At 62.1% G+C, this 230686-nt stretch carries 189 protein-coding genes, 2 tRNA genes and 1 pseudogene (2 of these 192 only partly in view); 103 read left to right on the top strand and 89 right to left on the bottom strand.

Features of this window, described 5'->3' with window-relative positions:
- Window positions 1–533, top strand: the end of a protein-coding gene (locus tag IPM12_13915) for a glycosyltransferase (GenBank protein MBK9148900.1). It extends 802 nt beyond the left edge of the window; 533 of the gene's 1335 nt are visible here — the last part of the coding sequence; the start codon falls outside the window, past its left edge; the stop codon is at window positions 531–533.
- Here IPM12_13915 and IPM12_13910 read toward each other — a convergent pair.
- The 6 genes from IPM12_13910 to paaA all read right to left on the bottom strand — a co-directional run bounded on the left by IPM12_13910 (window position 530) and on the right by paaA (window position 5273).
- Entirely contained in the window at window positions 530–1987 is a 1458-nt protein-coding gene (locus IPM12_13910) for an HD domain-containing protein (protein MBK9148899.1), read from the bottom strand. The genes IPM12_13915 and IPM12_13910 overlap by 4 nt on opposite strands.
- 44 nt (window positions 1988–2031) lie before the next feature.
- Entirely contained in the window at window positions 2032–2517 is a 486-nt protein-coding gene (paaJ, locus tag IPM12_13905) for a phenylacetate-CoA oxygenase subunit PaaJ (GenBank protein MBK9148898.1), read from the bottom strand.
- A 93-nt stretch (window positions 2518–2610) separates the two neighbouring features.
- On the bottom strand, window positions 2611–3033 hold the full coding sequence (locus IPM12_13900; protein MBK9148897.1) for a hypothetical protein: 423 nt from the start codon (window positions 3031–3033) through the stop codon (window positions 2611–2613).
- Window positions 3034–3157: 124 nt separating this feature from the next.
- Entirely contained in the window at window positions 3158–3910 is a 753-nt protein-coding gene (gene paaC, locus IPM12_13895; GenBank protein MBK9148896.1) for a phenylacetate-CoA oxygenase subunit PaaC, read from the bottom strand.
- A gap of 59 nt (window positions 3911–3969) precedes the next feature.
- Window positions 3970–4263, bottom strand: coding sequence for a 1,2-phenylacetyl-CoA epoxidase subunit B (gene paaB, locus IPM12_13890; GenBank protein ID MBK9148895.1), 294 nt, complete (start codon window positions 4261–4263; stop codon window positions 3970–3972).
- 68 nt (window positions 4264–4331) lie between these two features.
- Window positions 4332–5273: a 1,2-phenylacetyl-CoA epoxidase subunit A gene (paaA, locus tag IPM12_13885; protein ID MBK9148894.1), complete on the bottom strand. Its 942-nt coding sequence runs from the start codon at window positions 5271–5273 to the stop codon at window positions 4332–4334.
- A 143-nt stretch (window positions 5274–5416) separates the two neighbouring features.
- On the opposite strand from paaA, the gene paaK reads away from it, so the two are divergent.
- On the top strand, window positions 5417–6514 hold the full coding sequence (gene paaK, locus IPM12_13880; protein MBK9148893.1) for a phenylacetate-CoA oxygenase/reductase subunit PaaK: 1098 nt from the start codon (window positions 5417–5419) through the stop codon (window positions 6512–6514).
- A gap of 101 nt (window positions 6515–6615) precedes the next feature.
- Here paaK and IPM12_13875 read toward each other — a convergent pair whose 3' ends face one another.
- From IPM12_13875 to IPM12_13855, 5 genes are read right to left on the bottom strand one after another with little or no spacing between them, the layout of a single operon-like run.
- Entirely contained in the window at window positions 6616–7146 is a 531-nt protein-coding gene (locus IPM12_13875; protein ID MBK9148892.1) for a hypothetical protein, read from the bottom strand.
- 53 nt (window positions 7147–7199) lie between these two features.
- The gene (locus tag IPM12_13870; GenBank protein MBK9148891.1) at window positions 7200–8735 is read right to left on the bottom strand and encodes a response regulator; all 1536 of its coding nucleotides are present in this window, start codon (window positions 8733–8735) and stop codon (window positions 7200–7202) included.
- Between the two features lie 4 nt (window positions 8736–8739).
- Entirely contained in the window at window positions 8740–10863 is a 2124-nt protein-coding gene (locus IPM12_13865; GenBank protein ID MBK9148890.1) for a GHKL domain-containing protein, read from the bottom strand.
- A 55-nt stretch (window positions 10864–10918) separates the two neighbouring features.
- Window positions 10919–11650, bottom strand: coding sequence for a hypothetical protein (locus IPM12_13860; protein MBK9148889.1), 732 nt, complete (start codon window positions 11648–11650; stop codon window positions 10919–10921).
- 2 nt (window positions 11651–11652) lie between these two features.
- Complete coding sequence (locus IPM12_13855) at window positions 11653–13959, bottom strand: Rv1355c family protein (GenBank protein ID MBK9148888.1); 2307 nt, start codon at window positions 13957–13959, stop codon at window positions 11653–11655.
- 139 nt (window positions 13960–14098) lie between these two features.
- Between IPM12_13855 and IPM12_13850 the strand changes: the two genes are divergently transcribed.
- Window positions 14099–14587: a response regulator gene (locus IPM12_13850; protein MBK9148887.1), complete on the top strand. Its 489-nt coding sequence runs from the start codon at window positions 14099–14101 to the stop codon at window positions 14585–14587.
- Here the strand turns inward: IPM12_13850 and IPM12_13845 are convergent, their stop codons facing one another.
- Window positions 14588–15856, bottom strand: coding sequence for a chitinase (locus IPM12_13845; GenBank protein ID MBK9148886.1), 1269 nt, complete (start codon window positions 15854–15856; stop codon window positions 14588–14590). It abuts the gene before it with no gap.
- A gap of 127 nt (window positions 15857–15983) precedes the next feature.
- Between IPM12_13845 and pyrR the strand changes: the two genes are divergently transcribed.
- The 18 genes from pyrR (at window position 15984) to IPM12_13755 (ending at window position 37558) form a co-directional block, all read left to right on the top strand.
- On the top strand, window positions 15984–16571 hold the full coding sequence (pyrR, locus tag IPM12_13840; protein ID MBK9148885.1) for a bifunctional pyr operon transcriptional regulator/uracil phosphoribosyltransferase PyrR: 588 nt from the start codon (window positions 15984–15986) through the stop codon (window positions 16569–16571).
- Window positions 16568–17551 carry an aspartate carbamoyltransferase catalytic subunit gene (locus IPM12_13835; protein MBK9148884.1) on the top strand — a complete coding sequence of 328 codons (984 nt, stop codon included), beginning with the start codon at window positions 16568–16570 and terminating at the stop codon, window positions 17549–17551. The genes pyrR and IPM12_13835 overlap by 4 nt, the downstream gene beginning before the upstream one ends.
- Window positions 17552–17620: 69 nt before the next feature.
- A complete protein-coding gene (locus tag IPM12_13830) occupies window positions 17621–17992 on the top strand; it encodes an STAS domain-containing protein (GenBank protein MBK9148883.1) in 372 nt (123 codons plus the stop codon).
- Window positions 17993–18001: 9 nt separating this feature from the next.
- Window positions 18002–18763 (top strand): T9SS type A sorting domain-containing protein, encoded by a 762-nt coding sequence (locus tag IPM12_13825; GenBank protein MBK9148882.1) that lies wholly within the window; start codon window positions 18002–18004, stop codon window positions 18761–18763.
- Between the two features lie 56 nt (window positions 18764–18819).
- The gene (locus IPM12_13820; GenBank protein MBK9148881.1) at window positions 18820–19755 is read left to right on the top strand and encodes a ribonuclease Z; all 936 of its coding nucleotides are present in this window, start codon (window positions 18820–18822) and stop codon (window positions 19753–19755) included.
- A gap of 268 nt (window positions 19756–20023) precedes the next feature.
- Window positions 20024–20266, top strand: coding sequence for a hypothetical protein (locus IPM12_13815; GenBank protein ID MBK9148880.1), 243 nt, complete (start codon window positions 20024–20026; stop codon window positions 20264–20266).
- Between the two features lie 213 nt (window positions 20267–20479).
- A complete protein-coding gene (locus tag IPM12_13810) occupies window positions 20480–23668 on the top strand; it encodes a helicase (GenBank protein MBK9148879.1) in 3189 nt (1062 codons plus the stop codon).
- Window positions 23669–23682: 14 nt separating this feature from the next.
- A complete protein-coding gene (locus IPM12_13805) occupies window positions 23683–24429 on the top strand; it encodes a DUF4391 domain-containing protein (GenBank protein ID MBK9148878.1) in 747 nt (248 codons plus the stop codon).
- Window positions 24430–24431: 2 nt separating this feature from the next.
- Window positions 24432–25475, top strand: a complete 1044-nt coding sequence (locus IPM12_13800) for a hypothetical protein (protein ID MBK9148877.1) — start codon at window positions 24432–24434, stop codon at window positions 25473–25475.
- A gap of 11 nt (window positions 25476–25486) precedes the next feature.
- A complete protein-coding gene (locus tag IPM12_13795) occupies window positions 25487–26554 on the top strand; it encodes a hypothetical protein (protein ID MBK9148876.1) in 1068 nt (355 codons plus the stop codon).
- Window positions 26555–26588: 34 nt separating this feature from the next.
- Window positions 26589–28676 (top strand): site-specific DNA-methyltransferase, encoded by a 2088-nt coding sequence (locus IPM12_13790; GenBank protein ID MBK9148875.1) that lies wholly within the window; start codon window positions 26589–26591, stop codon window positions 28674–28676.
- Window positions 28677–28691: 15 nt separating this feature from the next.
- Window positions 28692–30302, top strand: coding sequence for a putative DNA binding domain-containing protein (locus tag IPM12_13785; GenBank protein MBK9148874.1), 1611 nt, complete (start codon window positions 28692–28694; stop codon window positions 30300–30302).
- Between the two features lie 49 nt (window positions 30303–30351).
- The gene (locus IPM12_13780) at window positions 30352–33339 is read left to right on the top strand and encodes a DEAD/DEAH box helicase family protein (protein MBK9148873.1); all 2988 of its coding nucleotides are present in this window, start codon (window positions 30352–30354) and stop codon (window positions 33337–33339) included.
- 9 nt (window positions 33340–33348) lie between these two features.
- A complete protein-coding gene (locus IPM12_13775; protein MBK9148872.1) occupies window positions 33349–33942 on the top strand; it encodes a hypothetical protein in 594 nt (197 codons plus the stop codon).
- A 359-nt stretch (window positions 33943–34301) separates the two neighbouring features.
- Complete coding sequence (locus IPM12_13770) at window positions 34302–35855, top strand: AAA family ATPase (protein ID MBK9148871.1); 1554 nt, start codon at window positions 34302–34304, stop codon at window positions 35853–35855.
- Window positions 35842–36792 carry a restriction endonuclease gene (locus tag IPM12_13765; protein ID MBK9148870.1) on the top strand — a complete coding sequence of 317 codons (951 nt, stop codon included), beginning with the start codon at window positions 35842–35844 and terminating at the stop codon, window positions 36790–36792. The genes IPM12_13770 and IPM12_13765 overlap by 14 nt, the downstream gene beginning before the upstream one ends.
- On the top strand, window positions 36783–37109 hold the full coding sequence (locus IPM12_13760; GenBank protein MBK9148869.1) for a hypothetical protein: 327 nt from the start codon (window positions 36783–36785) through the stop codon (window positions 37107–37109). The genes IPM12_13765 and IPM12_13760 overlap by 10 nt, the downstream gene beginning before the upstream one ends.
- A complete protein-coding gene (locus IPM12_13755; protein ID MBK9148868.1) occupies window positions 37106–37558 on the top strand; it encodes a hypothetical protein in 453 nt (150 codons plus the stop codon). The genes IPM12_13760 and IPM12_13755 overlap by 4 nt, the downstream gene beginning before the upstream one ends.
- A gap of 91 nt (window positions 37559–37649) precedes the next feature.
- On the opposite strand, the gene IPM12_13750 is transcribed toward IPM12_13755, so the two are convergent.
- Both IPM12_13750 and IPM12_13745 read right to left on the bottom strand, forming a co-directional pair.
- Window positions 37650–38114 carry a DUF3293 domain-containing protein gene (locus tag IPM12_13750; protein MBK9148867.1) on the bottom strand — a complete coding sequence of 155 codons (465 nt, stop codon included), beginning with the start codon at window positions 38112–38114 and terminating at the stop codon, window positions 37650–37652.
- Window positions 38115–38556: 442 nt separating this feature from the next.
- A complete protein-coding gene (locus IPM12_13745) occupies window positions 38557–40239 on the bottom strand; it encodes a DEAD/DEAH box helicase (protein MBK9148866.1) in 1683 nt (560 codons plus the stop codon).
- A 397-nt stretch (window positions 40240–40636) separates the two neighbouring features.
- Here IPM12_13745 and IPM12_13740 point away from each other — a divergent pair, with 397 nt between their 5' ends.
- The 12 genes from IPM12_13740 (at window position 40637) to IPM12_13685 (ending at window position 63840) form a co-directional block, all read left to right on the top strand.
- A complete protein-coding gene (locus tag IPM12_13740) occupies window positions 40637–44806 on the top strand; it encodes a PKD domain-containing protein (GenBank protein ID MBK9148865.1) in 4170 nt (1389 codons plus the stop codon).
- A gap of 2341 nt (window positions 44807–47147) precedes the next feature.
- Entirely contained in the window at window positions 47148–48914 is a 1767-nt protein-coding gene (locus IPM12_13735) for a PKD domain-containing protein (protein ID MBK9148864.1), read from the top strand.
- Window positions 48915–49005: 91 nt separating this feature from the next.
- Window positions 49006–49482 carry a phosphohydrolase gene (locus IPM12_13730; GenBank protein ID MBK9148863.1) on the top strand — a complete coding sequence of 159 codons (477 nt, stop codon included), beginning with the start codon at window positions 49006–49008 and terminating at the stop codon, window positions 49480–49482.
- A 98-nt stretch (window positions 49483–49580) separates the two neighbouring features.
- Window positions 49581–52553 (top strand): fibronectin type III domain-containing protein, encoded by a 2973-nt coding sequence (locus tag IPM12_13725; GenBank protein MBK9148862.1) that lies wholly within the window; start codon window positions 49581–49583, stop codon window positions 52551–52553.
- A gap of 168 nt (window positions 52554–52721) precedes the next feature.
- Entirely contained in the window at window positions 52722–54632 is a 1911-nt protein-coding gene (locus tag IPM12_13720) for a type IIA DNA topoisomerase subunit B (GenBank protein ID MBK9148861.1), read from the top strand.
- Window positions 54632–55357: a hypothetical protein gene (locus tag IPM12_13715; GenBank protein MBK9148860.1), complete on the top strand. Its 726-nt coding sequence runs from the start codon at window positions 54632–54634 to the stop codon at window positions 55355–55357. Before IPM12_13720 ends, IPM12_13715 begins: the two co-directional genes overlap by 1 nt.
- Entirely contained in the window at window positions 55354–55770 is a 417-nt protein-coding gene (locus IPM12_13710) for a hypothetical protein (GenBank protein ID MBK9148859.1), read from the top strand. Before IPM12_13715 ends, IPM12_13710 begins: the two co-directional genes overlap by 4 nt.
- Before the next feature lie 7 nt (window positions 55771–55777).
- Entirely contained in the window at window positions 55778–58504 is a 2727-nt protein-coding gene (locus IPM12_13705; protein MBK9148858.1) for a DNA gyrase/topoisomerase IV subunit A, read from the top strand.
- 296 nt (window positions 58505–58800) lie between these two features.
- Window positions 58801–60219, top strand: a complete 1419-nt coding sequence (locus IPM12_13700) for a T9SS type A sorting domain-containing protein (protein ID MBK9148857.1) — start codon at window positions 58801–58803, stop codon at window positions 60217–60219.
- Between the two features lie 519 nt (window positions 60220–60738).
- Window positions 60739–61986 (top strand): adenylate/guanylate cyclase domain-containing protein, encoded by a 1248-nt coding sequence (locus tag IPM12_13695; GenBank protein MBK9148856.1) that lies wholly within the window; start codon window positions 60739–60741, stop codon window positions 61984–61986.
- Between the two features lie 129 nt (window positions 61987–62115).
- Entirely contained in the window at window positions 62116–62922 is an 807-nt protein-coding gene (locus IPM12_13690; protein MBK9148855.1) for a hypothetical protein, read from the top strand.
- Between the two features lie 3 nt (window positions 62923–62925).
- Window positions 62926–63840 (top strand): class D beta-lactamase, encoded by a 915-nt coding sequence (locus IPM12_13685; protein MBK9148854.1) that lies wholly within the window; start codon window positions 62926–62928, stop codon window positions 63838–63840.
- Between the two features lie 54 nt (window positions 63841–63894).
- Here the strand turns inward: IPM12_13685 and nhaD are convergent, their stop codons facing one another.
- Entirely contained in the window at window positions 63895–65193 is a 1299-nt protein-coding gene (nhaD, locus tag IPM12_13680; protein MBK9148853.1) for a sodium:proton antiporter NhaD, read from the bottom strand.
- A gap of 210 nt (window positions 65194–65403) precedes the next feature.
- Here nhaD and IPM12_13675 point away from each other — a divergent pair, with 210 nt between their 5' ends.
- Complete coding sequence (locus IPM12_13675) at window positions 65404–66162, top strand: DUF475 domain-containing protein (GenBank protein ID MBK9148852.1); 759 nt, start codon at window positions 65404–65406, stop codon at window positions 66160–66162.
- 128 nt (window positions 66163–66290) lie between these two features.
- Here the strand turns inward: IPM12_13675 and IPM12_13670 are convergent, their stop codons facing one another.
- From IPM12_13670 to IPM12_13650, 5 genes are all read right to left on the bottom strand, one after another.
- A complete protein-coding gene (locus tag IPM12_13670) occupies window positions 66291–66776 on the bottom strand; it encodes a hypothetical protein (GenBank protein ID MBK9148851.1) in 486 nt (161 codons plus the stop codon).
- Window positions 66777–66894: 118 nt separating this feature from the next.
- The gene (locus tag IPM12_13665) at window positions 66895–67242 is read right to left on the bottom strand and encodes a hypothetical protein (GenBank protein ID MBK9148850.1); all 348 of its coding nucleotides are present in this window, start codon (window positions 67240–67242) and stop codon (window positions 66895–66897) included.
- Window positions 67243–67806: 564 nt separating this feature from the next.
- Window positions 67807–70380: an ATP-binding protein gene (locus tag IPM12_13660; protein ID MBK9148849.1), complete on the bottom strand. Its 2574-nt coding sequence runs from the start codon at window positions 70378–70380 to the stop codon at window positions 67807–67809.
- Between the two features lie 22 nt (window positions 70381–70402).
- On the bottom strand, window positions 70403–72979 hold the full coding sequence (locus IPM12_13655; GenBank protein ID MBK9148848.1) for a DNA translocase FtsK 4TM domain-containing protein: 2577 nt from the start codon (window positions 72977–72979) through the stop codon (window positions 70403–70405).
- Between the two features lie 255 nt (window positions 72980–73234).
- Entirely contained in the window at window positions 73235–73933 is a 699-nt protein-coding gene (locus IPM12_13650) for a hypothetical protein (protein ID MBK9148847.1), read from the bottom strand.
- Between the two features lie 128 nt (window positions 73934–74061).
- On the opposite strand from IPM12_13650, the gene IPM12_13645 reads away from it, so the two are divergent.
- The 4 genes from IPM12_13645 (at window position 74062) to IPM12_13630 (ending at window position 78176) form a co-directional block, all read left to right on the top strand.
- Window positions 74062–75000 carry an arginase gene (locus IPM12_13645; protein ID MBK9148846.1) on the top strand — a complete coding sequence of 313 codons (939 nt, stop codon included), beginning with the start codon at window positions 74062–74064 and terminating at the stop codon, window positions 74998–75000.
- The gene (locus IPM12_13640; GenBank protein ID MBK9148845.1) at window positions 74997–75965 is read left to right on the top strand and encodes an amidinotransferase; all 969 of its coding nucleotides are present in this window, start codon (window positions 74997–74999) and stop codon (window positions 75963–75965) included. Before IPM12_13645 ends, IPM12_13640 begins: the two co-directional genes overlap by 4 nt.
- A gap of 165 nt (window positions 75966–76130) precedes the next feature.
- Window positions 76131–77966, top strand: coding sequence for an arginine--tRNA ligase (locus IPM12_13635; protein MBK9148844.1), 1836 nt, complete (start codon window positions 76131–76133; stop codon window positions 77964–77966).
- Window positions 77967–77969: 3 nt separating this feature from the next.
- Window positions 77970–78176, top strand: a complete 207-nt coding sequence (locus tag IPM12_13630; GenBank protein ID MBK9148843.1) for a hypothetical protein — start codon at window positions 77970–77972, stop codon at window positions 78174–78176.
- Window positions 78177–78187: 11 nt separating this feature from the next.
- Here the strand turns inward: IPM12_13630 and IPM12_13625 are convergent, their stop codons facing one another.
- The 11 genes from IPM12_13625 to uvrB form a co-directional block, all read right to left on the bottom strand.
- Window positions 78188–79186: a type IX secretion system membrane protein PorP/SprF gene (locus IPM12_13625; GenBank protein MBK9148842.1), complete on the bottom strand. Its 999-nt coding sequence runs from the start codon at window positions 79184–79186 to the stop codon at window positions 78188–78190.
- A complete protein-coding gene (locus IPM12_13620) occupies window positions 79183–84687 on the bottom strand; it encodes a PKD domain-containing protein (GenBank protein ID MBK9148841.1) in 5505 nt (1834 codons plus the stop codon). The genes IPM12_13625 and IPM12_13620 overlap by 4 nt, the downstream gene beginning before the upstream one ends.
- Before the next feature lie 225 nt (window positions 84688–84912).
- Window positions 84913–84986: transfer RNA gene (locus IPM12_13615), tRNA-Arg, on the bottom strand.
- A gap of 49 nt (window positions 84987–85035) precedes the next feature.
- Entirely contained in the window at window positions 85036–85770 is a 735-nt protein-coding gene (locus IPM12_13610) for a YdcF family protein (GenBank protein ID MBK9148840.1), read from the bottom strand.
- A 46-nt stretch (window positions 85771–85816) separates the two neighbouring features.
- Window positions 85817–86575, bottom strand: a complete 759-nt coding sequence (locus IPM12_13605; GenBank protein MBK9148839.1) for a hypothetical protein — start codon at window positions 86573–86575, stop codon at window positions 85817–85819.
- A 23-nt stretch (window positions 86576–86598) separates the two neighbouring features.
- Window positions 86599–86988: a hypothetical protein gene (locus tag IPM12_13600; protein MBK9148838.1), complete on the bottom strand. Its 390-nt coding sequence runs from the start codon at window positions 86986–86988 to the stop codon at window positions 86599–86601.
- Window positions 86989–87029: 41 nt separating this feature from the next.
- Window positions 87030–89201: a hypothetical protein gene (locus IPM12_13595; protein ID MBK9148837.1), complete on the bottom strand. Its 2172-nt coding sequence runs from the start codon at window positions 89199–89201 to the stop codon at window positions 87030–87032.
- The gene (locus tag IPM12_13590) at window positions 89198–90028 is read right to left on the bottom strand and encodes a hypothetical protein (GenBank protein MBK9148836.1); all 831 of its coding nucleotides are present in this window, start codon (window positions 90026–90028) and stop codon (window positions 89198–89200) included. The genes IPM12_13595 and IPM12_13590 overlap by 4 nt, the downstream gene beginning before the upstream one ends.
- 55 nt (window positions 90029–90083) lie before the next feature.
- A complete protein-coding gene (locus IPM12_13585) occupies window positions 90084–92300 on the bottom strand; it encodes a trypsin-like peptidase domain-containing protein (protein ID MBK9148835.1) in 2217 nt (738 codons plus the stop codon).
- Window positions 92301–92395: 95 nt separating this feature from the next.
- Window positions 92396–93952, bottom strand: a complete 1557-nt coding sequence (locus tag IPM12_13580) for a trypsin-like peptidase domain-containing protein (protein ID MBK9148834.1) — start codon at window positions 93950–93952, stop codon at window positions 92396–92398.
- 168 nt (window positions 93953–94120) lie between these two features.
- Window positions 94121–96160: an excinuclease ABC subunit UvrB gene (uvrB, locus tag IPM12_13575; GenBank protein ID MBK9148833.1), complete on the bottom strand. Its 2040-nt coding sequence runs from the start codon at window positions 96158–96160 to the stop codon at window positions 94121–94123.
- 40 nt (window positions 96161–96200) lie between these two features.
- On the opposite strand from uvrB, the gene IPM12_13570 reads away from it, so the two are divergent.
- Window positions 96201–97295 carry a quinone-dependent dihydroorotate dehydrogenase gene (locus IPM12_13570; protein ID MBK9148832.1) on the top strand — a complete coding sequence of 365 codons (1095 nt, stop codon included), beginning with the start codon at window positions 96201–96203 and terminating at the stop codon, window positions 97293–97295.
- Window positions 97283–98140 (top strand): hydroxymethylglutaryl-CoA lyase, encoded by an 858-nt coding sequence (locus IPM12_13565; GenBank protein ID MBK9148831.1) that lies wholly within the window; start codon window positions 97283–97285, stop codon window positions 98138–98140. The genes IPM12_13570 and IPM12_13565 overlap by 13 nt, the downstream gene beginning before the upstream one ends.
- 95 nt (window positions 98141–98235) lie before the next feature.
- On the opposite strand, the gene IPM12_13560 is transcribed toward IPM12_13565, so the two are convergent.
- Both IPM12_13560 and IPM12_13555 read right to left on the bottom strand, forming a co-directional pair.
- Window positions 98236–99489 (bottom strand): metallophosphoesterase, encoded by a 1254-nt coding sequence (locus tag IPM12_13560; protein MBK9148830.1) that lies wholly within the window; start codon window positions 99487–99489, stop codon window positions 98236–98238.
- Window positions 99490–99529: 40 nt separating this feature from the next.
- Window positions 99530–101257, bottom strand: coding sequence for a hypothetical protein (locus IPM12_13555; GenBank protein ID MBK9148829.1), 1728 nt, complete (start codon window positions 101255–101257; stop codon window positions 99530–99532).
- Between IPM12_13555 and IPM12_13550 the strand changes: the two genes are divergently transcribed.
- The 13 genes from IPM12_13550 to IPM12_13490 all read left to right on the top strand — a co-directional run bounded on the left by IPM12_13550 (window position 101204) and on the right by IPM12_13490 (window position 112841).
- The gene (locus IPM12_13550) at window positions 101204–102652 is read left to right on the top strand and encodes a T9SS type A sorting domain-containing protein (protein MBK9148828.1); all 1449 of its coding nucleotides are present in this window, start codon (window positions 101204–101206) and stop codon (window positions 102650–102652) included. The genes IPM12_13555 and IPM12_13550 overlap by 54 nt on opposite strands.
- A gap of 11 nt (window positions 102653–102663) precedes the next feature.
- Entirely contained in the window at window positions 102664–103359 is a 696-nt protein-coding gene (locus IPM12_13545; protein MBK9148827.1) for a hypothetical protein, read from the top strand.
- Between the two features lie 24 nt (window positions 103360–103383).
- Window positions 103384–104481: a glycosyltransferase family 4 protein gene (locus tag IPM12_13540; GenBank protein ID MBK9148826.1), complete on the top strand. Its 1098-nt coding sequence runs from the start codon at window positions 103384–103386 to the stop codon at window positions 104479–104481.
- Window positions 104478–105623, top strand: a complete 1146-nt coding sequence (locus IPM12_13535; protein MBK9148825.1) for a glycosyltransferase family 4 protein — start codon at window positions 104478–104480, stop codon at window positions 105621–105623. The genes IPM12_13540 and IPM12_13535 overlap by 4 nt, the downstream gene beginning before the upstream one ends.
- Window positions 105620–106189 carry a colanic acid biosynthesis acetyltransferase WcaF gene (wcaF, locus tag IPM12_13530; GenBank protein MBK9148824.1) on the top strand — a complete coding sequence of 190 codons (570 nt, stop codon included), beginning with the start codon at window positions 105620–105622 and terminating at the stop codon, window positions 106187–106189. The genes IPM12_13535 and wcaF overlap by 4 nt, the downstream gene beginning before the upstream one ends.
- Before the next feature lie 2 nt (window positions 106190–106191).
- Window positions 106192–106965, top strand: coding sequence for a hypothetical protein (locus IPM12_13525; GenBank protein MBK9148823.1), 774 nt, complete (start codon window positions 106192–106194; stop codon window positions 106963–106965).
- Between the two features lie 71 nt (window positions 106966–107036).
- Window positions 107037–107798 carry a glycosyltransferase gene (locus tag IPM12_13520; protein ID MBK9148822.1) on the top strand — a complete coding sequence of 254 codons (762 nt, stop codon included), beginning with the start codon at window positions 107037–107039 and terminating at the stop codon, window positions 107796–107798.
- 131 nt (window positions 107799–107929) lie between these two features.
- The gene (gene hpt / locus IPM12_13515) at window positions 107930–108469 is read left to right on the top strand and encodes a hypoxanthine phosphoribosyltransferase (GenBank protein MBK9148821.1); all 540 of its coding nucleotides are present in this window, start codon (window positions 107930–107932) and stop codon (window positions 108467–108469) included.
- Between the two features lie 23 nt (window positions 108470–108492).
- Window positions 108493–109065, top strand: a complete 573-nt coding sequence (locus tag IPM12_13510) for an adenylate kinase (GenBank protein MBK9148820.1) — start codon at window positions 108493–108495, stop codon at window positions 109063–109065.
- Window positions 109066–109158: 93 nt separating this feature from the next.
- Window positions 109159–110181: a GTPase ObgE gene (gene obgE, locus IPM12_13505; GenBank protein ID MBK9148819.1), complete on the top strand. Its 1023-nt coding sequence runs from the start codon at window positions 109159–109161 to the stop codon at window positions 110179–110181.
- Window positions 110178–110765: a phosphatase PAP2 family protein gene (locus IPM12_13500; GenBank protein ID MBK9148818.1), complete on the top strand. Its 588-nt coding sequence runs from the start codon at window positions 110178–110180 to the stop codon at window positions 110763–110765. The genes obgE and IPM12_13500 overlap by 4 nt, the downstream gene beginning before the upstream one ends.
- On the top strand, window positions 110762–111130 hold the full coding sequence (locus tag IPM12_13495; GenBank protein ID MBK9148817.1) for a CrcB family protein: 369 nt from the start codon (window positions 110762–110764) through the stop codon (window positions 111128–111130). The genes IPM12_13500 and IPM12_13495 overlap by 4 nt, the downstream gene beginning before the upstream one ends.
- Window positions 111131–111218: 88 nt before the next feature.
- A complete protein-coding gene (locus tag IPM12_13490; GenBank protein MBK9148816.1) occupies window positions 111219–112841 on the top strand; it encodes an alkaline phosphatase family protein in 1623 nt (540 codons plus the stop codon).
- Here IPM12_13490 and IPM12_13485 read toward each other — a convergent pair.
- Window positions 112819–113793: a hypothetical protein gene (locus IPM12_13485; protein ID MBK9148815.1), complete on the bottom strand. Its 975-nt coding sequence runs from the start codon at window positions 113791–113793 to the stop codon at window positions 112819–112821. The genes IPM12_13490 and IPM12_13485 overlap by 23 nt on opposite strands.
- On the bottom strand, window positions 113790–114110 hold the full coding sequence (locus tag IPM12_13480; protein MBK9148814.1) for a tetratricopeptide repeat protein: 321 nt from the start codon (window positions 114108–114110) through the stop codon (window positions 113790–113792). The genes IPM12_13485 and IPM12_13480 overlap by 4 nt, the downstream gene beginning before the upstream one ends.
- 83 nt (window positions 114111–114193) lie before the next feature.
- On the opposite strand from IPM12_13480, the gene IPM12_13475 reads away from it, so the two are divergent.
- Genes IPM12_13475 through IPM12_13460 form a run of 4 tightly spaced genes read left to right on the top strand, consistent with a single transcriptional unit; the run spans window position 114194 to window position 122938 of the window.
- Window positions 114194–116377, top strand: a complete 2184-nt coding sequence (locus IPM12_13475; protein MBK9148813.1) for a S8 family peptidase — start codon at window positions 114194–114196, stop codon at window positions 116375–116377.
- 30 nt (window positions 116378–116407) lie between these two features.
- Window positions 116408–117631, top strand: coding sequence for an S-adenosylmethionine:tRNA ribosyltransferase-isomerase (locus IPM12_13470; GenBank protein ID MBK9148812.1), 1224 nt, complete (start codon window positions 116408–116410; stop codon window positions 117629–117631).
- A 44-nt stretch (window positions 117632–117675) separates the two neighbouring features.
- Window positions 117676–119823, top strand: coding sequence for a tetratricopeptide repeat protein (locus IPM12_13465; GenBank protein ID MBK9148811.1), 2148 nt, complete (start codon window positions 117676–117678; stop codon window positions 119821–119823).
- Between the two features lies 1 nt (window position 119824).
- Window positions 119825–122938 (top strand): hypothetical protein, encoded by a 3114-nt coding sequence (locus tag IPM12_13460; GenBank protein MBK9148810.1) that lies wholly within the window; start codon window positions 119825–119827, stop codon window positions 122936–122938.
- Here the strand turns inward: IPM12_13460 and IPM12_13455 are convergent.
- The 5 genes from IPM12_13455 to IPM12_13435 form a co-directional block, all read right to left on the bottom strand.
- A complete protein-coding gene (locus tag IPM12_13455) occupies window positions 122915–123493 on the bottom strand; it encodes a CoA pyrophosphatase (GenBank protein ID MBK9148809.1) in 579 nt (192 codons plus the stop codon). The genes IPM12_13460 and IPM12_13455 overlap by 24 nt on opposite strands.
- Before the next feature lie 47 nt (window positions 123494–123540).
- A complete protein-coding gene (locus IPM12_13450; protein ID MBK9148808.1) occupies window positions 123541–124026 on the bottom strand; it encodes a hypothetical protein in 486 nt (161 codons plus the stop codon).
- A gap of 60 nt (window positions 124027–124086) precedes the next feature.
- A complete protein-coding gene (locus IPM12_13445; protein ID MBK9148807.1) occupies window positions 124087–124620 on the bottom strand; it encodes an SET domain-containing protein-lysine N-methyltransferase in 534 nt (177 codons plus the stop codon).
- A 206-nt stretch (window positions 124621–124826) separates the two neighbouring features.
- Window positions 124827–125672 carry a hypothetical protein gene (locus IPM12_13440; protein MBK9148806.1) on the bottom strand — a complete coding sequence of 282 codons (846 nt, stop codon included), beginning with the start codon at window positions 125670–125672 and terminating at the stop codon, window positions 124827–124829.
- Window positions 125673–125774: 102 nt separating this feature from the next.
- Window positions 125775–127391 (bottom strand): PQQ-dependent sugar dehydrogenase, encoded by a 1617-nt coding sequence (locus IPM12_13435; GenBank protein MBK9148805.1) that lies wholly within the window; start codon window positions 127389–127391, stop codon window positions 125775–125777.
- Window positions 127392–127495: 104 nt separating this feature from the next.
- Here IPM12_13435 and IPM12_13430 point away from each other — a divergent pair, with 104 nt between their 5' ends.
- The 4 genes from IPM12_13430 to IPM12_13415 all read left to right on the top strand — a co-directional run bounded on the left by IPM12_13430 (window position 127496) and on the right by IPM12_13415 (window position 133460).
- Entirely contained in the window at window positions 127496–129106 is a 1611-nt protein-coding gene (locus tag IPM12_13430) for a peptide chain release factor 3 (GenBank protein ID MBK9148804.1), read from the top strand.
- Between the two features lie 181 nt (window positions 129107–129287).
- Window positions 129288–130790 (top strand): DUF5106 domain-containing protein, encoded by a 1503-nt coding sequence (locus tag IPM12_13425; protein MBK9148803.1) that lies wholly within the window; start codon window positions 129288–129290, stop codon window positions 130788–130790.
- 100 nt (window positions 130791–130890) lie between these two features.
- Window positions 130891–131472 (top strand): radical SAM protein, encoded by a 582-nt coding sequence (locus tag IPM12_13420; GenBank protein ID MBK9148802.1) that lies wholly within the window; start codon window positions 130891–130893, stop codon window positions 131470–131472.
- Window positions 131473–131546: 74 nt separating this feature from the next.
- Window positions 131547–133460, top strand: a complete 1914-nt coding sequence (locus IPM12_13415; protein MBK9148801.1) for an OmpA family protein — start codon at window positions 131547–131549, stop codon at window positions 133458–133460.
- Here IPM12_13415 and IPM12_13410 read toward each other — a convergent pair whose 3' ends face one another.
- From IPM12_13410 to IPM12_13385, 6 genes are all read right to left on the bottom strand, one after another.
- Window positions 133461–133994, bottom strand: coding sequence for a hypothetical protein (locus IPM12_13410; GenBank protein ID MBK9148800.1), 534 nt, complete (start codon window positions 133992–133994; stop codon window positions 133461–133463).
- 27 nt (window positions 133995–134021) lie between these two features.
- Window positions 134022–135062 (bottom strand): hypothetical protein, encoded by a 1041-nt coding sequence (locus tag IPM12_13405; GenBank protein ID MBK9148799.1) that lies wholly within the window; start codon window positions 135060–135062, stop codon window positions 134022–134024.
- Window positions 135063–135124: 62 nt separating this feature from the next.
- A complete protein-coding gene (locus IPM12_13400; protein MBK9148798.1) occupies window positions 135125–135790 on the bottom strand; it encodes a YggS family pyridoxal phosphate-dependent enzyme in 666 nt (221 codons plus the stop codon).
- 3 nt (window positions 135791–135793) lie between these two features.
- The gene (locus IPM12_13395) at window positions 135794–136459 is read right to left on the bottom strand and encodes a DUF4159 domain-containing protein (protein ID MBK9148797.1); all 666 of its coding nucleotides are present in this window, start codon (window positions 136457–136459) and stop codon (window positions 135794–135796) included.
- A gap of 10 nt (window positions 136460–136469) precedes the next feature.
- Window positions 136470–137171: a 16S rRNA (uracil(1498)-N(3))-methyltransferase gene (locus IPM12_13390; GenBank protein MBK9148796.1), complete on the bottom strand. Its 702-nt coding sequence runs from the start codon at window positions 137169–137171 to the stop codon at window positions 136470–136472.
- Entirely contained in the window at window positions 137171–138511 is a 1341-nt protein-coding gene (locus tag IPM12_13385) for a hypothetical protein (GenBank protein ID MBK9148795.1), read from the bottom strand. The genes IPM12_13390 and IPM12_13385 overlap by 1 nt, the downstream gene beginning before the upstream one ends.
- Before the next feature lie 81 nt (window positions 138512–138592).
- Here IPM12_13385 and glmM point away from each other — a divergent pair, with 81 nt between their 5' ends.
- Window positions 138593–139990 carry a phosphoglucosamine mutase gene (gene glmM / locus IPM12_13380; protein MBK9148794.1) on the top strand — a complete coding sequence of 466 codons (1398 nt, stop codon included), beginning with the start codon at window positions 138593–138595 and terminating at the stop codon, window positions 139988–139990.
- Window positions 139991–140092: 102 nt separating this feature from the next.
- Entirely contained in the window at window positions 140093–141244 is a 1152-nt protein-coding gene (locus IPM12_13375; GenBank protein ID MBK9148793.1) for a cysteine desulfurase, read from the top strand.
- Here the strand turns inward: IPM12_13375 and IPM12_13370 are convergent.
- The 5 genes from IPM12_13370 to IPM12_13350 form a co-directional block, all read right to left on the bottom strand.
- Window positions 141241–141663, bottom strand: a complete 423-nt coding sequence (locus IPM12_13370) for an acyl-CoA thioesterase (protein MBK9148792.1) — start codon at window positions 141661–141663, stop codon at window positions 141241–141243. The two genes, IPM12_13375 and IPM12_13370, sit on opposite strands and share 4 nt — an antisense overlap.
- Window positions 141660–143414 carry a DUF349 domain-containing protein gene (locus IPM12_13365; protein ID MBK9148791.1) on the bottom strand — a complete coding sequence of 585 codons (1755 nt, stop codon included), beginning with the start codon at window positions 143412–143414 and terminating at the stop codon, window positions 141660–141662. The genes IPM12_13370 and IPM12_13365 overlap by 4 nt, the downstream gene beginning before the upstream one ends.
- A gap of 79 nt (window positions 143415–143493) precedes the next feature.
- Complete coding sequence (locus IPM12_13360) at window positions 143494–144942, bottom strand: serine/threonine-protein phosphatase (protein ID MBK9148790.1); 1449 nt, start codon at window positions 144940–144942, stop codon at window positions 143494–143496.
- Window positions 144943–145022: 80 nt separating this feature from the next.
- Window positions 145023–145814, bottom strand: a complete 792-nt coding sequence (locus IPM12_13355; GenBank protein ID MBK9148789.1) for a CPBP family intramembrane metalloprotease — start codon at window positions 145812–145814, stop codon at window positions 145023–145025.
- Window positions 145786–147057, bottom strand: coding sequence for an imidazolonepropionase (locus IPM12_13350; protein ID MBK9148788.1), 1272 nt, complete (start codon window positions 147055–147057; stop codon window positions 145786–145788). The genes IPM12_13355 and IPM12_13350 overlap by 29 nt, the downstream gene beginning before the upstream one ends.
- Before the next feature lie 68 nt (window positions 147058–147125).
- On the opposite strand from IPM12_13350, the gene aroC reads away from it, so the two are divergent.
- The 10 genes from aroC (at window position 147126) to IPM12_13300 (ending at window position 157799) form a co-directional block, all read left to right on the top strand.
- The gene (gene aroC, locus IPM12_13345) at window positions 147126–148247 is read left to right on the top strand and encodes a chorismate synthase (protein MBK9148787.1); all 1122 of its coding nucleotides are present in this window, start codon (window positions 147126–147128) and stop codon (window positions 148245–148247) included.
- Window positions 148248–148272: 25 nt separating this feature from the next.
- Complete coding sequence (locus IPM12_13340; GenBank protein MBK9148786.1) at window positions 148273–149313, top strand: glycosyltransferase family 2 protein; 1041 nt, start codon at window positions 148273–148275, stop codon at window positions 149311–149313.
- 27 nt (window positions 149314–149340) lie between these two features.
- On the top strand, window positions 149341–149949 hold the full coding sequence (locus IPM12_13335) for a class I SAM-dependent methyltransferase (protein MBK9148785.1): 609 nt from the start codon (window positions 149341–149343) through the stop codon (window positions 149947–149949).
- A 70-nt stretch (window positions 149950–150019) separates the two neighbouring features.
- Window positions 150020–151024, top strand: coding sequence for a glycosyltransferase (locus IPM12_13330; protein ID MBK9148784.1), 1005 nt, complete (start codon window positions 150020–150022; stop codon window positions 151022–151024).
- Window positions 151021–152028 (top strand): glycosyltransferase family 2 protein, encoded by a 1008-nt coding sequence (locus IPM12_13325; GenBank protein MBK9148783.1) that lies wholly within the window; start codon window positions 151021–151023, stop codon window positions 152026–152028. Before IPM12_13330 ends, IPM12_13325 begins: the two co-directional genes overlap by 4 nt.
- A complete protein-coding gene (locus IPM12_13320; protein ID MBK9148782.1) occupies window positions 152025–153041 on the top strand; it encodes a glycosyltransferase family 2 protein in 1017 nt (338 codons plus the stop codon). The genes IPM12_13325 and IPM12_13320 overlap by 4 nt, the downstream gene beginning before the upstream one ends.
- A gap of 15 nt (window positions 153042–153056) precedes the next feature.
- The gene (locus tag IPM12_13315) at window positions 153057–153998 is read left to right on the top strand and encodes a glycosyltransferase family 2 protein (GenBank protein ID MBK9148781.1); all 942 of its coding nucleotides are present in this window, start codon (window positions 153057–153059) and stop codon (window positions 153996–153998) included.
- Complete coding sequence (locus tag IPM12_13310) at window positions 153995–154564, top strand: serine acetyltransferase (GenBank protein ID MBK9148780.1); 570 nt, start codon at window positions 153995–153997, stop codon at window positions 154562–154564. Before IPM12_13315 ends, IPM12_13310 begins: the two co-directional genes overlap by 4 nt.
- On the top strand, window positions 154561–155649 hold the full coding sequence (gene wecB, locus IPM12_13305) for a UDP-N-acetylglucosamine 2-epimerase (non-hydrolyzing) (protein MBK9148779.1): 1089 nt from the start codon (window positions 154561–154563) through the stop codon (window positions 155647–155649). The genes IPM12_13310 and wecB overlap by 4 nt, the downstream gene beginning before the upstream one ends.
- Window positions 155646–157799 carry a glycosyltransferase gene (locus IPM12_13300; GenBank protein ID MBK9148778.1) on the top strand — a complete coding sequence of 718 codons (2154 nt, stop codon included), beginning with the start codon at window positions 155646–155648 and terminating at the stop codon, window positions 157797–157799. Before wecB ends, IPM12_13300 begins: the two co-directional genes overlap by 4 nt.
- Here the strand turns inward: IPM12_13300 and IPM12_13295 are convergent.
- Window positions 157783–158718, bottom strand: coding sequence for a glycosyltransferase family 2 protein (locus tag IPM12_13295; protein MBK9148777.1), 936 nt, complete (start codon window positions 158716–158718; stop codon window positions 157783–157785). The genes IPM12_13300 and IPM12_13295 overlap by 17 nt on opposite strands.
- A gap of 59 nt (window positions 158719–158777) precedes the next feature.
- On the opposite strand from IPM12_13295, the gene IPM12_13290 reads away from it, so the two are divergent.
- Together IPM12_13290 and IPM12_13285 are read left to right on the top strand one after the other, a co-directional pair.
- On the top strand, window positions 158778–159725 hold the full coding sequence (locus tag IPM12_13290) for a GDP-mannose 4,6-dehydratase (GenBank protein MBK9148776.1): 948 nt from the start codon (window positions 158778–158780) through the stop codon (window positions 159723–159725).
- A gap of 7 nt (window positions 159726–159732) precedes the next feature.
- Window positions 159733–160854 (top strand): glycosyltransferase family 4 protein, encoded by a 1122-nt coding sequence (locus IPM12_13285; protein ID MBK9148775.1) that lies wholly within the window; start codon window positions 159733–159735, stop codon window positions 160852–160854.
- Here IPM12_13285 and IPM12_13280 read toward each other — a convergent pair.
- From IPM12_13280 to IPM12_13255, 6 genes are all read right to left on the bottom strand, one after another.
- Window positions 160842–161612, bottom strand: a complete 771-nt coding sequence (locus tag IPM12_13280) for a hypothetical protein (protein MBK9148774.1) — start codon at window positions 161610–161612, stop codon at window positions 160842–160844. The two genes, IPM12_13285 and IPM12_13280, sit on opposite strands and share 13 nt — an antisense overlap.
- Window positions 161609–162394, bottom strand: coding sequence for a hypothetical protein (locus IPM12_13275; protein MBK9148773.1), 786 nt, complete (start codon window positions 162392–162394; stop codon window positions 161609–161611). The genes IPM12_13280 and IPM12_13275 overlap by 4 nt, the downstream gene beginning before the upstream one ends.
- Window positions 162376–163164, bottom strand: coding sequence for a hypothetical protein (locus tag IPM12_13270; GenBank protein ID MBK9148772.1), 789 nt, complete (start codon window positions 163162–163164; stop codon window positions 162376–162378). Before IPM12_13270 ends, IPM12_13275 begins: the two co-directional genes overlap by 19 nt.
- On the bottom strand, window positions 163161–164045 hold the full coding sequence (locus IPM12_13265; protein ID MBK9148771.1) for a hypothetical protein: 885 nt from the start codon (window positions 164043–164045) through the stop codon (window positions 163161–163163). The genes IPM12_13270 and IPM12_13265 overlap by 4 nt, the downstream gene beginning before the upstream one ends.
- A gap of 62 nt (window positions 164046–164107) precedes the next feature.
- A complete protein-coding gene (locus tag IPM12_13260; GenBank protein MBK9148770.1) occupies window positions 164108–165049 on the bottom strand; it encodes a hypothetical protein in 942 nt (313 codons plus the stop codon).
- A 5-nt stretch (window positions 165050–165054) separates the two neighbouring features.
- Window positions 165055–166491, bottom strand: a complete 1437-nt coding sequence (locus tag IPM12_13255; GenBank protein MBK9148769.1) for an MBOAT family protein — start codon at window positions 166489–166491, stop codon at window positions 165055–165057.
- Window positions 166492–166642: 151 nt separating this feature from the next.
- Between IPM12_13255 and IPM12_13250 the strand changes: the two genes are divergently transcribed.
- From IPM12_13250 to IPM12_13225, 6 genes are all read left to right on the top strand, one after another.
- Complete coding sequence (locus IPM12_13250) at window positions 166643–167041, top strand: hypothetical protein (protein ID MBK9148768.1); 399 nt, start codon at window positions 166643–166645, stop codon at window positions 167039–167041.
- A gap of 3 nt (window positions 167042–167044) precedes the next feature.
- Window positions 167045–168694, top strand: coding sequence for a CotH kinase family protein (locus tag IPM12_13245; protein MBK9148767.1), 1650 nt, complete (start codon window positions 167045–167047; stop codon window positions 168692–168694).
- 13 nt (window positions 168695–168707) lie between these two features.
- On the top strand, window positions 168708–170051 hold the full coding sequence (locus IPM12_13240; GenBank protein ID MBK9148766.1) for an O-antigen ligase family protein: 1344 nt from the start codon (window positions 168708–168710) through the stop codon (window positions 170049–170051).
- 28 nt (window positions 170052–170079) lie between these two features.
- The gene (yaaA, locus tag IPM12_13235) at window positions 170080–170892 is read left to right on the top strand and encodes a peroxide stress protein YaaA (GenBank protein MBK9148765.1); all 813 of its coding nucleotides are present in this window, start codon (window positions 170080–170082) and stop codon (window positions 170890–170892) included.
- A gap of 66 nt (window positions 170893–170958) precedes the next feature.
- Window positions 170959–172578, top strand: coding sequence for a hypothetical protein (locus IPM12_13230; GenBank protein ID MBK9148764.1), 1620 nt, complete (start codon window positions 170959–170961; stop codon window positions 172576–172578).
- An 83-nt stretch (window positions 172579–172661) separates the two neighbouring features.
- Window positions 172662–173870, top strand: coding sequence for a DegT/DnrJ/EryC1/StrS family aminotransferase (locus IPM12_13225; protein MBK9148763.1), 1209 nt, complete (start codon window positions 172662–172664; stop codon window positions 173868–173870).
- A gap of 155 nt (window positions 173871–174025) precedes the next feature.
- Here IPM12_13225 and IPM12_13220 read toward each other — a convergent pair whose 3' ends face one another.
- The gene (locus IPM12_13220; GenBank protein ID MBK9148762.1) at window positions 174026–174601 is read right to left on the bottom strand and encodes a 2'-5' RNA ligase family protein; all 576 of its coding nucleotides are present in this window, start codon (window positions 174599–174601) and stop codon (window positions 174026–174028) included.
- 67 nt (window positions 174602–174668) lie between these two features.
- Between IPM12_13220 and IPM12_13215 the strand changes: the two genes are divergently transcribed.
- Window positions 174669–175544, top strand: coding sequence for an SDR family oxidoreductase (locus tag IPM12_13215; GenBank protein MBK9148761.1), 876 nt, complete (start codon window positions 174669–174671; stop codon window positions 175542–175544).
- On the opposite strand, the gene IPM12_13210 is transcribed toward IPM12_13215, so the two are convergent.
- On the bottom strand, window positions 175545–176375 hold the full coding sequence (locus IPM12_13210) for a hypothetical protein (protein ID MBK9148760.1): 831 nt from the start codon (window positions 176373–176375) through the stop codon (window positions 175545–175547).
- 174 nt (window positions 176376–176549) lie between these two features.
- Here IPM12_13210 and IPM12_13205 point away from each other — a divergent pair, with 174 nt between their 5' ends.
- On the top strand, window positions 176550–177275 hold the full coding sequence (locus IPM12_13205) for a hypothetical protein (GenBank protein ID MBK9148759.1): 726 nt from the start codon (window positions 176550–176552) through the stop codon (window positions 177273–177275).
- Window positions 177276–177286: 11 nt separating this feature from the next.
- Here IPM12_13205 and IPM12_13200 read toward each other — a convergent pair whose 3' ends face one another.
- Window positions 177287–177679, bottom strand: coding sequence for a DUF1987 domain-containing protein (locus tag IPM12_13200; protein ID MBK9148758.1), 393 nt, complete (start codon window positions 177677–177679; stop codon window positions 177287–177289).
- Between the two features lie 83 nt (window positions 177680–177762).
- Between IPM12_13200 and IPM12_13195 the strand changes: the two genes are divergently transcribed.
- The 3 genes from IPM12_13195 to IPM12_13185 are packed head-to-tail and all read left to right on the top strand — an operon-like array spanning window position 177763 to window position 179739.
- Window positions 177763–178563 carry a universal stress protein gene (locus tag IPM12_13195; GenBank protein ID MBK9148757.1) on the top strand — a complete coding sequence of 267 codons (801 nt, stop codon included), beginning with the start codon at window positions 177763–177765 and terminating at the stop codon, window positions 178561–178563.
- A gap of 35 nt (window positions 178564–178598) precedes the next feature.
- A complete protein-coding gene (locus tag IPM12_13190; protein ID MBK9148756.1) occupies window positions 178599–178979 on the top strand; it encodes a DUF1883 domain-containing protein in 381 nt (126 codons plus the stop codon).
- 52 nt (window positions 178980–179031) lie between these two features.
- Complete coding sequence (locus IPM12_13185; protein ID MBK9148755.1) at window positions 179032–179739, top strand: hypothetical protein; 708 nt, start codon at window positions 179032–179034, stop codon at window positions 179737–179739.
- Here IPM12_13185 and IPM12_13180 read toward each other — a convergent pair.
- Together IPM12_13180 and IPM12_13175 are read right to left on the bottom strand one after the other, a co-directional pair.
- A complete protein-coding gene (locus tag IPM12_13180) occupies window positions 179732–179932 on the bottom strand; it encodes a hypothetical protein (protein ID MBK9148754.1) in 201 nt (66 codons plus the stop codon). The genes IPM12_13185 and IPM12_13180 overlap by 8 nt on opposite strands.
- Window positions 179933–180014: 82 nt before the next feature.
- On the bottom strand, window positions 180015–180413 hold the full coding sequence (locus IPM12_13175; GenBank protein ID MBK9148753.1) for a hypothetical protein: 399 nt from the start codon (window positions 180411–180413) through the stop codon (window positions 180015–180017).
- Window positions 180414–180477: 64 nt separating this feature from the next.
- Here IPM12_13175 and IPM12_13170 point away from each other — a divergent pair.
- Together IPM12_13170 and IPM12_13165 are read left to right on the top strand one after the other, a co-directional pair.
- A tRNA-Ala gene (locus IPM12_13170) sits at window positions 180478–180551 on the top strand.
- A 22-nt stretch (window positions 180552–180573) separates the two neighbouring features.
- Window positions 180574–180810, top strand: a complete 237-nt coding sequence (locus IPM12_13165) for a rhodanese-like domain-containing protein (protein MBK9148752.1) — start codon at window positions 180574–180576, stop codon at window positions 180808–180810.
- A 93-nt stretch (window positions 180811–180903) separates the two neighbouring features.
- Here the strand turns inward: IPM12_13165 and IPM12_13160 are convergent, their stop codons facing one another.
- Window positions 180904–181512 (bottom strand): outer membrane beta-barrel protein, encoded by a 609-nt coding sequence (locus tag IPM12_13160; GenBank protein MBK9148751.1) that lies wholly within the window; start codon window positions 181510–181512, stop codon window positions 180904–180906.
- A 123-nt stretch (window positions 181513–181635) separates the two neighbouring features.
- On the opposite strand from IPM12_13160, the gene IPM12_13155 reads away from it, so the two are divergent.
- Window positions 181636–182838 carry a carboxylesterase family protein gene (locus tag IPM12_13155; GenBank protein ID MBK9148750.1) on the top strand — a complete coding sequence of 401 codons (1203 nt, stop codon included), beginning with the start codon at window positions 181636–181638 and terminating at the stop codon, window positions 182836–182838.
- On the opposite strand, the gene IPM12_13150 is transcribed toward IPM12_13155, so the two are convergent.
- A complete protein-coding gene (locus IPM12_13150; GenBank protein MBK9148749.1) occupies window positions 182835–183860 on the bottom strand; it encodes an endonuclease in 1026 nt (341 codons plus the stop codon). The genes IPM12_13155 and IPM12_13150 overlap by 4 nt on opposite strands.
- Before the next feature lie 79 nt (window positions 183861–183939).
- Here IPM12_13150 and IPM12_13145 point away from each other — a divergent pair.
- The 3 genes and pseudogenes from IPM12_13145 to IPM12_13135 all read left to right on the top strand — a co-directional run bounded on the left by IPM12_13145 (window position 183940) and on the right by IPM12_13135 (window position 187197).
- A pseudogene (locus IPM12_13145) lies at window positions 183940–184922 on the top strand (N(4)-(beta-N-acetylglucosaminyl)-L-asparaginase).
- A 65-nt stretch (window positions 184923–184987) separates the two neighbouring features.
- Window positions 184988–185320, top strand: coding sequence for a hypothetical protein (locus tag IPM12_13140; GenBank protein ID MBK9148748.1), 333 nt, complete (start codon window positions 184988–184990; stop codon window positions 185318–185320).
- A gap of 74 nt (window positions 185321–185394) precedes the next feature.
- Window positions 185395–187197 (top strand): SLC13 family permease, encoded by a 1803-nt coding sequence (locus tag IPM12_13135; protein MBK9148747.1) that lies wholly within the window; start codon window positions 185395–185397, stop codon window positions 187195–187197.
- On the opposite strand, the gene IPM12_13130 is transcribed toward IPM12_13135, so the two are convergent.
- From IPM12_13130 to IPM12_13085, 10 genes are all read right to left on the bottom strand, one after another.
- On the bottom strand, window positions 187185–188078 hold the full coding sequence (locus IPM12_13130) for a hypothetical protein (protein MBK9148746.1): 894 nt from the start codon (window positions 188076–188078) through the stop codon (window positions 187185–187187). The two genes, IPM12_13135 and IPM12_13130, sit on opposite strands and share 13 nt — an antisense overlap.
- Before the next feature lie 23 nt (window positions 188079–188101).
- A complete protein-coding gene (locus IPM12_13125; GenBank protein MBK9148745.1) occupies window positions 188102–188842 on the bottom strand; it encodes a DUF4846 domain-containing protein in 741 nt (246 codons plus the stop codon).
- An 83-nt stretch (window positions 188843–188925) separates the two neighbouring features.
- Window positions 188926–190371: a TonB-dependent receptor gene (locus IPM12_13120; protein ID MBK9148744.1), complete on the bottom strand. Its 1446-nt coding sequence runs from the start codon at window positions 190369–190371 to the stop codon at window positions 188926–188928.
- A 54-nt stretch (window positions 190372–190425) separates the two neighbouring features.
- A complete protein-coding gene (locus tag IPM12_13115; protein MBK9148743.1) occupies window positions 190426–190875 on the bottom strand; it encodes a (4Fe-4S)-binding protein in 450 nt (149 codons plus the stop codon).
- Entirely contained in the window at window positions 190872–191285 is a 414-nt protein-coding gene (locus tag IPM12_13110) for an OsmC family protein (GenBank protein MBK9148742.1), read from the bottom strand. Before IPM12_13110 ends, IPM12_13115 begins: the two co-directional genes overlap by 4 nt.
- 26 nt (window positions 191286–191311) lie before the next feature.
- On the bottom strand, window positions 191312–192739 hold the full coding sequence (locus tag IPM12_13105) for a spore maturation protein (GenBank protein ID MBK9148741.1): 1428 nt from the start codon (window positions 192737–192739) through the stop codon (window positions 191312–191314).
- A 78-nt stretch (window positions 192740–192817) separates the two neighbouring features.
- Window positions 192818–193615, bottom strand: a complete 798-nt coding sequence (locus tag IPM12_13100) for a class I SAM-dependent methyltransferase (GenBank protein MBK9148740.1) — start codon at window positions 193613–193615, stop codon at window positions 192818–192820.
- 16 nt (window positions 193616–193631) lie between these two features.
- A complete protein-coding gene (locus IPM12_13095) occupies window positions 193632–194300 on the bottom strand; it encodes a hypothetical protein (GenBank protein ID MBK9148739.1) in 669 nt (222 codons plus the stop codon).
- Between the two features lie 33 nt (window positions 194301–194333).
- Window positions 194334–195302: an SIMPL domain-containing protein gene (locus IPM12_13090; protein MBK9148738.1), complete on the bottom strand. Its 969-nt coding sequence runs from the start codon at window positions 195300–195302 to the stop codon at window positions 194334–194336.
- A 54-nt stretch (window positions 195303–195356) separates the two neighbouring features.
- Window positions 195357–195830: a methylated-DNA--[protein]-cysteine S-methyltransferase gene (locus IPM12_13085; protein MBK9148737.1), complete on the bottom strand. Its 474-nt coding sequence runs from the start codon at window positions 195828–195830 to the stop codon at window positions 195357–195359.
- A 64-nt stretch (window positions 195831–195894) separates the two neighbouring features.
- On the opposite strand from IPM12_13085, the gene IPM12_13080 reads away from it, so the two are divergent.
- Window positions 195895–196560: a DUF2461 domain-containing protein gene (locus IPM12_13080; GenBank protein MBK9148736.1), complete on the top strand. Its 666-nt coding sequence runs from the start codon at window positions 195895–195897 to the stop codon at window positions 196558–196560.
- Window positions 196561–196615: 55 nt separating this feature from the next.
- Here IPM12_13080 and IPM12_13075 read toward each other — a convergent pair whose 3' ends face one another.
- The 6 genes from IPM12_13075 to trmD form a co-directional block, all read right to left on the bottom strand.
- Complete coding sequence (locus IPM12_13075) at window positions 196616–197278, bottom strand: YceI family protein (GenBank protein ID MBK9148735.1); 663 nt, start codon at window positions 197276–197278, stop codon at window positions 196616–196618.
- Between the two features lie 98 nt (window positions 197279–197376).
- Window positions 197377–198534, bottom strand: coding sequence for an NAD(P)-binding domain-containing protein (locus IPM12_13070; GenBank protein MBK9148734.1), 1158 nt, complete (start codon window positions 198532–198534; stop codon window positions 197377–197379).
- 69 nt (window positions 198535–198603) lie between these two features.
- A complete protein-coding gene (locus tag IPM12_13065) occupies window positions 198604–199383 on the bottom strand; it encodes a 2-(1,2-epoxy-1,2-dihydrophenyl)acetyl-CoA isomerase (GenBank protein ID MBK9148733.1) in 780 nt (259 codons plus the stop codon).
- Between the two features lie 37 nt (window positions 199384–199420).
- Window positions 199421–200413 carry a glycosyltransferase family 9 protein gene (locus IPM12_13060; protein MBK9148732.1) on the bottom strand — a complete coding sequence of 331 codons (993 nt, stop codon included), beginning with the start codon at window positions 200411–200413 and terminating at the stop codon, window positions 199421–199423.
- A gap of 90 nt (window positions 200414–200503) precedes the next feature.
- Window positions 200504–200863 carry a 50S ribosomal protein L19 gene (gene rplS, locus IPM12_13055; protein MBK9148731.1) on the bottom strand — a complete coding sequence of 120 codons (360 nt, stop codon included), beginning with the start codon at window positions 200861–200863 and terminating at the stop codon, window positions 200504–200506.
- A 104-nt stretch (window positions 200864–200967) separates the two neighbouring features.
- Window positions 200968–201666, bottom strand: a complete 699-nt coding sequence (gene trmD / locus IPM12_13050) for a tRNA (guanosine(37)-N1)-methyltransferase TrmD (protein ID MBK9148730.1) — start codon at window positions 201664–201666, stop codon at window positions 200968–200970.
- A gap of 89 nt (window positions 201667–201755) precedes the next feature.
- Between trmD and IPM12_13045 the strand changes: the two genes are divergently transcribed.
- The gene (locus tag IPM12_13045; protein MBK9148729.1) at window positions 201756–202475 is read left to right on the top strand and encodes a hypothetical protein; all 720 of its coding nucleotides are present in this window, start codon (window positions 201756–201758) and stop codon (window positions 202473–202475) included.
- 52 nt (window positions 202476–202527) lie between these two features.
- On the opposite strand, the gene IPM12_13040 is transcribed toward IPM12_13045, so the two are convergent.
- Window positions 202528–204807, bottom strand: coding sequence for an MMPL family transporter (locus tag IPM12_13040; protein MBK9148728.1), 2280 nt, complete (start codon window positions 204805–204807; stop codon window positions 202528–202530).
- A 73-nt stretch (window positions 204808–204880) separates the two neighbouring features.
- Here IPM12_13040 and IPM12_13035 point away from each other — a divergent pair, with 73 nt between their 5' ends.
- Window positions 204881–207034, top strand: coding sequence for a WG repeat-containing protein (locus IPM12_13035; protein ID MBK9148727.1), 2154 nt, complete (start codon window positions 204881–204883; stop codon window positions 207032–207034).
- 2 nt (window positions 207035–207036) lie between these two features.
- On the opposite strand, the gene IPM12_13030 is transcribed toward IPM12_13035, so the two are convergent.
- Entirely contained in the window at window positions 207037–211818 is a 4782-nt protein-coding gene (locus IPM12_13030; protein ID MBK9148726.1) for a gliding motility-associated C-terminal domain-containing protein, read from the bottom strand.
- Between the two features lie 77 nt (window positions 211819–211895).
- Window positions 211896–212540, bottom strand: a complete 645-nt coding sequence (locus IPM12_13025) for a hypothetical protein (GenBank protein MBK9148725.1) — start codon at window positions 212538–212540, stop codon at window positions 211896–211898.
- A 30-nt stretch (window positions 212541–212570) separates the two neighbouring features.
- Between IPM12_13025 and IPM12_13020 the strand changes: the two genes are divergently transcribed.
- Window positions 212571–212894, top strand: coding sequence for a hypothetical protein (locus IPM12_13020; GenBank protein ID MBK9148724.1), 324 nt, complete (start codon window positions 212571–212573; stop codon window positions 212892–212894).
- A 7-nt stretch (window positions 212895–212901) separates the two neighbouring features.
- Here IPM12_13020 and IPM12_13015 read toward each other — a convergent pair whose 3' ends face one another.
- Window positions 212902–213345: a helix-turn-helix transcriptional regulator gene (locus IPM12_13015; protein ID MBK9148723.1), complete on the bottom strand. Its 444-nt coding sequence runs from the start codon at window positions 213343–213345 to the stop codon at window positions 212902–212904.
- Between the two features lie 322 nt (window positions 213346–213667).
- Between IPM12_13015 and IPM12_13010 the strand changes: the two genes are divergently transcribed.
- The 6 genes from IPM12_13010 to ettA all read left to right on the top strand — a co-directional run bounded on the left by IPM12_13010 (window position 213668) and on the right by ettA (window position 224246).
- Window positions 213668–217897: a right-handed parallel beta-helix repeat-containing protein gene (locus IPM12_13010; protein MBK9148722.1), complete on the top strand. Its 4230-nt coding sequence runs from the start codon at window positions 213668–213670 to the stop codon at window positions 217895–217897.
- A gap of 731 nt (window positions 217898–218628) precedes the next feature.
- The gene (locus IPM12_13005) at window positions 218629–219417 is read left to right on the top strand and encodes a hypothetical protein (GenBank protein ID MBK9148721.1); all 789 of its coding nucleotides are present in this window, start codon (window positions 218629–218631) and stop codon (window positions 219415–219417) included.
- A gap of 78 nt (window positions 219418–219495) precedes the next feature.
- On the top strand, window positions 219496–220383 hold the full coding sequence (gene folD, locus IPM12_13000; GenBank protein MBK9148720.1) for a bifunctional methylenetetrahydrofolate dehydrogenase/methenyltetrahydrofolate cyclohydrolase FolD: 888 nt from the start codon (window positions 219496–219498) through the stop codon (window positions 220381–220383).
- 49 nt (window positions 220384–220432) lie between these two features.
- Complete coding sequence (locus IPM12_12995; GenBank protein MBK9148719.1) at window positions 220433–220807, top strand: hypothetical protein; 375 nt, start codon at window positions 220433–220435, stop codon at window positions 220805–220807.
- A gap of 10 nt (window positions 220808–220817) precedes the next feature.
- Entirely contained in the window at window positions 220818–222428 is a 1611-nt protein-coding gene (locus IPM12_12990; protein ID MBK9148718.1) for a glycosyltransferase family 39 protein, read from the top strand.
- A 123-nt stretch (window positions 222429–222551) separates the two neighbouring features.
- Complete coding sequence (gene ettA, locus IPM12_12985; protein ID MBK9148717.1) at window positions 222552–224246, top strand: energy-dependent translational throttle protein EttA; 1695 nt, start codon at window positions 222552–222554, stop codon at window positions 224244–224246.
- Window positions 224247–224310: 64 nt separating this feature from the next.
- Here ettA and IPM12_12980 read toward each other — a convergent pair whose 3' ends face one another.
- From IPM12_12980 to IPM12_12965, 4 genes are read right to left on the bottom strand one after another with little or no spacing between them, the layout of a single operon-like run.
- Window positions 224311–226392 (bottom strand): DUF285 domain-containing protein, encoded by a 2082-nt coding sequence (locus IPM12_12980; protein ID MBK9148716.1) that lies wholly within the window; start codon window positions 226390–226392, stop codon window positions 224311–224313.
- A 24-nt stretch (window positions 226393–226416) separates the two neighbouring features.
- Entirely contained in the window at window positions 226417–227496 is a 1080-nt protein-coding gene (locus IPM12_12975) for a hypothetical protein (GenBank protein ID MBK9148715.1), read from the bottom strand.
- Window positions 227497–227532: 36 nt separating this feature from the next.
- On the bottom strand, window positions 227533–228651 hold the full coding sequence (locus tag IPM12_12970; protein MBK9148714.1) for a hypothetical protein: 1119 nt from the start codon (window positions 228649–228651) through the stop codon (window positions 227533–227535).
- 26 nt (window positions 228652–228677) lie between these two features.
- The gene (locus IPM12_12965; GenBank protein ID MBK9148713.1) at window positions 228678–229919 is read right to left on the bottom strand and encodes a hypothetical protein; all 1242 of its coding nucleotides are present in this window, start codon (window positions 229917–229919) and stop codon (window positions 228678–228680) included.
- A gap of 148 nt (window positions 229920–230067) precedes the next feature.
- On the opposite strand from IPM12_12965, the gene IPM12_12960 reads away from it, so the two are divergent.
- Window positions 230068–230686 carry the beginning of a hypothetical protein gene (locus IPM12_12960; GenBank protein ID MBK9148712.1) on the top strand. It continues 1025 nt past the right edge of the window, so 619 of the gene's 1644 nt are visible here — the first part of the coding sequence; it begins with the start codon at window positions 230068–230070; the stop codon falls past the right edge of the window.

Genomic DNA, 230686 nt, shown 5'->3' with positions numbered 1-230686 from the left:
TGGCCAAGCAGCGCGATGACGTGAGTTTGATGATCGTTGGGGAGCGCTTCTGGCACACGGTGGATCAAAGCAAGCTCAGCACGAAGCTGAAGAACGCCGTATTCGGCACACTGAAGAAGCTCTTCTTGAAGAAATCCGACGACGAGCGCAACTACGATCCCTTGGCGATGATCGAGAAGTTGGGGTTGAAGGACCGTACGCTGGTGGTGGACCGCTTCATCCCGAATGAGGAGGTGCCGCCCTATTTCCAAGTGGCGGATACCATCGTGCTCTTCTATGAGACCGCGACGCCCAGCGGCGTGGAGAGCCTCAGCTACAACTTCAAGCTGCCTGCCGTGGCCACGCGCGTGGGGCATTTCCCTGAGACCATCACCGACGGCTTCAATGGCTACCTCGCCGATCCGAAGGACGTCGCCGACATGGTGCGTGTGATGAAGGCCAGCATTGAGAGGCCAATTCCCCGAGAGAACGTGGTGGAGGCCACGAAGACGATGAGCTGGGCGAACTACGCGAAGGCAGTGCTGGCGGGCTAGAGATGAGGTGAGGCTTTGAGGTCCAATCCCAGCCTGCGGCCCGTCTCGACCATCAGTGCCCAGGCCTGCTCACGTTCATTTTGGATCTGTCCATCGAGGATCGCATCCTTGATCACCGTCTTGATGTCGCCGATGAGCTTGCAGGGCGGGATGTTGAATGCCCGCATGATGTCCTCGCCGGTGATGGGCGGCTGGAAATTGCGCACGCGGTCCTTCTCCTCCACGTCCTTGAGCTTCTGGATCACGAGCTCGTAGTTGCGCAGGTAGCGGTCCTTCTTCTTCTCGTTCTTGCTGGTGATGTCGGCGCGGCAGAGGATCATGAGCGCGTCGATGTCGTCACCAGCGTCGAAGAGCAGTCGGCGGATGGCGCTGTCGGTGACCTCTTCCTTGGTGAGGGCGATGGGCCGCAGGTGGAGCGCCACGAGCTTCTGCACGAACTTCATCTGCTCATCCAGGGGGAGCTTCAGGCGGCGGAAGATCTTGGGCACCATGCGTGCGCCTTTGTCCTCGTGCCCGTGGAAGGTCCAGCCATGACCGGGCTCGAAGCGCTTGGTGGCGGGCTTGGCGATGTCGTGCAGGATGGCGGCCCAGCGCAGCCAGAGGTCGTTGCTCTTCGCGCAGACGTTGTCGAGCACCTGCAGCGTATGGTAGAAGTTGTCCTTGTGGCCGATGCCGAATTTCTCCTCGGCGCCTGCGAGCTCCAGGAATTCGGGGAAGAACTCCGCCAGCAGGCCGCTCTCGCGAAGGAGGATGAAGCCTTGGCTCGGGCTGTCGCAGCCGATGATCTTGTTCAGCTCGCTGTGGATGCGCTCGGCGCTGATGATCTCCAATCGCTTCGCGTTCCGCTTGATCGCCTCGAAGGTGATGGGGTCGATGGTGAAGCCGAGCTGATTGGCGAAGCGCACGGCCCGCAGCATGCGCAACGGATCGTCACTGAAGGTAATGTCCGGATCGAGCGGTGTGCGCAGCAGTCCTTGGTCGAGATGAAGGATGCCGCCGAAGGGATCCACCAGCGCGCCGAGGCTCCCTTGGTTAAGTGAGATGGCCAGCGCGTTGATGGTGAAATCGCGGCGCTCCTGATCGTCCTGGATGCTGCCCGGCTCCACTTCGGGCTTGCGGCTATTGCGGCTGTAGCTCTCCTTGCGAGCGCCCACGAACTCCACCTGGTGGTCGCCGAACATGAACATCGCTGTCCCGAAATTCTTGAAGGCATGCACCTGCCCGGCATCGAGGCGCTGCGCCACGGCCTCGGCGAACGCCATCCCATCGCCCTCTACCACGAAGTCGATGTCCTTGCATGGACGGCCGATGAGTCTGTCCCGCACATAACCGCCAATCGCGAAAGCGGGAATGTCCTGATGCGCTGCTTCCGCCGCCACCGCTGCGAAGAGCGGTTCGACCGTGACGCCATCGAGACGTTCGGGATCAACGGTGTATTTGCGCCCGGTAGGCATCGGGCGGCGAAAGTAGCGGCCTCAGGCGGAGAGGGTCGGCCGGCTCACAAGCACTTGAACTGATCGAACGGCTCCAGACAATCCTGGCACTTCCACAGCGCCTTGCAAGCCGTGCTGCCGAAGAGCGAGAGCAACACCGTGTTCTTCGAGCCGCACTGCGGACAGGCCACTACGGGTTGTTCGCCTTTCAGCGCGCGGATGTCGGCGCTCTTTTCCGGCGGGGCGATGCCGTATTCCCTCAGCTTGCGCTTGCCTTCGTCGGTGATCCAGTCGGTAGTCCAAGCGGGGGCGAGGGTCATCTTCACTTCCACCTCGGGCACGCCGGCCTCCAGCAGTTCCTTCTTGATGTCGGCCGCCATCACGTCCATGGCCGGGCAGCCGGTGTAGGTAGGGGTGATGGTGATGATGGCTTTGCCGCTCTCCTCCACCTCCACGCCGCGCACCACGCCCAACTCCAGCACGTTGATCACCGGGATCTCCGGGTCCTTCACGTAGTCGAGGAGCTCGAGGATGCGGTGTTTGGTGATCATGGGAATGTATTCAACCGCGACGACGCAACGACGCAACGGAACCGCGACGAATCAAGACCCAACAGGTATTTATTGTGGAGGGAGACCTTGCCATCAGATCTTCCCTTTGAGGATCTCGGTTTGTTTCACTTTTATGATGGCGACCTCCTTCTTGATCGCCGCATCATTGAGCAGGTATGATCGCATCTTGACCCATTTGTATGGCACACCCGATGAGATGAACTCGATAGGCTTGCTGGCATCGAACTGCTTCGTGATGCTATTGAACACAAAGAGGAGCGGATCCGCCGTCTTGTCAATGCCGCTTGAGGGCTTGGTCCGCAACTCGTAGGACTGGTTACAGCATTCGAGATGCGACCGGTATAGTTTGACGAAGACCAAGGCCAAATACTTCTCGCAGGAAGATTGATCGCTCTTCCTCAGTTTCTCGAAGGCTAGCACCACCTCTGCTGGCACATCTTCAAGTTGAGCTGGGCTTTCCCTGTCTGGTGCGTAGTTCTCGGCGAAGGCCTTCACGACCATCAGGTCCGTGACTTGCCCGAAGCATGCACCATTACTCATGCCCAAGGCGAAAACGGATCCGATTAGCAGTCGCATTTGATTCTGCACGTTGCGTCGTCGCGTCGTTGCGGTTCAATTCCTACCACGCCACCCCCGGATACGCCCGCGTCACATGCTGCATCTCCGCCAGGATGAAACCCATGTATTCGCTGTGCAGGCCCTTGCGGCCGCCGGTCATCATGAAGGCATCGGCGGGGCGCTTCAGCGTGGCTTCGGCCAGCACCTGGTCCACCGTCTTGCTCCAGCTTTCCTTGATGGCGGCGATGTCCGGGGCGATGCCCGCCTTGGTCATCTCCTCCAACACCGAATCTCTTTCGAAGAGTTCGCCGATGTAGGTCCACAGGTCGTCGAGGGCGGCTTGGGCGCGTTGGTGGCTCTCCTCCGCCCCATCCCCGAAGCGGATGATCCACTCGCTGCTGGCGCGTAGGTGGTAGGTGGCCTCCTTCACGCTCTTGCCCGCGATGGCCGCGAGCTGCGCGTCGGTGCTCTTGGTGAGCGCTTGCATCAGCGGCAGGTGGTAGGCATCGAAGAGGAAGCTGCGCGCCATGGTGTGGGCGTAGTCGCCGTTGGGCTGCTCCACCAATTTCACGTTCGTGTAGTGGCGCTCCATGCGCAGGTAGGCGAGGTCGTCCTCGGTGCGTCCCTTGCCTTCCCCCTGCCCGGCGTAGGTCAAGAGGTTGCGGGCTTCGCCGAGGTGGTCCAGGGCACGGTTGGTAAGGGCGATGTCCTCCTCCAGGATGGGCCCGTGACCGCACCACTCGCTGAGGCGTTGGCTCAGGATGAGGAGGTCATCCGCGAGGCGGAGGGTGTAGGTGACGAGTGCTTGGCTCATTGTCGGGGCCGGAAATTTCCGGCCCGTACGATCGTAAGGCCGGAGATCGTTGCTGTGGATCAGATGTATTTCGCGCCCTCAGGCATCGTGTAGAAGGTCGGATGCCGGTACACTTTGTCATCCGCCGGGTCGTAGAAGCTCTCAGCATCCTCCGGCCGGCTGGCGTGGATGTGCTCGCTCTTCACCACCCAGATGCTGTTGCCTTCGTTGCGGCGCGTGTACACATCGCGGGCGTTCTCGATGGCCATGTCTGCATCAGCCGCGTGCAAGCTGCCTACGTGCTTATGATCGAGGCCGCGCTTGCTCTGGATGAAGATCTCCCAGAGGGGCCAGTTGTTCGGATTCTCGCTCATTGGTGTCCGGTGGTATCGGGTGGTAGGTCGACCCAGTGGGTCGACGCTACGGGTGCTTCGATCGTGAATTATGCAGCTTTTCGTTTGGCCTTCTTGGCGGCGTAGGCCACGGCGGCGTCTCGCACCCATGCACCCTCGTTGTGGGCCTTGTTGCGAGCCGCGAGGCGTTCCTTGTTGCAGGGTCCATTGCCGGCCACCACATTGTTGAATTCTGTCCAGTCGATGGCGCCCCAGTCGTAGTGCTGGGTCTCTTCGTTCCACTTCAGGTCCGGATCGGGGATCGTAAGGCCGATCACTTCAGCCTGCTGCACGGTGCGATCAATGAAGGTCTGGCGCAATTCGTCGTTGCTCTGGCGCTTGATCTTCCACTTCATGCTCTGCGCGCTGTGCGGGCTGTTCGCATCCGTGGGGCCGAACATCATGAGACTGGGCCACCACCAACGGTTGAGTGCATCCTGCGCCATTTCCTTCTGCTCGGGTGAGCCCTTCGCCAGCACGGCCATGATCTCATAGCCCTGGCGCTGGTGGAAGCTTTCCTCCTTGCAGATGCGCACCATGGCACGGGCGTAAGGGCCGTAGCTGGTTCTGCAGAGCATCACCTGGTTCATGATGGCCGCACCGTCCACGAGCCAGCCGATGGCGCCGATGTCGGCCCAGGTCAGGGTGGGGTAGTTGAAGATGCTGCTGTACTTGGCCTTGCCGCTCAGCAGGTCGTCGATGGTCTGCTCGCGGCTGGTGCCCATGGTCTCCACAGCGCTGTATAGGTATAGGCCGTGTCCGGCTTCGTCCTGCACCTTGGCCAACAGGATGGCCTTGCGCTTCAGGCTGGGTGCGCGAGTGATCCAATTGCCTTCGGGCAACATGCCCACTACTTCGCTGTGCGCATGCTGGCTGATCTGCCGGATGAGGTTCTTGCGGTAGGCGTCCGGCATCCAGTCCTTCGGTTCGATCTTCTGCTCGGCGTCGATCTTGGCTTGGAAGAGATCCTCGAGGTTCCTCACTTCGGTCATTGGGGCATGCGATTACGGTTTGCGAAAGTAGGGGCGGTCCTCCATGCGAGCCTGATTCCCGTCACTTCCGAACGATACGGGCGGTCAATCTGTTCATCGGGCTCCTGCCAGCGCAACCGCTTCTATTTTTGCCCGCCTTCAGCATGAGCAGCACCCGTATGGCCCACTTCCACTCCCTTTCCGTCGCCGAAGTGCATCAGGAGACCCCCGACTGCATCGTGGTGGGCTTCGATGTCCCGCCCTCGCTGCGGAGTGAATTCGCATTCCAGCACGGGCAGTACGTCACCTTGAAGCTCATGGTGAACGGGGAGGAGCTGCGCCGCTCCTACAGCATCTGCAGCAGCCCGCTTGATCACGAGCGCTTCCGCATCGCGGTGAAGAAGGTGCCGAATGGCCGTGCCAGCACCCAGCTCGTTGACAAGCTGAAGCCCGGCATGAGCATCGAGGTGATGTCGCCCATGGGCAGCTTCACCACCGCCTTGGATCCCGCCAAGGAGCGCCAGATAGTGGCCTTCGCGGCCGGCAGCGGGATCACGCCCATCCTCAGCATCCTTAAGACCGTGCTGCGCACCGAACCGAAGAGCCGCTTCACGCTCTTCTATGGCAATACCGATGTGGACCGGATCATCTTCCGCCAGCGCCTCGATGAGCTGAAGGCGCTGCACGGCGATCGGCTGGGCGTGCATCACATCCTCAGCAAGGGCATCGATGAGGACAGGCTCTTCAACGGGCGCATCACCATGGAGAAGGCGGTGGAACTGGTGAAGCGATTCGTGGCGGACAGCAACACCAATGAGTATTTCATCTGCGGGCCGGAGCAGATGATGGTGAATGTGAGCGAGGCGTTGGAGAAGCTCGGGGTGGATAGGAAGCGCATCCATATCGAGCTCTTCGGCACCCCGGTGAGCACCGAAGCCAAGAAGGAGACCACCCACGCCACCTCAACGGCCTTCACCGGGGTAGCCGACGTGAAGGTGATCATGGATGGCCGTGAGCATGAGCTGAAAGTGAAGGCCAATGGCGATGCTGTGCTCGATGCCGCACTTGATGCCGGGCTCGATGTGCCTTACGCCTGCAAGGGTGCGGTTTGCTGCACCTGCAAGGCCCGCGTGGTCGAGGGGCAGGTGGAGATGGAAATGAACTACGCGCTCACCGACGAGGAGGTGGAACAGGGCTACGTGCTCACCTGCCAGACCCATCCACGCTCGCAGCGCGTGGTGATCGATTACGACCAGCATTGATCGGCGCTTTTGGAAAGATCAAGGCGGGCTTACGGGCCCGCCTTGCTGTTCCTCGGCCTTGTTCGCTTGTTTCTGTTAGGCCGGAGGGAGGATGTGCGTTGCTAGAACGTGGCGCTGGAGACCCCCGCGAGCCTGGTCTGGATATGCGAGAGGTAATGCTCGCTGTGGTAGAAGCCGCCCATGGCCTCATCATAGCGGACGATTGCTGAGGGGAAATCCGTGTAGAAGGGGTCCGTACCATCTGCCAGCGGCGCTTGCAGGTTCACGAAGCACTCGTAATCGGGGTACCTCACCAGGTCCGGGGGGAGCTTGGTGTCGAAGTAGAGCATCTTCTCCTGCCGGCCTTGCTGGGTGATGCGGAGCGTATAGAACTGGTCGATGTCGAGTTCTAGCTCGAAGCGGCCGTTCCTGCCTTCCAGCTTGCCCAACTCCGCATTGTCCTTGTAAAGGATCATCTCGAAGCTGTCAGCCTTCTTGCCATCGACGGTCACATGCCCATGAACGGGGACGTACCAGCCTTCGGCTTGGTCGCGCCGGTCAACTAGCTTGCCTTTGGTCTTGCGTGGGGCTTGCGCTGATGCAGCGCCCGTGGCGCAGGCGGTGAGCAGGGCGATTGCGATGAGTCGGTTCATGGGTGTGCTGGAATGCTGCCGTGGATACGGAGGGGCGAAGGGGCGGGTTACGCTCACGCCACCTGGGCAAATGGCAGCGCGGACCTTTGGGCTTGGGTGCGGGGCAACCGGATGTGCACCGCGGTGCCTTGGCCCACGGCGCTTTCCGCCCAGACCTCGCCGCCATGCTTGCTCACCACCCGCTGAACGATGGCCAGGCCAACGCCGGTGCCCTCGAATTGGTCGGCATGGTGCAGGCGCTTGAATACGCCGAATGCCAGGTCCTTGTGCTTGGCGTCGAAGCCTACGCCATTGTCGCGCACCGTGAGGCGGTCGTGCTCCGGCTCAGCCGTGTGCGCGATCGAAATGGCGGGCCTCTCCTTGGTGCGCGTGAATTTCAGTGCATTCGAGAGCAGGTTGTGCAAGGCCACCTTCAGCATCGGAGCATCGGCGAACGCGGTGGCATCGGGGCTGATGGACACGACCACCTGATGCGCACGGTCGGCGGGCACCACGTCAGACAAGGCTTCGCCGACCAACCGACTGAGGTCCACCTCCTTGCGGTCCAGCGATCGGGCATTCGTCTGTGAGAAGCGCAGGAGGTCATCCACGAGTTGGATCATGCGCTTGGCGCCGCGCTCGATCCTGTCGGCATACGGCAGGCAATCGGCCAAGGCGGAGTCTTCTTGAGCGTTGCTGCGGAGAAGCTCGCTCATGGCGGCGATGTTCTTCAGTGGCGATCGCAGGTCGTGCGCCACGGAGTAGGAGAAGGAGCCCAGATCCTCGAGTGCCTCGAGCAGCTGGCTGGTGCGTGCCGCAACGCGCTTGTCGAGGTCGGCATTAAGCTTCTCCAGGCGCTGCTGCTCCTGCTTCCGGTCCGTGATATCCTTGATCACTGCTTGGAACACATTGGCATGGTCGCCCTGCGCGCCTAGGTAGGTGGCCGTCATCAGGCAATCGATCACCCTTCCCTGGGCGTTGCGGATGGTGAGGTCAACATTCACGAAATCGTTTCCTGAACGGTGACGCCTGAGGTTGCGCACCAGTCCTTTGGGGTCGTCGAGGTACTCGGTGAAGCGACGGCTGAGCAGGCCCTCACGCGGCATGCCGATGAGCGATGCGCACGCCGCATTGGCCTCGATGACCTGGCCGCGTTGATTCACGATCACGATCGGGTCGGCGGTCGCCTCGAATACCTGGCCATACCGTTGCAGCAGCTGTTCCTTATCGTGCCTCAATCGCTGGATCTCGTAGGCCTGGCAGATCCGCAGGCGTAGATCGTTCTCATCCCAAGGCTTCGTGGCGTAGGCGTATATGCCTCCTTCGTTCACGGCGCGCACCACGGCATCGAGGTCGCTGTAGCCCGTGAGCAGCATGCGCATGGCCTGCGGATGGCGCACTTTGGCGATGGCCAGGAATTCGCTGCCGCTCATGCCGGGCATGCGCTGGTCCGAGATGATCACATGCACTTCGTTCCGCGCGAGCAATTCGAGCGCTTCGGTGCCAGAGGCGGCCAACAGCACGTCCATCTCGCGCCGGAAGGTGGCACGGAAGCTCTTGAGGTTCTTCTCTTCGTCATCAACGAAGAGCACACGGATGCGGTCGCTCATTGGGCTAAGCGGCTTGTTCACGCGCCCTCGGCTGGCGAATCGGCAGGGTGATGGTGAAAGTGGTTCCGATGCCGGGCTGGCTTTCGACGGTAATGGAGCCGTTGTGCTCGTTGATGATGCCATAGACGATGGCCAGCCCGAGGCCCGTTCCCTCGCCCACCGGCTTGGTGGTGAAGAAGGGGTCGTACATCCTTGCCATCACCTCATCGCTCATGCCCACGCCGGTGTCGCTGATGCGGATCACAACGTGCTGGCCCGAGGCGGTTGTAGAGGCGGTCACCTCGCGCGGCCGGCCATCTGCCCGGGCCAGCGTGGCTTGAGCGGCGTTGTTCAGGATGTTCATGAGCACCTGGTTGATCTTCCCCGGGAAACACTCCGCTTTGGGGATCTCGCCGGCCTCAATCCGCAGGTCCACCTTGTCACGGTATTGCGGCATCAGCACGGCCATGGTGCTGCGCAAGCCCTCGTTGAGATCACTGGGCTTCAAGTCGTCTTCATCGAGGCGCGAGAAATTGCGCAGTCCGCGCACGATCTCAGCGGTGCGCCGGGCGCCCTCGTCCATGCTGTGGATGATCTCATCCAGTTCGGTGATGGTCTCGTCCAGTCCGATGCGATTGTCGTGCTCACGTCTCGCGGCTAGGGCTGTTGCGGCCTCACCTGATGCAGGGATTGACCGGTAAGCCTGAATGGCCTCCATCACTTCGCCCACATTGCGCCGCAAGGGCCCGATGTTGCTGCTGATGAAGTTGATCGGGTTGTTGATCTCATGCGCGATACCGGCCGTGAGCTGGCCTAGGCTCGACATCTTCTCGCTCTGCACCAGTTGGGCCTGCGTGCGCTTCAACGTATCGTTGCTCTCCTGCAGGGCAGCTGTGCGCTCATGCACCTTGCGCTCCAGCTCGATGTTCTGCTCACGGATCAGGCGCTCGTTCTCCTGCGCCATGCTGAGCGCTTCGGCCTGTGAGCGCTCCTTCTCTTTGCGCAGAACGTTGATCCTATCGGCCAGACCGAAGGAGAGCAGGATGCCCTCGATGGCGGAGCCGATGGGCATGGCATATTGGGTCAGGTCGTTGAACGGAAGCACGCCAGCATCCTTCAATACGAAGACGACAACACCGATGAGGAAGGCTGACCAGGCGATGAGGAAGTAACTGGCTTGGCGAGAGCCAGAGCGCTGTGCGACCAGTGCCGTGATGAAAAGGTAGATCGCTGACCAGCCGCCGAGAGCTTGAGCTATTTGATACCCGATTCGAGGGTCCGTGGTTGAATAGATGATCAGGTTGATCGCTATCAACAGGTAGAATATATGGCCGACCCGATGCAAGCGCGGGGTGGTTGTCTTGGTTCCAATGAATCGCTGAGCGAACAGCACTCCCAAAGCGATTGCTGCAAGAGCAAAGAAGATGGAAGAGCGGGCATCGAACCATGGGCTGCCTGACCACATGCCAAAGGGGTCCTGAACAAGGAAAGTGAGCTGGGCCGTGCTGATGGCAATGATGTAGAGCACGTAGAATAGATAGCTCTTGTCTCGGATGGATAAATAGACGAAGAGGTTGTAGAGCGCCATGGCGAGCATGATCCCGGCATATAGTCCCATGTAGCCGTTTCGCCGACTCGTTGCCTGCATCGCGTCAGCGGGCGAATTCAGCTGCAGTGGCAGATGAATGGGCTTGAAGCCGCCCACGCGAAGCAGATATTCAGTCCCCTCCAGGCCATTCAGCTCGAAGTCGTAGAACCGTGGTCCGGGAACCTGCTCAGCCGAAGGAACAAGCCGTCCTGTGTGCGCTATGAGACTCAGGCCGGCTTCCGTTCTGGAGAACAGGTCGAACTCATCGATCTCGGCGTATGGGACCGAAAGGATAGTCTTCTTGGGTGCGACACCTTTGTCCACCTTGAAACGAAGCCATTTGATATCCGAGGAAACCGGGAAATTGAGAATGCCTTCTGCTACAGGCACGAACTGGCCGTATTGAAGCGCGTGATTCGGGTCTTGCGTCTCCACAGTGTCATTCCAGAGAAGAAGGTCAACGATGCCTTCGAATTGTGCCTTCGAAGGCAGGGTCGAGTTTGCCGCGAGAAGCAACCCCAGCAAGCGAACAACCAGAATTCGATTCACCAGGTAGAGCATGGCACCGTTTATGGCGCCCGTTCTACGGAGTCCTATGATGGCAGGTTCTGGAGCACTACGCTGCGAAGCGGTGATGTCCGTGCATGCCCTTATCGGGCAGCTTGCCTTTCATGCCTAGAAGCATGTACGTCACTTCCATGCGCTGATCCTTGACCGCAACATCCAGGCGTTGGTCAGGATTGGATCTAAGGGCTTGGATTTGGCTTCGCTTCTGCTCTTCTGTGGATGCCAGATGTTTCGTGTCCGGCAGCACCATCGGGTATGATGCAATTGTGGCGATTGGAAACCGGAATTCACCTCGATTGCCCAATTGCTCCATTACGTTGAAGCCTAGCTCCTTGCATCGAGGGGCCATGTATTCCGCGGCGAAGCACACGAGCGTGCTCAGGCCAGCTTCAGGCGCCAAGGCTACTGCTGCCGATAGCAGCATTGTTGGTATGCCTCGTCCTGCGAAGCGATGTGCGTTCCACAGGCCGCACATCTCTCCGAGGTTTGGACCGAGTTCATCGAAAACCTGCACAGTGCGACCTTCATATGCATTCAGATGCACCTCCATCGGCAATATCGTCGACATCCGTTGCTGGATTCTGACGCCTGCCACCATTCCAAGGGTCTCATGGAATGCGCAGATCGCGATGCACGAAGGGTCACTATGCCAACTTTCATCTGGCTTCATCACCTGGTCCACCCCGATGTCCTTCAGCACCCGCGCATGCTCCTCTGCATAGATGCGGCACAGCTCCGGCTCATCCACGGCCCTGAACGCTCTGATCGTGATCTTCTCCATGGCTAGGCGGGTATGGGTTGTTGGTCGAATTGCAAGAATGCGCTCAAAGGCCGCCTCACGCTTCGTGCTGTGGGCTGCCCGGCGTAGGAGAGCCGCAGCAAGAAGATGGGCTCGCGGCCTTCGGTTCCGAATGCGCGCAGAGTCTCGCTCAATAGCTGCAGCAACGTTTGCCGGTGCGCATGGCTTATTCCAGCGCCACCGCCAAAGCGCACATGATGCGCGAGCAGGAGGGGAGCTGAGCAAGGGTGAGAAGCGAGGCCCATTGCAGTGGCACGCAGCCATACCCGCTGCACGGCGCGGCCGGCCTCGAGCAGATCGGCAGGGCTGCTGGCCGCAGCGCTCACCAGCACCAGCCCAGAGGCTGAGCGGAAGTTGTCGCGGGTCATCTTCATGAATCCGCGGGCGCCATCCCAGTCGGCGAGAAGGTCCATGGCCTTGCGGTCACGCGCCACGCGGAAGCCGACCTCTTCGGTGAGCTTCAGCTCCATTGAGGGCAGGTCAAGGCCATCGTGGTTCGAGGTCAGCTCGGCATCGCTCCAGCGCATCTCCTTCTCGAAGAGCTCGAAGTGACCAATGGGGTTGAGCACGCGTAAGCGCTCTGCCTCGCCGATCACTTCTGCCATGCGCAGGAGGGCGTCCCGATCGGTGATCAGGTGCGCATCGCATCCTGCCACGGCACTTGCCGCATCGCGCAGTTCGGCCGATGCTCCAGGGTCCATCGGCCGCGCGTCTCCCTTTCTTCGGTTGGTGCAGCGCAATGGGATGACGTCCGCCAGAGGATCAGGAGTTGTTGCGGCGTTTTCGGCCACGATGCTCGCCACCAAGGCATGTTCGCCAGCGATGGGATATGGTTGTACTTTGATGCTGAAGCCCAGTGACGCCGCGCGCAGCCGGATGTTCTCCAGCGCGGTGCCCATGTCGATGGATGGTATCAACCTTCCGGCATCAAGGGCTGAGTCTCCCAGGGAGCCATCGTGGAAAGCGAGCAATCGTCCATCGGACAGGAGAAAGCGCCAAGGCTGCAGATTGCCGGCTGACGGTGCCATGATCGCGGCCTCGACCAATGCCTGCGCCTCAACAGAGGTGATCTCGCGTGATGGCGCAGTGAACAGTTGCTTGCTCGCGATGGCATGCATCGTTGAGCTTGTGAGCGGCGCCGACGCTTCCATGACGGCAGCTCGCGCTTCTGGTGAAGACGGGTCGCTGATCAAATCCACGGGGTCGATGTACCACCGTCCGCTGCTGCTGAATTGGCCCAGCGCGATACGACGATGGATCTCCGCCACCAAAGCACCGCCAAGCATCACTGCACCGGCCAGCTGAGGCCAGGTGCCCACGGTGCTTTCGATCTCAAGCATGCTGGCCTTCATGCGCGTGCTCATCGTATCCAGGCCGATGATCGGCACCACGAAGGGCAGCTTCTCCTCATTCGTTCGGGCCTTCGCAGCGAGGTTCAGATCCAAATGCTCCACCAACCCATGCAGGATCGCACGGTCCGGCTCCAGGTCGAAGCGCTCCACATCGATCAAGCCGCGGTCGCTGGTCTCCATCACCACCGGGATCCTCAAGGCCTTGGCCTTCTGCCGGGCGATGATCTTCACGGCGACGCTGTCGCATTCCTCGATCAAGAGGTCGAGCTTTCCCCCTTCGGTCAGGAAACGGTCGATGTTCTCCTCGTTGACGCCTTCAGTGAAGGCGGTGACCTTCAAGTAGGGGTCGAGTTCGGCGATTTCGCGCGCCGCGTTCACCACCTTGTTCACTCCGAGGTGGTGCACTCCGCTTCGGATCCGGTTCAGGTTGCTCAGTTCCAAGGCGTCGAAATCGGCCAGGCGCAGTTCGCCGAAGCTGCGCTCCATGGCCAAGGCCAGGCTCACGCTCTGGCCCACGCTCAAGCCGATGACGCCCACACGCTTGGTGGCAAGGATCGCCTGCTCCTCGGCGGTGATCTTGTTCCGGTTGCGGTCTGTCCTCACCCGGGCGAATTCCGATTCGTCGAGCAGGTGCACCAAGCGGTTGGACCAAGGGTAGTAAACCCAGCAGCCATACAGTTCGGCAGGAATCCCGGCCAAATGGGCATCGACCGCCTCATCCAACTGGCCACCAGTCCATTTCACGGCAGGCTGGAGCGCCTTCACCAGCTCACGAAGCTGCGCTCGCAGCTCATCGTGAACCGTGATTCGGCGGTCGTGCTTCAGCAGGCCTTCCAGCGCCCGTTGGTCAGACGGTTGCGCTAGGCGGAAGAGGACTGGCCGGAATGCCTCCGGGTCCGCCGCTGAAGCACCCCGCAGCGCTTCGAGCCAAGTAGTCATGGGTGGTCAGGAGAGTGGTGCCCAAGTTGAGAGAGTGGGGGCGAAGCTAATCAACCACGAATTATGAACAATTTATCAACAAGCGTTATCGACGAACCATGAATACCGGTCTGCGTATGAGCCCACCGAATCCACCGCCATGAATGCCCTTGCCCAGACCCCCAGACAGGACGCACTCCCCGTCGTGCTCTATGTGGATGACGATGCTGGCAACCGCCAGGCCTTTCAGTCGGCATTCCGCCACCAGATGATCATCTTGTTGGCGGCCGACCATAACGAAGCGATGATGCATCTGAGCGCCAGCCGGGTGCACGTGCTCATCGCCGATCAGCGCATGCACGGGTTGAACGGAAGCGAGCTGCTGGCCATCGTGAAAAAACGTTTCCCGGAGGTGCGGCGCATGCTCATCACGGCCTATTCCGACCTGGAGGCTGTGATCGATGCCGTGAACAACGGGGGCGTCTCCAAGTATTTCTCGAAACCATGGGTGGCCAGCCAACTTGTTCGGGCGGTTGACGACGCATACAGCGCGTACAAAGCCGAAGAGGAAAAGGAGGCCTATACGCGGCGTTTGGAGGAATCGAACCGGCAACTGGAGTTCGCCCTTCGGCAGCGGCTGCTTTCCTGATCAGGGCGCCAGCACCCGCATCGGGGCGATTCCCGCTCCCGCAACCCTGACCCAATAGAAGCCCCCGCGCAGGTCCGCAGGCCATGATGCGTGACCGTCTGTAGCGGCCACGAACGCGCAGATCCTTCCTTCGGCATCATAGAGGCTCAGGTTGTGCACGCCGTATTGCCCTTGGATGCTCAGCACGCCATTCTCCACCATGAGGGTCACATCAGAGTGCACGGCCTCATCTGTCCCGGTACTCAGATCGAAGAGGTCCTCATACGACTCGGCGAACTCATAGGAAGCGGCACATCCGGGTGCTGCATCCCAATTGATGCTCCAGGTCATCAGTCCACGCAGATCGGGGTAGGTGCCTGCGAGCTGGTAGAGCCCGGGCTGCGGGCCAGTTCCGCGCAGATAGGCGACTGCGTCTGCCAGCACCGCCGGACTCACATAGCCGCCGCCCGCTGCGGAGGGGCATGCGGGCAGGCCGATGGCGACTTTAGCCGCTGGCAGTGGTTCGAAGAAGCCTCCGCTGGTGCCGAAGCCCTGGAGCAAAGCATCCACCTGGCTCACGATGAAGTCCGCGCTGCCTTGCGCGTAGATGCCGCCATCGATGCCGTACATGCTGCCGCTGTTGTACAGTTGGACATGCAGGATGTCGATCCGGTCGCGCAGGGCATCGATCAGCGGGAGGTATGCGCCCCAAATGCCTCCGAAGGCGCTCTGCCCACCCTGGACATAAGCTGTTTCAGGCGCCATGGTGAGCATCATGGGGGTGCTGTATGCCGCCTCGAATGCATCGGCGATGCTCGTGATCGCGTCGATCAATCGGATCATGGAAGCATCGATGGGCGTTGAGATGCTGCCCCCGGTGATCGCCACCGAGCTGCCTTCCAGATCGATGTCGATGCCGTCGAACCCGTAGGTGCCGATGATCTCGAGCACGGAGATCACGAACTCGTCGCGCTCCTGATCGCTGTCGAGATGCACCGAGGCGTTGGCCCCGCCGATGCTGATCAGCACTTTCTTCCCTTGAGCCCGCAAGGCTGCCACCTGACCGATGAAAACAGCCTGAGGCGTTCCTGATGGCGCGAATGACATCACGTGGCTGGTTCCGGGCTGAGGCTCCGCGAAGGCGATGTCAATCACCGTGTAGCGGTCGTCAATCGCAGCGAGTTCCAGGTACGGTGCATTGCCATCGTTCCAGTTGTGCCAATAGCCGACCAAGTCGTGCTGCTGGCCCCATGCGGTGCTCGTGGTGCATGCCGCCAGGAGGAGCACCATCCCGAAAGTCTTCATGGCGCGAATTAGCGGACGGATGATGCATGGTCCGGCGCGGATCTGCCATGATCATGGTATGGCTGAGCCGAATCCTGCACCCTTTGGATGCGCCCGCTATCTTCGGCCACGCATGCGGCCGGCAACCTTACTTGGGCCCAAGGCCTTCGGCCTCACCATAAAACGCCTCTGTCATCAACTGATCGAGGATCTGGGCGACAACGAATCCGTTGCGCTGATCGGCCTGCAGCCCAGGGGCGTGCAGCTGGCGAGGCGCTTGAGGGCGGAACTGCGAGACGGTCTTGGCCATGGGCGACTGGCCTATGGCGAGTTGGATATCACCTTCCATCGTGATGATTTCCGCCAGCGCGGCGCCATGGCATCAGCGAACAAGACCGACATCGGCTTTGCATTGGACGGCCGCCACGTGGTGCTGGTGGATGATGTGCTGTACACAGGGCGCTCGATCCGTGCCGGCTTGGATGCCCTGTTGGCCTTCGGCAGGCCGGCGAGCGTGAGCCTGCTGGTGCTGATCGATCGGCGCTTCAGCCGTGAACTGCCCATCCAGCCCGATTATGTGGGCCGCTGGGTCGATAGCATCGGAGACCAGCGCGTCACCGTGCAATGGAAAGAGACGGATGGGCAGGACCGGGTGCTCCTGCATACCTCCAGTTCCGATCCCAACGCCATCATGTCCACCGGAACCGTTGCAGAACCATGAGCCCAGCGCCGAATCCCTTGAGCGCCGCGGAGGACCAGACCCTGGGCGTTGAGCATCTCCTGGGGATCAAGGACCTCACTGCGGCGGACATCGAGCTGATCTTCCGAACGGCAGATGGTTTCAAGGAAGTGCTCGGGCGTCCGATCAAGAAGGTGCCCAGTTTGCGCGACATCACCATCGCCAACCTGTTCTTCGAGAGCAGCACCCGCACCAGGGTGAGCTTCGAGCTGGCGGAGAAGCGGCTCAGCGCCGACGTGGTCAATTTCAGCTCCAGCGGCAGCAGCGTGGGCAAAGGAGAGACCTTGATCGACACGGTGAATAACATCCTGGCGATGAAGGTTGACATGGTGGTGATGCGCCATCCCGACCCGGGCGCGGCGATATTCCTGGCCAGGCACACCGACGCTTGCGTGGTGAATGCAGGCGACGGAACGCATGAGCATCCCACCCAGGCCCTGCTCGATGCCTACAGCATCCGGGAGAAGCTGGGCAAGGTGAGCGGAGCGCGGGTGCTCATCGTCGGCGACATCCTGCACAGCCGGGTCGCATTGAGCAACATCCTGTGCTTGCAGAAGCTTGGCGCTGAGGTGATGCTCTGCGGACCGCGCACCCTCATGCCGCAGCGCATCGAGGAGATGGGCGTGCGCTTGGAGGATGACCTGGACAAGGCCTTGAAGTGGTGCGATGTGGCCAACATGCTCCGCATCCAGCTCGAGCGGCAGGGAGGCGATGGGATCGCCAATTTCCCCAGCCTGCGCGAATACGCCATGCTCTATGGCCTCGATCTCGCGCGCTACCAGCGGATCGGCAGGGACGTGGTGATCATGCACCCGGGGCCCATCAATCGGGGCGTTGAGGTCACCAGTGAGGTCGCCGACCATGCCAATAGCATCATCCTGGGTCAGGTGGAGAACGGCGTGGCCATCCGCATGGCCGTGCTCTACCTGCTGGCGGCACGTATCCCACGAGGCGCTGTTTGAAACTGGCTGATGGATCCTTTCCTTCGCAGCTTGTGACAGCAGCCTATCTTTGGCCAAGACCCTCTCACCATGAACTTCACCATCGAGGACAAAGGGCGCTACACGCTCGTGACCAGCAACGTTGACAAACTGGACACCACGTGCGCGCCGGAACTCAAGAGCGAGCTCGTGTACCTGAACAAGACAGGCGTTCGCAACGTGGTGATCGACCTCTCGGCCACACGCTACTGCGATTCCTCCGGCCTGAGCGCCTTGCTGGTGGCGAATCGGCTCTGCAAGAGCGTGAACGGGGGCCTGGTGGTATGCGGGTTGCAGGAACCCGTGCAGAAATTGGTGCAGATCTCACAGCTCGAGAGCGTGCTCTCGATCACGCCTACGGCTGGCGAGGCTGTTGACCTGCTCTACATGGAAGAGATCGAGAAGGACGTGAACAAAGATTAGAACACACGCATGAAGAACGCTTTACTCACCGCACTGTTCCTATTCGCAGCAGGCACCCTGCTGGCCCAGCCCTGCACGCCGAATCCGCTCTATGCGGATAGCGTGTACGGCGTATGGCCCGATACCACCGAGAATTTCGCGAACGGAATGATCGATGTGCCATACAGCCAGGACCTCAACCTGATCGTCCCGATCAATGCCCAGGACATCGACCCGACCTTCCCGGCGGTCAGCATCGACAGCATCGCGTTCGACGGGGTCACCGGCCTGCCTCCCGGGTTGAGCGTTGCCTGCGCATCGCAAACCCCGGCCACGTGCACCTACCTGCCCTCGGTGCTGGGCTGCGGCGTGATCCAGGGCATTCCGACGCAAGTCGGCGAATTCCCGCTCACCTTGCAAGTCACCGGCTTCTTCACGCTCTTCGGTTCCGCCGTGCCCTACCCGATCGAGTTCACGGGCTACCGCATCATCATCGAGGACAACAACATCGGGATCGGCGAGGTGCCGCTGGCCATGATCAGCGGTGCGCGCAACGCGCCCAATCCCTTCAGCGGGCGGACGTACATCGAATTCACGCTCGACCGTGCCGCAGAGGCGCGGATCCGGGTGTACACCTTGCTCGGCGAGGAGCTCTGGAGCTATCGCACCAGCGGAAAGGCTGGCCTCAACCGGGTGGCGTTCGAGGCGGGCAGCATGCAGGAAGGCGTGTACCTGTACAAGGTCGAAGGCGGAGCGGGCAGCTTCACGGGACGCATGATGGTGAGCCGTTGAGGGCCGTGGGATCCTGATCTCATCGAAGGCCCCGTTCGGGGCCTTCTTGTTTCCAAATGGCGCATCGTCAGTTCGACGTGATCACCCTGGGCACCGGTGCGGCATTGCCCGCGCGCGGGCGTTATCCCACCTCGCAGCTCCTCATCGTGCATGGCGGGCATTACCTGATCGATTGCGGTGAAGGGACCCAGGAGCGCTTGCGGGCGGCCGGTGCTCCCTTCAACCGCATCGGCCATGTCTTCATCAGCCACCTGCATGGGGACCACTACCTGGGGCTCATGGGCCTGATCAGCAGCATGCACCTCATGGGCCGCACCGGCGCGCTCCACATTCACGGGCCTGCTCCGCTGAAGGAGATCATCGATCTGCAATTGCGCGAGTCCCGCACCTTCCTGAGGTACCCGCTGCATTTCAACGCGCTTGCTCCGGAGAGCGGCCGCGTGGCCTGGCAGGACCAGCATGTCACCGTTACGCTCCTGGCCCTGCGCCACCGGATCCCTTGCACCGGATTCGTATTCACCGAGTCTCCGGCACCGCGGCCCCTGATCCGCTCCATGCTCCCGCTCATTCCACCGGTGTGGCGCAGCCGGATCAAGGCCGGTGAAGACCTGCTCCTGCCCGATGGCGGGCTTGTTCCGAACGGATCACTGACCAGTAAGCCTCCGCCTCCGCGACGGTACGCGTACTGCTCCGACACGGCGTATGCGCCCGAGCTGCTGCCGCACATCGAAGGGGTCGATCTGCTCTATCACGAAGCCACCTTCACGCGCATGCTCGCCAAGCGGGCCAGGGAAACCATGCACAGCACGGCGGCCGATGCGGCCAACCTGGCGCAAGAGGCGCATGCGCGCGCCTTGCTGCTCGGCCATTTCAGCTCACGGTACAAGAGCGCCGATGAGCTCCTGACCGAGGCCAGGCTCATCTTCCCGGAAGCGCGCGCGAGCCAGGATGGTGCGGTCTATTCCATTCCGGAGCGACCAGCCTCCGACTGATTCGATTCCGGATGTCGTGGCGCTAGGCTGTTGGCTGTCATTGGGTTTGGGCGATGGGGCCGATTGGCCAGGCTGGGCGGGGAAGTTGGCGCGAAGGCGCTTTGTGGTGGGCGGAAGGCTTGAGGCGAATTAGGCTGGGTTAAGGCTGCCGGCAATGGGCAGCGGGTTGAAGCCGGCTGGCTATTCTGAGCCCGTAACGGCCACCACCGCCTATTACAGCTGCCATGCCTGCATTGGCCATTGAACCCAACACCGTTCCCGCCCCCGCATGCCCATGCCCGTCTTCGCCTGCGGCACCAATTGGCCCATGCGCCAGGAGGGAGACATCGACCGCTTCCGCAAGCCGATCAAACAGCGCGTGGATGCCGTGATCACCGACCAGGTGCGCACCAAGGGCCTGCAAAGCGCCCTGCTCTGGATCGGCCGCCGCGTGCTGCTCAACGGCAAGGTGGCCGATGCCGTGATCGGCACCATGAAGACCTCCTTGCAGAAGAGCCGGTTGTTGCAATGAACGCGGGCCGCACCATGCACGCACCGGTGGAACCGGGTGAAGAGCGGAGGGGAGCACAGGGCGGCTATCTTGAGCCACTGATGAACCGCACCCAAGAGCAACAAGCCTGCGCCCGTTGCTTCGTCGTTCCTCCTCGCAATACCGGGCTTGCGGGCTTTCCGCTGCAATCCCTCACGCGAAATGCAGGAACCGCGCTACTGAAAACCTGAAACAATGCGCCTTATCCCCAACACAGGTTCCGATCGTGTCATCGACGCGCTGGAAAGCGCATTGACCAAAGGCGCGGAGCTCGATCTCGCGACCACTGGCTTCAGCCTATTCACCTTCGCGGACTTACGCGCCAAGCTCGAAGCGCTCAAAGCTGCGCGTGTCATCCTGCCGAAAGACAATGGCAATGGCCTGGAGTTGCTTGGCACCGAAGCTGACCGTGCAGAGCGCAATAAGCTTCATCAGCGTTGGCTCGCGCGTGAGTGCGCTACCTGGCTAAAGGCAAAGGCGACTATCCGCCAATCCAACAGGCCCATGGGCCAAAGTGTCCTGGTCGCCAGAAACAACGGCAACGGCACATTGTCCATCTCCGGAGATTGCGCATTCACCACCGATGGCTTCGGCATAACCCCGACCTCGAAGACCAGCCTGGTGCAATGCACTGAGGGTGCGGCCGAGTCGGACGTGCTGGAGAAGTGGTTCAACGACCTATGGACCGGGCTCGGTGACGGCGACAAAGCCAAGACCGAATTCCTAGGCCACTTGCAAGAGTTGGTGGACCACAAAGCCCCCTCGCTCATCTACTACACCATCCTCTACAACCTCTTCCGCGAATTGCGCGACGAGTTGGACGAGGAGCGCATTGTGAAGAGCGCCACGGGCATCCACAACACCATGGTGTGGAAGAAGCTGTTCAAATTCCAGCGCGATGGGGCCATTGGTGCCATTGACAAGTTGGAGCGCATCGGTGGTTGCATTATCGCCGACAGCGTGGGCTTGGGCAAGACCTTCGAGGCGCTGGCCGTCATCAAGTATTACGAGCTGCGCAACGACCGTGTGCTCGTGCTTTGCCCCAAACGCCTGCGCGACAACTGGACCTTGTACAAGGGCAACGATGTGCGCAACATCCTTGCTGCCGACCGCTTCAACTACGATGTGCTCAACCACACCGACCTTGGGCGGGAAGGCGGACAAAGCGGCGACATCGACCTTGCCTTTGTGAACTGGGGCAACTACGATCTTGTGGTCATCGACGAGAGCCACAACTTCCGGAACAAGGCCACGCACCGCGAGCACGAAACACGGTATGACCGCTTGATGCGTGATATCATTCGCAGCGGCGTGAAGACCAAGGTGCTCATGCTGAGCGCTACACCGGTGAACAACCGCTTGGCCGACCTTAAGAACCAGATCGCCTTTGTGACCGAAGGCAACGACAGCGCCCTCGAAGGCTACCAGATACCCAGCGTGGAGACCACCACGCGCAAGGCACAAACGCAATTCAACCGCTGGAGTGAACTGGCTGAAGCGGACCGCACGCCTTCCAAGCTGCTGGATATGCTGGGCTTCGATTACTTTAAGCTGCTGGACCTGATCACCATCGCGCGTTCGCGCAGGCACATCGAGAAGTACTATGGCACCTTGGAGACCGGTCGCTTTCCCGAGCGACTGAAGCCGATGAACCACTATGCCGATGTGGACATCAGCGGCGAGTTCCCTAGCATACACGAGGTGAACAAGGAGATACGCCGCTTGAACCTTGCGGCTTATGCACCGTTGCGCAACGTGCTGCCGAAGAAGCAAGCCGCTTATGATGCCAAGTACAGCATCTCCATTCGCGGTGGCGCCAGCATGTTCCGGCAAGTGGATCGGGAAGAGAGCTTGATCCACCTCATGCGCGTGAACCTGCTGAAGCGCATGGAGAGCTCGGTGAACTCTTTCGCGCTGACGCTCATGCGCCAGTTACACGACGTGGAAGCGTTGTTGAAGAAGCTGGACGACCACGACGAGAGCATCGAGGAGTTGGACATTGAAGACCTCGATGTCGACGACCCTACCTACGAAAGTTTGCTCGTCGGTCGCAAGGTGAAGGTGTTGGTACAGGATGTGGACCGCACAAAATGGCGGCAGGAGTTGATGGAGGACCGCAACCGGCTGGATACCCTGTTGAGCGCCGCCACTGCCGTGATCCCCGATCGCGACCACAAGCTCGACCAGCTCAAGAAGATCATCGTCGAGAAGCTCAACGCACCAATAAATAAGGGCAACAAGAAGATCATCGTCTTCACCGCCTTCGCCGATACCGCCAAGTACCTCTATGAGCAATTGGCCACATGGGCACAGAGCGAGCATGGCATCCATGCCGCGCTGGTTACCGGTGCCGGTGGCAACAAGACCAATTTGGGAACGCTGCGCACCGACCTCAGCAGCATCCTCACCGCCTTCAGTCCGCGCAGCAAGGAGCGGCCTGCACAACTTGCAGATGAAGGTGAACTGGACCTGCTCATCGCCACGGACTGCATCAGCGAAGGGCAGAACCTGCAGGACTGCGATTACCTGGTGAACTACGACATCCACTGGAACCCGGTGCGCATCATCCAGCGCTTCGGTCGCATCGACCGCATCGGCTCGCCCAACAAGCAGATCCAGCTCGTGAACTTCTGGCCCAACATGGAGCTGGACGAATACATCAACCTGCAACAGCGCGTGAGCGGCCGCATGACCTTGATGGACATCAGCGCCACCGGCGAGGAGAATATCATCCACAACCAGAGCGGCGACCCGATGAACGACCTGGAGTATCGCCGCAAGCAGCTCACACAATTGCGCGATGCCGTCATCGATTTGGAGAATCTGAACAACGGCATCTCCATCACCGACCTTACCCTGAACGATTTCCGCATCGACCTCGGCGGCTACCTGCGCGACCATCGCGAACAACTGGACCGCATGCCCTTGGGCAGCTTCGCCGTTACCACCACCAGCGAGGATGCCATCCCGCCGGGCGTCATCTTCTGCCTGCGCGCCGTGGGCGAAAAGGCCGAAGAAGCCTTTGACCCCGGCTACCCGCTGGCACCGCACTACTTGGTGCATGTGGGCGATGATGGCAGCATGGTGCTCGGCTACACGCAGGTGAAGCCGTTGCTGGACCGCTTGAAGCGCACCACCATGGGCCGCGACCTGCCCGATGCCATGGCCGCGAAGCGCATGGACAAGGCCACGAAGGATGGCGCCGACATGAGCCACTACCAGAAACTGCTGGCGGCCGGTGTGGAAAGTCTCGTGGGCAAGAGCACCGAACGCGCGGTGGCCAGCCTCTTCACGCCCGGCGGCACGCACGTGCTGCAAGGCGAGTTCCGCGGCATCAACGACCTGGAGGTGGTCGCATACCTGGTGTTGTTGCCCGAGGCATGAAGCTGCCAGCACTGATGGAAACCGTTGTGGATGCCCTGGCCCTGCCGCCGAAGGCCATGGTGCGCCAGCGCATCCCCAAGAAGGTGCTGCTGGAGCAGGGCCTGCCCACGGCTGCCGACAAGCGCGCCGTGCAGGACGGCCTCGAAGAACTCTGGTGGGTAGCCGCATTGAAACCCGCCACCTGTGGCCTGGCCGCCTACACCGACGCTGAACGCGACTACGCCGAAGTAGCCGTGCTCGCACTGCTGCTGCGCCCGGCTGCGAAAGCCACACGCTTGGTGGAACTGGTACACCGCGCCATACCCTATCCCGTAGTGCTGCTCGCACATGCCGGAAAGGATTGCACCCTGACGCTGGCCACTAAGCGCGCGCACCAAACTGAGAAGGCCCGTTGGGTTGTGGATGAAGTACGCAGTACACCAGCGCTCACCGAAAGCGATGCGCTGTTGCCTGCCATGGCCCTGCACGCACAAGGCGTAAAAGACCTGCGCACGCTCTACGAACGTTGGCTCGCCCAAGTGGAAGCCGCCCAAGCCGCCACCATCACCGGACGCTTTCGTGTGCCGAAGAACGCCGAGGAACACCTGCAATTGCGCGAAGCCTTGGAGAAGGTGAGCGCCTTGGAGCGCGAGCTGGTGCAGTTGCGCGCCAAGGCCAAGCGCGAGAAGCAGATGAACCGAGCGGTGAAGTTGAATCTGGCGATCAAGAGCGTGGAGCGAAAGCTCACGCGCATCATGAATGATGAACTACTGAGGAACTGAACATGCTGTACGAATTCCGAATAAGCGGACCGGGTCTCTCAGAACTGGTGCCCCTCAAGTCGCCGGCCGAACTGGGCATCGAAGAGAAGCACATCGAGGACTTCGTTGCTGGGCACTTGGATGAGGTCGTTCCACAGGACCATTTGATGTTGATCGCGCAGGAACGAAAAGGAGGTGAGGAGGCGGACATCTTCGCGCTGGACCAGAACGGGGTGCTCTTCATCTTCGAGTTGAAGCGCTGGAGATCGAACAAGGAGAACCTGCTCCAAGTGCTCAGGTACGGCCAGATCTTCGGTCGATACGAGTATGAAGAACTGGAGGATCTGGCCAAGAAGCGCAACCAGCTGAAGGGTTCCCTGCGAGAAGCCCACAAGATTTACTTTGAGTTGGAAGCCCCCCTCGATGAAAGTCAGTTCAACAAGGACCAGGTCTTCGTGGTGGTCACCAATGGCATGGACCAAGACACGTTGGAAGCAATTTCCTATTGGTCCAAGAAGGGTCTTAGGATCGACAGCCTCACCTACAAGCTGTACAAGATCGAGGACAGGCCCTTCATCTACTTCAACGTGTATAACCCGCTGAAAGAAGCGATCCCAGAGGTGGGCCGTGGCATCTACGTGGTGAACACTAACGCTTCGTTCCAGCCCGAAGCATGGCGCGACATGCTGGGTACACCGAAGGCATCAGCGTACTACGACCGCAAGATGGCGGTGGCCAAGATCGCCAAGGGTTCTACCGTGTACCTCTACCATACCGGTGTGGGAGTTATCGCAAAGGGAAAGACGACGGGGGCATATTCCTTCAGCGACGTCGGCAACGACAAGGATGAAGAGTGCTACGTGCCTTTGAGGCTGGAATGGTCGATTATGGATCAGAGCCAATGGAGTAAGTACGCGGTCCCCGCTTATTCGATCAATCGCTCATTAGGCACAGGTCACCGATTCAGGCAGTCAGTATGGACAGCTACGCCCGAAGTGGCGAAAGAGATTGACCGGCTGCATGCGATGATCGCGAGTCAAGATGAAGATGCTTTAAGCCAACGATAGCCTCACACCACATGGCGAAAAGGAATCAACCCGCTAGAACAATCCTCTACTACCCGTATGTGGAAGTGCCCACCGCTGGGCCATGGATTAGGAAGGCGCTACTGTACTGGGATCGAGTAGCAGCCATCGTTCCGCGGAGCTACGGCTACGATCGCAGACCAGACAGAATCTTCAACCCGCAACTTCACGAGCTGATGGTATCGGGAGCCTTTCACCCCATCGATCCAATGGGGATGATCGGTCGGTCCGACCAATTCCGCGATGAGATCTTCGCCGCCGTCGATCATTTTGAGGATCTCCGTGCTCGCGTAGTTGCGCAGTTGACCTATGTGCCGATATACAAGGACAAGTCGAGCTGGCAGATCATGGATCGCTTACATCACACCGGTCTTGTTCTCGAGGCCCGAGATGAGCGACTGGTCCTAATGGAATCGAATCTTGCCGCGCTCTATATGAGTGCTCTCGCCAAGCACATCGCAGCCAATGAGGAGGAGTTTACAATCCCTGGTACCGATGACGAGCGCTACTTACGGGGACTAGGAGGTAAAGGCAACCGAGGACAATTGGAACCAGTGTTTGCCACAACTTTCAAGTCGATGATCCCAGTGCCTCACGGCAACGTTCCGCTCGCAGATATCCTCGGCTTTCGCGAGCGCTACGCCGCTGAACTGATGTCCTTCCGCGCTGCGATGGATGAACACGATGATCGTGTGGCCCGCACAACGGATGCAGAAGAGGTGAAGCTGGTGGCGCAACAATTGAAGGAGCGCATCACGCGAGACGTGAAGGACCTCGGCAAAGCCATGAAGGCGAGCCGCATGGATATCCTTTGGGGCTCACTACAGTCCTTGATCAAACCGACCACACCAACACTTTTAGGTGCAGGTGCTGTTGCCGCAGGCTACGCAGCTACCATCTCAACGTTGAGTGTTGGTGCGGCAGCGTTGGGCGCTGGCGTTGGTGGCGTAATACAGATAGGGCAGCATATACACTCGAACTTGGTCCAGCGGAGACAAACCCGACAGAAGCATCCCTTCTCCTATCTCTTCCTAGCGCGAAACCGATTCGGGCGCTCGTGAGCTTTCCGGATCCACTCCCTTCCTTTGACCTTCCATGAAGAAGCTGACCCCCGACTCCCCCGAAGCCAAGAGCCTGGATCTGATCGGAGCGAACATCGCCAAGCTGAAAGCCCTCTTCCCCGAGCTGCTTACCGAGGGCAAGGACGGCGCCGCCGTGAACGTGGACGTGCTGATGCAACTGGTGGGCGATGCCACCGCGACCGATACCGACGAGAAGTACGGCCTTACTTGGAACGGCAAGCGCAAGGCACGGCTGGAAGCACTAAAACCCAGCACCGGCACCCTGCGCCCCGCCAAGGACGATAGCGTGGAGTGGGACAGCACCCAGAACCTTGTGATCGAAGGCGACAACCTGGAGGTGTTGAAGCTGCTGCAGAAGAGCTACGCCAACCAGGTGAAGCTGATCTACATAGACCCGCCGTACAACACAGGCAAGGACTTCGTGTACCCCGATGACTATCAGGACAACCTCCGGAACTACAAGGAGCGCCAAGGCACCTTGGGCGTCGAACAGAACGCTGAAACCAGTGGGCGCTACCACACGGATTGGCTGAACATGCTCTATCCACGCCTAATTATTGCCAAGACCATCTTGCATCCTGAAGGGCTCATGATCATTCACATGGATGAGCACGAGCAAGCGAATGCTGAGAAGCTATTGGCAGAGATCTTTGGTGAGGACTGTGTGTTGGGGGTAGCCGTTTGGGACAAGCGAAATCCTAAAGGTGATGCCACCGGATTGGCATACCAACACGAATCAGTATTGTTTGTGGCGAAGGACGCTGACAAGCTCGCAGTCGCTGGAGGTTTATCACGCCGTAAGAAGAATGCCGATGCCATTCTTTCGAAAGCAGCTAAGCTGTTTTCAAGAATCGGCAAGGAGGATTTGCCCGCAGATTTGAAGGAGGTAGCAAAAGACTACAAGCTGGCTCGCGAATGCACATCGGAATTTATTCGCCCGATTGGTTTGGCTGAGGTGAACGAAGAATTCGAGAGCTGGATTAAAGCACAGAACTTTTCTGGAGGCGAAGAGGCCTATTCCATGATAGATGAGAACGGAGAGGTGTACCAAAGCGTGTCGATGGCTTGGCCGAACAAGAAGCAGGCGCCGGAAGACTATTTCATTCCGCTGAAGCATCCGGTCACCAAGGAAGATTGCCCGGTCCCAGCAAGAGGCTGGCGCAACCCACCAGCAACAATGGAAAAGTTATTGGTGGCAGGTGAAATACTCTTCGGTTCAGACCATACAACTCAGCCAAGGCGCAAGTATCTGTTGAAGAAGAACATGAACGAAATTCTGCCATCAGTCCTCAGCTATGGTGGAAGTGATGATGCCCTTCTTAAAGAAATGGGAATCCCCTTTGAGCACCCTAAACCTGTCGGGTTCGCTCGAGAACTGATCACCACGATCAAAGGGAATGATGCAGTCGTGGTAGACTTCTTCGCCGGCTCCGGCACCACCGGCCATGCGGTAATGGCGCAGAACGCCACCGATGGCGGAACCCGCCGCTACTTTCTGGTTCAGTTGGACGAGCCCTTGAACTCAGAGAAGAAAGAACAGAAAGTCGCGGCGGAGTTCTGCGACAAGCTGGGCAAGCCGCGCACCATTGCCGAGCTTACCAAGGAGCGCCTGCGCCGGGCGGCCAAGAAGGTGAAGGCCGAGAATCCGCTCTTCCACGGCGATCTGGGCTTCCGCGTCTTCAAACTGGATACCAGCAACCTGAAGGCCTGGGACCCCAACACCAACACCGTGCGCGAAGACCTGCTCTCCGTGGCCGAGCACGTAAAGCCCGACCGCAGCAACGACGACCTGCTCTACGAACTGCTGCTGAAGAAGGGCCTGGACCTGGCCGTGCCCATGGAGCAGAAGACCATCGCGGGCCAGGTGGTGCATGCCATCGGTGGCGGCGTTATGCTGGCATGCCTTGCCGATGCCATCGACACCAAAGTCGCCGAGCCGCTGGCCTTGGGCATAGCCGAGTGGCACAAGCAACTGGCCCCTGCCAACGACAAGGAAACGGTGGTGGTGTTCAAGGACAGCGCCTTCGACAGCAACGTGGCCAAGAGCAACCTTACGGAGATCCTGAAGCAGCGCGGGCTGGAGAAGGTGAACAGTATTTGAGCGTAGCACGCGATCATGGCACTGCCTGTCAACATAGACGACCTGCTGCATGGCCGCTCCGTGGAATGGGAGCGCATGGAATTCAAACAGGGCTGGAATCCGGAGGCGGTGCTGCGCTCCATCTGCGCCTTCGCGAACGACTTCCACAACCTGGGTGGCGGCTACATCTTCATCGGCGTCGGGGAGCAGCATGGGCAACCGGTCATTCCGCCGGTCGGCATAGCACCCGCCAGCATCGATGCCATCCAGAAGGAGATCCTGAACTTCGGTTATCATGCGATTGTGCCGCAATACCACCCGATCGTGGTTCCGCATAGTGTTGGCGACAAGACCATCCTGGTGATCTGGGCACCTGGCGGACAGCAACGCCCCTACAAGGCCAAAGCGTCATTGGCCAGGGACGAACAAGGCTACCGCTACTACATCCGGCAGAACTCCAGCACGGTGGTGGCCCAAGGCGACTACGAGACCGAACTGCTCTCGCTTGCCGCGCAGATCCCCTTCGATGACCGGATGAACCAGCGGGCCACCGTGGAGGAATTGGATCGCGATCGCATGCTCACCTTCCTGAAGGAAGTAGGGAGCGAATTGTTGAACGAAGCTTCTGCACTCAGCACGTTGGAACTCGCCGAGCAGATGCGCATCGTGGATGGCGCATCGGAGGCGGTCTTCCCGCGTAACGTGGGCCTGCTGTTCTTCGGCAAGGATCCGCAGCACCACTTCCGCGAAGCGCGCATTGAAGTGGCGTGGTTCCCCGATGGGCCTGCGGGTGCTTCCTTCAAGGAGAAGGTCTTTGTTGGCCCATTGGACCGCATGTTGCGCGAAGCCCTGGACTTCATCCAGCGGAACTACCTGCACGATGTCGTAACGAAGCACGCCGACCGTGCGCAGGCCACGCGGGTGGTGAACTATCCCTACGCCGCCATCGAGGAAGCCCTTGTGAACGCGGTGTACCATCGCAGCTACGAGGTGCGCGAACCGATCGAGGTGCGCATCACGCCCGAGGAGCTTACCATCCTGAGCTATCCCGGACCGGACCGCTCCATCAATTTGGAGCAGTTGCGCGCGGGCCGCGCGGTGAGCCGCCGCTACCGCAACCGCCGCATCGGCGAGTTCCTCAAGGAACTGGACCTTACCGAAGGCCGCGCCACGGGCATCCCCAAGATCATCCGCGCCATGCGCGAGAACGGCAGCCCGGAACCGGTGTTCGAGACCGAGGACGAGCGTACCACCTTCCTGGTGCGTCTGCCGGTGCACGCCGAGAGCCGGGCTCAAGACCCCACCGCGCAAGTCACCGCGCAAGTTGAGGCGCTGAGAGCCAGCGTGTTCGGCGACCTCGCCGCCGCGCTGCGCGCGCCTACCGCGCAAGTCACCGCGCAAGCTGCCGCGCAAGTCGCTGCCATTATGCAAGCCGCAGCGGAGGGTGAGCAAAGCAGCGATGCGCTCATGGCGGCCGCCAGCCTTTCACACCGCGAGCATTTCCGCAAGAACTACCTCACCCCGCTCATGATGGACGGCTGGCTGGTGCGCACACTGCCCCAGCCCAACCACCCCCAGCAACGCTATAAGATCACCGAGAAAGGGAGGAATTGGTTGGACCGATTCAACGTACTGCCCAAAGCATGACCCTGCAAGCCACCCCGCCACCTCATTCGCTCATCGTCCGACCTTCTCGATGAAATTCCATTTCGAACCCGACCTCGATTACCAGCGCGACGCCATCGCCTCGGTGGTAGACCTGTTCAAAGGCCAGGAGAGCTGCCAGACGGAGTTCACCGTGCTGGTGCCGAGCAATCGCGATGAAAGCGCGCCGGAACTTGGGCTGAACGTAAGCCTGCCCGGCTACGGCAACCGCCTGAAGCTGCTGGAGGAAGAGATACTGGAGAACCTGCAAGCCGTGCAACTGCGTAACGGCCTACGTCCAGAAGAGGCTTTGTACGGCATGGACTTCACCGTGGAGATGGAGACCGGTACGGGCAAGACCTACGTGTACTTGCGCACCATTTTCAAACTGAACAAGGAATACGGCTTCACCAAGTTCGTGATCGTTGTGCCCTCGGTGGCCATCAAGGAGGGCGTGCATAAGTCGCTCCAGATGATGGAGGAGCACTTCAAGGCACAGTTCGCGGGCACCACAGCGGACTTCTTCGTGTACGACAGCAGCAAGTTGAACCAAGTGCGCAGCTTCGCTACCAGCAGTCGCATCCAGATCATGGTGATGACGGTGGGCGCCATCAATAAGAAGGACGTAAACGTCATCTACGACCAGCGGGAGCAGACCAACGACGAACGGCCCATCGACCTGATCCGCGCCACACGTCCCATCGTGATCGTGGACGAACCACAAAGCGTAGATGGCGGCTTGGGTGGTAGTGGCAAGAAGGCATTGGAGGAGATGGCCCCGCTATGCACGCTGCGGTACAGTGCGACGCACATCGACAAGCACCATATGGTGTACCGCTTGGATGCAGTGGATGCTTACGAACGTAAGCTCGTAAAGCAGATCGAAGTGGCCGCCATGGAAGTGGCCGATGCGCACAACGCGGCCTATGTGAAGCTGCTCAGCGCGAAGAAGGTGCGTTCCAATTACGTCGTGGAACTTGAGTTGGACCGTCAGCTTGTGACGGGCATCAAGCGCGACCGTTTCAAGAACATCACGGCTGATGAGGACCTGGAACAACTGACCGGCCGTGCCATGTATGCGGGATATCTCATCAGCAACATCGGCGTAGCCAAGGGCAAAGAGTTCGTGGAGTTCCAGAACCTGGAAAAGCCTCTGCGCATCGGCGAATCGGTTGGCGATGTGGACCGGGCCGCAGTTCACCGGCAGATGATCCGCCGCACCATCACCGAGCACCTGGACAAGGAGCAACGGTTGCGGCCCATGGGCATCAAAGTGCTCAGCCTCTTCTTCATCGATGAGGTGCCGTCGTATCGCGCCTATAACGAAGACGGTGTTGCGGTGAAAGGCAAGTTCGCGACCATCTTCGAGGAAGAGTATCGTGCGGCCGCCAAGCTGGCCAAGTACCGCACGCTCTTCGAAGGCGTTGACCTTGCGACGGCACCAGAGGACGTACACGATGGCTACTTCTCCATCGACAAGCGCATCCACACACCCTTCGAGGACCAGCAACTGAAGAAGAGCAGCAGCAAGGAGGACGTGGAGACGAGCACCTTCAACCTCATCATGCGCGACAAGGAGCGACTGTTGAGCTTCGATACACCGCTCAAGTTCATCTTCTCGCACAGTGCGCTGAAGGAAGGCTGGGACAACCCGAACGTGTTCCAGATCTGCGTGCTGCGCGAAATGGGTTCGGAGCTGCAACGCCGCCAGACCATCGGCCGCGGCCTACGCATCTGTGTGAACAGCAACACCGGCGAACGCGTGCGCGGCTTCGATGTGAACACGCTGACCGTAGTGGCTAACGAGAGCTACGAGCGCTTCGCGGAGGAACTGCAGCACGAGATCGAGAAGGAGACCGGCTTGCGCTTCGGTATTGTGGAGCCACACCAGTTCGCAGGACTCGGCAAGAAGACCGAAGACGGCAAACACGTCGTGCTCGGCGTGGAAAGCAGCGAACGCATCTGGGCCTACCTAAAGCAGCAGGCGTATATCGACAGCAAAGGCAAAGTGCAGGACAGCTTGCGCGAGGTGCTGAAGAACAACACGCTCACGCTGCCGGAAGATTACGAGGAGCAACTGCCAGCGGTGAAAGAAGTGCTGCGCAAACTGGCCGGCAAGCTGGACATAAAGAACGCGCAGGACAAGAAGATCATTCGCACACGTGAAGCACAACTCCACAGCGAAGAGTTCAAGGCGCTATGGAACCGTATCAAGCAGAAGACCACCTACCGTGTCCACTTTAATGAGGAGCGGTTGATCGAGCAGTGCATCAAAGCGGTGAACGATCTGGAGCCCATCCGCGCTCCTCGCATGACCACACGCAAAGCTGATGTAGTGTTAGGCCGTAGCGGTGTACAGGCAACTGAGAATACTGTGAGCGCGCCGCAGGTGTTGTATGAACTCCAGCCCATAAAGCCGGACATCCTCACAGAACTTCAAGACCGCACCCAGCTAACCCGCGCCAGTCTAGTGCGCATCCTTACCGAATGTGACCGGCTGGATGAGTTCTCCAAGAATCCCCAGCAATTCATCGACCTCGTCGCCGAAGGCATCAACCGCTGCAAGCGCATGGAGTTGGTCGACGGAATCAAGTACCGCAAGCTCGGCGATATGGAGTGTTACGCCCAAGAGCTTTTCGAGACCGAGGAGCTGACCGGCTACTTGAACATGGTGGCATGCGATCGCTCAGTCCACGAGTACGTAGTCTACGATTCATCCACTGAGCGGCTGTTCGCTCAGCAGTTGGACAAGAACGAAGCAGTAAAGGTTTTCGCGAAGCTGCCGAGCTGGTTCAAGGTGCCTACGCCATTGGGTCCTTACAATCCTGATTGGGCGGTGGTAGTCGAAGTGGATGGACAGGACCGGGTGTATTTCGTGGCGGAGACGAAGAGTTCGCTTTGGTCTGGGGATCTGCGGGACAAGGAGGGTGGCAAGATCAAATGCGGGGACGCGCATTTCGAGGAGCTTGCGTCGGGAACCGAGAACCCAGCGCGATTTGAGAAGGTGACGGATGTGGAGGATCTGATGACAAGATTATAAGCGCTTACCATGCCAACCTGCCCCAACTGCGGTGCCCCGTCCAAACAAGAAGGATGGGTCTGCCTTGATTGCTACAACAAGAAGAAGGCGGCTGCCGATGCCAAGGAAGGCGGCCTAAGTAGCCGGGAGCACAACTACAGGTATAACATGATTAAGGGCCGCATTGCCGAGACCTTGATCCAGGAGTTGTTCCTCAGCCTTGGCTTCAGCGTGTTCCGCTATGGGATGGAGAACACCATTCCGGGGATCATGGAATTGCTCAAAGGTGTGCGGTCGGATGTGGCCGACCAGATCAAGCGCATGCCGGACTTCGTCATCCAGCACCCTGTTCGCAAAGACGTGTACTTCATTGAGGTGAAGTTCAGGGCGAGCGAGTCGTTCACGTTGAAGGACCTGCCCAAGGACTATCCGTACGAGAACGCATACATCATCATCGTATCCAAGAAGCGCATCAAGTGCATCACGGTGGAGGAACTGAAAGCAGGCAGGGAGGTCACGCCAACAACGCAGAACTATCTGGGCAGTCGCCAGGAGTTCGAATTGGACAAGAAGGTGATCATTGAGTTCTGCGAGTTCGCCGTCAAGTTCTTCGAAAACGTGTAGCGCCCAGAAGGCAAAAACATGCCCAACACCGCCCTCGTCCCCAGCTGCCGGGATTGGGACCTGTTCCGAACGTAGTACGTACCTGCCAAGGCCGCCCGGCCGTTCCTCGTTTTCCCCACGTCTGGGTATTCGGACCTGAGCAGGGTCTACTTACTCCCGTCCAGTACATGACTCGGGGCTGGGACGATGGGAAGGGCCGGGTCTTCATTAGGGTTGACTACGCCTTCCCTGACCAGCCTTTGGAATGGGAACGTATTAAGTCACAAACGATTATGGCCGACTTTCCTGCCCACGGAGATGGGGCCGTGATCGCGATCCCAAAAGAACAGTACGAACACATTCATCAATTCGTCAGCAGCATGGAAGCGATCGATAAGCCATCACTGAATCGCATCTTCTACGGCCCGCCGGGTACCGGCAAGACCTACCACACCATTGGAGCGGCGCTGGAGGTATGCGACGAGACCTTTTACGAGGCCAACAAGCAGAAGCCGGAAGCGCTGCGCGAACGATTCAACCAATTGCTCGTGAAGGAATGGGACGACCCGGACTGGCAGATCGCCTTCTGCACCTTCCACCAGAGCTTCAGTTACGAGGACTTCGTGGAGGGCATCAAGCCGCAGACGCACGTGAGCAAGGATGGCGAAGAGGAGGTCAAGCAGGTCACCTATGAGGTGCAGGACGGCATCTTCAAGCTGATGTGCGCCTCGGCGCGCACCGGCGAGCGGGGTGGTGCCGGGAGCATCATTGAGGAGGGTGTTCTGGCCAAGGCCAACTTCTATAAGGTCTCCTTGGGCCAATACAACAGTCCGGCCGACGATGAGATCTACGCGCACTGCATGGCGAACAGCGTCATCGCGGTAGGCTACGGCGGTTCCGTGGACGTGAGCAAAGCCAAGGATGAAACCGGCATCAAGGACATTCTGAAAGGCGCTGGCTTCAAAGAGGAGGGAGAAGGCTTCCGATACACGGTAAGCGTCCTGCGTGCCCTGCAGCAGGACATGAAGGAGGGCGACATCGTGTTCGTCAGCGCTGGCAACAGCTTGATACGCGCGGTCGGCAGGATCAGCGACGACTACTTCATGGACGCGAATGCGCCGATACGCTTCAAACAGTTCCGCCGGGTGCAATGGCTCCTGCAGGATGTGGAGATCCCGGTGGAGGACATCTATCCGAAGGCCTTCGTAATGGGCACCCTGTACAGCCTTGACCGGAACCTGGTGAAGAAGGACTACTTCCGCAAGGGCAAGGATGAGCCGGTGAAGAAGGATGGCCGCTACGCGCTCATCATCGACGAGATCAACCGGGGCAATGTGGCCAGCATCTTCGGCGAGCTCATCACCCTCATAGAGGATGACAAACGAGAGGCCGGAAAAGAACCGGCGCGAGTGAAGCTGCCCTATTCCAAGGACGACTTCAGCGTTCCATCCAACCTTTATCTCATCGGCACCATGAACACCGCCGACCGCAGCGTTGAAGCACTGGACACGGCCTTGCGCCGACGCTTCAGCTTTGTGGAGATGCCATCGCAGCCGGAGTTGGTCAAGCCGGAAACCGTGGAAGGCATTGAGGTCCGCGCGGTGCTCACCACCATCAACGAACGAGTAGAGCAACTGATGGACAAGGACCACCACATCGGCCACAGCTACTTCATGGGCCTGAAGACCGGTAATGACTTGAAGCGTGTCTTCGCCACCAAGGTCATCCCCTTGCTGGAGGAATACTTCCATGGCGATGCGAAGAAGGTGGGCGCTGTGCTCGGTGAGGCGTTCGTGGAGGTGCGCAAAAAGACCATCCCGTTCGCCAAGGGTTTCGATATGGACGAGTACGAAGTGAAGGAACTCTTCACGGTGAAGGACCCGCGCAAATTCGCCGACCTCGAACCCTTCAAGGCCATCTATGCCAGCAAGTGAGCCGCTGAGCGTTTTCGAGCACGAGAAGCTGCGCGTGGGTGAGCGGGGCTTCCAGCGTGTGCATTACGACCGGCTCCTGAAGTGGAACGAGGCGAACGGCTTCAAGTACTTCGATGCAGGCCCGAACAGCATCACGTTCGCACAATACGTCGGCGTGATCCAGGTCGGCGATCTGGTCATTCAGGTCCTGCCAAAGGCCGACCGCGACGGTGATGCAGGCAAGTGGCAACGCGCCCTGCTGGAGATGCTGGGCCTAGTACACAACCTGCCCCTCACCAGCACCACGGAGAGCCACCTGCACAAGCGCAGTTCCTCCATCCTCGATTTCTTCTTCGACCTCTACGTGCATGATGTGCATGGGCTTGTCCGCGGCGGCCTGGTGAAGCAGTATCACCGGCGTACCGGCAACCAGTTAGCCCTGAAGGGACGCATACATTGGCCCGGACACCTGCGCGAGAACCTGATCCGCAAGGAACGTTTCCACGTGGAGCACCAGGTGTACGATAATGACCACATGCTGCACAGCCTATTGAAGCGTGCCCTGTGCATTGTGAAGGACACCGCCCTCGATCCGATGATCGTGGGGCGTGTGCAGGATGTGGAATGGGCCTTTGAGCAGGTGATGGATCGCCCCTTGACCGCCGCCTCCATCGCGCGCATCCGCCTCGGCCGCAAGACCCAGTCCTATGCGCGGGCTGTTCAACTGGCCACAATGATCGTACTGGACCACGCACCCGACATCAAGGGCGGCCAGACCCGCCTATTGGGCCTGATGTTCGACATGAACGTGCTCTACGAACGGGTGGTCCTGAAACTGCTCCAGCAGGCCGCGCGGGCTACCGACCTCACCATATCGGGCCAGGATAGCCGCTTGTTCTGGCAACGCCAGAAGATCGCCCGGATATCGTGGTGCGTCGCGGCGACCGCGTGGAACTGATCCTCGACACCAAATGGAAGCTGCCCAAGGACAACCGCCCTGCCGATGCGGACCTGAAGCAGATGTACGTGTACAATCTGCAGTTCGGTGCGAAGCGCAGCACCCTGCTCTATCCTTACGTAAAAGGTGTAGAGGACCTGTCGGGGGGGTATGCACCCTGGAGTTGGGGCGCGGAACGCCCTCATGCCTGCGGCCTCGGATACATTGACCTCATCGGGCCGACCGGTTCCCTGAACAAGGACTGCTGCGCACCGATCTTGTCGCGCTTGGCGCACCCTGATGCCGATCGGATCCCAGAAGATAGACGCACCCCATGAGTCTGAAGACCTACTTCGCCAACCCCGCACACTCAACCGTACAGGAACAACTGGTGGAGACCTGGTTCATCCGTGATTACATCCTGCACGCCACGCGCCAAAGTCAGACCCCGTTGGTGGCGCATTCGGACATAGACCTGTTCGGCTTCGACCTGATCCTTGGCCTGCGGGACCGGGACCAACTGTTGCGCGTGCAGCTGAAGGCCTTCAACGGCCGAACACGCATGTGGGACGTGCACAAGGTCTTGCTGCAACAGGGCGGGATTGTGGTGATCGCCAACCCTTCCTTCAACGGGGCGGAACCGACCATAACCTACCGCTGCCTGACCCCGGAAGGGCGGACCCGTGCGCTAGGCCGCACACCGCGCAAGGCCCATACCGGCAAGTGCATGGTGAAGTTCGGCGATGTGAAAGTGGTGGAGGACCTGTTGCATTTATTCGAGGTGTGACCCGAGAAGCGCACACTTGATGCTCGCGCGTCCGTCCATAGGACTGTGTACTTGACAGGCCATCAGTGTAGGTGTGCGCCGTAGAGGATACCTACCTCACGCGCTCGCGGAAGTGCCCTATGGTCTGCGCTGCATGGGGGGTGTTGCACTGCGCCACTGCCAACGTATCCCCTTGCACCACGAAGATCGCATCCTGCAGAAATTCTCGTCCCACCGCCAGCGCTTCCTCCAGCGGCAATTCCACCGCCCAGCCGGGTTCTGCGTGGCCGCTCTCGGGGTCGTACCCGGTTATACGGATGGGCGTGTGCCCGAGCGTCACCAAGTGCGCATGGAGCTTGCGGTCGGCTTCGACATTGCGCTCCTCGCTCCACGTCTCGCCGGTGGTGGCGTAGGCGGTGAGGATGACGAACTGGTCGGGCCAGTCTTCCTGCGGTGCTTCGGTGCGGAAGCGCACCTGGAAGTAGGCCGGGTGGAAGTTGGTTGCTGGTGGCTGTGGCATTGGAGGGTTCAAGTTGGTGTTAACGGCATCGGCGATGGGACAGGGTCGTGCGTTCATGCCTGGATCACTGGCAGAAAGTGCACCGAGATGATCGCCCGGCCGTTCCTCGTTTTCCCCACCTCTGGGTATTTCAATCCGCCGCCCCGCGCATTTGTTTCGGGCTATGCGCACGAAGCCGGCAACGGGTCGTTCGCGTTCTTGGCCGGGCGTGTTGCGCTTATCCACGCGCGCGCGCTGACGGCCTCGCCCTGCAGCATGTGCCATAGCAGCATGTTGGCCAGGACTGCCTCATGGCAGGCCGATGGCTGGTCCCACGAGGCAGTCCCTGCGAAGGGTGGAGGAATGAACGGTGCCCCGTGTGCGCATCAGCGCGCGACTTCGGCAAGCGCTTGTGCCAAGCAGGGTATCAACTTCAACGCAATCAGGCTTTCACCGGGCCTTCACCCGAAAAGCGAAAGAGCCACCCCCTCGGATGGCTCTCTCAATTGTGTGCGTTCGATCAGCCTCGTTTGAACCACTTCAGGATCCCGGAGCCTTTTTCCTCGGACTTCTTCGGAGCTTTCGTCGTGCTCTCTTCATCGAAGATCTCCTTGGTCAGCTTCGCGTAGTCGGGCTTCCCGGCGCTCTGGCGGTTCTCGTTCGGACGGTTGTCGGTGCGCGGCGCTTGCGGACGGCTGTCGCGATGGCCACCGGAACGTTGCGGCCCGCGATCGTTGCGGCGCTCGCCATTGCGCGCTTGTTGCGGACGGTCGTTGCGCTGCTCGTTCGAGCGCGGGTGCTGCGGACGTCCCGTCGATTGGCGGGAAGGGCGTGACTCGTTGGAACGCGCCTGTTGTGGGCGCTGCTCACGGGGCTGGCCTCCGTTCGTGGACGGGCTGCGCTGTCCTTCGCGACGATCGCCGCTGCGCTCGCCCGATGCGCGCTGCGGGCGCCCTTCGTTGCGGTCGCCGCCGGAGCGCGAACGTTGGTTGCCGCCGCGTCCGGGTCCGCGCGGCTGACGCGGCTCGCGCACTTCGGGCTCGGCCTTCTTCGGGCCGCCGGTCATCACGAAGGGGTGGTCGGTGAGCACCGGCACCTCGCGCTTGATCAGGCGCTGGATGTCGCGCAGGTATTCCTTCTCTTCATGGTCGCAGAAGGAGAGGGCCTTGCCGCTGGCGCCGGCGCGACCGGTGCGGCCGATGCGGTGCACGTAGGTCTCGGGGATGTTCGGGATGTCGAAGTTGATCACGTGCGTGAGGCCGTCGATGTCGATGCCGCGCGCAGCAATGTCCGTGGCCACCAGCGCACGAAGCTTGCCTTCCTTGAAGCTCTTCAGCGCGCTTTGCCGCGCGCTCTGGCTCTTGTTGCCGTGGATGGCCTCGGCACCGATGCCGGCCTGGTTGAGCACCTTGACCACCTTGTTGGCGCCGTGCTTGGTGCGGGTGAAGATCAGCGCTTCGCGGATGGCTTCGCCCTGCAATAGGTGCAGCAGCAATTTGTTCTTGTCGGTGCGGTCAACGAAGAGCAGGTGCTGATCGATGGTGTCGGCGGTGGTGCTCTGCGGCACCACTTCCACCTTCACCGGATTGGTGAGGATGCTGTTGGCCAGCTTGGCGATCTCCGGCGGCATGGTGGCGCTGAAGAAGAGCGTCTGCCGCTTCGCAGGCAGTTTGGCGATCACCTTCTTCACGTCGTGGATGAAGCCCATGTCGAGCATGCGGTCGGCTTCATCGAGCACGAAGACCTCGAGCCCATTCAAGTGGACATAGCCCTGTCCCATGAGGTCGAGCAGTCGGCCGGGCGTGGCCACTACGATATCCACTCCGCGGTGCAGGGCATCGGTCTGCGGCTTCTGGCCCACGCCACCGAAGATCACGGTGTGCTTCAGGTTCAGATGGCGGCCATAGGAGCTGAAGCTCTCACCGATCTGGATGGCCAATTCGCGGGTGGGGGTGAGGATCAGTACGCGGATGGCCTTCTTGGGTCCGACTGCCGGCTTCTGGTGGAGCTCCTGCAGGATCGGGATGGCGAAGGCCGCGGTTTTCCCCGTGCCCGTTTGCGCGCAGCCGAGCAGGTCGCGCCCTTGTGTGAGGTGCGGGATGGCCTGTTGCTGAATGGGGGTGGGGTGGGTGTAGCCTTCTTCGTGAAGGGCTTTCAAGATGGGCTCGATGAGCTCGAGGTCGTTGAACGTGGTACGTTCCATAGGTATGCGCCATAGCCTCGGCGCCAAGGTGTTGTGATGTGCGCGAAGCATTGCCTTCGCACGCACCGGTTAGGTGTTTGTTGTTGCCCCAGACATTCCGGTCCGGCTTGCCTGCCGAAGGCAGGCGTTCAATGCTCCGCTGGGAGATCGCGCCTGGACAGGTCATCCGTGACTCCCGTCACGGGGAAAAGCTGGGCGCTTGGGGCGTGCATCGGTCCTTCCGATGCGGGGGCGAAAGTAGGCCTTACCGACTGTTGTGGCGATGCATCCGTCGCCCGAAGGTGATTTCGTGGATAAGGGGGCACGGTCGTCTGTTGCCAATTCGCTCCGGTAGAAACCAATTGGTGGATGGTCCCGTTCCAGCGCCCGCCCTCAACTCACATGGGCACCGACTGACATGGAACGCATCCTCCACCCCGTTTCGCTCGAAGCCCGCTACCAACGCGAGCGGCACATCAACCACATGCTGAGGCTCGGCCTCTTGCTGGCCATTCTGTGCTTCACCGGCGCGGCCTTCGCGCAAGAGGTCGTTGACCGCTTCAACCGCGCCAACAGCAACACGGTGGGCGGCGGCTGGACGGAGACAGAAACAGCCGGGGCAGGCGCATCGATCAACGGCAACCAGTTGCGCTTGGCCCGCACCGGGACCGGCAACAACCGCCAGTTCGTTACGCAAACAACGCCGGGCTCGTACCTCACCACGCTCAATCAGAACAACTGCACCCTCACTTGGGCCTTCAGCTTCAGGCAAAGCGAGAGTGATGGAGAGCTCAGCGGCTTCGATGGCGGTGATGATGGCATGGCGGTAGTGCTGGCGGGCTCCAACGCCAATCTGACCCTGGGCCAGGGCTATGCCGTGGTGCTTGGCGAGAGCGGCAATACGGATCGCGTGCGCCTAGTGCGCTACAACAATGGTCTCGACGCGGACGCCAACCTCAACACCATCATCCAGGCCGGCAACTTCGACAACGACTATCTCGATGTGCGCGTGACCTACGTGCCCTCGACCGATACCTGGAGCCTCTTCTACCGCGACAACGGCAATACCCGCTTCGGCGATCCGCTCACGGCGGCGACCTCGGCCGGCTCGGCGGTCGATGCGACCTATACCGGCACCGGTTTGCCGATCATCGGCTGCTTGTGGAACCACGATGGTGACACCGGTGAGAACGCCGTCTTCGACAACATCCACGTACCGGGCGGCCTGCCCACTTTGCCCTCGATCACGCCGCCTAGCGCCAGCATCTGTGATGGCGCTAACGTTGACCTGACCGCCTCGGCTTCGAGCACCACCACCGCGCGCGTCACCTTCAGCAGCACCGGAGGACCGAGCGCCGTGAGCGTATCCGGCGCCAACGATGGATCCGTTTACCCTTGGAACGTGAGCGTGAGCGGCCTGCCCACCAGCGGCGTCACCGTCGAAAGCGTCACCCTGAACGGCGTTACGCACACCTACCCCGACGATCTGGATATCCTGCTCCAATCCGCCACGGGCACCAATGTCATCCTCATGAGCGACGTTGGCGGCGGAACCGATATCACCAGCGAAAATTTCGTATTCATGGACGGCGAGTCCGCGATGGCCGATAATGCCGTGAACAGGTCTGGCATCTACGCGCCTACCAATAGCGGAACACCGGATAGCTGGCCCACCACGCCCGGCCCCGGCTCCTTCACCCAATCCAGCCCGAGCCTCTCGCTCTTCACCGGAGATTTCAACGGCACATGGGGCTTGCTCATTCGTGATGATGCGAATGCCGACGGTGGTTCCGTTGCGAGTTGGAGCATCACCTTCACCTACACGAGCACGGTCACTTACACCTGGAGCCCGGCCGCCGGCCTGAGCGGAACCACGGGAGCCACCGTTACCGCCTCACCTGCAGGCACCAGCACCTACACCGTAACCGCTGCGCATTCGGGCAATGGTTGCACGCGCTCTGCCGACGTCACGGTGACCGTGGGCGGATGCACCTACTACAGCCGGGCCACCGGCGATGTGAGCGACGCCATTTGGAGCACTACGCCCTCCGGGTTGCCAGCGCCTGGCGCGGTCACGTTCACGGCGGCCAACAACATGGTTGTGCAGAACGGGCATAGCGTGACGAATGACGGGGCTACGCCTGTGGCGGACCTCACCGTGGAGACCGGCGGCACCATGGTCCTGGATGCTGGCAGCACACTTACCCTGAACGGTACGAGTGCGACCATCGATGGCACGCTCACCGCCAACGACAACAGCACATTCGCCATTGCAGGAAGCGGCGCGAAGACGCTCTCCTTGGCCAGCACCACGAGCTTCTGGGACCTCACTGCTGATGCCCCTGATGGCACAACCGTGACCGGCACCATTCACATGCGCGGCACCCTGTTGCTCGACGATGGCAACTTCGATTGCACCGGCAACCCGGTGGTGATGCGCAGCACTTCGGCCTACACCGGTCGATTGGGACCTGTTGGCGCCACCGCCAGTTACACCGGCAACATGCGCATGGAGCGTTTCATTCCCTCGGGTGCCACCAACTGGCGGCTCATTGGCAGCCCGATCCAGAACCGTCGCGTATCGCACCTGCAGGACGACTTCTTCACGGCCGGTTACCCCGGCTCGCAGTACCCCAACTTCTTCGACCCCGTGGGAAGCGGCATCTACTGGCCCAGCATCCGCTGGTACGACGAGACCAACACCGGCGCTTCGGTGAACAACGGCCTGCAGGGCGTGAGCAGCCAAACCCAGGACTTGCTTATCGGTCAGGGCTTCGCAGCCTGGTGCGGCACAGGCTTGACTACCACTACGGCTTTCACCATCGACCTGGAGAACAATGCGCCCGTGATCGCAGCTACGCCCATCACCTTACCGATGGCCTACACCAATACCGGCAATCCATCCGTGGACGGCTGGAACCTGGTGGCCAATCCGCTGCCCAGCCCCATCGCCTTCGATCAGATCGCGCGCGGCGCTGATGTGGAGGACTACGTGACCTACTTCGATCCGGCTACGGGCAACATGGCCACTTGGGACATCGGCCTGAACGCCGGCACCAACGGCGGTACCAACACCATCCAGAGCATGCAGGGCTTCTATCTGAAGGCCATTGGCTCCGGTGTGACCACCACCGTGAGCGAGAGCGCCAAGGTGGCCGGCAACAACGGCGGCTTCTTCGGAGGAAGCGAGCAGGCCCCCGATCTCTTGCGCCTGCACATCGCCAGCGGCTTGAACACCTTCAGCGATGAGACCGTGGTGGTATTCAACGCCGGCGAGCCCTCGTTCACCAGCAACGATGTGCCCAAGTTCAACTTCGGCCATCCGCAGGCGCCGCGCATCGGCACCACGGCTGATGCGGTGAACCTGGCCATCAACGCGTACGGAGCATTCAGCAGCGCGATCCAGATTCCCGTGCTCGTGCACATCCCTGTCACCGGCACCTACACGCTTACCGCAACGGGCATCGAACAGGTGGGCCTCACCTGCATCCGCTTGGAGGACCTTGTCGCTGGAACGTTCACCACGCTTGAAGAAGGCAGCACCTACAGCTTCAGCGCAGAGGCTGGCGCCAACGCCGAAGAGCCGCGCTTCCTGATCCACGCCAGTGCCCCGGTGCCGGTTGCTGCGACGGATGCCCTGTGCCATAGCCAGGCCAACGGTGGCGCCGAGATCGTTCTCGCGGAGGGCGCTGCCGACGTGACCATCTACAACGACATGGGCCAGGCGGTCGGCAGCAGCATTGCGGCGAATGGCACGGTGGCCTTCGATAACCTGCCTGCCGGCGATTACGAGATCACCGTTGAAGGCTATCTCGGCTGCACCAACCTGCTCAGCTCATTCAGCATCGCACAACCCGCTGCCATGGAAGCAGAGGCTGAAGTGGCGGATGCGAGCTGCCCGAACATCGAGGATGGCTTCATCAGCCTCAGCATCGTGGGCGGCACTGCACCATACGAAGTGAACTGGAACGATGGCGCCACCGGCATCGAGCGTCCGGCAACGGCTGGTGTGTTCATCGCTACCGGTACCGATGCGAACGGCTGCGTGGTGAATGCCGAAGTGACGGTGGGTTCGGGCAATGCGCCAGTAGCGCAGGCCAGCGCCGTGAGCCTGACCGTTGCCGTGGGCCAGCCGGTGACCTTCATCAACTCAACCAGCGATGCTGTTGAGCAGACCTGGGATTTCGGTGACGGCAATACCAGCGACGAAGAAGCACCCAGCCACACCTACGATGCGCCTGGCTCCTACACCGTGGTGCTCACCGCGAGCAACGGCTACTGCTCCAGCACCAGTACGGTGACCATCACCGTGGAATTGAGCACCAGCGTGACCGAGGTGAAGCCCGCCACCAACATGCGCAGCTGGCTCGCAGGCGACCACTTGGTGATCGAGCATGGCTTCAGCGAGGTGCTGCCCCTCACCTTGGAGCTGATCAACGAGGCCGGACAGGTCTGGAAGCAGCAACGCGTAGCCGGTCAGGTGGGCCGCATGACGGTGCCCGCCAACGACCTCGCCAGCGGCATCTGGTACGTGCGCGTGAGCACGGCCGAAGACAGCCGCACCGTGCCTGTCGTGATCGTGCGCTAGGCCCTGATAAACAGCCACTCAATGGGCGCGGCCCCTCCGGGAACGGAGGGGCCGCGCTGCGTTTGGGGCAATCGTGGCCAGGGCCCTTGGCAGAATGAATGAACACCCTCGAACCGATGTGACCATGGATCTACCTTGGCGGTCTCAAAAAACAAACCCCTACCGGCTGCCCAGCCGGTGCCGAAAACCCTTTGATATGCGGAAGTACGTTACGCTGATGAAGATGGCTGCAATGGCCTCTTTCATGTTTGTGGTCACCTCAGGTTCGATTGCACAGATCGTTGCCTGGGAGTGCAGCGGCTTGGCTGGCAATGAAGCCACGGTGAATGCCACCACGCTGAACCCCAACCTGAATACCTCGACGCTCTCCAGGGGAGCTGGGGTCAATGCGAGCGCTCTGGCGAACGCCTTCTCGTCAACAGCCTGGGATAACAGCTCGCTCGCTGCGGCGATCACCGCCAACGAATACATCCAGTTCGCCATCAGCGCTCAAGCGGGCTACCAGGTCTCGCTCTCCACGCTCGATGTGAACTTCCGCCGCTCCAGCACGGGCCCCAATGCGTTCCAATGGCAGTACAGCTTGGATGGCTTCAGCACAGCTGGGACGAACATGGGCTCTGCGATCAGCTACACGACGAACCCGACCAATGGCGATGCCCAGACGCAGATCGACCTCACGGGCATAAGCGCTTTGCAGAGCGTGGCATCCGGCACCACGATCACGATCCGGCTCTTCGGTTGGGGTGCTTCCGCAGGTACCGGCACCTTCGCCATCGGGCGCCTCACCGGGAATGACCTGGCCATTGGCGGGAGCGTTACCGCCTCGGGGTCCAACACCTCCGTCTTCTTCGCTGGCAGCAACCTCACGGTGAACGAGGATGATGGCACGGCCGATCTTACGGTGAGCATCGATGACTTCAGCACCACCAATGCGACCAGTGTGGATGTGGTGCTCAGCTCCGGCAACGCGGCGCGCGTGAACGGCTTCAGCAGCCAAACGGTGAACTGGGCCGCCAACGATGGCGCCGACAAGACCGTGACCCTGACCCTCACGGACGATATGCTCTGCAACGGGACCGATGTGCTCACCTTCGGATTCGCCAACCTGAGCGGCGGCGATGGCACCCCCTTCGTAGGCAGTCCCAGCAGCCGCACCGTTACCGTGAACGACGACGAGATCACCGTTGATCCCGTCGCTATTGCCGGAACGAACATCAGCACCAGCGGCTTCGATGCCAATTGGAACAACATCGGGGCAACCACCTACTTCCTCGATGTGAGCCGCTACAGCGACTTCCTGGACCCCACGCCGGTATCCGTAGCCGAATGGAACTTCCCCAGCAACCCCGATAACAACATCGCCGATGGCGGCATCGGTGCCAACAGCGGAGCGGCGCTCACCACCGTGGGCGGTACCGGAACGATCACTTACGTCCCCGTCGCCTCCAGTGCAACGAGCGCAGCGACCGGCAGCGGCTGGAACGCAGGCAGCGGCTCCAAGTATTGGATGATCGAGATCAGTACGGAGGGCCATCACAACCTCACGCTCTCCAGCGCGCAACGGTCATCGAACACGGGTCCGCGCGATTGGCAGGTCGAATACCGGATCGGCACGGGCGGCACCTGGACCTTGGTGCCAAGCTCCAGCGTGACCGTGCAGAACAATTGGACCAGCGGCGTGCTCACCGAAGTGGCCATGCCCAGCGCGTGTGACGATCAAGCGCAGCTCTTCCTGCGCTGGATCATGACCAGCAACACCGACACGCAAGGCAATACCTTGGCAGCGGGTGGCACCAGCGGCATCGACAACATCGTGATCGCGGGTCAGCCCGAGAGCTACATCGCGGGCTACGACGGCTTCAATGCGGGCAGCGCCACCTCAGAGAGCTTGGTCGGCCTGTTGGGCGCCACCACCTACCACTACCGCGTGCGTGCCACCGGCGGCTGCGCCTCGGCCGTGCATAGCAACACCATCTCGGTAACCACCGATGCCGTCGATACCTATTACAGCCGGGCCACGGGCAATGTGAACGACCCCATCTGGAGCGATACGCCCAGCGGCACTGCGGGCCCAGCCGTTTGGACCAACGCCAGCAACATGGTGGTACAGAGCGGCGACGACGTGACGATTGATTCCAACACCACCACCCGCTCGGTCACGGTGGAGAATGGCGCCACCTTGAACATCGATGCCAACCGCTGGATCAAATCCACCGCGGGCACCAGCACCATCAACGGCACGCTGAACGCTGCTGACAACAGTGAATTCCGGATCACCGAAGGCACGAGCGCCACGCTCGCCTTGGGCGGCACGGCCAGTTTCTGGGACTTCCGTGCGGGCATGACCACCGGCGTCACCGTTATGGGCGACATGGAGATCCGCGGCACCTTGCAGGTGGATGATGGCGACTTCGATTGCACCGGCGCCAATGTGGTGCTCACCAGCAGCGCCACGCAGACCGGGCGGCTGGGCCCGGTGGGCGGCACGGCCGGCTACACGGGCAACCTGAGGATCGAGCGCTACCGCCTGGCCGGTCCAACCAACTGGCTGCTGATGGGCAGCCCCATCCAAGGCCGCACGGTGAACCATTGGCAGGATGATTTCATCACCGCCGGTTATCCGGGATCTCAATTCCCCAACTTCGATGAACCGGTGGGCAGCAACATCCTGTGGCCGAGCATCCGCTGGTACGATGAGGCCAACACGGGCTCAACGGTGAACGATGGCCTTCAGGGCGTGAGCAGCTCGGCGCAGGCATTGAGCACGGGCCAGGGCTTCGCCGTGTGGGCAGGCACGGGCTTCTTCAACACGGCGGCCTTCACCATAGACCTGGGCGGCAGCGCGCCGGTGATCGCGCAGACCCCGGTGACGCTGCCGATGTCGTGGACCGACACGAGCGCGCCGACGGTGGATGGCTGGAACCTGGTGAGCAACCCCCTGCCCAGCCCCATTGCCTTCGACCAGATCGCGCGCGGTGCCGATGTGGCGGACTTCGTCACCTTTTACAATCCGGACGATGGCAACACCGCGGTGTACGACATCAGCCTCGGGTTCGGCACCAACAACGCCACCAACACCATCCAGAGCATGCAGGGCTTCTTCCTGAAGGCCACGGGCGGCGCGGTGACCACCACGGTGGATGAGGGCGACAAGGTGAACGACAACGCTGGCGGCATGTTCGGCCTCACCGGCGAGCCTGCCGCGCACCTGCGGCTGCGCATCGCCAGCAGCCTGAACACCTTCAAGGATGAGGCGATCATGGTCTTCGGCGAAGGGCAGCCCGGCGCCGACGCCGATGATGCGCAGAAGTACGTGATGGCGCACAACGACGCGCCGCAGATCGCCACGCTCACCGATGGCGTTCAGATGGCGATCAATGCATACGGCATTGCGGATGCGGGGGCGATCGTGCCCTTGTCGGTGAACGTCGGGGTCACCGGCGAGTACACCATCAGCGCCGTGGAGGTGGGCGGCCTGGAGCTGAGCTGCCTGGCCATCGAGGACCTGGAGACGGGCGCGATGGTGAGCCTGCTTAACGGCCCCGGATACGCGTTCACCATGGAGGCCGCGGCTGACCCGGCCGTGCAGCGCTTCATGCTGCACATCAACAACGGCCCCGACGCTGCGTTCACGGCCGACAACAGCGCGGTTAGCGTGGGCCAGTCCGTGCAGTTCACCGCCGCGCAGGCCGCCAGCAGCTACGCCTGGGACTTCGGCGATGGCAGCACCAGCACCGAGGCCAGCCCCGTGCACGCATGGGACGCCGCCGGCACCTACCTGGTGACCTTGGGCGTGAGCGATGGGCTCTGCAGCGACCAGGCCACCACCGAGATCACCGTTGAGCTGAGCACCGGCACCGGCCACGCCGTGAGCTCCGAGCACCGCGCTTGGGCCACTCCGCAGGGCATCATGGTCGAGCACGCCTTCACCGGCAAGGCAGCGGTAACGGTGGAGCTGCTGGATGCCACGGGCCGTGTAGCCTATGCGGGCCGCATGAATGCCAACCGCCATGTGCTGCCCAGCGCCCAACTGGCCAACGGAGCCTGGTTCGTACGCCTGGACAATGGCTCCGAGCGTGTGACCCTGCGGGTGCCGCTGGCCCGCTGAGCCGAACCTGAATGAGATGGAGCGAGGCCCTTAAAGGAGGGCCTCACTTCATTCTGGGGCAACGCAGCCGCCCGTACTTTGCGCCACTTCCATGGACCACCTGCTCGAGAGCGCCATCCGAATCGCCGCCAAGGTCCATAAGGGCCAGACCGACCGTTTCGGCAAGCCATACATCCTGCACGTGATGCGCGTGATGATGCGCGGACAGGAGTTCGATGAGCAGGTGCTGGGCGCTCTGCACGATGTGCTGGAGCGGTCGGAGCTCACCATGGCGGAGCTTGAGAAGAAGGGCTTCCCGCCCCGCGTGCTCAAGGCGCTGGACGCGATCACGCGCCGCGCCGACGAGACCTATGAGCAATACATCGACCGCGTGGTCGAGGATTCTCTGGCCATCCGCGTGAAGATCAACGACCTCGCCGACAAGATGGACCTGCTGCACGTGGAGCAGCTGGACCCGAGCGACCTGAAGCGCTACAACAAGCAGTTGGCCGCCTACCACCGCATGAAGAAGCTGGTGCAGATGGCCAAGGCGCGCATGAGCGTTCCGGTGGAGAGCAAGCGCGCGTAGTCCTGACGACTTTCCATCGTGCTTCGTCGAAGCATGGACTTGGCCATGTGGCATGGCATGTTGCGTCTCGGTACTTTTCCGTCCTAGGCCCTGAACCCATGAAGCGCATCCTCGCCTCCCTCGTTCTTTTCTTCCCGGTCTTCGTGCTCGCCCAAGAGCCCGCGCGATTGGTCCATGAGCGCATCTCCGACGCGCGCGCGGATGGTAAGGCCTTCACCAGCGTGCGGCTCTTCGTCCACGAACGCCTTGGCGCGGGGTCTGACGCGCTCTGGTCAGCAGCGGTTCGCCATGCCGATGTGCTGCGCTTCGATGCATCTGCTGCCAGCGGCTTGATGGATGCGCCTTTGGAACGCATATCCCTTGAGCTGCCCAGCAGCACAGGCATGGTGGTGCTCGACCTGATCCAAGCGGACCTCTTCGCCGATGGCTTCCAGGTCACCGCATCCGCCAATGGCGCTCGCGCCGATGTGGGAATCGGGATCCATTATCGCGGCGTTCTGCGCGACGAACCGAACTCGCTGGCTGCGATCAGCATCTTCCCCGATCACGTCATGGGCATCATCAGCGATACTCAGGGCAGCCGCGTCCTCGGACCCGTGGAGGGCGACCCCCAGCGACGCCATGTGCTCTATCGTGATGCTGACCTGTTCGGCGATCCCGGCTTCTCCTGCGGTGTGGACGACCTGGTGGAGGCGTACACGGAGGAAGAGCTGAGGCCGCAGGGCGGGCGCAAGAGCATCAAGTGCCTGAACATCTATTGGGAGGCCGATTACGACCTCTTCCAGAACAAGGGCAGCGTGGCCAATGTCACCAGCTACCTCACCGGCCTATTCAATCAGATGGCCATCCTATTCGACAACGATGGCGTGGACATGCAGCTCTCGGAGATCTTCGTGTGGACAGAGGCGAGTCCTTACACCGGGACCAACAGCGCCCAACAGCTCAATCTCTTCGGTACGCACCGCACCAGTTTCAATGGCAACCTGGCGCACCTGCTTGAGTTGAGCAACTACGGCGGACGGGCTTATCTCAATACCATCTGCAGCAGCACCAGCGTGCGCATGGCTTATAGCGGAATCAATTCAAGCTACAATAACGTGCCCACCTACAGTTGGAGCGTGATGGTGGTGGCGCACGAGACCGGGCACAACCTGGGGAGCAGCCACACGCATGCCTGCGTATGGAACGGCAACGGCACGGCCATCGATGGTTGCGGACCGACGGCGGGCTACACCGAGGGCTCATGCCCCAATGCGGGCCTTCCATCCGGCGGCGGCACCATCATGAGTTATTGCCACCTGATCGGTGGAACGGGCATCAATCTCTCGCTGGGCTTCGGCCCGCAGCCAGCGGCCTTGATCGTGAACCGGGTGAACAGCGCCAGCTGCCTCACCGCTTGTGGCAGCAGCTGCGATCCGCCGCTGCCGCTCACCGTCACCAACCTCACCGCTGTGAGCGCCACCTTGGGCTGGGCCAACTTCGGCCTGGGCAATTACACCCTTCGCTGGAAGCCCACGAGCAGCGGCACGTGGACCACCGTCACCGGCCTTACGGGCACCACCTACAACCTCACCGGACTCACGCAGGATACCGAGTATGAATTCCAAGTGCTCAGCGTGTGCGCGAGCAGCAGCTCGGCCTACAGTACCAGCCGCGTGTTCAACACCCCGATTCCGTGCGTGGATAATTACGAGCCGAACAACAGCACGGGTGCGGCCACGTTGGTCACGCTGCCCGCGTCGCGCAACGGCCTGATCAGCCCGACAGGTGACAACGACTATTTCCGATTCACCTTGAGTGCCACGGGAACCATCAACATGGGCTTGAGCAATCTCCCGGCTGATTTTGACCTGAACCTCCGGAATAGCGCAGGAGCCATCGTCGCATCCTCTTCAGCCGGTGGCACCAGCAACGAGTCCATCTCCTACGCGAATGCCGCGCCTGGTGATTATTACGCGCAGGTCTTCGGCTGGAACGGCGCCAACAATGCATCGGTGTGCTACCTGCTCACCGTGAGCTATCTGGCCCCGTCCTGCACCGCTCCGCAAGGGCTCAGCTCCAGCAGCATCACGTACAACAGCGCGCAGATCTCCTGGACCGCCGGGCTTACGGCGATCAGCTACGATCTGCGCTGGAAGCCATCTGCCAGCAGCACCTGGACCAACGTGAACGGGCTCTCCACCAACAGCTACGCGCTTACCGGCCTCGATCCGCTCACGAGCTACGATGTGCAGGTGCGCTCCGTGTGCGATGGCCCCGGCGGCACGCAGGGCAACACTTCGACCTACACGCAGACCCACAGCTTCACCACGCTCGAAGCGCCATGCGAAGTGGTGCCGCGTTCGGTGGTGGCCGCCAAGGTCTTCTTGGAAGGACCATACGAACAGGTCACAGGCTTGATGCTCGATAGCCTGCGCAAACTGAACCTCATCCCGCTCACCGAGCCGTACTCGGCCATGGGCTACACCGTGACCGGGCCCGCCACCTGCACACCGGGCAGGCTCCTGGTCGCGGGCAATGATGCCATTGTCGATTGGGTGCTGGTGGAGCTGCGCGAGAACAGTTCGCCGTACAGCGTGCTCGAAGCGCGCGTCGGATTGCTGGAGCGTGATGGCGATGTGGTGGCACCCGACGGCACTTCTCCCTTGGGCTTCTGTCCGCCGGCGGGCACCTATCGGGTGGCGGTCCGTCATCGGAACCACTTGGGCGCCATGACCGGCAGTGGTATCGCATTGAGCGGTGCGGCCACGGCGGTGGATCTCACCTTGAGCGGCACTTCGACATACGGCACCAATGCGCTCAAAGCGATCGGCAGCGTGATGGCGCTTTGGGCCGGCAACGTGTGGACGGATGCGGCCTTGCGCTACACCGGCCAGGACAACGACCGTGACCCGATCCTCGAAGCGATCGGGGGCAGCGTGCCCACGGCCACGATCGCCGGGTATCATCTGAGCGATGTGAACCTCGACGGCACCGTGAAGTACACCGGGCAGGACAACGACCGCGACCCGATCCTCACCAACATCGGCGGGAGCGTGCCCACCAGCACCTTGCAGGAGCAGTTGCCGTAGTGCCCAGCAGTCCTTCCTTGGAGCGCATCGGGCCGGACCGGAAGTGTTGAAAACCCTCATCGATCGTGGATAACCGGAGTTTTCCACAGCCGTGAGCCCCTACGGTGGCAGGATACCTTCGGCCCATCGCCGCGAACCCGCGCCAATGCTGGGATCCGGCGGGAGGGCATGAGCAACGCGAGCTACGGGGAAGAGCATATTCGATCACTCGATTGGAAAGAGCACATCCGCCTGCGGCCGGGCATGTACATCGGCAAGCTGGGTGATGGCAGCAGCTACGACGACGGCATCTACATCCTGCTGAAGGAGGTGCTCGACAATTGCATCGACGAGTACGTGATGGGCCACGGCAAGAAGGTGGACATCACCATCGAGGGCTCACGGGTCACCGTGCGCGATTACGGCCGTGGCGTTCCCTTGGGCAAGGTGGTGGACGTGGTGAGCAAGATCAACACCGGCGCCAAATACGACAGCAAGGCCTTCAAGAAGAGCGTGGGCTTGAACGGCGTGGGCACCAAGGCGGTGAATGCGCTGAGCAGCTATTTCAGGATTGAGAGCGTGCGCGACGGCGAGCTGATGAAGGCCGAGTTCGACCGCGGCGTGCTGCGCAAGAACAACAAGCCGGTGAAGACCGACGAGCCCAACGGCACGCGCGTGGTCTTCGAGCCCGATGAGCAGATGTTCCGCAGCTATCAGTTTCGCGACCCGCACATCGAGCGGTTGCTGCGCAACTACTGCTACCTGAACACTGGCCTGGCCATCTACTGCAACGGCACCAAGTACCAGAGCAAGGAAGGCCTCAAGGACCTGCTGGTGGAGCGCATGGACGGCGAGCCCCTCTACCCGATCATCCACCTGCGCGGCGACGACATCGAAGTGGCCATCACCCACGCCAATCACTATGGCGAGGACTACTACAGCTTCGTGAACGGCCAGCACACCACGCAGGGCGGCACGCACCAGGGCGCCTTCCGCGAGGCCGTGGCCAAAACGGTGAAGGACTTCTTCAAGAAGGACTGGGAAGCCGGTGATGTGCGCACCGGCATCGTGGCGGCCGTGGCCGTGAAGGTGATCGAGCCCGTGTTCGAGAGCCAGACCAAGACCAAGCTCGGCAGCCTGGAGATCGAGCCCGGCGGCCAGAGCATGCGCTCCTTCGTGGGCGACTTCATCGGCAAGGAGCTCGACAACTACCTGCACAAGCACCCCGAGGTGGCGCAGGTGCTGCTCGACCGGATCCAGCAGAACGAGCGCGAGCGCAAGGAGCTCAGCGGCATCCGCAAGCTGGCCCGCGAGCGCGCGAAGAAGGCCAGCCTGCACAACCGGAAATTGCGCGATTGCCGCATCCACCTCACCGATGCCAAGAAGGACGAAGCGCTGAAGCTGGCCACCACGCTCTTCATCACCGAGGGCGACAGCGCCAGCGGCAGCATCACCAAGAGCCGCAACGTGGAGACCCAGGCCGTCTTCAGCCTGAAGGGCAAGCCGCTCAACTGCTACGGCCTCACCAAGAAGGTGGTGTACGAGAACGAGGAGTTCAACCTGATCCAGGCCGCGCTCGACATCGAGGACGGCATGGACGGCCTGCGCTACAACCGTATCGTGATCGCCACTGATGCCGATGTGGACGGCATGCACATCCGCCTGCTGCTGATGACCTTCTTCCTGCAGTTCTTCCCCGAGGTGGTGAAGAACGATCACCTGTACATCCTGCAAACGCCGCTCTTCCGCGTGCGCAACAAGAAGGAGACGATCTACTGCTACAGCGATGAGGAGCGCCAGCGGGCCATCCTGAAGCTCGGCAAGGGCCACGAGATCACGCGCTTCAAGGGCCTCGGTGAGATCAGCCCCGACGAGTTCAAGCACTTCATCGGCGAGGACATACGGCTGGAGCCGGTGATGATCACCAAGGATGCCAGCGTACACGACCTCCTCGAGTTCTACATGGGCAAGAACACGCCCGCGCGCCAGGATTTCATCATCCGGAACCTCAAGGTGGAGAAGGACCTGCTGGAGGAACAGGCCATCGACCCGGTGAAGGTGATCGCCCGTAAACTGGAGGAGGTGGAGGAAGAGGCATGATGCGGCGCAGGATCATACCCGTTGCGCTGGCCCTGGTGGTTCTTTCCGCCACGCGAGCCCGTGCCCAGGGCACCGGAACCCTGCGCGTGCTCTGCGAGCCGCAGGCCACCTGCAGCTACGTGCTCGATGGCCAGCACCGCATGCAGGACCGCGAGCTCACGCTGCTCGAAGGCCCGCACCGCCTCGTGCTCTGGGCGCCCGAGCGCCGCATGCTCGATACCACCGTGAAGGTGATGCCCGGCGCGCTGAATGAACTGCGCGTGCAACTGCGCTATAGCGAGGAGTTCATCGCCTACAACAAGAAGAGCCAGCGCTTCAAGCGCGACGACCGCTGGCTGCGCTATGGCACGCCGGTGCTTGCCGTAGGAGCTGCCGCCTGGTTCGGCATCAGCACCTGGAAGGCCGTTGATGCGCAGCGAGCCATCAACGACCTGGAGACCGTTTACCACGAGAGCGCGAACCCGGCGCGCATCGCCGACCTGAAAGGGCAGGAGATCCCCGACGCCAACCAGAAGCTGAGGCAGGCGCGCACCTTGATGGCGGTGAGCGGCGGTGTACTGGCGGCATCGGGCGCGGCCTGGTGGTACGTGAAGAAGGTGCGCGCCAAGCGCACGCCGCCCGTGTTCGAGGACAAGGAGAAGGCGCGCTTCGATGGGCTGGTATGGGTGCCCGATGCCGACGGCCACGGGATGTGGATGGCTGGCTTGACCATTCCCCTGCGATGAAGCACGCCCTCCTCGCAATCAGCATCGCGCTGCTCGCCCTCGGCTGCGGCAAGGGCGAGCTCGACCCCGCCTCGCTCACGAGCAATCCCTTCGATGCCGATTACGATGGCCCCCCGGTCTTCGTGTACGACAGCACCTACACGCAGAACGTGACCATACCGGGCGGCATCATCATCAACCAGGTGATCGCCTTCCATGTGAAGGGCGAACTGCTGCCGGCCAATAACGGATACTCGGTGAGGGTGGTGGAAACCGCTACGGGCGATTCGACCTTGATCGATCCCATCCCCTCGGACAACAACCGCTTCCGGTACAGCCGCGCCAACCCCGTGGTGGGCACCCTGTGCGTGCGCCTCGGCTTGCACAACAACAACGCCACCAGTCGCCGCGAAGAGATCTGCGCAACCCTGTGAGAAAGACATGAGCAACGACATCGACAATCCCGAAGGCAATCCCGAAGGCCTGGGCCATGTGCCCGCTGGCGGCCAGGCCGGCGGCTTCAGCGTGAGCGGCATGTACAAGGACTGGTTCCTGGACTATGCCAGCTACGTGATCCTGGAGCGCGCCGTGCCCGCGCTCTACGATGGCCTCAAGCCCGTGCAGCGCCGCATCCTGCACGCCATGGATGACCTGGACGATGGCCGCTACAACAAGGTGGCCAACATCATCGGCCACGCCATGCAGTACCACCCGCACGGCGATGCCAGCATCGGTGATGCCCTGGTGCAGCTCGGGCAGAAGGACCTGCTGATCGATTGCCAGGGCAACTGGGGCAACACGCTCACCGGCGACAGCGCCGCTGCGCCGCGCTACATCGAGGCCCGTTTGAGCAAGTTCGCCAAGGAGGTCGTCTTCAACCCCAAGACCACCGAATGGCAGCTCAGCTACGACGGCCGCAACAAGGAACCGGTGTTCCTGCCCGTGAAATTCCCGCTGCTGCTGGCGCAGGGCGCCGAAGGCATCGCGGTGGGCCTCAGCTGCAAATTGCTGCCGCACAACTTCAACGAGCTCTGCGATGCCAGCGTGGCCGTGCTGCGCAAGCGCTCCTTCGAGCTGCTGCCCGATTTCCCCACTGGCGGCCTGGCTGATGTGAGCAACTACAGCGAGGGCGAGCGCGGCGGCCGCGTGCGCTGCCGGGCGCGCATCAGGAAGCTCGACAACAAGACCCTCGAGGTCACCGAGATCCCTTTCGGCACCACCACCACTTCGCTCATGGAGAGCATCGTGAAGGCCAACGAGAAGGGCAAGATCAAGGTGCGCCACATCGATGACAATACCGCCGAGCACGTCTCCATCATCATCCACCTCGCCGCCGGCGTGAGCCCCGATACCACCATCGATGCGCTCTACGCCTTCACCGATTGCGAGGTGAGCCTGGCGCCGAACGCCGTGGTGATCGAGAACGACAAGCCGCGCTTCGTGAGCGTGAAGGAGCTGCTGCGCATCAGCACGGAGAACACCCTGCGGCTCCTGGAGCTGGAGTTGAAGATCAAGAAGAGCGAACTAGAGGAGCAATGGCACTTCGCCTCGCTCGAGCGCATCTTCATCGAGAAGAAGGTCTATCGCAGGATCGAAGAGGCCGAGACCTGGGAGGAGGTCATCAGCTTCATCGACAAGGGCCTGAAGCCGCACATCCAGGAACTGAAGCGGCCGGTGACCCAAGAGGACATCGTCCGCCTAACGGAGATCAGGATCAAGCGCATCTCGAAGTTCGACAGCTTCAAGGCCGATGAGCACATCAAGCAGCTGGCCGAGCAGATCAAGGAGGTGAAGGGCAAGCTGGACCACCTGGTGGACCACGCGGTGGATTGGTTCAAGGACCTGAAGAAGAAGTACGGATCCGGTCGCGAGCGAAAGACCGAGCTGCGCGCCTTCGACACGATCGTGGCGGCCAAGGTGGCCGTGGCCAACAAGAAGCTCTACGTGGACCGCAAGGAGGGCTTCATGGGCTGGAGCCTGAAGGAGGCGGAGCTCGTGACCGAATGCTCCGAGATGGACGACATCATCGTGTTCCGCATCAACGGCAGCATGACGGTGACCAGGATGGCCGACAAGAAATTCGTGGGCAAGGGCATCGAGCACATCGCCGTGTTCAAGAAGAACGATGAGCGCACCATCTACCACATGGTGTATCAGGATGGCGTGAAAGGCCCTTACTACATGAAGCGCTTCGTGGTCACCGGCATCACGCGCGACAAGGAGTACGACCTCACCGGCGGCGCGCCCGGAAGCACCCTGGAGTACTTCACCTGCAACCCCGATGGCGCCAGCGAGGTGATCACCGTGGTGCTGAAGCCGAGGCCCAACCTGCGCAAGACCAAGTTCGATGTGGATTTCGCGGAGCTGGCGGTGAAGGGGCGCGGCAGCAAGGGCAACCTGCTCACCCGCTACACGGTGCAGAAGGTGACCCAGAAGGAGCGCGGCACCAGCACCCTCGGTGCCATCCCCGTGTGGTACGACGAGACCGTGCGCCGCCTGAACGACACCGGCCACGGGCGCTACCTCGGCCGCTTCAAGGGCGAGGACCGCATCCTGTGCATCAGCAAGAGCGGCACCTACCAGCTCTTCCCCTTCGTGCTCAGCACCCACTTCCCCGACGATGCCCTCACCGTGGTGAAGTGGAACCCCAAGGACGTGGTGAGCGCCGTTTACTGGGACGGCGAGAAGGAGCAGTTCAATGTGAAGCGCTTCCAGGTGGAGCCCTCGCGCGAGGCCGTCTCCTTCATCACCGAGCACGACCAGAGCAAGCTCGTGCTGCACAGCCTGGTGCCCGAGCCCGAGCTGCACATCGCCTACGACAAGCGCAGCACCACGCGCGCTGACGAGGACATCGACCTGGCCGGCTTCATCGGCGTGAAAGGGGTGAAGGCCATCGGCAACCGCCTCACTCCGCACAAGGTGAAGGAGCTCACGCTGAACTCGCCGGTCTTCATCCCCCTCACCCCGGAGCAGGAAGAGGTGCAGGGCATGCTCATCACCGAGGACGAGATCGGCAACCTCGATGCACCGGAAGAGGAAGGCCTGGAGGAAAGCCCCATGAAGCAGATGAAGCGCGCCAAGCGCACCTCAGCCGAGGAAATCAGCCCGGAGGATCCGCTCACCGGCTACAAGCCCGGCAAGCAGATCACGTTGGGGCTGGATGAGTAGGGGGCGCCTTTCGATCACGGGTGCAAGTGAACCTCGCCAGGGTCACCCGGAGAGGACCCGGCGCGCGAAGCCGATCACGCAAGGTCCCGGCCTTTCGGGCCTGAGGCGGAGAACCGGCGGAGGCGTCAGGGGAACGGACTAGAAATCATTTCAGGATGAGGTAGTTCAAGTCGAGAAGCGGGCAACTGCCGGTCCCCGTATAGACTTGTTCTAAGGCCCTTTTGAGGTGTACTTTCGGCATCGTAGCGTGCGGCAGTTGAATCAACGCTTACATGACCATGAGAATACATCTAAACGTGAAAGTCATCATCCTCATCTCCATGGTCCTATTCAATCTGAATTCCACGGCACAGAGGATATCAGGAGGATCCTCGCATTCCCTAGCTCTGTGCGGCAGCGGTTACGCCATGACCTGGGGGGCGAATCACGATGGCGAGTTAGGCAATGGAGAAACAATCACCACCGGGTGCTTTTGTGAAACGAGTCCTGTTGACGTGATAACGCTTGGGGGCATTACCGCAGTCTCCGGTGGTGAAGGTCACTCCCTGGCACTTACTAGCGATAGCATCGTCTGGGCGTGGGGAGGGAACAGTAGTGGCCAATTGGGCAATGGCACCACCTTGAACAGCAGCACACCAGTGCAGGTGAGCGGCCTCTCAGGCATAGTCGCGATTTCCGGTGGAGGAATGCATTCCGTTGCTCTGAAGCATGACGGTACCGTTTGGGCCTGGGGTAGGAATGAGCGAGGCGAACTTGGTAATGGAGCACTCGTAGCCAGCAGCACACCTGTCCAAGTACTCGGACTAACGAACATGGTTTCTATTGGAGCTGGGAGGTACCATACACTTGCCGTGAGAAATGATGGTACGGTCTGGGCATGGGGCTGGAACGCATGGGGGCAATTGGGGGATGGGTCTATCGCCGCTGGCGGATGCTTATGCGAAACATTGGCCGTCCAAGTAGGCGGACTCGCGGATATCGTGGCAGTTTCAGGTGGAGCAGAGCATTCACTGGGTCTAATGGGCAATGGCACGGTATGGGCGTGGGGTGAGAACGCGTGGGGGCAGTTGGGAGACGGCACAACAATCACCACAGGGTGCCACTGCAACCCGAATCCTGTGCAGGTCAGCGGGCTCACGAATATCACAGCCATCTCAGGCGCAGCCGCCCACTCCGTTGCGATGAGCACCGATGGAACTGTTTGGTCATGGGGAAGGAACATCGAAGGCGAATTGGGCAATGGAACCACATCTCTCAGCAGTAACCTTCCTGTTCAAGTAAGCGGACTGACAAATGTTGTCGCCATCGCCGGAAGCAATTACGCCACACATGCGGTCAAGGAGGATGGAACAGTCTGGGGTTGGGGACGGAATAACTTCGCGCAACTTGGGGATGGCACCACTTCCGACAGGCCTGCCCCCGTGCAGATGAACGGCCTTTGCTCGATATGGGTTGGCTTGGACGAGTCTGATGATCATACATCAGTAGCCGTATATCCTAATCCAACATCCGGTGAATTCGTTGTTGAGGGCCGAGATGGGCTGAGGTTCACAGGCTGCGATATCCGGAATGCACTAGGGCAATATGTGCATTCATCCTCCTTAATTGTCTCCAAGCTCGATATCGACCTGTCCGAGTTGCCCAGTGGTGTTTACATGCTTGTAATCAAGGTTGCGAACGGTCAAGCGCTGTCACGGAGGCTGATGAAGGAATAGTCTTCATCCCGCTTAAGACGACCTGACATGCACTCCCGGTCAAATGGTCTTGCCGATAACGGGTGTCGTGGCATCTAGTGAAGGATTATGGAGTGCCGACTCGAAACTGCTCGGTTTGTGGTGGAAGCTGTTCGAACACTGCAGCATCGGCGAAGATTGCCCAAGCGGCGTAAGTTGGGTCTTCTTCCTCTCAGGGCCTTCGCGGTGCAGGTCAAACTGCTGGAATTTTTCAATTCTGCCGGACCTTCGCCGAAGGTCACCACCACTCGTCCATCAGCCTGAGTAGGCCTCCCGCTTCTGGGGCCCTGCGTTCTGAAGGTTCGGAGGTTTGAGAATCCCAGCTTCTTCACCTAGGCGAGAAATTCAACATCTGCCGCCTGCTTGCACGATTGCTAGGCGGACCATGAGGAGAAAGTGATAGACTTGCTTATGGGGGGCGCACGCGTTTCGCCTACTGGGCATGGAGCCGGGAGATGAGGCGCCGTGGGAGCCGTGTGATCCGTTCGCTGTTTCGATGGCATGAGCCGCTTGATGACCGACATGACCGGGACCATCGCCAAGTACTTCATCGAGATACCGCCGGTCATCTCGTTCCGCAACTACCGCTTCTACCTGGTGGGCAACGTGGCGTACAACTTCGCCCTGTTCGTGCATTCGCTGTGGGCGGTGCTCTTTGGCGTGCTCGGCGTCACGCAGTTGATGTATTTCAACCTGGGGAGCGTCGCCATCTTCATCGCGTGCATCGTCCTCAATCGGCGCGGCATCCACATGTTCCCCACCATCATCGGTGTGGGGGAGGTGATCGCCCACCAGGTGTACGCCTGCCATCTGTTGGGCGTTGACTCCGGGTACCAGCTCTACATCCTCGTGGTCTCGCTGTTCCCCTTCATCATGCCGGCCTGGCGGCCATGGATCAAGGCCTTGCTCTTCCTTTTCAGCCTCGCCGGCTACCTGGCGATCGAGGCCGTGCTGAAAGGCGTTCCGCCCGTGGTGCGCCTCGATCCGTCACTGCTGTACGCGTTGAACATCTCGAACATCTGCTTCGGCTTCATCTGCCTGGCCATCTGGGGCATCTATTTCAACTTCGCGGTGTACCGGACCGAGGAGAAGCTCGATGCGGAATTGGACAAGTCGGAGCAGCTCCTGCTCAACATCCTGCCCGGCCCCATCGCGGCGGAGCTGAAGGAAACGGGTGCAGCCGAGGCAAGGGACTTCGAACGGGCCACTATCCTGTTCACCGACTTCAAGGATTTCACCCGCCATTCCGAAGTGCTCAGCGCGCGTGAGCTGGTGGACGAGATCAACGCCTGCTTCAAGGAGTTCGATCGGATCATCACGGACCATGGCGTCGAGAAGATCAAGACCATCGGCGATTCGTACATGGCCGTGGGCGGTGTGCCGCAACCGGGCATCGGCTCGCCCTCCAAGGTGGTCCATGCGGCGCTGGCCATGCAAGCGTTCATGGTGGAGCGTAAGAAGCGGCGCCTGTCCGAGAATCTGCATGCCTTCGAGATGCGCGTGGGTATCCACACCGGCCCGGTGGTGGCGGGCATCGTGGGCGTGAAGAAGTTCCAGTACGACATCTGGGGCGATACGGTGAACACCGCCAGCCGCATGGAAAGCAGCGGTGAGGTGGGGCAGGTGAACATCAGCGAGGCGACCTACCAGCTCGTGAAGAATGAGCCCGGCCTCACCTTCACGCCGCGCGGCAAAGTGCAGGCGAAGGGGAAGGGGGAGATGGAGATGTATTTCGCGGCATGCGCTTGATCGAGCTCATTGCGGCAACCTCTAGACGCGCTCACCGGTCACAACCCGGCAAGCAGATCACGCTGGGGCTGGATGAGTAGGGGAGCGCTCCCTCGCCCCGCCGTCCTACATTTCCGCCGCCCCACCGCCATGAAACCACTTGCCTTCATCGCCCTGTCCGGCATCGCCTTGCTCGTTGCCGCCTGCTCCGGCCCGCGCTTGGAGGAGAAGGGTTTCCAAGTGGGTCCGGTGGCAAGCGGTTCCGATACCGCAGCGGCCAGCGGCTTGGATCAGGACTCCCTGGCCTTCGAGACGCGGCCGAGCAACGTGCTGCTCACGGGCATGCCCGGCATCCGGCTCGTCACGCTCTACAAGGTGAACCGCCGCAAGGACGATGGCCGCAGCTTCATCGGCTCGAACAGCTTCCATTACCGCTACGATGAGGGCGACGACGACCTGCTGAACAACTGGAACGGCCACCTGATGCCCGGCTTCGAGGCGGCCTACGGCTACAACCTGGTGAACGTGGCGCACTACGACATCGCCAGCGGGGCGCAGCGGCGCTTCTTCGAGAAGCCGGTGCTGGTCAAGACGCTCTACTATCCGGCCTTCTCGCGCGATACGCTCAACGGCGCCCCCGTGGCCCGCGGCTTCTTCATGGTGAGCTGCTACGACGAGGACACCAACAAGGACGGCTTCATCAACACCAGGGACCTGCGGCGGTTCTATCATGTGGGAGCCGATGGCCAGCGCCTGGGCGCGCTGGTGCCCACCAACGCGTCGGTGATGAAATCGGAGTACGATCCCGCGAACGACCTCCTCTACGTGTTCGCGCGGGTGGATGAGAACGGGAACGGCAGGTCGGACGAGAACGAAGCGATCCAGGTGCATTGGATCGACCTGAAGGACCCCAAGCGCACGGGTACGGTGTACGGTGCGGGCACGGCGATGCCTTGATGCATGGAGCGGATGATCATGCCGAGGCAGATGCTTGATCCGGGCCCAAGCCGCAATCGCCGGCCTTCGGTCGCGGGCAGCAACGGGCGGCTGGCCATCCTGGTCCTTGGAGGAGCGGTGGTCGTCCAGCTCGGGCTGATCGGCTGCGGCGGTCCGTCGCTATCGGCGCCGGCGGCGACGCATGCGCAACGCGACGAGCTCAAGCACCTCTACACCGACCAGCAGCTCACCGGCTCCTTCATCGGCTACGATGCGCACCACGACCGCTGGCTCTACATCGACAGCGCGCGCTGCGACTCGGCCACCCTGCCCGCCAGCACCTTCAAGATCCTCGGCACGCTCATCGGCCTGGAGAGCGGCGTGCTGTCCGATGCCGATCAGGTGATCGCGTGGGATGGCCGCAACTACGGCCGCGAAGCCGCCAACCGCGACCTCACGCTCCGCGAGGCCTATGATGCCAGCGTGTACTGGTATTACCGCGAGACCGTGCGCCGCATCGGCCCGGCCGGTTTCAAGCAATGGCTCGATACCGTGGGCTACGGCAACGCCGACACCACGGGCGGCTTCGACCAATGCTGGGTGAGGGGAGGGCTGCGCATCACGCCGCGCCAGCAGATCGCCTTCCTGCGGAAGGTGCACGCCGAGGAGCTGCCCTTCAGCCCGCGCACCTATGCGCTCACCAAGGCCATCATGGTCCGGGAGGACACGCTGGGCCATGTGATGCGCGCCAAGACCGGCTGGGCCATGGGCGATGCCGGCAGCATCGGCTGGTACGTGGGCTGGGTGGATGCGCCCGACCGCGCGCCCTGCTTCTTCGCCAATCGGATCAGCACCGACGATACCGCGCACGCCACCTTCGCGGAGGCGCGCATCGGGATCGCGAAGGCGATCCTGAGGGAGGAAGGTGTGTGGCCGTGAGACAGGCAACGACTGAGACGCTAGCCACACGACTGCAAGACGGCGAGATAACGGTCAGCTATTCAGCAGCCAGAACGCGAGGATGCCGCCGAAGTAGCCGAGCGCGGCAGGGAAGGCCACCTTGCGCAGGTACCAGAGGAAATCGATGCCGAGGATCCCCATGGCCGCTACGCCGGAGGCGGATCCGATGATGAGGATGCTCCCGCCCGTGCCGGCGCACAGGGCGAGCAACGACCAGAATTCGCTGTCGGGCGCGAATTGGCTCAAGGGGTACATGCCCATGGCAGCGGCCACCAGCGGCACGTTGTCCACGATGGCGGACAGGAGGCCGATCGCGGTATTCACGGCGTAGATGCTGCCCAAGCGCTGGTCCAGCAGGTGCGCCGTATCGGTGAGGTGCCCTGCTACCTGCAGGCCGGCTACGGCGGTGAGGATCCCGAAGAAGAAGAGCACGCTGGGCACATCTATGCGGCGCAGCACGCTGGTCACCTTCAGGTGCCCGGAGTCGGATTCGATCTTGTTGCGGTGCAGCAATTCGGTCACGATCCACAGGATGCCCAGGCCCAGCAGGATGCCCATGTAGGGCGGGAGGTGCGTGAGCGTCTTGAAGACCGGCACGCCCAGCAGGGCGATCAGGCCCAAGGCCAGGATGAGCACCTGCTCGCCCCGGGGCACGGCCTTGTGGCTGCCTTGCTCCAGTTCCAGCTCGGGGCGCTGGATGCTGCCTTTGAAGGTGAGCGTGTACCACAGCATGGGCAGCAGCAGGCACACGAGGCTCGGCACGAAGAGCATCTTCATGATGCTGGCGGCGGTGACCTGGCCGCCGATCCACAGCATGATGGTGGTGACGTCGCCGATGGGGCTCCACGCGCCGCCGGCGTTGGCCGCGATCACCACGATGCCGGCCAGGATCCACAGGTCCTGCTTGTCCTTCACCAGTTTGCGCAGCAGGGCGCACATCACGATCGTGGTGGTCATGTTGTCCAGCGCAGCGCTGAGGAAGAAGGTGATGGTTCCCACCACCCAGATGAGCATCGATTTCCGCTGGCCGGTGATGCGGTCGGTGATCACCCGGAATCCCTCGTGCGCATCCACGAGCTCCACGATCGTCATGGCGCCCATGAGGAAGAAGAGGATGCTGGCGATCTCAGAGAGGTGCTCCAGCAGCTGGTGGTTGATCAGCTCGGCCCCTTGTGCCTCCGGGGCCAGGAGCGTGCTCTGGCCCAGCACGATGAGCACCCAGATGAGCACGCCGGTCACCAGGGCCGTGGCGGCCTTGTTGATGCTCAGTGGATGCTCCAGGGCGATGGCGAGGTAGCCGATCACGAAGACGATGGCGATTAGCGCGTACATGTTGTCGGGGGTGTTGGTGGTTTGGTGGTGCTTCTTCTTGTAGCCGGTTCGCGGCTCGGGTCAATTCAGTGGTTCCATTCCTTCAGTCGGCGCATGCACGGCCGTGGCGCGGCGAAGCGCGAGGGCACGAAACGGATCGTGTCGCCGGTTTCTTTCTTGCGGACCGTATCGATCGGATCGTCCCCGCTCTACGTTTGCGGGCCGTTCCGCATGATGCAGCATCTCGATGCCATCGCGGCCGACCCCGTAGGAAGCCTCCTCGCGGTCGGGAACCTGATCCTTATTGAGAGCCTGCTGTCGGTGGACAATGCAGCCGTGCTGGCCACGATGGTCATGGACCTGCCCACGCGCGAGCGCAACAAGGCGTTGAAGTACGGCATCATCGGCGCCTATGCCTTCCGCGGATTGTGCCTGCTCTTCGCCTCCCTCCTGGTGAAGATCTGGTGGCTCAAGCCCCTGGGGGGCATCTACCTGCTGATGATCTTCTGGAATTGGTTCAAGGGGAAGCGCACGCCGGCCAAGAGCGATGACTTCCTCGACAAGCGCAGCAACTGGTTCTATCGCCGCACCTCGGGCCTGTTCGGGGCGTTCTGGGCCACGGTGATCCTGGTGGAGCTCATGGACCTCGCCTTCTCCATCGACAATGTGTTCGCGGCCGTGGCCTTCACCGACAACATCGTCCTGATTTGGGTGGGCGTGTTCATCGGCATCCTGGCCATGCGCTTCGTGGCGCAAGGCTTCGTGCGCCTGATGAGCCGCTTCCCCTATCTGGAGAGCGCGGCCTTCATCGTGCTCGCGATCCTGGGCCTCAAGCTGGGCCTGTCCGTGCTGGATAAGCTCCTGCCCGGCCATTGGGTAACGGCGCTCCTGAGCAGCCACCGCATGGACCTCTTCGTATCGCTGCTCACCATCGCGATCTTCATCGGGCCGATCCTGATCGCGTGGATGATCACCCGATTGCGACGCTGAGGTCGCGCTGCGGCGCGCGGCCAGCGGGGCGCGCCGCGCGGTCTCAGCCGATTGCATTGCTTGTTCCATGCCAGTGGCTTGATCGAGGAGCGCAAGCGCCCTGCAGACCTTCCGCAGGGCGCTCGGCATCACGGCTTGCCTTTCAACCGGTCGTTGATCATGCGCGACCACTTGTCCGCGAATTGGAGCTCGCCATTCAGCGGCTGGGCCCCTTCGCGGTACAGTTCGAGCCGCAGTTCGGCGCCGCCCTTTTCCTTCAACTGGAACAGCAGCTCCAGGCGATCGGTCAGCGTGCCTCCGTTCGGGCCGTGCTCATTGCGGGTCGATTGCACGGTGCGGCAGGATCTCACCCGCGACAGGTCGATCCGCTGAGCAGCGGCCCCCTCATGGAGCGCATGGTAGCCGAACAGGATGTTCTGGCGCTCATCCAGCCCCAGGATCACGTGGTTGCAGGTCTCGTATTGCTGCACCTGGCAGCCGTGCTGCTTCGCGGCCAGGAGCAAGGGCTCCACCAAGCGCTTCGCTGTCCGCGCTCGGCTCCGGTAGTCCAGCGCGAAAGGCAAGGCGCAGGCCAGCATGAATGCAAGGCCGAAGGCGGCCGTTCCCCAGTCCATTTCCATCTTCTTGGTTCTTATTGATGTTCCGTGAAAGCCCCGTTGGGATGCGCGCCATGGCGCAGCCCGGAGAATGCGGGTCAACTTGCCGGTGAGGCAAGTGGCCGTCACGGACGCACTACCAGAAGCAGTGGAAGGGAAAGATGATCTCGGATTGCCGAAGCGCCAAGGCCACGCTTCTGGCTGCACGGGCATAGCCCGAGATGGATGCGCGTATGCAGCGCTCCTTGGCCCGGATCGCCGCCGCGAAACCCTTCGTCGGGCCCTTGACCGCCGGCACCGGAACCTCGTTCGAAGGGTTGATCAAGCCCTCGTTCGTTCCGGATTGGAGCACATAGAGGCCGGGACCGGATCCGTCCGGATGGCCGTGCTGCCCGACCTGGTGATCGTCGATGGCCTCCTGACCAACAGGATGCCGTGCCGCGATGACCGTCATCGCCGCCAGCAGCAGCAGGCTGAGCTTCACGCGGGCATTCCTCATCCGGCGAATGGGATTGCGAGCAAGCAGGAGCGAAGGGGCAGGGCCGCCCGCGAACTCGCTCTGGAACGGAAGCATCGGCAACTCCAAGTGGTGAGCGAGCCGTGTGAACGCGACATGCGGGCAGCGGGAAGGGGCGAAAGCTATGACAGGAGTCCGTTTCACAAAGGCGCTGCGGGAGTTTGGTGCACCCTGCGCAGGTTTAGCGGCGCAGACTCCGAGGACGCAGGGTCGCCGAAGACGGCAGACCGCTGCGGTGGTTTTCGTTAAGAGGCCGCGATCACGGACACCCTGCGTGGGCTTAAAACGATCGCTGGAGAGGCTGAGCGACAGGTCCGATGCTCCATGACTCTAATAGGCCCTCACGCCTGGAATTCTATCCGAGCCTAAGACCTGAGAGGACCATGAGTACCGATAAGTCTCTTAGGGCTTGTACCCTAGCTGCGGAGTTGGTTCACCCATGGCCCGGCTCAGCTCTCTTCAGTGATCTATCCTCGACAAGGAACGCATCCTTGATCGCGGACAAGACTAGAGCCTGCGGAGGTCTAAGGCTCATTTCACGCTATGCTGGAGCACCAGGTAGTCGAAGGGCCAACCGAGTTGGTTCCGTCCGACATTATGTCTTAAGCTCCAAGATGGGCTGAGGCCCTTCTTGAGAGAAAGCCTGTGAAGGCATCCGGCTATTCCATTGGGGTGGCTAGGTACGTTGTTCTCTATAGCAAGCTGTAGAAAGTGACCAACCCCACTCCCACGAACGACGTAGTGACGGACCGTGCCAGGTATATGAGGATTCATGTTCTCCAGTAGCTCCGAATTTCTCGATTTCGGAATTGCAACAACTCCGCCTCCAGCCACGTAGTTGACCAGCTCATAAAGAGTCGCAAATCCATCAGCGCCAGTGGGTCTTACCACTGGAACCATGGCAATCGGAGTAGGATCAATTCCTAAATCACTCAGGCCAAGGGTTGCAGCATATTTCTCCGCTGGGGTGAGTGACTCCTTCTTGAGCAACTCAATCTGTTCCTTTCCCCAATGTTCCAATACGTGAGCCGGGGCTGCAATTACTCCGCTCTCACGGCGCGCTGACCTAGCCACTTTATCCATAAAGCCAACAAAAAAACGATTGCCGCCAGAGCCTATTGGTGTCGCCAGTCCCCCTATGGTTTGGAGCCCGAGGAAATTCTTGTCGTCTGCATTAATAGACACTGCCGCGTAACCGTATAGTCTACCGTCGCATTCCAACTTGCGCATTCTAGGGAGGTGACGGTCAATTATCCGACTAACGCCAGACTCATGTGTAGCAAATGAAATCCCATGCAGCCATTGTTTTGTATTGAACCCCGGCTGCCCGATGGGGCGGTGAATTGTTCGCGTAGCCCCTCCTGCGACTGACAAGCTAACTTCCACGTCAAGGCCTCCACATAGGGCAGTCAAGTACTCTTGAAAGTCGACAGAAAAGTGCTTCTGATCTTGCCTGTTGGTCCTCACTACTATGCGAAAATCAGAAGGTGAAACATTTGGTTTGAGTTTGAGTTCTACCAAGGTGGAGACAGAGGGTAAAAGCGCGACGGAAGAACCCCGCACGAGCAAAGGTCTTGTAGACAGCTTCTCAGTGAAGGACAATTCTCTCGTGTCGTTCACCCCGCCGCTCCAAGGCTTCGATCTGACGGTAACAAAGTCGGCAACCATGAAAACGGAATAGAAACCGAGACCAAATCGGCCTACGGACCGGAATGAAGAAGATCTAAGCCCCGGGAATTCGTGGTGCAACAGTGATGTTGACCAGAAGCTGGTTCCAAAGTCAAGCAATGGCCCCGTAAGGACGCGCTCGGACATGCCGACACCATTGTCTTCAACGCCCACCCAAGCCGAGCCATTCTCATCGGACCTAACGCGCACTGTCAGCGATGAACGATGCAACGGGTCAAGAATCTCGCGAGCCCGAACTGCATCTCTAGCATTTTGCAGCAATTCACGCAGGGCAATACCCAGCTTATCCTGGCCTGCTCCGTAGAGCTGCTCTCCGCCGAGAGTCTTAACGAGGTGTTCAATGTTGCTCACATGTACTTCTGCGCTGCAGGGGGCCCAGCCTTCTGGCTGTACTACTTCGGAGAGGCGCTCTGGCGATTCAATGCCTCTAACTCTCACAACTTGAAACTTCGCTTGAGGAGAAACGGCAGTCAGCAACGCATTAGAAGCCCGCAACTCCCGATCAACTAGTCGTAGCGTGTCGTATGCCAGCCACCACGCCGCCGCATCATCCTTTGCAAATGATTGAGTCGAGGTATAAAGTACTGTGGACCCTGTTGGGTCTGATGCATCAATGGAAGGTCCGCCGATGCGATTCTGTGAACGCCAGTGGGTAGCTGAATTTCCTGATGCCTTGCTCAACGCGTAAAGGAAGTCTGGAGCCCTATCATTGCTGAAATGTGCAGCATCGGCGCAGCGCAATAGGCAGGCAAGTTTGATTGCATTCACCTGCCATTGAAGTGGAAGTGGTCCAACGGGATTGAACTGTGTTGGCAATCGTTCAACGTCCTCGATTTCCCAGTGATGACTCCCAGCGATTTTCCCGATGAGGCTGCCATAATGGTTGCGCAGACTAACATCATCAATGAGGAACATCTCGGCACCGTCACGCCGCCAAGGCGTGGTCAGGATAGTCTCGGCGCGCTTCGCGTGGAGGTGTCGTAGTGCCACGAAGTCACTTTCGGCTTCGATTGCATCTGCCGAAAATCCGCTATCCTGAAGACTAGTGGTTGTGTCCTTCCAAATGATTGTTTGACGAAGTCCGTCTCGCCCACCCTCATATGCTTCGAAGCATAGCGCAGCGTCGTGTATGAGAATGGAGCTGCCAAGAATGAACCCTTCTAAAGGATTCAGCGCGTATTCGTCACCTGCAATAATGGAGGCGGTTTCCCACAGTGCGTCAAGATGGGTAATGTCATGAACCGTAAGCCCGGGCAGATCTCCTTGGATTTGCCGAACAATCAGCTCTACCTTATCACGCAGGCCTAGGAGTTCTACGCGCAACTTGTCTTTGTATCCCGAATGCTGTTCAGCAGAAGTTGGTGCCAGCGTTCGCTGCCATAGTTTACTGGATTGCATTCGGTCTATATTACTCATCAGCGCGAAGAGTCTTAATTGTTCAGAACCCCCCAACGCCCGGCCCCGCCGCCACGCCACTGTTCAAGTGCGCAGCCAGCGCTGCTTCGTTGTTGATCAGCACCCTTCGCGCCTTGCTGCCCTCGAAACCGCCGAGGATTCCAGCGGCTTCCAGTTGGTCCACGATGCGGCCCGCGCGGTTGTAGCCGAGCTTGAGTTTGCGCTGGATGAGCGAGGTGCTGCCCTGCTGCGTTTGCACCACCAGGCGTGCGGCTTCCTCGAACATGGAGTCGCGCTCGCCGTCGTCCAGATCGCCGCCGCCTTCGCCTTCTTCCATGGGCGGCTCGGGCAGGAGCAGGGCATCGGGGTAGCCGCGCTGGTTGCCGATGAAGGCCGTGATCTCGTCCACTTCGGGCGTGTCCACGAAGGCGCACTGGATGCGGATGAGGTCGTTGCCGGTGCTGAGGAGCATATCACCGCGACCGATCAGCTGATCGGCACCGCCGGTATCGAGGATGGTACGGCTGTCGATCTTGCTCGTCACGCGGAAGGCGATACGCGCCGGGAAGTTGGCCTTGATGGTGCCGGTGATGATGTTGACGCTGGGGCGCTGCGTGGCGATGATGAGGTGGATGCCGATTGCGCGCGCCAGTTGTGCCAGGCGCGCGATGGGCGTTTCCACCTCACGGCCCGCGGTCATGATCAGGTCGGCGAACTCATCGACCACGAGCACGATGTAGGGGAGGTAGCGGTGGCCGTTCTCCGGATTGAGGCGGCGGCTGATGAACTTGGCGTTGTACTCCTTGATGTTGCGCACCTGCGCATCCTTCAGCAGTTCGTAGCGCACGTCCATCTCGATGCACAAACTGTTGAGCGTGGCCACCACCTTCTTGGTGTCGGTGATGATGGCTTCGCCGTCGCCGGGCAGCTTGGCGAGGAAGTGGCGCTCGATCTTGTTGAAGAGGGTGAGCTCCACCTTCTTGGGATCCACGAGCACGAACTTGATCTGGCTCGGGTGCTTCTTGTAGAGCAGGCTGACGAGGATGGCATTCAAGCCCACGGACTTGCCCTGACCCGTGGCACCGGCCATGAGCAAGTGCGGCATCTTGGCCAGGTCGGTCACGAAGGTCTCGTTGCTGATGGTCTTGCCGAGCACGATGGGCAGATCGGCGCTGCTGTTCTGGAACTTCTCGCTGGCCACCACGGCGCGCATGCCCACCACTTGCGGCTTGCTGTTGGGCACTTCGATGCCGATGGTGCCTTTGCCGGGGATCGGCGCGATGATGCGGATGCCCAGCGCGGCGAGGCTGAGGGCGATGTCATCCTCGAGGTTCTTGATCTTGCTGATCCGCACGCCGGCCTCCGGCACGATCTCGTACAGGGTAACCGTGGGGCCGATCGTCGCCTTGATCTTGGCGATGGCGATGTTGTAGTGCCCCAGCGTTTGCACGATGCGGTCCTTGTTCATCTCCAGCTCCTCCTTGGTCACGGTGATCTCGCCGCTGCCATGATCCACGAGCAGGTCGAGTGGGGGAGGCTCGTAGCTGCTGAGGTCGAGGGTGGGGTCGTACGGGCCGAACTCCTGCAGCTTCGCTTCGATTTCGTCCTCGGTGAGCACAGCCTCTTCGGTGTTGGCCGTCACGCTCATGCCGTTCAGGTCGCCGTTCAGGTCTTCCGCAGTGCTGAGCACCGGTGAGAGCACCGGCTCCACCACTTCCATCGGCGTAGTCTCCAATTCAAGTTCGTTCGCGTTACCGGTCATCGCAGGGCCGGAGGCCGAACCGATCTGTTCACCCTCCACCTCCATCTCAAGCTCTCCGGACACCGCGAGGCCCTCGGCCGATGCGTCCTTCTTGCCCTTCACCTCCAACTCATCAACCCCCAACCCCTCAACTTCTAACTGCTCAGCGGGCACCGGAGCTTCCTTCATCCGCACGCCAGGACGAGTCCAACCGTCGGTATCTGTGGCGGGCTCTTCTTCGATCGCTTCCGCCGCCTTCTTCGCGAAGATCCCGCCCAGCCATCCGAAGTTCAGGTTGAAGCTGTAAACCGCGAAGGCGCTTGCCGAGAACACGAGCAAGGCTCCCGTGCCGATTTCTCCGAGCAGGGTGGTTAGGTTCTTGGTGATCACTACGCCCAAGCCTCCGCCCAGGAAACTGTATTCGCCCCGGAAAAAGAAGCCGAGCAGCGCGGGCACCCAGAGCCACGCCATGGCGGTCCAGCCCAAGGTGCGCTTGGGCGGAAGCAACCAGGTGCCAAGCAGGATGCGGATCCCGGCGAGGAAGCTCCACAGCGGCAGGGCGAAGGCCGCCAGACCGAACCACACATGGATGAAGCGGTGCGCGCAGATGGCGCCGAGCTTGCCGAGCCAGTTCTCCGCGGAGATGTCGGTGCGCAGGATCTCCCACCAGCTGCGGCTCATGAGGTCTTGGTCCATGCGCCAGGTGAAGAGGAAGCTCACGAAGGCCGTGATCAGGAAGAGGCCGCCTAGCACGAGGCCCATGCCCAACACCTTGTGCGAGCGCTCGTCGGTGAAGAAGGAACGCAAGCGCGCCCATCGGCCCGGGGCGGCGGTCGTGTTCTTGCGCGCCCGCTTCTTCTTGGGCTCAACGGCCTCAATGGTCTCTTCCTCCGGAGCCTCCTCGCGGAGGCGGTTGCGCTTCTCGGTTGCCAAGGTGGTGTACGCGTAATGCCCGCGCACGTGCGCGAGGCAGCGTCGAAGGTCCGCTGATGCCTGAGGGGAACGGCCGGCCAGGCGGCGGTAGTATCAACAGGGCCATGTGGGTGACACCAGGAAGCAGAAAAAGGGGAACCTAAAGTTGGAGTGAGCACGCCCTCGCGTGATCCGTTTCAACTTTCAGCTTTGCTTTCAGCGCTACATGGAGAAGGTCCCCATTACCTCGCCGAGTTCATGGTGCAACGCTTCGGCTGAAACGGCCTCGTGGTCCGGCTTGGGCGCGAACTTCGATTCATCGACTTTGCCAGGGGTCACGCTCACGGCATCGAGCTTCATGCGGATGCCGTTCTGCACAACCTCGTAGCGCAGCAGCACCCCCGGCACTTCGGTGAAGGGATTGAACCAGTTCGGGTCGTTCATGGCGATACGGTCGGTGTACCACAATTCGATTTCCCGTTGATCCATCCGATTGAACACGGCTACGGCCTTGCGGCACGGGTAACCGGCGATGGTGTCGATCTGGCCGGTATAAAGGATCGTGGCCGTGCCGCTCTCGCCGTTGAAGAGCTCGAGATCGCGCGGCTTCAAATGGCTCACGATGCGCTTACCCATCATGCTCATGTGATAGTCCATCTGCTTCGCGTTGTTATCCGCCAGCATCAGCGTGCGGAACAGGCCCATGCCTGCGCTCACCTCCGCGGCTTGTTTGTCCTCGTTGAAGCTCAGGATTGTCTTTTCCGGGAGCATCCCGGCCATGAGGCCGTTGGGGTCGTAGCCGGGGAAGCTCAAGGCATACTCGATGGTGCCCTCGGTGACGCGCGATTGCAGCAGATTCGAGTTGCAGCCCCAAAGCAGCAGGACGCAGGCTGGAACAAAGAGCAGTTGGCGTTGAATCATGTTGGGGGCTTCGATGGTCGGCCTGATACGTGCGACGAACGGCGAATGTTCCAAGGCGGAGCGCTCCCCGGAAGGCCCGATTACCTTCGCCCGCGCCGCCTCCGCTATTCGGCATCGGCGTTCCACAGATGGATTTGCGATTGATTGAAGCCGCGTCGGAGATCGGCGCTGGCACCCGGGGCACCAGCATGGGCATGGCCGCCTTGCGCGTGGCCGCGTGGAAACTGGGCAGCGAACTGTTCGGCCACGCCGAGGAGAGCATCCTCCGCGATGAGAACGACGTGCTCTACGAGGACGACCGGAGCCCTAACGCCCACCACATCGATGGCTTGATCCGGTTCGAGAGTGACCTGGCTTACGAGGTGTACAAGTACCTGCGAAACAGTGTTTTCCCTATCGTGGTCGGAGGGGATCATTCCATCGCCATCGGCTCTGTCTCGGGCACCAAGATGGCCTTCCCCGACCAGCGCTTAGGGGTGGTTTGGATCGATGCCCACGCCGACCTCCACAGCCCGTGGACGACCCCCAGCGGAAACGTCCACGGGATGCCGCTTGCCCTGCTGATGCAGATCGAGAAGAAGGGCAAGAACCGTCCGCGCGTGTACACCATGGACACCTGGGACCGCCTTCGGAAGATCGGCGTGAGCGCGCCGAAGCTCCTGCCCAGCGACCTGGTCTTCATCGCCCTGCGCGACTACGAGCCCGAGGAGGAGGCCATCATCAAGGAGCACGGCATCAAGGTCATTACCGTCGATGATTTCCGGAAGCGCGGGGCCGATGCAGCGGTGAAAGAAACCTTGGACCACCTGGCCGCATGCCAGCGCCTGCACATCAGCTTCGATGTCGATAGCCTGGACCCCAGCATCTCGGTGGGCACGGGCACCCCGGTTCCCAACGGGTTGAACCTCGATGAAGCGCGCGCCTTGCTCAGCGGCTTCTGTGCCGACCCGAAGACCGCCACCCTCGATGTGGTGGAGATTAACCCGGCGCTCGATACCGGCAATGCCATGGCCGAGGCGACCTTGAGCATCCTGGAGCCGCTGTTCCCGATCCTGAGAGCGCGGTGAACCAATCCGCTTCCTCCGTCATCCTCATCCGTCCCACCGGCTTCGGGTACGACCCGGAGACCGCTGCCAGCAACGAGTTCCAGCAGCGCGTGCCGGTGGATGATGCGCGCAGATCCGCCGCTGAGGAATTCGACGGCTTGCTGGAAGCGCTGCGCCAATGCAGAATCGGCTTCACGGTGCTCGAGCCCATCGACCCTACGGCGCCCAATAGCGTGTTCCCGAACAATTGGTTCAGCACGCACGCCGATGGCACCTTGGTGCTCTACCCCATGCTCACGCCCAGCCGCCGCGCTGAGCGTGATCCCGACCTCGCGGAAGTCCTGAAAGCAGAAGGATTCGCCGTGCGCCAAACCCTCGACTTCAGCGCTTGGGAGCACCACGGCCTCATCCTCGAAGGCACCGGCAGCCTCGTGCTCGACCGCATCAAGCGCCGCGCCTTCGCCTGCCTTTCGCCGCGCACCAGTGAGCGTGCGCTCGATGCCTGGTGCGAGCAATTGGGGTACACGCCCATCGCCTTCACCGCGACCATGGACGGCCGGCTCAGCGGTGCGCCCATCTACCACACCAATGTGGTCATGAGCATCGGCACCCACTGGGCGCTGGTCTGCTTCGATGCCATGCCTTACCCGGCCGAGCGGCAGGAAGTAGAAGAGGAATTGGCCAGGAGCGGTCGCGAGGTCATCGCCTTCGACCTGCCCCAACTCCACCAGTTCGTGGGCAATGCGCTCGAGTTGGTCCCAGCCAGCCTTTCCGGCGAAGCCGGTCATCGCGAGCGCAGCGAAGCGATCTCACATAGCCCCATGATCCTCTTGAGCGAAACCGCCTTCCACGCGCTCAAGCCCTTCCAGCGCATCGCCTTGGAGCGCCACGCGCAGCTCATTCCCGTCGCGGTGCCCACCATCGAGGCCATCGGAGGCGGCAGCGTGCGTTGCATGCTTGCGGAGAATTTTCTCGGATCATCCTGAGCGTCATTCCGGAGTGCGGGTGCTGCGAAGCAGCAGGTTCCCGCGCATCCGGAATCTCACCAAAGCATAGAGTTCTTGCTTGGTGAGACGCCGGATGGCCGCGACGAGCGAGCGTTGCTCGCCCGGCCTCCGGCGTGACGATCGTTGCCATTCCTTTGCCGTCCGATGTTCCAAGACAGACTTCAAGCCCTGCTCGTTCCTGCGCTGCAAAGCGCCTTCTCGCAGCTATTCGGGAAAGAACTCGACGTTCGAAGCATCGGCTTCCAGGCTACGCGACCCGAGTTCGAGGGCGATGTCACCATCAATGTCTTCCCCTTCCTCAAGGTCAGCGGCAAGGGGCCGGAGCAGACCGCGCAGGCCATCGGCGAATTCCTGCAAGGGCAAGTGCCGGTGGTGGAGCGCTTCAACGCGGTGAAGGGCTTCCTCAATATCGTCATCGTGGACAGCTATTGGCTGGGCTTCCTGAAGGAGGCGGGCCAGCAGGACATCCTCGCCTTCGCGCCCACCGGCCAGAAGACGATGGTGGAGTATGCATCGCCCAACACCAACAAGCCGCTGCACCTCGGCCACCTGCGCAACATCTTCCTCGGCTACAGCGTGAGCCGGATCCTCCAAGCAGCTGGGCACGAGGTGATCAAGGTGCAGGTGATCAACGACCGTGGCATCCACATCTGCAAGAGCATGATCGCCTGGCAGAAGTTCGGTGGTGGGGAGACCCCGGCTTCCGCAGGCGTGAAGGGCGATAAGCTGGTGGGCAAGTACTACGTGGAGTTCGATAGGGAACTCAAGCGGCAAGTGGAAGAGCAAGTGGCGAGCGGCAAGCCGAAGGAGATCGCGGAGAAGGAAGCGCCGATCCTGCTCGAGGCCCAGGAGATGCTCCGCAAGTGGGAGGCGAACGACCCCGAAGTGCGCGCTCTATGGGAGAGGATGAACGGTTGGTGCTACGAAGGCTTCGACGCCACCTACCGGCGCGCCGGGGTTGATTTCGACAAGAACTACTACGAGAGCCAGACCTATCTCTTGGGCAAGGCGGATGTGCTCGACGGGCTGAAGAAGGGCGTGTTCTATGAGAAGGACGGCGCCGTGTGGGTGGATAACACCAAGGAGGGCCTCGATGAGAAGGTACTGCTGCGCCGCGATGGCACCAGCGTCTATATGACGCAGGACATCGGCACCGCCATCAAGCGCTTCGAGGAGCACCCCGGCCTGAGCAAGCTCATCTACACGGTCGGCAATGAGCAGGATTACCACTTCAAGGTGCTCTTCATCATCCTGAAGAAGCTCGGCTTCGCCTGGGCGAACGACCTGCACCACCTCAGCTACGGCATGGTGGACCTCCCTTCCGGAAGGATGAAAAGCCGCGAGGGCACCGTGGTGGACGCTGATGACCTCATCGACGAAGTGGTGAACGAGGCGCGCCGCACGGGTGAGGAGCTCAGCAAGCTCGAAGGCTTCAGCGAAGCGGAGAAGGCCGCGCTCTACGAGATGATCGGCCTGGCCGCGCTCAAATACTTCCTGCTCAAGGTTGACCCGAAGAAGCGCATGCTCTTCGACCCAGCCGCCAGCATTGACCTGCAAGGGCACACGGGGCCCTTCATCCAGTACACCTACGCGCGGATTGCTTCGCTCAGAAGCAAGATTATTTTGGGCATGGCCCTCACACCGAGTGATTGGCGCGGGGCGAAGTCCATCCCTGAGCTCGAGGGACTTGATATACCCGAGCCGCGCGCGATTGAACCTGTGGAGCGGCTTCTATTGAAGATTCTGCATGGGGCTCCTGCAGCGTTGAATGAAGCCGCCGTCAAGTTGGACCCAAGTCACTTGGCGAATTACGTCTATGAACTCACCAAGAACTTCAACTCGTTCTATCAATCTATGCCGGTTGCGAAAGAGCAGGACGCATCCAAGGCTCTTTTTCGATATCGCCTATGCCTGAGGACACAAGATGTGATTAAGAAAGCCATGTGGTGCCTCGGTATCGAGGTGCCGGAACGAATGTGACCCATGCTGGAGTGGCTGGCGGAGTTCCTTGTAGAGGTGCTCGTCCGTTGGGTGCTCGCGTATCCCGGGGCGTTGATTTGGTGGTTCTTCACCGGGCGCAAGGAGAGCATACAGGCCATCGTAATGAAGCAAGATTGGTGGCAGCTCAGCACGATTGCGGTACTCGCATTCGTGGTCGTCTTTGCCACACTTGACAGGATCTTCGCCTAGCGATACACCGTCTAGAACTTCGGGCAGGGCACGATCTTGTGCTTGCGCTTCTTGGCCTGCTTGGGCCATTCGTAGATCAAGGAGACCTCGTGCGCACCGGCGCTGCGCATGGTGAGCTTGCTGATGGTGATGTCGTAGCTGTACACGAAGCGCAATTGGTTCTCGGTCTCGTAGCCGACCATGAGCACGATCGCCTCGTTGTTGCCGTATCCCGGCTGATAGGCCTTCACGATGGGCAGCCCGCGGTACCAGAGGCCAGCGGTGAACTGCTTGTGGTCGGCATAGGCGCCGAGGTCGAGCTGGTCCCACTTGCCCTGCATCTTGTAGTGCGTGGCCAGCGTCATGCGCGTCTCGCTCTTGCTCAGGTTGCGCTGGCCGTCGAGCGGGAAGCGGTAGCCCGCATGCACGCTCACCCGACGCTCCAGGGGCGCTTGGCCATCCACCATCAGGCTCATGTTCGGCCGGTTCAGGTGATTCATGCTCACGCCTGCCCACAGCCCTTCGGTGTAGTACATCAGGCCTCCGGCGAGGTCGAGGTAGTTGGTGCGCGGCACGAGGTTCGGCTCGATGGTCACCGGTGCGTTGTCGCGGATCACCTGGTCGGCGAAGAGGTAGCCGCTGGGATCCACGCCGCGCATGGTATAGCCCAAGCGCACGCCCCCGCGCAATGCGCGCTTGTAGCTGAGCCGAGCTTCATAGCTGTAGCTGAGGCCGATGGTGGTGCTGGTGAGCCCGCTGGTGCCGGCCTTATCGCGCAGTACCATGGCGCCCATGCCGATGGGAGCCGTGCTGAAGCGATGGTCGTATGCGGCCATGTAGGTCTCGTAGCCCGGCTGCACGCCCGGCCACTGCAGCCGGTAATTGAGTGCGATGCGGTCCTGGTGCGTGTTGCCGGTGAGCGCAGGATTGAGGTATTGCGCCGCCGCGTACCACTGCGAGAACTGCGGATCCTGTCCGTGAGCGGCGAGCACCGGGAACAGCAAGAGAAGGAGCGCATACCGTGCCTTCATCGGAAGAGCGTGAGATCGGTGAGCATCTGCTTCTCCTTGCCGTCCACGAAGCGCACCCAGGTCTGCACCACATAGACATCCTGCGGACTGAGCTGACCGCGATAGGTGCCATCCCAGCCATAGCGCACGTCGTCGCTCTCGAAGATCAGTTCGCCCCAGCGGTTGAAGATCCGCATGCGGAAGTCGTCAACGAAGCGCGCGAAGGCATAGAACACGTCGTTGTTGAGTGCATTGGGGTCGTAGTAGCCGCCGTTGCCTGTTGGGGTGAACGCGGTGGGAATCACGACCTCGTGGATCGGTGCGATGCTGATCAGTGCCTCCGCCTCGTCCATGCAGCCATGGATGTCGGTCACCTGCATGATCACCTGGAAGGTGCCCACATCGCCGTACGCGTAGGTGGGGTTCATGGCGCTGCTGGTGCCGCCATCGCCGAAGGTCCAATCCCATGTGGCGATGCTGCCCTGGCTCTGGTCGGTGAAATCGATGCTGGCATTGTCCGCCGTGGTGTTATAAGTGCTGGCGCTGAAGCCTGCGCTGGGGGGCAGCCATGCGTTGATCGTGCCATTCGTGCCGCTGCTGCTCGTGCATCCGATGGGCGTGCTCACGGTGAGGCTCACCGCGTAGCTGCCTGCTTGGTACACGAGCACAGGCTGCTGCGCCACGCTGGTGCTGCCATTGCCCAGGTTCCAGAGGTAGCTGAGGCCGGGGCCGAGTTGCAGGTCTGGGAAGGTCACGGTGAGCGGTGCACAGCCCTCCGCGATGATCGGCGGCAGGGTGATGGCGGGCGGCGTTTCTACGCGCAACTCCACCACCTGTTGCAGCGTGTTGCCGCACTGGTCGGTCACGGTCACATTGAGGTCCTGATTCGTCGTGAACGGTACGGTGTAGGGGCCTGTGCCGTTCTGTCCCAGTTCGGGCCAAGTGATCATGTATGAGCCGGCGTAGTTCGCGAGCAGCGCGCCCACCATGGCGGGGATCCCACCGGGGCAGATCGTGGTGTCGCCATAGGTGGTGAAGCTGGCCGCATTCAGGTCGAGCACCTGGACCGGATAGAACTGCGCGGGCGCAGTGCAGCCGTTCTGATCGCTCACGCTCAGCTGCACGTTCTGCGATTGCGTGAAGCTCACCGTGATGGGGTTGCCTGTTCCGAGCGGGCCCCAGTTGAAGGTTAGGTTGCCTGTTCCGCCGCTTCCCTGCGCCACCAGCGTCACCGGTTCATTCACGCACGCCGTGTCGGGCACCACGGCCATGAAGCTCAAAGGCGGCGGTTCGTTGATCACGCCATCGGCTTGCACGGTGCAGCCGTTGGCATCGTTCACGATCAGGCTGAGCGGACCAGCAGAAAGAGCGGTTATCGCCGGTGTGGCTTGGCCACCGCTCCAGGCGTAGGTGTATTGCGGGGTTCCACCGCTCACCAGCGCATAGGCGGTGCCGTTGTTGCCGCCGTTGCAGCTCACATCGGTGAGGTTGAAGGCAGTGATCGCGAGGGGCGCAGGCTCCGTGACCACCGCGGTGAGCGAAGTGTCGCAGCCGAGCGCATCGGTGATGGTGATGGTGTAGGCGCCCGGAGCGAGGTCCGTTGCCGTTGGCGTTGATTGACCGGCCTGGTCGTTCCATTGGTAGCCATTACCGGCCACCAGGGGAGCGTATGCGATGCTGCCGTTCGCGTTGCCGTTGCAATCGATGTTCGTTGTGGTGAGCCCCGCGCCGATGAATGCGTTGCTGAGGCTGATGACGACCTGGTCGCTCGCTGGCGGACAGATCGGATTGCCGGTGGTGGTGAGCGTGAGCGTGAGTCCGCCATTGGCGATCTCCGCGCTGCTCGGCATGTACTGCGCGCTCAGGCTGGTATTCAACCAGGTGCCGGTGCCGCCGCTCCAGACGCCGCCGGTGGCGTTCACCACCGAGCCGTTGAGGCTGATCGGATAGCTGCCCATGCACGCCACCTGATTCGTGCCGGCGTTCACCTGATTGGGCTGAGCCAACGCGTTGATGGTCACCATGCCGATGGCCACTGCGCAATCGTTCACATCGGTGATGCCAACGATGTAGTTGCCCGCGCTGGCGCTGATGCTCTGCGTGGTGGCGCCGTTGCTCCACAGGTAGCTGTATGGAGGAGTGCCGCCGGCAGCGGTCACCGAGGCCGTTCCGTTGCCGAAGCCCGCGCAGGTCTCATCGGTGCTGGTGATGCTTGCAACGATTATCGGGTCCGGTGAGGTCACCGTGGCGGTGAGCGTGGTGCTGCAGCCAGGGCCATCGGATACCGTCACCGTGTAGGTGCCCGCTGCCAGGTTGCCCGCGGTGGACGTGGTTTGCGCAGCGGGGTCGTTCCACAGGTAGGTGTGGCCAGGGATTACCGGGGTCACGCTCGCGGAGCCGATGGTCTGTCCGCTGCAAGGCGCATTCACCGTGGTGGTGCTCAGGTTCGCGAAGCTGTTGGGGATGGTGATCACCATCTGGTCGGTTGCAGGCGGACAGTTGGGGTTGCCCACGGTGGTGAGCGTAAGCGTCGCGCTGTTGGCGGCAATCTCTCCAGCCGTTGGCGTGTAACTGACGCCGGGCCAGCTTCCACTGAGTGTCCCATTCCCGCTCCACAGGCCGCTGTCGGCGTTCAGCACGCTTCCGAAGAGCGCGATGGGGAAGTTGCCCACGCAGCCCAGCAAGTCCGGACCGGCAACCGCCACGTTAGGCTGCGCTGCGGCTGCGATGGTGATCGAGGCGCTTTCCGGTGCGCAGTTGTTCGCATCAGTTACGGTCACAGTGTAGTCGCCAGCGCCAACACTGATGCTCGACGTCGTTTCGCCATTGCTCCAGAGGTAACTGTAGGGTGCCGCGCCACCGGTTGCTTCAACGGTGGCCGTGCCATTGGCGGAACCGGCGCAGCTCTCGTCCGTGCCCGTGATGCTCACGATGCTCAATGGCGCGTTCGGACCGATGGTGGTGCTCAAGGTGATGCTGCATCCGAAGGCATCGGTGGCGGTCACGGTGTAGTCGCCGCCCATGAGGCCGGTTGCGGTAGCGCTGGTCTGCACTGGTGCCGTGCTCCAAGCATAGGTGTACCCGGGCAGGTCCGGGCTGAATCCGGCTGAGCCCGTGGCCGTGCCGAAGCAGACCGCATCCGTAGGTGTTACTTGCGCATTCGCGAAGCTGTTCGGGATATTGATGAAGACTTGATCCGTGGCAGGAGGGCAGTTGGCGTTTCCCGTGGTGGTGAGCGTGAGGGTCACTCCGTTGGCTGCGACATCATCAGCACTTGGTTCATAGCTCACCGCGGGCCAAGTCCCGGAGAAGTTGCCGGTGCCACCGCTCCAAGCGCCGCCTGTGGCGTTGGTCACGCTGCCATTCAAGACAATGGGGAAACTGCCGATGCAACCCACGAGGTCGGCGCCCGCATCGGCTTGATTCGGCAATGCGGCTGCATTGATGGTTGCGGTGGCAGTGACCGGACCGCAGCTGTTCGCATCAGTGACGCTCACGGTGTAGGTCCCCGCTGTGGCCGTGAGCAGCGCGCCGCTTGCCCCGTTGCTCCAGGTGTAGCTGTAGGGCGGCGTTCCGCCGCTGGCGCTGGCCGTCAGCGTGCCATCACCCGAACCGGCGCAACTCTCGTCGCCGATGGCGATGATGCTGATCTCGAGCGCGGGCGGTTGCATCACCGTGGCACTGAGGCTGATGATGCAGTTGTAGGAATCGGTGATGATGACCCCATAGGTGCCCTGCGCGAGGCCGGTGGCCGTTGCTGCGGTCTGCACCGGCGTGGTGCTCCATTGATAGGTGAACCCGGGCTGGCCGTTCACAACCGACGCGCTGCCATCGCTTCCGCCGTTGCAAGAAGCGGGGTCCGATGATAGGCTCACATTCGCGAAGCTGTTCTGGATCAGCAAGGTGGCGGTATCGCTGTCAGGCGGGCAGTTGTTGTTGCCGGTGGTGGTAAGGGTGAGCGTCACGGTGCCTGCGGCAATCTCTGCTGCGGTGGGCGTGTACGTGATCGAGGGCCAGGTGCCTCCGTAGGTCCCGGCACCTCCGCTCCAGATGCCTCCGGTGGCATTCACCACGGATCCGCCCAATGTCACAGGGAAACTACCAACGCAGCCTATCACGTCGGTTCCGGCAATGGCCTGGTTCGGCATCGATTGCGTGCCAATGATGCCCGTGATCGGCGGCGATACGCAATTGTTCACGTCGGTCATGGTCACCGTGTAGGTTCCTGGCGGGGCGGAGATGCTGGGGGCGGTTGCGCCCGTGCTCCAGGCATAAGTGAAAGGCGCCGTGCCAGCCGTGACGTTCGCGGTGGCGGTGCCATCGCCGGTGCCGAGGCAGAGTTCGCCTGTGGTGCTCATGGTGCCGTAAAGGCCGGGGATCACCGTGACCGAATAGATGTAGGTCTGGAAGGCCGGGATCGGGCAGGCCCCGTCGTCCACATTCACGATGAAGGGGAAGAAGCCGGAGGTGTTCGGCAGCGCCGTCCAGCAAACCTGTCCCATCAGCGGATTGCCCGCCGTGTAGGTGAAAGTGGCACCCGGCAGGTTCTGCCCGATGTTGCTGAAGGCCTCCAGCACATTGGTCAGGTTGGGGTCGTTGATGGCGAAGCTGAAGCAGAAGTTGCCGGATTCGCACACTTGGATGGCGCGCGGACCGAGCTGCACGGCATTGCCGGTGAGGCCCGTGATCACGCCTGTCGCTGGATCGGGCGGATCGTTGCCGCAAGGGAAAGCCACGAACTGCATGTCGCGCATCACGGAGCCGACGAGCACCCCGTTCACCCAGTGGTGCACGCGCACCACTACGACCCAGTTGCCCAGCATGTTCAGCGTGAAGTTCACTTCACCCGTGACGGGGTCGAGCGTGATGCCCGGGATGGGATCCTGGAACGTGTAAGGCGGCTGATAGGGGATGGGGGCCCCTCCAAGGCCCATCGCGTTGATCAGCTCGTAGCTGAGCGAATCGCCTTCGGGATCCCAGGCACCGAAACTGTAGGTGATCGGATATCCCATGCACACATACGGGATGGCCGTGTTCGAGAATTGCGGCGAATCATTGCAAGGGCTCACCAAGGTGTTCACGATCGCGTTGATGTGCGTGCGCTGCGTGCCGGGCGCCACCAGGTTCACGATCGCATCGTTCCGGTAGATGTTGGTGTAGGAGATCGTCCACGAGTCGCAGGGGGCGAGGGTGATCGTCCCCGTGTAGGTGTATTGCTGTATGCCCGGCAGCGTGCCGCCGTTGCACGTGCTGTTCGGCAATTCCGTGTTGCACAGCTGGCTGATCTCCGTGGGCCCGCTGTGGCTCACCGTCATGCTGGTGTTTCCGCAAGGACTGTTGAGCTGCAGCGTGACGTTCGGGTCAACGTTTATCCCGGCGCAATCGCGGTACACCATCAGCGTGATCTGGTACTGGTCGTTGCCAAGGCAGGTCCAGTAGATCTCGCCGCCTGAGAAATGCGTGGCGCGGGCAGCGAGCGCTGCGGCGCCAAGGAGCAAGGTGAGGGCGTATCGTTGGAGCATCGAGGGCGGCAGCGGAGTAATCCGTGCGTTCCTACGTGCAACCGATGGGGGCAGTTTCTCAAGCCATGCGCGTAACGGCCATTCCCGACTGTCTGGCGGCGCATGCAGGCGGGCTCAGGTCGGGCTGATCGCCTGCCGTCGCTCCCTAAGGGCTTCTGGTCGAAACCAGGATAAGCACCAAGCGGTAATGAAGAAGGCGCCTCTCAGCGCCTGCTCCGTGTCCTGCGGACCCGTAGGGATTCGAACCCCAAACCTTCTGATCCGTAGTCAGATGCTCTATCCAATTGAGCTACGGGTCCTTCAAAAATCGGGTGCGAATATAGCCAGCCCCGATGAACCAGGAATCGATCAGATCCAGCCGTTCAACCAGTAGTAGGCTATGGCCATGTACTCCCGCATGCAGGTGACCTCCAGTTTCAGATAATTCCAGAAGGTGTATCGCAGCGCAGGCTGGTCGGATAGATCGGGCGCCCAAGCCTTGCCGCCGACAGCGCCATGATCGTAGTTGAATTCATGGAACATCGCATGCTCCCATGCCGGCGCCCCGCACGCATTAATGAAGCCCGCTTTCCGGAAGGTGAGCACGCTTCGGTACATATTCTCGGGCGCAGTCACAATGGCGGTGGAGATGGCCTTCACGTTCGGGAGGCCCCGAGCGCCTACGGCCAAGGCTTGCGCGCGCGTATTGTCGCCCTCGTTGATCAGGAGGATCCGGGTGCCGTCCACGCCGCGCAGGATCAGCTCGTCCCGCATCGCTTCGATGGCTTGCGGATCTCCGGGATGCACGATGGCCAATGCGGCATCGGGCCAGGCATGCGCCAGTTCCGCAGTGCGATGCAGCCGAAGCAATTCGGGTGCTGAGGGCATGCCGCTTCCACCCAGAACCACAATCAGCCCTGTCTCGCCTCGGCACTCGCCCGCCGCAGTGCCCAGCCACCGGTGCGCATCGAAGGGCATGCGCGTGAAAGCCAGCGCGATCATCAGCAGCAGGAAGGCACCCGCGATGACGAGCAGCCTGCGCAGGATGCGGCGTGCGTTGGGCAGCAACGAGCAGAGGTAGAGCCAGGCGCGCAGCACGGACATCATCGGCGAAGCTCAGGACAAATGACGAAGCGTGGGTCGGCGGCGCTCACTTCGCCTCGAACCCTTTCGGACGCCCGGCTTTGTACCACCGCAGCAACATGTCGATCATGTGCTCCATCTTCCGTGCATCGGCCCAAGTGCTGCGGAACACCAGCCGACCATCGGCATCGATCAGGTAGGCGCCGTTGGGCACGCGGCCGTACTGCGTGAACACCGCTTCATCGAGGCCGTCGATCAGCACGGGCAAGGTGCCCAGCTGCGCGAACTCTTTGGCATAGGCCGCCTTTTCCGTCTCGCTCTTCGGCTGGGGGTACTGCTTGAACTTCTTACGGTCGCCAGGGTGCAGCTCCCGACCGTAGATCACGAAGAGCTGAACATCGGCCTCCTTCGCGTACTTCTTCGCGAGGTTGCTCCAGCGCTCCAATTGCACGCGGGCCGGCGGGTTGCTGATGCTGCCGAACATGAAGGCCCGGATCTTCCCTTGGTTATCCAACAGGCGGTACCTCCCTTCGCGCTGCGCAATGGGCAGGTCGAAGTCGTGGGCCTTCGGAACCATGCCATGGCCCTCGCTATAGGCACGCAGCTCGTTGATGGCGCGGCGCATCAGCTTGTCGAAGTTCATGCGCCAGATGCTCACCTGCTTCCGCATGGCCTTGATCTCCGGCTCGCTGTACGCGTTCAGGTAGTAGTCCAGATCGTCGTGGAATACCAATGAGCTGTCGCTCGTGTACCAGCGAGGGTCCCAGTTGTTGATCTGGGCGCTTGCGCAAAGCGGGAACAGGAGGGCGAGGAAGGCGGCGCGCATGGCGAGCGCAAGGTAGCGGGTGCTCAGCCCACGAACACCAGTTCCACCCATTCATCGGTGCTCAGGCGAAGCTCGCGCAAGCGAAGCTCCACGATCCACGAAGTGACTGGGGCGCCTTCGCGGAGCTCCACCGGCTTGTACGGCCAATTCCGGATGCTGGTGAACACCGGCTCAGGCCAGGAGCCATTGTAGAGCATCGCGAAGCGCATGGCCTGGTGATCCACCACGAGTTTGCGGCCATCGAGCCCCATGGCGATGGTGGTTACCACGAGCGCGGCGCGGTAAAGCCGATGCTGCCATTGCGCATCACGGGTGCGGAAGAGCGCCTGCCTGAACTCGAGGCGCGGCATCGTGCTGCCGGCGAAAGAGGCGATGGGCTGTTCGCGCGAGATGCGGATGTGATGGACGGCCATGGAGTGCGCGCCGGCTAAGTTGAGCAAGCAACGCTCACCTTCTAGAACATCCAGCGCACTTGCGCCTTCAGGTCGCTGCGCACGTTGCCGTTGATCTCCTGCAGGCCGCTGCTGATGCTGGCCTGGTCGCGATAGATCCAAGCGCCGTAGCGCAGCCACACATCCACGCGGCGAAACGGCGTCACCCGCGCCATCGCGTACCAGCGCATGCCCCTGCCGTAGTATGCCGGTATGGAGAACACGCCGATGAGGTCATTCTCGTACGCGTACACCCGCGCGTCGTAGCTCTCGCTCTCGAAGAGCGCGAAGCGGGCGGTGAGTTCCAGCGGGCTGCTCAGGGGGCGGTGCACCACATCCTGGTAGAGCAGGAAGCCATGCTGCAAGGGCGACTGGCCGCGCTGGAAATCGACGGTCTCCACACGAGAGCGCAAACTGATGCTCGGGCTCACCTTGGCGCTTACGTTCACCCGATAATTGGTCTGCTCCGCACGCACCAAGGGGTCGATGCCGCGCACGTCCTCGGCGATGTTGCGGGCACGGTCCTGATGGCGCACGCGGGCGTAGATCTCCACCTGCCGGCTCGGGCGCCAGTTCACTTGCGCGAGCCAATCAAAGCCATTGCTGGGCGCGTCGGTCTGGAATCGCAGCCAAGGGAAGCGGAACTGGTCGAAATAGGCATTGAGCTGCCACCGCCGATTGGGCCGGACTTCGATCCCCGTGTAGAGCCCGCGCTCGTTCCACGGATTGGTGCCCTCGGCGAAGGCCACGCTCTGCAGGCCGTGGAAGTCGCGGCCATAATCGCGGTACAGTAGGCTTAAGCTCACGCGAGGGTCGAGCGCAGCCAGCACGCCGCTATTCATAGCGGTGCCGCCGTTCGCGCTTCTCGCCGCTTCACCGAACCAGGTGATGTTGCGCCAGAGCAGGTTCCAATCGAGGCTCATGTTGGTGTTGCCCTCGCCCTGGAACTCGAACTGATTGTAGGGCTGGGCGTTCCGCTCGAGCACCGCGTCGTATGCGATCCGTGCAGCCGTTGCACCGACGCTCCAGGTTCGCTCCTTCCAGCGCAGGTGCCCGCCCATGATCTGCTCGCCGACCGCCCCCTTCTTGCGGAGCTCATTCGTTGTGCGGTGGAACCCATCCTCCTGGAAGCTGCTGAAGATGGCCTCCGGGATGTTGGTGTCGAGCGTGTCGCTGCCAGTTGGCTGCGCGCTCACGTTGGCGTCGATGCGCTTCTTCGAGAAGAAGCCGGTGAGCTCGAGCTTGCGTGCCAGGGCGAAGGTGGCCGCCGCGCCGCGCAGGAAGAGGTTCTCGTTCACGCTGGTGTAGGGAGCCAGGCCCACCGCGTTGCGCTTCACATTCATGGTGAAGCTGCTCTTGGCCGCGAAGGCCAGGCCGTTCCAGAAGGCCAGTCCCTGCCCGAATTGCGCGCTGTAATCGCCGATGGCCACGGACTTCAGCCGCCCTAGATCACGCACGAACAGGTGCGCGCTGAGGAAGTCGAAGCTGCTCTGCGAGCCTTGGAAGAATTCCTCGCCCTCATCCTTCTCTGCCGTGAAGCCGATGCTGATGTTCTGCCGGTAGCGGAAGCGGTAGCGCGTGTACAAGCGGTACGGGCTGCCGAGGTAAACGCGGCTGTTGGCACGCAGCGAGTCGCGCACGGCGGTGTCTCCGAAATCGGGCAGCTCGGTGCCGTTCGGGTATGCGTAATCCTTCCCGAAGGGATTCCTGCGATCCATGGAGCCGCGGCGCGATTCGATGTTCATCGTGCTGCGCGTGGTCCACTCGTGCCCGCCCTGCTTCAGGATCTCCCTCACAGAGGCGCGCGCGCCCATCTGGCTCTCGCGCACGGTCACGAAGGGCCGCACCAATTGGATCGTGCCCGCGTCCCAGCCATTGATGGACTGCAGCTCGTACAGGCTGAGCAATTTCCCGTTGCGCTTGATGTGCTGCAGCAGGGCGCTCACCTGCACATCGTTCAGCAGCAGCAGGGCGTGCAGTTCCTGGGCGCTGGTGTGGTTCAGGTCGATAGGGTCGTTGTAGCGGTCCACCAGCAGCTCGAAGAGGTTGGTGAGGTCCACATCATTGTCGCCTCCCAGTTGCTCCACGGCAGCCTCGATGCGCTGCTCGATCACGTCGCGCGGCACACCGTCAACTTGCGCCGCTGCGGTGAGCAGGAGCGCGGCGCCGAAGAGCGATGCACCGGTGCGCTTCACTTGAAGCGGTAATTCAAGTTGATCATGGGCGTGGGCCCGAGCTGGGCGCGCACCGACAGCGCGAGATCCACATCAAGCCTGCCGGCACGCACGCCCACGCCGAGATGCCCTTGCACCGGCGCCGTGCTGATGCCCGTGCGGATGAAGAGCGCCTTGCTCGGGCTGTACTCCAAGCCGAAGCGGAATCGCTCCGCGCGGTCGATGTCCTTCTCGGCCTCGCCGGTGATGGTGAGCTTGGCGTTCACCACCCAGCCCAGGCCCGCCCGCAAGAACGTCGGCACGCGCTCATCGAGCTGAATCGAGCTCTCGGTCACTGCGGCGAGCTTCGAGCGCGTGGGGTTGAACAGGTGCGCGCCGATCCAGAACTGCTCGCTGATGCGCGCCTGCACGCCCAATTCAGCGGTGAAGGCGCTGGTGCCACCGTAGTTGCCCCCGAGCTGCACGCCGAGGTGGTTGAGTTGAACAGCGGCGCGCAGGCTTTCGCCGAAGCGCATGGCATAGGCCAGGCTCGCACGCGTCTCGTTGTACAAGCTGTAACCGAAGCGGTCAACGCCCACGCCGAATGCCCCCTTGCCCACCGGCAGTGCCACGGCCAGGCCCTGGTGCGCCAACTCCTCGCTGAGGAAGTGGCGTTGGTAGAAGAGGCCCGCCGTGGGTTTCTCAATCCCCGCGAGGCCCGCAGGATTCAGGCGCACGCTCCAGAGGTCGGTGAGGGTGAGCCCGCTGCCGCCCATGCCCGCGAAGCGAGCGCCTGCCGTGAGCGGGTCGCCCCCGGCCATGCCGACAAGCGTGTTGAGCAGGACGGAAACAAGCAGTACGGCGCGCATCGGGTCGAATGTAACGGCTTGCCCGCCTGCACAGTGCTGTGGCTCTGCGACCGAATCAATGCACTAACAGGCGCTTCACCGCACGGCCTTCAGCAGTAAATACTTCCACCAGATAGGCCCCGGGCGTCACCCGTTCGATGCCGATCTCGACCAGCTCCGATCCGGCACCTTCCTCCAGCATCACGCGGCCCGTGGCATCGAGTACGCGAACCCTTTGTATCGGCAGCGGCGCGCGCAGCATCACGCGATCGCGCGCCGGGTTCGGGTACAGGTCGAAGTCGGGAACTGCGGCTGATTCCGGAACGCCCACCACCTCCACGCAGAAGGTCTGCACCTCCTGGTCGCCGTATTGGCCGTCGCTCTCCACCAGCAATGTCGAATCGGAGGTCATGATCACGTAGCTGCCTTCGCCCTCATCGCAGCAGATGCCATCGCCGAAGGCATCGTTGATGGTGAACACGTAGCAGTCGTTGGTGAGGCAGAAGGAGGAGGTGTAGATCTCGCCCTCCTCCAGGTCAGGGTAGGGTCCGCCTTCGTAGAGCACCGTGCCGAGCTGTGTGGCCAATTCCCAGGTGATGTCGCTTCCCCAGTTGTCCAGCGTGAGCGCCAGCTGCACGGTCCCGCCCGGATTGCTCACGTTGAAGGAATAGAGCCACGTGTCGTTGTCCGGCACCTGATCCTCATTCGCGTTTGGCCAGGTCACGGTCACGTACACGGTGTTGGCGCCGTTGGCGGCCACGATGGGCGGGAGTGGCACGTTGAGGGTCTGCTGCACTTGCAAAGAGCCCGTCCAATTGAACACGTTCGGCGATCCGCCCACCAGGCCATAGGTGATCACCGCGCTGGTCATCACCTCCTGGCCGTTGTTCTTCAGGGTGACGATGGGGCTGATGATGCTGTCGCCGCAGATCAATTCGGGGATGTTCACGATGCTGGTGATCGCGGCGTCGTGGATGATGGGTATCACCGCGTCGCCGAGGCCGGAGAGCGTGTCTCCGCAGGATCCGAGGTATTGCTCAATGAAGGGCCAGCTGAGATCGAGGCGGCCGTAGTAGTCATCGACGCTGTTGGCGCAGTTGGCCGCGCCACCATACAGTTGGCCTATCACCCGCTTGTCCTGATTGAAGAGCGCGCTGCCGCTGCTTCCGGGCTCCGTGGTGCCCGCATCCCAAACCGTCACCTGCCAGCAATCGGCGGCACCGGTGCCCAGGTCGATGTTGGCCTGGGTCACCGGGCTGTAGGAGAGGCAGATCTTCTTGATGTCGCCGCTGGGGTGATGGATGCCGCAGACGGTATCGGGCGTAGCGCCGCTCTTGTCCCAGCCGGCGTAGTACACATCGTACTCCACAGGTGGGATGCTGTTCAGCTCCAGGAAGGCCATGTCGGTGGTGTTGCTGCTGGTGAGCAGCACGCAGCCGCTCACGGTCTCGAGAGCCGGCTCATCCTCGGTGGGATCGCAGCTGGGGCTGTCCCAGTTGAAGCGGAACACCCAATCGGCCACATCGGGGCTGAGGCAATGGTCGGCGGTGAGGAAGTAAGGCGTGCTGTCCTGTGCGCAATTGTTGAGCAGGGTGCCGGTGCAGAAGCCATTGCCGCCGGTGGTGATGATGGCCACGCTGCGGATCTGGTCGCGCCAATCATCGCCTTCGGGGCAGATCACGTTGATGTTGCAGTCGCCGCTATCACCGAGGCCGCGCGCGAAGCCCTGCGTATCGCGGTAGGCGTGCGTCACGCGGTCGATGGCGAGACGGCCTTGCCCGGCAAAGGCAGCAGGCTCATGGTACTCGATGGTGATGCGCTCGCCGGCCAATTGCGCCACACCCAGGCGGTTGAGCTTCGCGCTTGCTTCGGTGAATGCTCCCAGATGCTTCCCGTGCTCGTTGTAAACGAACACGCGACCGCGCTCCGGAACGTCGAATACGTTGAACCGGAAGTTGATGCTGAAGGCGCCGGGGCATTCGATCGCCACTCGCCAAACGCGGTCGCCGTTTCGGAGCATGGTCCAGGTCCCCTGCGCCTCGCTGCGGATGTCCACCTCGTGGTTGAAGCCGAAGCGCCACGGGCCTTTCACGCCGGAGGCAGCGCGTGCTTCGTCCTCGGCGATCAGCGCAGCGGCGTCAACCGCGGGAAGCGTGATCGTTTGCGCAGGTCGGAGCGCAGGCCCTTTCGGCATCAGGCCGATCGGCTTTCCGCCGAAAGCGACCTGCGATGATCCGCTGAGCGCGATGAGGAAGGGCGGGAGAATGGCGAAAAGGCGTAGCGATGGAACCATGTGCGCTGGATTGGCTGCGTGAAGATAGACGTGGCCCGGAATGCGAAGGACCGCTGGGAGGGTCCAGCGGTCCTTCAAGCCGAGGCGCGGCGTGTTCAGCGCGCGATCACCAAGCGCTGCACGCGGTGGAAGCCAACCCCGGTGGCTTCCACGAAATAGAGGCCTGCAGGCTCGCCAGACAGGTCAAAGGTCACGCGCTCGACGCCGCCGGTGAGGATGCGCTGTGCCACGATCTTACCCAGGGCATCGAACACCGTGAGCCGCCCGCCGTTGCGCATGGCAGCGGGAAGGCCCACTGCCACATTGCCTTGCGCCGGATTCGGAGCGATGTCCAAATCCTCATCCGCAGCCGCCTCATCGATGCCCACGGAGAGCGGGTAGCCCTGCAGCGTGTTGCCGCAGTTGCCCAGCCAGTTCTGCAGGAAGGGGTAGCTGGTGCTGAAGCGCCCGAAATAGTCGTTGATGTTGTTGCTGCAAGAGGCCTGACCGCCATAGAGCTGCCCGATGAGCAGGCCGTTCTGGTTCCAGAGGCCGCTCCCGCTGCTGCCGGGCTCGGTGGTGCCATCCTCCCAATTGGCGATGCGCCAGGTGGCCGCGCCGCCCCAGCTCACCTGGGTGGCCGGGTTGTTATCGAAGCTGATCTTCTTGATGTCGCCATCGGGATGGTGGATGCAGGTGCTGGCCGTGGGCGCCGTGCCGCTCTTGTCCCAGCCGGTGTAGAACACGTTATAGCTGGCGGGCGGCGTGCTGTTGAGTTGGAGCAGTGCTACATCGCTGGCGGCGTTGTTCGCCTTCAACGAGCTGCCACTGACGGTCTGGTTCGTGGGCGCGTTGGTGGTGGGGCTGCACACAGGACTGTTCCAATTGAAGCGGAACACCCAGCTGTTGTTGCCGCCGAGGCAGTGGTTGGCGGTGAGGAAGTAAGGCGTGCCGTTGTTCGCGCAATTATTGATCAGCTGCCCCGTGCAGATGCCGCTGCCGCCCACCGTGATCATGGCCACGCTGCGGATCTGGTCGCGCCAAGGGTCGCCCTCTGGGCAGATCACATTGTTGTTGCAGCTGCCGCTGGTGCCGAAGCCCTTCAGCGAGCGGAAAAGGTCGCGGTAGGCATGCGTCACTTGGCCGATGCGGAGCCGGCCTTCGCCGCGAACAGCGAATGGCTCGACGTACTCGACGGTGATGCGGTCGCCGGCCAGTTGCGTCACGCCCAGGATGGTGTGGCCGGGATTGCTCTCGGCCGTGAAGGCGCCAAGGACCTCGCCCGCATCGTTGTACACGAAGACCTGGCCGCCGTCGGGCACCACGTAGTCATTGAATTCGAAGTTGATGCTGAAGGCGCCAGGGCATTCGATGGCCACGCGCCAGACCCCATCACCGTTGGGCATGGTGGTCCATGCGCCGTTGTTCTCCGTGCTGATATCGGTGGCATGGTTGAAGCCGAAACGGTATGGACCCTTGATTCCCTGCGCGATGCGCGCTTCGTCCTCCATCATGAGCGCGTTGGCATCCACTTCGGGCATTACCACCAGCGGTGGGGCGGGCAGATAGGCCTGGTCAAGGCCGATCGGCGCACCGCCGAAGCTGATCTGGGCGTTCAGGATACCGGGGGCCGCGAGCGCTGCGACAAACAGTGGGAGTAAGGATCGGTTCATCGTTGTTCTGGTTCAGTGAGGGGTGGTTCGCGGACGAAAGTAAACGCCTCGCCACTGCCATCAACGTTTCAGCACAGGCTACTCTCGGAAGCTCAATGAAGGCCTTGTCGCATGACTTTCGCCGAAGTCATTCACAGCGACGACGATTCGCCCATCATGGCCGACCATCTATGGTTTCTCCAGAGTGCGGAGCTCGATGAGCTTTTGCACCGCGAATAACTCATCGCGCAATTGCGCCGCTGCGATGAAGTCGAGCTCCTTGGCGGCCTTGCGCATCTGTGACTCGAGCAGAGCGGCGTTCTTCTCCAATTGATCGGTGCTCATGAACTGCATCACGGGGTCTGCGGCGAGGCTCAGCTCCGGTTCCGGCTCCAGGTAGGCCTTTGGGGTGGGGCCTTGGATCTCGAGCACCGAGGTCTGCCGCAGCACATCGGCCCTGTCGCGTTTGATCTGTGTGGGGGTGATGCCGTGCTCCTCGTTGTACGCCATCTGCTTGGCACGGCGGCGCTCGGTCTCATCGATGGTGCGCTGCATGCTGTCGGTGATCTTGTCTGCATAGAAGACCACGAGTCCATTGACGTTCCGTGCCGCGCGGCCAGCGGTCTGGGTGAGCGAGCGATTGCTGCGGAGGAATCCCTCCTTGTCCGCATCGAGCACGGCAACCAGGCTCACTTCGGGCAGGTCCAGCCCTTCGCGCAGCAGGTTCACGCCCACGAGGACGTCGATCATGCCCAAGCGCAGTTGGCGCAGGATTTCGATCCGTTCCAGGGTCTCCACGTCGCTATGGATGTATTTGCACTTCACACCATTCCGCTTCAGGAACTCATCAAGCTCCTCAGCCATGCGCTTGGTGAGGGTGGTCACCAGCACGCGCTCGTCTTTCTTGGTCCGGTTGCGGATCTCGTCGAGCAGGTCGTCGATCTGGTCCTTGCTCGGCCGCACTTCAATGGGCGGGTCGAGCAGGCCCGTGGGCCGCACCACTTGCTCCACCACCACGCCCTCACTGCGCTGCAATTCATAGTCAGCTGGCGTGGCGCTAACGAAGAGGGTCTGGCCCATCATGCCTTCGAATTCCTCGAATTTCAGGGGACGATTGTCCATGGCACTGGGCAGGCGGAAGCCATACTCCACCAGGTTGCGCTTACGGCTGCGGTCGCCCCCGTACATGGCCTGCACCTGGCTCACGGTCACATGGCTCTCATCGATCACCATCAGGAAGTCATCCGGGAAGTAGTCGAGCAGGCAGAAGGGGCGCTGGCCCGTGTCTCGCCGATCGAAGTAGCGGCTATAGTTCTCGATGCCGCTGCAATAGCCCAGCTCGCGCATCATTTCCAGGTCGTGGCTCACGCGCTCCTCGAGGCGCTTTGCCTCCAGGTGCTTGCCGATCTCCTGGAAGAAGGCGACTTGCTTCACCATGTCCGCCTGGATGCTGCTGATGGCACCGTTCAGCGTCTCACGGCTGGTCACGAAGATGTTGGCGGGATAGATCGTCACCTGCTCCAAGGTCTCGAGCGTCTTGGTGGTGCTGAGGTCGAAGCGCTCGATGCGCTCCAGTTCATCGCCCCAGAAATGGATGCGGATGCCTTCATCAGCATAGGCGAGGAAGACCTCCACCACATCGCCCTTCACGCGGAAGTTGCCTCGGCCCGGCTCAATGTCCTTGCGGCTGTAAAGCGCCGATACGAAGCGGTGAAGCAGCGCATTGCGGCTCACCTTCATGCCTTTGTCCAGCTCCACCACCGTGTGCTTGAACTCCGCTGGATTGCCGATGCCATAAATGCAGCTCACGCTGGCCACCACGATCACATTGCGCCTTCCGCTCAGCAGCGCGCTCGATGCACTGAGCCGGAGCTTTTCGATCTCGTCATTCACTGAGAGGTCCTTCTCGATGTAGGTGTTGGTGGTGGGCAGGTAGGCCTCGGGCTGGTAGTAGTCGTAATAGCTCACGAAGTACTCCACGCGGTCGTTCGGGAAGAAGTGCTTGAATTCGCCGTAGAGCTGCGCGGCCAGCGTCTTGTTATGACTGAGGATCAGCGTGGGGCGGTCCACTTGCGCGATCACGTTGGCCACAGTGAAGGTCTTGCCCGAACCCGTTACGCCGAGCAACGTCTGTGCGCGCACGCCCTCGCGCAGCCCCTCCACCAGTTGCCGAATGGCCTCCGGCTGGTCGCCGGTGGGTGTGAATTCACTGATGAGCTCGAAGGGCATCGGAAGGGCCGCGAAGGTACCGGGCTACATTCGCCCGCCGATGTACGCGCTGCTCCGTCCACTGCTCTTCCTGCTCCCTCCGGAGCGCGCCCATCACCTCACCTTCCGTCTGCTCGGAATCGCATCGCGCATTCCCGGCATGCTGGCGCTCGTGGGCGGCGCGAAACCGCCCCGTGACGCAGCCACCGACGTGATGGGCTTACACTTCCCATCGCCCGTTGGCCTCGCCGCAGGCATGGACAAGGATGCCAAGCACGTGCATGCCCTCGCACGCATCGGCTTCGGATTCATCGAAGTGGGCACGCTCACGCCCAGGTCCCAACCGGGCAATCCGCAGCCGCGGCTATTCAGATTGAAGAAGGACCGTGCGCTGATCAACCGCATGGGCTTCAACAACGGCGGCGTTCATGCAGCGGTGGATCGATTGCGCCATCGGAGGCCCGGCATCATCGTCGGCGGGAACATCGGGAAGAACAAGGACACGCCGAATGAGCGGGCCATCGACGACTACATCGCCTGCTTCAATGCGCTCCATGGCGTGGTGGACTACTTCGTGGTGAACGTGAGCAGCCCCAATACGCCCGGTCTGCGAGCCCTGCAGGAGAAAGGGCCGTTGTTGGAGATTCTTCGGGCGTTGATGGAACTCAGCCAGAATAAGGCGAATGGCGAAAAGCGAATGGTGAGCGGGGTAGACCATTCACCAGTCGCCAATGACCATTCACCAGCGCGTTCCAAACCCATCCTTCTCAAGATCGCCCCGGACCTCACCGATGGCCAATTGGACGACATCGTGAGCGTGGTGAAAGAGAGCGGCATCGCTGGGGTGATCGCTACCAACACTACGATTGCGCGTGCAGGGCTGCGTACGACGCAAGCTGAACTGGAATCCATCGGCGCTGGCGGATTGAGTGGTGCACCTGTCCGGGCGCGCAGCACGGAGGTGATCACCTGCTTGCGCGAGCGCCTGCCGAGGCCCATCGTTATCATCGGAGTGGGCGGCATCGATTCATGGGAGGCGGCGAAGGAGAAGCTTGAAGCGGGCGCCGACCTCGTGCAGGTGTACACAGGGCTGGTGTACGAAGGGCCATCCTTGGTGAATCGCATCAACAAGTCTTTCGCGGCATGGAGAAGGTGAAGCTCATCGAATGCCCGCGCGACGCCATGCAAGGCATCGTGCCCTTCATTCCCACGGAGGTGAAGGTGCGCTACTTGAACGAACTGCTGCGCGTTGGCTTCGATACCATCGATATCGGCAGCTTCGTGAGCCCGAAGGCCATCCCGCAATTGGCCGATACCGCCGAGGTGCTTTCCCGCATCGACACGAGCGAGACGAGGAGCAAATTGCTCGTGATCGTGGCCAACGAGCGCGGCGCGGAGGAAGCCGTGAAGCAGCCTAGCGTCACCTATCTCGGCTATCCCTTCAGCATCAGCGAGACCTTCCAGCAGCGCAACACGAACACGAGCATCGAGGGCAGCTGGAGCCGCATCGCACGCATCGCGGAGATCACGCGCGCAGGAGGCAAGGAGCTCGTGGTCTATATCAGCATGGCCTTCGGCAATCCGTATGGCGATCCTTGGAGCGCGGACGTGGCCCTGCACTGGGTCAATCGCCTCACGAGCGAGTTGGGCGTGCGCATCATCGCTCTCAGCGATACCGTCGGCGTGGCACGGCCCGGTGATATCTCCTCGATTTTCTCAGCGCTCATTCCTGCATTGCCCGCTGTCGAGTTCGGCGCCCACCTGCATTGCACCCCCGACAACTGGCAATCGAAGACCGATGCCGCTTGGAACGCCGGCTGCCGCCGTTTCGATGGCGCCATCAAGGGCTACGGCGGCTGCCCGATGGCCGAGGATGATCTCGTAGGCAACCTGCAGATGGAGGTGTTCGCACGGAGCTTGGAAGAGCGCGGGGTGCGAACGGGGCTCGACTTCCAGCAGTTGGATCGCTGCGTGATGGAGGCGGGGAAGGTGTTTCCTTGACAAGGAACAGAAGAACCGCAGAACAGCGAACAGGAGAGCAAGGAAGGAAGCCCACCTCTGGTGCAGCCTTAGCTGTTCCGCGGTTCTTCGGTTCGTTAAGCCTTCACCAGTTCCAGCACCGTGATCTCCGGCGGCATGCCCACGCGCCCGGGGAATCCGATGAAGCCGAAGCCGCGGTTCACGTAGAGTTGCTGCTCGCCTTCGGCATAGAGCCCCGCCCAGTGCTTGTACACCCATTGCGCTGGGCTGTAGGTGGTGCTGCCGAGTTTCACGCCCAATTGCGCGCCATGCGTGTGGCCGCTCAGCGTGAGGTCGATGCCCGTGCCCTGCACTTGATGCTCCCAATGCGTGGGGTCGTGGCTCATGAGGATGCGATAGGGGAAGGCTTCGGTGCCGCGGATCGTCTTTTGCAAGTCGCCATATTGCTGGAAGCGGTGCCCCCAATTCTGCACGCCGAGCAGTCCGATGCGTTCGCCGTTGCGCTCCAGTGGCAAGTGCTCATCGAGCAACAAACGGAAGCCCATCTCGGCATGGATGCGCTTGAGCTTCTCGAGATTCTTGGCCTTCAGCTCGGGGCTATCCCACTTCGGATAATCGCTGTAGTCGTGGTTGCCGAGGATGGAGAACTTGCCGAGCGGCGCTTGCAGCCGAGCCAATTCAGCGATGAAAAGCTCGGCTTCCTCTGCGAAGTCGTTCACCAGATCACCGGTGAATAGGATCAGATCCGGTTTCTCGGCCATGATCAGGTCCACGCCGTTGCGCACGATGCTCATGTCGCCACCGTAGCTGCCCAGGTGCATGTCGCTGATCTGCACCACGCGCAGGCCATTGAAGGCATCGGGCAGCTTGTTGCTTCTTATGGGCACGCGGGCCAGGTTGAAATTACGCCGGCCTTTGGTGACGCCGTAGAGCACGCCCGCGAAGGGCACTACCGAGACGATCAGGCCCAGTTGGCTCAGGAAGCGCGCGCGGTCGATGCCCTCACCGGCGGCATCCACCGGTCCAGGTGTGAGCTTGTCCCATCCCCAACGCACCAGATGCAGCAGGTCGTCGAGGCCATGGAAGACCACCATGACGATCTTGGGCAGGAAGAAGAGCAGGAAGAGCGCCACCATGCTGAAGGCGAAGCTGTGGTCGCGCCTCGCCTCAGGGTCGCGGAAGTTGATGGCCACGTACACGATCATGCCCAGCAGTCCGATGCTGATGACCCAATAGAGGAAGCGGAAAATTCGTCGCAAGGCCATGCTGTGATTCGCGAGCGCACTATTCACACCTTTGTAGGCATACAGGTCGATGGCGATGAGCACCACCAGGAAGATCATGAAGTTGCGAAGGGCAGCAGGGGACATGGGGGCGAAGGTATCGGGGGTGTGGGGCGGGGCTTGAAGTTCAACGTCGTTGATACACATCGCCCCAAGCTTGTCCGGATCGGAAGCTGGCTAATCGGACGAAACCGGACTCCTTCAATTCATCAGGCAGTTCTTTTCGGGATTGATAATCAACGAAGGCGTATTCCGCGTTGGGCATAGGCTCCGATGCGCAGCGACTGAACGTCATGGAGCCATCCAGGTATCCAGCCTCTGGATGCGTCATGTAGTGAACATCGGCGAATGAAGCCATGATGCGAGCTTCTTGCATGCCCTGTTGAGCACAATAACGGATGCGCTCCTTGTGAATCGTGATAGCATCGCGGTAGTTCAGCCTGGTATCGCCCACATGGCCGTCACCTCCAATGGAGAAGAGCAGGATGGCCGCGATGATCGCTGATGCGGCCGGAAGCGTCCAGGTCCTGCTCGCGAAACCTGAAGCACGCAGGCTGGCTAGCACGCCAATCACAAGGAATGGATGGATGGGCAACAGGTACCGTGGTGTGTAAAAGTTCAAGGAACTGAACGCCCAAAGCCCGATGCAAAGAATGCCGAACAGGAAAACAGGAACGTGAAGCCGGCTATCTGCCCGGCGGATGAGCAGCGAGAACGAACCGATGCCTATCGCCAGGGCGACAAGGACCGCAGGGAGCAGGAGGGAATCGGGAACCGGCCATCGGCCCCATAGCACCTTGATTGCGGCAACGCACCCGAATGCGGACAATACGCTGAGCGCTGCGCCGCGGCGCACCAGTAGCAATGGTGCTGCAATGCTGCCCGCCAGGGTCAGGTACTGGAGGCCCTCCGACTCGAATGCAGTGGTGAATGCCAGTCTGGCCTTGTAAGCAATGTCCTCACGAGACCAGGTGATCATCTCAACATGCTCAGGGAAGAGTACCCATCCAAAACTCCACCATTGCAATGCGAAGTAGGACCCAGCGATAGCGACTGGCAGCCACAGCAGCACCATCCATCGGAGCCAAGCCCTTCGTTCCGGCCAGCCGCTGCTATCGAAGCGCGACCACACGTGAGTCAGTACCAAAGCAATTACCAGCACAATGGCAGTTTCCTTGGTCCAGAGTGCGAGCACGCAGCTAGTGACGTACAGCCATCGCAGACGCGAGAGATAGGCCGTGACAGCGAGGGTCATCAACAATGCAAGCAGCGTTTCAGGAAGCAGTTGGCCACTTTGCGCAAGCAGCATCTCGTTAGCTGCAATAAGGAGCGCTGCGGAAGCTCCCAGCCACTCACCACCCAGCCATGAGCCCAGCCAGTAGGAAGCGAGAAGAAGCAGGATGGTGATGCAGAGCGGGAGGCCGTGCATCGCCGTGAAGGAGTCGCCGAATGCGCTCATCCAAAGAGCTCCGAGTGCATGGAAGAAAAGAGGATGCCCGCGGGAAAGTTCCGGCGGTATGGCCCATGGAAGTATGCTGATGCCATTCTCCTGCATGGCTTTCACCGCAGGCGCGTATACCCATGCCTCATCCCAGTAATAGGGCAGGCCCAAGTACGGCAGCTTGAACAGGATGAAGGCGAATACAACGAGAAGGAGAACCGCGCGGGCCATCCATGCTTCGCGCAGCGCAACCGCCTCTCTCACGAATGCGGACGAGTGCGGCGCTGTGTGCATGGGGCGAAAGTAGCGGGCGGACTTTGGCGACGAATCAACGGTCACATCGGTAACTTCGCGATCCTCATGCGCCCTGCCACAGTGCCTTCTCTCCTCCTTTACATCTGTGCCGCGCTTCATGCTTTTTCCGCAACTGGTCAATCCACTTGGCGCAGGACCTACGGCGCATCCGGCTCCGATAGTGGAGCGAGCGTGATTTCCTGTTCGAATGGTGGATTTCTTGTTGCTGGGAGCACGGGCAGCTTCGGAAACGGATCGGGCGATGTCTATCTGCTTCGGTTGGATGATGGCGGCGTGGTTCTATGGTCTCGCTATTTCGGCGGGCCGGATGTTGATCAGGCCGTGGCATGCGCGGAGGTCGACGGCGGATTCGCCATCGCCTGCACAGTTGGTGATGGGGAGCACGGGAGCTATGATATGCGGCTGATTCGCACGAACGGCGCCGGTGATGTTCTGTGGGATGCCGATTACGGAGATGCGGATTGGGACCTTTGTCGGGGCATGGCGGTTCTTGAGGATGGCTTTCTGCTTCATGGTGTTTCATTCAGTGAAGCGGCGCCCCAAGGAGCAGGTGTCGCCATCCGAGTCGATTGGGATGGGGACCCGGTCTGGAGCTACACGCAAGAAGCTCCTTTCTTCACGGAGTTCAATGGTGCGGCAGTTCGGACGGATGGCACGATCGCGCTAGCTGGCCGCCGGACCGTTGATGAAGGAGACGATGATGGTTTGCTTTTACTGCTCGACGCGGACGGTGCTCAACTTTGGGAAGCCATATGGACGGAGCCTGCTGACGTGTCTTTCGGTGACGTTGCCGTTGGGAACACTGGCAACCTTGTTGTTTGCGGGCGTTCAAGGGTAGGCTCAGCAGCACAGAAGATCATGCTTGCAGGTTATAATGGGGCTGGTGGCTTCCTTTGGGATCGCTATATCGGGAACGACACGGACGCAGGGGCTACAGCGATTCAGCGCGCCCACGGATCCGGGTTCGTGTTCACCGGGTACACTACGGTTGGCTCCAATGCCGATATGATTCTTACACGAGTAGCGGATGAAGGGTGGTTCATTTCTGGATCCAACTACGGAGAGGGCAACCTGTCCATGGGCCTTGGGGTCGATTCAGTAGCGGGTGCAGGATATGTGGTCGCTGGCTGGATTGAGGGCTCTGGCCCTGGACCTCGAGCTGTATTCGTCGTGAGAACAGATGAGGACGCGTTCACGGCTTCGAATACGATCACCACGTACCTGGATCCAGTTGGCCTAGCCGATTTTCATGAGCCTGCCAATAGTCTCGTCTATCCGAACCCGGTTTCGAGTGGCAGCCTTTTGTCGATAGGCGTAGCGCAAGAGCCGCGCACGTGGGAGTTGATTTCGATCGTTGGATCGATCGTAAGTTCCGGAACGTTATCGGCAGGCCAGAAGCAGATCACTGTTCCGGATTTGCGACCTGGCTTCTATGAGTTGGTCGTTGGGTCTGACCATCTCCACCAGATGCGTCAGAGCTTGGTGATCGAGTGATGCTCCTCTCCATGCCCCCCCTTCTCCTCCTCCACGCCCTCTTCGGCTTCGTTGCCCTGATCGTGGCGCCTTTGGCCATGCTCTCGCGCAAGGGCGGCGATTGGCACCGGCGCTGGGGCAGGGCCTACTTCTGGAGCATGGCGATGGTGGCTGTAACCGGAATCGGGCTCGGTGTGGTGCGTGAGAATTGGCTAATGGCCATGGTGGCGGTGTTCGCCTTCCACATGATTGCCAGCGGCTACCGGGCGCTTTACCTGAAAAGGCTGCACGAGGGCCAGCGCCCGCAGCTCATGGACCGCATCCTCATGATCTCGGCCGGCATCGTCAACAGCGGGATCTTCCTCTGGGGCGCGGTCAACCTGGCGCTCGGCCATCGCACCAGCGGCCCCATCATCTTCACGGCATTCGGCATCATCGGGCTGCTCTTCGTATGGCGCGATTTCCAGCGCTTTTACAGCCACAACAACGATAAGCGCGCATGGCTCTATGCGCACATCACCGGTTTCCTCGGCGGCTACATCGCCACGGTCTCGGCCTTCAGCGCGGTGAATCTGGAGATGCTCCAGCCGCGCTGGCTGCAATGGCTCTGGCCCACGCTGATCGGGGTTCCGCTCATCATGCTCTGGGTGAGGCACTATCGGCGCAAGTTCGCGGCGGGCGGGCGTTCGCGCACTCTCTTCGATATCCGTATCCGCGTGCAGCGCTGACCATCGGCGGATACCTTGGCCGCCGTGAGCCGTAGCGCCCGAACCACCATCCTGGTGCTCTACACCGAGCTGGCGCCATATGTGCTGTCCTGCCTCAATGCGCTGGTGGAGCAGGCCGATGCGGATATCCATCTGGTGCGCTGGCCCGTGAACAAGGAAGCGCCCTTCACCCTGGCTTTCCACCCGCGCATCACCGTTCATGAACGTGCATCGCTCGCCGGAGGTGCACTTGTGGATCTCGTCGCGCGAATTCGACCGGCGCTCACGATCACCAGCGGCTGGGTTGACAAGGACTACCTGCGCGCTGCTGCTGAAGCGAAGCGATCGGGTGGCGTTTCCACCATCGCCCTCGATACCGCCTGGCGCGGCCATTGGAAGCAATGGGCCAATGCGCTCATCGCGCGCATCCGCTTGCATCGTTCGTTCACGCACGCATGGGTCACGGGCAAGGCCCAGGCGGAGTACGCGCGCCGACTCGGTTTCGGGACGGACAGGATCCGCACCGGCTTCTATTCCGCGGACACCGCGCTCTTCCTGCCGCTGGGCGAGCGGATCCTGGCCATGCGCAACGAGCAGTGGCCGCATCGGCTGCTCTGTGTGGCGCGCTACATCCCCACCAAGGGCCATCAATTGCTCTGCGATGCCTTCGCAGAGCTATGCGATGAAGAGGACGCGGGTGATTGGCAGCTGTGGATCGCAGGCACCGGCGAGTTGCATGATCAGGTGAAGGCTTCGTCGTCGGGCCGGCATGCGCGCATCACCCACCTCGGCTTCAAGCAGCCGGATGAGATGCGGGCGATCGTGGAACAGGCCGGCGCCTTCGTTCTGCCGAGCACCTATGAGCCGTGGGGCGTGGTGGTGCATGAACATGCATGCGCAGCGCTGCCGCTCGTTCTCAGCTCCGCCGTGGGCGCTTCCGAGCGCTTCTTGAAGGAGGGCGGGAACGGATTCCGATTCATCGCCGGCGACAAGTCATCGCTGAAGACAGCGTTGCGCATGCTCATTCTCAGCCATGATGTTGAATTGCGCGCCATGGGTCAGCGCAGCTTGGAACTGGGCAGATCGTGGAGTCCTGAATTGTGGGCTGAAACGGCTGCTGAACTCATGAATGGTCGCCGATGAGCAAGAAGCCCCAAGTGCTCGCCTTCATCGATTGGTACAAGCCCTTCTTCAAGGCGGGCGGCCCGGTGCGCAGCATGGTGAACCTGGTCGATCACCTGCACGATCGCGTCGACTTCCACATCGTCACTGGCGATAGGGACTATACCGCGAACGCCTCGCCCGAGGATCTGCCGAAGGATCAATGGGTCGAGCAATACAAGGGCGAGCGCGTTTGGTACGCTTCACCCGCACAGCGGACACTGAAGCAATGGCGCGCGCTGCTGAAGGAGCGCGCGTGGGACGTGGTGTACATCAATGGCCTTTACTCGAAGTGGAGCACCATCGCGCCATTGTGGCTGCTGCGCGGATCGAAGCAGCGCCGCATCGTGGCGGTGCGCGGCATGCTGGCACGCGGCCCCATGAAGCAGAGCCCGGGGAAGAAGCGCGCCTTCCTTCTGGCCATGAAGACCACCGGCTGCTTCAAGGGCGTGGAGTTCCAGGCCACCAATGCTGAAGAAGCAGAGGACATCAAGCGCTGGATCGGCAGGGACGCGAAAGTGCACCTGGTGCCCAACCTCGGCCGCAAGCTCGAAGCGAAGGAGCCAACTGCCATCGACAAGCGGCCCGGAGTGTTGCGGTTGGTGAGCGTGGGCCGCATAGCACCGGAGAAGAATACGCTCTTCGCCATCGAACGGCTGCGCGGCCTGCAAGGCGATATCCGCTTCGACCTCTACGGCACCGTGTACGATCAGGCGTATTGGAAGCGTTGCCAGGACGCCGTCGCGAAGTTGCCACCGGACACGAAGGTGCTGTGGCACGATCACATTGCTGAGGATCACGTGCGCGGCGTGATCGAGCAGGCGCATGCGGTCTTCATGCCCAGCGTGGGCGAGAACTTCGGGCACACCATGCTCGAGGCACTGGTGGCCGGCCGGCCGCTGCTCATCAGCGACCGCACGCCATGGAAGGAACTGGAAGCGAAGCATGCCGGTTGGGACCTTCCACTGGAGCAGCCTGAGCGGTTCGAGCGTGTGGTCGCCCAGCTGCTGGCCTTGGACCAAACGGGCTACAATGCATGGCTGCTGGGCGCGGCAGCGCTGGGTCAACGATATTTGGCCGATACATCGAGCCTAGAACGGAGCCTCGCCCTCTTCTCCCGATGAACGCGCGCCCCACCGTCGACCTGTCCCGCTTCGACAACTCGAAGACCTTCGATCCCGGCGCGGGCGTGGTGAAGCGCACGCTCTGGTACTTCACCAACGCGCTCTTCTTCCTCAATCCGCTCTTTCCGTTGCGGTCGCCCAAGCCTTACTTGCTGCGCCTGTTCGGGGCCCGGGTGGGGACGGGGGTGGTCATCCATCCGGGCGTGAACATCAAGTTCCCGTGGAAGCTGCGCATCGGCGATCATTGCTGGATCGGCCAGCGCGTGTGGCTTGACAACCTCGATATGCTCACCATCGGCAATAACGTCGTCATCAGTCAGGGTGCCATGATCATTCAAGGCAGCCACGATTACAAGAAGGTCGATTACCCGACTTACAGCAAGCCCGTGGTTCTTGAGGACGGTAGTTGGGTTGGAGCAGGGGCCATCATCACGCTCGGCGTAACATTGAAGAGCCATAGCGTGCTGGCTGTAGGCAGCGTGGCCACCAAGGACCTAGAGGCGTACACGATCTATCAGGGGAATCCGGCGGTGGCGGTGCGGGAACGGGTGATTGCTCAAGGCTGACCATGCAAGTGGGGAAGTGGTCGCTGTCGTTTGGGCTGGGTGCAGCATTGACGGCGGGCGTCTTTCTCGTTGCGCCGCAGTTCCGTTCTCGAACGCTCGTGGTGCCTCCTTGGCATCCGTTCGATCTGAGGTGTGACCTCACTCTGGACGATCTAGTTGCTGATGGGTATCGCGTCTCGGACATGCCGTGTGGCATGGTGCATTTCTCGAAGTCTGTTGGAGACACGACCATCCGATATTTCATAAACATCCAATGTGAGACATACGAAGGCAAGTACGAATCTCAGGAGCTGATTTTCCTCGAATCGGACGAATCGGAGGTGATTCCCTCGTTTGATCAGGTGCCCGATACCAGCCGTGTAGAGAACTCCACTTACGAAGCAAATTATTGGGGTGAGGAAGCCGCGCTGAATCCCTATTGGCCTTTTGACGCGGACAGCGTGCGCAAGTGCTACCAGCACCACTACTGGAGGCATTATTGGTTCACGATGGCAGCAATCGACAGCATGGCCATCCGCAGCTTCGTGAAGCAACACGGAGGTGACATCATTTGCGAGCAATGGAACTGCTCTAAAGGAGGTCAATTGGTTGTTCATTACGCCCCAAACCAGCTGACCTTCATCTGCACGATCGGACAAGAGCAAGATCAAGAAGGCCGGCTATTGCCTTGGGAATTTGAGATGATCACCAGTATCCCGTTCATTGACCACACTCGCTCTGAGGAACATTCGAAGCGCGAGCGGAAACGCTCGGCCTACTATGGCTGGGATCAGTGAGCGGTAAACACTCAAACACCCAACCTGTCGTTGCGACCGGAGTGAAGCACTAATCCACAACCTGCCTTGAATTGAAAGTCACCCTCATCACCGTCTGTCGAAACGTGGCTCTCGTGATCGCGGAGACGCTCGATAGCGTGCTTGGCCAGACGCATTCGGACATCGAACTCATCGTGATCGATGGCGCGAGCACGGACGGCACGGTTGAGATCCTGGAGCGTTATCGCAGCGCGCCGGGTAAGCGCGGCATCGATATCCTCGTGAGCGAGCCCGACAAGGGCATCTACGACGCCATGAACAAGGGCCTAGCGCGCGCCACGGGCGATGTCATCGGCTTCGTGAACGCCGGTGATCAGCTCATGACTAAGGACACCATCGCGCAAGTGGTCGCGGCTTTCCAGCGCAGCCACACCGATGCCGTCTATGGCGACATCATCATGGTCGATGAGAAGGACATCTTCCGTGTGCACCGCACCTGGCTCAGCGGCACTTACCACCGCGAGAACTTCCGCAAGGGCTGGATGCCGCCGCACGTGGGCACCTTCATCCGCAAGAGCGTGTACGACCGCTTCGGCCACTTCAACACGGATCTGCGCATCGGCGCCGACTACGAGATCCTGCTGCGCTTCCTGTACAAGCACCAAGTGCCCACCATCCATCTACGCGAAGTGCTCGTGCGCTTCAGGTTGGGCGGCATGAGCAATGGCAACCTGAAGCTCATCCTGCGCGCCAATCGCGAGGTGCGCCGCTCATGGGGCCTCAATGGGCTGAAGGCGCCGCCGTTGCTTGTCACCCGCAAGCTCTGGAGCAAGGTGATGCAGTTCTTTCATTGAGTGCGGATTGCTGGTTGCTGCCGGCGCGCGGGCCTGTTTATTGGTTGGAAGTTGATGGTTGCCGCTGTCAATCCTCACCCTCAACCTCTTCAATCTTCAACCCTCAACCTCTAGACCTACCTTCGCCGCCCATGAGCCGGGTGCGCCTGCACGACAAGGACTTCGAGCCCTTCATTCCAGAGAGCGAGGTGAGCGCCGCCATCGATCGTGTGGCCACCCGCATGGAGCAGGAGCTTGCGGGGAAGCGGCCCCTCTTCATCGGTGTGCTCAACGGCGCATTCTTCTTCGCCGCTGAATTGGTGAAGCGCCTGGGCATCGAGTGCGAGGTCACCTTCGTGAAGGTGGCCAGCTACCACGGCACCCGGAGCACCGGCAAGGTGAGCGATCTCATCGGCCTGAGCGAGCGCATCGAGGGCCGTCATGTCGTGGTGCTCGAGGATATCGTGGACACCGGAAGCACCATCCGCCACATCATGGACGCGTTGGCCGAGCACCATCCCGCCAGCGTGCGCATCGCTGCATTGCTCTTCAAGCCCGATGCCTACAAGCAGGAGATCCCCATCGATTTCGTGGCGCTCAACATCCCCAACGCCTTCGTGGTGGGCAGCGGCCTCGACCACGACGGACTGGGTCGCAACCTGCCCGGCATCCTCAAGATCGCAGAACCCTGAGCCGCAAGGCGCTTTCACCAGACATGAGCAAACTGAACATCGTCCTCTTCGGCCCTCCGGGCGCCGGCAAGGGCACACAGAGTGAATTCCTCATCAATCGATACAACCTCGTGCACCTGAGCACGGGCGATATCCTCCGCGCCGAGAAGGATGCGGGCACCGAGCTTGGCCTGATGGCGCAGGAGATCATGGGCCGAGGCGAGCTCGTCAGCGACGACATCGTGATCGGCATGATCCGCAACAAGATCGAAGCGAACAACGATGCCCAGGGCTTCATCTTCGATGGCTTCCCGCGCACCAAGGCACAGGCCGAAGCGCTCGACGGCATGCTGAACGCGAAGAGCGAGCCCATCACGGTGATGCTCGCGCTCGAAGTTCCCGAGGAGGAACTGGTGAAGCGCCTCTTGGGCCGTGGCGCCACCAGCGGCCGCGCCGACGACCGCGACGAGGCCGTGATCCGCACCCGCATCCGCGAGTACGAGGGCAAGACCGCGCCGCTGAAGGACTACTATTCGGCCCAAGGCAAGTTCAAGGCGATCGATGGGGTGGGCAGCATCGAGGAGATCACCCAGCGGTTGATTCAAGCTGTTGGTTGAGGGTTTTATCGAGATGGAGGTTGAATGACGATTCCCAGGGCAGAGACAACCTTCAGCCTTCAACCCCAAACCCTCCACCTGCGACCGAACGGGATGAACTTCATCGACCACATACGCATCGAGGCCCGCTCTGGCAAGGGCGGCAAAGGCAGCGCGCACCTGCGCCGGGAGAAGTACATGCCCAAGGGAGGTCCGGATGGCGGCGATGGCGGCAAAGGCGGCGATGTGATCCTGCGCGGCAACAGCCAGCTGTGGACCCTGCTGCACCTGCGTTACACCAAGCATGTGATCGCTGAGGACGGTGCCATGGGCACCAGCAATCAGAGCAGCGGGCTGAGCGGCAAGGATGTGGTGATCGAGGTGCCTCTGGGCACCGTGGCCAAGGACGATGAGACCGGAGAAACGCTCTTCGACATCACCGAGCATGGGCAGGAGGTGATCCTGCTAAAGGGCGGCCGCGGAGGGCTCGGCAACCAGCACTTCCACAGCAGCACCTTCCAGACCCCGCGCTTCGCGCAGCCCGGCGAACCCGGTCAGCAGAAGTGGTTCAAGCTGGAGCTGAAGGTGCTGGCCGATGTGGGCCTCGTGGGATTCCCGAATGCCGGCAAGAGCACCTTGCTCAGCGTGATCACGGCCGCCAAGCCGAAGATCGCCGACTATGCCTTCACCACGCTCACGCCCAACCTGGGCATGGTGCCCTACCGCGATGGACAGAGCTTCGTGATGGCCGATATCCCCGGCATCATCGAGGGTGCGCATGAAGGCAAGGGACTCGGCCTGCGCTTCCTTCGCCACATCGAACGCAACAGCGTGCTGCTCTTCATGGTGCCGGCCGACAGTAACGACATCAAGCACGACTACCGCGTGCTGGTGAATGAGCTGAAGGAGTACTCGCCGGAGTTGCTCGACAAGGACCGCCTGCTCGCCATCACCAAGTGCGACATGCTCGATACGGTGATGATGGAGCAACTGCGCAAAGAGCTGCCGAAGGACGTGGACAGCGTGCTCATCAGCAGCGTGGCGCGCATCGGCCTCGATGAACTGAAGGACAAGCTCTGGAAGCTGTTGCACCGGCCCGTGGAGCAGCGGTCGCAATTCCCGGAGTGGAGCGCATGAGCATTTGGGAACGCCTCGACGCCATCGACCGCGAGGCCTTCCTGGCGATCAACGGCGCGCATTCCCCGTTCTTTGATGATCTCATGGAAGCCGCCAGCAGCATGGTGCTGTGGTTCCCGGTCTATGCCTTCTTCCTCTGGGTCATCCTCAAGCGGCATGGCGATCGCGCGGTGCTCTGGTCGCTGCCGCTGATCGCGGTCATGATCCTCTTCAGCGACAAAGGCTCTGTGGTGCTCTTCAAGGAAACGGTGGAGCGCCTGCGGCCTTGCCACGAGCCATCGCTCACAGGACTTGTCCACTTGGTTTACAAGGATTGCGGAGGTCAATTCGGCTTCGTGTCCTCGCACGCCAGCAATCACTTCGCCATCGCGGTATTCATGATCAGCGTCCTCAACCGCAGCCCGCGCTGGGCGGTGTCGGCCTTGCTCGCATGGGCCGGGATCATTGCCTATAGCCGCGTCTATCTCGGCGTGCATTACCCCGGCGATGTGCTGGTGGGCGGCCTCTATGGGGCAACGATAGGTTCACTTTCGGCGCTCACCTTTCACCGCGTCATCGCGAAGCCACGACCTTCGACGGCATGAACACTTGGATCGCGATCTTCATCGGTGGCGGCCTCGGCAGCGTGGCGCGCTTCGGCATTACGCGCTTGGTGCTGGCCATCGGCCTGAAGGGCGCCTTCCCCTGGGCCACGCTCCTCTCCAATGTGCTCGCCACGGGGATACTCGCATGGCTCATTCTCCGCATGCAGCCTCAGTTCGAGGGCCGCGATGCGCTCAAGGCCATGCTTGCTGTCGGTTTCTGCGGCGGCTTCAGCACCTTCAGCACCTTCAGCTATGAGAACTTCCTGCTGCTGCGCGAAGGGCAGACATTGATGGCAGCAGCCAACATCGTCATGAGCGTGGTCGCTTGCCTGGCCGTGTTCCATATCGTTGCACGCAGTGCGTAATCCAACGGTTCATATGATCAAGATGTCGTCGGGCCGATGCAATGCATCGACGTTGCGGTTGGCCGTGTTGGCGGCAGCCACCATCCGCATGCTGCCGCAAGGAGCAATCGCTCAGCCGCCCGCCTACCAGCAGCCGCCCAAGCTCATCGTCGGCATCGTGATCGACCAGATGCGCACGGACTACATCTACCGCTTCTGGGACAACTTCGGCGAAGGCGGATTCAAACGGCTCTGCACGAATGGCGCCTTCCTCCGCGATGCGCACTTCGATTACGTGCCCACCGAAACCGGGCCGGGGCATGCCAGCGTCTTCACCGGTACCGTGCCATCACGGCACGGCGTGGTGGCCAATGACATGTATGTGCGCGCCACCGGGAAGACGCTCTACTGCGCGGCCGGTCCTGACACGATCCTTGGCGTAGGCATCGATAGCGTAGCCGGGCGCAAGTCGCCAATGAACCTGCTGGCAACGACCATTGCTGATGAGCTTGAGCGCCGCTTCGATGGCCGGAGCCGCACCATCGGAATCGCCTTCAAGGACCGCGGAGCCATCCTGCCTATCGGGCGCACCGGCGATGCGGCGTACTGGTTCGGCGGCGGAGCCGATGGCGCATTCGGCACGAGCACTTGGTACATGCGTGAGTTGCCGTCGTGGGTGCAGCAATTCAACGGCGAGCGCTTGGCGGCCAGCTACCTCGGACGCACATGGGATCCCTTGTTGCCGCGTGATCGATACCACACGCCGCTGCCGGACGACAACCCGTACGAGATACCGCTCACCGGAGCCGCTGCGCCCACCTTGCCGGTTGACCTGAAGGCCTTGCACCAAGCGAGCGGATCCACGGGCATCATCGCTTACACGCCGTGGGGCAATACGCTCACCACGGACTTCGCATTGGCCGCCATTGAAGCCGAGCAGCTCGGTGCCGACGCGGTCACCGACCTGCTCGCGCTCAGCTACAGCAGCCCTGACATCCTCGGCCACCGCGTTGGGCCGCGCGCCATCGAATTGGAGGACCTGTACCTGCGCCTCGATCAGGACATCGCGCGGCTGCTCGAAGAGCTCGATAAGCGGGTGGGACCGGATGCGTACACGCTGTTCCTCACCGCGGATCACGCAGCGCTGGATGTGCCGTCGTACCTCGCTTCATTGAAGGGCAGCGCGGGCTACCCCGACGCGGCGGCCATGCAGCGAGGACTGAATGCCGAGCTCGCGCGGCGCTTCGGGCCTGGCAAGTGGGTGCGCGCCATGATCAACGAGCAGGTCTTCCTGAACGATTCACTGATTCGCGCGAAGAAGCTCTATGCCGAGCGCGTGCAGCGTGCAGCCGCGGATTTCCTGCTCACCGATCCGCTTGTCGCGGAAGCGCTCACCGCGAGGGATCTCTCGCGCTTCACATACACGGATGGCCTGCGGCGCTTGCTCCAGCGCGGCTTCATGCCGCAGCGCAGCGGCGATGTGCTCTTCGCCTATCGTCCGGGCTTTTTCGAGGGGTATGGGCCCGCACCGACCAAAGGCACCACGCACGGCAGCGGCTGGAACTACGACACGCACGTGCCTATCCTTCTCTTCGGTCAAGGCATCCGTCCCGGCAACGTCCTACGGCGCAGCTCCATCACCGACATCGTCCCCACCATCAGCATGATCGTGGGCCTGACGATGCCCGACGCATGCACTGGCTCAGTGATCACCGAGGCGCTGTTACGCTGACTTCCGGCTTTTCCTCGCTCAGCCTATCGACCAGCCAGGGCGCTGGCAAGGCGATGCTCTCCTTGATCACCTGGTACCAGCCGTAATAGTTGCCCCACCAGCTCCAGCGGTGGCACCACGGGTCGTCGAGTGCAACGATGCCCACCGGAGATCCCTGCCGCGCGATGCGATGCATCTTCCAGGTGCGGCGCGCGTGCACGGCGAGCGTGGCCACATCGTAGGCGGCGATGCCGTTCGCCCGTGCATGCGCATCCATGTCGCGCGCAGCGCTATAGGTCTTGCTGCGCTCCACTTTCCAGGAGGGGAGCACGGTGATGCGGGCCTTATCGATGCCCAAGCCGATGAGCTTCTGCTTGCTTTGGTGCGCGTAGGTCGGCGTGCCTTCGGTGCGCGTTCCATCGGCGTGCGCGATGCTCACGCGAATGCCATCGGCGTGCGCGTTGGCGCCGTTGATGCGCAGCTCCTTGAGGAAAGCCGCAGCATGGGAAGCAGGCATCGCGCCTGGCATCGCCACGATTATCCTTATCGATCCGAGCGCCCGCGCAGACGCGTGCAAGGCCTCTTCGTGCATCCCGAGCACATGGTGGAGTATTGGTCGGCCATCGGCTTGCACGACAATCGCTTCCATCGGCGATCCGGCCATCCGCAGATCGATCCTGGCATCGCGGGGGGAGGGGAATCCAAGGGTAAGCGTATCGCCTTGCATCAGGTAATAGGCCAAGGGCCGCACGGTTCCGGTGACCACGATCCGCTCGTACCCGCCTTCCTTGAATCGTTCCGCCGCAGCTTCCAGGCCTTGGTCATGCATCCAGCCTTCCACCACCAAGATGCAGCTGCCGCTGGTGCGTGTCACCGCCCAATAGGGATGGAGCGCCACGGAAACAAGCGCTACGAAGAGCACCCATGCAAGCGCCGCGCGCAAGAGCCAGCGTTTCCAGCCTCGCCGCCTCATGCGTCGGCGATTCCCTCCTTCAAGGCGGCGAGTTCGACCCGAGCCTTGTGGTCCTCAGCTACGGTGCAGCGCAGCATGCCGGCCTCGCAGCAAGCGATGGCCTCCTCGAACCGGCTCTGCTCGGCCAGCAGCACGGCGAGCTGGTAGTAGCTGGGGATATGCTCCGGCTTCTCGCCGATCAGTGATTCAAGGCTGGCGATGGCCTGCTCCAATTCGCCGAGGCGTTTCAGCTCCAAAGCGATCGCATAGCGCAAGAAGGCGTCGCCCGGCTCTTCGGCAAGCCAGGCCCGCAGCTGCATCAATCGGTCGGCGCTCATCTATCAACTGGAAGCGTGCGAAAGTAGGATCGCTGCCGGCGGACGGTGAGGGCGCCGTTACTTCGGTCCTTCAATCAACGCCGATGCGAACCTTCACCGCCCTCGCGTGCTCACTTCTTGTCTCCTTCTTGATCGCGCAGCCCAAGATGCCCGCGACCACCAGGGCCGACATCGCTTTGCTGAAGGCCCTGACCGAAAAGGAACCGGACGCGCGCAAGCTCACGGAACTCGCCCAAGGCGTTCATCCGGTTGCGCTGGTGCATGGTCGCTGCATGGTGGGCTTCCTGGCGAAGGAAGATGCGGGATTCGACCCGACCGATGCAGCGAGCGCGCACGTCACGATCGGTGCTCGGGTCGGCGGCATCGTTTCCATCCGTGTCGATGCCTACCACCTCGAGGATGCGCTCTCGATCCCCGGGATCAGCTACCTCGAATTGGCCGGCCAGGCCCGGCCCGACATGGATAAGGTGCTCTGGACCACGCGCGCCGATAGCGTCCATCGCGGCATCAACCTGCCCATGCCCTACACCGGCCGTGATGTGCTCATCGGCATCTGCGACTGGGGCTTCGACTACACGCATCCTGACCTCTACGACACGCTGCTCACGCAATCACGGATCCGCGCTGCCTGGGACCAGTACAAGCAGAGCGGGCCATCGCCGACCGGATTCCCCTATGGAACGGAGTACGGCAGTGCTGCTGAATTGATGGCCGCTGGTTCCGATACGGCGAACATCTACAGCTACCACTACCACGGCACGCACGTGGCGGGCATCGCAGGTGGAAGCGGCGCCGGGACGCCCTATCGCGGGGTGGCCTTCGAGTCTCAATTCCTGCTGGCCACCTGGCTGATCGATGCTGCCGCCGTGATGGATTGCTACGCCTGGATGAAACAGATAGCCGATGCCGACCAGAAGCGCCTCGTGATCAACCAGAGCTGGGGGCTGCATCACATCGGCACACTCGATGGCAACTCCCTCCTGAGCCAGGCCATCGATGCGCTCTCGGCCCAAGGTGTGGTCTTCGTGAATTCGGCCGGCAACAACGGCGATGTGCAGTTCCACCTGAAGAAGGCCTTCACCGGCGACACGCTCCGCTCGCGCATCCAGTTCTACAACTACACCGCCAATGCGAACATGTGGGGGCAGAGCATCAGCCTGTGGGGTGAGGCCGGACAAGCCTTCAGCGCCGGCTTCCTCGTCACCAACAACAGCAATCAGGTGCAGGCCGAATCGCCGTGGTACTACACAGCCACGCAGCAGCCGTATTTCGACAGCCTGATCGTGGTGGGCACCGACACGGTCTTCTTCAACCTGACCGCCGATGCGGCGCATCCGCTCAATGGCCGCCCGCACTTCAGGCTCCGGGTGAAGAACCGCAGCGCGTATTTGAAAGTGGTGCTGAAGGCCACCGCCACCAGCGGCACCGTGCATGCGTGGAACGTCACCGAGCTGGTGACCGATGTGGGCAATTGGGGACAGGCCTTTCAAGCCTCCATGGCGGGCTGGGCAGCGGGCGATACCCAGTACGGCATCAGCGAGCCGGCCACGACCGAGAGCCTGATCAGCGTGGCGGCATTCAGCAGCGAGTACCTCTTGAGCAATGGCAGCGTGCAAGGCGGCACCATCGCCTCATTCTCCTCATTCGGGCCTACCCTCGATGAACGCGTGAAGCCCGACATCGCTGCCCCGGGGATGAGCGTGTCTTCGGCCATCAGCTCCTTCACCGATGCGAGCTACAACCCCAACCAGACCATCACCTTCCAAGGCCAGCCCTACACGTTCGCGCGCCTCTCGGGCACCAGCATGTCGTCGCCCGTGGTGGCGGGCATCGCAGCGCTGCTGCTCGATGCCGACCCAACGCTCACACCAGCCCAAGTGAAGGATGTTATCAAATCGACCGCGAGGACGGACGTGCACACGGGCGTGATCCCGGCTGGCGGCAGCTTGCGCTGGGGCATGGGCAAGGTGAATGCCTATCGCGCGATCACCGAAGCGCTCGGGGTCGTAGCGGTGCCGGGCCTGGGTGCACTGGAGATCGGCATTTGGCCGAATCCGGCCTCCTCCGAGCTGTTCGTGGCCTGGCCATTCGTGGCAGCGCGGGCGCGGATATCCATTGCCGATGCTGCCGGACGCTTGGTGCTGGAGCAAGGGGCGGTGTCCGCTTCTATGCTGCTGGTCGATGTGTCCGCGCTCGCGCGGGGCTCGTACATGCTCACGGTCCAGGCCGATGATGCCCGCACCTTGGCGCCTTTCGTGAAGCACTGAGCCGCGATCTTCGCGCGCCATTGCCGCTCCATGCATCCGCGCGAGCTCACCATCGCCGATTTCACCTACGAGCTGCCCGAGGGGCGCATCGCGCAGCAGCCCCTTGCGGAGCGCGATGCGAGCAGATTGCTCGTATGGCGCGATGGCCGGATCAACGACCGCCGGTTCCGCGAGCTGCCGGAGGAATTGCCACGAGGAGCGCTGCTGGTGCTGAACGAGACCAAGGTGGTGAATGCGCGGCTCATCTTCCGCCGCAGCTCCGGAGCGCGCATCGAGGTGCTTTGCCTTTCACCTTCGCCGGGCGCCCCGGTCGAACTCGCCTTGGCGCACACGGGATCGAGCCTTTGGCATTGCTTCATCGGCAATGCGAAGCGCTGGAAGGAAGGGGAGGAGCTGGTGCTTTCGTCTGGCGGCGTGGAGATCACCGCAACGCGTGCGGGCAACGATAAGGTGCGCTTCAATTGGCGGCCTTTGGGGAAGACCTTCGCCCAGGTGCTCGAAGCGCTGGGCCATGTGCCCCTGCCTCCCTACATGAAGCGTGCGGATGCCCCAACGGACAAGGAGCGGTATAACACGGTGTTCGCGGAGCGTCCGGGATCGGTGGCTGCGCCGACGGCCAGCCTGCATTTCACACCCGCCATGCTGGAATCCCTGCAAGCACTGGGCATTGACACCACACGTCTCACCCTGCACGTCGGGGCGGGGACCTTCCTGCCCGTGAAGAGCGAGCGCATGGAGGGGCACACGATGCATGAGGAAGAGGTGAGCGTGACGCGCGCGGCCATCAAGCTGATCCTGGAGCGCTGGGGCCGCTCACCGATCATCGCTGTAGGCACCACGGCACTGCGCACGCTCGAGAGCCTCTACTGGCATGGGTTGATGCTCGTGAACGGTGCTGCGGATGCGGATCTGCGTATCCGGCAATGGGAGCCGTATGAGGCATCGGGTGAGCCGCGATCGCCGCTCGAGTGCTTGGAGGCGGTGCTCGCCGATCTCGACCGCCGAGGCGCTGATCGGCTCACTGGCCGCACGCAGCTGCTCATCGCCCCCGGGTACCGCTTCCGGGTGGTCGATGGGCTGATCACCAACTTCCATCAGCCGCAGAGCACCTTGCTGCTGCTCGTGGCCGCTTTCGTGGGGCCGGACTGGCGGCGCATCTACGCTCACGCCCTGGCCAAGGGCTATCGTTTCCTCAGTTACGGCGATGCCTCGCTGCTCTGGCGGGCGGACAGGCTTTCAACCGTGGAAGCATGACTTCCACCGGCTTTGCGCAGTCCCCTATTTTCGCGCGGCCCGCCATGCTGCTCCTGCGACTTCCCGCGCTCGTCATCGCCTTGTTCCTCGGCCTTGTGCTGCACGCCCAATCGGGCAAAGCCTTCCTGAAGGAGGGCAACAAGCTGCTCGATCAGCAGCAGTTCGAGCAGGCGGTCGAGAAGTTCTCCTTTGCCATCCGCACCGATCCCAAGCTCGTGAAGGCGTACATGGGCCGAGCCGACGCTTATGCCTCCCTGGGCCGCATGGCCGAGCGCGCCGCCGATCTCGCGCAAGTGGCGCATCTCATGCCTGCGGACGCGCCTTTCGCCATAGCAGCCTCTGGGGCTTATGCCGACCTGGATAGTACCGCCAAGGCCCGAGCGCTCGCAGATCAGGCCGTGCGCGTGGCGCCGAAGAACCAGGCCGCGCAGATGGCGCTTGCCCGCGCATGCCTCAAAGCCGGCGATCTTGATTGCGCCTCGCGCGCTTCGGACCAAGCGCTCGCCATCAAGGCCACGACCGACAGCTACTACCTGCATGGCCTCGTGCGCAGCGCTACCCGCGATTACAAGACCGCGGAGTTCGACCTGGACAAGGTGATTGAATGGAACCACCTCTACGAACCCGCTTACGTGGCCGTGAGCGAAGTCCAGCTGGCCCTCTACGAGCTCTACACTGGTCCAACGATGAAGGCCCGCACATTGGAGAAGGCCATCGAGAAATGCACGCGCGCCCTCGAACTGAACCCGCAGAGCACCGATGCGCTCTTCGTGCGCAGCAAGGCGCTCGCCCACCAGAAGGAATATACCAAGGCCATCGACGATGTGAGCCGGTGCATGGCGCTGGGCCGCAGCGATCGCGCTGTGTACATCCAGCGCGCCCTCTACTACAAGGGCTTCGGCCAGCACCAGAACGCAGTGAACGACCTCAACCGCATCATCCTCGCCGATGCCAGCGATGCCGCAGCCTTGCGCCTGCGCGCGGAATGCCGCGAGGCCAATGTGGACCTCGACGGCGCCCTCAAGGACATCGATGCCGCTCAACGGGTGATGGAAGCCGCTGGGACGCTCGACGCCGATCAACGCAATGCACTCGATGCCACGCGCACGCGGATCGCAGGGCTCATCTTCGAGCAGAACCGCGAGGCCGATCCGCCCTCCATCACCGTGGTGAAGCCATTCCGCATCGGTACGGTGGCCAAGGTCTCCAGTTCCGAGGCGGTCGTGGAGGTGAGCGGTTACGTGCGCGACAAGAGCTTGATCAAATCCATCATGGTGAACGGCAAGGCGGCCGACTACACCAAGGACGAGAAGGACCCCATGTTCGTGACCACCATCGCCTTGGACCGCGAAGCCAAGGAGATCGTGGTGCAGGCCACCGACCTCTATGAGAACTTCACCAGCGAGGTGCTCGAGGTGGAGCGCAGTGAGGGCACGGCCCCTATGATCGCGCTTACGGCACCGAAGGCCAGCGGCGATCAGGAACTCACGCTCCCGGCCGGCAAGGCCGAGGTCTTTCTGGAAGGAACCGTATCCGATGCCAGCCTCATCCGCCTGATCACGGTGAACGGCCAGAGCGCCAGCTACGCGCCTGACCGCTTGAACCCCGACTTCTCCATCAAGCTGGACCTGAAGGAGGCGGACCAGTTCACCTTGCGCACCGAGGATCAGTTCGGCAATTCAACAGAGCAGACCTGGACGGTGAAGCGCGCGGCTGAAGCCGTTGCTGTGGTTAAACCCGTGCCGAGCGAGACGAGCACGGCCCCAGTGAGCAAGGCCGGCACTTGGGTGGTGCACATCGAGAACACGAACTACCGCAACTTCCCCGCGGCCCAGGCCTCGGATGCGAGCAAGATGCAGAAGGCCTTCGCCAGCTACCAGGTGCAGCGCACCATCAGCAAGAAGAACCTCACCAAGGAGCAGATGGAGCGCTTCTTCAACGTGGAACTGCGCGACCTCGCCCGCACCAACAAGGTGGGCACCATCCTGGTGTGGTTCAGCGGACATGGCCGCACCGCTGGCGGCAAAGCCTATTGGATCCCCGTGGATGGCAAGAAGGACGACATCTACAGCTACTACAATTACGGCGCCCTCAAGGCCCAGATGCAGAACTACAGTGAGAGCGTGACCAATACCGTGGTGGTGAGCGATGCCGCCGCCGGAGACGCATCCTTCTTCGACCTGACCCGCTGATATGCGCGACATACGCTCATTCCTTGTTGTGCTGATCGCCCTGGCGATTGCCGGGGCCGCCCAAGCGCAGCGCTACTTCTTCGAGAATATCAGCAACCAGCAAGGGCTGCCCGCCGTGAAAGTGTATTGCGCGGCGCAGAGCACCGACGGCATCATCTGGGTGGGCACCGAGTCGGGCCTGGCCAGCTACGACGGCATCAGCGTGGTGGATCACGGCACCGGCGAAGGCACCGCTTCTGGCGGCGTATTCTCCCTGCTCGTTGACCGCGAAGGCAGCGTGTGGGCCGGCCACCTTGACGGCGGCATCACATGGACCAACGGCCGGGTTTTCCGCGCATGTGCGCTCGGCCAAGGCGTCAGCAGCGCCATCACGGCATGGGTGCAGGAGAGGAGCGGCAGCATTCTGGTGGCCACCATGGGCGCCGGCCTTTGGCGGATCCAAGGGGCGCCCGCCGAGGATGGCACGCTGAGCGCATCCCGCATCCTGGCCGATCAAGGGCTGAAGGAGCACCTGCTCACCATGGCCGCATTGCCCGATGGCCGCATCGGTTTCGTCACCGGCAGTGGCGGCATGCAGGTCACCGATGGCTCTGTCGTTTCAGAGTTCAACATCCCAGGTGTCCCGGACATATTCGGGCGCACTTCGCTCTTCGTTGATTCCAAAGGCAGCACTTGGGTGGGCACGCAAGGAGGCGGTGCGTTCCGTTGCACCGCCGATGGCAGATGCGATCGCTTCGACATCCTCACCGGTTTGCGCAGCAACACCATCTACTGCTTCGGCGAGGACGGCGATGGCCAGGTATGGATCGGTACCACCGATGGAGGCGCCAGCTGCGTGACGGCCGAAGGGGTGCGCACCTACGGCCCGGACAATGGCTTGCACGGCCGTGCCATCCGCTGCCTCGTGCGCGATCGTGAGGGCAACATGCTCATCGGCATGTACGAGAGCGGCTTCGACATATTCAAGGGCGATCGCTTCATCACCTACGGCGAAGCCGAGGGCCTCAATGACCCCAAGGTCTTCGCGGTCATGGAGGACCGCAACCAACGCGTCTGGTTCGGCACCAATGCAGGCATCGTGGTGCTCGATGCACAAGGCAAACTCATCGAGCAGATAAACGCCCAGAAAGGACAGCTCACTAGCAACTTCGTGCGCTGCTTGGCTGAGGATGATAAGGGCTATGTGTGGGTGGGCACCGAAGGCGGAGGCTTGCTGCGCTATGATCCGCGTTCGAGCCGCTCGCAAGAGGCCATCGAAGTATCGGGCAGCTTGGCCGACCTGCGCGTGACCGCCCTGGCGGTCGGTCAGCCTGGGGAGCTTTGGGTGGGCAGCGTGAACGGACTGTGGCGCTACCTGCCCGGCAGCGGAACGGTGCCCACTCCCTATGGAGAGGAGGACGGCCTCGCCGGCAAGCATGTGATCGCCTTATTCCACGACCGCGATGGCGCCATCTGGGTGGGCAGCAAGAGCAACGGCATCACCCGGATCGATAATGGCAAGGCGCAGCGCATCGACCTGGGCCGCTCATTCGCCGCATCGTGCTTCACGCAGGATAAAGAAGGCCGCCTCTGGGTGGGCACCGAGGGGCAGGGCATCATCGTTCTCAAGGATGGCAAGGAAGCGCAGCGCTTCACCACGGAGCAGGGCCTGCTCAGCAATGTGATCAAGGCGCTGGCCATCGACGATCAAGGCCATGTGTGGATCGGCACCACCAAGGGCCTGAACAAGTGGCGGCACAAGCAGGAGGGCTTCATCGCCTTCACGGAGCGCGCTGGCTTCACAGGCATCGAGGTGAAGCCCAACGCCGTTTGCGCGCTGCGCGATGGCGGCATTCTCTTCGGCACGGTGAATGGCGCCACGCGCGTGGGAAATAAGCAGGAGGTCGAGCGCAATGTGGCACCGCTCGTCACCATCCGCGGATGGACGGTGAACCTTGAAGAGCGCCCGATCAGCGGTGAGGCCAGCCTCAGCCACGATGAGCGCAGCATTCGCGTGCGCTATGGCTGCGTGGCGCTCAGCGATCCCAATGCCGTGCGCTACATGGTCATGCTCGAAGGATTGGAGGAAGACTGGCAGCCCATGACACCGAGTACCGTGGCCGCCTATCCCGCGCTGCCTCCGGGCACCTACACCTTCAAGGTGAAGGCCATGGACCGCAGCGGCCTCTGGAGCGACCCGCCCACGGAACTGCGGTTCACCATACACCCGCCTTGGTACCGCAGCTGGTGGTTCTACACGGCGCTGGCCCTCTTCATCGGCGCCTCGTTATTCAGCTACATCAAGGTGCGCGAGCGGCAGCTGCGCTTGCGCAACATGGTGCTCGAGCAGAAAGTGGAGGAGCGCACCGCTGAGGTGGTGGCGCAGAGCAAGGAGATCGAAGGGCAGAAGGGGCGCATCGAGGACCTGCTGCTCAATATCCTTCCGAAGGAGATCAGTGAGGAGCTGAAGGAGAAGGGCAGGGCCACCGCGCGCAGGCACGAGCAGGTCACCGTGCTCTTCACGGACATGAAGGGTTTCACACGCGTAGCGGAGAAGATGAGCCCCGAGGAGCTCGTGAGCGAGCTTGATACCTGCTTCGTGCAGTTCGATGAGATCGTGGGCCGTTATGGCATCGAGAAGATCAAGACCATCGGTGACAGCTACATGTGCGCGGCCGGCGTGCCCACCAGCGATGCGCGCCATGCCCACAAATGCGTGCTGGCTGCATTGGAGGTGCGCGAGCTCATGGCGCGCTGGCAGGAGGAGCACCGTCTGCTGGGCAAGGAGGGCTGGGCGCTCCGCATCGGCGTGAATACCGGTCCCGTGGTGGCAGGTGTAGTGGGCAAGCGCAAGTTCGCCTACGACATCTGGGGCGATACGGTGAACACCGCCAGTCGCATGGAGAGCAGCGGTGAGGTAGGGGAGGTGAACATCAGCGGCGCCACCTACGCTATCGTGAAGGACCACTTCGAGTGCGTGCACCGCGGGCAGATTGAGGCCAAGAACAAGGGCGCCATCGACATGTACTTCGTGAAGCGCATCAAGGCGCAGTACAGCAGCGACCGCAGCGGCACGCGTCCGAATGAGGAGTTGCTGCGCTACTGCGGCCTCTCAACGGCGAAAGAGCTCGCGTAGCTCGGCGATCATCATGGCCGTGGCGCCCCAGACCACGCGGCCCTGCACATCGAAGTAAGGGATCTCCACGCTGCGGCCCATGATCGCGATGTGCTGTTCGCGCCGCTTCAGGATGTCGTCGCGCAGCAGCAAACTCAGCGGCGCTTCGATCAGCTCAGCCACCTCACGCGGGTCGGGTGAGAAGGGACCTGCTTGTTCCGCGATGGCCACGTAAGGCGTCACCAATGAGCGGCTCGGCGGGATGTACACAGGGCTGAGCGCGCCGAGCACTTCGGCAAGGGGAGTGGCACCGGTCTCCTCAGCGAACTCGCGCAGCGCGGTGGCCTTCAGGTCGGCATCTTCCGGCTCCCAACGTCCGCCGGGGAACGACACCTGCCCGCTGTGAACGCCATCGTAGTCCGGACGGAGCATCAGCAGCACGTGCGCCTCATGGTGCCGTTCATAGATCAGGGCCAGCACGGCGCTCTCGCGCGGCGGAGGGTCAGCGCGGCGCGCGGCCTCCAGATCGGGGCGCTTGTAGCCGCTTAGTTCCAGGAAGGCATCGTGCCCCGGCATGGGACGCGCGAATGAAGCGCGAAGCAACCGCTCGGCATCAACGAGCCTCATCGCGCGCGCTCCAAGCGTTCAACCAGCAGCTGCGCCTCGCGATGGTAGGTGTGCGGCCCTTGGGCGATGCGCTGGGCGCCCGCCGCCGCGCGATCAAGTTGGTTGCTGCACAGCCAGCACAGCACCGTGTACCATTCGCAGGGGTCCTTGTAGCCGGGCACATGGCTATTCTCCAATCGATCGATGCTGAGCTCAGCCTCGTAGGGTTGCCCCACGGCCAATTGGCTCACGGCGAGATAGAGGTAGGCGCGCTCATCGGCGCCCGGCGTGCCCAGGTAGCTCCGCAAGCCGGCGATGGCGCCTTCGTGATCTCCTTGTTTGTACAAGGCCATGGCATCCACGTAGGCGGCATTGGCCGCGTTGCGCGTTCGCCCGCTCACCAGATCCTGATAGGGCGCGAAGGAATCGGCGCAGAGTTCACCCTTGGGTGCAGAGCAGGCGCTCCACCACAGCGCAAGGAGCAGGAGAGGACTGACGCGCATGGCCGCGAAAGTACCTGGTGCTGGCGGCGCAATGACTTGTCCGTGCGCCGTTCCTCGCTTTCAAAGCCCCTTCCGCCAATTCGGGTGCTTATTCATCACCTCGCGGGCCTTCTTCCCCTTGAGCATGGTACCGCGGCACTTGGGCGAACCGCATTTGCAGGCCCAGGTGCGCAGCAGCTTCACGGTGTAGGGCATCTCGAAGTCGAAGCCGTAGTCGTAGGTGATCTCCTCACCGGCCTTGATCGCGCGCAGAGCCTCGATCACCACGTAGTCCTTCTTCGGGTCAGGCCGCTTCTTCTTCTCGCTGTGCACGTAAGCCACGGCGTTGGGGGCGCAGCTGGTGTTGATCCACCGCGCCACGCCGCCGCCGCGATTCGCATCGATTACCCAGTGCCTGTTCAGCGTGAAGAGGAAGGTGTGGCCGGTGCTCACATCGCCGTAGTACTGCTCATCGGCTTCTTCGTGCGTGATGCGCCTTCCGGTGTATTCGACGATGCGCTCGCCTTTGCGGATGCCGGCCGTGGCGAAGACGCCGTTGCCATGGATGCGCGATCGCTTGCGCGCGATCTTCAAGGGCTTCGAGGACTTGGTCATGCAATGCCCAGATTCAAGGGCGCGCAAAGAAAGGAGAAGGATCCGGATGGCATCCGAACATTTCAACCCCACGCGACCTCGGCGCACGGAACCGGGACTGAAAGGCGATGGATGGCATTGATCCACGCACACGGGAAGACACCCGGTGCCGCATTCCCAATGACTCCTGGTTGCTCTGGCGGTGAACCATGTTCTGGTACCATATCTCACTTGCGCTCCTCCTTCGGCGGTGCTTTGAACGGCCGCTTGTCAGGATTCGGGTCGCGCAGGTCGATGTCGCGCTGGTAGCGCCATTCGCCCTTGTGCCAGGTGAAGGCATCGAAGCTCATGTCAGGGCCCATGAGCGCGCCCTTCCCCTGCAGGTCGGCGCGGATCGGTGCCAGGTGATCCAGCACGATGCGACCCTGCTCTCGCTCATGGCGCAGCATCATGGTGGCATTGAATGCGAAGGCGAACACCTTGCGCTGCTCGCGCAGCTTCCCCTTGCCGAACAGCGGTGCTCCGAAGCGCGGCTTGTTCCCTCGGAAGCTGAGCACTTCGATCACCTTGCGCGTCTCGGTGGCGGTGTGTCCCTTCCAGCCCAAGAGCGTGTACCAGGTCCGCCCGCCCTTCTTCACGGGTATCACATCGTAGTAAAGCGCCCCGTACCAGCGGTCGGCGCTGAGCTCGGCTAGTTCCGGGTTGGCCATGCCGCTGGTCATGTCGCGCAGTTCATGCAGGGTGGTGAGCTTGCCTTTGCGCGCAAGCAGGAAGCCCTCGTAGCGGTGGGTGCCATCGGCCTGTGGCAGGTTCCACGTGATCAGGCGGAAGCTGCCATCGTGCGCGTCCACACGGCTCAAGGGCAGATCGGCAAGGTCCAGTGCCATCGCGCCGGGCGCATCGAGCAAGGCGCGCAATGCGGTCTTCAGCTTCGCGCTCGCGGCCTCACGTTCAAGGTCAGCATTCGCAGCGGCCAGCAGCTTGGCTTGTTCAATGGCTTGAGCCCTTGCATCGGGCTGCGCCGATGCCGAGGCGAGCATTGCTGCGAACAGGAAGGACAAGGCGTGCCTCATGAGGTCATGACTCCAACGCTGCGAAGGTCGCTCATGGTGCGTTCCATGAACGACCGGAGCCCTGAAGCAAGGCTACAGGGCTCCGCAAGGACCATGTCCCGATCAGTGCGCGATGGGCACTTGGCGATTCAGGATCAACCGGCCGTCGGCAGCACTCAAGCGCACGGTGTAGAGGCCGGCATTGAGCTTTTCGGTGTTGAGCATCAAGGGGCCGCTGGTGCCGATTGCCGCTGAAAGGGCCACGCGGCCCTGCGCATCGATCAGGTCGGCCACGGTGCCGGCAGCAGCGCCTTCGATCTGGATCGAAGCATTCGCAGGCACGGGCTTGATCGTGATGCCGTTCGCATCAACCGCCGAAATGCCCGTGGTGGTCACATCGATGGTGTTCGAGAAGAGCAGGCAGCCGGTCTGCGTGGTGGCCAGCACCCTGTAGCTGCCATTCACCGTGGGTGCGAAGCTCTGGTTGGTGGCGCCGTTCACCAAGGTGGCGCCCAGGTACCATTGGTAACTGATGGCATCGTTGCTGGTGAGCATGTTGCCATCCAAACTGATCACGGGCGCCGGGGCGGTGCACTGCTCCTTGATGCGGTAGATGCGGCCGTTGCTCACGTTGGCAGCGAAGAGCTCGCCATCAAGGTTCTCGACGATGGCGGACCAGCCAGTGATGCCGGATGCGAGCACTTGCGTGCGCACCCAGGCACCGAACTCATCGCGCACGATGGCATAGAACTGCCCGCCACAGTAATCAGTGTACACGTGCTTGCCCTCAAGGCGCCAGTAGGTGGGTCCGCGATAGGTGCGTCCACCGATGATCGAGCACCAGCCCTGCTGGCTCTGGTTGTGGTGCGCAATGGGCGCTATGTACGAGGCGGCGGGCTGGCAGCCGCTGGTGTTATACGCGCTGTTGCCCTCGTAGCAGCGCCAGCCGAAGTTGGGGCCGCTGTTATCGCCAGCGGGCCAGAAGTCGAGCTCTTCCACGGCATTCTGGCCCACGTCCCCGATGAAAAGGTCGCCGTTCAAACGGTCGAAGCCCCAGCGCCAGGGGTTGCGAAGGCCGCTGGCGAAGATCTCGGGCAGGGTATCGGTGGCCGTGGCGAATGGGTTGTCGGCAGGCACGGTCCATCCCGATGCGCCGCTCACGTCAATGCGCATCATCTTGCCCAGCTTGCTGGTCATGGTCTGCGCATAGTTCTGCGGGTCGCCGCCGCTGCCGCCGTCGCCGAAGCCGATGTAGAGCATGCCATCGGGGCCGAAGTCGATGTCGCCGCCGTTGTGGTTGGAGTATGGTTGCGTTGCCGTGTAGAGGATCTCCTCACTCATGGGGTCGGCCACGTTGGGGTCAGCGCTCACGGTGAAGCGCGATACCCGGCTGGTGCCATTGCCCGCACCGTTGATGTAGTACACGTAGAATCGGCCATTGTCAGCATAGCCGGGATCGAAGCAGAGCCCCAGCAGGCCCTGCTCGCCGCCGGTGCTGTTCACCTGCGTGGTGATGTTGAGGAAGTCCGTGGGCAGGATGCTGCCGTCGGGCTGAACGATGCGGATACGGCCGCCGCGCTGCACGGCGAACAGCCGCTCGTCGCCGCAATGCGCGATATCAACGATGCTGGTGAGGCCGGTGGCCATCTGCTCCAGCTGCAAGGTCACCGGCGTCTCCTGCGCACGTCCCACGAGCGCCATGCCCAGAGCGATGGCGGGGGTGAGGGTCCTGATCTTCATTCCATTGGGTTTGCGGCTAAACTAGGGTAGGGGCCATGTTGTTCATGAGCCGCCTTCGACCAAGGGCCTACTTTTGCCGCCCTTTCACGGGAACCACGCCACTTATGGCTTTGCACGACGAGATCGAACGGAGGCGCACTTTCGCCATCATCAGCCACCCCGACGCCGGCAAGACCACGCTCACGGAGAAATTCCTGCTCTATGGCGGCGCTATCCAGACAGCGGGCGCGGTGAAGAGCAACAAGATCCGCCGCGGCGCCACCAGCGATTTCCTCGAGATCGAGCGCCAGCGCGGCATTAGCGTCACCACCTCGGTGATGACCTTCGACTACGGCGACCGGCTCATCAACCTGCTCGATACGCCCGGTCACCGCGACTTCGCCGAGGACACCTACCGCACCCTCACAGCTGTGGATAGCGTGATCCTGGTGATCGATTGCGTGAAGGGCGTTGAGGCGCAGACCGAGCGCCTGATGGAGGTGTGCCGCATGCGCAATACGCCGGTGATCGTCTTCATCAACAAGCTCGACCTCGAGGGGCAGGATCCCTTCGACCTGCTGGATGAGTTGGAGGAGAAGCTGAGCATCAAGGTGCGACCCATGAGCTGGCCCGTGGGCATCGGCGCCACTTTCCAGGGGGTGTACGACCTGCACAGCAAGGGCCTGCGCCTCTTCGATCCCGGCAAGACCAAATTGGAGAAGGCCAGCACGCGCATCAGCGACCTCGTCGATCCGCAACTCGATGAATTGCTCGGCGCCGACCCCGCCAACGAGTTGCGCGCCAACATCGAATTGATCGAAGGCGTGTATGAACCGCTGAGCATCGAAGCTTATCGCAACGCGCGCATCGCGCCGGTCTTCTTCGGCAGCGCCTTCAACAATTTCGGCGTGAAGGAACTGCTCGATGCCTTCGTGGACGTCGCGCCGCCGCCCGGTCCGCGTGCCACGGACCAGGGCGAGGTGAAGCCCGACGACACGCGCTTCAGCGGCTTCGTGTTCAAGATCCACGCGAACATCGATCCCAACCACCGCGACCGCATCGCCTTCCTGCGCGTGTGCAGCGGCCACTTCGAGCGCAACACCTACTACAACCATGTGAGGCTCGGCAAGGAGCTGCGCTTCGCCACGCCCACCACCTTCCTCGCGGCGCAGAAGACCATCGTCGATGAAGCCTGGCCCGGCGATGTGATCGGCCTCTTCGATACCGGCAACTTCAAGATCGGCGACACCCTCACCGAGGGCGCCAACTTCAACTTCCGCGGCATCCCGGCCTTCTCACCAGAGCTCTTCCGCGAGCTGGTGAACCAGGATCCCATGAAGAGCAAGCAGCTCGAGAAGGGCATCCGCCAGCTTACTGATGAGGGCGTGGCGCAGCTGTACACGCAGCAGCCCGGCAATAAGAAGATCGTGGGCTGCGTGGGTGAACTGCAGTTCGAGGTGATCGCCTACCGCTTGGAGCACGAGTACGGCGCCAAGTGCGCCTTCCAACAGATCCCCGCGCACAAGGCGTGCTGGATGACCACCACCGACGAGGCCGCTCTGGATCAGTTCATCCGCGTGAAGGCACAGCAGATCGTGCAGGACAAGGACGGCAACCCTGTGTTCATCGCCCCGAGCGCCTACATGCTCGACCTTGAGCGCAGGAACAATCCGGCCATCACCTTCCACACCACGAGCGAATTCAAAACGGAAGCACAGGTGGGGAGTGGGCAGTAGTCATGGGCAGGAGGCAGGGGTAGGAGCAATTGCCGACGGCCTCTTGCCCCGGCCTACTGCCTTTGCATCCCTTAACGACCATGCGAGCACCGCTGGGCGTTTGAGCATCCGTCTCCGGCACAGTGATCGCCTGCGGCCCCCGCGCCTCCCGAATACATTTGCCGCGCAATCAGATCCACGCATGCATCTCCGTTACGTGATCCTATCCGCAGCTATCGCTGCCAGCATCGTTCCAGGCAAGGCGCAAGACGGTCCCAAGCGCACCATCGAGGCCCAGATCCAGGGCCTGGCCAAGGGCGATACGGTCTTCTTAGCTAACTACTACGGCAGCAAGCTCTATTACAGCGACACCGCTATCGTTGATGCGAAGTCCAACGCCTTGTTCAAGAAGGAGAACGGCTATCCCGCTGGCGTGTACGCGGTAGTGGTGCCGGGTCCGAAGTACTTCGAACTGGTGGTGAACGAGCCCGTGATCAAAGTGGCCACGCACCGCAACGACCTGCTCCCTGCCCTGCAGATCAAGCAGAGCAAGGAGAACGAGGTGTTCATCAATTACATCCGCTTCCTGAATGAGCGCCGCATCGAGGGCGATGGCCACCGTGCGCAGCTCGAGGCCGCCAAGGACGAAGCCGCCCGCGCCGAGGTGAAGGAGCGCATGACCGAGCTTGACAAGCGCGTGAAGCAGTACCAGCGCGACCTGATTGCCAACAATCCCGGCTCGCTTGTGGCCTCGCTCGTGAAGATGAGCATGGCCGTTGAGCTTCCCGAGCCGCGCAAATCCGATGGCAGCCTCGACAGCGCCGCCAGCTACTACCAGTACCGCGATCACTTCTGGGACAACTTCGACCTCACCGATCCGCGGATCGTGCGCGTGCCCGTGTTCGGCAACAAATTCGAGGAGTACATCACCAAGGTCATCCCGCAGGTCCCCGATACCATCATCCGCCTGGTTGACGCGATGATCGCGAAGACCGGCGACACCAAGGAGACCTTCCAGTACGTGGTGCACTCCATCACGCACAAGTACGAGACCAGCGATATCATGGGCATGGATGCCGTATTCGTGCACATGGCGCTCACGTACTACTGCCCCAAGGATGGCAAGCCCGGCCGCGCCGATTGGATGGACGCGGAGAAGCTTGAAAAGCTCTGCGAGCGTGCGCGCAAGCAAGCACCATTGTTGATCGGACGCAAGGCGCCCTACCTCTGCCTTACGGACAGCACAGAGGAGAAGTGGATCAACTACTACGACCTGCCCAACGACTATGTGGTCATCATCTTCTGGGACCCGCATTGCGGCCATTGCAAGAAGGAGATGCCGGAGATCCACAAGGTGTACACCGAGAAGCTCAAGGGCATGGGCATCGAGGTCTTCGCGGTCGCCAAGGCCACGGACGATGGGCTGTTCAAGGACTGGAAGAGGTTCATCGCGGAGAATAATCTGGATTGGATCAATGTGGGCCTAACCAAGAACATCTTTGAAGAGGCCAAGAAGGACCCGCGCAAGTTCATCCCCAAGCACACCACGCTTGAAAGCCTCAACTACGCCGATGCCTGGGACGTGTACAGCACGCCCAAGCTCTTCGTGGTCGATAAGGACCGCCGCTTCGTGGGCAAGAGCCTCAGCGCTGAGCAGATCGCTGATTTGGTGACACGGCTGCGCGAGCGGAACAAGGCCAAGTAGAGCGATTATCCACATCGCGGCATGGGCACTCCCGCGGGCCGGCGCATGGGAACGATTGCGCCCCGCTTTCCTTTGTTGCATGGCACGCGCGCTACCCGTCATGGAGGCCTTCAGCACCATTCAAGGTGAAGGGCTCTTCGCCGGTCAGGCCGCGTACTTCATCCGCCTCGGTGGCTGCGATGTAGGCTGCACCTGGTGCGACGTGAAGGAAAGCTGGGACGCGAGCGCGCATCCACGAATAGAAGTGGAGGCGATTGTGGCTGATGCCGCGAAGAACCCTTCCCGTATCGCCGTGATCACGGGCGGCGAGCCTCTCATGCACGACCTGGGGTCATTGACGCAAGCGCTTCGGGAAGCGGGCTTCCGCACGCACCTCGAGACCAGCGGCGCGCACCCCTTCAGCGGCGCATGGCACCATGTATGCCTCAGTCCGAAGAAGTTCAAGCCAGCGCTCCCCGAGGCGTTCGAGCGCGCCGATGAGCTCAAGGTGATCGTCTTCAACAAGCACGACCTGCAATGGGCCGAAGAGCAAGCCGCGAAGGCACGACCGGGGTGCGTCCTTTTCCTCCAGCCCGAATGGGACAAGCGCGATGCGATGCTGCCATTGATCGTGGAGCATGTGAAGGCCCATCCGAAATGGAGGATCTCGTTGCAGGCGCACAAATACATGAACATCCGATGAAGCAGTCGCCAGTAGGCAGTAGGCAAGGGGCAGTGAGATTGTCGTTCATGGTGGCGGCGTTCACTGCCCACTGCATGCTGCCGACTGCCTACTCTCAGCCCGGAGGATATTCCACGCAGGACAAGAAGGCCATCAAGCTGTACGAGAGCGGCAGCACGTGCATGCAGCAACGCAAGCTCGAATGCGCCAAGAGCGACTTCCTCAAGGCTGCGAATGCGGATGAGCGCTTCGTGGAGCCGCGGATCATGCTCGCCGAGATCGCCGAGAGGGAAGGCAAGGACAGCGAGGCGATCACCCGGTACCGCGAGGTGATGAGCATCGCGCCGCGCTTCTTTCCGACAGCGCAATTGCACTTGGCCGATCTCGAATTCCGCAGCGGGCAGTATGTTGAAGCGGAGAAGAATTACCAAGGCTACCTGGAGAAGGAACAGGAGCCGCAGCGCAAGGCCCGCGCGCGACTAGGCATCGAGAACTGCGCTTTCGCGGCACGTGCCATCCAGCAACCGGTGCCCTTCGAGCCGGCGAATCTCGGTCCCGCGATCAACAGCGGCGACCCCGAATACTATCCCTGCATCACCGCCGATGATGGCACCTTGATCTTCACGCGCCGGGTGAAAGCGCCGCAGATCCAGATCTATGGCATGCAAGAGGATTTCTACATGAGCAAGCGCGGGCCTGATGGCGCATGGCAGGCGAGCAAGGCGATTCCCACGGTGAGCACCGCGGATTACAATGAAGGTGCTGGCACGCTCACGCCCGATGGCCGCTTCATCATCTTCACCAAGTGCGCCCTGGAGGATGGCAGCTATGGCGACAACCTGCGGGGACTGGGCAGCTGCGACCTCTTCATCAGCCAGCGCATCGGCGATCGATGGAGCCCAGCGCAGAATCTCGGCGCACCCGTGAACACCGCCAGCTGGGAGAGCCAACCGAGCATGGCCAGCGATGGACGCGCGCTCTACTTCGTGCGCGGACGCCGAACGGGCAACGGCGTCAGCGATATGGACATCTGGACGAGCCGCATGAGCGACGACGGCTCCTGGACGAAGCCGGAGAAGCTCGGCCCCAACGTGAACACGCCGTGGCAGGAGGAGAGCGTCCAGATCCATCCCGATGGCCGGACGCTCTACTTCAGCAGCAATGGCCATCCCGGTTTCGGCGGGCTCGACATCTACGTGAGCCGCATGCAGGACGATGGCAACTGGGGCAAGGCCTTGAACCTGGGGTACCCGATCAATACCGGTGCGGACGAGAACAGCCTGCTCGTGAGTGCCAAGGGCGACATCGCCTATTTCGCCAGCGATCGGCCCGGTGGCCATGGCGATCTCGACCTGTACAGTTTCGAGCTCTATCCGGAGGCGCGTCCGCAGCCGGTCAAATACATCCGAGGGCAGGTCACCGACAAGACCAGCGGCGAGCCCTTGGAAGCCGATGTCGAACTCTTCGACCTGAGCACGGCGAAACTGGCCACGGCGGCGTACAGCGATCCGAAGACGGGCGAGTTCCTCGTGTGCCTGCCCAGCGGGAGGAGCTATGCCCTCACAGCCAGCGCCGAGGGTTATCTCTTCTTCTCGGAGAATTACGATGTGGCGGCCGCCACGAACAAGGAGCCGATCACGCTCAACGTGCCCATGAGCCCGATCACCAGCGGAGGCGTGATCGCTTTGCGCAACATCTTCTTCAAAACGGCCAGCTACGAGTTGCTGGCTGAATCCAACGCCGAGTTGGAGAAGCTGTTGAAGCTGCTGAGGACGAACCCGTCCATGCGGATCGAGCTCGGTGGCCACACGGACGACGTGGGCAACGAAGGTGCAAACCAGGAGCTCAGCGAGCAGCGCGCGAATGCCGTGCGCGACTTCGTGGTGAGGCAGGGGATCGATGCTGCCCGGATCACCGCGAGGGGTTATGGCGAAACGATGCCAGTGGCCGGCAACGACTCGGAGCAAGGCCGTGCGCTGAACCGAAGGACGGAGGCGAAGGTGCTGTGATCAGGCCCCGAGGCGCCGATCCAATTCCTCGGCGATGCCCTGCAGCATCGAGGACTTCATGGCATCGGGTTCTTCCGCTGCGGCCTTCCGGATGCGCGCGAGGCCGATCCGGGCAGGCTTCTCGGGCCAGATCTCCTGGTTCTCGATCACGGTCAGGCACTCGAAGCAATCCTGCGGATCGCCGGCGATGGCCAGGTCGATGAAGCGTGGAAGGTGCTCGCGCGCATCGAGCCCGGCGCTCCAGAACGTCGATAGGATGGTGCGCCGTGCAGGCGCAAGCTGCGGCTCATCAAGCGCGGCGATCAGGGTCGGCACGGCATCGGCTGCTTTCACCGTGTGCAGCAGCGCCGTGATCCGGGCACGGACCGCTTCTGAGGGATTCGCGATGAGCGCATTCAGCAGGTGAGGTATGGCGCGGGCATCGCCCTGCTCCTCGATGCGGGTGAGCGCTGTGAGCGCTGCGGTATCGTCGTCGCTGAGCAATGCGGCGAATGCCAGATCTATGCGCTGCTGCTTACCGGAGCTTCGCGTCATGCGGATTGGTGATGGGGGAGGATCTCCTCAGCGTGCCGAGGTGGCGTCCTTGCCGCGCTTCATGGTGAGGAAGCTGCGGCGTCCGGGGCTGCGCTTGAACTTGTACGAGACCTCGAGGTTGAAGAAGCTGATGGTATCGAGCAGGCCCGGATTGCCGCGGCGGCTGGTGCCGATCCCGATCTCGCCATTGGTGCCCTGCCCGGTGGGATCGCTGATGTAGCGCCCCATCGCTTGTCGCGCAGGATCGCCGGCATACGCCGCATCGATCTCAGCGTAGGTGGCGTAACGATCGCTCACATCATCGATATGGTCATTCATGAACATCACGTAACTGAACTCGAGGCCGATGCTCATCTGTTTGGTGGCCATATAGCGAACGCCGGCCCCGATGGGCATGGCCACGTGCCACGGCGATAGGCGGTAGCGCTTGCCGGGCTCGCCGGTGCCGATTCCGCCTTCGGTCTGCCACTCGAACAGGTCGGTCTCGTACTTGCCATCGCGCTCGATCACCTGCGCGTCGGGGTTATCCATCGGACCGTTGCGCACGGTGCCATCGTCCCAGAAATAGTAACGGTTATCCAAGCCGGCATCGCCGCGGAACAGATCGGCCTTGGGCCGTCCGTAGTAAATGCCCAGCCCCAGGTGGAAGTACATGAAGAAGCGCTGCTGGAACAAGGGCTGGTAGGGCTCGCGGTAGGCGTTAAGGACCACGTGCCCGCTCAATCCGAAGAGGTCGTTGCGGAAGCCGATGCCGCGGCGGCGGTTGCGCAGTTCGGAGTAAACCACCCCCTTGACCGGGTCGGCCTCCTCGTAGCCGACGCGGAACCAACTGACGCGCGCTTCGGCGTCGATGGCCCGGGTGACGTAGCGCTTCTTATTGTTCAAGAAGTTGCGGAAGGTGACGGAAAGCCCGGGCCGCGTGCTATTCCATTGCACTTGCCCGTCGAAGTTACCCAAGTCACCATAGTAATTGGTCACGCCCGAAGCGAGGCCTACTTCAATGTGGCGCTGGGCGAGCACCGGGGAGAGAAGCAGGAGTGGAAGGCTCAGGGTAATGATCCGGTTCATGGTCAGGGCCTTGGGTTCCGAAAGGTATGCCCAGAAGACGCGATCGCAGCTTGCGGTTGCTTTCACTCCCTCTCACCGAAAATGGCCGTGCCGATCCGGACCATGTTGCTGCCCGCATCCAAGGCGGCGTCAAGGTCTCCGCTCATGCCCATGCTCAAGATGCTGAATCCTTCGCCCAACAAGGCCTTCAATTCATCGAACAAGCAGGCCAGCCCTTCGAGTTCAGCCTTCACTTGCCCGGTGTCCGGGGTGTTGCTGGCCATTCCCATCAGCCCGCATAGCTCCACATTGGGCCATCGGCCCCCCGCCTTCGCCTTGATCAGCGATCGGGTTTCATCCGGCGAAAGGCCATGCTTGGTATCCTCCACCGCGATGTGGACCTGGGCCAGCACTCGGGCGACCTGGCCGAGCGCGGCCGCACGCTTCTCGATCTCGTCCATGAGCGCGGCGCCATCGACGCCATGGATCAAATGCGCGATCGGCAGGATGTGCTTCACGTTGCTGCGCTGCAGATGGCCGATGAAGTGCCAGCGGATGTCACCGGGCAGCAAGGACTGCTTGGCTCGCAGCTCCTGCGCGTAATTCTCCCCGAAATCGCGGTGGCCCAGCGCGTAGAGGGCGCGGACCTCCTCAACCGTTCGCTTCTTGCTCACAGCCACTAGCGTGACGCCCGGCGGCAGCAGCCCCTTCACGCGATCATACCGTTGCGCAAGGTCCTGGGCAACCATGGCTCAATCCCCTTGTCCGCTGAAGGCCAGGCGCACGATGTTGGCGCCCATGCGCAGGGCTTTCAGTCGGGTGGCCTCGCTGTCGCCATGCACATCGGGGTCCTCCCAGCCGTCGCTCAGGTCGCACTCGCTGTCGTAGAAGCAGACCAGCCGCCCTTCCCAGAACAGGCCAAAGCCGCGTGGTGGCTTGCCATCGTGCTCATGGATCTTAGGCAGGCCTTGCGCGAATTCGAAGGCCTGATGGTAGATGGGATGCGCGAAGGGAAGCTCCACCAGTTCAGATTCGGGGAAGACGCGTGCGATCATGGGCCGCACATATGGGTCCATGCCATAATTGTCGCTGATATGCAGGAATCCTCCGCCGATCAGATAGGCGCGCAGGTTCTCGGCTTCCTTGGCGGAGAGCGTCACGTTGCCGTGGCCAGTCATGTGAAAGAGCGGATGGTTGAATAGCTCCGCACTGCCCACCTCCACCGCGGGCACATCAGGGTTGATGCCCATGCCGAGTTGGGCGTTGCAGAACTTCACCAGGTTGGGCACCGCGCTGGGATTCGCGTACCAGTCGCCGCCACCGCCATACTTGAGCACAGCGAGCTTGTAGGTGCCTTGCGCCGTGGCCTCCATGCAGGTCATCGCAGCGAAAAGGATCAGGACTGTTCTTCGCAGCATGGGGCCGAAGTTATCCCGACTGCTTCAGGCTCATGAATGCGCAAGCGGCCACCGCCGCGGTCTCTGTGCGCAGACGTGCGTTGCCGAGGGTGATCGGGGCATGGTCATGAGCTAGGAGCTCCTCGATCTCAGCGGGCGTGAAGTCGCCTTCAGGGCCAATCACCAGGATCGCGTCCGCTTCCGGATGGTAGGCCTCCCTGAAAGGAATGCTCTGTGCATTGATATGGCCGAAGAAACGCTGTTCGGGCAAGGCCTCAACCAAGAGGTCTCCTAAGGTGGTGAGCGGATCGATCTGAGGCAGCCAGGCCCGTTGGCTCTGCTTCAGCGCACTGATGGCCACGCGCTCCATGCGGTCGATCCGCGCACGGCCGCGTTCGGTGCGCGCAGTGGCCAGCGGCGTGATCCGGTCGATGCCGATCTCCACGGCTTTCTCCACGAACCACTCGAACCGGTCAGCCTGCTTGGTGTGGGCCACGGCCAGGTGGATGCGGGCGCCGCGCTCAGACGCCACATCCTCGGTTTCGAGGACCATGGCCACGCATCGCTTGCGTGAAACATCGACCAGTTCCGCCTCAGCACGCGATCCGCGGCCGTTCAAGAGGCCGATGCGCTGCCCCACCGCGAGCCGCAGCACCTGCGTGGCGTGGTGCGCTTCTTCATCCGGCAGGTTCACCAGGCCGCTCTCCAGATCGGGGCAGAAGAACAGGTGCATCAGAGTTGGGTGGCGCACCGCCGAGCGCCGAAGTAAGCTAGCGTGATCGCGCAGACGAAGAGAAAGGCCCCCATGGCCGGTGAGAAGCCCACGGCTGTCGGCCAGCCAGCACCATGGAAGGCACGCTCACGGACCAAGGGCAGCACCATGCTCAGGAGCGGGTCCTTCACCTCGGTGGGCAAGCCGTGTCCGGCGGTGAGCTTGGCCGCTACCGCCCACAGCAGCCCGGCCATGCTCAATGCCACCGTGGCGCGCGCGAGCCATAGCCGCCGCGAGATCGCCGGCATGGCACGCACAAGCAGCAGGATGGGCACGGGTGTGAGGTAGCGCGGGCCGTAGGCCCAGCCGCCCCACCACGTAGCATGCGTGAAGAACACCAGCACCAGGACGATCGTCGGCAGGATGAACGGGTCGATCAGGAGGTCGCGCCTGAGCAAGCGGCGCCGATCCAGCAGTGCCAGGAGCACCACGGAGATCAGCGCAGGCGCGTACACGAGCAAGCCACGGTAACCACTCAAGGTCAAGCCCAGGAATGCGGCAGGCTGCCAGGTCCCGAAACCATAGCTCTCACGCATCACGCCATAGTTCACAGCGTGGGCACTAGGGAAGGTGAAGGGCGAGCCGGTCACCGCGAGGTTGTTGACCATGGTCACGGCTGCACCGGGCAACAAGGCCAGCATGAAAGGGAGTAGCGCCCCGCGCTTCGCAAGGGTCAATTGCCCGATCCAGGCCGCGAGGATGAAGAGCAACGCGGCGTCGCAGGCACTGCCTAGGCCTGCGAAGAGCCCTGCGCGCGCGTGCTTCCCATCACGCAGGTCGATTGCGGCGAGCAGCCCGAAGAGCGCAGCGGGCAGGTGATTGAAGAAAGTGCCGCTGTAAACGAAGAGGAAGGAGCCGAGGATGGGTAAGATCCCGAGCAGCCACGGGGCTTCGGGCCGCGCCCGCCGGAGCTCGACCAAGGCGATCAGGGCGATCATGGCCATGGGGATGCTTCCGAAAAGGAGGCCCCCCAGGACCAGGATCCGGGCATCGACCGGGTCTTCGGCCGGTTCAATCAGGCCGATGCTCCTTCCCAGCTTCCACAGGGCGGCTATCGTGTAGGTAGGCAACGGAGCCTTGTCGCTGTAATAGCGGCCATCCGTGATCGCCTTGTCGCCGGTGCGCTCATGATGCGGCGTGATCTCCAGGGTTCCACGCTCGGCGAGCGCGCTCACCGCTAGCGCACGGCTCACCGTGTTGTCGTCGCTGGCCCATTCGATGTGCCAGGCGCACACGGCCAGCAGCACCGCGAATAAGCAGCGCGCAGCCCTCCGGGAGCGGTTCGGTGCAGGATCGGGCATTGGGCTGTCGCAAGGAACGAGATCCGCGCACCATGCCCGTGCTCCGGGCGTCCGAATAGCTTTGCGCCGTTGCCCATACCCATGACGCTCATCCGTTCCATCTCCGGCATCCGTGGCACCATCGGCGGCGCTCCCGGCGAAGGGCTCACCCCGCTCGATGTCACGCGTTACACGGCGGCCTTCGCTGCGCTGATGAAGGCACGGGCCGACGCTTTCGGCAAGCCGGCGATGGTGCTTGGCCGCGATGCGCGCCTCAGCGGGCCCATGGTGGCCGACCTCGTGCGCGGAACGCTCACGGGCATGGGCATCGATGTGATTGACCTGGGTTTGGCCACCACGCCCACCGTGGAGATGGCCGTGCCCGGCGAAGGCGCGATCGGCGGCATCATCCTCACCGCGAGCCACAATCCTGCGCAATGGAACGCGCTGAAATTGCTCAACGCGAAGGGCGATTTCATCAGCGCGGCCGATGGCGCTGAGGTGCTGCGCATCGCCGAGCACGATGATTGGTTCGCCGCCGAGGTGGATGGGCTGGGCTTGGTCCGACCTGATGCTTCATGGACCCAGAGGCATATCGATGCGATCCTCGCCCTTGACCTGGTCGATCGCGAAGCAATCGCAGCCAAAGGATTCCGGGTGGTGCTCGACGCGGTGAACAGCGTGGGCGGCGTGGCCGTGCCCATGCTCTTGGAGCAGTTGGGCGTTGAATCGATAGGGATCCATTGTGAGCCCAATGGGCGCTTCCCGCACAACCCGGAGCCGTTGCCGGAGCACCTCGTCGACCTATGCGAAGCCGTTCGAGCGCATAAGGCGCACCTGGGCATCGCCGTTGATCCGGATGTCGATCGCCTCGCACTGGTCTGCGAGGATGGGTCGCTCTTCGGCGAGGAGTACACGCTGGTGGCCTGCGCGGACCACGTGCTCGCGCATCGCCCCGGCGGCACCGTGAGCAACCTGAGCAGCACGCGCGCGCTCGACGATATCGCCGCGCGGCACGGCCGCGAGCGCCATGCGAGCGCCGTGGGCGAGGTGAACGTGGTGGAGATGATGCGTGCCACCGGCGCGGCGATCGGCGGTGAAGGGAACGGAGGCGTGATCCTCGGCGAGCTGCATCATGGAAGGGACGCCCTGGTGGGCATCGCGCTCTTCCTCACGTTGCTGGCGCGCAGCGGCAAGAGCAGCTTGGAACTGCGGCGCTCGTACCCGGACTATTTCATCAGCAAGAACAAGATCGAGCTGCGGCCAGGCATGGATGTGCAGGCGATCGTGGATGCCATGGCCGCGCGCTACCGCGACCAGCCGCACAGCACCATCGACGGCCTGCGGATCGAATTCGGCAAGAGCTGGGTGCACCTGCGGCGCAGCAATACCGAGCCGATCATCCGCATCTATGCCGAAGCGCGGAGCATGGCCGATGCCGATGCGCTCGCGAAGCGATTGCTGAACGAGCTGGCTGAGGCGGCCAAGGTGAAGGCGTGAGGAATGGAGGAGGAGGGAGTGACGCATGCAGGATGGAAGATGGCGCAAGGCCGGAATAGGAGCAGCGTTGACCATTGATCGAAAGCACCCAGGAGGATCCGAATGAAGCGCATCTATCTCGACAATGCGGCCACTACGCCGCTCGCACCGGAGGTATTCGAATCCATGCTGCCCTACCTGAAGGAGCACTTCGGCAATCCCTCCGCGATACACGCCTATGGCCGCATCTCGCGCGCGGCCATTGAGAGATCGCGGCGCCTGGTCGCGAAGCTGATCAACTGCGCGCCCGGCGAGATCATCTTCACCGGAGGCGGCACCGAAGCCGACAACATGGTGCTGCAAGGCGCTGTCCGCGACCTTGGCGTGAGGCATATCATCACCAGTCCCATCGAGCACCACGCGGTTGAGCTCACCGCGCACGCCATCGAACTCGCAGGCGGCGCGCACGTGCATTGGGTGCGCTTGCTCAGTGATGGCAAGCCGGACCTCGCGCATCTGGAGCAGCTCCTTTCGCAGATGCAGGGCCAGGGGGCACTGGTCTCCCTGATGCACGCGAACAACGAGATCGGGACACGCATCGACCTCAACGCCATCGGCAGCCTGTGCCGCCGCTTCGGCGCGCTGTTCCACAGCGATACGGTGCAGACCATGGGGCACTACCGCTTCGACCTCGGGGCAACGCCCGTCGACTTCATCACGTGCGCTGCGCACAAGTTCCATGGCCCCAAAGGCACGGGCTTCCTGTACATGCGCAATGGCGTTGGGCTGAAGCCCATGATCCTCGGGGGCGCCCAGGAGCGCAACATGCGCGCGGGCACGGAGAACATCGCCGGCATCGTGGGCCTGGCTCGCGCGATGGAGCTGGCCTACGAGGGCCTTGAGGGGCATCAAGCGCATGTGCAAGGGCTGAAGGACCGGATGAAGCGGTTGCTCGTCGAATCGATCCCGGATGTCGGCTTCAACGGCGATCCCAGCCCCGATGCCCTCTACACCGTGCTCAGCGTGCGCTTCCCCGATGATGGCCGCAGCGAGATGCTCCTGTACAACCTTGACATCGAGGGCGTGGCGTGCAGCGGCGGCAGCGCATGCAGCAGCGGCAGCAACAAGGGCAGCCATGTGCTGGCGGCGCTCTACCCCGAACGTCCCGGCGGCAACCTCCGCTTCTCCTTCAGCCGCTATACCACCGAGAGCGATGTGGACCAGGCCGTGCGCGTGCTCAAGCGCGTGTTCCAGCTCGAGGGGGCGGCACGCTAACCGGGGCGATCGCTCGTGATCGCGGCTCGCACAGCATCCGGCACGCGCACCTTGGCGCCGGCTCGGTAATCGTACATCACCTGCACGCTGGTGCCCGTGGCCACGATAGAGCCGTCTTCATCCGTGATCTCGTATGCCATGCTGAAGCTGGTGTTTCCCACAGCGGTACAGCCGCAGCGCACGGTGAGGCGAGCCGGCCATCGCACGGGCTTCTTGAAATCGCAGGTGGTGCCGGCGAGGATCACGCCGATGCCTTGTTCGTTATGTGAGCGCAGCACGCCGATGCGCTCGAGGTAGTGCATGCGCACGCTCTCGAAATAGCGGAGATACACCACGTTGTTCAGGTGCCCGAAAGCGTCCTGATCGCCCCAGGCCACGGGCACTTCGATGCTCACGACGAAGGGAGAGGAGTCGCTCACCGGAGTTCCTTCACCAGTTCGCGGTGCTGGCCCTTGAGGCGCTCCACATCGCGTGCGAGCTTGTCGATCTTCTTCTGCATCTCCTTCCTCATCTCCTCGCCGCTGGCGCTCTTGAAGTTGAACATGCCCATGTTGCGCTCCATCTGGCGCATCTCGCCCTCGACCTCCTCGATCTTCCGCTTGATGAAGCGGCTCTCGCGCTCGATCTGGAACTTGCCATCAGGGCCGCTCTTCATCTCCTCCACATGATCCTGGAAGCGGATGCGCATGCGCTCGTCGGCTTCCATCTTCAGCTGCCCCCAGTGCTTGTCCAGCGCTGCGCGGTACTTCTCATTGAGCTTGTCGAAGTCGCGTGGCGATACCCGGCCGCTGTTCATCCAGCGCAGGCTGAAGGCCTTCAGCGATTCGATGTCCTTGATGCGATCGCCGCTGTGCTGGAAGGCCGCGATCTCCGCGAGCAGGGCTTCCTTGGCCTGCACATTTGCGGCTTGTTCGGCGTCCTGCTGCTCAAAGGTCCTCTTCCGGTTCTGGAAGAAGGCATCGCACGCTTCGCGGAACTTGTTCCAGAGCTTGTTCTCGTCGCGCGGTCCGGCGCTCCCAGCTTCCTTCCATTGCTGCTGCAGGGCCTTGAGCCGGTCGGCCGTGCGTCGCCATTCGGTGCTGTCCTTCAAGGCTACGGCTTCGTTCAGAAGGGCCTGCTTCTTCTCGCGTACGGCCTTGTATTGGTCCTTGAGGTGGCTGAACCAGGCGTGTTTGGCGCTGAAGAACATGTTGCACTGGTCGCGGAATTCCTTCCACACGCGCTCATTGTCCTTCTTGGTGGCGAAGCCGATGCTCTTCCAGGCGTTCTGCAGCTCGAGCACCTGATCGGTGAGTTCCTTCCACTCCTTGGCTGAGTTCGCCTTCAGGTCCGCGGAGAGGGCATGCGCCTTCTCCACCAGGGCTTGCTTGGCCGCGAGGTTGGCCTCGTGCTCGCCGCGGCGGGCACGGTAATGCTCATTGATCTTGTCGTACACCACGCGGGTGGCATTCCAGAACCCGTCGCGGATGGACTCCCATTCCTCCTTCACCGTGGGCCCGATGTGCTGCCATTCATCCTGGTACTTCCTCACGCGGGCCTCCAGTTCGCGCACGGCGCCAGGGGAGTCGGCATCCATGAGCGCAAGCATCTGCACATCGGCCACGAGCGCTTGCTTCAGGCCGGTGTTCTTGCGCAGGTCGTGGTCGCGCAGTTCCTTGTAGATGCGGATGTGGTAGAAGAACTCGTCGAGCAGGTGGCTGTACTCGGTCTGCAGTTCACGATAGGCCTGCGCGGGCACATTGCCGATGGACTTCCAGCGCTCCTGCAGGTCCTTCAGCTTGGTGAAGGCTGTGCCGATGTTCTCTTCACCGGCGATGAGGAGCTTCATCTCCTCCATCACGGCCTGTTTGGCGGCCAGGTTGGCGGCCTCTTCCTTCTGCTTCCGGCGGCGGATGTCATTCACCCGCTGGTTGTAGGCGTCGAGCAGCTGCTTGAAGCGCTTATCGTCGTCGTCGTGCAGGGGAGCCGATTCGATCGCGGTGGGCGCTGCGCCTTCGGCGCCTTCGCCTTGGGCCGCCTCCGCTTCATGGTGCTCGGCATGCTGCTGTTGCGCAGCGATCAGGGCTTCGTAGGCCTCCTTGGTCACTTCCACCGCTTCAGCAGCGGCTTCCACGTCTTCCTGCGAAACGATTTCCTGGAGCCGTGCGAGCAGCTCTTCTTTGGTGGCCATGCGATGGGCGGATCGGCCGCTGGGGCCGGGGAGCGCGAATATAGCGGGGGGCTTCCGCTCGGATGCAAGCCGTGGCGGGCTACACTGCGATGCCGAGCAGGCACACATCATCCACTTGCTCGTGGGTGCCTTTCCATTCGAGGAAAGCGGCCTCGAGGAGTTCGGCCTGCCGCTCCAAGGGCATGGCGGTGTTGGCTTCGATGATCTGCTGCAGGCGCGCGCTCATGAATCGCTTGTGCTCCGGTCCGCCGAGCTGGTCCACATAGCCGTCGCTGAAGAGATAAATGCGGTCGCCTTCGGTATACGCCAGGCGATGGCAGGTGAACTTGCGATCGAGGTCGAGGTGCGCGCCGCCCACGGGCTTGCGGTCGCCGTTGATGATGGAGAGCTGGCCCTCGTGCAGCCAATAGAGCGGCCTGAAGGCGCCGGCGTAGAGGATCTCATGCTGCTTGCGGTCGATGCGGCACAGCGCGATGTCCATGCCGTCGCCGCCGCCGCGTTTCTGCCCCTGCTGGTGCAGGGTGGCCACCACGCGCGTGTTCAGCATGTTGAGCAGCTCGGCGGGATCCTTCTCGGCGTTGGCCGGCACGATCTCATTCAGCAGCGAGCAGCCGATGGCGGCCATCATGGCGCCCGGCAGCCCATGGCCGGTGGCATCGGCGGCGGCCACGTAGCAGAGGTCATCGCCGATCCGATGGCACCAGTGGAAGTCGCCGCTCACCATGTCCTTGGGCCGGTCGATCACGAAGGCGCCGCTGAACAGCTCACGGTACGCTGATGGCGGCGGTACCAGAGCGCGCTGGATCTTCCCGGCGTAAGCGATGCTATCGGTGATATCCATGTTGCGCGAGGCCAGGGCGAGCTTGTCCGCCTCTGTTTGCTGCACCCAGCGGCCCACCGAGCGGAAGAGCACCAGCGCGGCCATGCCGAAGAGTGCGAGCGCGATGGCGATGTTGCGCCAGAGCGCTGCATAGGCCGCCGCTACCGCGGATGATTCGTTCATGCGCGCCACGATCGCTGAGGTAGGGGCGCCGGTCTGTTCATCGCGCAGCGGCTCCAAGGCCAGTAATTCACCGGCTTCCGACACGCGGCCTCCGGCTTCATAGCGTTCCTCCAATCCGATCGCTGATTCATACGCAGCGCGGAAGCACGGTTGCTCCTCCGATGTGGCCACGATCACGAATCGTCCGCGCTCATCCTTGGCTACCATCAGTAGGGGATGTTCCAAGGCGCTGCGCAGGGCGGCCTTCCGCAGCTGCTCATGCACCACGTAGTAGCGGGCGTCCTGCGTGTTCTTGATGATGAGCCCAGGAGCGGGGTATTTCTCCAGCAACAGGGCGGCATGGCGAGCGGGTACCTGATCGGCGAGCGAAGCGGCGATGGCGGACAGCCGTTCGAGCGCTTCTTTGCGCTGGCTCTTCAGCTCGTGCCAATGAGCGGTTCCGATCAGTGCGGCGCAGAGCACGAAGAGAGTGCCATAGAGCACGATCAGGATCCTGCGTGAGCCGCTGTTGTTCGGGTTGGTCAAGGCAGTTTGGGCCGCGTACGTGGCAGCGGCGGGGCTTCATACGGACCTGTGCGATCAAGGTTGGCCCAATGCGCTGGGCATCAAGGCCAGAGGATGCTGAGCCCGTTGTTGGCCATGTGCAGGCCAATAGGCACCAGCAAGCTGCCGGTGCGCGCCCGGGCATAACCCAGCACGATCCCCATGGGCAGGATCAGCAGCATGATGAGCACGCTGTACTGCATGTGCATGAACGCGAACACACCAGCCGTGACCGCCACGCTCACGTGCTCGTCGGCGATGTGGCGCAGGCTTCCGAAGAGAAGGCCCCTGATGAGCAGTTCCTCGAAGAGCGGACCCAGCAAGGCGACGCCGATGACCAGCAGGGGCCAATCGGTGGTGGTGGCTAGCACCTGCTCCATGAAGTCCGTTCGGAAGGCAGGTGAAGCCCATGCCAGCAATTCGATGGCCAGGGCCACCAAGGTGAACAGCCCGAAGAACAGGGCCGTCTTCTTCAGCGTGGGAAGCCGCAGGCCCAGGACGGCGCGGAATCTTTCACGCTTCCACATCCAGCAGGCAACCAGGATGAACAATGAACCGAGGCCTGCGCTCCAAGCGGATTCGAGCCCGACCAGATCGCCATTGAACTGGAAATCCTTCATGTGCTCCACGAAAGCCGGATCGCCGAGCAGGTCGAAGGAGAACGGCACCCCTTCGAATTCCGGTGACATAGCCAGCAGGCCGCGCACGAAGACCACCGATTGAACGATGAAGAAGACCATGAACGCGATCGCGAACATGGCCACGCCCATGCTGAACTCAAGTCCGGGCGGACGGCCGGGGTCAGTGCTCCGGAAATCGTCGGAACTATGTCCCGGTGCGGATGGGCTTTCCATCGATGAATACGGAGTGGATGTGGTCGTTGCCGAAAGCGTAAGGCAGATAGGCCAGCGACGGTGCCTCCTGCGTGATGATGAACGAGGCGCGCTTACCCACGGTGAGGCTGCCGAGCTGGTCTTGGAGCTGCATGGCCGCAGCGGCGTTGAGCGTGAGCGCTGTGATGGCCTCTTCCGGAAGCATGCGTAACTGGATGCAGGCCAGCGAGAGCACCAGGTTCAGGTTGCCGCTCGGCGTGCTGCCGGGGTTGTGATCGCTGGCCAGCGCCACCGGCAAGCCCTTGTCGATGAGCGCGCGCGCCGGTGCATAGGGTATGCGCAGGAAGAAGGAGCAGGAGGGGAGAAGCGTAGGAATCGGCAGGTCGGCAAGTCGGCAAGCGGCAAGTGCGTTCAGGTCGCTGTCGCTCATCACCTCCAGATGATCGACGCTGAGCGCGCCGTGGGTGATGGCCGCTTGGATACCGCCGATGCTGGTGAATTGATTCACATGCACTTTCCCCGGAAGGCCATGCGCTGCGCCTGTTGCGAGCACGCGCTCCATCTCGGCCACCGTGAAGTAGTTGGTCTCGCAGAACACATCCACGAAATCGGCGAGCTGCTCAGCGGCGACCTGCGGGATCAGCTGTTCGCAGATGAGGTCGAGGTAGGCCGCGCGGTCGTCCTTGAATTCAGCAGGCATCGCATGTGCAGCGAGCAGGGTGGTCTTCACTTGCAAGGGCAGTTCCGCCGCCAAGCGCTTCGCCACGCGCAGCATCTTCAGCTCGCTCTCCAGGGAGAGGCCGTAGCCGCTCTTGATCTCCACGGCCACGGTGCCTTGCGCCATCATCGCCTCCAAGCGCGCCTTCGATCGCTGGAAGAGCTCATCCTCATCCATGGCGCGCAGTTTCGCGGCGCTGTTGAGGATGCCGCCGCCGCGCGCCGCGATCTCCTGATAGCTGAGGCCCTTGATCTTGTCCACGAACTCCTCTTCGCGCGGTGCGGCGAACACCGTGTGCGTGTGCGGGTCGCACCAGCCGGGCAGCACGTAGCGGCCGCTGGCATCGATCACCGTGAGATTGCTCCAATCCGCGATGCCGGGGAAATCGCTCATGGGGCCGAGCGCCGCGATGCGTCCTTCCTCAACCAGCATCCAGCCATCAGCGATGATCGGCAGTTGCGCCATGTCGGCACCGGCAACGCGCTGCATGCCCGGGGCGAAAGCGCCCACGAGCGCTTTGGCGTTCTTGATCAGCAGGCGCGGCATCGGGACAAAGAAAGGCAGCCATCTCCACCCGCTACTTTCGCCGACCCGTAATCACGGATGTCCCTCTCATGCCCGGCAACAGCATCGGCCTGCTCTTCCGCCTTACCACCTTCGGTGAGAGCCACGGTGCGGCCATTGGCGGCGTGGTGGATGGATGCCCCGCCGGACTGAAGCTCGATCTCGATGCGGTTCAACTTGAACTGGATCGCCGGAGGCCGGGCAGTACGTCCTTGGGCACTGCGCGCGATGAGGCCGATCGCGTGGAATGGCTCAGCGGGATTCATGAGGGCATCACCTTGGGCGCGCCCATCGCCTTTCTCATCCGCAACCGCGATGCGCGCAGCAGCGATTACGATGCGTTGAAGGACATCTACCGTCCGGGCCACGCCGACTACACGTGGGAGGGCAAGTACGGCCTGCGCGATCATCGTGGCGGCGGCCGCAGCAGCGCACGCACCACGGCGGCCTGCGTGGTGGGTGGTGCCATTGCTCGCCAGCTGATCGCGCGCAATGGGATTGCCGTGCAGGCGTTCGTGAGCCGGGTAGGCGATGTGGCACTGGAGACCATGCCGGCCGACCTCAGTACCACGTGGGCGAATGACGCGCGGTGCCCTGATAGCGCTGTGGCCGATCGCATGAAAGCACTGATCGAAGCGGTGCGCGCTGAGGGCGACAGCATCGGCGGCATCGTCTCATGCATGGCTACAGGGATGCCCATTGGCCTGGGCGAACCGGTCTTCGACAAACTCGATGCGGACCTCGCCAAGGCCATGCTCTCGATCAATGCGGCGAAGGGCTTCCAGATCGGCAGCGGGTTCGCCAGTGCGCGCATGCGCGGGTCCGAGAACAACGATGATTTGCATTTGGGTCGGGTTGACGAGCACATGCAGGGGCTCCCCGAAGGCGCGCGCGTGCAGCGGCCAGCGGTCCGTTCGCGCACCAATCACGCTGGCGGCAGTTTGGGCGGCATCTCCAACGGCGAGGACCTGGCTTTCGAAGTGGCCTTCAAGCCGCCCGCCACCATCGGCAAGGCGCAGCGTACCGTGAACAAGGACCTTGAGGAAGTGGTGCTGGAGGCCAAAGGGCGCCACGATCCCTGCGTGGTGCCGCGCGCGGTGCCCATCGTAGAGGCCATGGCCTGCATGGTGCTGGCCGATCACGTGCTGCGGCAGCGTAGCGCGCGTGCCTGAGTTGGCCCGGATAACTTGCCGCCGCATGCCGCGCGTCACCGTGCTCACCACCCTGTACAACAAGGGGCCCTACGTGGAGGATGCCGTGCGCAGCGTGCTGGCCAGCGCCTACACCGATTTCGAGCTCCTGGTTATCGACGATGCCAGCACCGATGATGGCCCTGCGCGCGTTGCTGCGTTCACCGATCCCCGTGTGCGCATGATCCGGTGCGAGCGGAATTCGGGGCGGCCCGCTGCGGCGAATCTCGGTTTTCAAGAAGCAAAGGGGGCGTTCATCGCCGTGCTCGACGCCGATGATGTGATGCGGCCGGACCGAATCGAGAAGCAGGTGAGGGTGCTCGATGCGGATCCTGAAGCGGGCGTGGTGGGCACCTCGCTCGCCGTGATGGATAGACCAGAGGAAGTGATGCACTGGGCGGAATCGGACGATGAGGCCAAAGGCAAGCTGCTCTTCAGCGATCCGGTCTGCTATGGCACCGCGATGTTCAGGAGGAGCTTGCTCGTGGATCACGGATTGCGCTGCAATGAGCATTGGCTCCGGCCCGGCATGGATTACATCTTCCTGCTTTCCCTGGCGCCGCACACCCGTTTCGCGAACATCCGAGAACCGCTCACGCTCTATCGCATGGGAGAGCAGAACATGCGCCATGGGCGCGATCCCGTCGAGGACCGTGCAGCCACCTACCGCGAGGCCTTCCGGATCTTCGGCATCGAGGCCTCTGAAGCTGAGTTGCAGCGACAGCTCATGCTGCATGGCTTATGGAAGCGCATTCCGGGCGCTGCTGATGTCCGCGAACTGCGCAGCTGGATGAACAAGTTGAAGCGGATCAATCGGGAACGTGGGCTGTTCCCGATCGAGGTCTTCGAATCTGAACTGGAGCGCCGGTGGATGAAGCGATTCCACGCTTTGGCTGATGCGTCCTTCCTTGCTGGCCTTGCGCACCTGCGATTGAGCGGTCCGTTCGATTCGAAACGGATGCGCTACCTCATTGGTGCAACTGCACAGCGCTGGCTCCGACCCGCTGGCCGGGCGGGCGCGACGGAACGGCTGGTGCCATCGGCGTAAGTTCACCGCCAATTAACCGGCACCCTGATGTCACGTTCGCTGCGCAAGCAGTTCATCGACATGCCGCTCACGGCTGATACGCAGGACCTGTTCCATGCGCGGCGGTCGATCCAGCGCGCCATTGAACAGGCTCGGCCGGGCATGCATGGCGATTTCCTCGATGTCGGCTGCGGCGTGATGCCCTACCGCGAGTCGATCCTCGCCGGCGGTCAGGTGAAGCGCTATATCGGCATGGACCTCCCGGTGAACGATTCCGCGAAGTACAAGGCCATCCGGCCGGACATCACTTGGGATGGCGTGAACATCCCGATGCCCGATTCCTCTGTGGATTGCGCCATGGCCACCGAAGTGCTCGAGCATTGCCCCGATCCGCTGGCGGTTCTTCGGGAGATCGCCCGGGTGCTGCGTCCCGGAGGGCAGCTGCTCATCACCGTGCCCTTCCTGTGGCCCTTGCACGATGCGCCCTACGACGAGCATCGCTACACGCCCTACGCGCGCGGCGGCAGGTCCGGGCGCGCATGGCGTGGTGCGGCCTCGGCGATGATCGGCCTGGGTGATTCGCCTCCAGCCCAGGCCCCTGCGAGCGGTGCTCAAGCACCTCACGCGGCCCATCGTATGGTACCTGCTTCGCCGTGACCGCGTGCCGGCCGAGCTTGATTGGAACATGATCACCTCGCTTTGGGCAGTGGCGCGAAAAGCCTGAGCCATGTCCGAGCGGCCGCGCATCACGATTGCGACGCCCAGCTACCAGCAGGCGGAATACCTCGAGGAGTGCATCCTCTCGGTGCGAGCACAGGACCCCGCCATCACGGAGCAGGTCGTGGTCGATGGCGGAAGCACCGATGGTTCGCGCGCCATCATCGAGCGCCTGTCCGATCAGCTGGCGTGGTGGTGCTCTGAGCTGGATCGAGGCCAGGCGCATGCCATCAACAAGGCACTGGTCCGCGCCAAGGGCCAGGTCTTCGGGTGGATCAACAGCGACGACCTGCTGTTGCCCGGCGCGTGTGAGAGAGTGTCGGCCGCATTCGCTGATCGGCCCTCGCTCATCACGCTCACAGGCGTGCGGCTGCTGCGCGTGCCGGAAGGGCCCGATTCGCCCATGCCTGCGGAAGAGCTGACTGAGTCGCGCTCGTGGTACATCGCGCCCCGGATCAATCAGCAGGCCACCTTCCATCGCACCGATGCCCTGCTCGCCATCGGCGGAGTGGAAGAGCGATTGCGCTATGTCATGGACTACGAACTCTGGCTGCAGTTGCTCTTTCGCCATGGCCCCGGCAGCGTGCAGGCGGTGCCTTGGCCGTTGGCTGTATTCAGGCACCACGGGCGGAGCAAGACCATTACCCAGAAGCCGGCCTTCGTGAACGAGACCGCCAGCGTGCTCCACGGCCTGTGCATTTCCAATGGCTTGCACCGCTTGGCCGAAGCGCTCGCCATCGGGCATGCGATCACCCCGGGCTTGCGCGTGATCCCGGTGCAACCTGCTCAGGCGCCCTTGATCGAGCTCATGGTGCAGCGTTTCCTGCTGCTATGGCACCGGGTGCCGCATAGCCGGCGCGAATTCGAAATGATGCGCGCCTGGCGCGCTGCAGCACCGCCCATCGGTGCCGACCCGGTGCAGGCCGAGCGCCGGGACGAATTGGATCAGCACCTTCGCGCGTCCAATTGGCTGGCTTATCGCGCCCGCCGCAAATGGAAGCACCTGTTCGGATGAGGGTCAGCGTGATCGTGCCCGTTTACAACAAGGAGCCCTTCATCGAAGAGTGCTTCGCGAGCATCTTTTCGCAGTCCCTTTCCGATTTCGAGGTGATCGCTGTCGATGACAAGAGCACCGACGGTAGCCTTGCCGTGCTGCACCGCATCGCTGACGACCGGTTGAAGGTGGTGGCCCTTGAGCGCAACCTCGGCCCAGGCGGCGCCGCCCAGCGCGCCATCGACCTGGCGCAAGGCGAGTACCTCATCCGCGTGGATGCGGACGATATCTGCGTGCCCGACCGATTCGCGCGCCAAGTGTCCTTCATGGATCAGCATCCTGGCCTCATCGCGAGCGGCAGCGCATTGCAGCTCTTCGGCAATGAGAGGGAGTATTGGCCTTTTCCGGTGGGAGAGGACGCCTGCCGAGCAGAGCTGCTCTTCGGGAACCCGCTCTCCCAAGGTGCCAGCATCATGCGGGCCTCACTGCTGCGGAAGCATGGTCTCCGGTACGAAGACCATTGGCCAAGGATCGGCGAGGATTGGATCTTCTGGGCGCGCATAGCCCAATACGGTGGATTCAACAACATCGCTGAGCCCTTGCTGCTGTATCGTCGCGGCGCGCACAACAGCGCGCATGGACAAGATGATGCGGTGTACCGTGAGCGGATCATCCGCGAGGTCTTCGCCATGCTCGGTATCCCTGCCAGCGAAGCCGATATCGAGCATCACCTGATCCTCTTGCGCTCCTTCAAGCGCCCACCCAATATCCGGCGACTGCGCGCTTCATGGGATTGGATCGCACGGCTGCGCGCGATCAACCGGCAACGCGGCCTTTTCCCCGAGCGCGCCTTCGATGTCCGACTGGACCAGGCCTGGAGCGCGCTCTTCTTCGGATTGGCAAAGCACGGTGCGTGGATGCCATTGCGCCATTGGCTCATGGGGCCTGTTCGCTCACCCCAGCGCCTGAGCTATTTGGTCAAGCTCAGCCTCAACCGCATGCTCGGACGCAGCGCTTCCGCATGAAGGTCTCCGTGGTGCTGCCCGTGTTCAACAAGGCCCCTTGGCTCGCCGAGGCGCTCGATAGCATCCGTGCCCAGACCCTTCACGAGATGGAGATCATCGCGGTTGACGATGCCAGCACCGACGGGAGCAGGGCCATCCTGGAAGCCTGCGATGATCCGCGCATCCGCATCATCGCCCTTGATCGCAATCTGGGTCCGGCCGGTGCCGCGCAGCGCGGGCACGATGCCGCGGTCGGCGAGTACATCGCGCGCGCCGATGCCGATGACGTGCTGCATCCCGAACGCTTGCAGCAGCAGGTGCGATTCATGGACATGAACGCGGAGGTGGGCGCCAGCGGCACATGGATGGAGTTGTTGCATGAACCGGGCGTCCTTCGGCGTTCCCCCCAGCACGATCAGCAATGCCGAGCGGAGTCGCTCTTCCGCATCCCCATCTTCCAGCCCACGGCCATCTACCGGCGCAGCACGCTCTTGGAGAACGGCATCCGCTACGATGATGAGTGGCCGCGCTATGGTGAGGATTGGCTTTTCCAGCTCCGGCTGCTTGCCGTAACGCATGTCGAGAACTTGACAGAGCCGCTGGTGCGCTACCGTTTGGGCGCGCAGAACGTGAGTGCCGCGGGTGACCCCTTAGCGGGCCTTCGTCGCGTGTTTCGTGCCGTGCTCGAGTCCCACGGCCTTCCGCATGGCGAAGAGGAGCTTCGCTGGCATCTGCCGGTCGCCGGTGCCTTTCCAGAACCCCTGCGCGCTGGCGACATCGGCACGCTGAAACACTACCTGCGGGCGCTTGAGGTCCAAGCGAAGGAGCAGCGCATCTCCACCAGCGAGGCGATCGAAAGCGCGTTCCAGCGTGCTTGGAACGATCTCGGTTACCAGATGCCGCGCTTCGGGACTGCCGCTGTGATGGCCTATCTCCTTCGCGATCACCAGCCCACCTTGGCCAAGTGGCGCTACCTTTTCTCATCGGTGCTGAAGGGCAAGCGCTACGAACCGAGGACCGAGCGCATCCGGTAGTTCTACTTTGCGAGCATGAAGGCCGCCGTGGTGATACCCTGCCATAATGTGGCCGCACTCATGCCGCGCGCCATCGCTTCGCTTCGCGATCAGGGCATCTCCAGGCTGGAAGTGATAGCGGTGGATGACGCGAGCACCGATGGAACGCTGGAAGCATTGCACGGCATCGCGAGCGACGCGTGCGTGCGGTTGCGGGTGATCGCCCTTCGCGAGAGAAGCGGTGCTTGTGCGGCTCGGAATGCGGGCATGGCGGCCACCGATGCTGAATGGGTGCAGTTCCTCGATGCCGATGATGCGTTGCGCCCTGGGAAGATCCTCCGGCAACTGGCCCTCGCGGAGCGCTATGGGGCCGATGCGGTCGCCGGGGCCTATTCCAACCGGTATGAGGATGGGCGGGCCGAGGAGGTACTGCCCCTCGGGGGCGATCCGTGGATGGCGCTCGTGCGAACGCGCATCGGCACCACCAGCGCCAATCTTTTCCGGCGGCAAGCCGTGCTCGATGCGGGCGGCTGGGATAAGGGCCTGCGAAGCAGCCAGGATTACGAGCTGCTCTTCCGCATGCTGAAGCGCGATGCGGTGATCGCTTGGGACATGGAGCCGGGCTGCGAGGTGCTCAAGCGTGCGCGCGGCTCCATCAGCCGCACCGATGAGCGCGAGAACTGGCTGCGGTACATCGAGCTGCGCCGTGCCATGCGCGACCACCTCCGCGGATCAGGGGCTGAGGCGAACGCCGCCGTGATCGCGGCAGCTGATCAATACCTCTTCATGGCCATCCGCGTACTTTCGGCGCATGACCGGCGCGCCGCCATCGAAGCCTTCGATCAACTGCTGCCGAAGGGCTTCGTTCCCGAGGTCAGCCGCGCCACCTCGACGAGCTACCTGTTCCTTTACCGGCTGCTGGGATTCCGCTGGGCCGAACGGCTGGCGGGCATCAAGGACGCATTGATTGGCCGATGATCCGATCGCGACAGGACCTCAACCATTACCTCGAAGCCGATCGCATCGGCTTGCGGCGAACGGGCGAGCGGCCCTCTCGCTACGATGAGGTGTGGCGATTCCAGCGCCTGCTCCGCAAGGTCGAGCACCTGCACAACACCGGAGCCAACGCGTGGCGGCGGCGCTATTGGGGCTGGAGATTGCACAGGCAGGGCGTTCGCTGCGGATTCGAGATTCCCTTGAACACCTTCGGCCCCGGGCTCTCGATCGCGCACCGCGGCACCATCATCGTCCACCCCGATGCGCGCATCGGCGCCAATTGCCGCATCCATGTCGATGTGGTGATCGGGACGCGCCCGGGACCGCCTCCTGAGCCCGCTCCGCGCATCGGCGACAACTGCTACATCGGCCCCGGAGCCAAGATCTTCGGCGATGCGGTGCTTGGGCCGAATCTGGTGGTGGGTGCCAACAGCGTGGTGAACACCTCATTCCCCGAAGGGCGCATCACCATCGCCGGCGCCCCGGCGCGCAAGATCAGCGACACCCCCAGCGACCAGTACATCATCGCCACGCGCGGAGCATCATGAAGCATCTGATGGTCGTTGTGGGCACGCGCCCCAATTTCATGAAGGTGACGCGCTTCAAGGATGTGGCTCGCCAGCAGGGCCTGCATGTGCAGCTGGTGCATACCGGTCAGCATGCCGATGATCGCATGAGCACCGTGTTCTTCGATCAGTTCGGCCTGCGGCCCGATCGCATGCTGTCCGTTCCGGATGGATCGCCTGCGGCGCGCATGGGCCATCTGATCCTCGCACTGGAGTCGGTCATGCGCGAATCACGGCCCGATGGCGTGATGGTGGTGGGCGATGTGGACAGCACCTTGGCCGCTGCCATCGCCGCGAATAAGCTGAGCCTTGCGCTGGCGCATTTGGAGAGCGGATTGCGCAGCCGCGACCTGGGGATGCCGGAAGAAGTGAACCGAATCCTTACCGACCGGATGGCCGGGCTGCTCCTCACCACCGAGCCAAGCGGCGCGGAGAATCTGATTGCCGAAGGGATCGCGCCCGAGCGCATCCGCATGGTGGGCAACACCATGATCGATACCCTCGTGGCCTACGACGATGGCATCCAAGGCTCCGATGTGCTTCCTCACTTTGGATTGCGCGGCAGCGGCCATGCCCTGATCACCATGCACCGCCCCGGCAATGTGGATGAGCCGGCGGCGCTCGCCCGCGTGGTGGATCTGGTCCGCATGGTGGCCGATCGCTTCCCTGCGGTGTTCCCGGTGCATCCGCGCACGGCCCGTAACCTGCAAGAGCATGGCCTTGCGGATCGGCTGTCCAGCCACCCCGGCATCACGCTTTGCGATCCGCTGGGCTATTTCGATTTCCAGAAACTCGTAGCCACCAGCGCCGTGGTGATCACCGATAGCGGCGGGATCCAGGAGGAGACCACCTTTCGCGGCGTTCCCTGCCTCACCCTGCGGCCCAGCACCGAGCGCCCCATCACCATCACCGAGGGCAGCAACAGCCTGATCACCTTCGATCTGCAAGTTCTCGATCGGATCCTGGAGCGGATCGCCCGCGGCGAATTCAAGAAGGGCAAGGTGCCGCACCTTTGGGACGGCCATGCCACCGAACGCGCGGTGGAGGCACTCATGCGCTGGCTGTGATCATCTATATCACCTACAACGACCAGCCCAGCGGCGTCTATTGGAGCCAGGTCACCGACGTGGTGGACCACCTGAATGCCTTGGGCGGCGAGCGCGTGCGGCTCGTCGCACTCGTGTCACTGCGCGGCTATTTGAGCTCGCGCCGCCAGATCCGCAGCCGGGTACCCGATGCGCTTGTGCTGCCCATGGTGCCTCGCCAGCACTATTGGAAAGCGAATTGGCTCTGGCTCTGGGCCGTGTGCCATTGGTTCCGGCCGAGCGGCATCATCGGTCGCGGAATCTTCGCGACGGCGCTCGGCCTGCGTATGCGCGACCGCGGGCTGGTGCAGGAGGTCTGCTTCGATGCGCGCGCTGCCTACGGTGCTGAATGGCGGGAGTACCGCGTGGTAGACGATGATCGGCTGATCGATGAGTGCGAGCTCTTGGAGCGCGAGGTGGTGGCCCGTGCGGACATGCGCATGGCCGTGAGCCAATCGCTGGTTGATCATTGGCGGCGCACGTGCGGGTACAGCGCCTTACGGCACACGGTGATCCCCTGCACCATGGGCAGGAGCGTGGAGGTGCTGCTCGAGAGGCATCGCAATGGATTGCGCGCTGAGTTGGGATGGAGCGCGGACGATACCGTGCTCGTTTACTCGGGAACCTCCGTGGGATGGCAATCCCTCGAGTTGGCGGAGCGTGTGGTCATACCATGGCTCACATCCGACCCGCAGCGTCGCATGCTCTTCCTGAGCACGGAGCATCCGGTGATCTCGCGCATGGCCGAGCGCTTCCCCACGCAGGTCGCGCGGCGCTGGGTGCGGCACCAGGAGGTTAGGGCCATCCTTCAGGATTGTGACCTAGGATTGCTGCTGCGCGAGGACCGCATCACCAACCGCGTGGCGTCGCCCACCAAGTTCGCGGAGTACTTGAGCGCCGGCCTTCCGGTGGCCATCTCCGATTGCGTAGGTGATTTCAGCGCCATGGTACGCTCCCAAAGGTTAGGACAGGTCCTGGCTCCCGACGATGCGCTCCACCTGCAGAAGCCATCGGCTGATGAGGTGCATCGCCTGATGGCCTTCGCGCGCGACCACTTCACGAAGGAGCAATTCAATGCGCAGTACCTGCTCGTGAAGGCAAGCATGGCACGGGAGCCGTCGCTTCCCGAGCGATCTCCATTCGCACGGCCCCGGGATGGCGCCCCGGCCGTGTCCATCATCGTGCCCAGCTTCAACAAGCAGGGATTCATCGGCGACATGGTGCGATCCGTGCAGGCGCAGACCGATCCCAGCTGGGAGCTGATCGTGGTGGACGACGCGAGCACCGACGGCACCGTCGCCATGCTCAAGGGAATGTCCGTCGCCGATCCGCGCATCAGCGTATCGCCGCTGCCGGAGAACAAAGGCGCGAACCACTGCCGCAACATCGGCATTGCCAAGGCCCGGGGCGCGTACATCATCTTCCTCGATGCCGATGATCTGCTGGAGCGGCATTGCGTGCAGCGCCGCCTGGCATTCATGGAAGGCAGCGGCCTGCATTTCGCCGTGAGCACCATGGAGGTCTTCCGTGAAAGGCCCGGGGATCACGGTCAGCGCTGGGTGCCCCTCACGCGCGATGCGCTGGCCGATTTCTTCAAGCACAAGCTGCCCTGGCAGACCATGCAGCCGATCTGGGACCGCGCTTTCCTGCAGCGCATCGGCGGCTTCGATGAATCCTTCAGCCGCCACCAGGACGTGGAGCTGCATACGCGCGCCTTGCTCATGCCCGGTGTGCGCTTCCGCTTGCGCGACACCGTGCCCGATTGCTTTTACCGCATCGCGGAAGAGCGGAAGGTGCTCGATCCACGCCGGTTGTTGGCCAGCTTCGCTGAATCGGCTGTGCGCTACCACCGCAAGTTCTTGGCTGACGCCGGGCGGCTGGGCGAAGCCGGGTTGCTCATGGGGATCATTCACCGGACCTACCTGCAGATGCTGCTCTATGCCAAGCTCGGCCGGATCGAATCACGAGTGCTCTCCGAATTGGAGGCCACGCTCCTGGTCCCGGAGCTCCTGGCCGATATCCCAGCCTACAAGCGCGGCCTGATTCGGATCACGCGCTGGTACAACCTGATGCCCGTGAGGCTTCCGGGCGTGAACCTCCTGCTTTATCGCTTGCTCATCGCAGGCCGTTGAGCCAACCGCGAATGCGATTGGCGCACGCGAACCCGAGCAGCCGGTGCAGCAGCAGGTAGCCCTGCCCGGTGGCTGACGAGGCCTTCGGCTTGAAGCCTTCTGGCAGGTGCTCGCGGTAGAGTGCCAGCGCTTCGTCGGGCGCATGAGGATACAGGGTGCGCAGGCTGTCGAAGAGCACTTGATGGAATGGTGCGAGGTCGATGCCCGGCTGGGTGGACTTCATGTGCGCGATGATGCGCAGCCGCAGATCGATGTACCGGCGCCACTTCGCTGCGGGATCGGTGGTGCTCACGCTTCCGCTCGCTTGCAGATGCACCGTGGTTCGGGGCTCGGGGTCGCGGCACACCCTGGCGCCGGCGGTGAGCATGCGGAACATGAGGTCGTATTCCTGGCTGCTGCGCATGGCCGGGTCCCAGCCACCGGCTAGGATCACGGCCCCGCGCTTCCAGAAGTTATTCGGTGTGCCGCCCATGCGGTGCTGGGCCAGTTCGAGCCACTGATCGTTCGATCCGGGCAGCAGGATGTCGAGATGATCGAGCGCGCCATCCGGCCGCATGATCCGCGCGCTGCCCGCCACAAGGTCGCAGGCGCCATGTTCGATCGCGAGGGCCAGGTGCCGCTCGATCTTGTCCGCAGCGATCTCATCATCGGAATCCATGAATTGGATGTAGGCGCCGCTGGCTGCTGTAAGGCCCGCATTGCGCGCTGCGCAGGCACCGGCATTGGCCTGCCTGAGCACACGCATCGGGAATGGAGCCGTTCGGGCTGCTTCCTCTAACAGTCCTGCTGATCCGTCCGAACTGCCATCATCGACGGCGATGAGTTCCAAGGGGCGGTGCGTCTGCGCGAACAGGCTCTTCAGGCACCGGCCCAGATGCGGCGCTGCGTTATAGCACGGAAGGATGATGCTCACCTGCATGCGGCTGGCGAAAGTAGCCGCGCCCGGCCCCCTTCATGGCCACGGCCTACTTTCGCGGCATGACGGAACGCGTGCTCATCACAGGCGGCGCAGGCTTCATCGGCTCGGCCTTGGCCGATCACCTGAGTCGCAGCGGACGCGAGGTCTGGGTGCTGGATGACCTCAGCTTCGGCGTGCGTGCCCTGGCCCCGGTTCCCGACGAGCGATTCTTGCGCATTGATGTCCGCGACCGCAAGGCCGTTCATGAAGCCTTGGCGAAGGCCGCGCCCCGTCAGGTTCTGCATCTGGCCGCGATCCACTTCATCCCTTACTGCAACGCGCATCCCATCGAAGCGGCTGACATCAACATCAATGGCACCATCAACGTGCTCGATGCATGTGCCGCCACGCCCGGCATCCAACAGGTTTTCGTGGCCAGCACCGCGGCTGTTTATCCGATCGCCGATGGCGCCATGGGCGAAGCGCATCCCACCGGCCCGCTCGACATCTACGGCACCACCAAGCTCGCTTCGGAGCGGATCGCGAGTGAATTCTCCCTGCGCACCGGAATCCCGATGATCATCGGTCGCTTCTTCAATGCCTTCGGGCCGAATGAAACCAACCCGCACCTGATCCCCGAGATTCAACGGCAGGTGCGCGCCGGGAAACGTTTGCTGCGCCTGGGCAACCTGGAGCCCAAGCGCGACTTCATCCACACCAGCGACATGGCCCGCGCCATGCAGGCGCTGCTCGATGCCGGGATCAAGGGATGCGAGGTGTTCAACATCGGCCGAGGGATCGAGTACAGCGTCAACGAGGTGGTGCAGGCCTTCGAGCGCTGCCTGGGTGAACCGCTGCGGATCGAAATGGATGCGGCGCGCGTGCGCAAGGTGGAGCGCATGCACTTGCTGGCTGATGTGAGCAAGTTGAAGGACCGCACAGGCTGGGAACCGCTATGGAGCCTCGATCAGGGCGTGGCCACCTTGCTCACGGAGCCGCTGCTCGAGTGGAGCGCCGCGCACGCTTGAAACCGGTATGACCACGGACCCGCTGCGCATCGCGCTCTGCACTGATGGCGTGTTCCCGCATGCGATGGGGGGAATGCAGCGGCATTCGCGCCTGCTCGCTGAGCACCTCGCGCGCCTGCCGGGCGTTCGGCTCACGGTGATCCATCCGCATGCACAACAGGTCTTCGATGCTTCGCTGGGCATCGAGGAGGCCCGTGTCGAGGGCATGGACCCAGGCAAGTTCTACTTGCTACAGCTCTGGCGCTACAGCCGAAGGGTTGCCGCGGCGCTCGACCGGATCGAGCCTGATGCGGTGCTCTCGCAGGGATTCAGCGTCTGGGCCGGCATGAGGCGTTTCTCTCCGCGCTTGGCGATCATGCCGCATGGCCTGGAGATGTTCCAAGGGCTCACGATGAAGGACCGGATGATCGGGCTTCCATTCCGGTGGCTGGTGCGGCACGTGGCCCGTCGTTCGTCGCGCGTGGTTTCGCTGGGCGGCAAGCTCACTCCCGTACTCGAGCGGCTGGTGCGCGGGAGCGGGGCACGCGTAGCGGTGGTGCCCAATGCAGTGGAGTTACCGCTGCAGCCGCCGCCGTACCCTGCGGAGGGCACAACGCTCAATCTGCTCTTCGTGGGCCGCTTCGCCTTCAACAAGGGCATCGATGTGCTCCTCAGCGTGGCGGCGGCTCTGAACGCGGAGCGAACGGGCGTTCGCTTCATCCTTGCAGGCGACGGTCCGGAGCGTGCCCGGATGGAGCGGGACGGGTTGCCGCCTAATGTGATGCTCGCCGGCAAAGTGGATGATGCACGGCTCGAGCAACTCTATGCCGGATGCCATGCGCTGGTGCTCCCCACGCGCTTCGAGGGCATGCCCACTGTGGTGCTCGAGGCCATGGCCCGCGCACGGCCCGTGCTGGTGAGCGATGTGGGGGCCAGCGCTGAACTAGTTGATGGGACCAATGGCTGGTTGCTTCCGCCTGGGGATGCGATCGCGCTGCACGAGGCGATCAAGCGCTTTTCAGCTGCAGCGCATGGGGGACGGGCAGCGATGGGAGAGGCCGGCCGAGCGCGCGTTCACCAGCGATTCACCTGGCCCATGGTGGCGCAGCGCATGCTCGCTTTGGCGAAGGAGGTGGCTCAGCGCGAATAGCAGCAGCGCGTCGCGGCTGAGTTGGTGACGTAGAAGGTGCCCGCGTTGCTGCAGCTGGTATTGCCAACCACGCGGGCGCTGCCATCCTCGTTGGCCGTATTGTTCACCCACTCCCAATTACTGATCATGGTGTTCAGGCCGAGGTCAACGCGCCTTAGGCATGCCTGCTGCCATTCGCTCCAAGTGCATAAGCGCAGTCCTGCGTTGGCGCAGTTCATGGCCGCTTGGAACCACGTGCCCTCGGGACGTTCATCGGGCTCCATGCAGAATTGCGCACCCACCTGCACCATCCCTGCAGGGCAAGGCCGCAGCGCGTGCGTCACGCCATTGGTCGCTTGGAACTCAGCGCCATCGAACACCAGTGAGAGCATGGTGCCAACTGGCAAAGCGTCGCCGTTGAGCGGTTCGCCCGGCGCGATCACCACCGGGTACGGCCCGTGGCCGTTCACGGTGAGCGTCACGTTGCCCGATTGCGGAGCAGCGGTGCGCACCACCATCGCGAAACCGGCGCTCGGAGCGCTGCTGAGAGCGTCCAAACTGAGCACCCAAGCGGCGCCCGCGGCATCGCCCGCCCAATGCGCAGCACCGCGCTGATCCGTGGCGGCGTCGAGCGCATCCGATGGATCAAGCGCCGGATCGAGGCCGAGCACTTGCTGCTGTGCGGGGTCGTTGCCTGTGAGCTGCACGGGCCGATCGACCTTCACTTGGGCAAGGCTGGAGAGCGCGAAGGCGCAGCAGATGATCGCGGAGAACCTCATCGCGGGTGGTAGCAGCAGCGGGTATCGCCTGTGGTGGTGGTGGGCACGCCCGCCGAGCGCTGGCTCTGGCAATGCGCCCGGCCGGCTTGATCGGCGGTCTGCGTGTGGTTGCTGGTGTCGTCGATCCACTCCCACTCATTGAACATGCCGGTGAGCTGGGTGCCCACCAGCACGCACGCGGCATGGTACTCGTCCCAAGTGCACAAGCGGCCACCGCGATTCGCGCAATAGCTCATGGCCGTGAACACGAGCTGATTGCCGACGGAACCCTGATCGATGCAATAGCGCTCCGTGACCGGCACCGTGGCGGGCGGGCAGCCGCGCTCGGCCGCGCTGAGCAAGATGAACCGGCCATCGGCATGCATGGCCTCGCATACCACGCCTTGGCGGATCTGGCCCAGCACGGGCAGAAGTCCATCCGGCCGGAGTAGTGGCAGGTCGCCCTGGCCATCAACGTTCAGGGTGACCGCCCCGGCCAGGTTCGCGGGTGCAACGAAGCGCACGAGCAGGCCATCGCGATATGCGGACAGGGGAGGCGTGAGCGCGACCGACAACGCGAGCCCATTCACCTGCGCGGTGCCCCATTGCCAGCTTCCTTGCGCGGCGCTTTCCAAGGTCACCAGTGAACTGCCTGTTGCGGGTGCGGCCAAGCCGTCGATCCTGCGTTCGCCATCCGCCCCGGTAAGCTCCAGCGGAACATCAATTCGCACCTGGGCCGTGCCGATGCTGCCTACTGCGAGCCCGATGGCAAGGGAGGCGTGCTTCAACGTGAGGTGCAGCATCGGAAGCGGACCGGGTTGGTAGGCAAGGTGTGGTGGCCATGGATGCAGCCGATGCCGAGATCCTCCGTGCTGGCTCCATCGCTGCCACGCCCCACGCGCTTGGCATTGGAGGTGTTGTTGGCCGCGTGATCCACCCACTCGTAGTCGACGATACTGCCTATGAAGCCCGGCTTGGAGAGGCAGGCATGGGTCCATTCTGACCAGGTGCAGAGCCGAGCGTTGGCATTGAAGCAGGCGCTGCCCGCATCGATGAAGGGCAATGCGGCTTGGGAGCTGTCGGCGATGCAGTACTCGCGGCCACCGATGCTGTACCCTGCCGGGCAGGGCCGGTAGGCCGAGCTGAGCAGTTGGAAGCTCGTGCCATCGAATACGAAGCGGTGCGGCACACCAACCGCAAGATCGGCGCTGTCAAGGGGCACGCCGCCGAGCTTCACCGCGGGCATCGGCCCCAGGCCATTGAGATCGATCTCAGCGCCAGCGAGGTTCGCCTCGGAGGGGATCAACGTGACCACCATGCCGGTGGAATACCCGGCAGGCGCTGGAATAAGTGATGCGGTGAGCACAAGCGTTCCGCTCGCTTCTGCATAGCGCGTGGCATTCGCGCGCCCTGCATCAACGCTCACGCCCGCCTCCGGCACAGCGGGATCGGCCAACCCGATCACCTGGCGTTGGCCCGGATCCGATCCATCGAGCACCACGGGCAAGGGCACCTGCCATTGCGCGAGCGCAGGAAGGGCTGCCAAGATCAGCGCGCACGCCACCGGCCTCATGGCTTCACCAGTTTGAAGACCTGTTCACCATCGTTCACCACCAGGGCATAGGCGCCTGCGGCCAGACCGGCGAGCGGCACGTGCAAGGTGCCATTGGCGCCCGCGATTGCATCGGCGTGAACCACCCGGCCTTGCCCGTCAACCAATCGCAGCGACCGCAATGCCCGCCCTTCGCCTTGCGCGAGCGTCACCCCCTCATCGAACACGGTGGGCCAGCAGTTCCATCCGCTCGGCGCGATCGATCCGGCTGTGAGCACTGCGTTGAAGTCGAAGGCCGTCAGGAAGATCTCCGGCGCCGGAACCTGTGCGCTAAGGATTTGCTGCGGTGCATCACCTACGGTTGTTTCCGGCGACCATGGCCCGGCGGAGGCGCCTGCCGTGAAAATCCCCAACGCGGAAGGAAGCACGCCACCGATCTCTGCGAGGTCATAAGCAAGCACCGCATCCATCGGGGCGGTGGTCGGCACGGGCGTGCTCACGCGGTACCAGCGCGCGATGCCCTCAATGCCATTGCTGCTCGTCCGCGGAAGATGGCCCCGCTCAACCGATAATCCGCCATCGGAGAATGCGCTGGTGATCGCCAACCCCAGGTTGCCGGGTTCTGCATCGGTCAATGGGCCGGGGTTCGACCAAGTCGCCGATTCGATTCCAGATCCCGTGATGGGCGCAAAGGGCAGCTCGACGATGGTGGCAGACGTGCCGAAGTCGATAAGGCCGTCATTGATCACCGAAGCGCCAGGTGCTAGCTCCCAGCTCAATGATGATTCGATGCGAAGTGAGGTGCCGCTTTCGACCTGGAGGGATCCGCCTGCCATCACCATCACTTGGGCGATCGCAGGAATCGGAGCCCATGCAACGAATGCAGGTAGCCAGCGGTGCATGAGCGCAAACTTAGGCAAGCGAGCCGCCGCGGCGACCACACGTTCCCCGCACGGCGCATGCGTCAAGGCGCCGCGGGTTGCTGACGGGCTTCGAGCAGGGCCTGCGCGATCGCGATGGTCACCGGGCGCGCGTCATCAGCGGTGAGGTGATGCCCATCGGTGTAGTTCCAGAGCCGGTCGTCGGCTGAGCGATTGAGGTACCGGATGCCCTTGGAGCGTGCCGTGCGCTCCATCACCGCATCGAAATGCGGAATGGCGCCGTGCTCGATGGCCAGCATCTCTTCCTGCACGGGCAGTCGGACCAGCAGCACGGTGCCATATGGCGCAAGGCTGTCGATGAAATCGTTCAGGCAGGCCACCCGATAGGGCGAGAGCCGCATGGTGCGCGCTGCCTCACCGTATTCGATCCGCTTCTCGCGTTCCCGGCGATGCACTTCCGCGGAGTCCATGCTGATCCGCACTTCGAGCCAGCCGTCGTCGCGCACCACCATATCCGATCGCTGCTGCTGCGAAGGGAACAGGATGGTGAGGATCGGGCTGCTGTATTCGCCGAACAGGTACTCGAGGTTCGGCTTGCAGCTCACGCAGCGGACGCGGCTCAGGAATTCAGCGTCCTCAGCCCAGCCGGTGCCATCGCCATCGCCGGGCGACATGCCGAGGCTCCACGGATCCACGGCCAGCACGAAGGCGCCATCGTTGCGGCTGCGGTCAAGCTTGCGCATCACCGAGGCGAGGTAAGCAGGGCCATAGTTCGAGAGGCCCTTGGCGAATCCGTAGTTGAAGGTTCTCGTTCCCCAGGCAGCAGCATTCAGCGCGCTATCGAGCACAGCGGGCCTGATCCCCTGCGCTGCACGCGAGGTGCCAAGCACCAGGCTCGAGGCTTTCGGCGTGGTGAGCCGTAAGTAGAAGGCATCGGTGCGGCCATCGGCGCTGAGCAGGGCGGCGATCACCGCGGCCAGCGGAGCCAACGCGAAGAGCAGGAAGCGGGTGATGAAGGCGCGCATGCCGCTCAGAATTGGAAGTAGATGAACTCCTGCGTGTTGCCTGCGTAGCGCAGGATCACGAAGATCATGGCGTAATAGAATAGCCATCGGGCCCAGCGCGGCCAGGCCAGGCCCAGTGTCTGTAGTCCATGCCGGTCCGCGCGGCCGCGCCATTCGATCAGGAGCAGCAAGGCGATGGCCGCCAGAACGCGCAATGAGAGTTGCTCGGGCAAGGTGAACAGGCTGGCATCGGCCATGGCGCCCAAGTAGCTGAGCGCGTGGTCGATGCTCCGCGCGCGGAAGAAGACCCATGCCACGGTGACCGCGCTGAACGTGAAGAGCATGGCGCTGGCTTCGCGCAGGGTGGGCAACCAGCGTCCTTCGGCCACGGTGCCCATGTGCTTGCGATTGCTGCCCTTGAGCAGCAAGGGCATGAATAGCGCGGCGTGTAAAGCGCCCCAGGCGAGGAAGGTCCAATTGGCGCCGTGCCAGAATCCGCTCACCAGGAAGATCACGGCGGTATTGCGCACGGCCATCCATTTCCCGCCCCGATTGCCGCCGAGGGGGATGTACACGTAATCCCTGAACCACGAGGAGAGCGAGATGTGCCAGCGCCGCCAGAACTCGGCGATGTCGCGTGAGAAATAAGGGAAGCTGAAGTTCTGCAGGAGCTCGATGCCCAGCAGCCGGGCCGATCCGAGGGCGATGTCGCTGTACCCGCTGAAATCGCCGTAGATCTGGAAAGCGAAGAGCACGGCGGCATAGGCCAGGGTGCTGGCCTGGTACTCCTCGTGGTGGTTGAACACCGGGTTGAGCAATCGCGCGGCGTTATCTGCCACCACCATCTTCTTGAAGAGGCCCCAGAGCAATTGGCGGCAGCCATCGACCGCGCGGGCGCGATCGAACACCCGCGGGCGCTCGATCTGCGGCAGCAGGTGCGTGGCGCGCTCGATGGGGCCAGCCACCAGTAGCGGGAAGAAGGCCACGAAGAGCGAGTAGTTCACCAGGTCGGTGGTGGGTTCCTTCCGCCCGTAATAGATGTCGAGCACGTAGGAAAGACCGTGGAAGGTGTAGAAGCTGATGCCCACCGGGAGCAGCACATCGATCACCACGGGATCGAGCTCGTACCCGAGGGTACGGGCCAGATCGGCGAAGGAAGCGGCGAAGAAGTTGAAGTACTTGAACACGCCGAGGAAGCCCAGGTTGATGCCCACGCTGGCCACGAGCCAGGCACGCTTGGCGCCGGACGACCGTGCCGCATGCACACGCAAGCCACTGAAATAATCGAGCAGGGTGGAGAAGGCCAGCAGGAACACGAAGCGCCAGTCCCAGCACGCATAGAAGAAGTAGCTCGCCACGAGCAGCATGGCGTTCTGCGCCCGCAGCCGGCGACGCAGCACGAACCAATAGAGCACGAAAACGACCGGGAAGAAGGCCGCGTACTGGATCGTGTTGAAGAGCATGGGTGAAGGCCTGGGATCGGCGCGCAGCGGGCCGCAGCGGCGGTGATCCACGGCAGCGGGCCGCAAATATGCCGGATCAGGACTTGGGGGGATCTGCGCACGATTCGGCCGATGGCCGCCCCGCCTCTAGTTTTGGCGGCAAACCACGCGCATGGACTGGCTCGGCTTCGTCATGGACAACATGGGGCATTTCGCGCCGCAGGATATCCTGCTGCTGCTGTTCAGGGCCTGCTGCGCAGCGGCGCTGGGCGCCCTGCTCGCGCGCATCGGCGGCCGCTTGGGCGCCGAAGGCATGAAGGAGCTCGCGCTTTGGGCCGCATCGGCCTCCCTGGCGGCCGGCTTCGCAGGTGCGCAGTTGCCTTTGGCCGTGCTGCTTCTGGCCTTTGCCATGCTCATGGGTGGCCAGGCCGGAAACGGCAAGGAGCGCGCCCTGCGCTTCGCTGCGCTGGTGCTTGGCCTGGGTTGCGGCCATGCGCCGCTGGTGGCGATCGCTGTGGGCATCCCTTTCTGCCTGTTGGCGCGATGGGCTTTCGCGCCAGAGCAGCGTTGATCGATGCTCGTTCACGGGCACAATAGGCCTTTCGTGGTGCTCTTGGTGGCCGCTGCGGTGTGCGCCGGGCTCGGAGCCGCTGTGCCGCGCAAGCCGCTGGCACCGCTGGCTGTAGAAGGTGATGCCCCGGCATTCGCTCCTGGAACGGCTTACATCAGCGCCTCGGATGAGATCCGGGTGAGTGCGAAGCTGGGAGACCGGCTCTGGATCACCACGTCAAATGATCCGATGAGCGCAACACCGTTCGGAGCGGAGGCTGTCGTGGAAGCGCGTGCGGATCATCGCGCCATCGCCCGCGCGCTCGCCACGCCAACGGCCATTCAATGGCGCCATCCGAAGCCGGGCCTCCCGGAAGCGTTGGTGGTGCGTGCGGCGCAGGGCGAAGGCGATCGCGCGGGCGGCCCCTACGCCATGCGCACCTTCCTTTTCGAGCGGCACGGGCTACCGGTGATATCGATCAGCATGGAACCGGATGGGCTGCTCGGCGTCGACCGGGGCCTGGCGGTGCCCGGCAACGGGATCCTTCGGATGCCAACGGCGCTCACGCGGTCCTATGCCATCGATCCCAAGTGGTGGAAGTACCCGGGCAATTACCACGGGCGCGGCGCGGAGTGGGAGCGGCCGGCGCGCTTCCAGCTGATCGATGCAGAGGGCCGCGAGATGCTGCAAGCCGATGCGCGCGTTCGGATCAACGGGCAGATGACGCGCGGGTTCCCGCAGCATGCCTTCCGCCTCCTGCTCGAGGAGCCCTTGGCCGTGCCGGTGTTCCCCGATGGCGACGGCGCTGGCTCGTGTGCGCTCGTGCTCCGCGCTGCGGGCAATGACCAAGTGAAGGCCGTGCTCCGCGATGCCTTTCAGCATCGGCTCTGCGCGGCCCTCCCATTCGGATCGAGCAAGCCGCTCACGTGCGTGGCATACATCAATGGCGCTTACCAGGGCGTTTACCACATCCGGCAGCGGATCGATGAGCAAGAGCTGGCCCGGCGGTACGGCGCCAAGGCGAAGCGGATCACGATCATCGAGGACAAGAACACGCTCTATCGCGGCGATAGCGCCGATGCGAAGCGCTTCCTCCGGTTGATGGCGGGCACGGAGCGCTGGGATGCGCGCGACCCGTCCTGGTTGGACACGCTCGAATCGCACCTCGACCTCGATGGATTCCTGGCGTACATGGCCTCACAGATGATCCTGGGCAACATGGATTGGCCGCGTCAGAACGTGAAGTACTGGCGGTATGCCGGCAAGCCTGAAGGAGCCCCGCTTGATGGACGCTGGCGGATGATCATGGGCGATAGCGACCTCGGTTTCGGTGCGAACGCGCCGGCGGGCAACGACATGTTCGCCACCGTGCGCAGCGCGCAGGTGCCGCTCTCGCGTCTGTTCCTGGCGATGATGCGCCATGAAGGCCTGCGGAAGCGCTTCGTGGCGGTAGGCCTCGAACTGATCGATGGCCCGCTGTCCTCGGATCGCTGCCTGGCCGTGCTCGACAGCTTATGCGATGCCATGCGGCCCGAGATGCACCGGCATACGGCGCGCTGGCGGAAGCCCGCCAATGCTGCGGCTTGGGAGCTTGAAGCCGAGGTCATGCGCACCTTCGCACGCGAGCGCCCTGCGAAAGCCCGGCAGCAATTGGTCCGATTCCAGGAACCATGAACGAGCCCCACGCATGCTAGCCTTCGTCCGCGGGCACTGGCAATTGGTCCTGGTCATGCTGGTCTGGCTGGCCACCGGCTTCTATCTGCAGCAGGCCATCTATGCCTTGCTGCCGCTCTCGGTGTTCTTCTTCAAATCGCGTGATCTGTGGCCGGAAGTGCTGTTCGGGATGCTGATCGTGCTGGTGATCTCCGACATGCAGAAGGACATGTTCTACATGCTCAATGTCTTCAAGACGGGCAAGAACCTGTACATCGTTGCGGTGGCGCTGATCCTGCTGGTGGAAACACGCCGATTCGCACCGCTATCCGGCGTTTTCACGGTCTTCCTGCCGTTCTTCATGTACAGCATCTTCCCGTTGGTGTTCAGCACCAATCTGTTCATGTCGGTGCAGAAGACCTTGAGCTACGCCCTCATGTACCTGGTGGTTCCCAACTTCGTGCTCTATTGCTATCGGAGGCAGGGCTGGGATTTCTTCCGGAACCTGATCTTCTTCATGGTGCTCATCCTCCTGTTCGGTTTCGTCCTGCAGGCCATGAGCCCCAAGTACTCGCATGTCATGGGCCGTTTCCGGGGCATGTTCGGGAACCCCAACGGCATGGCGATCTATTGCTACCTGCTGCTCATGCTCGCAGCTGTCGTGAATGCGGTTAATCCGAAGCTCTTCCATTGGCGCGAGCGGGTGGTCATATTCGGCTTCATCCTCTACTTCTTGGTGATGAGCGGCTCACGGGCCTCGCTCGCCTCAGCGGCCATCTTCATCATCTTCCACCGATTCTTCGCCTATTCAGCGCTGCTCGGCTTCGTGGGCCTGGTGGCCATGATCCTGGCGGTTGAAGTGGTGAGCAGCAACCTGGAGGCGATCATCATCGCACTCGGCTTGCAGGAGTATTTCAGGCTCGAGACCCTGGAAGAAGGCAGTGGCCGCTATTTCGCTTGGGACTTCGCTTGGGGCCACATCCAGAAGTACTTCGTCTTCGGCGGCGGGTTCGCCAACGATGAGACGATCATGCGCCGGTACCGGCTGTACCTCGAGAGCCAAGGCCATCAGGGGGGCGTGCACAATACCTACCTGAGCATGTGGCTGAACATGGGCATCGTGGGCCTGCTGATCTTCCTGCGCAGCCTGTTCCTGCTCTTCTACAAGGCCAGCAAGCTGGTGCCGATGAGCCAGGCCATCATGTTCTCGGTGTTCTTCAGCCTCATGTACGAGAGCTGGCTCATTGGGTCTTTGAACCCGTACACCATTGTGCTGCTCATGATCATGACCGTGGTCACGGAGCCGGAGATCGTCCAATGGAAGGAGCACGGGGTGAAGCAGGTAGGGGAGGAGGGCTTGGTTCCTGCGGCCGCATAACCGTGGGCCATCGCCCAAATTCGCGCGCATGATCATCCTGCTTTCCCCCGCCAAGGACCTCGCGCAAGAAGTGCCGAAGGTCACGGCTCCAAGCCAGCCGGTCCTCTTGCAATCAGCCATCCCCTTGGTGGAGAAGCTGAGGGCCCTCAGCGCGAAGAAGCTCTCTGCGCTCATGGGCCTGAGCCCCAAGCTCGGCGAGCTCAATCGCGAGCGGTACGCGCGGTGGTCGGTGCCGTTCACCGCCGAGAACGCCAGGCCTGCGGTGTTCGCCTTCAATGGCGAAGTGTACCGCGGGCTCGAAGCGCGCGCGTTATCCGCCGATGACCTGCGCTTCGCCCAACGGCACCTGCGCATCCTCAGCGGCCTGTACGGCGTGCTGCGCCCGCTGGACCTCATGCAGGATTACCGCCTGATGATGGGCACCCCATTCGGCGTGGGCCCGGCGAAGGACCTCTATGCGTATTGGGGCGAACGGATCACCGAAGCGCTGAATGCGGATCTGGAAGCCATGCGGAGCAACGTGGTGATCAACTGCGCGAGCGCCGAGTACTTCCATGCGGTGGATGCGGCCAAGCTCAACGCGCGGGTGATCGCACCCGTGTTCAAGGACAAGGTCGGCAGCGCCTACAAGCCATTGCAGACCTATGTGAAGCAGCAACGCGGCGCCCTTGCGCGTTTCATCATACAGCACCGGATCCTGGACCCGGAGCGGATCAAGGGCTTTGCTGAGAACGGCTACCGGTTCGCGGCGGACGAGAGCAGTCCGGAATCCTATGTCTTCCTGCGCGAGAAGCGGCCACCTTTGGTGACCAAGAAGATCGCCGGCGGAAGAGTCAGGTGAGCGTTCGGCGCCGCCTTTCCCTTCGGAGGGCCCGCACCCCTATGTTCGCGGCCCCAAAAATCAGCCATGCGCGCGTTCCTGCTTTCAGTCCTCCTGTCTGCTGCCCTGATCCCGGCTGCCACCGCCCAGGATTACACCCTCTCGGGGAACTACACCGTGGAATTGGGCAAGCCCTATCCGGTCATCGATGGCGTGAAGCGCTACTATGAAGTGGAGGACGGCATCATCTGCATCAAGGTTGACGGCCGTCGATGGTTCGTGCAGAAGCTCAGCGGAGACGGGCTCTCGCAGACCGGGATGAAGCAGTACGAGGACTTCGACAAGGACATGGTCTTCGAGCATGTGGCCGAATTCGGCGGGCGCATGTATTTCTTCTATTCGCTTTGGAACAGGGAAGCCGAGACTGAACAGCTCTTCGCCCGTGAGATCGACAAGAAGGCGGGCCAATTCATGGGCAAGGGCAAGAAGGTACTCTCGGTGAATGGCAAGGTGAGCGGAACGATGACCGCTACGGGCTGGTACCGCTTCGCCGTCACCGACAAATTCGACTTCATCCTCAGTGCCGATGAGGAGACCTTGGTGGTGCAGTACGAGCGCCTCAAGGACAAGAAGGAGCGCAAGGATGAAGAGCTTCGCAAGGTGAAGGAGCTTTCCGTGGCCGTGCTCAACCCTGACCTGGCCATCAGCTGGAGCGCGGACGTGAAGCTGCCCTACGGTACCGATGTCATGACGATGAAGGATTACACCATCGATGCCAAAGGCGATATCTGCATCATCGCCAGCGTGTACAAGGGCAACGCGGAGAAGGTGAAGGAACGCAAGGACGAGGATTACCAGTATGAATTCCTGCGCTGCACCGGGAAGGGCACGGCATGGGAGCAATCGCCGCTTGCGCTCGCTGGGCAGAAGCTCATGTCAATCGCCTTCTTCGAGGATGCGAAGGGCGACCTGCGCGCGGCGGGCTTCTACAAGAAGAATTGGGAGCAGACGGGTGCCGACGGTGTTTTCGTGGGCGCCTTCGATACCAGCGATGAGCTCGCCAGCGTGGGCTTCCACGAGATCCCGAAGGAGCTCATCAACATGTACATCCGCGCCAAGGACGTGAAGCGCAACGAGAAGAAAGAGGACAAAGGCGAGGACCTCGGGCTCTGGGGCATGGACCTGAACCGTGTCTTCATCGGCCAGGACGGCGACCTCCTCGTGGTGGGTGAGAAGCGTTACACCACGGTGGAATGCGTGACCACCCAGAATGGCACCCGCTGCTACACGGTGTGGCATGCCGATGACCTCCTCGTGGCCGGAATCGACCCGAGCAACAAGCTGCAGTGGATGAACCGAATTCCCAAGCGCGCCAGTTCACGTGCACCCATCGGCGCCAGCTTCAAGTACATGAATGGGGCTGGCGCGCACCACTTCCTGCACTTCAGCAAGAGCAGGGACCTCGACATCCGCAGCGATGAGCCGCCCAGCATGAAGGGCGATGTGCTCGTGGTCGCGGATGCCATCGATGAATCGACCGGCCGCATGGAGCGGCATGCTGTGCTGAATCCCGACGAAGTGAAGGGCGTGAAGCTCTATCAGCTCAGCATGGAACGCCTCACACGGGTTGGCACCGGGGAGATCCTCATGGAAGCTTACAAGAAGGGGAAAGAGGACGTGCTGGTGCGGATCACCGTGAAGGAGTGATCAGAAGCCGAGCGGTCATGTGAAGAGGCATCAGGCAATGGCTTGATGCCCCAGCTACTTTTGGAGCCATCAATCCGCAACCCATGCCCGGCACAGAGCTTTTTGGCGAAGAGGAGAAGAAGGAAGTGATGGACGTCCTGAACACGGGCGTGCTCTTCCGCTACAACCACGATGCAGCGCGCAAGGGCCAGTGGAAGGCCAAGGACTTCGAGGCGGAGATCGCGAAGTTCACCGGGGCTAAATACGCGTTGGCCGTGAGCAGCGGCAGCACCGCTGTAAGTTCAATGCTCGCGGCCTGCGGCGTGGGCTATGGTGATCACGTCATCGTGCCGCCCTTCACCTTCGTGGCCACCATCGAGGCTGTGCTATTCGCCGGGGCCATTCCCGTTTTCGCGGAGATCGATGAGACACTGTGTATGAGCGCCGAAGGCATCCGCGCAGCGATCACACCGAAGACCAAGGCTGTCCTGCTCGTCCACATGTGCGGCGCCTCGGCGGATCTCGATGGCATCATGGCCGTATGCGAAGAGAAGAACCTGATGCTGATCGAGGACACGGCCCAAGCGCTCGGGGCCACTTACAAAGGCAAGCACCTCGGCCTCTTCGGCAAGATGGGCAGTTTCAGCTTCGACTTCTTCAAGATCAACACCTGCGGCGAAGGCGGCGTCGTCATCACCAACGATGAGCAGCTGATCAAGACCGCCGAATACCTCAGCGACCACGGTCACAGCCACGAGGGCGACAACCGCGGCATGGAGCCCCACCCGATCATGGGCACCAACTACCGCATCGGCGAGATCAACGCGGCCATCGGACTGGCGCAGGCGCGCAAGCTGCCCTATATCATCAGCCAGCAGCGCAAGCATAAGGCCATCATCCACGCGCGCCTCTCGAAGATCCCTGGCCTGGCGTTCCGCAAGCAATGCGACGATGCCGGCGACAGTGCCACCTTCTTCCACTTGCTCTTCCCCGATGAAGCCACGGCACGCGCGGCGCACAAGGCCATGGTCGAAGCCGGCGTGGGCGGCGGCTACTGGTACGACAATATGTACCACTACATCAAGCAGTGGGGCCACATCAAGGACCTGCGCATGCCCTACAGGCTCGTCGCGCACGAGCTCGGCCTCCCGCAGGACCTCAAGGCCATGGCCTTCCCGAAGAGCGATGCCGTGCTCAGTCGCCTCATCAGCTTCAATATCCGTGTAACGTGGACGGAACTTGAGCTGGATGCATTCCTGGGCAAGGTGGAAGTGGCTGTGAGGAACGCCATGACGAAGGCCGCGGCGGTTTAGCAATAGGTGATTGAGGGCTTTCGGGCCAGCACGATTCGTTCGGCGCGGCCATAGGCCGGTGCCCATTCATGCCTGCGCGGCCTTGAGCTTGGTTCTGGCCCTGCTGGCTCGTAGCCGGTATCCCTTCCGTCCGCCGCCGCTCAATTCCATCCCGTTCATCCGCGGAGCGCGAACGACCTCACCATCGCATAGCGCTCGCCTTCGCGCAGGAGCCGCTTCAATAGGACGATTTCGCTCACGCGCTCTTCGCTTGCATGTTCGTGCGGCGCGAGCAGCGCCCAAGCCGTATTGAATTGCATGGGCTTCAAACCAGCCGCAACGGTGAGGTGCGGGTGCGTAGTTACCCGCACCGCATCGCGCAAGTCGGGGTCCGCCATCAACCTTACGATGATCGCGCTGCGCACCTTGCCGATATCGTTCTTCTGAACAGGGTCGATGTAGATCGTGCGCCGCTCTGGGAAATGCGTTATGCCCGAATAATGCAGGTTGAACGACGGGCAGCTCGCAGCGCCATCGGCCGCGGCCTCCACGATGGCGGGTTCATTGCCATCGGGCAGATCAGGAGGCAGAGGGTGATGTGCGGCGCGGTGCGGGATCCGCCGAACGGACCGATCGCGGGAAGCAGCGCAGAACGTCTCCGGTTCACTTCGGCGGAGAGCGCCGAGCTCGGCAGGATGGCGATCAGGTAGCGGTACCGCTGCACGCGGCCAAAGCTCCGATACGGGCGCGATACGGCGCTAGCCCGGTCGGAGGCCAGCCAAGGCCGGCACGGTATCTTGGCCGCAAACCAGCAGAGCGATGGAACAGAAGGCACCGATGCTGCGCGAGGGCGCGCTTAAGGGCTTGGTGGTGGTGATCACCGGCGGCGGCACCGGCCTGGGCCGGAGCATGGCCGAGCAATGCTTGCGCCTGGGCGCGCGCGTGGCCATCACCAGCCGCAAGCAGGCTTCGCTCGATAAGGCCACCACGGAGATGGCCCCCTTGGGCGAAGTGATGGCCGTGGCCTGCGATGTGCGCGAGGCCGATCAAGTGGACGCCATGCGTGATGCGGTGCTGGCACGCTGGGGGCGGGTCGATGCGCTGGTGAACAATGCGGCCGGGAATTTCATCAGCCCTACGGAAAGGCTCAGCCCGAAGGCCTTCCGCACCATCATCGACATCGTCCTCATGGGCTCGGTGAACTGCTCGCTGAGCTTCGGCAAGCATTGGATCGCGAAAGGAGAGAAGGACAAGAGCATGCTGAACGTGGTCACCACCTACGCCTGGACAGGCTCAGGCTATGTGGTGCCCAGCGCCTGCGCGAAGGCCGGAGTGCTTGCGCTCACGCGGTCGCTCGCGGCAGAGTGGGGGCGCCACGGCATCCGGACCAATGCCGTTGCGCCGGGACCATTCCCCACGAAGGGCGCCTGGAGCCGCCTGTTGCCGGGCGAGCTGGTTGAGCAATTCGATATGCGCAAGAAGGTGCCCTTGGGCCGCTTGGGCGAGCACCACGAGCTGGCGGACCTGGTCACCTACTTGCTATCACCGTACAGCGCATATGTGAATGGCGAGGTGGTTGCCATCGACGGCGGCGAATGGCTGAAGGGCGCAGGGCAGTTCAACCTGCTGGAGCAGATCGAGCCCGGCATGTGGGATGCGATCGAATTGCTCGTGCGCGGCGCCAAAGGGAGCTGATCACTCCACGATCACCACCAGGTACTTGCTCACGCTCCAGAACTGGTTGGCATCGGTGATGGTGAGCTTGTCGCCCTCGAGCCGATAGCTGCCTGCCGGGTGGGTGGTGGCAAGCTTGGCCTTCTTGGCCGCGAGCGCGATTTCCTGCGTGCGCGTGATGTCGATGCGCGTGAAGTAGTCCTTGGGCAGGTTCTCCGCGTTCAGCTTGTTCACGGCGCCGATCCCCACGACCCCGCCTTCCTTGGCGAGCACGCCGTTGGCGCGCAGCTCCTTGGCGGAACCGATGGCGTAATAGGCGGTGTTCAGGTCTGCGCGCTGCATTTCGCTCAGCTGGCTCTTGTCGCGGTACATCTCGATCAGCGTGGCCAATGAGCTGTTCGAGCTGGCGAGCTGCTCTTTGAGCACGCTGATCTCGGTGTCCTTCTCGGCCATGCTGCCTTCGAGCCCGGCGATGGTCTTCTCCAGCTCGGCGATGTTCGAGGCCGAAGCCTTAGCCTGTTTGCGCAACCTGGCGATCAGCTCTTTGTTCTCATTGATCAAGCCATCGATGCTGCTCAGGTCGGCCATGATCCGCTGCTCCAGATCGGCCTGTTCCGCCCCTTCGCCCGGCTTCCCGAGCTGGCCCTGCTTCGCACGGATGGTGCTGAGGTTCTCCCCGATGCGGTTGATGGTGCCGAAAAGCGCGTTGATCGTGCTGTCGCGTTCGGCTGCCAAGGCCTGCGATTGGTTGGCGTCCTCCTGCAGCTGTTGGTACTGGGGGTTGTCCTTGAGGTCGCCCTGGCAGGCGGCCAGCAAGCCGATAACGGGCAGGATTCGTGTGATTGCGCGCATGGCGATGGATTGATGGATGAACGCCTTGAAAGGCCGGTTTCGTTCGCGGCGGCGAAGGTATTCGGCCATTGGGCAACTGGCGGCCGATGAAACGCGTATCAACGGCCACCGGTGGGTATCAAGGTGTCCGTTCCTGTGCAGCGGTGAGGCCCCCCGGTACCTTCGACCACCGATATGCGCTACAGCCTGCTTGCTCTCATCCTTCTTGGGTCGCCGGCATTGGCGCAGCCCGATCAGAGCCTGACGCCTGAATTCGCTGGTATGAGCGCGAAGGAACGAGCGCGCGTGGCCAGGCAGGAGCAGGAAGCCGCCAGCAGCGATTCTGAGTTCCGTGCCTTGATGGCGGAAGCCGAGGCGCTGTTTCAGCAACAGCGCTATGATGAAGCCTTGTTGGGCTTCCATGCAGCCCGGGCGCGGCGACCACTGAACGTGTTCCCCAAGGTGAAGATCCAGGATCTGCAAGCCCTGATCGCGAAGCGCGACGCCGAGCAGGCCGTGGCCCCAGCGAGGCGTCCCGACTCGCTCGTCAGCATCGTAACCCCACCTGTGCCTGTAGTACCCCCGACCCCGATTGAGGGCGGCCACCCTGTGGAATCAGGGTCCGTTGAGTCGAAGCTTGAAGGTTCAACGGCTGATCGCAAACCTGTTGCGTTGGCGGCAAGGACCGCCAAGGCTGCTCCAGAAGCGCGCCCGATGGCACAGGAGCATCCGCTGACGGATGGCATCCAAGAGAGCACCTTCTTGCAAGGCAGGGCCGTGGTGCTGGAGCGCAGGGTGGTGCGTGGCGGCCATGAGTCAGTGTACCGCAAGGTCACGCATCCTTGGGGTCAAGTGGTCCACTTCCGTGATGGCATCGCGATCAGCGAGCGCGAGTGGGCCGAACAGCTGATCGAGCGCTGAGGGGATCAGGATCAGGCCAGATCCTCCACGAGCTTCACTGGGATCTCGAGCAGGCTGCGGTAATCGGTGCCGGCCTCCTTCATATCCAGATCGCCCGGCGCAAATCGCCATTCGACCAACGCCTTGGTGCGGCCCTCGGCATGGATGTCCTCGAAGCGCTTGAGCACATCAAGCAGGTACTTGGCGCTGCTTGAATTGAAGTGGGTGAGGCCGATCCGGATCATGGTTCTTGGCCTCGGCCCTTGCGCATAGGACTCCACGGCATCGAGCAGCGGCCCGAAGACACGGTCGGCATTCTCAGGAATGGAGCAGCCCACCAGTTCCAGAACACCCGTAGCGGAGTCGAGCTCGATCCGCGGGGTCTTGTCCGTGGCATCCACCCGGAAAGTCGGTGCGGCCTGCATCGGGGCGAAAGTAACCGGCTGACGGAAGCGAGTCTTGCGCATCCATCCGCCGCATATCTTTCAGCGGCCCATTCTTCAGCACCATGAGCATCCGCACGATCGTCGTCCCCTATGATTTCTCCGAATGCGCCACTGACGCGCTGCGCGTGGCTGCCACCTTGGCCCGCCTCACCGGGGCGTGCATCGATGTGGTGCACGTGTATGAGCAGATGACCGATTTCCATCCGGAGAACCAGAAGCTCCGCGAAGACATCGAGGCCCGGCTCGACCGGGTCCCGGAGTTGCCCTTCCTTGAAGGCCTTGAGCTGAAGAAATTCATGCTGCGCCAGCTCGGGCTCACGGAGATGTTCCGTAACGATCGCATCGCCGCTGCCGATCTGATCGTGATGGGCTCTCACGGCGCAACCGGCCTGCGCGGGATCGTTGGCTCCAATACCCAGCGCATCGTGCGTATGGCGCCCATGCCCGTGCTGGTGATCAAGCAGCATGCCGATGAGTTCCGCGTGGACGACCTGGTCTTCGCCAGCAATTTCAGCCCGGCCGATGTAGAGAAATTCGAGGCCTTCAGGCCCATTATCGATATCTGGAACCCGCGCATCCACCTGCTCAAGGTTAATACGCCCAAGGCGTTCGAGCGGAGCGAGGATAGCACCTTGGCGATGGATGCCTTCTTGCAGCGCCATGAGCTCTCGAAGTACACAGCAACCATCTATAACGACCTGAGCATCGAGGAGGGCATCCTGAATTTCAGCCGAAGCATCGATGCGGATATGATCGCCATGGCCACCCACGGCCGTAAGGGCTTCTTCCAAGTGGTGAACGGAAGCCTCACAGAGGATATCGTCAACCACACCACCTTCCCGGTGCTCAGCGTGAAGCTCTGAGCGCCACTATCTTCGACCCCGAACAAGCAAGCACCATGAAGTTCCTGCATAAAGCCTTCGAATTAAAGAAGAAGGAGATCATCGAGGTGGATATCGACGTGGCCACCAAGGTGAAGTTCATGACCGGTAGGGATTACAAGAATTACAAGCTCGGCAAGACGTACTCCTATTATGGCGGCCTTTTCGAGGAATCGCCGGTGAGGTTCGTGATTCCGTTCGAGTCGGTCTGGAATGTCGTAGTGGAGAAAGGCACCTTCAGGAACCCTATTGAGGTGGTGGCCAAGTGCGGCGTGCTCCCGCCCAATAGCACGGTGCGATCAACCGTGGCGAGCGACGCTCCTGAGCATGTCCGGCTTGCTGAGGCCGCCGAGTCCGCGGGCATGGGCGAGTTGCCGGAGGCCGAACAGAGCTTGTAGCAGCGCACGATTCAATGCTCCGGAGCGTTATCCGGGCAAACAAAAGCGATCAATGGCTGCCAATACCGAGCGCGAACGGCTTGAGTTGGCTCTGCTGGGCCAATCAAAGCTCATTCAGGAAGCGCATGAGTTGCTGGCCGATGAAGCCGATATCGATGACCGCTTGCGGGCGTCGTTGCGCGCCTCACGCAAGCCTGTTCCTGTGGAGTTGTCGGTTGCCGAACCGGACCGCGTGTTCTCCTTATCGGCCATCCGTTCGATGTGCATCACCTACCGCTTGCGTTTCCTGGAAGGGGCTCGTTACAAAGGCCGGATACCCGGACAAGCGGTCTATGGCATGAGGCAGCTGGAGCGGCGCGTGGGCGATCAAGTGGTGAGCTACATGGTGATGGCCCCGTCCGCTCAATTCAAACTGTGTGACAGCGAAGCGGATCCTATGCTCTTCGTCCCGATCGGGAACGACCGCTACTACCTGGTGGCTCAGTGGGGCCGGGATCTGTCGCCGTGGCGGGCAGCGGCCTTCTGGATGGTGCGCAGCCCGCTGCACCTTGCGCTCGCCGTGCTCGCCTCATCGTTGTTGCTCACGACCGCATTGCCTGGGGCATGGCTGGGCGATGCAGGCCTGCCTGCGCTCAATGGGCAACGGTTGCTCTTCCTGTTCTGGAGCGTGATGGCGCTGAGCGGCTTCACCCTCTTCGGGTGGTTCGCGTTCTTCGGGCAATTCAGCAAGGACGCCTGGAACAGCCGCTATTTCAACTGACGGCGCTCGCACAACCGGGCGGGTGCGAGTCCGGGCGGCACAAGCAGGATGATCGGAACCATCGCTTGAGCTCTTCACGCTCATCCGGGAGCAGGCGCTTGAAGGCCTTGCGCAGCTCCTTGCGGAAGGTCGCGCGGTCCGCATGACTGATCTTGGCGAGGACTTCCTGGTAATAGCTCACGGGTGCTCGCATGATCGGTCGGCTTTTGTAGGATGGGCGGTCGGATCAAGGTGGCTTATTGGGAGGTCAGCGACAGGTGTCACGCAGGTACGCTTCACTTGGGCTTTCGCCGCGGTACCGGCCACGCCTCAACCACCCAGTTCTGGCCCTCGCGGTAGTGCACCACGAAGCGCCTCACCCGGAAGCCGTTCGGTGTGCGGGCGCGCAGGGTCCATGTGCCGGGCCGAAGCCCAGTCAGGTCGAAGCCCATGCGGTCGGCGGCATCGTATTGCTCCACCACGTTGCCAGCGCTGTTGATCAGGTCCAATTGAAATGTCCCCGGCGGCAAGTGCAATTCAACCCGCTCCGGAACTTGCGTCTCGGTCATCACGATCCGCTCATCATCAGCGGTCATGGCCGGTGCGGCCTTCGGCATGTACGCCAGATCGCCTTGAGCCGAAGCCCCGGCTCCGCCAGCGCAGAGCACCATCACGGTGAGCAGCCATTGTTGCATGGCGGCCTCTTACGGCGGCAATGGGTCTTCGGTTCACCGATCCTTCGCAACTTCGCACGCCCTTGGGGCTGTAGCTCAGCTGGCCAGAGCGCGTCGTTCGCAATGACGAGGTCGTGGGTTCGACTCCCATCAGCTCCACACACTGCTCCATTATTCGCCAATGCCCACCATCGTTGATGTGCGCACCCCAGAGGAGTTCGCGGACGGCCATGTGCCGGGCTCGGTGAATATCCCGCTCGACCAATTGCCGGATCGCCTGGATGAGATGTGCGGAATGCAAGCGCCGATCGTGCTTTGCTGCCGCAGCGGCGCCCGGAGCGGTGCTGCACTTGGCCTTTTGAAGGCAGCGGGACTTGAAGAGGTGAGCAATGGCGGCGGGTGGATGCAGCTGCTCTAGTTCCGGCACCTTGGGCGTCAAAGGCCCGACGCTGGGGTTCAATACGAGCAACGCCCCCTGATTGCAGGAGGCGCTGCCCGAGGGGCGCGGCGATTACTTGTCGTCGTCGCCGAGGTTGATTCCGATCGTTACGCCGTAGGAAAGGTAGCGAGAGCCGATGTCCTGCACCGTGGGGTTGTCCTTGAATACCCGGCTCAGGCCGAAGCTGACCCCGGGCTGCACCGTTACAAGGCCCATATCGAAGCCGAGGGCGGCGTCGAGGTTGAAGGAGCCGGTGCGGAAATCGCCGCGGTTGTACCCGATCTGGTCGTTCCGGTTGTCAACGCTGAGCAGCACATCGTACGTGGGGCCCGCCATGAAGCGGAGGTCGAACTGATAGCTGTCGATGATCCGATAGCCCACCAGCGCATTGAGCTTCAGATTGGTTCGAACCAGGTCGTTCTCGAAGAGCAGGGTATCGTTGTTGATTGCCTTGTAAGCGGTGGAACTGCGTCCGAAATGGGCGCCGGGCTGGAAGAAGAGACGGTTGCCGAATCGCAGGTCGGCACCCAGCTGCCAGCCCACGTTGGCCTTGTATTCGATGCCGGCCCCTGGATTCGTGATGCTCTGGAAGTTGATGCCCGCTTGGGGGTTGAATTGGAATTGGGCCGAGGCGCCTGAAACGAACAGGGCCGTTGCGAGGAGGACGAGTTGCTTGTTCATGGTATGGCTTTCTTTGGCGGTGCCGCTAGGCCAAAGCTGTGCCAACATCCATCGCCATCAGGTCGAGGTTGATTCACGGATCAGTGAACGGCCTACTTTGCAGCACCTTAACCTGAACCGCCCATGAGGAATCTGAACACGGCCATCGTGGCTGCATTCGCGTTGAACTGCTCCGCCCAGGAATGCGGCAATGGCCGCTACGCCACCGCGAATTTCTTCCCGGATGTGAGCGTCACCAGCGCGGTGGTGTTCGGCAGCAATACAGGCGTGAACGGCAGCAACCAGACCTTGCGCATGGATGTGTACGAGCCATCCGGCGATGCCTTGGCCCTGCGGCCCGTGGTGATCTGCGCCTTCGGCGGTTCTTTCGTTGGTGGCTCACGTGCCGACGTGGCGCCTATTTGCACCGACATGGCCAAGCGCGGCTTTGTGGCGGTGGCCAATGATTACCGGGTCGGCTTCTTCCTGCCGAACCAGACCACCACCATGCGGGCCGTGATGCGCGGCGCCCACGACATGAACGCTTGCGTGCGATACCTGCGCAAGAGCGTTGCCGAGCTCGGTAACCCATACGGCATCGACACCACGCGCATCTACATCGGCGGCGTTTCAGCCGGAGCGATCAGCGCGCTGCACGCCATGTACCTCGATCAGGACAGCGAGATTCCATCCCAGATCGCTGGAGAGCTGCCCGGCCTTGGAGGCCTCGAGGGCAACAGTGGCAGCCCAGGCTATTCCAGCCGGGCACATGGGATCTACAGCTTCAGCGGTGCCATCGGCGATTCAAGCTGGGTCGTAGCCGGTGACCCGCCTTTGGCCAGCATTCATGAGGAGGGCGATGGCGTGGTGCCCTATTACACGGCCCCGGTCTATGTGGTTGGCCTGCCCACGGGGCTCACCGCCAGTGGCAGCCACGATATCCATTTGCGCGCTGCGCATCAAGGCTTGGTGCATTGCTTCAAGAGCTATCCCGGCAATGGGCACGTGGGCTACCTGAGCTCCGACCAAGCCAATGCGCTCAATTGGACGGCACTGTTCCTGAGCGAGTTGGCATGCGGCACGGCTGTGAGCTGCGGCCTGAGCACCGCGATCACAGATGCTTCGGACAATCGATTGATGGTGGCACCGAATCCGACCCATGGTCCGGTTCGCTTTGAGCTGCCCACCGCCGCTCTAGTCGAATTGCTCGACCTTACTGGTCGCGTGTTGCTCCAGGAAAGGCTCCCCGGGGGACCGGCCACCCTCGATCTGGGGCCATTGCCAGTCGGGGTCTATGTGATCCGCACAGAAGGCCGAACCGTGGCCACGATTGTCCGGGCGGATTAGCGCACTATCCGTGCGATCCAGTTTGGCGACGAATCGAAGCGCAGCCAGTACATGCCGCGTGCCGGCGCGAACGTGAAGCTCACCTGATCCGCCTGCGCGGAACGTTGCATGAGCTGTCGGCCTGCTGCATCATGGATGCTGAAGCGCCCGATCGATTGACCATCGGAACGCGTTATGCGCAGCATATCGTCCTGCATGTGCAACCGCAAACTGGATTGATCCTCTTCGGGAACGCTGGCCTCAGGTCCCCATATGCTGAGCACCCATTCGGGTTGGTCGATATACGGATTGCGGTTCCCTTGTATAACGAACACCGAATCGTTCCGGGCGCGTTCCTTGTCGCTCACAGGATCTTGTGCGTGCCAAGCCAGCAGGATGCCCTCAATCCAAGGGAGGAATTCGCCCCCCAAGAGAATCGGGCCGGGCCAAACCCCGGCTTCAGACCGGTAGCGCGTGAGCATGTACAGATGGGCGCGGGCCAGGTCGCCCTTGTAAGCGTCAATCGGTTCGAACACGGTTCCGCTGCACCCGAGCAAGGAGCACGGGCCGCGCTTGCTTCCGTTCTGGCTCGTCCACGCGGGAGCATTGGTAACGCCATAAGGCCAGCTTCCGCGTTGCTGATTCACCCAGGCATCGGTCGGGTAGATGTGGTGCAGATCAGTGTTCATCGGCGCGGCATCATTGAACCAGCTCACAGGGAAAGTGTGCTCGCGGTTGAAGCAATCACCTTCGCCGTCGTACGTGCCGCATTGGTCCGAAACGAATTGGAAGGCGTAAGGCAACGCACCACCAGGTGCATCGCTGTACATGTCCCAGACAGTCCCATCGGACTTTCGATCCGTGCGAGCGAATGCCGCCCAGAGCTGACTGTTGGCGAGGACGTTGTGCGGGCTGATGATTTCGCCCAGGGCCGTGCGCAGGGCCTCGCCGCTCAACCCTTGCGCGCTGTCGTAGTAACCCGGAGGAGGCTGGGCGACGGCTGTGGACACCGTAAGAATCAGGAGGATTGGGCAACGGATCATGGAAGGCAAAGGAAACCACTACAGTTGACCGCTCGGCCGCTACATTGCTCGCGCGCCATTCACCCCCATCGCCTTGGCCATGCAGCGCAGACGCTTTGTTCAACTCGGATTGGCCGGATCGGCCGCCTATCTCGCCGGTTGCGGAATACCGGATACTGCAGACGGTCCACTTGAAAAGGACCAGCGCCCTCATGGTGGCCCGCTCGTTCTCAGCACTTGGGATCACGGGCTTCCGGCCAACGAGCGGGCATGGGAAGTCTTGCACTCTGGTGGTACGGTGCTGGACGCCGTAGAGCAGGGCGTGATGGTCGTGGAAAGCGATTTCACGAACAGGAGTGTGGGCCTTGGCGGCAATCCCGACCGCGATGGGCACGTAACGCTCGATGCCTGCATTCAGGACCACGACGGAAGAGCAGGGGCGGTCGCCTTCATTCAGCGGTATGAGCACCCCATCAGCATTGCCCGCGCCGTAATGGAGCGCACGCCGCACGTGATGCTGGTGGGTGATGGTGCCGAGCGCTGGGCAGCGGAGAATGGATTCGAGACCAAGGTGGTCGACCTGCCTGAAGTGCGCGCGCTGCTTATGAGCAATGGCAGGAGCGCTCCGAATACAAGCCCGTGGCCAACATCGAGAACCACGATACCATAGGGATGGTGGCCATGGATGCGCAAGGCCGATTGGCCGGCTCTTGCACCACCAGCGGCATGGCCTACAAGGTCCATGGCCGGGTGGGGGATAGCCCCATCATCGGAGCAGGCTTGTTCGTTGACGGCGTTGCCGGTGCAGCATGCGCCACCGGCGTAGGCGAATTGGTGATCCGCACCGCGGGCAGCCATACCGTGGTTGAACTCATGCGTCAAGGGCGCACTCCGGAGGAAGCGTGCCGTGAAGCAGTAAGGCGTATTCGGCTCAAGAACAAGGATATATTAGGAATGCAAGTGGGCTTTCTCGCCATCCGTGCCGATGGTGCTTTCGGCGGATTCGCGTTGGCACAAGGATTCTCCTATGCGCTGCGAACGGGCGCCGGGAACGTGATGGTACAAGCCTCATTCAGCAGTTGAGCATTTCGGCCGATTGGATTTCACACTGGCTAGCTGGCTATATTCGCATGCCCGCCCGTCCATAAATGAATCTTCGTCTCACACTCCTTTTCACCGCTGCCCTGGGTTTGGCTATTGGTGCCAGGGCAGCCGATAAGGGCGGCGAAGGCAAGCTGAAGGTGCATTGCAACAAGACCTCGGCCTTTGTGAGCATCCTCGTGGAAGGTGAGCGCCGCATCGGTAATGTGGTGCTGCAGATCCTCGATCAGCAGGGCCGGGTGATCTATCGTGAAGAAGGCAAAGCCCTGACCGGTGAGCTGGTCCGGCGGCTTGATAAGGGTCAATTGCCGCGCGGCACGCATACCCTGAGCGTGGAAGCCAAGGGCCTCGCGCTTTCCCAGGAGTTCACCATCGAGTGAAACCGGAGCGCTCTGGCGCTCTTCCGCTTTGGGCATTAGCCTTGACCGAAAGGGGCCCGCTACTTTAGGCCCGCATGCCCTTGACTCCCGATCAGTGGATCGTCGCCGGCACCGTGGTGGTGGCGCTCGCGCTCTTCATCAGCGAGAAGCTCAGCATCGACCTGGTCGCGCTGATGATCGCGGCGGTGCTGGTGGCCACTGGAGTGATCTCCCCTGCTGAGGGACTCTCCGGCTTCAGCGACCCCGCCACCTTGACCGTAGCCTTCATGTTCGTACTGAGCGCCGCGATCGTCCGTTCCGGTGCGTTGGCCACGCTTGGTCCACGGCTCAGCGAACGATTCCGCCAGAACAAGGTGAGCGGACTGCTGGTGCTGATGGCCCTTGCTGGTGGCATCAGCCCATTCGTGAACAATACACCGATCGTTGCAGTCTTCATCCCAGTGGCTGTGCAAATGGCCCGCTCGGCCAACATGCATCCGGGCCAGCTGCTGATCCCTTTGAGCTTCGCCACCATCTTCGGTGGAACCGTGACCTTGATCGGGACCAGCACCAACATCGTGGTGAGCGGGCTTAGCACCCAACTTGGCAGCGGATCGATCGGCATGTTCCAACTCGCCCCAATGGGCCTGGTGCTGCTGGTGGTTGGCATCCTTTACATGGTCCTTTTCGGCAGGAAGCTGCTGCCGGCTGATCCCACGCAGACCGACGCGAAGGAGCGCTATGGCATGGGTGGCTACCTCACGGAGGTGGAATTGCTTCCTGGCACTCGTTTCGTGGGCAAGCGCATCATGGACAGCGCGCTGGTGCGCGAGTTGGAGATGGACATCATCGAGATCGTGCGAGGCGAGAAGCGCTTCGTGCTCCCGCCGGGAGATATGGTGCTGGAGGCTGGCGACATGCTCAAGGTGCGCTGCGATGTGGAGCGCATCAAGGCTTTGAAGGACCGGGCAAACATCAGCGTGAAGACGGCCATGCACCTGGCCGGCGACGACCTGCGCGCGCGCGGCACCACGCTCGTGGAACTGGTGATCACTGCCGCAAGCCCGCTCAACGGGGTTTCGCTCCGGGAGGCCGACATGATCCGCACCTACCGCGCCGTCCCTTTGGCCGTGCGCCACCGCGAGGATGTGGTGCATGAGCGCCTGCACGATACCGTGCTGCGCAGCGGTGACGTGGTGCTCGCCGAGGTGAAATCGCATTACCTCACGACCCTGAAGGAGATGGAGCGCTCGCCTGATGCGCCCTTCGCGATCCTGGCCGAGCAAGAGGGCATCGCCGAGTTCGACAGGAAGCGCTTCTTCATCGGGGTGGCCGTGGTACTGGGCGTGGTGCTGGTGAGCAGCCTCACCACGGTGCCTGTGGTGCTGGCCGCCCTCGTCGGCGTGATCCTGGTTGCGCTCACGGGCTGCCTTACCATGAAGGAGTTCTATGAGTCCATCGACTGGAAGGTGATCTTCCTCATGGCCGGTGCCTTCAGCCTTGGCCACGGCATGCACAAGAGCGGGCTCGACGCGCTCATCGCTGGAAAGGCAGTCTCCGTGCTGCAGCCATTCGGTCCGGTGGCCGTGCTGGCCGGTGTCTATTTCATCACCATGATGCTCACCGAGATGGTGAGCAATACGGCTACGGCCGCGCTCGTCACACCCATCGCCATCGGCATCGCGCAGCAGATCGGCGCTTCGCCAACGCCCTTCATCATGGCGGTGTGCTTCGCGGCCAGCGCCAGCTTCATGACGCCCATCGGCTACCAGACCAATGCCATGGTCTATACGGCAGGCCAGTACAAGTACATCGACTTCATGCGCGTGGGACTTCCGCTCAGCCTGATCTTCTTCGTGCTCGCAGTAGCGCTGATCCCGTTGATCTATCCGTTCTGATCGTGCCCCCAACGGATCACCCGCCTGTCGTCACCAGCGGAGATCAGTGCTTCCGCCTGCCACCCAAGCGCATTCACGCTGTGCGAATGGCCTCCGCTCAAGCGCTTGTACAGGTGGAGCGTTCCTGCTTCCCAAAGTCCGATGGTCTTGTCGCGTGATGCGGTGGAGACCACATCACCTTGCTGCGCGATTGCATAAATGGCCCCGCGATGCGCGGCGGCTTCAAGGACCAGGTCGCCGGTGCGATCCAGGCGCCACGCCCGCAGATGGCCATCCTTACCACCGCTGAGCAGCACCGGTTTGCTCGCATGGAAGGCTACGCAAAGGGTGCCGCCCTCGTGCGCTCGCCAGGATCCGGCGGCATTCAGATCCGATGCGTGGAGCAGCTCGATGCGCCCGTCTCCGTAGGCCACGGCGATCAGATGACCGTCCTGGCTCACCGCGAGCCCCCTGACTTTGCCCTCCGCTATCGGAATGCGGCGCAACGGCGGTTCATGATCCCGCTCCTTCCCGGACCATCGGGCCAGGATGCCATCGCCGCCCACGCTCAGCACGCTGCCATCGGGCATGGGCAGCAGGCCGTAGGTGCCGCGCGAATGGGCTGCAATGCTGGTGAGCAGCCTGCGTTGGGCGAGGTCGATCACATGCAGGTCACCATTGCTGGTGCCGGCATGGATCAGCTGACGACGAGCGTCGTGCGCCAAGCAGTACACCGGGTGCTGGAAGCGGGCGATGGCCGTTGTGTGCCCGGGCGCGCTGGGTCGCCATGAAAGCAAGAAGCCATCGCCACCAGCGGAGAGCACTTCATCGCCGATCACCAGCAACGCATACACAGCGCCTGCGTGGTCGCGGTGCAGGAGAGCCTGCTTGCTTGCGGGCATGGCGGCCAAGCTAGCGCCATTGCTCATGGCCAGCGCTTCCGGTCGCTCCACGCGAAGTTCCATTCGGGGGTCACCAGGCGATCCCCTTCCGCGGTGTACCAATCACCGAAGCGTCCGTCCGGGTTGCGCACGATGTGGATCTGCTGCGCGGGCATGAAGCTCTGTGCGAGCAGGAAGAGATTCCTGCCATCGGGCGCGCGCACCTGATCCACAACGATCATCGCGTGGCCGGGACTTCCGCCTTGTATGAAGACATCGCCGGCCGCGATGGGGGCATCGCCTGCGGCCTTCAACTCCCGACTAAGGCTCAAGGTGCCTGCATAGGTGAACACGCGATCGAGGAAACGCAATAGCTCCGCGTGTGAAGAATCGACCTTCGCCATGCGCTCCCACGAGCAACGGTTGCTGTTCACCACGATCCGGTCGCCTGCGCGCCAGCGATCCCATTCTGCTCTGAATCCGTTGGTGAAGTCGAACGCGATCTCGCTTTGCCGTCCGGTTGCGAAGAGGTGCTCCGCGCGAAGCCGGATCACGGCATCGGCGCATTGCTGCAGGTCGCGCCGGCCCACGCTCAGGTCGATCACGGCGGCATGCGCATCCTGCCGTGGCTTGCGCGATCCGTCGTGGAGCAGCACCGGCGCACCGGCGGGGAGCAAGCGCAGGTTCCGGAGGTAGTGCGCGAAGCTGCTGGCAGGGGCTGGCATGCGCACGGACCCGGGTGGTGGAGTGAAGCCGGCCTCGAGGGTGCTGCCTTGCTGGCCCATGAGGACCGTGGCGAAGGCGATCGGAAGGAGGGATACGGAGGCGCGCATGCCGATGCAATGCATGCCGGGTGACTCCGTAACGATCAGGCCTTGGCGCCCTCCTGCACGGACTTGTAGCCGAAGAGGCGGTTATCCTTGATCATGTTGTCCACATACGGTGGAACGAGTGCCTCCCAGCCCTGCTGACCGGCGCGGATCATATCGAGCACCTGCTTGCTGAAGATGTGCAGCACGTTGGGGTCGAAGCTGATGATATCGACGATGCGGCGGTTGAAGAGCAGGTAGTCGTACAGCGGTCGCATGCGCGGATGGATAGGCATGTTCTCCGTGGTCATGATCTCCGCCGTGGCGTTGGGACGGCTCGGGTACACATAGATCTTGAGGTCGCGGTGGAACAGGATGCCGAAGGCCTCGAGCACTCCGCCGTTGAGGTGTCGGTAGTACTTCTCGTCGAACACCTCCACCAGGTTGGTCACGCCCATGATCAGGCCCATGCGCGCCTTGGTGAAGCGGCTGAAGTACTCCACCAGCTTATAATACTCCTGGTAGTTGCTGATGAGGACAGTTTGCCCGAGCGAGCACAGGATGTCGGCGCGGTCGATGAAGTCCTTCTCGTCCACATCGCCGGTATCGCTCTTCAGGTTGCTCAGGGTGATCTCGAAGAGCACCTGCAGTTTCTGCCGATCGACCTTGTTCTCCTTGATGAACATGTTGTACCCGTTCATGATCATGTCGATGTTGACCTTGGTCACGGGACGGAAACTGCCGCGGATGGCGAGGATGTTCTTCTTGTAGAGCGTTTCGCTGGCCTGCAGGTTCTGGCCATCGGGGCCGAAGAGCACGGCGTCGGTGAACCCGCGCTTCACCAGTTGCAGGCTGAGCAGCCGATTGTCCACGCTGCGGAAGGCCGGGCCGTTCATCTGGATCATGTCGATCTCCACCACGTGCCGGCTCAGGTTGTCGTAGAGCGAATCCATCACATGGCCGGGGTTCTCCCAGTCGGTGATGGCGCTGAACAGCAGGTTCACGCCGAGCACGCCGATGCACTCCTGTTGCAGGCTGATGTCAGGGTCGTGCAGCCGGAAGTGGACGATGATGTCGCTCGTGGGCTGCTCCGGTGTGGTTTGGAATCGCACGCCCATCCAGCCGTGGCCGCCATGCGGATTCTCGAAGGTGCTGGTGGTGACGGTGTTGGCGAAGGTGAAGAAGCGCTTGCTGGGGTGCTCCTGGCGGTCGAGGCGGTCGATGATGAGCCCGTACTCGTGCCGCAGCATGTTCTTCAAGCGGCTCTCGCATACGAAGCGGTTGCCGGGCTCAGGGCCATAGATCGCGTTGCTGAAGTCCTTGTCGTAGGCGCTCATCGCCTTCGCGATGGTCTGGCTGGCACCGCCGGCGCGGAAGAAGTGCCGTACGGTCTCCTGCCCGGCGCCGATCTCCGCGAAGGTGCCGTACAGGTCGGGATTCAGGTTGATGCGCCGCGCTTTCTGGGCGGGCGTCAGGGGCACGTGCTTCGGGTCCTGTGAGAACATGTTCGCTGTACGGTGCAAAGGTAGCCGGGTGGCCCGTGCTGGCCTTGCGAAAGGTCAACGCGGCTGGTCCGATGCCTGTTCGTCTCCATCACGGAAGCCGGCCTTCCGGTGTGAGCCATCGCAATAGGGCTTGTTCCCCGAAGCGCCGCAACGGCAAAGGGCTGTGCTGCCTTCGCGCCGCTCCACGCGGCCGTCAGCGCGCACGATCATAAAGGGGCCTTTCACCAGCAAGGGGCCATTCAGGCTCAATTCCACGCGCACCTGTCCCCGCGCCTCCGGCTGTGAAGCGCCGCCAACCGTGCGAATGCTGAGCGCACCGCTCGGGCATTGCCTCACTTGCGCGACGATGGCCTCCGAGCCTGCGCCTTCGGGGAGGATCCACGGCTTCTGCCCCGGTTTGAAAACGGCCGGGAGCCCGCGCCAGCACTTGGTGCTGTGACTGCACAGGTCCTTCTTCCAGACGATGGTGACCTCGCCGTTGGTGTATTCGTGCTCCTTGCTCATGGCTTCAGGGATCGGGTCAGGGTGATTGGGCTCTCCAGCGTGCGATGCACCGGGCAGGCCCCCGCGATCTGAAGCAGCCGCTCGCGCTGATCGGCAGGAAGCTCTTTGCTGAACGAGACCTCGAGGTGTATCCGGCTCTCGATGGCACGGCCTTCTTGTTTGCGGTCAAGGGCGGCATGCACGCTGATGCTGCCGACGTCCCATTGCTTGCGATCCGCATACATGCGCAAGGTGATGGCCGTGCAACTTGCCAAGGCCCCCAGCAGCAATTCATGCGGGCGCAGCCCTGCATCCTGACCGCCATGGTCCGAAGGCTCATCGGCAATGGCTGTGATGCCGCGTGCGCTGATCGTGGTCCGGTAGGGCAGACCGCTCAACTCGGCGGTCACATCGCGACGGGTGCTTTCCATGCCGCGAAGTTCGCGCAGGACGAAGCTCAGAAGTACATCCCCACCACCACGATCGCAGTGATCACGCAGACCAGATCTGCCAGCAGCATGATGCCGAGGGTGTACCGGATGTTCTTCACGCCCACGCTGCCGAAGTAGAGGGCTACGACATAGAAAGTGGTCTCTGCAGCACCTTGGAATAGGCACACGAGCTGGCCGGTGATGCTGTCCGGCCCGTAGGTCTTCATGGCATCTAGCAGGAAGCCGCGCGATCCGCCCGCGCTGAAGGGCCGCATGAGCGCCACGGGAATGGCGTCGATGATTTCCTTGCTGACGCCCACTTGCGCCATGGCCCATGAAAGGCCATCCATCACCAGCCCCATGAGGCCGCTGTTGCGGAAGATGCTCAGCGCCGCGAGCATGGCCAGCATGTATGGCAGTACGCGCAGTCCGGTGGTGAAGCCGTCCTTCGCTCCGTGAACGAAACTATCGAATAGGTTCGTTCCTTTTTCCTTGAAGTAGCGCTCCATCAGGAAGGCGTAGCCCACGATCAAGAAGATGATCACCAGCAGCATGCCGTTGCTGAGGTTGTCGGTGAAGTGGAATTTGGCTGCACCAGCAAGCGATCCGATGTAGGCCATGAGCCCGCCGATGATCGCGGTGACGAGCAGCACGCCGCCCATCACCGGCACGTTCAAGAGGTTCACGCGCTGCTTGGCGGCCACCATGAAGAGCGCGGCTAGCGTGCCCACGAAGCTGGTGATGATCAGCGGGATCATCACGTCGGCGGGATTGGCGGCGCCCATGGCGGCGCGGTAGCCGATGATGCTGGTGGGCAGCAGCGTGAGGCCCGCAGCGTGCAGGCAGAGGAACATGATCTGGGGGTCGGTGGCGCGGTCCTTCTCGGGGTTATCCGCTTGCATGCTCTCCATGGCCTTCAGGCCGAAGGGCGTGGCGGCGCTGTCGAGACCGAGAAAGTTCGCAGCGAAGTTGAGCGTCATGAAGCCATAAGCCGGATGGTCCTTCCGTAGGCCGGGGAACACGCGGTGGAAGACCGGCGAGAGCACATGGGCCACCTTCTCCATGGCGCGCGAGTCGATCAGCAGATTGAGCAGCCCGCAGAAGAAGGTAAGGTAGCCGATCAGCGGGAGCCACAGATCCATGATGGTGTTGCGGCAGGTGGCGAAAAGGCCGTCGGCGGGCTGCTTGCCGCGCGTGACCTTGATGATGCCGGTGCCATTGAGCACGTAGCGGTCGCCATCGACCTCAACGCCCGCCTCGCCCGCCATGCGCATCTGCGCAAGCAGCGGCGTGCCTTGCAGCGCTACGGTGTCCAGTTCGTTCACCACGACCGCATCGCCCTGCTTGCCGTTCACCAGCATGCCCAAGCTGTATTGCCTGCCCACGCTCAGCATCACGATCACGTACGCGATGCTGAGGATGAGGATGAAGGTCCAGAACCGACTGAGCGCCATGCGTGCAAAGGAGCGAAGGCGCGCGTGCGAAGAGCAGGGCAGGTGCTGCCCTTGGCGAACAGCCGGGTGTGGACGGCCTCAGCGCCTGCGCATCCGCAGCCCGTACACCATGGGCAATTTGCCTTCCATGCCTTTCACGCGGTACAACCCATCGGACCCGCGCACGGTGTTCGCGAAGCTGTCATGCGGCGAGCCATCGAGCTCTGTGAAGCGCTCCAGAACAAGGCCTTCATTGATCAGTGCCGTGAGCACTTCGCCCAGGTCGTGGTTCCAGCCATAGGAGGCGAGTTTGATCGGTGCATCGCGATCCGCGTAGGTGCCCTGTTCCTCCTCCACGATCACTTCTCGGTTGAAGTAGGAGTACTGCACGTGCGTGAAGTCGTTGTCGAACATCCAAACCGCCGGATGGAATTCCACGAAAACGAGACAGCCACCTGGCTTGAGGTATCGCTTGATGTTGGCGGCCCACGGCTTCAGGTCGGGCAACCAGCCGATGGTGCCATAGCTGGAGAAGACGATATCGAAATTCCCATCGAGGTCGGGCACATGCTCCACCACGTTGCCGAGCACCCAGTCGGCCTTCAGCCCAAGTTCATGCGTCAGGCGTTTCGCCTCTGTGATCGCGGCATCCGAGATGTCGAGCCCGGTGACTACCGCGCCCATGCGCGCCTGGCTCAAGGTATCCTGACCGAAGTGGCATTGCAAGTGTAGGATTCGCTTGCCGGTCACATCGCCGAGCAATTCGAGCTCGATGGCCGTAAGCGAGCTCTTGCCCGCCAAGAATCCATCCATGTCGTACATGCGTGACGCAAGGTGGTGCGGCACGCGGGCGTTCCAGAGCTGCTTGTTCGCCTCGAAGGCATCGCGGTCTTCCATGCGCCGAAACTAGCGGTCAAGGAAGTGTCGTGAGATCGGCTCCGGTGATCCACGCGATCATCATGGCATCGCCGAGCAACCTGCCCACGATCCGATAATGCGAATGGGACAGCGGATTGTTGCCTTCAAGCGGCTCGCTCATCACGCCCACCTCGCACTGGTAGTAGTTGCTGTGGACGAAACGCGCTAGGCCATCGCGCACCACGATGAAGCCCACATGACTGTCGAGCCCCACTTTGTAGAGCCCATCACCCTGCGCACGCAGCCAAGCCTCCACTTCGCTCACGGGCCTGTCGCGGAAGCGCTTCATCACATGGCAGATCTTCACCGTGATGGGTTCCGCCGCCATCTGCGACCACTTGATGCGCGGCAACCGGAAGCCCGCATCCTGCAGCACGGTGTTCACGAAGTAGCCGCAGGCGATGGTGCCTAGCTTCGGTGTGCGCGTGGTGCCGTTGAAGTCCCACTTCGTACCATGCCATGCGGGCAGGATGTCAAGCGTGATGCGGTCGAACAGGTAGCTGCGCGCGCTTTCGATCACGCGGGCCTTTCCAAGGCTGTCGGTGGCGACGTACTCAGCTTGGAAGGAGAGCCTTCTGGCTTCAATGGTCTGTTTGAGTTCCGTGTAGGGCGTGATCGGTGCAGTAGTGGCAAGCAGCAAAGCGAGCATGAGCAGCGATTTCACCGCTCAATGCACGCCCCGTTGCCAGGTAACCGGTCAGAGCTTCAGCTCTTTCATATCGCCCGTGTCGGTGATCCAGACGTACTTCACGATGTCCTTCGCTTCCTTTTTTGGGAATCCCTCGGGCAGCTGCACCTGCATGGTGAGGTTGTAGGTGTACTGCACTGGCGGCTCGGTGATCTCGGCGTGCAGCACGATGTCGAATTTGCCGTAGGGCACTTTGTTGTAGAAGAAGCTGCTGGGCTGGCGCACATCGTTCACCAACTGGCCCTTGCGCCGGCTGTTCAAACTGGTCTGCACTCGGCTCTTGTAGGCCGCGTACCGGTCAAGCGGGAAATAGGCGCCGTTCTGCTCGGCGGCGAGGCGATGCCCTTCGCTCACCTTCAGCCCCAGCTTCCCGAAGTTGTCCAGCTTCTGCTGCAGCAGCCGCGTGGCGAACAGGCGCAGCGTGTCGTAGCATGCGCTCTGGGCGGCTACGAAGAAGTCCACCTTCACGAGGTCGTAGATCTCCTCGATGGCCGCGGCGCTCACGAGCTTGTCGAGCATGCGCGCATCAGTGAATCGCACATGGATGTTCTTCTGGATCTCGAAGCCGGCAGGCACCTCCTGGTAGGACTTGCTGAAGAGCTTGCGCGTGGTCTCGATCTCGTAAACGGGCACGAAGGAGAGCATGTCCATGAACACCTCGGACTCCTTCACGCCGTGCTTCTTCACGCGCGCGGTGAAGGCTGCGATGCGTGCGTTGATGAGGCTGTCGGCCTCTTGAGCACTCTGGCCCAGTTGCGTGATGTGGAAGATCGCGAGGTAGCTGTCCGCCGCGGCGTTCATCATGGCGTTCACCTCCAGCACCAGCATGTTGCCCTGGATGGTGGCTTTAACGGGTTGCTCCGCTTGTTGGAGCCACATGCGGCTGCTGGCCTCATACATGAGGTTGCCCATGGCCTGCGGGAAGATGAAAGTGGAAGAGGCTATTGCGATGAGAAATGCGAGTGCGCGTGCGATCATGGTGTTTGTGATTTGGCCATGCGGTACACGCCGCCTGCATGGCGGTTCACCGCATCACGCGAAAAGATCGCGGGCGATCGCGCCCTCGTGCCGCAGCAGCCAATGCTTCCGTTCCAACCCGCCAGCGTAGCCGGTGAGCGTGCCGTCCGTCGCGATCACGCGATGGCACGGCACCACGATCAGCAAGGGATTGGCGCCGTTCGCGCTGCCTACGGCCCTGGTCGCATTGTTGCCGCCGAGGCGATCGGCGATCGCTTGGTAACTCAGGGTCTCGCCGTAAGGGATTGAATCGACGGCTTCCCAGACCTTCAACTGAAACGGCGTACCTTCGAATCGCAGCGGCAGTTCGAAGCGCTTGCGGGCGCCGGAGAAGTACTCGAGCAACTGACGCTCGGCCTCTTGATGCAGGCCTTCCGGGGAGCCATCCCACTCTGCCGTCTCGCAGAAAGCGACCCGCTGGATGCGTTTTCCATCGCTCTCGATGCGGAGCGTGCCGATGGGTGTTTCAAGCCAAGAACGCTCCGTCATCAGGATTCGATTCTTCGTTCCGTTCGATCAACGCCTCCGATACCTTGGTCGCAAATCTCTGCCAATGGCCTGGTTCACGCCCGACTTCAATAAGTTCTTCAAGGACCTCGCGAAGAACAACAACAAGGAATGGTTCGACGCCAACCGGAAGCGTTACGAATCGAGTGTGAAGGGACCCTTCGAGGCCTTCGTTGGGGAGGCAATCGCGCGGATCGCGAAGCGCGACAAGTCCATCACCATCGAGCCCAAGGAGGCGATCTTCCGCATCAACAAGGACATCCGCTTCAGCAAGGACAAGACGCCCTACAAGCTCGAAGCATCGGCTATCATCTCAGCCGCTGGTCGCAAGGATCACAGCGTGCCAGGCATCTACTTCGCCTTTGGGCCGGAGGCCGTCAAGTTCTACGGCGGCTGCTATCAGCCGGAGAAGGAGCAGCTCTACGCGATCCGCGAGGCGATCATGAAGGATGGAAAGGGCTTCCGAAAGGCCATCAGCGGCAAACCCTTCGTCACGCTCTTCAAATCGGTGCAAGGCGAAGCGAACAAGGTGCTGCCACCGGAATTCAAGGCTCATGCGGCCAAGGAGCCGTTGATCGCGAACAGGCAGTTCTACGTGGGCGCTGAGTTGCCCGCGAAACTGGTCTCCGACCCCAAGCTCATGGATGCGCTCATGGACCACTGGTTGGCCATGTGCCCATTCAACCAATGGTTGTCGAAAGCCATGAACTAGGCTCAAAAGAGAAGCGCCCGCCTTGCAGCGAGCGCTCCCCTCTTTCACCAACCGGTTACTGGGCGGCCTTGCCGTTCAGTTCAACGGTCAGTTCGATGTTGTCGGCCAGGATCGCGTCCTTGAGGTAGTGCTTCCAGGCCACGTTGTACTTCTGGCGGTCGAATACCAACTTACCCGAGGCCTTCACGGTGCCATCGGGATTCTCCGTGATCACGATGTCGGTGATGGTCTCTGCGTTCGTGGTGCCGCGGATGGTGAGGTCGGCTGTGGCCGTGTTTCCGCTGCCTCCGGTGATGGTGAGCTTGGCCGCGGGGTGGTTCGCGCTGTCGAAGAAGTCAGGGGTGCTCAAGTGGCCAATGAGTTGAGCCTTCGTGCCCTGCTCGCTTCCATCGGGCTGGTAGTTCTCGTCAAGCGGATTGATCGAGGTCATGTTCACCTCGAAGGTGCCGGCCTTCAGCATGCCGCCTTGCACAGTGAATTCGCCGCTGTTGAAGGCGATGGTGCCGGAGTGGCCGTAAGGGGCGGGGCCGGTGACCTTAGCGGCCCAATTGAGCACACTCGTGGCCGGGTCGATCATGTACTTGTGCTCGGCAGCAGCGGCGGCAGCGATGCTATCGGCGATCTGCTTCTCGCGCAAGGCCTGCTTCTCAGCCTCGGAGGGGCCGCAAGCCACGAACAAGGTCGCCAGCGCGGCAATGGAAAGGACGGTTGACTTCATGGGTTCTTGGTGATTGGGCCGCAAAGAAAGGCAAATATTTTCCGTGGCAAATAAGTGAATGCAAAAGTTTGTTTCCGAATCGGATCCAGGTCTAGTATTCAGTGGAAACGCGTCCCGGCTCTGGCCATGCGACGGAGCAGGGGAGAAGGGCGGTAGCGGTCCTCGCCGTATTCGGCTTGTAGGCGCTCGAGTAGGCCTAGCCAATGCGCGGCCCCTTGCTCATCGGCCCAGGCTAGCACGCCCTTCGGGTAATTCACGCCCTTGGTCATCGCTAGGTCGATATCCTTCGCGGAAGCGATGCCCCAGAACAGGGCGTCGGCGGCCTCGTTGATGAGCATGGCCAGCACGCGCTCCACGATGCTGTTGCCGAGCAACAAGTCCAAATGCGCGCTTGGGATGGCGTCGTCCGTGCCGTAGCTGTAGTAGCCCCTTCCGCTCTTGCGGCCCAGGCGCCCGCTCTCCACTTGCCGCTGTTGCGTGAGGCTGGGCTTGTAGCGCTGATCGAAGTGGAAGGCTTCCCACACCGTCTTCGTCACCGTGAAGTTGATGTCGTTGCCGATGAGGTCCATCAGCTCGAAGGGGCCCATGCGGAAGCCACCATAGGTCTTCAGTGCGGCATCGATGGTGGGCATGTCGGCGATGCCTTCTTCGAAGATGCGGATGCTCTCGCCGTAGAACGGCCGCGCAACACGATTCACGATGAAGCCGGGGGTGTCCTTGCAGAGCACGGGCACCTTGCCCCAGGCTTTCATTAAGGCATTCATGCGCGCACCGAGCTCTGAATCCGTGACCAAGCCAGGCACCACCTCGACCAAGGGCAGCAGTGGCGCGGGATTGAAGAAGTGCAGGCCCACCATGCGTTCCGGATGCTTCATACCTCCGGCGATGGCAGTGACCGATAGGGAAGAGGTGTTGGTGGCCAGCACGGCATCCTCCGGCACAATGCCTTCCAAGTCACCGAAGAGCTTCTTCTTGATGCCCAGATCCTCGATGATGGCCTCGATCACCAGCCCGCTTCCCGCGAGTTCCTTCAGGTCGCTTGCAGGTGCGATGCGGCTTTGGATGCCATCGGCCTGCTCCTTCGTGAGCTTGCCCTTCTCCACCAGCTTGTCGAGCGTCTTGCGCAGACCGTTGAGCGCCTTGTCCACCGCCTCGCGGCGCGCATCGCAGAGCACCACGTGGTGCCCAGCCTGCGCGGCTACCTGCGCGATGCCGCTGCCCATGGTGCCAGCGCCTATCACGGCGATCTTCTTCATTGCTTCCATAGTGTATCGATCCTCGATTGCCGGCCCGTATGGTCGAAAGTGCTGGTGAATGGGATGGAGCTACGCGCCTTTGTAAGCGGGCTTTCGTTTCTCCAAGAATGCCGCTACCCCTTCGTTGTAATCGTAGCTGGCGCCGGCGATGGTCTGCAGCTCATTCTCGACATCGAGCTGGGCATCAAGCGTGCTGCCCTGCGCGCGGTTCAGGGCTTCCTTCGTGAGGGCGATGGCCTTGGTGGGCATGGCGGCGAGCTTCTTCGCCAGGGCCGTGGCCTCGTTCATCAGATCCGCATCGGGCACGGCCTTCCAGATCATGCCCAGCGCCTCAGCCTCCTTGGCGCTCACCTTGGGCGCCAGTATCATCTGCCCGAAGGCGCGCTGCATGCCCACGAGGTTGGGCAGGGTGAAGGTGCCGCCGCTGTCGGGGATGAGGCCGATATTGATGAAGCTCTGGATGAAGCTGGCGCTCTCGGCCGCAAGGGTGAGGTCGCAGGCATAGGCGATGTTGGCGCCGGCACCAGCCGCAACGCCGTTCACGGCCGCAACTACCGGTTTCTTCAGCGCGCGGATGCGGCGCACGATGGGATTGTACTGTGTGGTGAGGATGTCTTCGATCTTCGTTCCGGGAGCAATGGCCTCGGCTAAGTCCTGTCCAGCGGAGAAGGCACGGCCTGCACCGGTGATGAGCACCGCCCGTATCGTTGCATCACTGGCACATCGGTCCAACGCATCAATCACTTCAAGCGATAGCTGCCGGTCGTAGCTGTTGAGCTTGTCGGGACGGTTGAGCGTGAGGGTGGCAACGCCTTCGGTGCTGGAGAACAGGAGTTTCTCGTAGGTCATGGGGCGAAAGTGATCAGAAGATCGGATAATCAGACGATCATATCATGTGTGCGCGCGCCTCTATCCCCATCGCGCACTTGAAATGCCCTTTCGGACAGGCCCTGTGCCCGTGCAACCCGCATGGCCGGCAATCGAGCTCCTCGCTGGTCTCCAACACGCGTCCATTCGCACGGAGCGGTCCAAAGCCGAAGGCCGGCACCGTGCTGCAGAAGATGGCCGTCACCGGCGCGATCATCGCGCTGGCGATGTGCAGGGGCGCGCTGTCGTTCACGTAGTTCATGGTCGCGTCCTTCATCAGGGCGGCAGTGCCGAGCAAGGAGAGCTTGCCCGCCAACACTTCACCGCGCCCCGAGCCTTTCGCGATGCGCTCGCAAAGCGACACATCACTTGGCGCGCCGATGAGCAGCACGCGATTCTCCGATGGAAGGGCCTTGATCAACTCGACCCACTTCGCCTCAGGCCATTGCTTGGTGAACCATACGGAAGCAGCCGCGATGATGACGTACGCCCCATTTCCACCATTGACGCCCAGTGCGATTTCAGCCTTGAGGTCATCGATTTCCCCCGGTTCAGGATGCAGGGTTGGCATCGGTCGCGATCCATCAGTCAAGTGCTCGATCAGGGCATTCAGACGGTCAACCTCGTGCCGTCCGTCGCCGATCACGTGCTTCACCTTGCGCGTGAACAGGGAACTCAACGGATTCTTGTCGTAGCCGATCTTCTCCTTGCCTCGGGCGAGGATGGTCATCATGCCTGTGCTGAAGAATCGCTGGCAGTTGATGATGTGATCGTATTCTGTCTTGCGAAGCTCTCTGATCAGGCGAAAGAGGTCGCGCGTCTTGCCCTTGCGCTTGTCCCAGACATGGAGCTTGTTCAGGAACGGATGCGCGATGAACAATCCCTCGTTGCCCTTGCGCACCACCAGGTCGATGGCGGCATCGGGGTAGAAGGCGACGAGCTTCTCCAGCAGCGCGGTGGCCAGCACGGCATCGCCCAGGAAGGCGGTCTGGATCACCAGGAATCGCTTCACGGTGGGCAAGGTAGGCGGGGAGGGCAGGGCCTGAACGAAGAGACCGCCAAGCCTAAGCTCGACGGTCCTCTGTTCAGAAAGCGTATCGGCCTAGCTCTTCTGTTCGGCGAGGGCCTGGCGCTTCTCGGTGATGCGGGCGCTCTTGCCCCGACGCTCACGCAGGTAGAAGATGCGCGCGCGCCGCACATCGCCGCGCTTGTTCACGTCGATCTTGTCGATGAAGGGGGAGGCCACCGGGAAGATCCGCTCCACGCCCACGTTGTTGCTGATCTTGCGCACAGTGAAGGTGGCGGTGCTGCCGCTGCCCTTGCGCTGGATCACCACGCCTTGGTACTGCTGGATGCGCTCCTTGTTGCCCTCTACGATCTTGTAATGCACGGTGATGGTGTCTCCGGCCTTGAAAGCGGGCATCTCCTTCAGCGGGGCCAGCTCCTTCTCGAGTTGCTTGATACGGTCCATGACCTGGGGTGTTAGCGGGTTGCCCAGCGGCCCAAGCGATGCAGGGGCATACGGTCCCGGAATTGGGCCGCAATAGTAAGGATCTTTCCGATTCGTTAACCCGCCATGCCTTCTCCTTCCGGTGGGAGCAGGCCCGGACGCCGCTCCCGGGTGCGCTCTACCGCCTGGGCATGCCGCCACTCGTCGATTCGGGCCTGGTGCCCGCTCAGCAGCACATCGGGCACCTTCCAACCCTTGTAATCGGCCGGACGTGTGTAGGCAGGCGGAGCCACCAGGCCGTCCTGGAAGCTGTCGCTCAGGGCCGAGGTCTCGTCCCCGATCACCCCGGGCAGCAAACGGATCACGGCGTCGCAAAGCACCGCCGCCGCCAATTCGCCGCCGGTGAGCACATAGTCCCCGATGCTCACCTCGCGCGTGACGAGATGCAAGCGGACCCGTTCATCGATGCCTTTGTAATGGCCGCAAAGGACGATCAGGTTGCCTTTGGTGCTCAGCGCGTTCGCCAGTGGCTGATCGAGCAACTGACCGTCGGGGCTCATGTAAATGACCTCGTCGTAGGCCCGCTCCGCCTTCAGCGCCGCAATGGCCCGGTCGATCGGCTCCACCTGCATCACCATGCCCGCACCGCCGCCAAAGGGGTAGTCATCCACCCGACGGTGCTTGTCCAGGGTCCACTGCCGTAGGTCGTGCAGATGCACCTCCACGGCGCCCTTCTTCTGCGCGCGCTCCAGGATGCTCTCGCCGAACCAGCTGGTGAGCAGATCGGGCAGTACGGTGATGATATCGATGCGCACGGGGCAAATGAAGCGCGAATCAGCGCGATTCCGGCCATCGCTCTACCTTCGGCACATCGGTTGCCAAGCGGCCGGCATTCTAAAGAACCATGAAGAAGCTGTTCACCCTCGCGGCCTTCGCACTGGCCGTTTCCGCCCAGGCGCAGAAACACGTGTACGAGGACCTGCTCGTGCTCTTCGTCGATGAGAAGTACGAGAAGTGCATCTACAAGGCTGAGGGCTACACCCAGGGCGATGACACCAAGAAGGACGCGCTGCCCTTCCTCTATGTGAGCATGTGCCTGTTCGAGATGAGCAAGCAGGAGAAGTACAACGCAGATTACCCCAAGGCCTCGCGCGATGCCGTCAAATGGGCCGAGAAGTACCGCAAGAAGGACAAGGACAAGGAGTTCTTCAGCAATTACGAGGACTACTGGGCGGAGCTGAACACGGTGTCCTTCACCGCCGGTGAGAATCTGTACGATGACCCTAAGGGCGTGAGCAAGGCCAAGCAGATCTACGACGGCATGGTGGGCTACTATCCGGAGAACCCCGGCCCTTGGCTGATGCTGGCCCTTTGCCAGTACAAGAGCAACCTCAACAAGGAAGGGGACCTCAGCGTGAAGGAGTTCGACAAGGTGCTGGCCGCGGCAGGCGACATCGGCACTTTGCCCCGCGACCAGAAGACGCAATTGAAGAATGCGCTGATCCGCTATGCCGACTACCTCGTGAGCAAGGGCCAGCGCGATCGCGCCAAGCAGTACGCCGCGATGGGCAAGGACCACTTCATGGATCAGCCCGATTTCAAAGGGCTGTGGGACAGCCTGTGAGCGCCCATCACCCAGCCAAGCGAAAGCCGTTCTGAAGAGCGCCTTTCGCGCATCAAGCACCCGGTCGGCGCCGGATCAGCCAAAGCACCAACGGCGGCAACAGCAGCAGATCGGCCGCTAGCGCGAAGGCCAGCGTGCAACTCACCAGGAGCCCCATGTAGTGCACGCTGGCGAAGCTGCTGAACACCAGGGACACGAAGCCAGAGCAGAGCATGATGCTGGTGATGAGCACGGCCTTGCCCGAGGAGAGCACCGAGCGCTTCAAGGCCAACGGCACGCTGCGGCCCTTGAGCAATTCAATGCGCAGCTTTCCCAGCACGTGGATCGTGTCATCCACGGCGATGCCGAAAGCGATGGTGAAGATGATCGCCGTGCTCACCTTGACCGCGATGCCTGCTGCGCCCATCAGAGCCGCCACCATGAGCAAGGGCAGCACATTCGGCAGCAATGCCACCAGGGTCATCCGCGCATCGCGGAATACCCAGGCCATGATCGCCGCGATCAGCAAGAAGGCCAGGCTCAAGCCTGCGATCAGCTGGCTGCTGAGCTTCTCGTTGTTGCGGTCGATCAGGAAGGCCATGCCCGTTTGCGCCATCCGGTCGGAGAGGCCCTGCTCAATGAGGAACGTATCCAGCGCGGCGTTCCGCTGCTTGAACACGTGGCCGCCTTCGTCGGGCAAACGCCCGGCGACCCGTGCGAAGGCGCCGGTGCTATCCACCAGGGAGGAGAGCGCTTGCGGTCCGAGCGCCAAGCGGGCCATGCGCACCAGCCGTCGAGCCTCGGCCTCATTGTCCGGCAGCTTGAAATAGCTGGCATCGCCGCCATTGGCAGCCTTGTTCATGGCCTTGATCACCACGGATGGCGACATCACCGAACCCACACCGTAGGCATTCCTCAGGTAGTTCTCCACGTGATCCATGTCGCGCAGGTCCGCCAGGCTCCAGGCATCACCACCCGGCGCGATCACCTCCATCTCGAAGGGGCGCACACCGCCGAAATGCTGCTCGAACCAGAAGTAGTCCTGTTTCTGCGGGTCGTCATCGGGCCAATCCTCGAGCAGATGATTGTCCACCTTCAGCATGCTGGCGAGCGGGAGGCAGCCCAGCATCAGCAGGGCAGAGCCAACGATCACCAGCCGGCGGCGGCGCACCACCTGGCGGAACAGGCGGTGCAGGGGCCAGAACCATGTGCTCGCTTCAGCGCTCGCTGCGGCCTGCACCGGAGTGGGCAGCGAGAGCAGCAGCGCGGGCAGCAGGGTGAAGGCCAAGGTGAAGGCCACGAAAACGCCGATTCCCGTGAACACGCCGAACTCCCGGATCGGCTGGATGCCGCTGCTCATCAGGGTTGCGAAGCCGATGGCGGTGGTGAGCGATGTGAGGAAGGTGGCCAGGCCCACTTCGTAGTAGGTGATCGCTAGCGCTCGCGCTTTGCTGTGGCCGCTGCGCAAGGCATCGATATAGCGCTGGAGGATGTGCACCACGTCGCTCATGCCTACCACGAACAGGATCGTCGGCAGCAGCATGGTGAGCACCGTGAGCGGCTTGCCCATCAGGGTCATGAGGCCCACTTGCCACAGCACGGAGAGCCCCACCACCACCAGCGGCACCGCTACGCCCCACCAGGTTCGGAAACCGATGGCGAGGAACACGCTGAGCAAGGCCACCGAGATGCTGAAGAAGAGCACCAGTTCGCGCTGCATCTTCTGGATGTACCAGTACTGACCGTGGATGCGCCCGCCCATGCGCACCTCGGACAGGCCGCTGCGGTCCACTGCGGCCTGCACGGCGAGGAAGAGCGAATCGCTGCGGTCCTTGCTAAGGCCCGGCGCCGCGCGCAGAACCATGAGCATCGCCTTGCCATCCGCGGCGATGTGCGCCTCGCGCATCAGCGCATCGCTCCACACGCGGATGCTGTCCGCTCGGAGCAGGCTGTCGGCTTCCCAGCGCAGCCAAGGGACAAGGAAGGCGCCCACAGGGGTGAGCCGCGGTTCCTGCGCCCGGGTGAGCGTATTCACCGATCGAACGTGCGGAAGCGCGATCAGATCGCCGGCCAGTGCATCGAAGCGCGCGAGGAAGGCGCTGTCGAATACCGAGGGCTCGTGCGCCGCGCCGATGAGCAGGAAATCATCGTCGCCGCCGAAGCGCTCCCGGAAGGCCAGGTAGCGGTCGAGCTCCGGGTCGTTGGTAGGGAAGAAGCGCTCGAAATCGTGATCGAGGCGGGCTTCGCGCAGCGCTGCTCCGAAGGCGGTGGTGAGCAACAGCAGCACGCCCAGCGCCAACCTCGCGTTGCGCGGGGTGATCCAGCGCTCGATGCGGCGCAGTCGGGCTTCCATCAACAAAGGGCGGTCGATCGTGGCGGGCAAAGGTGGCGAAGGGCGCCGCAGGGCAAGGGTAGCTTTGCAGCCGATGCTCCTCCCATCATGCCGGGCCGCGCTCCTGCTGGCATCAACGCTCGCAGCGCCGCAGCTGTTCTCCGTTCCGGCGCCGTGGCCCATCGGCGACCGCCTGCGGCAGGGCTTCGAGGCCTTGGAGATCCATGATTACTTCAAGGCGCGCAAACTCCTCCTGCAACAGGCGCGAAGGCACCCGGCAGCGGCGTGGTACGGCCTCAGCGTGATCGCCGGCCGCGGCAACAACCCCTTCCACGATGAGGATTCGTGCTATGCGTACATCCTTCGCTCCGATGCCGCATTCACCATGGCGCCGGACAAGGAGCGCGTGCGCATCGGCAACCTGGGCGTGAGCCACGAGGCCATTGAGCAGCAGAAGGCGCATGCCTTCCGGCTCGGATGGGAGCGGGCCAAGAGCGCGCACAGCATCGCCGCCTACGACCGCTACATCAACGCCTATACGCAGAGCCCCTTCATCGGTGAAGCCACCTCCGTGCGCGACCACCTGGCCTTCCAACAGGCGCGTGCGGTGAACACGGCGGCGGCCTACCGCGAGTTCCTGAACAAGTACCCGAAGTCGCGTGAAGTGCATGAGGCGCGCACGCGCTGCAGCGAGGCCACCTATCGGGAGAGCACAGCCGATGGCACGCTGGCTTCTTTCCAGGCCTTCATCCGCGACCATCCGGAGAATCCGTGGGCGAGGCAGGCCGAGGAGGAGGTCTTCCGCCTGAGCACCCCGAACCGCACGGCCGAGGAGTACGCCGCCTTCATCCGCGGGAATCCGCGCAACCGAATGGTGAACGACGCTTGGCGCGCCATCTATGAGCTGCGCACACGGTCCTTGAGCACCGACGCGATCACGCGCTTCCTGCAGGAATTCCCCGATTATCCCTTCGTGGAGGAACTCGTGCTCGATTACCAGACCGCGAGCCTCTTCCTGCTGCCCTTCCGCCGCGACAGCCTCTGGGGCTACATCGATGAGGAAGGGAACGAGCGCATCAAGGCCACGTTCGAGTGGGCGGAGCCCTTCGTGGGCGCACAAGCCTTGGTGGGCCGCAACGGCCGCACCGGCTCGATCAACCGCAGCGGACGCGTGTTGGTGCCCATCGAGTACGACGAATTGTCGGACGCCGTGGAAGGCACCAGCACGGTTGAGCGCAACGGCCGTGTCGGCGCGGTCGACCGCAATGGCGACCTTGTCGTGCCCATGGACTTCGAGGATGTGGGCGAGTTCAGCCAAGGCCTGGCCTACGCGCAGCGCGATGGCCTTTACGGGTACATCAATCCTCGAGGCGAAACAGCGATCCCGTTCAGCTTCCTATCTGCGGGCACCTTCCGCAACGGCCTCGCGGTGGTGGAGCAGGATGGCGGTTTCGGGGTGATCGATGAGAAGGGCAACGTGGTGCTGCCTGCCGAGCATGATTGGGTCGAAGGCTTCGAGGGCCCGGTGAGCCGCGTGCGCAAGGATGGCCGCTTCGGACTGGTGAGCCCCTTCGGTGATCTGCTCATTCCCTTGCAGTACGATCATATCGGCCCATTCCGCGATGGGCTGGCCCTGGCCATCGAAGGCAAGCGATGCGGCTACGTGGACCAAACGGGCAGGCTGTCGATCCCGCTAGAATACGAGGCTACGGACGACGCAGCCAACTGGGGCGATTTCAATGGGGGACTGGCCGAAGTGCAGTCCGGTGGCAAGCGCTGCATGATCGATGCCCGCAACGTGAAGGTGCTTCCCTGCGCCTATGCTGATATCGGTGCGGCCACCGGCGCGCTGATCCCGGTGCGCAAGAAGGGCAAGTGGGGCTATGCGGACCGCAAGGGCAACGTGCTGTTCGAGAACCGCTACGATCAAGCCTTCGAGATGAATGGTGGCTACGCGCGGATCCGCCAAGGCGAGCTCTTCGGGCTGATCGACAGTACCGGAAAGGAATGCGTGGCCCCGAGCTATCAAGCCCTGCAGCCGGCGGGCCATGGACTCTGGATCGCAACGGGCCCAGGCGGCACGGGCCTCATCGACGTGCAGGGCAGGGCGCTCATCACCCTTGCTTTCGATGCGGTGAAACTCATGGGTCCCGGTGTCGCCAGGGTTGAGCGAAACAGCCGGATCGGTTATGTGAGGCTCAGCGATGGCCGCATGATCTGGAAGGAAGACGGGCTGGAGTTGCGCTGACCTCAGCGCAGCACGTTCACGTGGCCCATCAGCTCCTCGGCCTTCGCGCCATCCTCTGCACGTGCGCGGTAGCGGATCTTCCAGATGTACACGCCATCGGGCACGATCTGTCCGCCGGCGGTGCAGTCCCATGCTTTGTCCGGATGGTCGAGCACCGCGATGCGCTCGCCCCAGCGATCGAAGATCTCGAGCGTGAAGTCGCGCAGCGGCCCGAAGTAGGAGACGCGGAACGAATCGTTCTTGCCATCATCGTTCGGTGTCACCGTATTGGGCACGTACACGATCGGGCCGCAGATGCCCTCTTCCACGCGCAGGCTCGCCGTGGCATCGATGCATTCGCCGGTGACCGCCACGGAATAGGTGCCCGGCGCCGATACGCTGATCCATTCCTGCGTGCTGCCGGTGCTCCAGAGGTGCTGCGCGCCCGCGAGGCCGGTTGACAGCACCAGCGGTGCATCGGGGCAATAGGAGCTGTCGGTGCCCAGCGAGAGCGAATCGATGAAGTCGGTCACCGTTACCTGCGCGGCATCGGTGGCGGTGCAGCCTAGGAGGCTGAGCGTGACGGCATAGGTGCCGCTGTTTGCTGCCGCGATGGTGTCCGCGCTGGCGCCGGTGCTCCAGGACACGCTCGCACCACCGGGTTGCACATAGAGCAGGAGGCTATCGCCTTCGCACAAGGTGTACGGCCCGCCCAACTCGGGCACGATCAACGGAACAACGGCGACGGTAACGGTATCAGAAGTGGTGCATGCGGCTTCCGTGACGTTCACCCAATACGTGCCTGCCGCATTCACTTCAATGCTCGCGGTGGATGCTCCATTGCTCCAAGCATAGGTGCCCAGGAGATTCGCGGTGAGCACTGCGCTTTCAGTGGGACAGATCTGGAGGTCGGGGCCCAGGTCGAGGCCTAGGGGATCGAATACCGCGATGCTGATCGCATCGGATGCGGTGCAGCCGTTGAGGTCAACCAACACGGAGTAGTCGCCCGCTGCATTCACCGTGATGGCTGAAGCGGTGGAGCCGGTGCTCCATGCATAGGTGGCACCGGGCTGGGCGGCAGAAAGGTCGATGGACGCTCCTGCGCACAAGGTGGTGTCATTCCCGAGATCGGCGATAGGCGCGGGTAATTGGATCACGTTGGCCACGTCTGAACTGGAGCATCCCGCAACGGTCACGGTGACGCTCACCGCGCCGGCGTTGCTGGTGGTGTAGGTGGCTGCAGTGCTGCCATCCTGCCACAGGTAGCTGGCGTTGGGGGTGGTGGCGTCGAAGGTGGCCGCAGCGTCGGGGCAGATCGATTGATCCGCACCGATGTCGAAGACCGGCAAGGGCAGGAAGCTGAGGGTCACTTCATCATCGGCCGTGCAGGCGCCCACTGAGGCCGTTACGCTGTATGTGCCGCTGGCCGAGGCCACGATGCTCGCAGTGGTGGCCCCGGTGCTCCAGAGGTAGGTGGCATTCGGCAAGGTGGCGTCGAGGGTGATGCTTTCGCCTTCGCAGGCATTCGCATCGGGGCCCAGATCGATCGCGCCAGGATTGAGCACCGCCACCAGAACCGTGTCAGAGACGATGCAGGCACCCTGGGTGATCTGCACCCAATAGCTGCCCGAAGCGCTCACCGTTAGCGTGGCTGCATTGCTCCCTGTGCTCCACAGGTACGCCGCGCCGGCAACCCCGGGATCGAAGGTGGCCTGATCGCCGGCGCAAAGGCTCAGATCGGGGCCCAGGTCGAAGGCCTGCGGCACCGTGAAGTCCACATTCACATCGTCCGTGGCGGTGCAGCCATTGAGATCCACCACCACACTGTAATTCCCATCGCCTGCCACTATGATCGAAGCGCTGGTCTCACCGGTGCTCCACATGTAGTTGGCGCCGGGCCATGTGGCATCGAGGACCAGTTGATCGCCTGCGCAGAGCTGCTGGTCCGGAGGCAATTGCACCTGTGGCATGGGCTGCACCACAATGCTCACGGTATCGCTTACGGTGCAGAGGCCTTGCGTAGCCTGAACCCAATAGGTGCCTGTTGCGCCTGCCGTGATGGTGGCCGAACTGGAGCCGGTGCTCCAGAGGTAGGTGGCACCGGGCAGAGCGGCGGTGAGCAGCGCGGTTTCGCCATCGCATAGCACGAGGTCGGGGCCAAGGTCCAAGGCATCGGGCGTGGCTTCCACGATGGTGATCTGGTCCGTGAAGGTGCAGCCGTTGATCGCCGTAAGCGTCACGGAGTACGCTCCGCCCTGCGCAACCGTGATGGCAGAGGTGGTGGCGCCGGTGCTCCAGAGGTAGCTCGCTCCGGCCAAGGAGGCATCGAGGGCGATGGCATCGCCGCTGCACAGGGTCTGGTCCGGTCCGAGGTCGATCACTGGCAAGGGAAGCACGGTCACTTGGATCGCATCGCTCACGGCGCAACTGCCTTGCGTAACGGTCACGCTGTAGTTACCGGTGGTCGCAACGGTGATGGTGGGTGTTGCCTCACCTGTGTTCCAGAGGTAGGCGGTGGCACCCGCAGTGGTGGCATCGAGAAGGAGCTGATCGCCGGTGCAGATCGTCGCGTCCGGCCCGAGGTCAACAGGCGTGGGTGCTTGCACGGTCACGGTGATCGCGTCGCTGGCCACGCATCCATTGGCATCAGTGAGTTGCACGCTCACCGGACCGGTGCTCTGCGCATTGTAGCTCGACAAGGTGCTCCCATCGTGCCAGAGGTAGCTGGCGCCGGCTTGAGCCACGTTCAGCAGCACGGCATCGCCCGGGCAGAGGGTGAGGTCGGGGCCGAGATCGACCAGCGCGGCAGGGAACGCGCCGATGGTGATCGCATCGCCCGCGCTGCAGCCGTTGGCGGTCACTGTTACATCGTAGCTGCCGGGACCAACCGAAATGCTCGGCGTCACGGCGCCCGTGCTCCAGGCATAGCTGCCTCCGGGCACGGTGGCATCGAGCGTGGCGCTGATCCCGGGGCACAGGCTGAAGTCGGCGCCGAGGTCAACCGCCGGAAGCGGCGTCACAGCGAGCACTACGGTGTCGCGCACGGTGCAGCCGTTGGTGGTGACATCGAGCCAATAGGTGCCCGCGGTTCCGGTGGTGATCGAATTGAGCGCAACGCCGGTGCTCCACAGGTAGCTAGCACCGGCCACGTTGGCACTGAAGGTGGCGTTATCGCCCGCGCAGATGGTCTGGTCAGGCCCAAGGCTGAAAGCAGGAAGCGCGTAATTGAACAGCTCCATCGCGTCCGAGGCGCTGCACCCGTTCACGGTGACCTGCACGCTGTAGGTGCCCGGCGCATCCACGTCGATGGCGGGGGTGATGGCGCCGTTGCTCCATGCGTAGCTGGCCCCTGGGCTGGAAGCGTCGAGGGTGATCGTCGTGCCGGGGCACACGGTCTGGTCCGGCCCAAGGTCAACCACCGGCAAGGGCACCACCACCAGGTCCATGTTGTCCGTGGCCGCGCAATTGCCCAGCGTAACGGTAACGGCGTAGTTGCCCGTGGCGGTGGCGATCAGTGTGGCATCCGTGGATCCATCGCTCCAGAGGTAGGTGGCACCGGGCACCGTGGCATCGAGGAGCACTTGCTGGCCCGCGCAGATCTGCTGGTCTGGTCCGAGGTCGAAGACCGGATAGGGGTTGTAATCAACCACCACCTCGTCGTAGGCGGAACAGCCGTTCACCGTGACGGTCACCCCGTAAATGCCATCGGCATTCACACCATGCGTGGGGCCACTGCTCCCATCCATCCAGCTGTAGCTGGCGCCGGGCGTGGTGGCATCCACCACCGTTACGTCACCCGTGCACAATTGCAGGTCGGGGCCCAGGTTGAAGACAGGCAACGGGTTGTAGCCAACCGTGATGGCGTCGCTGGCCGAGCAATTGTTGGCGGTGACGTTGACGCTGTAGTTGCCCGCGCTGCTCACGGTGTAGGTGGGATCGGTGCTCCCATCCTGCCAGAGATAGCTGCCGCCCGGCACGGTGGCATCGAGCAAGAGGGTCTCTCCATCGCACAGCGTGGCATCCGGACCAAGGTCGAAGGCGGGTAACGGGGTCACGAACACCTCGATGTCGTCCGAAAGCGTGACCGTGGCGCTGATGCTCACATCATCGAATCCGAAATCGTTGCCGATGCCGTGGCCGCTGCTCACTTGCACGCAGAAGTCGGCGTTGGTGACCCCGGCCGGCGCGGTCCATGTGGTGCTGAATTGCTGCCAGACGCCTTGCTGGCTGGGCAGCTGCAGGTCGTCACCGGTCCATTGATTGTTCACGAACACCGCCAGCAGCGGTGCGCCTTGATTGGCCAATGACATGGCCCGGAAGCTGATCGTGTATGTCTGGCCGGGGCACACCGGATGGGTCTGGCACCAGAAGCGCCAGCCGGGGTGCATCCAACCCGCGTTCACCATGAGGAATTGGCCGGTGCCCGTGCCCTGCCATTGGTTGTGCAGGAGGTTGGCATTCCAGCCGATCCAGTAGTTGCCATCGGTGGTCAGCGGCATGGCGTAGTTGAACATGCTGGTGAAGCCCGTGTTGCCGCTGCTGAAGTTGGGGTTTACGGCCAGGTTGCCTGTGGGATAGCTCACCGTGCAGGTGTACACGCCGGCGGTGCTCATCGTGGTGTTCTGCGTCGCATCGCCGTTGCTCCAGCTGTAGTTGGGGAAACCGGGTGGGCCGTTGAGCTGTACGGTTTCGCCCTGGCAGATGGTCTCATCAGGGCCAAGCACGATGGCGCAGGCCGGGGGCTGCGCCAGCAACGGGCAGGCAGAGGCGATCAGCGCCAAGGCGATGGTTATCCTGCTGAACATCCGGCGATTCGGGCCTGTGGCCGTTGGCAAAGGTCGGGCCGCTGGAACAACTTTCAATAAGGCTGGTCTGGTAGGTATCAACGGGCGATGAACACACGATTGACGCCTTCGAGCCGCAATTCGTCCACTGTGCCGAAAACACGCTTCAGATTCGAGAGGACCTTATCGCACCGCGCCCCGCTCTGGTCGTCGTAGTCCACAGCATTGAAGCACAGGGTGCCGGTGCACCGGTCGCGCAGGGCGTGGGCGAAACCGAGCGTGTCGGTGCCTGGCGCCAGGTCTAGGTCGTCGAAGAGGTCCACCAGCACCAGGTCGAAGCGGTCCTTGAGGGCGTGCACCTGAACCGTGGCATCACCCTCGATCACCGTGAGTGCAGGCCAGCGCGCGAGGCCGAACCAGCGCCGGCCGGCATCGATCATCACCGGGTCTATCTCCACGGCCGTGATGGGGCAGGGGAGCCTCAGCTCGCGCCGCAGGATGCTCGGCACGCTGCCCACGCCCAGCCCCAGCAGCAGCACCGAGGCAGGGGGCGCATCGCGCAGGCCCAGATACGCGAACACCGATCGCCACACGCGATGCAAGCTGCCGAACGACTGGTTGCCGCGCGCGCTGTTGAGCACCAGCCTGCCGTACTCGTACCGGGCTTCCAGCAGCCCATACCGACCCGCCATGCGCGCTGAGGGCATCGGCCATATCAGGCTCATGATCCGCTTCAGCAGCATGGGGCAAAGGTGGGCCACCATCTTTGCGCCATGCGCCACCTCATCCTGTCAACCGTGTTCATCTTGTTCGCCGCAGCCCTTTCCGGGCAAGTGGTGCACGATTACGCTTCCGTGGAATTCTCGCCGGGCATCCGCAAGCTCGGGGTCTTCGGCACCGGCATCCCGGCCAAGGTCATCGACCTGAAAACGGTGAACATGAGCAAGCGCGACCTCGACATGCTCAACTTCTTCGAGGAGGTGCAGGCCATGGAGCAACAGGGCTGGGAAGTAGCCGGCCACGATGTGGTGGCGCTGGATAAAGGGATCCACATGTATGTGTGGACCTTGCGACGGTTGAAGGCAGCCACTCCCTGATGCTGGACTAAATCGCTGAGAAGCAATCAGTTATTACCCCCCCCCCCCGGGGGGGCTCGTTCTTGGGCTTACGCTTCTTCCTCCGGGCAAGCTTCGCGGTGAGCGCTTCCAAATAGAGCTCGAAGCCGCGAATTAGAGTGCGTTCCTCGGTCTTGGTCAGCTCGGGTTTCTTCTTGCCCGATGGCTTCGCAATCTGGTCGATGTGAACGATGCGTAAGGCATCATCGGCTGGTGCCGAAGCTGATTCCTTGGTTGGCGCTTCGTCATCGCTCAACCAGGAGCGAATATCAACGCCGAGCACTTTCTGGATCCGCTCCAGGATGTGCGGCTTCGGATGCGGATTGCGCTCCAAGCGCGAGTAGCTGCTCTGCTCCATGAAAAGGCGCTTTCCCATCTGTTTCTGGGTGAGCTTGAGCTCTTCGCGGAGTTTCTTGAGTTTCTCGGTGAACATGGTCCAGGGGAGTTGCGATGGCTTGGATAGGGCCCTGGTGCCTCAGTTGCCCGTAAGTGGAAATAGAATGGGATTGCATAGCGATGCGAGTATAGCGCTGAACGGGGAGCCCGAACAAGCGGCGATGCGCATACACGCCGCATTCTATACAGGTCTGGACCCGCCTATGCGCATACAGGTGCGGGTTATGCACGGATCGTCGCATGCGGCGCTCAATCACGCATCAACCCTGCATGCGTTATGCGTGCTTATGCGCCCGTCGCTCCGAAAGGTTTGATGGCGGCAACTCCGCCGCACCAAAACCCTTTTGATCATGACTAAGATGACGTCATCCCGCTGGAAAGCGGGACGAACCGCCGCTTTCGCGGCAAGCCTGGCCGCGTGGTGCGGTTGGGGCGCGATGGAGGTGAGGGGGCAGGCTGATGCGTGGATCACGGCCACGGCCACGAGCAACGGCAATGGCAATTGGTCGAATATGCTTGGCACGCCGGGAGCGGCTGTGGCCCTGCCAGCGCCGGGCGGATCCTTGGGCTACAACGGCCAAGCAGCGCGCTACTCTCAGCACATCCGCACCAACGGAAGCGGGCAGCTCATCTTTTTCGAGGTGGATGGTAACCTGTATGATGGGGATGGGTATTTGATTGCTGATGCGCGGGCAGGCACCAATGCCAACCCGCAATGCAATCAATGCCTTGAGCCGGGTGTCATGGAGTTCCTGAGTGTTCCAGTGCCTGGACTGTGCGGAGTGTACTTCTTGCTTGCGCACAAGGTGGCGGTGGTTTCAAGTTCCGAGTACCACATCCAAGTTTCCGTGCTCGACATGAACGCCGAGAACTCGGATTACGCCGTGCCTGGCACCTGCACCAGGCGGGGACGGCTTTTGAGCTTCGATACGGAGATCGCCACGCTGCATCCTCAACTCGGGGATTGGGTGAACACGACTGAATGCAGCTTCGAGAATATCGGGATAGCGAGCGGGAACCAGATGGCCACCAGCGATAGGGTGAGCAAACTCGCGACGAACCCGCTGGGCAAGAGCCAATCGCCTATGCTACGAGTAGTCGCAGGCCCAACGTCGAACTCCCCGTCCTGGCTGTTCGCTGTTTACACCACCCGCACGCTGGTATTCAAGATCAGCTCCTCGGGCATCCACCAAATCTCTCCAATGGCCGCCGGAGTTGGCGCACCGCCTGATTTGAGCTCCGTGCCTACTTACCATTCGAACGATGTCTTCACGGCGAAGCAGTTCTATCGCGATGTGGACGCACGTTTCACTGCGAACGGCGACATCCGGCTGGTTCAAACCGGCGGCTACGGTTACACCGTTTGGGGCGACCCTACCTATCAGCACTACAACCTCATCACCATGCGCTTCAATTCAACCACGGGCATGCTGGTTCCGAATTCCATCCAGGGCTTCTCGCTCTTCGAGCCAGCTCCCGATGGCTGTAATCCCGGCCCCGGGAATACCGGATTGGCAGGATGCGCCCTGCGACCTGGTGCGGCAGGCGCATACGTGGTTGGTGACTTGACCAGCGATTGCGTGTTGAATACCCCGGAGTTCGGCTACTTGGATTTCGCGAGCGGCGCATTCACGGACCTGACCGCTAGCGTGCCCAACGTGAGTAATTATACGACCGCACGCTTCTATCGGAACCGTGGCATTGGAGGAGTTGGTGAGGCCATTTATGTACCCGTGAGCAACGGCGTGGACATCATCAGCGGCATCGGTGACCCCGGAACCGTGACGAGCACAGTGAATGGTCTGTCAGGGGCGGTGCCGCCTTTGCACGTTGACCAGCCCGGCCAAAACAGCGGCAACCTGCAGCCCCGGTTCTTGAACACGGCCATCCAGGATGATCGGCACCTGAGCGCAGCAAGCATCGAGGCCTGCTGCGCCTATTTCCAAACCGTGCCAGGCGCCGTGGTGGGCGGCCACACCCAACTACCCGGCATGCAACAGACCTGGACCGCGGCCAGCAATCCCTACCAGCCCGGAAGCGCCAGCATGGTCTTCACATGCGATCTGATCGTGGAATTCGGCGCGGTGCTCAACCTGAACAGCCTTACGCTGAGATTCACCGACAATGCCAGGATCATCGTTCGCAGGGGCGGGCGGCTCACCACGAACAATACCACCATGACCAGCATCAATTGCCCGGGTGCGCGATGGCCGGGCGTAAGGGTGGAGGGGAACACCAGCAACAACTCGCAGCTGGGATTATCGCAAGGGCGATTCTGGATGACCAACAACAGCGTAATCGAGAACGCCGTGGTGGGCACTTGGTGTGCGCGGGAGTCAGCCAATGGCGCTATCGACCCACAGTACTATGGCGGGGTGATCATCTCGAATTCCAGCCACTATCGCAATTGCATCAGCGGTGCGCGAGTGGAGAATTACCACCGCTTCGAGGGTGGTTCGGTTGAGCTCGATAACCTGAGCAGCTTCTCCACCACTTCGTTCAGGACCACGAACACGTGGCCAGCTGGTCCACCGCCGTTCCGGCATGCTCAGGTGGTGAACTGCCGCAACGTGCGCTTCACCAATTGCAACTTCGTGAACGAGATACCCAATGCCTTCGCAGTCACGCAGCGCGGACGCGGCATCGTTAGCCGGCAAGCCCCATTCCGGTGCGCGGGGAACATGCTCACCAGCAGCAAATTCGAGAACCTCGAAGTGGGCGTGCTCGCCATGTGGATGCCCGCAGGCATGATGTACACGGTGAACGGCATGACTTTCAATAACAACTTCAAGGGCGTGGTGGACATGGGTACTCGTGATGCTGTGATCATCAACAACAAGTTCAAGATGCTTGCCATGCCTACGCCCTTCACGCAGGTCAGCATCGGCATACACCTCTTCCAGAGCAACGGCTACACCATCGAGCGCAATACCTTCATGGACCAAGGCACAAGCGTACCCAGCGCGGGCATCTGGTTCATGGGTCCTGCCTTCCAGGAGAACCAGATCTACGACAACACCTTCACCGAAATCAACATGGGCTGCGTGGTGCAAGGGCGTCATTTGGCTACCGGCGGCATTGATAAGGAAGGCTTGCAGATGCTCTGCGGCGACCACAGCGGCAACCTCGTTGACCAATGGCTCTGGGCCGATGGCTACATCAAAGAGAACCAAGGCGGCAGCAGCAATCACCCTTACGCCAACAACCGCTACTTCAGCACGCCGAATTGCGGCACCACCTTCGAGCCTTACGTGCTGCCCTGGCACCCCTTCGACTCCTTCGTGGAATACCACCACTGGGACTGGAACGGGGACCTTGACCCGGATCCGGAGATGCGGCCCGAATGCGTCGAGGATGAGAACGGCGTCTCCATCACACAGACCGGCGTGATGTACGATTTGACGCGATACTTCATGCCCACGCAGTTCGACAAGCTTACCGATTGCAACCGTGGCGAGTTAGACGCCATCTTCGGTAGTGGCCCACAGCAGCTTGGGCAGCTGGTTACCGCTTACCGCGACAAGATGGTGCAACTCCGCAGCGCCGAGGCCACCTACACTGGCACCGTGGACCATGGCTACACTCAAGACCTGGAAGTGGCCATCAACTATCAGCCCTGGCACCCCAGCCATTACCTGCGGGACTACATGCTGGCCAAGCACCCGTTGAGCGATGAGGTCATCAAGGCTGCCATCCATCGTAGCGAGCCGTTGGACCCCTGGCACCTCACCCAAGTGCTCATCCAGAACAGCCCACTCAGCCCGGCTATGTACAGCGAACTAGAACTAACCGCCGTACTGCCTGCGTTCTTCCACAACATGCTTTTGCAGTACAGGGAAGGAGTGAGCCTTCGTTCCACGCTCGAAGGCGAGATCAGGACGCGGCAGGTGGAGAGTGCGCGGCTGCTGCACCAAGCGATCTGGGCCATGAACGACGACAGCCTGACCGTAGGCCTACGTGACTCCTTGTTGACCATGCTCATGGAGGACTCCACCCAAGCTGGTCTGGCCAGGCGCTACCAGCTCCATCTGGACGAACTGGACTACGCGGCAGCGGCGAACATGGCTCCTGCCCTCTTTGTGAATGAATGGACCGATGCGCTGGCGCAGTTCGCCGCGATTCAAGAAAGCGTGCAAGGCGATTGGCACAACACGGACCCCGGCCAGCAGGAGGTCCTGCTGAATCTGGCCTTCGAGCATGCGCCCTACGTCGGGGCTTGGGCTTGGTCCGCACTGGTGGAGATCGGCGCCTTGGACAGCCTTCCCTCGCCAGAAGTGATCGAGGCATTCAAGAGCATGCCATTGCTAGCTGTAAGAGCGGGCAAGTTTGGTCCGGTAAGCGCCCCTTCTATGGCCGCTTACCCCAACCCGGCGCACGACCTTGTGCAGATTACCTACGAGCGAGGCATGGAACACGGTAACTTGCAGCTGTTTGACGTTCAAGGTCGCCTGATGATGGACATCCCGCTCAATGGCCAGCTTGCTTTCTGGGAGGTGCCAATTCGTGGCTTCGCCGAAGGACTATACTTGGCTCGGATCACATTGGATGGTTTCGTCCTTGGTGAAACCAAGTTCTCAGTTGTGAAATGAGATTGGTCACTGCATCCGCAATGAGTCTCGGCCTTTGGGCCGGGGCTCATTGCGCCGCAGCGCAGGGATTCATTCGACACTTTGACGCCGAACAAGCCGAAAAACCTGGTGCCTGCTTTTCCGTACGCGAGGTTCCTGCTGGCTACTTGTTATTCTGCTCTCAAGTGAGCAACGATGGCACCAACAGAACGCGGCTGTTCACCCGTGTGATTGATGCGGGTGGCGAGCAGATCAACGAGAGGGAGTTTTTCGCAGGTGTGCAACGGCACTATATCACCGGCACGATTGATCCAGTAGCCAATCGCTCTGATGGGACCTTTGCAGCCCCGATTTTCGACATCAGTCAAGGCTTCGATATGCGGACAAGCCTATTCATTCTTAATGTGCTTGGCGACACATTGTCAACACGAGTTGTGCTAAATTATCCGGTGTCGGACAGCTTACTGGTTACACCCAATCAAGTTAGAATATGCGCTGATGGTGGCGCTTTTCTCTGTGGAAGTGCTGATTTCTATTCGCCTCCCTCTGCATTGGCGGAAGCCCTTTTGGTTCGATTGGATCAGCTTGGCGACACGCTTTGGACGCGGCGCTACAGCCCTACACCGCAAAGCACCTATCGAGGTTTCGGCGTACTTGAGTTCAGTGATGGAGGCGCCGTCATGATTGGTTCTCGTGACCAGAGCTTTGCATTAGATGAGTATTTCATTTTGCGCACCAACCCCCAGGGTGCGATGCATTGGATCCGCTACTTCGGCAACCGAGCGAATGCCACTGACGCAGCCGTTCGGTTGGATAGCGACGGCAACATCATCACCTACTCAGCATACAAGGAATCGAGCTATCCGACCCTTTACGGGCAATTCATGCTCACCAAATGGAGTCCGAGTGGCGACATCATCTGGCAGAAGCGATCGCACTATGGCAGGAACTATTACGTGGGCGACTTCGAGGTACTGCCGGACAACTCGATCATCGCGGTCGGCTCGCACGATGGCGGCGGGGAGCTCATGCGCTTCAGCGCCGAGGGAGATAGCCTGTGGACTAGGCAGTATGTGGCCTTCGCAACCAGCGAGCGCCACCGCCTCTTCGATGTGGAGCCCACCAGCGATGGCGGCTTCGTGGCGGCGGGCAGCTGCGACCAGTACTGGGGCGATCCCACGCCCAACCTGGAGACCGAGTGGATGATCAAGACCGACAGCCTGGGCTGCGTGGTGCCGGGTTGCCACACGGCGGGCGTGCAGGAGTACGCGTTGGACCTGAACCAGTACCTGAGCATTTCGCCCAACCCCGTGGCCCCCGGTCAGCCGCTGCACATCAGCTTCGAGCCGCCACCAACGTTCACACCGAACGGCCCGCTGCGCTTGGTGATGCTGGATGCGCTGGGGAGACACGTGCAGGAGGAACATTTGCGCGGCACAGCCGGACAACTGACAACCGGCAACTGGCAGCCGGGCCTTTACTACATGCACATTGCCGATGCGAAGCGGTGGCTTGCGGGTGGCAAGGTGGTCGTGGAATAGGGGGCGCCGAGTCCACCAACTCTGCCCGCTGCCCAGCTGTTCGGTTGCCGACATCACGCAATTCCGTAGCCTTGTAGCATGAGTGAAGTGGCCACCTACCAGTTACTCGATGGCCGTGCCTGCTCCGATGCGCTGAAGCAGCGGATTGCTCTAGAATCTGCGGAAGTGCTGGCCAAGCGCGGCCGTGCCCCGCATCTGGCGGCCGTGCTCGTGGGCGATGATGGCGCGAGCCGCACTTATGTGGAAGCGAAGGTGAAGGCCTGCGAAGCGGTGGGCTTCAAGAGCTCCTTGATCCGATTGCCCGCATCCACCGCGCAACAGGAACTCATCAAGCAGGTGCAGGCGCTCAACGCCGACGCTGAGCTCGACGGCTTCATCGTGCAGCTGCCCTTGCCTGATCACCTCGATGCCGATGCGGTCACCCTGGCGATCGACCCCGCCAAGGATGTCGACGGTTTCCACCCGGTGAGCCTGGGCAACATGGTGCTGGGCCACGATGGTTTCCTGCCCGCCACGCCCAGCGGCATCGTGGAGCTGCTGCGCCATTACCGCATCGCCACCAGCGGCAAGCACTGCGTGGTTGTGGGCCGCAGCAACATCGTGGGCACGCCCATGAGCATCCTCATGAGCCGCAACAGCGATCCCGGCAATTGCACGGTGACCCTGGCGCACAGCCGCACCCGCGATCTGGCCGCCGTGACGCGCGAGGCCGATATCCTCATCGTGGCTGCGGGCAAACCAGGGCTCATCGGCGCGGCCATGGTGAAGCAAGGCGCCGTGGTGGTCGATGTCGGCATCCACCGTGTCGACGACCCTTCGCGCAAGAGCGGCTTCCGGCTCCTGGGCGATGTGCGCTTCGAGGAAGTGGCGCCCAAATGCGCGTGGATCACGCCCGTGCCAGGCGGCGTGGGCCCCATGACCATCGCCAGCCTGCTGCTCAACACGCTGAAGGCGGCCCAGCGCTAGGTGAAGCCAACGTTTCTGGGTTCGGCCGAAGCCCGGTACTTTCGCCACCATGCGCAGGCATCTTTGGAAAGCGGTCGCCGTCTTGGCCATCGTGTTGTCGATTGCGGCCTACTTCCGGTACTGGTGGGTGTTCGGCACCGGCGTGAAAGCCGGCGAGCTGAATTACGTGGTGCATAAAGGCGTGCTCTTCAAGACCTACGAGGGCAAGATGATCCAGACCGGCATCCGCAGCCAGGCCGGCACGCTGCAGAGCTTCGAGTTCCTCTTCTCGGTGGAGCACCCTGAAGTGGCGCAGCGGCTCATGGTCAACAGCGGCAAGCAATTCAACCTGCATTACCGGGAGTACCTCGCGGCACTTCCGTGGCGCGGGCACAGCAAGTACGTGGTGGACAGCATCGTGAGCATGCAGGACGTGAACCGCTAACCCAGCGCCCTTGGACCACAGGACCTCCGGATACCACGAGCCCACCAAGCCGAGCAGCCGGCGCTCCAGCAGCATCAAGCACCGGTCGCGCGGAAGGTCGAAGCGCAAGGAGCGTGAGCAGGGATCGGCCCTTCATTGGTTCAAGCACGATTTGCGCGAGGCTGTGCAGCGCTATTCCAAGCAGACCAGCGCCGCGCACAAGCGCTTCACGCTTCTGTTGATCCTCGCAGGCACCGCCCTGCGCGCCTGGCTGCTCAACGAGCCGGTCACCATCGATGAGGCCAATATGTACATCTCGTTCGGCACCCAATCGGTGGGTACCATCCTCACCGACTACAGCCTGCCGATCAACCATGTGCTGCACACGGTGCTGGCGAAGCTGAGCACCTCGGTGTTCGGGATCAGCACCCTGGCCATGCGGCTCCCGGCCTTCCTGGCCGGCGTGCTGGCCATGCCCTTGTTCTACATGCTCGTGCGGAGCCTCTTCAACCGCTACATCGCCCTGATGGCGCTGGCCATGGTGGCCGGTTGCCCGCCGTTGATCGAACTGAGCGCGCTGGCCCAGGGCTACAGCATCACCTGGTGCGCGCTGCTGGCCGCACTGCTGGTGGCTCGCCATCTGGTGCGTGAGAACAATCCGTGGAGCGCGGCCTTCATGGGCCTCTTCCTCGCCTTGGGCATGTGGAGCGTGCCCAGCATGGTGTACGGGGCGGCCATGAGCTACCTCTGGGTGCTCTTCACGCTGCTGGGCAAGTACCAGCGTTCGCTCAGTGAACGGATGACCATGCTCGGCCTCTCGGTGGTGGTGCTCTTCCTGGCCACCGTGCTCTTCTACATCCCGGTGGTGATGGAGCACGGCGTGGACGGGCTCTTCCACCACGTGAGCGAAGGCGATCGCACCTGGGACACCTTCAGCGCAGGCTACGCCGACCGCGTGATCGACTTCTGGATGTACGCGGCGGATGCCTCCTACGATTGGGTGCTCGTGCTCGGCTTCGGCGGATTGCTGCACGCCACCTACATCTCGGGCAAGTTCCGCGCGATCATGTTCGCCTTGCTGCTCGGGTCGGTGCCGTTGGCCATCGGGCTGCGCGAGGAAGGCGGCGCCTACACCTGGTCGCATGCCATCTTCTTCTTCTGCATCGGATCGTCCATCGCGCTCTTCTACCTGCTGAAGCTGATCCAGGAGAAGCTGGTGAAGAGCATGGGCAAGCGCAGCCGCACGGCCTGGGCCGCGCTGGGCCTGCTGATCCTCTTCGGCTCGGGCACCGGCGTGGCCAAGGACCGCATGGGCCATCAGGCCGAGACCCGCCCCGGAGCAGCGTTGATCCTGGCCACCTTGAAGCCCGATGACCGCCTCTGCTTCGACGCGCGCTGGGAGCGCATCGTGAGCTTCGAGCTCCTCGCCCAGGGCATGCCGCTCGACCGCTTGAATCAGGTGATCTCCTACAAGGGCGCCATGCCCTCCGGATCCACCTTGCTGCTCGCCTTGGGCAAGCGCGGAGGTCCGAGCCCCACGGAGGCGATCGGGCGCTGCGGATTGCCGGCCGACGGCTTCGACGAGCCCGTCCACTTCAAAGAGTGGCCGCGATTGGAGATATTCGCGGCCCGAAAGCGCTAGAAGCTCCTTGCTGCTTGTTCCATCGCTGAGCTGGGCTCAGTTGCTCTCCACGAGCATTGGATGAAACATCCGGTCATTCCGAGCAAAGCGAAGGAACAACCTGCAACCTCCAACCGCCAAACAATGTCCGAAGAAGGCCGCCAGATAATCTTCAATATGGTGAAGGTGGGCAAGACCCTGCCCTCCGGTAAGAAGATCCTCAACGACATCTACCTCGGCTTCTACTACGGCGCCAAGATCGGCGTGCTCGGCCTCAACGGATCAGGCAAGTCCACGCTGATGCGCATCATCGCCGGCAAGGAGAAGAGCTACGAGGGCGATGTGCACCTGAGCCCCGGCTACTCCATCGGCCACCTGGAGCAGGAGCCCGAGCTCGATGAGAGCAAGACCGTGATCGAGATCGTGCGCGAGGGCGTGCAGGAGACCATGGACCTGCTGAAGGAATATGAAGACGTGAACAACAAGTTCGCCGATGAGGATGTGCTCGCCGACCCGGACAAGATGGACAAGCTCATCGCGCGGCAAGCGGCTTTGCAGGACAGGATCGAAGCGAGCGATGCGTGGAACATCGACCAGAAGCTGGAAGTGGCCATGGATGCGCTGCGATGCCCCGAGGGCGACACGGCGATCAAGGTGCTCAGCGGCGGTGAGCGCCGTCGCGTGGCGCTGTGCCGATTGCTCTTGCAGAATCCGGATATCCTCTTGCTGGACGAGCCCACCAACCACCTCGACGCGGAGAGCGTGGCGTGGCTCGAATTGCACTTGCAGCAGTACAAGGGCACCGTCATCGCCATCACGCACGACCGCTACTTCCTCGACAACGTGGCCGGTTGGATCCTGGAACTCGATAGGGGAGAAGGCATCCCCTACAAGGGCAACTACACCACCTGGCTGGAGCAGAAGACCGCGCGCCTCGCGCAGGAGGAGAAGCAGGAGAGCAAGCGCCAGCGCGTGCTGAAGCAGGAATTGGAATGGGTGCGCAGCAACGCCAGTGCGCGCCGCACCAAGAGCAAGGCGCGCTTGCAGAACTACGAGAAGATGCAGAGCGAGAGCGTGAAGGAGAAGGAGGCGAAGCTGGAGATCTTCATCCCCAACGGGCCGCGCCTAGGCGACAAGGTGATCGAGTTCAAGAACGTGAGCAAGGGCTACGGAGACCGACTGCTCATCGACAACCTGAGCTTTGCGCTTCCACCTGCGGGCATCGTGGGCATCATCGGTCCGAACGGTGCCGGTAAGACCACGCTCTTCCGCATGGTGATGGGCCTCGAGAAACCCGACAGCGGCAGCATCAGCATCGGCGAGACCGTGCAGATGGCCTACGTGGACCAGAGCCACAAGGACCTGGTGGCCGACAAGACCGTGTACGAAGTGCTCACCGGCGGATTGGAGAACATCACTTTCGGCAACGTGGTGATGAACTCACGCGCCTACCTCAGCCGCTTCAACTTCAGCGGCACCGACCAGAACAAGAAGGTGGGCATCCTCTCCGGCGGCGAGCGCAACCGCCTCCACTTGGCCATGACCGTGAAGCAGAGCAGCAACGTGCTGCTGCTTGACGAACCCACCAACGACCTCGATGTGAACACGCTGCGCGCGCTCGAAGAAGCGATCCAGGATTACAGCGGCTGCGCGGTGATCATCAGCCACGACCGTTGGTTCCTCGACCGCGTGTGCACGCACATCCTCGCCTTCGAGGGCGACAGCCAGGTGTACTGGTTCGAGGGCGGCTTCAGCGAGTACGAGGAGAACCACAAGAAGCGCTTGGGCGGCGATATCGTGCCGCACAGGATGAAGTACCGGAAATTGGTGCGGGGGTGATCGCACCTCACGGAAAGGCAAAGCCCAGCGATGAGCCGGGCTTTGTGTTGCATCAAGCCTTCTTCTAGGGCAGCTGCGCGTTCCGTACCGCGGTAGGTACGCTGCCACCGATGTTCTGCAGGATCGGATCGCGGTCGTTGTCCGTGCCCACGTACTTCACCTCACCATCCAGGTTCACGTCCTCGGCGCGGTACTCACCGGTGAGCACGGTGGTCGGCACTGTGCCGCCGATGGCCACCAGGATGGGGTCGCGGTCGTTGTCCTGGCCCACGTACTTCAAATCACCATCGAAGGTGACATCGCCGGCCCAGAGCAGATACGTCCCAGCGATCACCTGTTGCGCTTCCGCCCCGTAGGTCGCCGTGCTGCCATCGGTGAAGTCCACGGAAGCTGCGGTGCTGGTCAAGGCCACCGGCGCAAGGGTCATCACGCCCAGGTGGTTGCGGTGGATGATGCTGATGAAGTAGCTGTCCGACGGTACGCCGAAGCTCACTGACGAGAAGCCGTCCACATCCACCACATCGCCATCGGCTTGCAAGAGCGCTGCACGACTTTGAAGGACGTTGGTGTTGTCGTTCTTGTCGCGCAGTTCCAACACCACCCAATCGATGATGGCATTGCTGCCGGGGAAGTCGAGGATGGGTTGCGTGGTGCTCTCGCCACCACCACCCACGAAAGAGTAGCCGAGCGCCGTGTAGGGTTCGCTCAAGGGCACCAAGCCGTTCGCGCGAAGCCCATCATCCATCAACCCGGTGCCGCTGTTGTACGGCCCTTGCAGGAAAACGCGGAGCGCCACCGATACGCCTCCGCATGTCGGCGACAGGCCTGCATCATTGATCGTCCAGCCGTAGGTTGCGATGAGCGTGTTCCGCGCCGCTTCACCCAGGCAATAGTGAAGGCCCGTGGCGCCGAGCGTCTTGTTCACCGGGATCTGCGTTTCACCCGCGTCCAAGGTGCTCCACCCGATCAGGGTGGCATCATAGTTCGCGGTGGACATTCCGCAATTGTTCAACACGTTGGGGAAGTTGGTCACCTGGCTGATGTCCCAGGCCCCCAGGTCCTGGTCGAACGCGGTGGCCGCACTGAACATGGTGCTGAGGCTCACCGCACCGAAGGTCCATTGGTCCAGCGGTTGGTTGAAGGCGGTGGCCTGGGAGAACATGGCGAAGAAGTTCACGGCACTGTGCACATCCCAATCGTTCAGGGGCTGATCGAACGCATCGTTCTGTGTGAACATGGTGTTGAAGAACTGCACCTGCCCCACGTCCCACACGCCGATGGGCTGATCGAAGCTGTCCGCATTGGAGAACATGGCCGCCATGGTCGTTACCTTGGACGTGTTCCATCCCGAGATGTCCCGGTTGAACGTTCCGGCCAACGTGAACATTCCCGACATGTCGGTCACACTGTCGGTGGCCCACGTGGTCACGTCCCCGTTGAACAGGGTGCAGCCACGGAACAGGCGTGTCATGGTGGTGATGCCAAGGACGTCCCATTGGTCCAGGTCGGCGGTGAGCGCGATGCAATCCATGAAGCATTCGCTCAGGTCGGTCACTAGGGAGAGGTCGGGCGCATCCGTGGCGGTGAGGTTCATGTTGCTGCAGCCTTTGAAGGCACCCGCCATCGAGGTCCATGGCGTAGCCCCCCATTGGTCCACGGAAAGCAGCTTCAAGCGATCGCCCGCCCCGTTGAAGAAGATGCGCGGGAACGCCCCGGTGATGCGGATGGTGTACGTGCCCGGAACACCGAAATCGTGGGACACGCTGCCGGTGACGTTGAACTGGTCATAGACCCCGTCGTTGTTCCAGTCCAAGTGGTAGAGGTAGCCAGCCCCGGTGGTGGGTATGGTGATCTCCGTGGAACCACTCGTACCGGTATTGGCGGTGTTCCAGGTGGTGATGAAGGGCGCTGGCAATGCGCTGGGGAAGGCACCGCCGGGCTGGTGGAAGCCCTGCGTGAGCACCAGCTGGCCGTTGTCCAGGGTGGTCACCATCGGCTCGCCGAGGGTCCAGTCCAGGGTCATGTTCCCGGCCGTGCCGGTACCACCCGTGGTGGCCACCACGGTGGGGCTCGCCGATTGGGCGTTCGCCGCGCAGTTGGCCATCAACAGGCCCAAGGTGAGGAGGTAGCATCGGAAATGGCTCATGTGCTTGATCATTGGGGACCTGGGTTAGAAGAACTTGACCGTGCGGATGCGGCCCGATGCTCCATTGCCATACTTGACGTCCGTGGGGGAACTCCCAGAGTTGAAGTTCACCTGCCATGCGAAGCTGGCGCCGGCTTCCGAAGACGTGAGGTAATAGCTGCTGGTGAACCCGCCCAGGCTGTTCAGGTGGAGGTTCGAATAGAACTGTAGCACTTCGTCCCTTGAGGGCCAGTACCATCCGGAAGGAGCCGCGGACAAGACGGCCGATGCAGTTGTATAGGGCCCGCAGGTGGGATGCGCCGCCACGGTGGTGGTGTTGGTGGCACCGGTGAACAAGCCTGTGGAGGTGCCTCCGATGAAGGTGGCCTCGCAACTTGGGTCGGTGACCCACTCCACGGTATTTGACCACAGATCGGATGGGGCGGCCACGAACCCCTGGCAGGTGTTGGGGTCCAGGTAGGCGATCAGGCCGCCCAGGTAGCTCTTGCCCCAGAGGGAATCCAGCGGCACACCGCTGTTGGCGATCTGGCAGGGGGTATCACCATTGTTCAGGCGCTCTTGCACAGGACAAGGGCCCCAGCGCAGGCTTCCCCCGCCGCAATAGGTGAGCGAGAGGTTGACGGAAGTAGGGGGAGGAAGCGATACCCAATCGATACCGTTCCAATACCGGATCTCGCCCGGCGCGTTACCCTGCGGGCCGGCCTTGGTGGCATAAAGCGCATACGGCACGCTGAGCAGTTGCTGCACACCAATGGTGGTGTAGGCCGTGCCGCCGGCGGGGTCCAGGCCCACTTCCACGAAGTAGGGCCCCGCGCTCCAATCGATGGCGCTGAAGGTGCCCGCGGTCGGTGTGCCCTCACCCACGGCCACCGTGAAGAGACCCTGGGCGTTGGTGGTGGGGCTGTGCGTCTCCGCGTACACCACCGTACCGCCGGCGCTGCCCTGGTGCAGCTGGAACTGCACGCCCACGGCGGTGTTCACCACCAGCTGACCGCCGCCATCGCGGGCCACGGCCTGGTAGCGGAAGGCCTCGGGGGTTTGGGCGTGTACGACCGAGGCGAGCAACACCGCGCTCACGGTCTGGAGAATGATCTTCGTCTTCATCGCTCTTGGGAGGTCATTAATTCCATTAAGGGTGGCTCAGAAGTTCTTGACGCCGCGGACGTTCAGATAGAACTCTTTTGACCACCCTATGCTGTTCCCATTATTGAAATCGACAGCCCATGCGACGCTTGAAGAAGCTTCTGATGAGCTCCAATACGCTGTGGGCTGGAAATTCCCAAGGCCGTGCAGGAATAGGTTGGTGTAGCAAGCCAACAGGTCATCACGTGAGGGAAGGGACCATGATGGTCCGAACACGTAGGACATCTCTTGTATCACGTTGGTCAGATCGCAGCCGGGTAAGCTGGCTATGGCCAATGAATTGGCTGGACCCGTCAATAGTGCTGTGGAAGTGCCACCGACCAAGGTCTGATCGCAGACACCCGTACCTCCAGAATCTTCCATCCAGTAACTGACAGTTTCATTCCCGGTCACTACGAAGCCTTGGCAGGTATTGGGGTCCAGGTAGGCAATGAGCCCGCCGAGGTAGTTCTTGCCCCAGAGGGAATCCAGCGGTACGCCGCTGTTCACGATCTGGCAGGGTGTTTCGCCGGCGTTCAACCGGGTCTGCACGGCGCATGGTCCCCATTGCAAGGTTCCTCCACAGCTTGTCAGGCTCTGGCCGCTGGGTCCCAAGGGCAGGTTCACCCATGCGCTGCCGTTCCAGTACCGGATCTCACCCGGCGCGTTGCCCGGCGGCCCGGCCTGTTGCGCGTACTGTGCCGTGTCCGCGTGTTGCGCCGTGCTCGCCCCCTTCGCCTGCAAGGCGTACGGCACGCTCAGCAGCTGCTGCACGCCAATGGTGCTGTAGGCCGTGCCGCCGGCGGGGTCCAGGCCCACTTCCACGAAGTAGGACCCGGCGCTCCAATCGATGGTGCTGAAGGTGCCGCTGGTGGGGCTGCCCTCGCCCACGGCCACCGTGAAGAGGCCCTGCGCGTTGGTGGTGGGGCTGTGCGTCTCCGCATACACCACCGTACCGCCGGCGCTGCCCTGGTGCAGCTGGAACTGCACGCCCACGGCGGTGTTCACCACCAGCTGGCCACCGCCATCGCGGGCCACGGCCTGGTAGCGGAAGGCTTCGGGGCTTTGGGCACCGGCCGCCCACGGCGCAAGGGCAAGCAGATACACGGCAGCGGAGGGGATGGAGCGGAGGGACATGGTCGTTCGAGCGTTCATGAATGCCATCAGAACTGTTTGACAGGGCGCACCTTCAGATTCCAGGTATCTGCGCCGCCTGAAATGATCCCTTCAAAAAAATTGATCCAATACGGCTCAAAAATGGCCAGCTCGGAGGATGACCAATAGTCCGCTGGCGGCATATGGCCATTCAGATAGAGGTTGTTCCGAAGGGCCCACAATTCATCGCGAGAGGGCAGGTACCAACCTGGGCCCGGGCTGGTCGCAGCCTGTGCAGCAGATCCCGCCGCGCAGGGTCCTGCCAGGATCAACGCGGTGTTGGCAGCGCCGGTAAACATTCCCGTTGAAGTTCCATAGAATGTGCCTTGCTGACAGGAAAAGTGCCTCCAGGGTAGTCCCGATCCGAAGGTGGGTAAGTTGCTCATGGCAGCCACCAGACCCTGGCACGTAGTGGTGTTCAGGTACCCGATCATCCCTCCCTGATAGACACGGCCATAGAGTGAGTCCAGCGGAACGCCGCTATTGACGATCTCGCATGGGGTCTGTCCGGCGTCCAGTCGCTCCTGGACCGAGCAAGTTCCCCAACGCAACACACCACCGCAATAGACCAGCGCGTCGCCCACATTGCCCGGTGCCAGGGAGACCCATGCAGCGCCGTTCCAGTAGCGGATCTCGCCGGCTGCGCTGCCGGGAGGGCCTGCCTGCAGGGCATAGGAGGCCGTATCAGCGGTGGAGGCGTGCGCGGCCGTGTTCGTACTATCGGCCACCATGGCCATGGCGGCAATGCCTGAGGAATCCGCCATCGCCGCGCTCGTGGCATGGGTCGCCGTGTCGGCGTGGGTGGCCGTGGCCGCATGCGAGGCCCCCTTCGCCTGCAAGGCGTAGGGCACGCTCAGCAGTTGCTGCACGCCGATGGTGCTGTAGGCCGTGCCGCCGGCGGGGTCCAGGCCCACTTCCACCCAGTAGCTGCCCACCGACCATGGGATGGTGCTGAAGGTGCCCGTGGTTGGCGTGCCCTCGCCCACGGCCACCGAGAAGAGGCCCTGGGCGTTGGTGGTGGGGCTGTGCGTCTCCGCGTAGACCACCGTACCGCCGGCGCTGCCCTGGTGCAGCTGGAACTGCACGCCCACGGCGGTGTTCACCACCAACTGTCCGCCGCCATCGCGGGCCACGGCCTGGTAGCGGAAGGCTTCGGGGGTTTGGGCAAGGGCCGTTGTATGAACGAGGATGAGGGCGGCCCCCAGCCAAGTGTTCGGATGCGATAATGAATTGGAATGCTGGTGTTTCATCGCGTGTACACGGTCGCTGATCGAACGTGCCGCGAGATTATACCGCTGAGGGAAGGATGGCTAGTTTTGGGCGTATACAAAGCGTATACAGGCCGTATTTTTTGTTTCCTCCGGTGTTTCTTTGGCCTGATCGCCACCTCCACGGACCATGCGCAAATTCCTGTTGTTCAGTATTTTGATACGACTGGTAACGTCGCACTCGGCCGTTCACGCCCAAGCGGACCCCTTGGCCGATCGCGCAACGGTGCTGCGGCAGGACTATGAGCGCAAGCGCGATACCGCGAGCCTGACCACCAAACTGGAATTGCTCTTCCGTGCGGAGGAAGCGATCACCAGCACCACCCCTACCAAGGATCGATGGGCCATCCATCGGGAACTGGGTACGGTGCTCTACTATCTCAACGCCATTGACCTCGCCTTTGAACAAGGACGCCTGGAACTGGCAGCCGCACAGGCCAAAGGCGACAGCGTGAGCACGGCGCGGGCCATCGCTGGCCTGGGTTCCCGGTATATGGTATTGGGGCAATTGGATAGTGCCCGGCATTATTTGCTGTGGAGCCTGCGATCGGCACCGCGCGAGGACCCCTACTCCCTGGCCGGCCTCTATAACAACCTGGCCATCCTGCACCTCGAACGCCGGGAGCCCGATCCGGCGGACCGTTACCTGGACACGGTGGCCACGCTGTTGGAGCAGGGGCGTGTCGAACCGATCGTGGACATCCGCTTCAGTTGGCGGGACAACCGTGCGGCGGTGGCCCTGCTGCGTG

It is taken from the genome of Flavobacteriales bacterium (assembly GCA_016716605.1).
GTDB lineage: Bacteria > Bacteroidota > Bacteroidia > Flavobacteriales_F > PHOS-HE28 > PHOS-HE28.
This window is presented reverse-complemented; position numbering and strand designations above follow the sequence as displayed.

Excerpts from the sequence above, each read along its gene's own strand:
- pyrR (MBK9148885.1), top strand. The coding sequence starts at position 15,984 with ATGCGGCCGGCAACCTTACTTGGGCCCAAGGCCTTCGGCCTCACCATA.
- IPM12_13070 (MBK9148734.1), bottom strand. The coding sequence starts at position 198,534 with ATGAAGAAGATCGCCGTGATAGGCGCTGGCACCATGGGCAGCGGCATC.
- IPM12_13035 (MBK9148727.1), top strand. The coding sequence starts at position 204,881 with ATGCTCCTCCCATCATGCCGGGCCGCGCTCCTGCTGGCATCAACGCTC.
- IPM12_13175 (MBK9148753.1), bottom strand. The coding sequence starts at position 180,413 with ATGCAACAATGGCTGCTCACCGTGATGGTGCTCTGCGCTGGCGGAGCC.
- IPM12_13660 (MBK9148849.1), bottom strand. The coding sequence starts at position 70,380 with ATGAGTAATATAGACCGAATGCAATCCAGTAAACTATGGCAGCGAACG.
- IPM12_13325 (MBK9148783.1), top strand. The coding sequence starts at position 151,021 with ATGAGGGTCAGCGTGATCGTGCCCGTTTACAACAAGGAGCCCTTCATC.
- IPM12_13425 (MBK9148803.1), top strand. The coding sequence starts at position 129,288 with ATGCATCTCCGTTACGTGATCCTATCCGCAGCTATCGCTGCCAGCATC.
- IPM12_13155 (MBK9148750.1), top strand. The coding sequence starts at position 181,636 with ATGAGGAATCTGAACACGGCCATCGTGGCTGCATTCGCGTTGAACTGC.
- IPM12_13180 (MBK9148754.1), bottom strand. The coding sequence starts at position 179,932 with ATGCGAGCACCCGTGAGCTATTACCAGGAAGTCCTCGCCAAGATCAGT.
- IPM12_13460 (MBK9148810.1), top strand. The coding sequence starts at position 119,825 with ATGCGCGACATACGCTCATTCCTTGTTGTGCTGATCGCCCTGGCGATT.
- IPM12_13340 (MBK9148786.1), top strand. The coding sequence starts at position 148,273 with ATGCCGCGCGTCACCGTGCTCACCACCCTGTACAACAAGGGGCCCTAC.
- IPM12_13565 (MBK9148831.1), top strand. The coding sequence starts at position 97,283 with ATGGAGAAGGTGAAGCTCATCGAATGCCCGCGCGACGCCATGCAAGGC.
- IPM12_13855 (MBK9148888.1), bottom strand. The coding sequence starts at position 13,959 with ATGACTACTTGGCTCGAAGCGCTGCGGGGTGCTTCAGCGGCGGACCCG.
- IPM12_13120 (MBK9148744.1), bottom strand. The coding sequence starts at position 190,371 with ATGTTCTCACAGGACCCGAAGCACGTGCCCCTGACGCCCGCCCAGAAA.
- IPM12_13620 (MBK9148841.1), bottom strand. The coding sequence starts at position 84,687 with ATGCTCCAACGATACGCCCTCACCTTGCTCCTTGGCGCCGCAGCGCTC.
- IPM12_13830 (MBK9148883.1), top strand. The coding sequence starts at position 17,621 with ATGAACTTCACCATCGAGGACAAAGGGCGCTACACGCTCGTGACCAGC.
- IPM12_13005 (MBK9148721.1), top strand. The coding sequence starts at position 218,629 with ATGCATTGGATCCGCTACTTCGGCAACCGAGCGAATGCCACTGACGCA.
- paaK (MBK9148893.1), top strand. The coding sequence starts at position 5,417 with ATGAGCAGCACCCGTATGGCCCACTTCCACTCCCTTTCCGTCGCCGAA.
- IPM12_13025 (MBK9148725.1), bottom strand. The coding sequence starts at position 212,540 with ATGCTGCTGAAGCGGATCATGAGCCTGATATGGCCGATGCCCTCAGCG.
- IPM12_13780 (MBK9148873.1), top strand. The coding sequence starts at position 30,352 with ATGAAATTCCATTTCGAACCCGACCTCGATTACCAGCGCGACGCCATC.
- IPM12_13790 (MBK9148875.1), top strand. The coding sequence starts at position 26,589 with ATGAAGAAGCTGACCCCCGACTCCCCCGAAGCCAAGAGCCTGGATCTG.
- IPM12_13075 (MBK9148735.1), bottom strand. The coding sequence starts at position 197,278 with ATGAAGTCAACCGTCCTTTCCATTGCCGCGCTGGCGACCTTGTTCGTG.
- IPM12_12980 (MBK9148716.1), bottom strand. The coding sequence starts at position 226,392 with ATGAGCCATTTCCGATGCTACCTCCTCACCTTGGGCCTGTTGATGGCC.
- paaJ (MBK9148898.1), bottom strand. The coding sequence starts at position 2,517 with ATGATCACCAAACACCGCATCCTCGAGCTCCTCGACTACGTGAAGGAC.
- IPM12_13040 (MBK9148728.1), bottom strand. The coding sequence starts at position 204,807 with ATGGAAGCCCGACTGCGCCGCATCGAGCGCTGGATCACCCCGCGCAAC.
- IPM12_13630 (MBK9148843.1), top strand. The coding sequence starts at position 77,970 with ATGCTGGAGTGGCTGGCGGAGTTCCTTGTAGAGGTGCTCGTCCGTTGG.
- IPM12_13705 (MBK9148858.1), top strand. The coding sequence starts at position 55,778 with ATGAGCAACGACATCGACAATCCCGAAGGCAATCCCGAAGGCCTGGGC.
- IPM12_13015 (MBK9148723.1), bottom strand. The coding sequence starts at position 213,345 with ATGTTCACCGAGAAACTCAAGAAACTCCGCGAAGAGCTCAAGCTCACC.
- IPM12_13275 (MBK9148773.1), bottom strand. The coding sequence starts at position 162,394 with ATGCTGCACCTCACGTTGAAGCACGCCTCCCTTGCCATCGGGCTCGCA.
- IPM12_13440 (MBK9148806.1), bottom strand. The coding sequence starts at position 125,672 with ATGAGGCACGCCTTGTCCTTCCTGTTCGCAGCAATGCTCGCCTCGGCA.
- IPM12_13860 (MBK9148889.1), bottom strand. The coding sequence starts at position 11,650 with ATGGAGAAGATCACGATCAGAGCGTTCAGGGCCGTGGATGAGCCGGAG.
- IPM12_13545 (MBK9148827.1), top strand. The coding sequence starts at position 102,664 with ATGCCCCCCCTTCTCCTCCTCCACGCCCTCTTCGGCTTCGTTGCCCTG.
- IPM12_13020 (MBK9148724.1), top strand. The coding sequence starts at position 212,571 with ATGCGCCACCTCATCCTGTCAACCGTGTTCATCTTGTTCGCCGCAGCC.
- IPM12_13410 (MBK9148800.1), bottom strand. The coding sequence starts at position 133,994 with ATGACGCGAAGCTCCGGTAAGCAGCAGCGCATAGATCTGGCATTCGCC.
- IPM12_13045 (MBK9148729.1), top strand. The coding sequence starts at position 201,756 with ATGAAGAAGCTGTTCACCCTCGCGGCCTTCGCACTGGCCGTTTCCGCC.
- IPM12_13535 (MBK9148825.1), top strand. The coding sequence starts at position 104,478 with ATGAGCAAGAAGCCCCAAGTGCTCGCCTTCATCGATTGGTACAAGCCC.
- IPM12_13205 (MBK9148759.1), top strand. The coding sequence starts at position 176,550 with ATGCGCTACAGCCTGCTTGCTCTCATCCTTCTTGGGTCGCCGGCATTG.
- IPM12_13190 (MBK9148756.1), top strand. The coding sequence starts at position 178,599 with ATGAAGTTCCTGCATAAAGCCTTCGAATTAAAGAAGAAGGAGATCATC.
- IPM12_12975 (MBK9148715.1), bottom strand. The coding sequence starts at position 227,496 with ATGAAGACGAAGATCATTCTCCAGACCGTGAGCGCGGTGTTGCTCGCC.
- IPM12_13445 (MBK9148807.1), bottom strand. The coding sequence starts at position 124,620 with ATGACCAAGTCCTCGAAGCCCTTGAAGATCGCGCGCAAGCGATCGCGC.
- ettA (MBK9148717.1), top strand. The coding sequence starts at position 222,552 with ATGTCCGAAGAAGGCCGCCAGATAATCTTCAATATGGTGAAGGTGGGC.
- IPM12_12970 (MBK9148714.1), bottom strand. The coding sequence starts at position 228,651 with ATGTCCCTCCGCTCCATCCCCTCCGCTGCCGTGTATCTGCTTGCCCTT.
- IPM12_13815 (MBK9148880.1), top strand. The coding sequence starts at position 20,024 with ATGCCCATGCCCGTCTTCGCCTGCGGCACCAATTGGCCCATGCGCCAG.
- IPM12_13150 (MBK9148749.1), bottom strand. The coding sequence starts at position 183,860 with ATGATCCGTTGCCCAATCCTCCTGATTCTTACGGTGTCCACAGCCGTC.
- IPM12_13730 (MBK9148863.1), top strand. The coding sequence starts at position 49,006 with ATGGACCACCTGCTCGAGAGCGCCATCCGAATCGCCGCCAAGGTCCAT.
- IPM12_13845 (MBK9148886.1), bottom strand. The coding sequence starts at position 15,856 with ATGGTGCTCCTCCTGGCGGCATGCACCACGAGCACCGCATGGGGCCAG.
- IPM12_13195 (MBK9148757.1), top strand. The coding sequence starts at position 177,763 with ATGAGCATCCGCACGATCGTCGTCCCCTATGATTTCTCCGAATGCGCC.
- IPM12_13210 (MBK9148760.1), bottom strand. The coding sequence starts at position 176,375 with ATGCGCGCAATCACACGAATCCTGCCCGTTATCGGCTTGCTGGCCGCC.
- IPM12_13470 (MBK9148812.1), top strand. The coding sequence starts at position 116,408 with ATGCATCCGCGCGAGCTCACCATCGCCGATTTCACCTACGAGCTGCCC.
- IPM12_13320 (MBK9148782.1), top strand. The coding sequence starts at position 152,025 with ATGAAGGTCTCCGTGGTGCTGCCCGTGTTCAACAAGGCCCCTTGGCTC.
- IPM12_13310 (MBK9148780.1), top strand. The coding sequence starts at position 153,995 with ATGATCCGATCGCGACAGGACCTCAACCATTACCTCGAAGCCGATCGC.
- IPM12_13250 (MBK9148768.1), top strand. The coding sequence starts at position 166,643 with ATGGACTGGCTCGGCTTCGTCATGGACAACATGGGGCATTTCGCGCCG.
- IPM12_13765 (MBK9148870.1), top strand. The coding sequence starts at position 35,842 with ATGCCAGCAAGTGAGCCGCTGAGCGTTTTCGAGCACGAGAAGCTGCGC.
- IPM12_13650 (MBK9148847.1), bottom strand. The coding sequence starts at position 73,933 with ATGATTCAACGCCAACTGCTCTTTGTTCCAGCCTGCGTCCTGCTGCTT.
- paaC (MBK9148896.1), bottom strand. The coding sequence starts at position 3,910 with ATGAGCCAAGCACTCGTCACCTACACCCTCCGCCTCGCGGATGACCTC.
- obgE (MBK9148819.1), top strand. The coding sequence starts at position 109,159 with ATGAACTTCATCGACCACATACGCATCGAGGCCCGCTCTGGCAAGGGC.
- IPM12_13415 (MBK9148801.1), top strand. The coding sequence starts at position 131,547 with ATGCTGCCGACTGCCTACTCTCAGCCCGGAGGATATTCCACGCAGGAC.
- yaaA (MBK9148765.1), top strand. The coding sequence starts at position 170,080 with ATGATCATCCTGCTTTCCCCCGCCAAGGACCTCGCGCAAGAAGTGCCG.
- IPM12_13720 (MBK9148861.1), top strand. The coding sequence starts at position 52,722 with ATGAGCAACGCGAGCTACGGGGAAGAGCATATTCGATCACTCGATTGG.
- IPM12_13555 (MBK9148829.1), bottom strand. The coding sequence starts at position 101,257 with ATGAAGCGCGGCACAGATGTAAAGGAGGAGAGAAGGCACTGTGGCAGG.
- IPM12_13240 (MBK9148766.1), top strand. The coding sequence starts at position 168,708 with ATGCTAGCCTTCGTCCGCGGGCACTGGCAATTGGTCCTGGTCATGCTG.
- IPM12_13065 (MBK9148733.1), bottom strand. The coding sequence starts at position 199,383 with ATGACCTACGAGAAACTCCTGTTCTCCAGCACCGAAGGCGTTGCCACC.
- IPM12_13480 (MBK9148814.1), bottom strand. The coding sequence starts at position 114,110 with ATGAGCGCCGACCGATTGATGCAGCTGCGGGCCTGGCTTGCCGAAGAG.
- IPM12_13600 (MBK9148838.1), bottom strand. The coding sequence starts at position 86,988 with ATGGCCGTCCATCACATCCGCATCTCGCGCGAACAGCCCATCGCCTCT.
- IPM12_13350 (MBK9148788.1), bottom strand. The coding sequence starts at position 147,057 with ATGCCGCGCCTGCTGATCAAGAACGCCAAAGCGCTCGTGGGCGCTTTC.
- IPM12_13355 (MBK9148789.1), bottom strand. The coding sequence starts at position 145,814 with ATGGAAAGCCCATCCGCACCGGGACATAGTTCCGACGATTTCCGGAGC.
- IPM12_13610 (MBK9148840.1), bottom strand. The coding sequence starts at position 85,770 with ATGTCCGTGCTGCGCGCCTGGCTCTACCTCTGCTCGTTGCTGCCCAAC.
- IPM12_13795 (MBK9148876.1), top strand. The coding sequence starts at position 25,487 with ATGGCGAAAAGGAATCAACCCGCTAGAACAATCCTCTACTACCCGTAT.
- IPM12_13800 (MBK9148877.1), top strand. The coding sequence starts at position 24,432 with ATGCTGTACGAATTCCGAATAAGCGGACCGGGTCTCTCAGAACTGGTG.
- IPM12_13875 (MBK9148892.1), bottom strand. The coding sequence starts at position 7,146 with ATGAACCGACTCATCGCAATCGCCCTGCTCACCGCCTGCGCCACGGGC.
- wecB (MBK9148779.1), top strand. The coding sequence starts at position 154,561 with ATGAAGCATCTGATGGTCGTTGTGGGCACGCGCCCCAATTTCATGAAG.
- IPM12_13465 (MBK9148811.1), top strand. The coding sequence starts at position 117,676 with ATGCTGCTCCTGCGACTTCCCGCGCTCGTCATCGCCTTGTTCCTCGGC.
- IPM12_13030 (MBK9148726.1), bottom strand. The coding sequence starts at position 211,818 with ATGTTCAGCAGGATAACCATCGCCTTGGCGCTGATCGCCTCTGCCTGC.
- IPM12_13125 (MBK9148745.1), bottom strand. The coding sequence starts at position 188,842 with ATGGGCCAGCAAGGCAGCACCCTCGAGGCCGGCTTCACTCCACCACCC.
- IPM12_13910 (MBK9148899.1), bottom strand. The coding sequence starts at position 1,987 with ATGCCTACCGGGCGCAAATACACCGTTGATCCCGAACGTCTCGATGGC.
- aroC (MBK9148787.1), top strand. The coding sequence starts at position 147,126 with ATGCCCGGCAACAGCATCGGCCTGCTCTTCCGCCTTACCACCTTCGGT.
- IPM12_13090 (MBK9148738.1), bottom strand. The coding sequence starts at position 195,302 with ATGATCGCACGCGCACTCGCATTTCTCATCGCAATAGCCTCTTCCACT.
- IPM12_13430 (MBK9148804.1), top strand. The coding sequence starts at position 127,496 with ATGGCTTTGCACGACGAGATCGAACGGAGGCGCACTTTCGCCATCATC.
- IPM12_13315 (MBK9148781.1), top strand. The coding sequence starts at position 153,057 with ATGAAGGCCGCCGTGGTGATACCCTGCCATAATGTGGCCGCACTCATG.
- IPM12_13100 (MBK9148740.1), bottom strand. The coding sequence starts at position 193,615 with ATGGAAGACCGCGATGCCTTCGAGGCGAACAAGCAGCTCTGGAACGCC.
- IPM12_13695 (MBK9148856.1), top strand. The coding sequence starts at position 60,739 with ATGAGCCGCTTGATGACCGACATGACCGGGACCATCGCCAAGTACTTC.
- uvrB (MBK9148833.1), bottom strand. The coding sequence starts at position 96,160 with ATGCCCTTCGAGCTCATCAGTGAATTCACACCCACCGGCGACCAGCCG.
- IPM12_13715 (MBK9148860.1), top strand. The coding sequence starts at position 54,632 with ATGCGGCGCAGGATCATACCCGTTGCGCTGGCCCTGGTGGTTCTTTCC.
- IPM12_13385 (MBK9148795.1), bottom strand. The coding sequence starts at position 138,511 with ATGCCCGATCCTGCACCGAACCGCTCCCGGAGGGCTGCGCGCTGCTTA.
- IPM12_13265 (MBK9148771.1), bottom strand. The coding sequence starts at position 164,045 with ATGCACCGCTGGCTACCTGCATTCGTTGCATGGGCTCCGATTCCTGCG.
- IPM12_13225 (MBK9148763.1), top strand. The coding sequence starts at position 172,662 with ATGCCCGGCACAGAGCTTTTTGGCGAAGAGGAGAAGAAGGAAGTGATG.
- IPM12_13495 (MBK9148817.1), top strand. The coding sequence starts at position 110,762 with ATGAACACTTGGATCGCGATCTTCATCGGTGGCGGCCTCGGCAGCGTG.
- IPM12_13510 (MBK9148820.1), top strand. The coding sequence starts at position 108,493 with ATGAGCAAACTGAACATCGTCCTCTTCGGCCCTCCGGGCGCCGGCAAG.
- IPM12_13525 (MBK9148823.1), top strand. The coding sequence starts at position 106,192 with ATGCAAGTGGGGAAGTGGTCGCTGTCGTTTGGGCTGGGTGCAGCATTG.
- IPM12_13550 (MBK9148828.1), top strand. The coding sequence starts at position 101,204 with ATGCGCCCTGCCACAGTGCCTTCTCTCCTCCTTTACATCTGTGCCGCG.
- IPM12_13400 (MBK9148798.1), bottom strand. The coding sequence starts at position 135,790 with ATGGTTGCCCAGGACCTTGCGCAACGGTATGATCGCGTGAAGGGGCTG.
- IPM12_13260 (MBK9148770.1), bottom strand. The coding sequence starts at position 165,049 with ATGCGCGCCTTCATCACCCGCTTCCTGCTCTTCGCGTTGGCTCCGCTG.
- IPM12_13215 (MBK9148761.1), top strand. The coding sequence starts at position 174,669 with ATGGAACAGAAGGCACCGATGCTGCGCGAGGGCGCGCTTAAGGGCTTG.
- IPM12_13850 (MBK9148887.1), top strand. The coding sequence starts at position 14,099 with ATGAATGCCCTTGCCCAGACCCCCAGACAGGACGCACTCCCCGTCGTG.
- IPM12_13365 (MBK9148791.1), bottom strand. The coding sequence starts at position 143,414 with ATGGCCACCAAAGAAGAGCTGCTCGCACGGCTCCAGGAAATCGTTTCG.
- IPM12_13285 (MBK9148775.1), top strand. The coding sequence starts at position 159,733 with ATGACCACGGACCCGCTGCGCATCGCGCTCTGCACTGATGGCGTGTTC.
- IPM12_13080 (MBK9148736.1), top strand. The coding sequence starts at position 195,895 with ATGGCCTGGTTCACGCCCGACTTCAATAAGTTCTTCAAGGACCTCGCG.
- IPM12_13745 (MBK9148866.1), bottom strand. The coding sequence starts at position 40,239 with ATGGAACGTACCACGTTCAACGACCTCGAGCTCATCGAGCCCATCTTG.
- IPM12_13255 (MBK9148769.1), bottom strand. The coding sequence starts at position 166,491 with ATGCTCTTCAACACGATCCAGTACGCGGCCTTCTTCCCGGTCGTTTTC.
- IPM12_13110 (MBK9148742.1), bottom strand. The coding sequence starts at position 191,285 with ATGGAAAGCACCCGTCGCGATGTGACCGCCGAGTTGAGCGGTCTGCCC.
- IPM12_13435 (MBK9148805.1), bottom strand. The coding sequence starts at position 127,391 with ATGAAGATCAGGACCCTCACCCCCGCCATCGCTCTGGGCATGGCGCTC.
- IPM12_13295 (MBK9148777.1), bottom strand. The coding sequence starts at position 158,718 with ATGCAGGTGAGCATCATCCTTCCGTGCTATAACGCAGCGCCGCATCTG.
- IPM12_13010 (MBK9148722.1), top strand. The coding sequence starts at position 213,668 with ATGACGTCATCCCGCTGGAAAGCGGGACGAACCGCCGCTTTCGCGGCA.
- IPM12_13810 (MBK9148879.1), top strand. The coding sequence starts at position 20,480 with ATGCGCCTTATCCCCAACACAGGTTCCGATCGTGTCATCGACGCGCTG.
- IPM12_13395 (MBK9148797.1), bottom strand. The coding sequence starts at position 136,459 with ATGCTGCGAAGAACAGTCCTGATCCTTTTCGCTGCGATGACCTGCATG.
- IPM12_13750 (MBK9148867.1), bottom strand. The coding sequence starts at position 38,114 with ATGAACGCACGACCCTGTCCCATCGCCGATGCCGTTAACACCAACTTG.
- IPM12_13590 (MBK9148836.1), bottom strand. The coding sequence starts at position 90,028 with ATGCGCGCCGTACTGCTTGTTTCCGTCCTGCTCAACACGCTTGTCGGC.
- IPM12_13115 (MBK9148743.1), bottom strand. The coding sequence starts at position 190,875 with ATGAGCAAGGAGCACGAATACACCAACGGCGAGGTCACCATCGTCTGG.
- IPM12_13455 (MBK9148809.1), bottom strand. The coding sequence starts at position 123,493 with ATGCCGGGGCACGATGCCTTCCTGGAACTAAGCGGCTACAAGCGCCCC.
- IPM12_13160 (MBK9148751.1), bottom strand. The coding sequence starts at position 181,512 with ATGAACAAGCAACTCGTCCTCCTCGCAACGGCCCTGTTCGTTTCAGGC.
- IPM12_13685 (MBK9148854.1), top strand. The coding sequence starts at position 62,926 with ATGGAGCGGATGATCATGCCGAGGCAGATGCTTGATCCGGGCCCAAGC.
- IPM12_13085 (MBK9148737.1), bottom strand. The coding sequence starts at position 195,830 with ATGACGGAGCGTTCTTGGCTTGAAACACCCATCGGCACGCTCCGCATC.
- IPM12_13500 (MBK9148818.1), top strand. The coding sequence starts at position 110,178 with ATGAGCATTTGGGAACGCCTCGACGCCATCGACCGCGAGGCCTTCCTG.
- IPM12_13420 (MBK9148802.1), top strand. The coding sequence starts at position 130,891 with ATGGAGGCCTTCAGCACCATTCAAGGTGAAGGGCTCTTCGCCGGTCAG.
- hpt (MBK9148821.1), top strand. The coding sequence starts at position 107,930 with ATGAGCCGGGTGCGCCTGCACGACAAGGACTTCGAGCCCTTCATTCCA.
- nhaD (MBK9148853.1), bottom strand. The coding sequence starts at position 65,193 with ATGTACGCGCTAATCGCCATCGTCTTCGTGATCGGCTACCTCGCCATC.
- IPM12_13755 (MBK9148868.1), top strand. The coding sequence starts at position 37,106 with ATGAGTCTGAAGACCTACTTCGCCAACCCCGCACACTCAACCGTACAG.
- IPM12_13185 (MBK9148755.1), top strand. The coding sequence starts at position 179,032 with ATGGCTGCCAATACCGAGCGCGAACGGCTTGAGTTGGCTCTGCTGGGC.
- IPM12_13135 (MBK9148747.1), top strand. The coding sequence starts at position 185,395 with ATGCCCTTGACTCCCGATCAGTGGATCGTCGCCGGCACCGTGGTGGTG.
- glmM (MBK9148794.1), top strand. The coding sequence starts at position 138,593 with ATGACGCTCATCCGTTCCATCTCCGGCATCCGTGGCACCATCGGCGGC.
- IPM12_13835 (MBK9148884.1), top strand. The coding sequence starts at position 16,568 with ATGAGCCCAGCGCCGAATCCCTTGAGCGCCGCGGAGGACCAGACCCTG.
- IPM12_13605 (MBK9148839.1), bottom strand. The coding sequence starts at position 86,575 with ATGCGCGCCGCCTTCCTCGCCCTCCTGTTCCCGCTTTGCGCAAGCGCC.
- IPM12_13405 (MBK9148799.1), bottom strand. The coding sequence starts at position 135,062 with ATGAACCGGATCATTACCCTGAGCCTTCCACTCCTGCTTCTCTCCCCG.
- IPM12_13335 (MBK9148785.1), top strand. The coding sequence starts at position 149,341 with ATGTCACGTTCGCTGCGCAAGCAGTTCATCGACATGCCGCTCACGGCT.
- folD (MBK9148720.1), top strand. The coding sequence starts at position 219,496 with ATGAGTGAAGTGGCCACCTACCAGTTACTCGATGGCCGTGCCTGCTCC.
- wcaF (MBK9148824.1), top strand. The coding sequence starts at position 105,620 with ATGAACGCGCGCCCCACCGTCGACCTGTCCCGCTTCGACAACTCGAAG.
- IPM12_13200 (MBK9148758.1), bottom strand. The coding sequence starts at position 177,679 with ATGCAGGCCGCACCGACTTTCCGGGTGGATGCCACGGACAAGACCCCG.
- IPM12_13710 (MBK9148859.1), top strand. The coding sequence starts at position 55,354 with ATGAAGCACGCCCTCCTCGCAATCAGCATCGCGCTGCTCGCCCTCGGC.
- IPM12_13725 (MBK9148862.1), top strand. The coding sequence starts at position 49,581 with ATGAAGCGCATCCTCGCCTCCCTCGTTCTTTTCTTCCCGGTCTTCGTG.
- IPM12_13280 (MBK9148774.1), bottom strand. The coding sequence starts at position 161,612 with ATGAGGTTCTCCGCGATCATCTGCTGCGCCTTCGCGCTCTCCAGCCTT.
- IPM12_13675 (MBK9148852.1), top strand. The coding sequence starts at position 65,404 with ATGATGCAGCATCTCGATGCCATCGCGGCCGACCCCGTAGGAAGCCTC.
- IPM12_13490 (MBK9148816.1), top strand. The coding sequence starts at position 111,219 with ATGCTGCCGCAAGGAGCAATCGCTCAGCCGCCCGCCTACCAGCAGCCG.
- IPM12_13330 (MBK9148784.1), top strand. The coding sequence starts at position 150,020 with ATGTCCGAGCGGCCGCGCATCACGATTGCGACGCCCAGCTACCAGCAG.
- IPM12_13625 (MBK9148842.1), bottom strand. The coding sequence starts at position 79,186 with ATGAAGGCACGGTATGCGCTCCTTCTCTTGCTGTTCCCGGTGCTCGCC.
- IPM12_13375 (MBK9148793.1), top strand. The coding sequence starts at position 140,093 with ATGAAGCGCATCTATCTCGACAATGCGGCCACTACGCCGCTCGCACCG.
- IPM12_13290 (MBK9148776.1), top strand. The coding sequence starts at position 158,778 with ATGACGGAACGCGTGCTCATCACAGGCGGCGCAGGCTTCATCGGCTCG.
- IPM12_13390 (MBK9148796.1), bottom strand. The coding sequence starts at position 137,171 with ATGCACCTGTTCTTCTGCCCCGATCTGGAGAGCGGCCTGGTGAACCTG.
- IPM12_13735 (MBK9148864.1), top strand. The coding sequence starts at position 47,148 with ATGACCACCGGCGTCACCGTTATGGGCGACATGGAGATCCGCGGCACC.
- IPM12_13820 (MBK9148881.1), top strand. The coding sequence starts at position 18,820 with ATGGCGCATCGTCAGTTCGACGTGATCACCCTGGGCACCGGTGCGGCA.
- IPM12_13825 (MBK9148882.1), top strand. The coding sequence starts at position 18,002 with ATGAAGAACGCTTTACTCACCGCACTGTTCCTATTCGCAGCAGGCACC.
- paaA (MBK9148894.1), bottom strand. The coding sequence starts at position 5,273 with ATGACCGAAGTGAGGAACCTCGAGGATCTCTTCCAAGCCAAGATCGAC.
- IPM12_13230 (MBK9148764.1), top strand. The coding sequence starts at position 170,959 with ATGCGCGCGTTCCTGCTTTCAGTCCTCCTGTCTGCTGCCCTGATCCCG.
- IPM12_13140 (MBK9148748.1), top strand. The coding sequence starts at position 184,988 with ATGAATCTTCGTCTCACACTCCTTTTCACCGCTGCCCTGGGTTTGGCT.
- IPM12_13580 (MBK9148834.1), bottom strand. The coding sequence starts at position 93,952 with ATGAACCGATCCTTACTCCCACTGTTTGTCGCAGCGCTCGCGGCCCCC.
- IPM12_13485 (MBK9148815.1), bottom strand. The coding sequence starts at position 113,793 with ATGAGGCGGCGAGGCTGGAAACGCTGGCTCTTGCGCGCGGCGCTTGCA.
- IPM12_13785 (MBK9148874.1), top strand. The coding sequence starts at position 28,692 with ATGGCACTGCCTGTCAACATAGACGACCTGCTGCATGGCCGCTCCGTG.
- IPM12_13865 (MBK9148890.1), bottom strand. The coding sequence starts at position 10,863 with ATGCTCTACCTGGTGAATCGAATTCTGGTTGTTCGCTTGCTGGGGTTG.
- paaB (MBK9148895.1), bottom strand. The coding sequence starts at position 4,263 with ATGAGCGAGAATCCGAACAACTGGCCCCTCTGGGAGATCTTCATCCAG.
- IPM12_13690 (MBK9148855.1), top strand. The coding sequence starts at position 62,116 with ATGAAACCACTTGCCTTCATCGCCCTGTCCGGCATCGCCTTGCTCGTT.
- IPM12_13740 (MBK9148865.1), top strand. The coding sequence starts at position 40,637 with ATGGAACGCATCCTCCACCCCGTTTCGCTCGAAGCCCGCTACCAACGC.
- IPM12_12965 (MBK9148713.1), bottom strand. The coding sequence starts at position 229,919 with ATGAAACACCAGCATTCCAATTCATTATCGCATCCGAACACTTGGCTG.
- IPM12_13105 (MBK9148741.1), bottom strand. The coding sequence starts at position 192,739 with ATGGCGCTCAGTCGGTTCTGGACCTTCATCCTCATCCTCAGCATCGCG.
- IPM12_13130 (MBK9148746.1), bottom strand. The coding sequence starts at position 188,078 with ATGCCCGCAAGCAAGCAGGCTCTCCTGCACCGCGACCACGCAGGCGCT.
- IPM12_13585 (MBK9148835.1), bottom strand. The coding sequence starts at position 92,300 with ATGGTTCCATCGCTACGCCTTTTCGCCATTCTCCCGCCCTTCCTCATC.
- IPM12_13670 (MBK9148851.1), bottom strand. The coding sequence starts at position 66,776 with ATGGACTGGGGAACGGCCGCCTTCGGCCTTGCATTCATGCTGGCCTGC.
- IPM12_13475 (MBK9148813.1), top strand. The coding sequence starts at position 114,194 with ATGCGAACCTTCACCGCCCTCGCGTGCTCACTTCTTGTCTCCTTCTTG.
- IPM12_13450 (MBK9148808.1), bottom strand. The coding sequence starts at position 124,026 with ATGCGCGTCAGTCCTCTCCTGCTCCTTGCGCTGTGGTGGAGCGCCTGC.
- IPM12_13770 (MBK9148871.1), top strand. The coding sequence starts at position 34,302 with ATGGAAGCGATCGATAAGCCATCACTGAATCGCATCTTCTACGGCCCG.
- IPM12_13775 (MBK9148872.1), top strand. The coding sequence starts at position 33,349 with ATGCCAACCTGCCCCAACTGCGGTGCCCCGTCCAAACAAGAAGGATGG.
- IPM12_13270 (MBK9148772.1), bottom strand. The coding sequence starts at position 163,164 with ATGAGGCCGGTGGCGTGCGCGCTGATCTTGGCAGCCCTTCCTGCGCTC.
- IPM12_13570 (MBK9148832.1), top strand. The coding sequence starts at position 96,201 with ATGTACGCGCTGCTCCGTCCACTGCTCTTCCTGCTCCCTCCGGAGCGC.
- IPM12_12995 (MBK9148719.1), top strand. The coding sequence starts at position 220,433 with ATGCGCAGGCATCTTTGGAAAGCGGTCGCCGTCTTGGCCATCGTGTTG.
- IPM12_13635 (MBK9148844.1), top strand. The coding sequence starts at position 76,131 with ATGTTCCAAGACAGACTTCAAGCCCTGCTCGTTCCTGCGCTGCAAAGC.
- IPM12_13560 (MBK9148830.1), bottom strand. The coding sequence starts at position 99,489 with ATGTCCCCTGCTGCCCTTCGCAACTTCATGATCTTCCTGGTGGTGCTC.
- IPM12_13805 (MBK9148878.1), top strand. The coding sequence starts at position 23,683 with ATGGAAACCGTTGTGGATGCCCTGGCCCTGCCGCCGAAGGCCATGGTG.
- IPM12_13165 (MBK9148752.1), top strand. The coding sequence starts at position 180,574 with ATGCCCACCATCGTTGATGTGCGCACCCCAGAGGAGTTCGCGGACGGC.
- IPM12_13870 (MBK9148891.1), bottom strand. The coding sequence starts at position 8,735 with ATGAGCGACCGCATCCGTGTGCTCTTCGTTGATGACGAAGAGAAGAAC.
- IPM12_13645 (MBK9148846.1), top strand. The coding sequence starts at position 74,062 with ATGGATTTGCGATTGATTGAAGCCGCGTCGGAGATCGGCGCTGGCACC.
- IPM12_13245 (MBK9148767.1), top strand. The coding sequence starts at position 167,045 with ATGCTCGTTCACGGGCACAATAGGCCTTTCGTGGTGCTCTTGGTGGCC.